This window comes from Christensenella sp. MSJ-20 (assembly GCF_044357945.1).
Taxonomy (GTDB): Bacteria; Bacillota; Clostridia; order Christensenellales; family QAND01; genus QAND01.
Genome location: NZ_CP076563.1, coordinates 1,600,994 through 1,831,679 on the forward strand (window position 1 = coordinate 1,600,994; position 230,686 = coordinate 1,831,679).

226 protein-coding genes, 5 tRNA genes, 3 rRNA genes and 8 pseudogenes (2 of these 242 cut by a window edge) are annotated in these 230,686 nt (G+C 55.3%); 200 read left to right on the forward strand and 42 right to left on the reverse strand.

The window, feature by feature from the left end; all coding sequences use genetic code 11:
- From KP626_RS08160 to KP626_RS08215, 12 genes are all read left to right on the forward strand, one after another.
- On the forward strand, window positions 1–73 hold the 3' portion of the coding sequence (locus KP626_RS08160) for a hypothetical protein (protein WP_395976584.1). 830 nt of this gene lie to the left of the window's left edge; only the last 73 of its 903 coding nucleotides appear in the window; its start codon lies off the left edge, out of view; its stop codon occupies window positions 71–73.
- 93 nt (window positions 74–166) lie between these two features.
- A tRNA-Met gene (locus KP626_RS08165) sits at window positions 167–244 on the forward strand.
- A gap of 139 nt (window positions 245–383) precedes the next feature.
- Window positions 384–713, forward strand: a complete 330-nt coding sequence (locus KP626_RS08170; protein ID WP_395976586.1) for an ArsR/SmtB family transcription factor — start codon at window positions 384–386, stop codon at window positions 711–713.
- On the forward strand, window positions 710–1,285 hold the full coding sequence (locus KP626_RS08175; protein WP_395976588.1) for a chromate transporter: 576 nt from the start codon (window positions 710–712) through the stop codon (window positions 1,283–1,285). The genes KP626_RS08170 and KP626_RS08175 overlap by 4 nt, the downstream gene beginning before the upstream one ends.
- Entirely contained in the window at window positions 1,282–1,842 is a 561-nt protein-coding gene (locus tag KP626_RS08180) for a chromate transporter (RefSeq protein ID WP_395976590.1), read from the forward strand. The genes KP626_RS08175 and KP626_RS08180 overlap by 4 nt, the downstream gene beginning before the upstream one ends.
- Before the next feature lie 44 nt (window positions 1,843–1,886).
- Window positions 1,887–2,429: a putative immunity protein gene (locus tag KP626_RS08185; protein ID WP_395976592.1), complete on the forward strand. Its 543-nt coding sequence runs from the start codon at window positions 1,887–1,889 to the stop codon at window positions 2,427–2,429.
- A gap of 192 nt (window positions 2,430–2,621) precedes the next feature.
- Window positions 2,622–2,954 (forward strand): cupin domain-containing protein, encoded by a 333-nt coding sequence (locus tag KP626_RS08190; RefSeq protein WP_395976594.1) that lies wholly within the window; start codon window positions 2,622–2,624, stop codon window positions 2,952–2,954.
- Window positions 2,955–3,191: 237 nt separating this feature from the next.
- Window positions 3,192–4,184, forward strand: a complete 993-nt coding sequence (locus KP626_RS08195; RefSeq protein ID WP_395976596.1) for an aldo/keto reductase — start codon at window positions 3,192–3,194, stop codon at window positions 4,182–4,184.
- A gap of 148 nt (window positions 4,185–4,332) precedes the next feature.
- Window positions 4,333–5,445 carry an exonuclease domain-containing protein gene (locus KP626_RS08200; protein ID WP_395976598.1) on the forward strand — a complete coding sequence of 371 codons (1,113 nt, stop codon included), beginning with the start codon at window positions 4,333–4,335 and terminating at the stop codon, window positions 5,443–5,445.
- Window positions 5,446–5,540: 95 nt separating this feature from the next.
- Window positions 5,541–5,617: transfer RNA gene (locus KP626_RS08205), tRNA-Met, on the forward strand.
- A 320-nt stretch (window positions 5,618–5,937) separates the two neighbouring features.
- Entirely contained in the window at window positions 5,938–6,729 is a 792-nt protein-coding gene (locus KP626_RS08210; protein WP_395976600.1) for a ChbG/HpnK family deacetylase, read from the forward strand.
- A gap of 35 nt (window positions 6,730–6,764) precedes the next feature.
- On the forward strand, window positions 6,765–7,562 hold the full coding sequence (locus tag KP626_RS08215; RefSeq protein WP_395976602.1) for a ChbG/HpnK family deacetylase: 798 nt from the start codon (window positions 6,765–6,767) through the stop codon (window positions 7,560–7,562).
- A 312-nt stretch (window positions 7,563–7,874) separates the two neighbouring features.
- On the opposite strand, the gene KP626_RS08220 is transcribed toward KP626_RS08215, so the two are convergent.
- The 3 genes from KP626_RS08220 to KP626_RS08230 all read right to left on the reverse strand — a co-directional run bounded on the left by KP626_RS08220 (window position 7,875) and on the right by KP626_RS08230 (window position 11,667).
- Window positions 7,875–8,546 carry a plasmid recombination protein gene (locus KP626_RS08220; RefSeq protein WP_395976604.1) on the reverse strand — a complete coding sequence of 224 codons (672 nt, stop codon included), beginning with the start codon at window positions 8,544–8,546 and terminating at the stop codon, window positions 7,875–7,877.
- Window positions 8,547–8,692: 146 nt separating this feature from the next.
- Window positions 8,693–9,751, reverse strand: coding sequence for an AAA family ATPase (locus KP626_RS08225; RefSeq protein WP_299117581.1), 1,059 nt, complete (start codon window positions 9,749–9,751; stop codon window positions 8,693–8,695).
- A 428-nt stretch (window positions 9,752–10,179) separates the two neighbouring features.
- Window positions 10,180–11,667 carry a bacterial Ig-like domain-containing protein gene (locus KP626_RS08230; RefSeq protein ID WP_395976606.1) on the reverse strand — a complete coding sequence of 496 codons (1,488 nt, stop codon included), beginning with the start codon at window positions 11,665–11,667 and terminating at the stop codon, window positions 10,180–10,182.
- A gap of 192 nt (window positions 11,668–11,859) precedes the next feature.
- Between KP626_RS08230 and KP626_RS08235 the strand changes: the two genes are divergently transcribed.
- Window positions 11,860–12,141: a hypothetical protein gene (locus tag KP626_RS08235; RefSeq protein ID WP_132090526.1), complete on the forward strand. Its 282-nt coding sequence runs from the start codon at window positions 11,860–11,862 to the stop codon at window positions 12,139–12,141.
- A 305-nt stretch (window positions 12,142–12,446) separates the two neighbouring features.
- Here KP626_RS08235 and KP626_RS08240 read toward each other — a convergent pair whose 3' ends face one another.
- The 3 genes and pseudogenes from KP626_RS08240 to KP626_RS08250 all read right to left on the reverse strand — a co-directional run.
- A complete protein-coding gene (locus KP626_RS08240; protein ID WP_395976608.1) occupies window positions 12,447–12,737 on the reverse strand; it encodes a hypothetical protein in 291 nt (96 codons plus the stop codon).
- Between the two features lie 10 nt (window positions 12,738–12,747).
- The gene (locus KP626_RS08245; RefSeq protein ID WP_395976610.1) at window positions 12,748–12,996 is read right to left on the reverse strand and encodes a TnpV protein; all 249 of its coding nucleotides are present in this window, start codon (window positions 12,994–12,996) and stop codon (window positions 12,748–12,750) included.
- Window positions 12,893–13,846 (reverse strand): annotated as a pseudogene (locus tag KP626_RS08250) (recombinase family protein); the annotation flags it as partial. The gene KP626_RS08245 and the pseudogene KP626_RS08250, both read right to left, overlap by 104 nt.
- Window positions 13,847–14,109: 263 nt before the next feature.
- Between KP626_RS08250 and KP626_RS08255 the strand changes: the two are divergent.
- The 6 genes from KP626_RS08255 to KP626_RS08280 all read left to right on the forward strand — a co-directional run bounded on the left by KP626_RS08255 (window position 14,110) and on the right by KP626_RS08280 (window position 21,889).
- Window positions 14,110–16,080 (forward strand): hypothetical protein, encoded by a 1,971-nt coding sequence (locus KP626_RS08255; RefSeq protein WP_395976612.1) that lies wholly within the window; start codon window positions 14,110–14,112, stop codon window positions 16,078–16,080.
- Window positions 16,081–16,097: 17 nt separating this feature from the next.
- The gene (locus KP626_RS08260) at window positions 16,098–17,915 is read left to right on the forward strand and encodes a DUF859 family phage minor structural protein (protein WP_395976614.1); all 1,818 of its coding nucleotides are present in this window, start codon (window positions 16,098–16,100) and stop codon (window positions 17,913–17,915) included.
- Window positions 17,916–17,970: 55 nt separating this feature from the next.
- Window positions 17,971–19,032: a GH25 family lysozyme gene (locus tag KP626_RS08265; protein WP_395976616.1), complete on the forward strand. Its 1,062-nt coding sequence runs from the start codon at window positions 17,971–17,973 to the stop codon at window positions 19,030–19,032.
- Window positions 19,033–19,042: 10 nt separating this feature from the next.
- Window positions 19,043–19,345, forward strand: a complete 303-nt coding sequence (locus KP626_RS08270; RefSeq protein WP_395976618.1) for a hypothetical protein — start codon at window positions 19,043–19,045, stop codon at window positions 19,343–19,345.
- An 11-nt stretch (window positions 19,346–19,356) separates the two neighbouring features.
- On the forward strand, window positions 19,357–19,644 hold the full coding sequence (locus KP626_RS08275; RefSeq protein ID WP_395976620.1) for a hypothetical protein: 288 nt from the start codon (window positions 19,357–19,359) through the stop codon (window positions 19,642–19,644).
- Window positions 19,645–19,858: 214 nt separating this feature from the next.
- Entirely contained in the window at window positions 19,859–21,889 is a 2,031-nt protein-coding gene (locus KP626_RS08280; protein ID WP_395976622.1) for a SpoIIE family protein phosphatase, read from the forward strand.
- 40 nt (window positions 21,890–21,929) lie between these two features.
- Here the strand turns inward: KP626_RS08280 and KP626_RS08285 are convergent, their stop codons facing one another.
- The gene (locus KP626_RS08285) at window positions 21,930–22,202 is read right to left on the reverse strand and encodes a DUF6506 family protein (protein WP_395976624.1); all 273 of its coding nucleotides are present in this window, start codon (window positions 22,200–22,202) and stop codon (window positions 21,930–21,932) included.
- A gap of 138 nt (window positions 22,203–22,340) precedes the next feature.
- Between KP626_RS08285 and tilS the strand changes: the two genes are divergently transcribed.
- From tilS to KP626_RS08320, 7 genes are all read left to right on the forward strand, one after another.
- Complete coding sequence (gene tilS / locus KP626_RS08290) at window positions 22,341–23,591, forward strand: tRNA lysidine(34) synthetase TilS (protein ID WP_395976626.1); 1,251 nt, start codon at window positions 22,341–22,343, stop codon at window positions 23,589–23,591.
- Window positions 23,592–23,604: 13 nt separating this feature from the next.
- Entirely contained in the window at window positions 23,605–24,153 is a 549-nt protein-coding gene (hpt, locus tag KP626_RS08295; protein WP_395976628.1) for a hypoxanthine phosphoribosyltransferase, read from the forward strand.
- Between the two features lie 98 nt (window positions 24,154–24,251).
- On the forward strand, window positions 24,252–26,147 hold the full coding sequence (gene ftsH, locus KP626_RS08300; protein ID WP_395978999.1) for an ATP-dependent zinc metalloprotease FtsH: 1,896 nt from the start codon (window positions 24,252–24,254) through the stop codon (window positions 26,145–26,147).
- A gap of 261 nt (window positions 26,148–26,408) precedes the next feature.
- Window positions 26,409–27,368 (forward strand): ribose-phosphate diphosphokinase, encoded by a 960-nt coding sequence (locus KP626_RS08305; RefSeq protein ID WP_395976630.1) that lies wholly within the window; start codon window positions 26,409–26,411, stop codon window positions 27,366–27,368.
- 73 nt (window positions 27,369–27,441) lie between these two features.
- On the forward strand, window positions 27,442–28,467 hold the full coding sequence (locus tag KP626_RS08310; RefSeq protein WP_395976632.1) for a threonine aldolase family protein: 1,026 nt from the start codon (window positions 27,442–27,444) through the stop codon (window positions 28,465–28,467).
- A gap of 218 nt (window positions 28,468–28,685) precedes the next feature.
- Entirely contained in the window at window positions 28,686–30,506 is a 1,821-nt protein-coding gene (locus tag KP626_RS08315; protein WP_395976634.1) for a dockerin type I domain-containing protein, read from the forward strand.
- A 28-nt stretch (window positions 30,507–30,534) separates the two neighbouring features.
- Window positions 30,535–32,022 carry a cohesin domain-containing protein gene (locus KP626_RS08320; protein WP_395976636.1) on the forward strand — a complete coding sequence of 496 codons (1,488 nt, stop codon included), beginning with the start codon at window positions 30,535–30,537 and terminating at the stop codon, window positions 32,020–32,022.
- Between the two features lie 87 nt (window positions 32,023–32,109).
- On the opposite strand, the gene murC is transcribed toward KP626_RS08320, so the two are convergent.
- Complete coding sequence (gene murC, locus KP626_RS08325) at window positions 32,110–33,489, reverse strand: UDP-N-acetylmuramate--L-alanine ligase (RefSeq protein WP_395976638.1); 1,380 nt, start codon at window positions 33,487–33,489, stop codon at window positions 32,110–32,112.
- 273 nt (window positions 33,490–33,762) lie between these two features.
- On the opposite strand from murC, the gene glmU reads away from it, so the two are divergent.
- The 4 genes from glmU to KP626_RS08345 all read left to right on the forward strand — a co-directional run bounded on the left by glmU (window position 33,763) and on the right by KP626_RS08345 (window position 40,699).
- Window positions 33,763–35,148, forward strand: coding sequence for a bifunctional UDP-N-acetylglucosamine diphosphorylase/glucosamine-1-phosphate N-acetyltransferase GlmU (gene glmU, locus KP626_RS08330; RefSeq protein ID WP_395976640.1), 1,386 nt, complete (start codon window positions 33,763–33,765; stop codon window positions 35,146–35,148).
- Window position 35,149: 1 nt separating this feature from the next.
- Entirely contained in the window at window positions 35,150–35,758 is a 609-nt protein-coding gene (gene pth, locus KP626_RS08335) for an aminoacyl-tRNA hydrolase (protein WP_395976642.1), read from the forward strand.
- Window positions 35,748–39,167 (forward strand): transcription-repair coupling factor, encoded by a 3,420-nt coding sequence (gene mfd / locus KP626_RS08340; protein ID WP_395976644.1) that lies wholly within the window; start codon window positions 35,748–35,750, stop codon window positions 39,165–39,167. Before pth ends, mfd begins: the two co-directional genes overlap by 11 nt.
- A gap of 116 nt (window positions 39,168–39,283) precedes the next feature.
- Window positions 39,284–40,699 (forward strand): peptidylprolyl isomerase, encoded by a 1,416-nt coding sequence (locus tag KP626_RS08345; protein WP_395976646.1) that lies wholly within the window; start codon window positions 39,284–39,286, stop codon window positions 40,697–40,699.
- A gap of 119 nt (window positions 40,700–40,818) precedes the next feature.
- Here KP626_RS08345 and KP626_RS08350 read toward each other — a convergent pair whose 3' ends face one another.
- From KP626_RS08350 to KP626_RS08360, 3 genes are all read right to left on the reverse strand, one after another.
- On the reverse strand, window positions 40,819–41,226 hold the full coding sequence (locus KP626_RS08350; protein ID WP_395976648.1) for an ArsR/SmtB family transcription factor: 408 nt from the start codon (window positions 41,224–41,226) through the stop codon (window positions 40,819–40,821).
- Window positions 41,227–41,336: 110 nt separating this feature from the next.
- Window positions 41,337–43,193 carry a heavy metal translocating P-type ATPase gene (locus KP626_RS08355; RefSeq protein ID WP_395976650.1) on the reverse strand — a complete coding sequence of 619 codons (1,857 nt, stop codon included), beginning with the start codon at window positions 43,191–43,193 and terminating at the stop codon, window positions 41,337–41,339.
- Window positions 43,194–43,252: 59 nt separating this feature from the next.
- Window positions 43,253–43,471, reverse strand: a complete 219-nt coding sequence (locus KP626_RS08360; RefSeq protein WP_395976652.1) for a cation transporter — start codon at window positions 43,469–43,471, stop codon at window positions 43,253–43,255.
- A gap of 199 nt (window positions 43,472–43,670) precedes the next feature.
- Between KP626_RS08360 and spoVT the strand changes: the two genes are divergently transcribed.
- The gene (gene spoVT / locus KP626_RS08365; protein ID WP_395976654.1) at window positions 43,671–44,228 is read left to right on the forward strand and encodes a stage V sporulation protein T; all 558 of its coding nucleotides are present in this window, start codon (window positions 43,671–43,673) and stop codon (window positions 44,226–44,228) included.
- Window positions 44,229–44,348: 120 nt separating this feature from the next.
- On the opposite strand, the gene adhE is transcribed toward spoVT, so the two are convergent.
- Entirely contained in the window at window positions 44,349–46,976 is a 2,628-nt protein-coding gene (gene adhE, locus KP626_RS08370; RefSeq protein ID WP_395976656.1) for a bifunctional acetaldehyde-CoA/alcohol dehydrogenase, read from the reverse strand.
- A 322-nt stretch (window positions 46,977–47,298) separates the two neighbouring features.
- Between adhE and KP626_RS08375 the strand changes: the two genes are divergently transcribed.
- Entirely contained in the window at window positions 47,299–48,657 is a 1,359-nt protein-coding gene (locus KP626_RS08375; protein ID WP_395976658.1) for a CapA family protein, read from the forward strand.
- A gap of 165 nt (window positions 48,658–48,822) precedes the next feature.
- Here KP626_RS08375 and KP626_RS08380 read toward each other — a convergent pair whose 3' ends face one another.
- Window positions 48,823–49,419: a GNAT family N-acetyltransferase gene (locus KP626_RS08380; RefSeq protein ID WP_395976660.1), complete on the reverse strand. Its 597-nt coding sequence runs from the start codon at window positions 49,417–49,419 to the stop codon at window positions 48,823–48,825.
- A gap of 185 nt (window positions 49,420–49,604) precedes the next feature.
- Here KP626_RS08380 and KP626_RS08385 point away from each other — a divergent pair, with 185 nt between their 5' ends.
- The 56 genes from KP626_RS08385 (at window position 49,605) to KP626_RS08660 (ending at window position 93,826) form a co-directional block, all read left to right on the forward strand.
- Window positions 49,605–51,218, forward strand: coding sequence for an oligosaccharide flippase family protein (locus KP626_RS08385; protein ID WP_395976662.1), 1,614 nt, complete (start codon window positions 49,605–49,607; stop codon window positions 51,216–51,218).
- Window positions 51,219–51,222: 4 nt separating this feature from the next.
- Window positions 51,223–52,659: a nucleoside triphosphate pyrophosphohydrolase gene (mazG, locus tag KP626_RS08390; protein ID WP_395976664.1), complete on the forward strand. Its 1,437-nt coding sequence runs from the start codon at window positions 51,223–51,225 to the stop codon at window positions 52,657–52,659.
- A 131-nt stretch (window positions 52,660–52,790) separates the two neighbouring features.
- A complete protein-coding gene (locus tag KP626_RS08395; RefSeq protein WP_395976666.1) occupies window positions 52,791–53,063 on the forward strand; it encodes an HU family DNA-binding protein in 273 nt (90 codons plus the stop codon).
- A gap of 120 nt (window positions 53,064–53,183) precedes the next feature.
- The gene (locus KP626_RS08400; protein WP_395976668.1) at window positions 53,184–53,426 is read left to right on the forward strand and encodes an RNA-binding S4 domain-containing protein; all 243 of its coding nucleotides are present in this window, start codon (window positions 53,184–53,186) and stop codon (window positions 53,424–53,426) included.
- A 10-nt stretch (window positions 53,427–53,436) separates the two neighbouring features.
- Window positions 53,437–53,922, forward strand: a complete 486-nt coding sequence (gene ispF / locus KP626_RS08405; protein ID WP_395976670.1) for a 2-C-methyl-D-erythritol 2,4-cyclodiphosphate synthase — start codon at window positions 53,437–53,439, stop codon at window positions 53,920–53,922.
- The gene (locus KP626_RS08410) at window positions 53,909–55,057 is read left to right on the forward strand and encodes a hypothetical protein (RefSeq protein ID WP_395976672.1); all 1,149 of its coding nucleotides are present in this window, start codon (window positions 53,909–53,911) and stop codon (window positions 55,055–55,057) included. Before ispF ends, KP626_RS08410 begins: the two co-directional genes overlap by 14 nt.
- A 4-nt stretch (window positions 55,058–55,061) precedes the next feature.
- A complete protein-coding gene (radA, locus tag KP626_RS08415; RefSeq protein WP_395976674.1) occupies window positions 55,062–56,459 on the forward strand; it encodes a DNA repair protein RadA in 1,398 nt (465 codons plus the stop codon).
- Between the two features lie 122 nt (window positions 56,460–56,581).
- Entirely contained in the window at window positions 56,582–57,673 is a 1,092-nt protein-coding gene (locus KP626_RS08420) for a PIN/TRAM domain-containing protein (RefSeq protein WP_395979001.1), read from the forward strand.
- A gap of 438 nt (window positions 57,674–58,111) precedes the next feature.
- A complete protein-coding gene (rpoB, locus tag KP626_RS08425; RefSeq protein ID WP_395976676.1) occupies window positions 58,112–61,897 on the forward strand; it encodes a DNA-directed RNA polymerase subunit beta in 3,786 nt (1,261 codons plus the stop codon).
- Window positions 61,898–61,915: 18 nt separating this feature from the next.
- The gene (gene rpoC, locus KP626_RS08430) at window positions 61,916–65,536 is read left to right on the forward strand and encodes a DNA-directed RNA polymerase subunit beta' (protein ID WP_395976678.1); all 3,621 of its coding nucleotides are present in this window, start codon (window positions 61,916–61,918) and stop codon (window positions 65,534–65,536) included.
- Between the two features lie 291 nt (window positions 65,537–65,827).
- Window positions 65,828–66,202 (forward strand): 30S ribosomal protein S12, encoded by a 375-nt coding sequence (rpsL, locus tag KP626_RS08435; RefSeq protein WP_395976680.1) that lies wholly within the window; start codon window positions 65,828–65,830, stop codon window positions 66,200–66,202.
- Window positions 66,203–66,245: 43 nt separating this feature from the next.
- Complete coding sequence (rpsG, locus tag KP626_RS08440) at window positions 66,246–66,716, forward strand: 30S ribosomal protein S7 (protein ID WP_395976682.1); 471 nt, start codon at window positions 66,246–66,248, stop codon at window positions 66,714–66,716.
- Window positions 66,717–66,805: 89 nt separating this feature from the next.
- Window positions 66,806–68,869 (forward strand): elongation factor G, encoded by a 2,064-nt coding sequence (gene fusA, locus KP626_RS08445; protein WP_395976684.1) that lies wholly within the window; start codon window positions 66,806–66,808, stop codon window positions 68,867–68,869.
- 60 nt (window positions 68,870–68,929) lie between these two features.
- Complete coding sequence (gene tuf, locus KP626_RS08450) at window positions 68,930–70,138, forward strand: elongation factor Tu (RefSeq protein WP_395976686.1); 1,209 nt, start codon at window positions 68,930–68,932, stop codon at window positions 70,136–70,138.
- A gap of 292 nt (window positions 70,139–70,430) precedes the next feature.
- The gene (rpsJ, locus tag KP626_RS08455; RefSeq protein ID WP_395976688.1) at window positions 70,431–70,739 is read left to right on the forward strand and encodes a 30S ribosomal protein S10; all 309 of its coding nucleotides are present in this window, start codon (window positions 70,431–70,433) and stop codon (window positions 70,737–70,739) included.
- Window positions 70,740–70,763: 24 nt separating this feature from the next.
- The gene (gene rplC, locus KP626_RS08460) at window positions 70,764–71,393 is read left to right on the forward strand and encodes a 50S ribosomal protein L3 (RefSeq protein WP_395976690.1); all 630 of its coding nucleotides are present in this window, start codon (window positions 70,764–70,766) and stop codon (window positions 71,391–71,393) included.
- 20 nt (window positions 71,394–71,413) lie between these two features.
- Window positions 71,414–72,040, forward strand: a complete 627-nt coding sequence (gene rplD, locus KP626_RS08465; RefSeq protein WP_395976692.1) for a 50S ribosomal protein L4 — start codon at window positions 71,414–71,416, stop codon at window positions 72,038–72,040.
- Window positions 72,037–72,333, forward strand: coding sequence for a 50S ribosomal protein L23 (gene rplW / locus KP626_RS08470; protein WP_395976694.1), 297 nt, complete (start codon window positions 72,037–72,039; stop codon window positions 72,331–72,333). The genes rplD and rplW overlap by 4 nt, the downstream gene beginning before the upstream one ends.
- A 27-nt stretch (window positions 72,334–72,360) precedes the next feature.
- Complete coding sequence (gene rplB, locus KP626_RS08475) at window positions 72,361–73,194, forward strand: 50S ribosomal protein L2 (protein WP_395976696.1); 834 nt, start codon at window positions 72,361–72,363, stop codon at window positions 73,192–73,194.
- 18 nt (window positions 73,195–73,212) lie between these two features.
- Window positions 73,213–73,494 (forward strand): 30S ribosomal protein S19, encoded by a 282-nt coding sequence (gene rpsS / locus KP626_RS08480; protein WP_395976698.1) that lies wholly within the window; start codon window positions 73,213–73,215, stop codon window positions 73,492–73,494.
- A 16-nt stretch (window positions 73,495–73,510) separates the two neighbouring features.
- Entirely contained in the window at window positions 73,511–73,897 is a 387-nt protein-coding gene (gene rplV / locus KP626_RS08485; protein WP_395976700.1) for a 50S ribosomal protein L22, read from the forward strand.
- Window positions 73,898–73,907: 10 nt separating this feature from the next.
- Window positions 73,908–74,618 carry a 30S ribosomal protein S3 gene (gene rpsC, locus KP626_RS08490; protein ID WP_395976702.1) on the forward strand — a complete coding sequence of 237 codons (711 nt, stop codon included), beginning with the start codon at window positions 73,908–73,910 and terminating at the stop codon, window positions 74,616–74,618.
- Window position 74,619: 1 nt separating this feature from the next.
- Window positions 74,620–75,054: a 50S ribosomal protein L16 gene (gene rplP, locus KP626_RS08495; protein WP_395976704.1), complete on the forward strand. Its 435-nt coding sequence runs from the start codon at window positions 74,620–74,622 to the stop codon at window positions 75,052–75,054.
- Window positions 75,054–75,254, forward strand: coding sequence for a 50S ribosomal protein L29 (gene rpmC, locus KP626_RS08500; protein ID WP_395976706.1), 201 nt, complete (start codon window positions 75,054–75,056; stop codon window positions 75,252–75,254). Before rplP ends, rpmC begins: the two co-directional genes overlap by 1 nt.
- A 13-nt stretch (window positions 75,255–75,267) precedes the next feature.
- The gene (gene rpsQ / locus KP626_RS08505) at window positions 75,268–75,528 is read left to right on the forward strand and encodes a 30S ribosomal protein S17 (RefSeq protein ID WP_395976708.1); all 261 of its coding nucleotides are present in this window, start codon (window positions 75,268–75,270) and stop codon (window positions 75,526–75,528) included.
- A gap of 30 nt (window positions 75,529–75,558) precedes the next feature.
- Window positions 75,559–75,927, forward strand: a complete 369-nt coding sequence (gene rplN, locus KP626_RS08510) for a 50S ribosomal protein L14 (protein WP_395976710.1) — start codon at window positions 75,559–75,561, stop codon at window positions 75,925–75,927.
- A 12-nt stretch (window positions 75,928–75,939) separates the two neighbouring features.
- The gene (gene rplX, locus KP626_RS08515) at window positions 75,940–76,260 is read left to right on the forward strand and encodes a 50S ribosomal protein L24 (protein WP_395976712.1); all 321 of its coding nucleotides are present in this window, start codon (window positions 75,940–75,942) and stop codon (window positions 76,258–76,260) included.
- Between the two features lie 14 nt (window positions 76,261–76,274).
- Window positions 76,275–76,835 carry a 50S ribosomal protein L5 gene (gene rplE, locus KP626_RS08520; protein WP_395976714.1) on the forward strand — a complete coding sequence of 187 codons (561 nt, stop codon included), beginning with the start codon at window positions 76,275–76,277 and terminating at the stop codon, window positions 76,833–76,835.
- A gap of 14 nt (window positions 76,836–76,849) precedes the next feature.
- On the forward strand, window positions 76,850–77,035 hold the full coding sequence (locus tag KP626_RS08525) for a type Z 30S ribosomal protein S14 (RefSeq protein WP_395976716.1): 186 nt from the start codon (window positions 76,850–76,852) through the stop codon (window positions 77,033–77,035).
- A gap of 18 nt (window positions 77,036–77,053) precedes the next feature.
- Entirely contained in the window at window positions 77,054–77,452 is a 399-nt protein-coding gene (gene rpsH, locus KP626_RS08530; protein ID WP_395976718.1) for a 30S ribosomal protein S8, read from the forward strand.
- A 27-nt stretch (window positions 77,453–77,479) separates the two neighbouring features.
- Window positions 77,480–78,019: a 50S ribosomal protein L6 gene (gene rplF / locus KP626_RS08535; RefSeq protein WP_395976720.1), complete on the forward strand. Its 540-nt coding sequence runs from the start codon at window positions 77,480–77,482 to the stop codon at window positions 78,017–78,019.
- 12 nt (window positions 78,020–78,031) lie between these two features.
- Window positions 78,032–78,400, forward strand: coding sequence for a 50S ribosomal protein L18 (rplR, locus tag KP626_RS08540; protein WP_395976722.1), 369 nt, complete (start codon window positions 78,032–78,034; stop codon window positions 78,398–78,400).
- Window positions 78,401–78,412: 12 nt separating this feature from the next.
- Window positions 78,413–78,910 (forward strand): 30S ribosomal protein S5, encoded by a 498-nt coding sequence (gene rpsE, locus KP626_RS08545; RefSeq protein ID WP_395976724.1) that lies wholly within the window; start codon window positions 78,413–78,415, stop codon window positions 78,908–78,910.
- A gap of 15 nt (window positions 78,911–78,925) precedes the next feature.
- Window positions 78,926–79,111: a 50S ribosomal protein L30 gene (rpmD, locus tag KP626_RS08550; RefSeq protein WP_395976726.1), complete on the forward strand. Its 186-nt coding sequence runs from the start codon at window positions 78,926–78,928 to the stop codon at window positions 79,109–79,111.
- A 14-nt stretch (window positions 79,112–79,125) separates the two neighbouring features.
- Window positions 79,126–79,569, forward strand: coding sequence for a 50S ribosomal protein L15 (rplO, locus tag KP626_RS08555; RefSeq protein WP_395976728.1), 444 nt, complete (start codon window positions 79,126–79,128; stop codon window positions 79,567–79,569).
- A complete protein-coding gene (gene secY, locus KP626_RS08560; RefSeq protein WP_395976730.1) occupies window positions 79,569–80,831 on the forward strand; it encodes a preprotein translocase subunit SecY in 1,263 nt (420 codons plus the stop codon). The genes rplO and secY overlap by 1 nt, the downstream gene beginning before the upstream one ends.
- Window positions 80,832–80,843: 12 nt before the next feature.
- Window positions 80,844–81,473 carry an adenylate kinase gene (locus KP626_RS08565; RefSeq protein WP_395976732.1) on the forward strand — a complete coding sequence of 210 codons (630 nt, stop codon included), beginning with the start codon at window positions 80,844–80,846 and terminating at the stop codon, window positions 81,471–81,473.
- Window positions 81,470–82,219 carry a type I methionyl aminopeptidase gene (map, locus tag KP626_RS08570; protein ID WP_395976734.1) on the forward strand — a complete coding sequence of 250 codons (750 nt, stop codon included), beginning with the start codon at window positions 81,470–81,472 and terminating at the stop codon, window positions 82,217–82,219. The genes KP626_RS08565 and map overlap by 4 nt, the downstream gene beginning before the upstream one ends.
- 13 nt (window positions 82,220–82,232) lie before the next feature.
- A complete protein-coding gene (locus KP626_RS08575) occupies window positions 82,233–82,535 on the forward strand; it encodes an RNA-binding protein (protein ID WP_395976736.1) in 303 nt (100 codons plus the stop codon).
- A 1-nt stretch (window position 82,536) separates the two neighbouring features.
- On the forward strand, window positions 82,537–82,764 hold the full coding sequence (gene infA / locus KP626_RS08580; protein ID WP_395976738.1) for a translation initiation factor IF-1: 228 nt from the start codon (window positions 82,537–82,539) through the stop codon (window positions 82,762–82,764).
- A gap of 21 nt (window positions 82,765–82,785) precedes the next feature.
- Window positions 82,786–82,899, forward strand: coding sequence for a 50S ribosomal protein L36 (gene rpmJ / locus KP626_RS08585; RefSeq protein WP_395976740.1), 114 nt, complete (start codon window positions 82,786–82,788; stop codon window positions 82,897–82,899).
- Between the two features lie 104 nt (window positions 82,900–83,003).
- On the forward strand, window positions 83,004–83,372 hold the full coding sequence (rpsM, locus tag KP626_RS08590) for a 30S ribosomal protein S13 (protein ID WP_395976742.1): 369 nt from the start codon (window positions 83,004–83,006) through the stop codon (window positions 83,370–83,372).
- Window positions 83,373–83,386: 14 nt separating this feature from the next.
- The gene (gene rpsK, locus KP626_RS08595; protein WP_395976745.1) at window positions 83,387–83,788 is read left to right on the forward strand and encodes a 30S ribosomal protein S11; all 402 of its coding nucleotides are present in this window, start codon (window positions 83,387–83,389) and stop codon (window positions 83,786–83,788) included.
- Between the two features lie 15 nt (window positions 83,789–83,803).
- Window positions 83,804–84,427, forward strand: coding sequence for a 30S ribosomal protein S4 (rpsD, locus tag KP626_RS08600; protein WP_395976747.1), 624 nt, complete (start codon window positions 83,804–83,806; stop codon window positions 84,425–84,427).
- Between the two features lie 37 nt (window positions 84,428–84,464).
- A complete protein-coding gene (locus KP626_RS08605) occupies window positions 84,465–85,406 on the forward strand; it encodes a DNA-directed RNA polymerase subunit alpha (protein WP_395976749.1) in 942 nt (313 codons plus the stop codon).
- A 17-nt stretch (window positions 85,407–85,423) separates the two neighbouring features.
- Complete coding sequence (gene rplQ, locus KP626_RS08610) at window positions 85,424–85,906, forward strand: 50S ribosomal protein L17 (RefSeq protein WP_395976751.1); 483 nt, start codon at window positions 85,424–85,426, stop codon at window positions 85,904–85,906.
- A gap of 75 nt (window positions 85,907–85,981) precedes the next feature.
- Window positions 85,982–86,812 (forward strand): energy-coupling factor transporter ATPase, encoded by an 831-nt coding sequence (locus KP626_RS08615; protein ID WP_395976753.1) that lies wholly within the window; start codon window positions 85,982–85,984, stop codon window positions 86,810–86,812.
- Complete coding sequence (locus tag KP626_RS08620; protein WP_395976755.1) at window positions 86,797–87,660, forward strand: energy-coupling factor transporter ATPase; 864 nt, start codon at window positions 86,797–86,799, stop codon at window positions 87,658–87,660. Before KP626_RS08615 ends, KP626_RS08620 begins: the two co-directional genes overlap by 16 nt.
- Complete coding sequence (locus tag KP626_RS08625) at window positions 87,650–88,447, forward strand: energy-coupling factor transporter transmembrane component T family protein (RefSeq protein WP_395976757.1); 798 nt, start codon at window positions 87,650–87,652, stop codon at window positions 88,445–88,447. Before KP626_RS08620 ends, KP626_RS08625 begins: the two co-directional genes overlap by 11 nt.
- 1 nt (window position 88,448) lies before the next feature.
- Entirely contained in the window at window positions 88,449–89,219 is a 771-nt protein-coding gene (truA, locus tag KP626_RS08630) for a tRNA pseudouridine(38-40) synthase TruA (RefSeq protein WP_395976759.1), read from the forward strand.
- A gap of 200 nt (window positions 89,220–89,419) precedes the next feature.
- Window positions 89,420–89,848, forward strand: coding sequence for a 50S ribosomal protein L13 (gene rplM, locus KP626_RS08635; protein WP_395976761.1), 429 nt, complete (start codon window positions 89,420–89,422; stop codon window positions 89,846–89,848).
- Window positions 89,849–89,862: 14 nt separating this feature from the next.
- Window positions 89,863–90,258: a 30S ribosomal protein S9 gene (gene rpsI / locus KP626_RS08640; protein ID WP_395976763.1), complete on the forward strand. Its 396-nt coding sequence runs from the start codon at window positions 89,863–89,865 to the stop codon at window positions 90,256–90,258.
- 169 nt (window positions 90,259–90,427) lie between these two features.
- A complete protein-coding gene (gene trxB, locus KP626_RS08645) occupies window positions 90,428–91,339 on the forward strand; it encodes a thioredoxin-disulfide reductase (protein WP_395976765.1) in 912 nt (303 codons plus the stop codon).
- 21 nt (window positions 91,340–91,360) lie between these two features.
- Window positions 91,361–92,704, forward strand: coding sequence for a phosphoglucosamine mutase (gene glmM, locus KP626_RS08650; protein WP_395976767.1), 1,344 nt, complete (start codon window positions 91,361–91,363; stop codon window positions 92,702–92,704).
- Window positions 92,705–92,714: 10 nt separating this feature from the next.
- The gene (locus KP626_RS08655) at window positions 92,715–93,257 is read left to right on the forward strand and encodes an NADH peroxidase (protein WP_395976769.1); all 543 of its coding nucleotides are present in this window, start codon (window positions 92,715–92,717) and stop codon (window positions 93,255–93,257) included.
- 122 nt (window positions 93,258–93,379) lie between these two features.
- Entirely contained in the window at window positions 93,380–93,826 is a 447-nt protein-coding gene (locus KP626_RS08660) for a GNAT family N-acetyltransferase (RefSeq protein WP_395976771.1), read from the forward strand.
- Between the two features lie 64 nt (window positions 93,827–93,890).
- On the opposite strand, the gene KP626_RS08665 is transcribed toward KP626_RS08660, so the two are convergent.
- From KP626_RS08665 to KP626_RS08680, 4 genes are read right to left on the reverse strand one after another with little or no spacing between them, the layout of a single operon-like run.
- Complete coding sequence (locus tag KP626_RS08665; protein WP_395976774.1) at window positions 93,891–94,679, reverse strand: ABC transporter permease; 789 nt, start codon at window positions 94,677–94,679, stop codon at window positions 93,891–93,893.
- Between the two features lies 1 nt (window position 94,680).
- Window positions 94,681–95,322 carry an ATP-binding cassette domain-containing protein gene (locus KP626_RS08670; RefSeq protein ID WP_395976777.1) on the reverse strand — a complete coding sequence of 214 codons (642 nt, stop codon included), beginning with the start codon at window positions 95,320–95,322 and terminating at the stop codon, window positions 94,681–94,683.
- The gene (locus tag KP626_RS08675; protein WP_395976779.1) at window positions 95,322–95,822 is read right to left on the reverse strand and encodes an acyl-CoA thioesterase; all 501 of its coding nucleotides are present in this window, start codon (window positions 95,820–95,822) and stop codon (window positions 95,322–95,324) included. The genes KP626_RS08670 and KP626_RS08675 overlap by 1 nt, the downstream gene beginning before the upstream one ends.
- On the reverse strand, window positions 95,819–96,070 hold the full coding sequence (locus KP626_RS08680) for a hypothetical protein (protein WP_395976781.1): 252 nt from the start codon (window positions 96,068–96,070) through the stop codon (window positions 95,819–95,821). The genes KP626_RS08675 and KP626_RS08680 overlap by 4 nt, the downstream gene beginning before the upstream one ends.
- A 113-nt stretch (window positions 96,071–96,183) precedes the next feature.
- On the opposite strand from KP626_RS08680, the gene KP626_RS08685 reads away from it, so the two are divergent.
- The 19 genes from KP626_RS08685 (at window position 96,184) to KP626_RS08775 (ending at window position 114,451) form a co-directional block, all read left to right on the forward strand.
- A complete protein-coding gene (locus KP626_RS08685; protein WP_395976783.1) occupies window positions 96,184–97,482 on the forward strand; it encodes a DNA-methyltransferase in 1,299 nt (432 codons plus the stop codon).
- 115 nt (window positions 97,483–97,597) lie between these two features.
- The gene (locus KP626_RS08690) at window positions 97,598–98,197 is read left to right on the forward strand and encodes a chromate transporter (protein ID WP_395976785.1); all 600 of its coding nucleotides are present in this window, start codon (window positions 97,598–97,600) and stop codon (window positions 98,195–98,197) included.
- Complete coding sequence (locus KP626_RS08695) at window positions 98,181–98,774, forward strand: chromate transporter (RefSeq protein WP_395976787.1); 594 nt, start codon at window positions 98,181–98,183, stop codon at window positions 98,772–98,774. The genes KP626_RS08690 and KP626_RS08695 overlap by 17 nt, the downstream gene beginning before the upstream one ends.
- A 96-nt stretch (window positions 98,775–98,870) precedes the next feature.
- Complete coding sequence (locus KP626_RS08700; protein ID WP_395976789.1) at window positions 98,871–99,509, forward strand: redox-sensing transcriptional repressor Rex; 639 nt, start codon at window positions 98,871–98,873, stop codon at window positions 99,507–99,509.
- Window positions 99,510–99,542: 33 nt separating this feature from the next.
- Window positions 99,543–101,390 (forward strand): VanW family protein, encoded by a 1,848-nt coding sequence (locus KP626_RS08705; RefSeq protein ID WP_395976791.1) that lies wholly within the window; start codon window positions 99,543–99,545, stop codon window positions 101,388–101,390.
- A 27-nt stretch (window positions 101,391–101,417) separates the two neighbouring features.
- A complete protein-coding gene (locus KP626_RS08710) occupies window positions 101,418–102,827 on the forward strand; it encodes a VanW family protein (RefSeq protein WP_395976793.1) in 1,410 nt (469 codons plus the stop codon).
- Window positions 102,828–102,884: 57 nt separating this feature from the next.
- On the forward strand, window positions 102,885–103,379 hold the full coding sequence (locus KP626_RS08715; RefSeq protein ID WP_395976795.1) for an Lrp/AsnC family transcriptional regulator: 495 nt from the start codon (window positions 102,885–102,887) through the stop codon (window positions 103,377–103,379).
- Entirely contained in the window at window positions 103,376–104,548 is a 1,173-nt protein-coding gene (locus KP626_RS08720) for an aminotransferase class I/II-fold pyridoxal phosphate-dependent enzyme (protein WP_395976797.1), read from the forward strand. Before KP626_RS08715 ends, KP626_RS08720 begins: the two co-directional genes overlap by 4 nt.
- 4 nt (window positions 104,549–104,552) lie before the next feature.
- A complete protein-coding gene (locus KP626_RS08725; RefSeq protein ID WP_395976799.1) occupies window positions 104,553–105,464 on the forward strand; it encodes an HAD family hydrolase in 912 nt (303 codons plus the stop codon).
- Window positions 105,461–106,306, forward strand: coding sequence for an HAD-IIB family hydrolase (locus tag KP626_RS08730; protein WP_395976801.1), 846 nt, complete (start codon window positions 105,461–105,463; stop codon window positions 106,304–106,306). The genes KP626_RS08725 and KP626_RS08730 overlap by 4 nt, the downstream gene beginning before the upstream one ends.
- A gap of 1 nt (window position 106,307) precedes the next feature.
- Entirely contained in the window at window positions 106,308–107,141 is an 834-nt protein-coding gene (locus tag KP626_RS08735; protein ID WP_395976803.1) for an HAD family hydrolase, read from the forward strand.
- A gap of 48 nt (window positions 107,142–107,189) precedes the next feature.
- The gene (locus tag KP626_RS08740; protein WP_395976805.1) at window positions 107,190–108,026 is read left to right on the forward strand and encodes a Cof-type HAD-IIB family hydrolase; all 837 of its coding nucleotides are present in this window, start codon (window positions 107,190–107,192) and stop codon (window positions 108,024–108,026) included.
- Between the two features lie 41 nt (window positions 108,027–108,067).
- On the forward strand, window positions 108,068–108,907 hold the full coding sequence (locus tag KP626_RS08745) for a Cof-type HAD-IIB family hydrolase (RefSeq protein WP_395976807.1): 840 nt from the start codon (window positions 108,068–108,070) through the stop codon (window positions 108,905–108,907).
- Complete coding sequence (locus KP626_RS08750) at window positions 108,904–109,785, forward strand: Cof-type HAD-IIB family hydrolase (protein WP_395976809.1); 882 nt, start codon at window positions 108,904–108,906, stop codon at window positions 109,783–109,785. Before KP626_RS08745 ends, KP626_RS08750 begins: the two co-directional genes overlap by 4 nt.
- Entirely contained in the window at window positions 109,748–110,890 is a 1,143-nt protein-coding gene (locus KP626_RS08755) for a DUF362 domain-containing protein (RefSeq protein ID WP_395976811.1), read from the forward strand. Before KP626_RS08750 ends, KP626_RS08755 begins: the two co-directional genes overlap by 38 nt.
- A gap of 1 nt (window position 110,891) precedes the next feature.
- The gene (gene trmL, locus KP626_RS08760) at window positions 110,892–111,353 is read left to right on the forward strand and encodes a tRNA (uridine(34)/cytosine(34)/5-carboxymethylaminomethyluridine(34)-2'-O)-methyltransferase TrmL (RefSeq protein WP_395976813.1); all 462 of its coding nucleotides are present in this window, start codon (window positions 110,892–110,894) and stop codon (window positions 111,351–111,353) included.
- A gap of 138 nt (window positions 111,354–111,491) precedes the next feature.
- Complete coding sequence (locus KP626_RS08765; protein WP_395976815.1) at window positions 111,492–111,695, forward strand: hypothetical protein; 204 nt, start codon at window positions 111,492–111,494, stop codon at window positions 111,693–111,695.
- A 182-nt stretch (window positions 111,696–111,877) separates the two neighbouring features.
- Window positions 111,878–113,494 carry a Na/Pi cotransporter family protein gene (locus KP626_RS08770; protein ID WP_395976817.1) on the forward strand — a complete coding sequence of 539 codons (1,617 nt, stop codon included), beginning with the start codon at window positions 111,878–111,880 and terminating at the stop codon, window positions 113,492–113,494.
- Window positions 113,495–113,599: 105 nt separating this feature from the next.
- On the forward strand, window positions 113,600–114,451 hold the full coding sequence (locus KP626_RS08775) for a 4Fe-4S binding protein (protein WP_395976819.1): 852 nt from the start codon (window positions 113,600–113,602) through the stop codon (window positions 114,449–114,451).
- 40 nt (window positions 114,452–114,491) lie between these two features.
- Here KP626_RS08775 and KP626_RS08780 read toward each other — a convergent pair whose 3' ends face one another.
- Window positions 114,492–115,409, reverse strand: coding sequence for a ComEC/Rec2 family competence protein (locus KP626_RS08780; protein ID WP_395976821.1), 918 nt, complete (start codon window positions 115,407–115,409; stop codon window positions 114,492–114,494).
- A gap of 217 nt (window positions 115,410–115,626) precedes the next feature.
- On the opposite strand from KP626_RS08780, the gene mnmA reads away from it, so the two are divergent.
- The 7 genes from mnmA (at window position 115,627) to rrf (ending at window position 122,204) form a co-directional block, all read left to right on the forward strand.
- The gene (gene mnmA, locus KP626_RS08785; protein WP_395976823.1) at window positions 115,627–116,706 is read left to right on the forward strand and encodes a tRNA 2-thiouridine(34) synthase MnmA; all 1,080 of its coding nucleotides are present in this window, start codon (window positions 115,627–115,629) and stop codon (window positions 116,704–116,706) included.
- 319 nt (window positions 116,707–117,025) lie between these two features.
- A 16S ribosomal RNA gene (locus KP626_RS08790) occupies window positions 117,026–118,543 on the forward strand.
- A gap of 159 nt (window positions 118,544–118,702) precedes the next feature.
- Window positions 118,703–118,778, forward strand: a tRNA-Ala gene (locus KP626_RS08795).
- Between the two features lie 4 nt (window positions 118,779–118,782).
- Window positions 118,783–118,859, forward strand: a tRNA-Ile gene (locus KP626_RS08800).
- A gap of 131 nt (window positions 118,860–118,990) precedes the next feature.
- Window positions 118,991–121,900, forward strand: a 23S ribosomal RNA gene (locus KP626_RS08805).
- Between the two features lie 109 nt (window positions 121,901–122,009).
- A tRNA-Asn gene (locus tag KP626_RS08810) sits at window positions 122,010–122,085 on the forward strand.
- Window positions 122,086–122,087: 2 nt separating this feature from the next.
- Window positions 122,088–122,204 (forward strand): 5S ribosomal RNA (rrf, locus tag KP626_RS08815).
- The 16S, 23S and 5S rRNA genes sit together here with 3 tRNA genes alongside, the layout of an rRNA operon.
- Before the next feature lie 54 nt (window positions 122,205–122,258).
- On the opposite strand, the gene KP626_RS08820 is transcribed toward rrf, so the two are convergent.
- The gene (locus KP626_RS08820) at window positions 122,259–122,696 is read right to left on the reverse strand and encodes a hypothetical protein (protein WP_395976825.1); all 438 of its coding nucleotides are present in this window, start codon (window positions 122,694–122,696) and stop codon (window positions 122,259–122,261) included.
- A gap of 389 nt (window positions 122,697–123,085) precedes the next feature.
- Between KP626_RS08820 and sdaAB the strand changes: the two genes are divergently transcribed.
- Both sdaAB and sdaAA read left to right on the forward strand, forming a co-directional pair.
- Window positions 123,086–123,748 (forward strand): L-serine ammonia-lyase, iron-sulfur-dependent subunit beta, encoded by a 663-nt coding sequence (sdaAB, locus tag KP626_RS08825; RefSeq protein WP_395976827.1) that lies wholly within the window; start codon window positions 123,086–123,088, stop codon window positions 123,746–123,748.
- Window positions 123,749–123,760: 12 nt separating this feature from the next.
- Window positions 123,761–124,636 carry an L-serine ammonia-lyase, iron-sulfur-dependent, subunit alpha gene (gene sdaAA / locus KP626_RS08830; protein ID WP_395976829.1) on the forward strand — a complete coding sequence of 292 codons (876 nt, stop codon included), beginning with the start codon at window positions 123,761–123,763 and terminating at the stop codon, window positions 124,634–124,636.
- A 42-nt stretch (window positions 124,637–124,678) separates the two neighbouring features.
- On the opposite strand, the gene KP626_RS08835 is transcribed toward sdaAA, so the two are convergent.
- A complete protein-coding gene (locus tag KP626_RS08835; protein ID WP_395976831.1) occupies window positions 124,679–125,962 on the reverse strand; it encodes a M14 family zinc carboxypeptidase in 1,284 nt (427 codons plus the stop codon).
- Between the two features lie 174 nt (window positions 125,963–126,136).
- Here KP626_RS08835 and KP626_RS08840 point away from each other — a divergent pair, with 174 nt between their 5' ends.
- The 6 genes from KP626_RS08840 (at window position 126,137) to KP626_RS08865 (ending at window position 131,766) form a co-directional block, all read left to right on the forward strand.
- A complete protein-coding gene (locus KP626_RS08840) occupies window positions 126,137–126,742 on the forward strand; it encodes a hypothetical protein (protein ID WP_395976833.1) in 606 nt (201 codons plus the stop codon).
- Window positions 126,743–126,747: 5 nt separating this feature from the next.
- Window positions 126,748–127,713: a tRNA dihydrouridine synthase DusB gene (gene dusB, locus KP626_RS08845; protein ID WP_395976835.1), complete on the forward strand. Its 966-nt coding sequence runs from the start codon at window positions 126,748–126,750 to the stop codon at window positions 127,711–127,713.
- Between the two features lie 219 nt (window positions 127,714–127,932).
- The gene (gene greA / locus KP626_RS08850; RefSeq protein WP_395976837.1) at window positions 127,933–128,400 is read left to right on the forward strand and encodes a transcription elongation factor GreA; all 468 of its coding nucleotides are present in this window, start codon (window positions 127,933–127,935) and stop codon (window positions 128,398–128,400) included.
- 12 nt (window positions 128,401–128,412) lie between these two features.
- Complete coding sequence (gene lysS, locus KP626_RS08855; protein WP_395976839.1) at window positions 128,413–129,927, forward strand: lysine--tRNA ligase; 1,515 nt, start codon at window positions 128,413–128,415, stop codon at window positions 129,925–129,927.
- A 271-nt stretch (window positions 129,928–130,198) separates the two neighbouring features.
- A complete protein-coding gene (locus KP626_RS08860) occupies window positions 130,199–131,590 on the forward strand; it encodes a zinc-ribbon domain-containing protein (protein WP_117818853.1) in 1,392 nt (463 codons plus the stop codon).
- Window positions 131,587–131,766 (forward strand): hypothetical protein, encoded by a 180-nt coding sequence (locus tag KP626_RS08865; protein ID WP_117818852.1) that lies wholly within the window; start codon window positions 131,587–131,589, stop codon window positions 131,764–131,766. The genes KP626_RS08860 and KP626_RS08865 overlap by 4 nt, the downstream gene beginning before the upstream one ends.
- Window positions 131,767–131,843: 77 nt before the next feature.
- Here the strand turns inward: KP626_RS08865 and lnu(C) are convergent, their stop codons facing one another.
- Window positions 131,844–132,338 carry a lincosamide nucleotidyltransferase Lnu(C) gene (lnu(C), locus tag KP626_RS08870; protein WP_016147248.1) on the reverse strand — a complete coding sequence of 165 codons (495 nt, stop codon included), beginning with the start codon at window positions 132,336–132,338 and terminating at the stop codon, window positions 131,844–131,846.
- A gap of 608 nt (window positions 132,339–132,946) precedes the next feature.
- Between lnu(C) and KP626_RS08875 the strand changes: the two genes are divergently transcribed.
- From KP626_RS08875 to rlmN, 6 genes and pseudogenes are all read left to right on the forward strand, one after another.
- Window positions 132,947–133,771: a ParA family protein gene (locus KP626_RS08875; RefSeq protein WP_117818851.1), complete on the forward strand. Its 825-nt coding sequence runs from the start codon at window positions 132,947–132,949 to the stop codon at window positions 133,769–133,771.
- Window positions 133,728–133,892 (forward strand): annotated as a pseudogene (locus KP626_RS08880) (chromosome partitioning protein ParB); the annotation flags it as partial. The gene KP626_RS08875 and the pseudogene KP626_RS08880, both read left to right, overlap by 44 nt.
- A pseudogene (locus KP626_RS08885) lies at window positions 133,889–134,032 on the forward strand (class B sortase); the annotation flags it as partial. The pseudogenes KP626_RS08880 and KP626_RS08885, both read left to right, overlap by 4 nt.
- A 40-nt stretch (window positions 134,033–134,072) precedes the next feature.
- Window positions 134,073–135,782 (forward strand): CHAP domain-containing protein, encoded by a 1,710-nt coding sequence (locus KP626_RS08890; RefSeq protein ID WP_003525199.1) that lies wholly within the window; start codon window positions 134,073–134,075, stop codon window positions 135,780–135,782.
- Window positions 135,783–137,410: 1,628 nt separating this feature from the next.
- A complete protein-coding gene (locus KP626_RS08895) occupies window positions 137,411–138,631 on the forward strand; it encodes an MFS transporter (protein ID WP_075680193.1) in 1,221 nt (406 codons plus the stop codon).
- A 69-nt stretch (window positions 138,632–138,700) separates the two neighbouring features.
- Entirely contained in the window at window positions 138,701–139,687 is a 987-nt protein-coding gene (gene rlmN, locus KP626_RS08900) for a 23S rRNA (adenine(2503)-C(2))-methyltransferase RlmN (RefSeq protein WP_006774449.1), read from the forward strand.
- A gap of 520 nt (window positions 139,688–140,207) precedes the next feature.
- On the opposite strand, the pseudogene KP626_RS08905 reads toward rlmN, so the two are convergent.
- Together KP626_RS08905 and tet(W) are read right to left on the reverse strand one after the other, a co-directional pair.
- A pseudogene (locus tag KP626_RS08905) lies at window positions 140,208–140,342 on the reverse strand (class I SAM-dependent methyltransferase); the annotation flags it as partial.
- 50 nt (window positions 140,343–140,392) lie between these two features.
- The gene (gene tet(W), locus KP626_RS08910; RefSeq protein ID WP_002586627.1) at window positions 140,393–142,312 is read right to left on the reverse strand and encodes a tetracycline resistance ribosomal protection protein Tet(W); all 1,920 of its coding nucleotides are present in this window, start codon (window positions 142,310–142,312) and stop codon (window positions 140,393–140,395) included.
- 1,037 nt (window positions 142,313–143,349) lie between these two features.
- On the opposite strand from tet(W), the gene KP626_RS08915 reads away from it, so the two are divergent.
- The 10 genes and pseudogenes from KP626_RS08915 (at window position 143,350) to KP626_RS08960 (ending at window position 151,111) form a co-directional block, all read left to right on the forward strand.
- Window positions 143,350–144,033, forward strand: a complete 684-nt coding sequence (locus tag KP626_RS08915; protein WP_395979003.1) for a hypothetical protein — start codon at window positions 143,350–143,352, stop codon at window positions 144,031–144,033.
- 15 nt (window positions 144,034–144,048) lie between these two features.
- Complete coding sequence (locus KP626_RS08920; RefSeq protein ID WP_395976848.1) at window positions 144,049–144,825, forward strand: hypothetical protein; 777 nt, start codon at window positions 144,049–144,051, stop codon at window positions 144,823–144,825.
- Window positions 144,818–145,129: pseudogene (locus tag KP626_RS08925) on the forward strand (class B sortase); the annotation flags it as partial. The gene KP626_RS08920 and the pseudogene KP626_RS08925, both read left to right, overlap by 8 nt.
- A 20-nt stretch (window positions 145,130–145,149) precedes the next feature.
- Window positions 145,150–145,839, forward strand: a complete 690-nt coding sequence (locus KP626_RS08930) for an N-6 DNA methylase (RefSeq protein WP_395976850.1) — start codon at window positions 145,150–145,152, stop codon at window positions 145,837–145,839.
- Between the two features lie 7 nt (window positions 145,840–145,846).
- Window positions 145,847–146,056, forward strand: coding sequence for a hypothetical protein (locus KP626_RS08935; RefSeq protein WP_395976852.1), 210 nt, complete (start codon window positions 145,847–145,849; stop codon window positions 146,054–146,056).
- An 824-nt stretch (window positions 146,057–146,880) separates the two neighbouring features.
- Window positions 146,881–147,363 (forward strand): annotated as a pseudogene (locus tag KP626_RS08940) (lysine--tRNA ligase); the annotation flags it as partial.
- Window positions 147,364–147,527: 164 nt separating this feature from the next.
- Window positions 147,528–148,964, forward strand: a complete 1,437-nt coding sequence (locus KP626_RS08945) for a hypothetical protein (protein ID WP_395976854.1) — start codon at window positions 147,528–147,530, stop codon at window positions 148,962–148,964.
- 147 nt (window positions 148,965–149,111) lie between these two features.
- Window positions 149,112–149,372, forward strand: a pseudogene (locus KP626_RS08950) (site-specific integrase); the annotation flags it as partial.
- Window positions 149,373–149,524: 152 nt separating this feature from the next.
- Window positions 149,525–150,007: pseudogene (gene metG / locus KP626_RS08955) on the forward strand (methionine--tRNA ligase subunit beta); the annotation flags it as partial.
- 495 nt (window positions 150,008–150,502) lie between these two features.
- Entirely contained in the window at window positions 150,503–151,111 is a 609-nt protein-coding gene (locus KP626_RS08960; RefSeq protein ID WP_395976856.1) for a PepSY domain-containing protein, read from the forward strand.
- 86 nt (window positions 151,112–151,197) lie between these two features.
- Here KP626_RS08960 and KP626_RS08965 read toward each other — a convergent pair whose 3' ends face one another.
- The 3 genes from KP626_RS08965 to KP626_RS08975 form a co-directional block, all read right to left on the reverse strand.
- Window positions 151,198–152,067, reverse strand: coding sequence for a DUF362 domain-containing protein (locus tag KP626_RS08965; protein ID WP_395976858.1), 870 nt, complete (start codon window positions 152,065–152,067; stop codon window positions 151,198–151,200).
- A 268-nt stretch (window positions 152,068–152,335) separates the two neighbouring features.
- Window positions 152,336–152,605 carry a hypothetical protein gene (locus KP626_RS08970; protein WP_395976860.1) on the reverse strand — a complete coding sequence of 90 codons (270 nt, stop codon included), beginning with the start codon at window positions 152,603–152,605 and terminating at the stop codon, window positions 152,336–152,338.
- A 5-nt stretch (window positions 152,606–152,610) separates the two neighbouring features.
- A complete protein-coding gene (locus KP626_RS08975) occupies window positions 152,611–153,474 on the reverse strand; it encodes a DegV family protein (RefSeq protein WP_395976862.1) in 864 nt (287 codons plus the stop codon).
- Between the two features lie 190 nt (window positions 153,475–153,664).
- On the opposite strand from KP626_RS08975, the gene KP626_RS08980 reads away from it, so the two are divergent.
- The 15 genes from KP626_RS08980 (at window position 153,665) to uvrC (ending at window position 168,452) form a co-directional block, all read left to right on the forward strand.
- The gene (locus KP626_RS08980) at window positions 153,665–154,858 is read left to right on the forward strand and encodes a pyridoxal phosphate-dependent aminotransferase (protein ID WP_395976864.1); all 1,194 of its coding nucleotides are present in this window, start codon (window positions 153,665–153,667) and stop codon (window positions 154,856–154,858) included.
- 13 nt (window positions 154,859–154,871) lie between these two features.
- Window positions 154,872–156,272, forward strand: coding sequence for a 2-isopropylmalate synthase (locus KP626_RS08985; protein ID WP_395976866.1), 1,401 nt, complete (start codon window positions 154,872–154,874; stop codon window positions 156,270–156,272).
- A 120-nt stretch (window positions 156,273–156,392) separates the two neighbouring features.
- A complete protein-coding gene (locus KP626_RS08990; RefSeq protein ID WP_395976868.1) occupies window positions 156,393–156,806 on the forward strand; it encodes a hypothetical protein in 414 nt (137 codons plus the stop codon).
- A 10-nt stretch (window positions 156,807–156,816) separates the two neighbouring features.
- On the forward strand, window positions 156,817–158,289 hold the full coding sequence (thrC, locus tag KP626_RS08995) for a threonine synthase (protein ID WP_395976870.1): 1,473 nt from the start codon (window positions 156,817–156,819) through the stop codon (window positions 158,287–158,289).
- A gap of 3 nt (window positions 158,290–158,292) precedes the next feature.
- On the forward strand, window positions 158,293–158,583 hold the full coding sequence (locus KP626_RS09000) for a DUF503 family protein (protein ID WP_395976872.1): 291 nt from the start codon (window positions 158,293–158,295) through the stop codon (window positions 158,581–158,583).
- 5 nt (window positions 158,584–158,588) lie between these two features.
- On the forward strand, window positions 158,589–159,587 hold the full coding sequence (gene trpS, locus KP626_RS09005) for a tryptophan--tRNA ligase (RefSeq protein WP_395976874.1): 999 nt from the start codon (window positions 158,589–158,591) through the stop codon (window positions 159,585–159,587).
- A gap of 21 nt (window positions 159,588–159,608) precedes the next feature.
- The gene (locus KP626_RS09010) at window positions 159,609–160,430 is read left to right on the forward strand and encodes a DUF5685 family protein (protein ID WP_395976876.1); all 822 of its coding nucleotides are present in this window, start codon (window positions 159,609–159,611) and stop codon (window positions 160,428–160,430) included.
- On the forward strand, window positions 160,417–161,043 hold the full coding sequence (locus KP626_RS09015; protein WP_395976878.1) for a DnaJ domain-containing protein: 627 nt from the start codon (window positions 160,417–160,419) through the stop codon (window positions 161,041–161,043). Before KP626_RS09010 ends, KP626_RS09015 begins: the two co-directional genes overlap by 14 nt.
- 9 nt (window positions 161,044–161,052) lie before the next feature.
- A complete protein-coding gene (locus KP626_RS09020; protein WP_395976880.1) occupies window positions 161,053–161,574 on the forward strand; it encodes a hypothetical protein in 522 nt (173 codons plus the stop codon).
- Window positions 161,575–161,640: 66 nt separating this feature from the next.
- Window positions 161,641–162,069, forward strand: coding sequence for an ArsR/SmtB family transcription factor (locus KP626_RS09025; RefSeq protein ID WP_395976882.1), 429 nt, complete (start codon window positions 161,641–161,643; stop codon window positions 162,067–162,069).
- A gap of 94 nt (window positions 162,070–162,163) precedes the next feature.
- Window positions 162,164–162,883, forward strand: coding sequence for a hypothetical protein (locus tag KP626_RS09030; RefSeq protein WP_395976884.1), 720 nt, complete (start codon window positions 162,164–162,166; stop codon window positions 162,881–162,883).
- Window positions 162,884–163,423: 540 nt separating this feature from the next.
- Entirely contained in the window at window positions 163,424–163,879 is a 456-nt protein-coding gene (locus KP626_RS09035; protein WP_395976886.1) for an FHA domain-containing protein, read from the forward strand.
- On the forward strand, window positions 163,879–165,159 hold the full coding sequence (locus tag KP626_RS09040) for an FtsW/RodA/SpoVE family cell cycle protein (RefSeq protein WP_395976888.1): 1,281 nt from the start codon (window positions 163,879–163,881) through the stop codon (window positions 165,157–165,159). The genes KP626_RS09035 and KP626_RS09040 overlap by 1 nt, the downstream gene beginning before the upstream one ends.
- Window positions 165,160–165,162: 3 nt before the next feature.
- A complete protein-coding gene (locus KP626_RS09045) occupies window positions 165,163–166,575 on the forward strand; it encodes a peptidoglycan D,D-transpeptidase FtsI family protein (protein WP_395976890.1) in 1,413 nt (470 codons plus the stop codon).
- The gene (uvrC, locus tag KP626_RS09050; protein ID WP_395976892.1) at window positions 166,575–168,452 is read left to right on the forward strand and encodes an excinuclease ABC subunit UvrC; all 1,878 of its coding nucleotides are present in this window, start codon (window positions 166,575–166,577) and stop codon (window positions 168,450–168,452) included. The genes KP626_RS09045 and uvrC overlap by 1 nt, the downstream gene beginning before the upstream one ends.
- Before the next feature lie 124 nt (window positions 168,453–168,576).
- On the opposite strand, the gene KP626_RS09055 is transcribed toward uvrC, so the two are convergent.
- Complete coding sequence (locus tag KP626_RS09055; protein ID WP_395976894.1) at window positions 168,577–168,858, reverse strand: DUF6809 family protein; 282 nt, start codon at window positions 168,856–168,858, stop codon at window positions 168,577–168,579.
- Between the two features lie 554 nt (window positions 168,859–169,412).
- Here KP626_RS09055 and KP626_RS09060 point away from each other — a divergent pair.
- The 9 genes from KP626_RS09060 to KP626_RS09100 all read left to right on the forward strand — a co-directional run bounded on the left by KP626_RS09060 (window position 169,413) and on the right by KP626_RS09100 (window position 180,531).
- Window positions 169,413–170,210 (forward strand): Cof-type HAD-IIB family hydrolase, encoded by a 798-nt coding sequence (locus KP626_RS09060; RefSeq protein WP_395976896.1) that lies wholly within the window; start codon window positions 169,413–169,415, stop codon window positions 170,208–170,210.
- 4 nt (window positions 170,211–170,214) lie between these two features.
- Entirely contained in the window at window positions 170,215–171,153 is a 939-nt protein-coding gene (gene hprK, locus KP626_RS09065) for an HPr(Ser) kinase/phosphatase (RefSeq protein ID WP_395976898.1), read from the forward strand.
- Window positions 171,154–171,208: 55 nt separating this feature from the next.
- Window positions 171,209–172,339: a hypothetical protein gene (locus tag KP626_RS09070; RefSeq protein WP_395976900.1), complete on the forward strand. Its 1,131-nt coding sequence runs from the start codon at window positions 171,209–171,211 to the stop codon at window positions 172,337–172,339.
- Window positions 172,340–172,391: 52 nt separating this feature from the next.
- A complete protein-coding gene (gene murB, locus KP626_RS09075; RefSeq protein WP_395976902.1) occupies window positions 172,392–173,318 on the forward strand; it encodes a UDP-N-acetylmuramate dehydrogenase in 927 nt (308 codons plus the stop codon).
- Window positions 173,315–174,076, forward strand: a complete 762-nt coding sequence (locus tag KP626_RS09080) for a PHP domain-containing protein (RefSeq protein ID WP_395976904.1) — start codon at window positions 173,315–173,317, stop codon at window positions 174,074–174,076. Before murB ends, KP626_RS09080 begins: the two co-directional genes overlap by 4 nt.
- Before the next feature lie 20 nt (window positions 174,077–174,096).
- A complete protein-coding gene (rapZ, locus tag KP626_RS09085; protein ID WP_395976906.1) occupies window positions 174,097–174,960 on the forward strand; it encodes an RNase adapter RapZ in 864 nt (287 codons plus the stop codon).
- A gap of 12 nt (window positions 174,961–174,972) precedes the next feature.
- Entirely contained in the window at window positions 174,973–175,935 is a 963-nt protein-coding gene (gene whiA, locus KP626_RS09090; protein ID WP_395976908.1) for a DNA-binding protein WhiA, read from the forward strand.
- A gap of 8 nt (window positions 175,936–175,943) precedes the next feature.
- The gene (locus KP626_RS09095; protein ID WP_395976910.1) at window positions 175,944–179,498 is read left to right on the forward strand and encodes a DNA polymerase III subunit alpha; all 3,555 of its coding nucleotides are present in this window, start codon (window positions 175,944–175,946) and stop codon (window positions 179,496–179,498) included.
- A 70-nt stretch (window positions 179,499–179,568) separates the two neighbouring features.
- Window positions 179,569–180,531 (forward strand): ATP-dependent 6-phosphofructokinase, encoded by a 963-nt coding sequence (locus KP626_RS09100; RefSeq protein WP_395976912.1) that lies wholly within the window; start codon window positions 179,569–179,571, stop codon window positions 180,529–180,531.
- 135 nt (window positions 180,532–180,666) lie between these two features.
- Here the strand turns inward: KP626_RS09100 and KP626_RS09105 are convergent, their stop codons facing one another.
- Genes KP626_RS09105 through KP626_RS09115 form a run of 3 tightly spaced genes read right to left on the reverse strand, consistent with a single transcriptional unit; the run spans window position 180,667 to window position 182,025 of the window.
- Window positions 180,667–180,951 (reverse strand): hypothetical protein, encoded by a 285-nt coding sequence (locus KP626_RS09105; protein ID WP_395976914.1) that lies wholly within the window; start codon window positions 180,949–180,951, stop codon window positions 180,667–180,669.
- Between the two features lie 47 nt (window positions 180,952–180,998).
- Entirely contained in the window at window positions 180,999–181,373 is a 375-nt protein-coding gene (locus KP626_RS09110) for an SdpI family protein (protein WP_395976916.1), read from the reverse strand.
- 13 nt (window positions 181,374–181,386) lie between these two features.
- Window positions 181,387–182,025 (reverse strand): HAD family hydrolase, encoded by a 639-nt coding sequence (locus tag KP626_RS09115; RefSeq protein WP_395976918.1) that lies wholly within the window; start codon window positions 182,023–182,025, stop codon window positions 181,387–181,389.
- A gap of 136 nt (window positions 182,026–182,161) precedes the next feature.
- On the opposite strand from KP626_RS09115, the gene KP626_RS09120 reads away from it, so the two are divergent.
- Complete coding sequence (locus KP626_RS09120; protein WP_395976920.1) at window positions 182,162–182,530, forward strand: hypothetical protein; 369 nt, start codon at window positions 182,162–182,164, stop codon at window positions 182,528–182,530.
- Between the two features lie 78 nt (window positions 182,531–182,608).
- Here the strand turns inward: KP626_RS09120 and KP626_RS09125 are convergent, their stop codons facing one another.
- Window positions 182,609–183,214: a VanZ family protein gene (locus KP626_RS09125; RefSeq protein WP_395976922.1), complete on the reverse strand. Its 606-nt coding sequence runs from the start codon at window positions 183,212–183,214 to the stop codon at window positions 182,609–182,611.
- Between the two features lie 130 nt (window positions 183,215–183,344).
- Window positions 183,345–184,205, reverse strand: a complete 861-nt coding sequence (locus KP626_RS09130; protein ID WP_395976924.1) for a methylenetetrahydrofolate reductase — start codon at window positions 184,203–184,205, stop codon at window positions 183,345–183,347.
- A gap of 98 nt (window positions 184,206–184,303) precedes the next feature.
- Between KP626_RS09130 and KP626_RS09135 the strand changes: the two genes are divergently transcribed.
- The 13 genes from KP626_RS09135 to KP626_RS09195 all read left to right on the forward strand — a co-directional run bounded on the left by KP626_RS09135 (window position 184,304) and on the right by KP626_RS09195 (window position 198,313).
- Window positions 184,304–184,906 carry a hypothetical protein gene (locus tag KP626_RS09135; RefSeq protein ID WP_395976926.1) on the forward strand — a complete coding sequence of 201 codons (603 nt, stop codon included), beginning with the start codon at window positions 184,304–184,306 and terminating at the stop codon, window positions 184,904–184,906.
- The gene (locus KP626_RS09140; protein ID WP_395976928.1) at window positions 184,903–187,254 is read left to right on the forward strand and encodes a homocysteine S-methyltransferase family protein; all 2,352 of its coding nucleotides are present in this window, start codon (window positions 184,903–184,905) and stop codon (window positions 187,252–187,254) included. The genes KP626_RS09135 and KP626_RS09140 overlap by 4 nt, the downstream gene beginning before the upstream one ends.
- A 244-nt stretch (window positions 187,255–187,498) precedes the next feature.
- Entirely contained in the window at window positions 187,499–188,389 is an 891-nt protein-coding gene (locus tag KP626_RS09145) for a transporter substrate-binding domain-containing protein (RefSeq protein WP_395976930.1), read from the forward strand.
- An 84-nt stretch (window positions 188,390–188,473) separates the two neighbouring features.
- On the forward strand, window positions 188,474–189,124 hold the full coding sequence (locus KP626_RS09150) for an amino acid ABC transporter permease (protein ID WP_395976932.1): 651 nt from the start codon (window positions 188,474–188,476) through the stop codon (window positions 189,122–189,124).
- A 7-nt stretch (window positions 189,125–189,131) separates the two neighbouring features.
- Window positions 189,132–189,857 (forward strand): amino acid ABC transporter ATP-binding protein, encoded by a 726-nt coding sequence (locus tag KP626_RS09155; protein ID WP_395979005.1) that lies wholly within the window; start codon window positions 189,132–189,134, stop codon window positions 189,855–189,857.
- 154 nt (window positions 189,858–190,011) lie between these two features.
- Entirely contained in the window at window positions 190,012–191,424 is a 1,413-nt protein-coding gene (locus tag KP626_RS09160) for a M20/M25/M40 family metallo-hydrolase (RefSeq protein ID WP_395976934.1), read from the forward strand.
- A complete protein-coding gene (locus KP626_RS09165) occupies window positions 191,414–192,826 on the forward strand; it encodes a M20/M25/M40 family metallo-hydrolase (RefSeq protein ID WP_395976936.1) in 1,413 nt (470 codons plus the stop codon). The genes KP626_RS09160 and KP626_RS09165 overlap by 11 nt, the downstream gene beginning before the upstream one ends.
- A gap of 141 nt (window positions 192,827–192,967) precedes the next feature.
- Window positions 192,968–194,362, forward strand: a complete 1,395-nt coding sequence (locus tag KP626_RS09170; protein ID WP_395976938.1) for a M20/M25/M40 family metallo-hydrolase — start codon at window positions 192,968–192,970, stop codon at window positions 194,360–194,362.
- A gap of 145 nt (window positions 194,363–194,507) precedes the next feature.
- The gene (locus KP626_RS09175; protein WP_395976940.1) at window positions 194,508–195,374 is read left to right on the forward strand and encodes a DegV family protein; all 867 of its coding nucleotides are present in this window, start codon (window positions 194,508–194,510) and stop codon (window positions 195,372–195,374) included.
- A 90-nt stretch (window positions 195,375–195,464) separates the two neighbouring features.
- Window positions 195,465–197,132, forward strand: coding sequence for a DNA polymerase III subunit gamma/tau (gene dnaX, locus KP626_RS09180; protein WP_395976942.1), 1,668 nt, complete (start codon window positions 195,465–195,467; stop codon window positions 197,130–197,132).
- 13 nt (window positions 197,133–197,145) lie between these two features.
- Window positions 197,146–197,493, forward strand: a complete 348-nt coding sequence (locus KP626_RS09185) for a YbaB/EbfC family nucleoid-associated protein (protein WP_395976944.1) — start codon at window positions 197,146–197,148, stop codon at window positions 197,491–197,493.
- Window positions 197,494–197,497: 4 nt separating this feature from the next.
- Window positions 197,498–198,091 carry a recombination mediator RecR gene (gene recR / locus KP626_RS09190; protein WP_395976946.1) on the forward strand — a complete coding sequence of 198 codons (594 nt, stop codon included), beginning with the start codon at window positions 197,498–197,500 and terminating at the stop codon, window positions 198,089–198,091.
- 39 nt (window positions 198,092–198,130) lie between these two features.
- Window positions 198,131–198,313, forward strand: a complete 183-nt coding sequence (locus KP626_RS09195; RefSeq protein ID WP_395979007.1) for a PF20097 family protein — start codon at window positions 198,131–198,133, stop codon at window positions 198,311–198,313.
- Window positions 198,314–198,417: 104 nt separating this feature from the next.
- On the opposite strand, the gene KP626_RS09200 is transcribed toward KP626_RS09195, so the two are convergent.
- The 6 genes from KP626_RS09200 to KP626_RS09225 form a co-directional block, all read right to left on the reverse strand.
- On the reverse strand, window positions 198,418–199,245 hold the full coding sequence (locus KP626_RS09200; protein WP_395976948.1) for a PTS system mannose/fructose/sorbose family transporter subunit IID: 828 nt from the start codon (window positions 199,243–199,245) through the stop codon (window positions 198,418–198,420).
- On the reverse strand, window positions 199,238–200,032 hold the full coding sequence (locus KP626_RS09205) for a PTS mannose/fructose/sorbose/N-acetylgalactosamine transporter subunit IIC (RefSeq protein WP_395976950.1): 795 nt from the start codon (window positions 200,030–200,032) through the stop codon (window positions 199,238–199,240). The genes KP626_RS09200 and KP626_RS09205 overlap by 8 nt, the downstream gene beginning before the upstream one ends.
- 66 nt (window positions 200,033–200,098) lie before the next feature.
- On the reverse strand, window positions 200,099–200,590 hold the full coding sequence (locus KP626_RS09210) for a PTS system mannose/fructose/N-acetylgalactosamine-transporter subunit IIB (RefSeq protein ID WP_395976952.1): 492 nt from the start codon (window positions 200,588–200,590) through the stop codon (window positions 200,099–200,101).
- A gap of 1,051 nt (window positions 200,591–201,641) precedes the next feature.
- Window positions 201,642–202,466 (reverse strand): PTS system mannose/fructose/sorbose family transporter subunit IID, encoded by an 825-nt coding sequence (locus tag KP626_RS09215; protein WP_395976954.1) that lies wholly within the window; start codon window positions 202,464–202,466, stop codon window positions 201,642–201,644.
- The gene (locus tag KP626_RS09220; RefSeq protein ID WP_395976956.1) at window positions 202,459–203,253 is read right to left on the reverse strand and encodes a PTS mannose/fructose/sorbose/N-acetylgalactosamine transporter subunit IIC; all 795 of its coding nucleotides are present in this window, start codon (window positions 203,251–203,253) and stop codon (window positions 202,459–202,461) included. Before KP626_RS09220 ends, KP626_RS09215 begins: the two co-directional genes overlap by 8 nt.
- Before the next feature lie 52 nt (window positions 203,254–203,305).
- Entirely contained in the window at window positions 203,306–203,797 is a 492-nt protein-coding gene (locus KP626_RS09225) for a PTS system mannose/fructose/N-acetylgalactosamine-transporter subunit IIB (protein WP_395976958.1), read from the reverse strand.
- A gap of 663 nt (window positions 203,798–204,460) precedes the next feature.
- Here KP626_RS09225 and KP626_RS09230 point away from each other — a divergent pair.
- The 6 genes from KP626_RS09230 to KP626_RS09255 all read left to right on the forward strand — a co-directional run bounded on the left by KP626_RS09230 (window position 204,461) and on the right by KP626_RS09255 (window position 211,877).
- Window positions 204,461–204,700 carry a DUF2508 family protein gene (locus tag KP626_RS09230; RefSeq protein ID WP_395976960.1) on the forward strand — a complete coding sequence of 80 codons (240 nt, stop codon included), beginning with the start codon at window positions 204,461–204,463 and terminating at the stop codon, window positions 204,698–204,700.
- A gap of 60 nt (window positions 204,701–204,760) precedes the next feature.
- Window positions 204,761–205,036: a pro-sigmaK processing inhibitor BofA family protein gene (locus tag KP626_RS09235; protein ID WP_395976962.1), complete on the forward strand. Its 276-nt coding sequence runs from the start codon at window positions 204,761–204,763 to the stop codon at window positions 205,034–205,036.
- A gap of 234 nt (window positions 205,037–205,270) precedes the next feature.
- Entirely contained in the window at window positions 205,271–207,910 is a 2,640-nt protein-coding gene (locus KP626_RS09240; RefSeq protein ID WP_395976964.1) for a calcium-translocating P-type ATPase, PMCA-type, read from the forward strand.
- 592 nt (window positions 207,911–208,502) lie between these two features.
- A complete protein-coding gene (locus KP626_RS09245) occupies window positions 208,503–209,057 on the forward strand; it encodes a helix-turn-helix domain-containing protein (RefSeq protein ID WP_395976966.1) in 555 nt (184 codons plus the stop codon).
- A 12-nt stretch (window positions 209,058–209,069) separates the two neighbouring features.
- Window positions 209,070–210,737, forward strand: coding sequence for an AMP-binding protein (locus tag KP626_RS09250; RefSeq protein ID WP_395976968.1), 1,668 nt, complete (start codon window positions 209,070–209,072; stop codon window positions 210,735–210,737).
- A gap of 111 nt (window positions 210,738–210,848) precedes the next feature.
- Complete coding sequence (locus KP626_RS09255) at window positions 210,849–211,877, forward strand: 6-phosphofructokinase (protein ID WP_395976970.1); 1,029 nt, start codon at window positions 210,849–210,851, stop codon at window positions 211,875–211,877.
- Window positions 211,878–211,928: 51 nt separating this feature from the next.
- Here the strand turns inward: KP626_RS09255 and KP626_RS09260 are convergent, their stop codons facing one another.
- Window positions 211,929–212,147, reverse strand: a complete 219-nt coding sequence (locus tag KP626_RS09260) for a helix-turn-helix domain-containing protein (protein ID WP_395976972.1) — start codon at window positions 212,145–212,147, stop codon at window positions 211,929–211,931.
- Between the two features lie 110 nt (window positions 212,148–212,257).
- On the opposite strand from KP626_RS09260, the gene KP626_RS09265 reads away from it, so the two are divergent.
- The 14 genes from KP626_RS09265 to KP626_RS09330 all read left to right on the forward strand — a co-directional run bounded on the left by KP626_RS09265 (window position 212,258) and on the right by KP626_RS09330 (window position 225,728).
- Window positions 212,258–212,506: a helix-turn-helix domain-containing protein gene (locus tag KP626_RS09265; RefSeq protein ID WP_395976974.1), complete on the forward strand. Its 249-nt coding sequence runs from the start codon at window positions 212,258–212,260 to the stop codon at window positions 212,504–212,506.
- Window positions 212,507–212,579: 73 nt separating this feature from the next.
- On the forward strand, window positions 212,580–213,353 hold the full coding sequence (locus KP626_RS09270) for a hypothetical protein (protein WP_395976976.1): 774 nt from the start codon (window positions 212,580–212,582) through the stop codon (window positions 213,351–213,353).
- On the forward strand, window positions 213,350–213,964 hold the full coding sequence (locus KP626_RS09275; protein ID WP_395976978.1) for an SIR2 family NAD-dependent protein deacylase: 615 nt from the start codon (window positions 213,350–213,352) through the stop codon (window positions 213,962–213,964). Before KP626_RS09270 ends, KP626_RS09275 begins: the two co-directional genes overlap by 4 nt.
- Window positions 213,965–213,987: 23 nt before the next feature.
- Window positions 213,988–215,193 carry a hypothetical protein gene (locus KP626_RS09280; RefSeq protein WP_395976980.1) on the forward strand — a complete coding sequence of 402 codons (1,206 nt, stop codon included), beginning with the start codon at window positions 213,988–213,990 and terminating at the stop codon, window positions 215,191–215,193.
- Window positions 215,194–215,415: 222 nt separating this feature from the next.
- Complete coding sequence (locus tag KP626_RS09285; protein WP_395976982.1) at window positions 215,416–216,330, forward strand: ATP-binding cassette domain-containing protein; 915 nt, start codon at window positions 215,416–215,418, stop codon at window positions 216,328–216,330.
- Window positions 216,327–217,181, forward strand: coding sequence for an ABC transporter permease (locus tag KP626_RS09290; protein ID WP_395976984.1), 855 nt, complete (start codon window positions 216,327–216,329; stop codon window positions 217,179–217,181). The genes KP626_RS09285 and KP626_RS09290 overlap by 4 nt, the downstream gene beginning before the upstream one ends.
- Before the next feature lie 57 nt (window positions 217,182–217,238).
- Window positions 217,239–217,769 (forward strand): manganese catalase family protein, encoded by a 531-nt coding sequence (locus KP626_RS09295; RefSeq protein ID WP_395976986.1) that lies wholly within the window; start codon window positions 217,239–217,241, stop codon window positions 217,767–217,769.
- A gap of 197 nt (window positions 217,770–217,966) precedes the next feature.
- Window positions 217,967–219,382 (forward strand): pyruvate kinase, encoded by a 1,416-nt coding sequence (gene pyk, locus KP626_RS09300; protein ID WP_395976987.1) that lies wholly within the window; start codon window positions 217,967–217,969, stop codon window positions 219,380–219,382.
- Between the two features lie 416 nt (window positions 219,383–219,798).
- On the forward strand, window positions 219,799–220,299 hold the full coding sequence (locus tag KP626_RS09305) for a pyridoxamine 5'-phosphate oxidase family protein (protein WP_395976989.1): 501 nt from the start codon (window positions 219,799–219,801) through the stop codon (window positions 220,297–220,299).
- Window positions 220,300–220,423: 124 nt separating this feature from the next.
- Window positions 220,424–221,110: a GAP family protein gene (locus KP626_RS09310; RefSeq protein WP_395976991.1), complete on the forward strand. Its 687-nt coding sequence runs from the start codon at window positions 220,424–220,426 to the stop codon at window positions 221,108–221,110.
- A 192-nt stretch (window positions 221,111–221,302) separates the two neighbouring features.
- A complete protein-coding gene (gene galU / locus KP626_RS09315; RefSeq protein ID WP_395976993.1) occupies window positions 221,303–222,199 on the forward strand; it encodes a UTP--glucose-1-phosphate uridylyltransferase GalU in 897 nt (298 codons plus the stop codon).
- Entirely contained in the window at window positions 222,196–223,479 is a 1,284-nt protein-coding gene (locus KP626_RS09320) for an amidohydrolase (RefSeq protein WP_395976995.1), read from the forward strand. The genes galU and KP626_RS09320 overlap by 4 nt, the downstream gene beginning before the upstream one ends.
- A 19-nt stretch (window positions 223,480–223,498) precedes the next feature.
- Window positions 223,499–225,055: a hypothetical protein gene (locus tag KP626_RS09325; RefSeq protein ID WP_395976997.1), complete on the forward strand. Its 1,557-nt coding sequence runs from the start codon at window positions 223,499–223,501 to the stop codon at window positions 225,053–225,055.
- Window positions 225,056–225,491: 436 nt separating this feature from the next.
- Window positions 225,492–225,728 (forward strand): hypothetical protein, encoded by a 237-nt coding sequence (locus tag KP626_RS09330; RefSeq protein WP_395976999.1) that lies wholly within the window; start codon window positions 225,492–225,494, stop codon window positions 225,726–225,728.
- A 472-nt stretch (window positions 225,729–226,200) separates the two neighbouring features.
- Here KP626_RS09330 and KP626_RS09335 read toward each other — a convergent pair whose 3' ends face one another.
- Complete coding sequence (locus KP626_RS09335; protein ID WP_395977001.1) at window positions 226,201–227,019, reverse strand: peptidoglycan-binding protein; 819 nt, start codon at window positions 227,017–227,019, stop codon at window positions 226,201–226,203.
- A gap of 101 nt (window positions 227,020–227,120) precedes the next feature.
- On the opposite strand from KP626_RS09335, the gene KP626_RS09340 reads away from it, so the two are divergent.
- A complete protein-coding gene (locus tag KP626_RS09340) occupies window positions 227,121–227,306 on the forward strand; it encodes a hypothetical protein (RefSeq protein WP_395977003.1) in 186 nt (61 codons plus the stop codon).
- Between the two features lie 39 nt (window positions 227,307–227,345).
- The gene (locus KP626_RS09345; protein ID WP_395977005.1) at window positions 227,346–229,121 is read left to right on the forward strand and encodes an adenine deaminase; all 1,776 of its coding nucleotides are present in this window, start codon (window positions 227,346–227,348) and stop codon (window positions 229,119–229,121) included.
- A 178-nt stretch (window positions 229,122–229,299) separates the two neighbouring features.
- On the opposite strand, the gene KP626_RS09350 is transcribed toward KP626_RS09345, so the two are convergent.
- Both KP626_RS09350 and KP626_RS09355 read right to left on the reverse strand, forming a co-directional pair.
- Complete coding sequence (locus KP626_RS09350) at window positions 229,300–229,581, reverse strand: spore coat protein (RefSeq protein WP_395977007.1); 282 nt, start codon at window positions 229,579–229,581, stop codon at window positions 229,300–229,302.
- 12 nt (window positions 229,582–229,593) lie between these two features.
- Complete coding sequence (locus KP626_RS09355) at window positions 229,594–229,800, reverse strand: hypothetical protein (protein ID WP_395977009.1); 207 nt, start codon at window positions 229,798–229,800, stop codon at window positions 229,594–229,596.
- 108 nt (window positions 229,801–229,908) lie between these two features.
- Between KP626_RS09355 and KP626_RS09360 the strand changes: the two genes are divergently transcribed.
- Entirely contained in the window at window positions 229,909–230,406 is a 498-nt protein-coding gene (locus KP626_RS09360; RefSeq protein ID WP_395979009.1) for a regulatory protein RecX, read from the forward strand.
- Window positions 230,403–230,686: the beginning of a biotin--[acetyl-CoA-carboxylase] ligase gene (locus tag KP626_RS09365; protein ID WP_395977011.1), read on the forward strand. Its footprint extends 712 nt past the window's final position; the window shows 284 of its 996 coding nt (coding positions 1–284); its start codon is at window positions 230,403–230,405; its stop codon lies off the right edge, out of view. Before KP626_RS09360 ends, KP626_RS09365 begins: the two co-directional genes overlap by 4 nt.

The following is a 230,686-nucleotide window of genomic DNA, read 5'->3' on the forward strand; positions in this document are numbered from 1 at the left end:
CAAAACCCTGGTAGTCTGTGATGATGATGGATTGGACGGCTATCTTTTGTGTCGGGTGGCGGAAAGCGGCTGAATAGGATGGAAGAGGGACGCTGCTTCGTCCCATTTTTCACGGGCAAAAAGTGGTTGACATCACAACGCTTAAGCGGTATAATAAATTTTGCGTCGCGGGGTAGAGCAGTCTGGTAGCTCGTCGGGCTCATAACCCGGAGGTCGTGTGGTTCAAATCCCGCCCCCGCTACCAACAAAGAGGACATAACGGATTATCGTTATGTCCTCTTTTTTATGCCAAGATTTATCTCGCTTCCGAAAGTCTAATTAAGTATTGACTTAATTAAAAGATTGCAAATATAATTAAGTAACCACTTAATTGGAGGCACGCCATGGATATTGAGGTCATATTAAAGGCACTGGGAGACCCGACTCGCTTTAGAATATTTCAGAATCTTTTGAAAAGGAAGCACTGTGTGCGATCCCTTTCGAAAGCTATGAATATTACCGAATCAGCTGTTTCACAGCATATGAAAGTCCTGCGGGAGGCGGATCTTGTTTACGGCGAAAAATTCGGGTATCACACGCACTATCTTCCAAAGCAGGAAACTCTTGATTTTTTGTCTCAGACAATAATAACCATGGCGGAGCAATCGGAACGCTTGGACCGAACCGGTGGAATCTGTAACTGTGAGTTCAGAGAAATAGAGGCGGAGAGATGAAGCTACTTTGGAACCTTTTTCTCACTTTTTCTAAAATCGGGCTTTTCACCTTTGGCGGCGGGTATGCAATGATTTCAATGATTGAAGATGCTTGCGTTGAAAAGAAAAAATGGATCACCCACGATGATATGATGAACATTACGGTAGTTGCCGAGTCCACTCCTGGCCCAATTGCCATCAACTGTGCGACATTTGTCGGATATAAACAGAAAGGCTTTGCCGGTGCGGTTACCGCGACGGTTGGGATGGTTCTTCCTTCTTTTGTAGTGATCCTTTTAATTGCTAAGCTGCTCGACAATTTCCTTGGAATAACGATTATCGCCAATGCATTTAAGGGCATAAAGCTTGCCGTTGGCTTATTAATTCTGGATGCTGCTATAAAAATGATAAAGAAAATGCAGAAGAAACCACTTCCGCAAACGATCATGATTTCTGCAGCCGTTATCATGCTGCTGATCAATATCTTTGCGATAAACTTCTCATCCGTTGCACTGATGCTGATATTTGGGGGTATCAGTCTTGTGATTTTTTTGACCAAGGGGAATCAGAGAAAGGTTGGTGATAAGAAATGATCTATCTGAATTTGTTCTTTGGTTTTCTGAAAGTTGGTTGTTTTGCTTTTGGCGGCGCTTATGCTGCCATACCGTTAATCAGAGATACTGTGCTTTCCTATGGCTGGCTCAGCGACGAAATGCTGACATATATGATTGCGGTAAGTGAAAGCACTCCGGGACCTATCATGGTAAACCTGGCAACCTATGTCGGAACATCACAAGCAGGTGTCATCGGGGCTCTTATCGCCACGTTTGCTGTTGTTCTGCCGTCTTTCATCATTATTTTGCTTGTAACCGCAATCCTATCCAAAGCGATAAAGAACAAATATGTTCAGGCAGTTCTGCGCGGGGTTAAGCCTTGTATGATTGGAATTATACTTGCGACAGGATGTTGGATGATTGCAAAGAATTTGTTCTCGGTTCCTTTTTCCGCATTTGATATCAATGCACTCGTAATTACAGTAATTCTTGCCGTCTTGTATTTCGGCTTGAATCAGAAAATGAAAAAAAGCATTTCCCCGATGATGTTGATTATTATTTCAGCAGTTTTAGGAATGGCAGGATATGCTTTTTAACGGTATCAAAACGTGCTCCATGCATTTTGAAATTGGAGGAAACGATGGACTGGCTTTCTGAAGTGAACAAGAGATACAGGAGGAATAACCAGATTTTGTTTTCCAAGGAGTCTGAATATCTACAGGATCTGCGGATGCTATTTGAAGAACAGGATCATAAAACCATGGTTTTATGGGCCATGGACTTTGCGGCGGAATCCGTTGCCGTTTTGGAAACCAGGTATCCATTGGAGAAACGACCCCGAGAGGCCCTTGAAGCGCCCTGGGAATGGGCATCTGGGAAGATTAAGATGCGATATGCACAGCGAAAGATACTGGATTGTCACGCATTTGCGAAGGAGGCGGGCTGCAAGGAGGATGTGGCGCTCTGCCATGCCGTTGGACAGGCCTGTTCGGTGGTGCATACCGCTGGTCATGCAATTGGATACCCAGCCTATGACCTTACTGCTATCATTCATAGATACGGGATTGATGCATGTCGGGAAGCGGTTGAAAGCCGCAAGGGCGAGTACGTAGAGAAGCTGTTTTATTGGAGTGGACAGACTGCCATAACAACGAGAAGCTGGGCGGCGTTCCTTTGCCAATAGGAAGCGAGGCCGGTGTGTAAACATACGGATGCGCAATATATGCGGCCTTTTTCTTTTCCCGGAAATTTTCTGGGGCGGGTTTCCTGGTAAACGTGTTGTAAGTTCCATAAAAAACATCTGCTTTGTGGGAAAAACAACGGTTTTTTGATGCCATGACCGCTATAATAAAGAAAACGGAAGAGGAGGCTATTCATGGAAATGAAGCTGAAGAACATCAAGAAGTCCGAAGTATTGCGATTGCGGGACGAGGTGCAATACCAGGAGGGACAGATCGTCAGCAAAACCCTGGCACAAAATGAATTCGTCAGCTTGACACTGTTTGCCTTTGAAAAAGGAGAGGAGATCAGCACCCACGAATCGGGTGGGGATGCGATGGTTACAGTGCTGGATGGAGTGTGCAGAATTACCATCGCTGGGAAAGAATATCGGTTGGATTGCGGCGAGACCATCGTCATGCCGGCAAAGGTGCCCCATGCCGTATTTGGGCTGGAACGCTTTAAGATGCTTTTGACAGTGGTATTTTGAAAGTGGGATTTCATAAAACTGGACTTTTTTATAAGAAATGTGGATTCCCGCTGGAAAAGCGCTTGATCTTTTTTCAAAAGCAGATATAATTATAAATGAGGATGAATCTAGTTGAGTAATAAGAGGGGAACAGCCCTTGTGGGCTTGGTTCCTCTTTATTTTTTTGCTTTTTGTGGAACCCTATGGAAGACGAACGGTCTTACCAAGGAAATATATGTTTCAAAAGGAGACGAGCGCATGAAGTACACCAGTTTGGGACGGACGGGAATGCAGGTGAGCCGGCTTTGCCTGGGCACCATGAATTTCGGCAATGCCACTGATGAGAAGGAAGCGTTCCGGATCATGGACGCCGCCTTGGATGCGGGAATCAACTATTTTGATACCTCCAACAACTATGGTGGCGGAGACCGCTGCAACTTTGGCCTCTCCGAGGAGATCATCGGCCGGTGGTTCGCCCAGGGGGGCAATCGCCGGGAGCGCACCATCATTGCCACCAAGGTTTATTTCCGTATGGATGATCCCAACGATGGCCCCAACGATCGTCTGGGCCTGTCCGCCTACAAGATTCGCAGGCACATTGAGGGCTCCTTGCGCCGGCTGCAGACCGACTATGTAGAGCTGTATCAAATGCACCATGTGGATCGGGATGTGACCTGGGCAGAACTCTGGGGCGTTTTCTCCGATCTGGTCAGCGCCGGCAAGGTGGTCTATGTGGGCTCCAGCAACTTTGCGGGGCGGGATTTGGTACAGGCTCAGTATGAAGCCGAGAAGTACCGCTTCATGGGGCTGGCTACCGAACAGCACCGATACAACCTGATGGGGCGTTTGCCAGAGCTGGAGGTGCTCCCCGCTGCTCATGATTTTGGCATCGGCGTGGTGCCATATAGCCCCCTCAATGGTGGTCTATTGAGCGAAAACGCACTGAACAAGAGCGTTGGCCAGCGTACCCAGATGGCAAAAGAGCGTCGCATGAATGAAACCGTCAGAAAGCAGCTGGAGGACTATCATGCCCTTTGCCAGGAACTGGGCGAGAAGGAATCCAACGTTGCATTGGCTTGGCTGCTGAAGAATCCTGCCATTACGGCGCCTATCACTGGCCCTCGTACCGTGGAGCAGCTTGAGAACTCTCTGCGCGCGGTGGAGATCGACCTCTCCGACGATGTGATGAAGCGCTTGGACGAGATCTTCCCCGGTCCGGGCGGCGCCGCTCCCAACGCTTATGCATGGTAAAAGTATGGGAAGGAGGCTCCTTTTATGGGGGCCTCCTTTTTTGTTCCAAATGATTGACTTCTTTTGTCGATCCTTGTCTAAATGAAATTATTTTCTTTCTTCTGTGGAGGTTCTTGTATATACTTGTTCCGACCTGAAAGGAGGTCATATGGTGGAATTGTTGTATCAGGAGGTAAAAGAAGCAAATCCTTCCGAAAGATTTGCCGATTACACGGTAATTGACGTGGAGATGCCCAACCATCTTTATAACCGTATCTGTTCCTTGGCCGTGCTGGTGGTTCGTGAGGGACGGGTGGCGCAGAGGCTGCATTATTTTATCAATCCGGAATGTGAATTCAACGATTTACAGACCTCGGATATTGATCAGGATCTGCTGGAATCCTATCCGACCTTTCCTGCGGTTTGGCGGGAGGTCGAGAAATACTTTGACCATCAAATAGTCATAAGCTACAATGCGGTTTTGGACCTTTCCACCCTAAATTGGACCCTCCGCCATTATGGATTCGATACCCCCCATATGTCTTATCTTTGCCCGATGATGATGGCACAGCAGTTGGGTGGGGACAGGATGTTTCGCTCCCATTCTCTGAAGAACATCGCGTGTGGTTTGGGAATGTCCGTGGGGGAATGCACTTCGGTCAAAGCAGTTTATAACTGTGACCTTTGTTACCGGGTTTTTGAGGAAATGCAGGAGCTATGGCCCGAAAAAATCCGGAACTGTTTGGAGCCATATCAGCTGGAATGGCACGATGATATGGAGTTTTTGCGGGTGATCAACCAAATATATGGAATGCTGGTCAGCGTCTTTTTTGAGGATGAGGTGGATATCCACGAACTGTGTTGCCTCTTGAACCGGGCCATTGCAGGGCATCGCTTGGATCGCTCCATGCAATATTATGATTTTTTTTCCTCCATCAAGGTGATTTTTAAGGATCGGGACATGAGTCAGAGGGATGTGGAGCGGATGGTTTCCATGGCCAGAATCTTTACGGACTCCTCTCTGGAATGCCGTCCCGGTCAAGCCATGGAGATCTTTGTCGGAATCATCTATGGGCTGTCCATGGATGGTCACCTTTCAGAGAAAAGCCTGACCGCTTTCCGGCATTGGATGGAGAATAACCGGCAATTAAGCGGGTATCCCATCTATGATATTGCCTATCAGAAGGTATGCGAGGTACTGGATGTTCCTTTATCCGCTCAGGAACGCATTGCAATGGCTCGAGAAGTGCTAGATGCTTATCAGGGAAAACTGCCCTGTTGATCATGCGCCTGGATGAGATGGGAGAAGGAAGTTCATAAAATCCATAGAATGCTCTTGCATTTATCAGGGGATACCTGTATAATAAACAAGCATTTGGCGGCGTAGCTCAGCTGGCTAGAGCATTCGGTTCATACCCGGAGTGTCGTAGGTTCGAGTCCCACCGCCGCTACCAGCGGACAATGTCCGCGCCCAATATCGCAACTTGCTTTTGTGGGTTGCGATATTTTATTTGCCCACAATGGGGTATCCACATCGTAAGACTCTGCTTGCGGCAAGTTGCCGCACTTAAGATCGCATCTTTTATTGGGAAGATGCGATCTTTTTTATCTCTAAAAAAATGCTTGCGTGCGTCCTGATTTTTGAAATGGCAGCAGCTTAACAAAGCAACGGCATTTTTGATATAATATTTTTCAGCAGAAAAAATAAATGAGAAAATGGGAAAAAACATGTTAAAATTAGTATCATATCGAGTATCAAAGGGGGAACTGAATTTTGAAATTGTTGATGCAGTCCGATGACTATGGATTCACCAAGGGGGTTACCGCCGGCATCCTTGACGGCATTGAAAATGGCTTTTTAAGGAATACGGGGATGTTTGTCAACATGCCGGAGGCGGTTCATGCGGCATCGTTGATCCCGGCACATCCCCAGGCCTGTTTTGGGGTGGATTTTAATCTGGTTTCCGGGCCCTGCGTCAGCGATCCCAAACTGATTCCCAGCCTCGTGGATGAGAGCGGAAACTATATTCGTTCCAACATTCGCATCCATGATCCCAGATGGCAGACGGAGGAAGGCAGAAAAGAGATGTTCCCTTGTGAGGAAGTAAAGCGGGAGATCCGGGCGCAGTATGACCGCTTTGTAGAGCTGGTGGGCCGTAAACCGGGATACCTGCATACCCATTCGCTCCGGCCGGAGTCCTACATGGAAGCCATTCGGGAGTTGTCGGCGGAGACCGGTGTCCCCTTTTCTTGGGATATCCGTCAGAACTATCATGCGTATTCCGTGGTGGTAAAGAGCGGAGCTGCAACCAGCAAGGAGTTTGATGCCGCTCAACAGCTTGCTAAGGATCCTGAGGGATGGTTCTGGGAAAACCGCGAGATGCTTTTGCAACAGGATTTTGTGGTGAATATCAAGCATTGTGGATTTGTGGATGCCGCGTTGTTTGAGCTGACATCTCTTTCCCTGGAGCGGGTTCGAGACCATCAGCTGGTGACGTCTCAGCGGATCATGAAGTGGATCCAGGAAAACGATGTACAGCTGGTTACATACTATGACTTTGTTTGATACCGTTTCATAAAAAACACAACAGGAGGAGCAACATGAAATTATTGGTTCAAGCGGATGACTATGGGTTCACCAAAGGCGTTACCGCCGGTATTATCGATGCCATTGAAAATGGATTTTTGCGGAACACCGGCATGTTTACCAACATGCCTGAGGCAGTACATGCCGCGTCACTGATCCCAGCCCATCCCAATGCCTGCTTTGGCATCGACTTCAACTTGGTTTCCGGACCCAGTGTTAGCGATCCCAAGACCATTCCCAGCCTTGTGGATGAAAACGGTGAATTTATCCGCTCCAATGTCCGCATTCATGACCCCAGGTGGCAGACGGAGGAGGGGAGACGGGAGATGTTCCCTGCCGATGAGGTCAAGCGGGAGATCCGAGCGCAATATGACCGCTTTGTAGAACTGGTAGGTCGCAAGCCGGGGTACCTCCATGGACATTCCATCAGCCCGGAAACCTACCTTGAGGCCATTCTTGAGCTTTCGGAGGAGAGCGGCGTCATCTATTCGCAGGTTGCTGAGGAGAAGTTTGGGCTATATAATCCGATCCTGGCCAACCGTGGCGGCGCTAGCTTTAGCAAGACTTTTGATCCCATGCAGCAGATTAACAAGAATCCGGAAGGTCTTTTCTGGGAGAACCGGGAAGAAGCCCTCAAGCATGAGTATGTGCGGACCGTGGGTCACTGTGGATTTGTGGATGCTGCTTTGTTTGATCTGACCTCCCTCTCCATTGAGCGGGCGCGGGATCATCAGATGGTAACTTCCAGGCGGATTATGGATTGGATTAAGGAGAACAACGTTGAGTTGATTACCTATTATGATCTTGTGTAGGGGCTAAAATCTCTTATGATCATCGGATGTTGATGAGAAAAAAGATGGAGCGGATTAGGCATTTGTCTAATCCGCTTTTTTTATATACAAAACCAAAATATATTAAGAATCATTCAATCATACTGCTGTTCCTGCGAGATATAGGGATGGAAATCCTATGGTATTGCAGGCGTTTTAAGATGATACTGCCGGACGGAACATGGGAGAGTGGTCCTGCACCATCATAGAGGAACGCCGTTAGGTTACCTCGATTGGAGCGTGTGGAAATGGATAGGCGGAGATTGGAGCAGATGTTTTATCTGACGCAGGAGATTAAAAAACACCAAGAACGGATCGAGGTACTGGAGTCCATTGCGCAGGGAACCACCAGTGTGCTGACGGGTTTGCCCCGGCCATCGGAGAAGCGGGATCGCATCGGAGAGGTGACGGTGAAGCTACTGGATATTCGATCCAGATGGGAGATGGATCGGCGCAAATACGTAGAGGAGCTGGACCAGCTGCAACGTTATCTCTCTGGTATTGGGGATAGTGAGATCCGGCAAATCTGTCTTTTACGCTTTGGCTGTGGATATTCCTGGCGAAAAGTAGCTTGGGAAATGGGGGGATATGCAACGGAGGATTCCGTAAAAAAGCTTTGTTACCGTTTTCTAGATAAAAGACGTCCCGAATGTCCCGGGGATATTCGTAGCCGCCGTGTTCCTCAAAGTACCTTGTGTTCACATCAATGACCAACTCATTAAAGATCGTTGCGCCGGCTTTCTGTCCTCTTGTGGAGATTTTGCCCTCGTCAATGAGCCGCTGGAAATACTCGTTGTAAGTCAGACCACCCGTGTCCTTGAAGTGAATATTGCGGGCAATTTGCTCGGTGTCTACATTGAGATTTGCGTAGCTTTCATTCTTGCGCTCATTGTGTCGCTCGGTTTTCTGCGCTCCCTCTGCGGAGATTTTCTCCACTCGGACAACGCTCCAGTTTCCTTCCGCCATTCTCATCACCTCCAGTCAGCGGAAAGGGAGGGGGTGCGGGTTACGCAACTTTTTCAAAGTGCGTAACCCACTATGACACTTTCAGCTTCGCTGTAAAGATGTCGTGGGCAAGGGCTTTCCTCCCTTGACCCCCCTCAAAACCTCAATCAAATAGGCAGGTCGTCCTCGTCCGTGACTTCCTGCCCATTCTCAATCGGTTTTTCAACCTCCGGCAAAGTCCAGTACCAAAGAAAGCCGTCCTTCACAGAGCGAACTCCGGCTTTCTTCTTGGACTTCTTGTAGGTTGATTTCTTGAAGCCTGCGGCTTCAAGCTTTGCTTCGCAATCGGAAGCCAGCCGTCTGCCGCCCGACAGCAGGGAACGGATAAAATCCGTTGCCGCTTCCTCACGGGCATTCGGTCTGCCCATCCTCGGCGCAGAAGCAGAGAAAGCGTCCTCCGCACTCAGCTCCAGCTCATCAAGAAAGTTCACGCCCTTGTCGGCTACCTCAAAGAGAATAGCGGAGCCCATCGGTGCAAGATTGCTCTTGACCTGCACCAGATAACGCTCAGCGGGGTTCTGCTTATTCGCCGTGCGTGTGACGGCAAGAATGCTTCTCGCAGCACCGGCAATGTCGATAGAGCCATTGGTGCGATAGAGGGGGCTTGTGTCCTTCGCCTTGTTCATATGGGCGATGATAACGATGGCGCAGCCGGTGTCCTTGGCAACGGCAATCAGGTGGTTGAACTCAGCTCTTGTTTCGTTGGCGTTGTTCATCGAGCAAGTGTCACCGATATACGAACTCATCGGGTCGAGGATCAGCAGCTTGGCGTTGTACTTCTCCACGGCTTCACGGATACGGTCATCTCCGAAGGTCAGGCTCTTTTCGTCCTCCTTGATGAAGATGAGCCTGTCCCCATCACCGCCCGCCGAATTAAATCTCGGCACAACGGTATCGTCTGCATCGTCCTCGGTGGTCTGATAGATAATTGTCATCGGCTCGCCGCTCTCGTCCTTATCGGCAAAGGGCAGCGGCGCTCCCTTGGAAAGCAAAGCGGCAAGAGAAAGCATCAGCTTACTCTTGCCGTCGCCGGGGTCGCCTTGCAGCAGTGTGACCTTGCCGAAGGGGATATAGGGATACCACAGCCAGCGCACCTCCTTGGGTGTAATCTCGCTTGCCTTGATGATTTCCAGCTTTGCGGGAATGTTGTTCGGATAGTCTGTCATTGTCTTGTCCTCCTTTTCGATAGATAGTGTGGGCAGTGAATAACGGTGGCACGGAAGCTCTGCTTGCAGCTCCTTTCGCATTTTCTGCAAAGCTCGTTATATTTCTTCCTGCCACGCTCATCAAGAAAGAACGCCCATTCTCTCTTGAGGTATTTCGGCATACGGGGCATAATGGACACCTCCTTATCGCTGCCTAATTGCCGATTTGCTCCCGAAACGCAGAAACGCCCAAAACCGTTTCCCGCTGTATGGTTTCGGGGCGATTTTGGGCGTTTTCTTTCGATATGAGCGGCTTCATATTGGCGGCGGTATCCTTACCGTCCGTCATTCAAAAGCCGCTGTTTGTCGCTTCCGGGTAACAAAAAAGCGCCGTATTGCTACGACGCTTTTGTCTTGCTCGGAAGATGGAGCAAGGGAACGCTATTCAATTATCTGTTGTACTTTTTCTTCCTGCTTACAACCGTTGTGCCGATGGCTGCACCGCCGCTGACGAACAGAGCAGCCAGCCAACCGATGAGGTTGCTGCTGTCACCGGTCTGAGGAGACTTGGTGGAGTCGTCCTTTCCGGGCTTATCGGTGTTATTATTACCGCTACCTGTATTGCCGGTGCTGCCGTTGTCGGAGAGCTTGTCGATGACCGTATTTTCGCTGCGCTTATAGCTGCAGACGGTACACTCCTCATGCTTCAGGCCGGTCTGGGTCGTGGTGGCCGCCTGGTCTACCTTCCACACGAAGGTGTGGGACGCCAGATCCTTTGTGCTGCCACTCGGATCCGGGCAGGCGCTGTCGGTGCACTGATGCCAATGGCTCTTTGCGTCCGCATACCACGGACCGCCGTAGGTATGGGCATGGGGACCCACATACGGCTTCACGGTGATGTTCTGGTAGGTCTTGATATTACTGCTGCCGCTGCCATCGTTATACTGGATCGTTACATCCGTCTGCCCCTGCATGAGCCCCGTACCCCGGAAGATCGTATAGCCGGTTTCAGGGAGGTCAGCCGTGGTGCCGTCGGTATAATGCGCGGTGACCACCATGCCCGTCGGGTCAAAATCCTCGCCGGCCATGTACTCGGTCTTATCCGGCTGTTTTGTGATCTCGATGCTCTCCACCGTCTTGACGACCTCCGGTTTGCCAAGGCCACGGATCACCTGATAATCCTTGTTATACGGAAAACCACTCCATGTTGTTTCAAAGGCATCCGCTTCAACTCCGTTTACGGTCACGTTCTCCTTTTTCAGCCCGGTGTAATCGCACCCCAGGAGCTTATTAAAATAAACCTCTACCCTATATTCTGTATCCGCCTTGAAGGTTCCGGTTAGAGGTGCGGAAGTCCAATCACCCGCCGAGTCCTTTTCCATAAATTGGAAGTAGCTAAGTTTAATACCAGGCTCTGTCGTCGTAACCGCGGCATCTGCTATCTTTGCGTCCGCTTTATATCCGGTCACCGTGATCGGCAGTGTGGTCACCTTTGTCTCGCTCGCTGGTCTATAGGTGTTGTATACCTTGAATTCGGTGCTGTTACCGTTGCCATACACGCTCTGCGGGCCGCTTTCGTTGTTGCCGCCCGTATAAGAAATGCTGTACCATACATACTCTCCGATTGGATCGCCGGGCACGACCTGCTGTACGATATACTTGCCCTCCTCGACCGCTATGGTGTTTGTTCCTGTTGTTCCGTCTGCTCCGACGGTGACAGTCATCGTACCGTATTCATAGTATTGCGCAGTCACTTCATTTATGGCCTTCTTGATTTGGAATGTAAAGGTCGCGCCTTCCGCGCTTCCGGTCAGTCCGTTCACCCCCACGGTGATTTTTAATTCACATGTTTTACTCTCTTCTGCTCGCGCCGTTGTGGGCACCATGCACAGCACCATACAGAGAACCAATACAATGCTGAGCCACTGTTTTTTCATGATTTCTTCCTCCCTAAAAAGTATATAGACTCTCGGAATCTCCAGCCCATTGAAAACACTGGGTTTGGAGGTTCCTTTTTTATCGAAATCACCCACTTTTTTTGCAAAAAGAGCTTTACAAACGGCTCGAAAAACGAGGCGCTTCGCACCCTTGTTTACAGAAATGACTTTTGCGAACAGGGGGCGCCTTCGATGTTACCGATTTATCCTGGCGGCCATGTGGCCTACCAGAATTTTGTGGTTGAGCAGTTGCGCAACCACTATGCCAACCCGGCAGAATTGCCGGATTTTTCTTCCTCCGACAGCGGACACGCCGGAGAAGACAGAAGGTTTAACCGGAAAAGATTGATTTGCCGGTCGTGGTTAGGACTTCAATATCAAACCACCATCCTTCCGGCAAACGCAAAAAGCCGAAGCCAAGGCATAATGCGCCCTGTCTCCGGCAACTGGTTCGTTATAAATTGTATGAAATAAGACTTGACACGCTGAAAAAACGGCGCTATGCTCCTGCCGAGCCGACAATAATTTTCGGTATTTCCGTTTGCCATAGTCAAGTCCTCCTTCCATAATTTCTAAGGCAAAAGGATATGAATTCCCCTACCCCATAGATATACAAAAATATTTTAGCAGATTTTCCCCGAAATCTCAAGTAATTTTCAGAATATTGCTCTCATCTTTTTCTCAAAGCATTGCCTTCTTCCATTACTCACGGAACTTTATGACTTCTTGAATACTACCCGAAAAGGAAAAGCCGCCGTCTGCGACAGCGACTTTTCTCTTTAGCTGGTAAACTGTATCAACAGTTCGTTTAAGGCATCCACCGCACCGTGTCTTTCTGCCTGTATCTCTCGATTTCGCCACTCCATAAGGCACTGACAAATTACTCTGATTTCTACCGGCTCAAAGGGGATTTTCTTCTTTCGTCCCGGCTTCATTGCTTCTGCAATGTCACACAGGCGAAGGGCGAGTGAGTCAATCTGACCGTTGGTTTCTGCGTCATAGCTCCTGTGCTGCTGTATTAAGCCGTTTATCAGCACCCGCACCTCATAATCGTCCAGCTTGACATTCATAGCCACACTCCTAACAGTAGATAAGTTCGCTTGAAACGATTTCCGCAGCAGTGTTTCGCAGATTGTTCATCCTCTGCACCCACAGCATTTGATTTTCCGCTTTAAGGGCTTCCGTAACGCCCTCTTTTTCGGAAAGCTGCTTTACCAGCCGAGAAAACATTGCTTCTGTGCGCCTGCTCCCAAAGCGCGCCGTCAACGATAGGCTCGTGGGTGTCCTCAAACACAAGGCGTTCCTCATCGGTGGCAAAGCGGCGTTCATCGGTCTTAAAATTCGTTCCGATGGTCTTTCTCAGCACAGTATGACCGAGATATTCCTGTCGGCTTAAAATCTCTCTTACCGTGTTTGCGTTCCAGCTTGTGCAGCCGTACTCCGCTTTTCGGTTGCATTGTTCGGGGTGATATTGGAGGGTGTATGCCGATGGAATCAGCACCTTTTCCTCCGTTAGCTGTCTTGCGATTGCCGGAGGTGTCAAGCCCTCTGCCGCAAGCTCAAAGATGTGTTTTACCACCTGAGAAGCAACAGGATCGACCACTAAGGTCTGTTTATCTTCGGGCAGTCGATTGTAGCCGTAGGGAATGCTGCCGGAGCAGCGTTTGCCATCGCTCATACGGGACAGAAAGATGGACTTTATCTTGTTGCTGGTGTCCTTGGCATACCACTCGTTCATTATGTTGAGGAACGGGGTAAAGTCGTTATCCTGCGGTTTGTCGCTGTCCACGCTGTTATTGATTGCGATAAAGCGTATCTGCTTCTTGGGAAACAGAATCTCGGTATAAAAGCCAACTTCAAGATAGTTTCTGCCGAAACGGCTCATATCCTTGACGATAATCGTGCCGATTTTTCCGGCTTCAGCTTCTGCAAGCATTACCTGAAATCCGGGACGGTTGAAGTTACGCCCTGTGTAACCGTCATCGGTAAAATGCTTGATGTTCGTCATACCGCTTTTGCGGGCAAAATCTTCGAGAAATCTCTTTTGATTCAGTATCGAGTTCGATTCGCCCTGCTGCTCATCATCCTTGGACAGCCTTTCATAGAGGGCTGTAACTCTATCAAAATCCCTGATTTTAGGCACTTTCTGACCTCCTTTCCGTCTTTTATTCGCAGCCATATTCAATGGACTGCTTGCAATATATATCCTAAAACTTCTTTTCCGTTTGGAGGAAAGCACCCTTAAAGCATATTTGGATCAGCTGGATTGTGTGGAGGGAAATTTCTCATTTTGGTCGCCCAAGCATCAGAAATACCGGAAAGGATCGTTTCTGGTGGAACACAGCGGCTTGACTCTGGTATCGAGTCTGCCTAGCGGGGATATGGATAAACGAATCTACGATGATTACAGTATTACACTTCGGCAAATTGGGGTGATCACCGATGTTTGATTTTAACACACAGGCGGACAAGATATTGTTGGGCTCCAGAGAATACAACATTACAAATGTTAGGCTAATTAAAGATTGTTTTGTGGATGGTAACATCGTGGGCACGGCGGTAGCCAAAAAGCTGACCTTCGAGATCGATGCGGATGTGGAGATGGAGAATCAGGAATTTTCCTATCTCTGTGGTTTTATGATCGACAGGGAAATGGTGTACACATCCCTTGGAACGTTTATTAGTATTGATGTGGAAAGAGGGGATACCACAAAGCTAACCTCGGTTACTGCGTTGGATACGATGTTGCGATTCAACATCCCTTACGTATCCCAGCTTGACTATGACGGCGAGAAAAAACCAACTCTGCTGCAGGTATTGGAGGAATGCTGTCAACTATGCGGCGTAGCGTTACATGAAAATCTCATATTGCCCAATGGAGAAAAGCCAATTGATAGCAATCAATTTACCGATGGACAAACCTGTAGAGAAGTGATCAAAGCAATTGGGCAGATCAACGGTATGTTTGCTCAAGTGATAGGCGATGAACTGGTTTTTACACTGGAAAATATGGGAGACGATGTGCAGAACCCGGCGGTTCTTACGCCCTACCTCTATGAGACGCTGGAATTGAGACAGCCGACCGACCCCATCGATACCGTTGTGCTACGAAATAGTCAAGTAGAAGGAGAAAATGTTACGTGGACGGCAGAACAGGAGACTGGGCCAACTGCTGATAGAATTCAAAGAAGCAAGACTGGGGAAAGCCGACAAAGCCTTTTGGTGATTGAGGACAATCCTTTTGCCTACAATCAGGATAAACGGCAAATATTTATCCAGGCGTTGTTTGAACAGGTTAATGGTTTTTCTTATTTGCCTTTTGAAAGCAAGGGTATGGCAAATCCGCTTTTGAATTGTGGCGATCCAATCACGGTTATGACCATAGATGGTACTCTTCATTCTAGTAGGATACTGCGTATGGAGTATTGTTCACCTGGCGGTGTTAATAGTATTTTGGCTGCCCCTAGCATTACAAAATCTACGGTATCCTATCAATATATCCCGAAAGTGGAAGAACGAGTACGGCGTACGGAGATTATCGTGAACAAAGCTACAGGGGAGATCCAATCTCTTGCACAAATGGCCGGTGTAGTTAGTGATCGCGCCGATGCAGCTATGGACCTGGCCCAAACCAACGCAACACTTATCACCCAAACTGCTGAGGAGATTAAGCTGGCTATGAGCATTAGTGGGGGTAGCAACCTATTAAAGGGAACGTCCGGCAGGGTGGGACTTCAGGATTGGATGGTGCAAGGAGAGGCTTCCGGGATTATTGATGTGTCCAGTGAAACAACGGCTGGCGGGTATATTAGCGTGGGTGATGGCCTAACGCACTTGGATGAGGAAGGGAAACGAATCCATGATACTGTATCTCAATCCGTTCGAATGGTTGCTGGAAAAACCTATGCTTACTATTTTAAGTATCGGCTTACTGCGATGTCCAATGGATCACACTATGTAAATCTAGCTGGGCGTGAGATCATACTGCAGGCATCGGAGAGCTGGCTGGAAGAGAAAGGAGTACTTATCGCGCAGAACAACGGAGGAGATGTTACGGTAGGTGCATCTGGATGCCGCTTGGATCTTGCGGATTTAATTGTAATAGAAGGCCTGGGGGTTTCTGTGTGGCAGCAGCATCCTAATGAGATTGTTACATCCATTATGGTGGTAGATGACCGGGGCGCGACATGGGAACGTCAAGGGGAGGCTTTTAAGGCACATGTGGATAATACGCAGTTTGAGATCGTAAATACTGATACCCATAAGCGGATTGCATATTTGGATAAAGACACCGCGCAATTTGGCCCTACGGTTGTACGAGAGCAGTTAACGGTACAACAGGAAAAATCATCAGCAAAAGCCTTGCGGGTTATCCCTATATGCGATGGCGTGATGTTCACAATTAATGACTAAGAAAGGAGGAGAGAGGGATGGCAATACGGACCTATTTGAGCGGAGACCTCCCTACCAGTAACCAATATATCAAGATGCGCATCGAGGTGCTTCTCAATAGCCAGAGCATTGAGAGCAATACTAGCAGCATCACGGTAAACCTATATTATCGCAGAACCAATACGGGGTATACCACTTATGGTACCGGCACCTGTTATATGGAAGCGGATGGGGTTCAGTATACCCAGGCGGTAAGTCCCAGTCAGAAAATCGTGTATAGTACTGGAAATGGCATCTGTTTGTTCACCAGAACGATTACGATTTCCCATGATGTGTCCGGAAACAAGTGGCTGAACGTATGGGGAAAGATCAGCATACCGGGAGCGAATTTGGGTGGGGAGTGGCAGAGCTTTGGCGTTACGCTGCCCAGTATACCCAGGGCGAGTACGCCCAGTAGTCTGGTATTGACGGTGGGGGAGGCGCTGACGATTGATATTTCTCGAGCATCCGCTTCTTTTACCCATGACCTGTACCTTTATGCCGGGGATCTAACTCCGGTATTACGAGGAGTTGCAACCAGTGGAACCTTTATCTTTTCTACAGCCGACGTAGAAGCTCTGTATGCGTCACTACCTAACAGCAATACCGGTTCATACGGGTTGGTATGCGTCACATATAGTGGCGGAGTTGAGGTAGGCCGTAAAACAGTATACGGCACGATGAGGATTGACCCAAGCCGGTCGCTGCCGGTATTCTCAAGCTTTACTTTTGCTGCGTCCAGGGAAGACCTGACAGGAGATGCCAGTAAGATACTCAGCGGTGAGTCTACTGTCACCGTTACCATTTCGAAAGAGGACAGGGCGATATCTAATACAGGAGCCTCAATGGTGAAATATATAGCGTCTGTAGGGAATGCCAGTGTGGAGGCGCCTTGGGACGAAACGGGAGAGATAAAGCTGGAAATTCCAAAGGCGGAGAGTGGAAGCATCTCCGTAGCAGCAGTGGACAGCCGGGGAAATCAGACCATTGTAACCAAACTTGGTACACTGATTCCGTATAGCCCACCCAGGGTATCTAGTATTACCACACAAAGGGCAAACAGCGTGGATAGTGCCGTTTCGTTACAGGCCCAGGGCGTCTGGGACAACAAATCCTTTGGCTTGGTAACAAACACCCTATCGGCGCAGTACCGATATAAGCTGACAACGGCCCAGGAGTATTCTGATCCAATCGCCATAGCCTTGACCATCAATGAGGATTCATGGCAATTCAATGATACGATATCCGGCGACCTAGGGGTGGATGGGTTCACGATTACCTCATCTTTTGATGTATTGCTGGAAATCACAGATGCCGTTCCGGTTTCCGGATCAGGCCAATCCCTCGTGGACCGGGGTATTCCCACAATGCATATGACCCAGGACGGCATTTCCGTGGGGCAGATGATGCCGGAAGGATTACCGGAAGGGGTGGTCAATGCTGCAACCGGTTTTGCAGTGAACGGAAGTACACTAGATTACATTGTAGACAACGGGGTAACGGACGGATGGACATATCGGAAGTGGGCTTCTGGAATCATCGAATGCTGGACGAAAGAGACAATAGGAGCCGTACAAATATCGAACCTAGCGGTGTACCAATACTATACAAATACTATGTATTTGTATTATCCGGTTGGATTGTTTACATCCGTTACGCATGTAAATATATCAGCATTCAACAGTGGGCGAGTATTTACCGTGGCAAACCTATGGATGTACTCCGTATCTGTTGGCTATCGCCTTATGTCTGGTTATGAGACAGAGACCAATTCAGATGCATATGTGACTGGATACATAGTAGGTAAATGGAAATAGAGCAGTAAGGGCGGGGGAATCCCCGCCTTTTATCATGGAATGAGGAGGAATATTGATGGCAGTAAAAGGAATTGATGTAAGTAAGTACAACGGCGCTGTGGATTGGACACAGGTGAGGTCTGCTGGAATTAAGTTTGCTATGATTCGGGCGGGTATGGGCAATACGGCGGCCCAGGAGGATCCCTGGTTTAGGCGGCACATGGATGGGGCGCTGGCGGCGGGCCTGGATGTGGGCTGTTATTGGATGAATTATTACCGTACTGTGGAGGAAGCCAGAAAGGAGGCGAGGGCTTTCCTGGAGGTGATCGCTCCATATAAGGGCAGGATCAGCTATCCCCTGTCCTCTGACTACGAAGGGGACAGCATCCGCTATGCCAAGCAATGTGGATATGCGCCTACGTCCCATACGGTGACGGAGCAGACGGTGGCTTTTCTGGAAACCTTGGAGAAAGCAGGTTGGTATGTGGTTTGCTACACCAACCAAGACTTCTATAAGAATTGGTTTATTCGGGATAGGATGGCCCCCTACGACGTGTGGCTGGCGGATTGGGGGAACAACAACCAGGGGTTTGACGTGACGCCTCACTATCCCTGTGGGCTTCACCAGACCAGCAGCAACGGCAGCATTGCCGGGGTGTCCGGTCGGGTGGATATAGACCTTGCCTACAAGGACTATCCCAGCATCATTAAAAACAATGGGCTAAATGGAATATCTGGTTCGGCTAGCCCAGCTCCAACGCCGGAACCGGCTCCTGTTCCTGTGGAAAGAACTTATACCGTGGTAAGGGGGGACACCCTGTCCGGCATTGCGGCTAGGTATGGCACCACCTACCAAGCCCTTGCGGCTTATAACGGGATAGCCAATCCAAATCTGATCCATGTAGGACAGGTGATCCGAATTCCTGGCGCTGGGCAGGAGGCGACTTCCGCTATTGGCGTTGGAAGCAAGGTGCGGGTGAAGCAAGGGGCCAAGGACTACGATAAGGGGCGAACCCTTTCCAGCGCGGTGTATACCGGGGTGTACGATGTGATCCAGATCAAAGGGGATCGGGCGGTCATTGGCAAGGGCCAGACGGTGACTGCGGCTCTTGCCCTTAATCATCTTGATTTGGTATAGGAGGTGGAAAATGGATGGAATAGGAGTTGCGTTTCATGCGATCTTGGCCATCATGGGAGGGATTGCCACCATTGGGGGTGGGACAGCGGTTCTTATGCGTTGGCTGAACCCTTATCGCAAAATGCGGCAATCGGTTACGCGACATGGGGAGTTATTGGATCGGGACCAGCATCGGCTGGATGATATCGATGAATATAACCGGGTAATGGGAGGGTGCATGCTGGCCTTATTGCATCATGAAATCACGGGAAACGATGTGAAAAAATTGGAGGACGCAAAAGCAAAATTGCAGGAGTATCTCTTAAGCAGATAGGGGGATTTAAAATGGACCTTGTACAGATTATCATTTTGGCACTGCTGGTGGAGGCAATATGGGAAACATTAAAGATGTGCTGGCAAAAGGGTGAGTTTTCATGGGATCGCATGGGATGCTTGACGGTTGCGGTTTTCCTATCGGTATTGTGCGGAGCAAATCTATTTTCCGCTGTGGGATTGATAATGGGGCCTTATTGGCTCGGAAGCCTTTGTACTGGCATTTTGGTAAGCCGTGGAAGCAATTTTCTCCATGATTTGCTATCCAAGCTCCAGGAGCTGAAAGGAAAAAGCGCATAAAACATGTAGGTTCTTCGACAGAAATCGATGGCTGTTTATTCTAACGCAAGTTAAGTTACGGTATTTTTTACGTCTTATTTTGTATCAATTATAGGATTTCATGTTTTGTTTGCAGGGTTATGCGTTTTCCTGCGCCGCGTGGGCCGACGATTTTCTCCTTCTGCCGTTGCTACAATATCCACACCTAGTATTCTATGAGAAATTCGGTGATGATATGCAGCGGATACAAAGCTTTGCGGATCGATTTCGGTTACAGGAGATTTTGACGGCCGTTCATCCCATGGATATGGCAGCGTTGATTGGATGCTTTCTTGCTGCTCGGGTTACGTTGGTTTATGGACTTTCCCCCGTATGTCCTGCACTGCTCTATGGATTTTGTTTGAAAAAAAGATGGGACTGGATGGGAGCCATCGGAAGCATCTTGGGCGGCATCCTATTGTGCCCTTCTTTTCCCCCTGTTCTCGGCGGTGTGCTGACGGCTTGGCTGGCCCTTCAGGCGTTGCGGTTGGACTGGATTCAAACAAACTATGCGTCGCTGGCTAGGATATTGCCGTTAGTCTTTGGCGCAATTGCTCTAGTGATATTTTCAGACGGAACTCTGTATACGATCCTGCTTGGTATCATCGATCTGATGCTAATTGGTGTATTTGGCCCCATCTACGGGATGGCTTTTGGTGCGCTACAAAAGGCTTTACGGCGTCGGCGGCTTTATGAAGGGGAGCAATATTGCTTGATGGCGCTGGTATGCACCAGCATACTGTTTTTGCAGAACATCACCCTGTTGGGCGTTTATCTAGACCGGACAGCCTGTTGTTTGATGGTGCTTCTGCTGGCATATTTTCGAGGACCCATCGCAGGCGGCGTTGTGGGCATTGCTTTTGGTGGCTGTGCGGCCATGGTGGGGTATTCGCCGTTGATTATAGGTGGCCTAGCCATCTGTGGACTTTGTGCAGGCATGTGCCGAGAGATGGGAAAACTTTCCGTGGTGGTTGGGTTTTCTCTTTCCAGCGCTGTGTTTCTATTATTTGTCCAGGATACCGGGGAAATTTTATTGCCGATCATGGAGCAAACGCTGGCGGGAGCGGGACTGTTTCTGGTGCCTCGTCAGATCGTTGGTGTGATATCCCGTGTGATGGACCGTCCCAAGGATCGTGAGCGCCATCCGACGCAATCAGCTTCGGATGAAAGAGGCAGGCGGGAAATCGGAAACCTGGCCAAAGCCATATTTTTAGGCGCAAAGGCCATGGAAAAGGGAAACGAAAGCGCACAAATCGCGTCGCAGCAGATGGGCGCATTGGCGGTTTCCCTCAACCATATGGCTATGCGGGAGACCATTCCTTTACAAAACACTATCAAACGAGTGGAGGCGGAGCTGGCGGACGGCGGATACGGGGATTGCCCAGTATCCGCAGCAAAAGATCCTTTCGACCGCTTAACGGTTACCGTTACTTGCCGCGGATGCGGCGGGAAAAGGGATTGTGTTAAAGTGATCCGAAGATATATCAGCCGCGCTATGGGGCAGGATTATATTTTGGCCCAACGTCCCTGTCGAAGCGGACAGCAGGAATCCTGCGTGCTGCAGTATGCCCCTGGTCCCCGTATTGCCCTGGAGGTTTCTACCGCGTGCTCCACCAAACCGGGCATGCGACAGAGTGGGGATACCTTTTTGATTGCAGACGTGGGGCCCGCGAAGACCGCCGCAATCCTGTGTGACGGAATGGGAAGCGGGAAAGCGGCAAAAGAGGAGAGCAGTACGGCGGCACAACTGCTTCTGGCGTTTCAGCGGGCGGGGCTAGGCGCAAAGCCCATGATAAAAATGGTGAATAGCATTATGGCCAGCCGAAACCGGGATGTTTTTTCTACCGGGGATATGGTGGTATTTGATCTTGCCGGTAAAAGCTGTGAAATTATTAAAATGAGCGCGCCAGCCACGTTCATACTGCGACAGGCTCATGCCCATTGGATCAGCGGAAAATCCCTGCCCATGGGCGCGGTATCCAAGGCCACCCCCTTTTATGCACGGCGCGAGGTGGAGGTAGGGGACTATGTGGTGATGGTTTCCGATGGGATTTCGGATTGCTTCACAAGCAATCGCGAGTTGGGTCAATGGATGCTTGGAATTCATCAGCAGGATCCATCGGTAGATCTGATGTCCCAGCGAATATTAAAAGAGGCGAAGTCCATAGCAGGGCATCAGGCGGACGATATGACGGTAGCGGTGATTAAGGTCAAATCCGTTGTATGACTAGGGGGAGCATGATTTATGCTCCCCCTTAAATTTTATGCTATTGCAAGGGCACGATGTAGCTTACAGAAATATCCTTCCCTACCGCTTCTTGCACCGCTTTTGCGCCGGCTTCTCCAAATGCGCCGCATAACTCGATTCGATCCACTTCACCAGTTGAAATCAGATGTTGTGCAGCGGCACATGCCTGGTCTAAGCGAGCCACTCCCACCAATACGGCTTTGCAGGAGTCCACCTCCATCATGGCGTGGTTTTGAGAAGGGTCGAACCCGCGACTCATAACGATAAAAGCAAAGCGAAATTGTTTTGACATGCTTCTTCCTCCTTTTCGTTATTGTAGCGTATCTTTGCCTTTAAGGACAGTGGAGTTTTGCTGTGATTTCCTCCTTTCCGCCGTTGTCAAAAATCTTTACAACGGGTAGAATAAACCTATCCCAAAGGGGGGCTTACGGTGAGAGAAGCACTGATGCAGACTATGAAGCGGCTGGGAATTGGGATCCCAAACCAGGGGATTTTGTGCGCAGTGTCCGGGGGGATGGATTCCGTAGCGCTGCTCCACTGCCTGTGTACCCTGCGCAGAGAGATGGGATTTTCTCTTTATGCCGCCCACTTTCATCACGGGATTCGCGCTTCTGCCGATGGGGATCAGGATCTGGTGGATACCCTGTGTCAGGATTGGGAGATTCCCCTAACTTGCGGCCGGGGAGATGTGGAACAGGAACGTTGTGGGCGTACAATAGAAGAGACGGCTAGAGACCTGCGCTATGATTTTTTAGAGCGCACTAGGGCGACCTTGGACTGTCAATGGATTGTAACCGCCCATCATGCCGGGGATCAGGCGGAGACGGTGCTGATGCACTTGCTGCGGGGAAGCGGTGTCCGGGGGTTAAGAGGAATGGAACCCGTGCGAGGGTATATCGCCCGGCCGCTGCTGCATGTGGAACGGGAAGAGATTTTGCGGTATGTAGAGACACACCATCTGCCTTACCGAGAGGATGAAACCAATGCAGATCTCACATATACCAGAAATCGAATTCGAAAAGAACTGATTCCTATATTGCAAACCGGCTACAATCCTGCAATAATAAAAACGTTGTGCAAAACTGCCCGGGCCGCAGGGGAAGACGAAGCCTTTTTGATGGAGCAGGCTAAGAATGCCTTTCTAAAGGTTAGACGCTACTCCTTGCCCGGCGTATGCCATGTCCTGTCTGGAATGCCGGATCAGCCTAGCCTTGAAAAACGGATTCTACGGCTTTGTTTGGAGGACCTGGGAGCTTGGAATGTGACCGAACGAGCTCTTATACTGGGAATGGAGGCCATTGACCAAGGGAAGCGTACGGATATTGGCCAGGGGATTTTTGTGGACCAAAAGGGAGAGGTACAGATTTACCGTCCCTTTACGACCCAAGAAACCGCCGGGTTGGCCAGTGGCTATGGCCGGCTGAACGGTCTAAGCCTAGAGGTTTGGACGCCGGATTCCTGCCGGGATGCATTGCTGCGAACTCGGCGCCCGGGGGATGTTCTGCCTGGAGGAAAGCGCCTTTCCCATCTGCTGAAAGAACAGGGTGTGCCGCGATGTATCCGGGATGCCCTTGGCGTTATCGTCCGGGGGAATCGGGTATTGGCGGTCCAGCATGTGTGGTACAGCATGGAATTGGATGGGTGCTTCCCCAAGTTCACGGGTGGCGTGATAAAAGATTGAGGGGGATTTTGACGTGAGCGAATACAAAGAGACGCTTTTGACAAAGGATGAGATAGACAATGCAGTAAAGGGCATTGCATACCGTATCCATAAGGATTACCAGGGCAAGGAGATTTTGGTGGTATGTATTTTAAAGGGAGCCTTTATCTTCTGTGCGGATTTGGTGCGGAATCTGGATCTCCCCTGCGAAATTGATTTTATCTCCGCTAGCAGCTATGGTGCCGGGACTACCACCAGCGGAAACGTAAAGATTAACAAGGACGTGGAACACGATGTGGAGAATAAGCACGTGATTTTGGTAGAGGATATCGTGGACAGCGGTCTAACCCTTAAAACTTTGAAGGAGTTCTTTTTAGCGCGCCGCCCGGCTTCCTTAAAAATCTGCTGTTTGCTGGATAAGAAGGAGCGCCGCCAGGCCGACATCGAGGTGGATTATAGCTGTTTTACCATCCCGGATGCGTTTGTGGTGGGCTATGGACTGGATTACGATGGCCGGTATCGGAATCTGCCCGATATTATGGTATTGGATGAATCCGTCTATGGTGGAGAATCCGCCAAATAAGATTGTTATATATTGGGAAATATGATATAATAACCTACTAAATTGCATTGACCCCTAGGAGGATCGGACGATTGAAAAAAGTCTTGCGCGGCCCCGGCATGTATCTGATGCTGTTTTTGCTCATCTATTTGTTTGCCAGGCTGATGAGCCCAGGCGATGCCGCCAGTAAAGAGCTGAATTACAACGAGTTTATGTCCAAGGTGGAGGCTGGAGAAATTCTCAGCATCGATATCACCGATAACGATCTGGTTGCCTTGAAAAAGGGAACCGAGATCCAGGAGAAGAGCTTCCCTTCCCAATACGACTATACCACTTATATTCCTAGCATTGAGATTTTCAATGAGGATATGAAGGCTCTGACGGACGCTAACCCAGAGCTTCTGTCCATTGCGGTTAAATACCGGCCTACCCCTGAGCCTAGTTGGTTCATGTCGGTGCTGCCCTATCTTTTGATCTCGGTGGCGATGATTGGCTTCTTCTGGTATATGATGTCCCAGCAGAGCCAGGGAGGCGGCAAGGTGATGTCCTTTGGCAAGAGCAAAGCCCGGATGGCTCCTGCAGATGATAAGAACCGCAAGACCTTTGCGGATGTTGCCGGCGCTGACGAGGAAAAGGATGAGCTGAAGGAGATTGTGGATTTTCTTAAGAATCCCGGAAAATTTACAGGCTTGGGAGCTCGGATTCCCAAGGGCGTGTTGTTGGTAGGCCCTCCCGGCACGGGAAAGACCCTTTTGGCCCGCGCGGTAGCGGGAGAGGCCGGCGTACCGTTTTACAGCATCAGCGGATCGGATTTTGTGGAGATGTTCGTGGGCGTAGGCGCCAGCCGGGTGCGGGACCTCTTTGAAAACGCCAAGAAGAATGCCCCGTGTATTGTGTTCATCGATGAGATCGACGCTGTGGGCCGCCATCGTGGAGCGGGGCTGGGCGGCGGACATGATGAGCGGGAGCAAACCTTAAACCAGCTGCTGGTGGAGATGGATGGCTTCTCGGTCAATGAGGGTATTATCATCCTAGCCGCCACCAACCGCCCGGATATTCTGGATCCTGCGCTCCTGCGGCCCGGCCGCTTTGACCGGCAGGTGACGGTGAATTATCCAGATGTTAAGGGCCGGGAAGAGATTTTGAAAGTTCACGCTCGGGGCAAGCCTTTGGCCGACGATGTGGATCTGAAGGTGGTGGCCAAGCGCACCCCCTATTACACCGGTGCCGATCTGGAAAATGTGCTCAACGAGGCCGCTATTTTAGCTGCAAGGAAGAACGACAACGAGATCCATATGGCAGAGGTGCTGACCGCCATCAATCGAGTGGCTGTGGGGCCCGAGAAGAAGAGTAGCGTGATTACCGAGAAGGACAAAAAGCTGGTGGCCTATCACGAGGCGGGTCATGCCGTGGTGGCCTACAATATGCCCAACTGCGACGATGTCCATGAAGTGAGTATTATCCCCACCGGCAAGGGAGCGGGCGGATATACCATGCTGTTGCCAGGGGAGGAAACCAAATACGTTACCCGCAACAAGCTACTGGATCAGATCGCCATGTCCCTGGGTGGACGCGCTGCTGAGGAGACCGTCATCGGGGAGATTTCCACCGGCGCTTACTCCGACCTACAAAATGCCAGCAACATTGCCCGCAGCATGGTGGTGGAATATGGCATGAGCGATGCCGTAGGCAACATTTACTTGGGCGGCGGGGGAGAGGTGTTCCTGGGTAAGGATTATGGCCACACCCAGAACTATTCCGAGACGCTCTCCACTCTCATTGACAAAGAGATCAAATCCATCCTGGATACCGCCTATGACCGGGCCAAGGATACTCTTATCCAGCATCGGGACGAGTTGGACGCCATAGCAGCCGTCCTATTGGAAAAAGAAAAAATTGATGGAGCGGAGTTCCGCCGCATTATGGAGGGATTGCATCCCCAGGCGGTGGAATCTCAGGCAGGGGCTGCCGCGCTGGAGGAGCCTTCTCAGGGGACTCCCGAGGAGAAAGCATAAAGACGAAAAGCCGTGGACTAAGTCCACGGCTTTTTTTGTTTCTCCGATTTCTCTATCTCAGTTTCAAAAAACGAGAGGATCGCCAACAATTCGGCAAAAACCGTCAACCGTCCTGGAAATCCGGTTGATAAGCAATCGGGGGAATGTTACAATAGAACACACACGTGAGTGTCAATTATTTGGGGGTGCGTATTAACCATGTACACAGGTGGAGACATCAGAATTTTTGCCGGAACCTCCGGTAAAAATTTCGCGAAGCGGATGTGTGATTATCTCGGAGTAGAGCTGGGCAACAGCGAGGTCATCACTTTTTCGGACGGCAATATCTTTGTTCGAATCCGGGAAACCGTACGGGATAAGGACGTTTATCTGGTTCAGCCCATCGGCATGAATCCCAACAACGAGTTGGTGGAAATTCTCTTCTGGATCGATGCATTTAAGCGGGCCAGCGCCAACTCCGTTACCGCGATCATTCCCTACTTTGGATATGCCAAGGGCGATAAGAAGGACGAGCCCCGGGTATCCCTGCGTGCGCGGGTCTGCGCCGATATGATCGAGTGCGCCGGTGTGGATCGGACCGTGATGATGGACCTTCACGCCGCCCAGGTGCAGGGCTTCTTCAAAACCCCCATGGATCACCTGGAGGCTATGCCTCTTCTGTGTGAATACATCAAGACCGTTTGTGATCTTAGTAATCTAGTGGTGGTATCCCCGGATGCCGGCTTTGCCAAGCATGCCCGGGAATACGCCGATTATCTGGGCGTCGGGGTGGCCATTGGGGACAAGACCCGTTTTGACCACAATGAAAACGCCAAGGTGCTGGAAGTCATCGGTAACGTGGAAGGCAAGGATTGCTTTATCGTAGACGATTTTACCATCTCTGGCGGCACTCTGGTGGAAATTGCCAACGCTGTTAAGGCCCATGGTGCCCGCCGGGTATTTGCCGGCCTTAGCCACATCCTGTGTCGGGAGAAGGGTATTGCGGCCATCGAAAACAGCCCTCTGGAGTTTGTGGTCTCCACCGACTCGGTAGAGAATCCCTTCGTCAATCAATCCGATAAGATCAAGATTGTATCGGTTGCCCCCTTGTTTGCCGAAGCTGCCATGTGCATCCATAACCGGCAGAGCATCAGCATCATCTTTAAACGGGTGCCCACTCGGCTGGTGGAGCAGATGACCATGGAGATGGAACAGAGCAGGATTCTTAGCGACGACAACTAACTTTTTATAGTACAGGATGGGACCCGGGAAAGCGCTCCCGGGTTCCGTCTTTTTCTAGATAGGAGGAAGTGCAATGTTGCGGTTTAACAGCGACTACACCGAAGGAGCCCATCCCAGGATCATGGAACGGTTGATGGAAACCAATCTGGTTCAAACGCCGGGTTACGGTACCGATGCATACTGTGGCCATGCCGCAGAACTGATTCGTCGGGCTTGCAACGCCCCGGAAGCAGCGGTCCATTTTCTCGTGGGAGGAACACAGACCAATTTTACGGTGATCTCGGCGGCGCTTCGCCCCCATCAAGGGGTGCTAAGCTCGGATCTGGGGCACATCAACACCCACGAAACGGGAGCGGTGGAGGCAACTGGCCATAAGGTATTAACCCTGCCAAGTCGGGAGGGGAAGATCACCGCGGAACAAATCGAAGAGGCGGTTCGTGCCCAGAGGGAGGATGACAGCTATGAGCATATCGTACAGCCTAAGATGGTGTACCTGTCCCATCCTACCGAGTTGGGGACCCTGTACAGCCGAGCGGAGCTTCTTGCTATTCGACGGGTTTGCGATACCTATGGACTCTATCTGTTCCTGGATGGCGCACGTCTGGGATTTGGATTGACTGCCGAGACCGCCGATGTGGACCTGCCCGATCTTGCCCAGCTCTGCGATGTATTCTATATTGGGGGCACCAAGCTGGGCGCCCTTATGGGGGAGGCGGTGGTGATCCCTCGGCGAGAGCTGCAGGAGGACTTCCGATATCTTATAAAGCGTCATGGCGGTATGCTGGCAAAGGGGCGCTTGTTAGGGCTTCAATTTGAGACGTTGTTTACCGATGGGCTTTACTATGAGATTGGCCGCCACGGCAATCGGATGGCCAAGATCATCCGAGACGCCTGCTGGGAGAAGGGGTACCCCTTTTTGGTGCCGCCGGCCACCAACCAGCTTTTCCCCATCCTTCCCAATGTTCTGCTGGAGCGGCTAAAAAGGGACTTTGCCTATTCTGACCAAGGTCCTGTGGGCGCAGACGCCCGGGCAGTTCGATTCTGTACCTCCTGGGCTACTACCCAAGAGATGGCGGAGGTACTGGCAGACGCACTCTAACCGTTTTGTTACTTTTTACATTTTTATGTATCCGGGTCACAGTTCTTCCAAAAATATGGGGCTTGCACTGTCACTTGTGGGAGTATATACTTGACACTCGACAGAATGTGACAGTATAATGTTACAAAACAATGATATTTAGCCGCCTTTTATTTCAAAATTATTACAAAATAAGTTTGAAATGGGCTTAAAACCATTTATTTGGGGGAGAGTTTAGGTTGAAGAAAAAAGTGATGCAACAAATTGGGATGCGGATCTGTGGATTCCTTCTCTGCGTGGCGCTTTTGGCTGTACCGGCGCTGCTCCAGCTGGAGGGCTTTACCGCCGAGGCTGCTGGTTATAAGGTGGGATTGATCCAGGTGACGGATACCCCGGTGAACATCCGCTCTGGTCCTGGGACAAACTATGATCGTGTGGGTACGCTGAGCAATGCCCGTTTGGTATATGTAAAAAGTGAAAAGGTAAATGGAAGTTGGACCTGGTATCAGATCGCTCTTTCTGCGGATGCGGCTCCTTACGGCTGGATTCGGGAGGATTTGCTTGCTTGTGTTACCACGGTGGAAGCCGATCCGGCCTTTGATCAATATCTACAGAGCCAGGGGTTCCCCCGTAGCTACTGGGACAACCTTAGGGTGCTTCATGCGATTTATCCCAACTGGAAGTTTGAAGCGTTTCATACTGGACTTCAGTGGACGGATGTGTTGGCGGCCGAGACCAATGGCGGCATTAATGTGGTGCATCCCGATTATTTAAATTATGGCAGTAAATATATCGATACCACCAATGTGGATGGAACCGGTGAGTTGGTTAAATATGATACAGGGTGGTATAAAGCGTCTAAGGATTTGGTAGCGTATTATTTGGATCCCCGTAATTTTTTAGATGATATCCATATTTTTCAGATGGAGAAGCTGACTTTTGAAAGCAATGTTCATAGTGCTTCTAATCTAGGATATATGCTGAAGAATACTTTTATGGACGGTAGCTATAGCACGACCATAGATGGGAAATTTTATAAATATGAGGGTGGACAGTTCAGCTATTCTGGTGGAACCACCACTTTTCAGCAGGCAATTTTTGATTTATCTAAGAAGAACAACGTGAATCCCTATCACGTGGCTGCCCGCATTCGTCAGGAGATGGGGCCAAGTGGTGTTAGCCCTCTGGGCTGGGGCGCTGTTTCGGGTTATTTGGGGATCTACAATTTCTTTAATATTGGCGCTTATACTACTGATGAACATGGGGCGAATGAGAACGGAGCGATCTACGCCAAGAATGCTGGATGGACGGATCCTTATAAAGCGCTGGATGGTGGAATCCGTTTCTTGGGTAAGAATTATATCGCGATTGGACAGGACACGCTCTATTTGCAAAAATTTGATGTTGTTGGACCGAGTTATTACGATCATCAATATATGACCAATGTTATGGCGCCTACATCTGAAGCAAACACTACGGGTACTAAACTGAAAAACAGTTTTGGAAGTAGCTTTACCAGCCAGCCTTTTGCCTTCCGGATTCCGGTATATCTCAATATGCCGGAGAATGCGGTGGAGAATCCGGCTAGCAGCCAGTATGTGCCCAGCAGCAACCTGGTAACCGACTCCATCATTGCCAGCGAGACCTATCTCATCAGCGGCGATGGGATCATCACTGGGGTTGCCGAAGGAACCGAGGTTTCAACTCTGACCGGAGGCATCAAGGTGGTAATGGAGGGCGGCGTCATGCACTTGTTTGATGCCAGCGGAAATGAGAAGACCAGCGGTAAAGTGGTGACGGGAGATCGCCTCCAGGTGTGGAATTCCAATGGAGACCTACAAAAGGAGTATGGAATCGTCATCTATGGGGATGCTAGCGGCGATGGCGTCATTACGGTGCTGGATCTCCTGCGTGTACAAAAGCAGATCTTGGGCACGATAAAGTTGGAGGGCAGCTACCTGAAGGCGGCGGATGTATCCAGGAATGGAACCGTAGATGTTCTAGACCTTCTGCGCATACAAAAGCATATCCTGGGGAGCAGTACCATCACACAAAAATAATCTAGCGATTTAAGGAGTAAGGATCACCATGAGCATATCCAGAAGATCCACCCGGCTTGGCATTTTTATGCTGGCACTGGTTATGATGTTTTCTTTGGCCCTGCCTACCGCCCTGGCGGCCAGTGGTTCGGTTTCTTCGGCTACGGTTACCGAGGGAAACAACGTCAATGTGACGGTTACCTTTAGCGGCGGGGGAACGTCGGTCGGTACCGTGGATGCCTATGTAAGCTATGATTCCAGCGTGTTGCAGTTTGTGAGCGGGACCAATGCGTCAGGAGGCGGCGGGTCCGTCCATTTGGTAGCTGTAGCCAGCAATGACAGCCAAAGTTCCTTCTCCTTTACCCTTACTTTTAAGGCGCTAAAGGCTGGAAGCGCGACGGTATCTGCACGCACTAACACGTTTCTTTCCTTCGATGAGGCGGAAATTGGGCCAGCATCCGGTAGCGGACGAGTAACTGTAAATGCGAAAGTCACCCCTACGGTAAAGCCTACGGCAAAGCCCACGGTGCGTCCTACCAATAATCCAAACACCACGCCGACCCCTACGCCCACGCCGGAACCCACCGATATCGAGACGGCGATTCCGGTAACGGTAGACGGGCAGACCCTTTATCTGTGGCGCAGCCTGAAAAACGTAACCGTTGCCCTTCCTGAGGGATATTCTGCCAACGAATACACCTATCACGACGAGAAGATTGAGGCGGGGTTGGGAGAAAGCGGCTTGGTGTTCCTCTGGTTGTCGGATGATAAAGGGGAAAACGGCGCTTACTACCTCTACGATGAAACCGCCGATGCTTTCACCAAGCTCATGCAGCTTTCGGTTAGCGCCTCGGGGAGCTATATCATCCTGCCCTTGCCCGATACCTTAGCGGTGCCGGCTGGATATGAAGAAACCACCTTGGTTGTAAGTGAAAGCCTGAGCGTTCCCGCCTGGGCAATGGTAAAACAGAGCGCTAGCGTCACGGCCAGTCCCGCCGCCAGCCCTGAGGCCTCCGCTTCCCCCGATGCCAGCGCTGCACCCAGCGCCGCCACCCCGGAGTTCTATTTGATATACGCCATGAATGCCAAGGGAGAAACCGGCTTCTATCAGTATGATGCGGTAGAAAAGACCATTCAGCGGTATGCCGGCGAGGTGGCTGAAATATCGCCAGCCCCCACGCCCACCCCGGAGCCCGAACAAGGAGAAGGCCTGTTTGGGAAGATCTTTGGGGATCCTACCTTGCGCCTGGTATTCATTGCGCTGGCTGCCCTTTGCTTGATTTTGCTGGTTGCGGTGATCCTTCTTGCGGTGCGCAACCATAAGGGAGGAAAACCGCCTAAGGGGCCCAAAGGCGGACAGAATCCCCGGCATCAGGACTGGTTGGATGATGAACCTGTGCCTATGGATCAAGCTGAGCTTCCAGCGGAGGATCAGTCCATTGAAGGACCGGTTCCAGTAGAGGAATCCATGCCCGCTTCAGAAGCGGATGAGAATGACGATACACCCCATATCTATCCCAGAAGGCGGGATAGCTGACTATAGTAAAAAAGCCTGCGGTCTGCCGCAGGCTTTTTTTGTTTTTGAATAAAAAAACGCTTGGATGTACCAAGCGTTTTTTTAAAATCAATACTTTTTCAGGATCTTCCATACATGAGCGTTGATATCCCCGGAACCCACCATGAGAACCATATCTCCAGGATGCCAATGGGCCTGTAGGTATTTCCCGATATCGGTAAAATCCGGGATATAGATGCCCTCGCCTCCCCGAGCGGTGATGGCATCGGCCATTTGCTGGCCGTTGACCAGCCCGGTATCGGTTTCCCGTCCCGGGAAAATCTCCGATATGATGACGGTATCGGCAGGGTCAAAAGCTTCCACAAACCGGTCGAAGAGTTTGTAGGCCCGGGAGTAGGAGTTGCATTGGAAAACGGCCCATAATTTATTGTAATGGAACATCTTGGCGGCCCGCATGCAGGCTTTGACAGCGCTGGGATGATGGGCAAAATCGTGGTACACCTTTACGCCATCCAGCTCGCCATGGAACTCAAACCGCCGCTCGGCGGCTTCGTATTCCTCCAGGGACTGGGTGATGGCGTCATAGCTGCAGCCCAGATAGTCGGCTACGGCAAGAGCGCCCAAAGCATTGGCCACGTTGTAATCCCCCGGCAGATGGATCTTGACCCGGGGCAAAGCCTCCCCTCGGCGAACAGGGGTGAAGGCAGCGCAGCCAACCTCATCGTATTCAATATCCTTGGCGGTATAATCCCCACCGGAGAGGCCGAAGGAAACCGTCTTTCGGCCGGACTGCTCCATGAGCTTAACCACCTGGGGATCGTCAATACAGCCAAAGATGACGCCATCCGGATCCATGCCGTCCACAAAGGTGGCAAAGGAATGATAGACGTCGCTCATGTCCTTAAAAAAGTCCAGATGGTCGTCATCCACGTTGTTGAGAACGGCGATATGGGGCTTAAAGTGATAAAAGCTGTTCATGTATTCGCAGGATTCTAACACCATGATATCGCTGTTGCCAACCCGAGTGCCGCTATCCTCCAGATAATGGAGCACGCCGCCTACATGGATAGTGGGATCCATGCCACCTCGCAGAAGCATGAGGCCCAAAAGGGAGGAGATGGTGGTCTTTCCATGGCAGCCTGCTACGCTGATGCTGTTTTGGTACCGGTCAAAGATCTGACCAACGCACTCGGAACGCTCCAGTACCGGAATGCCATGAGCCCGAGCGTAGGCCAATTCCACGTTGGTTTCGGGAACGGCAGCGCTGTGAACCACAAAGTCCGCTCCCGCCACATTCTCTTCGCTGTGGCCGATGGTATAGGGCACGCCGATACGATCCACGTAGGGGGTAAAGATGGTGGTTTTCATATCGGATCCGGTGACGGTAAAACCATTTTCCTTGAGGATATCCGCAACCCCACAGAGGCTGGCTCCGCAGATGCCGATGATATGCACCCGTTTTCCCTGGTAATCAAAGATGTTGGGCATAACGATCTCTCCAATCTACTGATGTCATTCTATTATACGGCAGAGGCGTCCAGGAAATCAACCGGGCAGTGCCCGGGTCCATCGGCATGCTTTTGATGTACAGGGTGTTTTGTTCGTTACCAAACGATCCTCCAGCCGCTATCCTTGCGGCATGTCAGCGCCCTCCTGGGCGGCTGCAGCGGGGATCCGGCCGCGTGTCCGTTGGGTTGACAAGGTGCGGGCTCAGCGCATACAATCTTATGATGAATCCTTATGTATTGGAGTGGGAAACCCATGGAACATATGATGGCGATTGTAATGGCGGCAGGACATGGTAAGCGGATGAAGTCCAACCGGCCCAAGGTGTTGCACACCGTCTGCGGCAAACCCATGATTGACCGGGTTGTGGCCGCTGCCCAGGATGCTACTGGAAATAAACCCGTAGTGGTGGTGGGCGTAGGCAGGGAAGCCATTATGGAGCATCTGGGGGACCGGGCGGATTTTGCGGTTCAGGCAGAGCAGAAAGGAACGGGCCATGCGGTGATGATGGCGGAGCCCTACCTGAGTGGGAAATCCGGATACGCAGTAGTGCTGGCGGGGGATATGCCCCTTCTTATGGCCGACACCCTCCGGCAGCTATATGCCATGTGTAAGGAGGAACGGTTGGACGCCGTGGTACTGACCAGTGAACCCGATGATCCCACGGGCTACGGCCGGGTGATCCGGGATACTACCGGCAGTATCCTGCGCATCGTAGAGGAAAAGGACGCCAACCAGGAGGAAAAGGCCATTCGGGAGGTGAATTCCTCGGTATACTGCTTCCGCATTGAAAGTCTTCTGCGCTGTCTGGGACAGCTCTCCTGTGACAACGCCCAGGGGGAATACTATCTCACCGACTGTATCGCCATGCTGGCGGCGACCGGTCGAGTGGGCGGGCTATTGGTGGACGCGCAGCAGTGCTCCGGCGTCAACGATAAGGCCCAGCTAGCTGCCGCCGAGGCCATCATGCGCCGGCGCATCAATCATGGGTATCTTGTGGGTGGGGTAATTATGATGGATCCCGACCATACCTACATCGAGGACGGGGCCGTTATCGGCCAGGATACCATCCTATATCCCGGCTGCCATATCCGTGGGAAAAGCGCCATTGGAGCCGACTGCGTCATCGAATCCGGTACCGTGATTGACGGCTCTACCGTGGGCGACCGGTGCCATATCCGGGACAGCGTGATCATGGACAGCACCGTGGGCAACGATGTGACCATCGGCCCCTTTGCCTATCTTCGTCCTGCTACCGTGGTGGAGGATGGCGTGCACATCGGGGATTTTGTGGAGATCAAGAAGGCCAGAATCGGGGAAGGAACCAAGCTGCCCCACTTGACCTATGTGGGGGACGCCGATGTGGGCGCCCATTGCAACATCGCTTGCGGAACCATCTTTGCCAACTATGATGGCCTAAAGAAATACCAGACTACCGTGGGAGACGGCGTGTTTATCGGCTGTAATGTAAACCTGGTGGCTCCCTGCACCGTGGGAGACGGCGCCTATGTAGCGGCGGGTACCACGGTGGTGGGAGAGGTTCCGGCGGGAGCTCTTTCTGTGGGCCGCAGCCAGCAGTATATCAAGGAGGACTGGGCCGACGAAAAGCGGAAAAAGGGCGCGCTTCGCGAGGTCTATTGAGATGAAATTGGTATTTGGCCTGGGGAATCCCGGGCAGCAATACGAGCATACCTTGCATAACGCGGGGTTTCTTGCATTGGATGAGATGGCAAAACAGCTGAGGTTTCCGTCTTTTCGGCGTCATCGGGAAGCCTATACCGCCGAGGGGTGGGTGGGGAATAGCCGTGTGATGCTGGTAAAGCCCCAAACCTATATGAACCTCAGCGGAAAGTGCGTCCTGGATCTGGCGGCCTACTATAAGGTAGACAGTATGGATATCCTGGTGCTGTATGACGATATCGATCTTCCGCCCGGCGCCGTTCGGGTGCGGGACCATGGCAGCGCCGGTACCCATAACGGGATGCGGAGCATCATCCAGGAGATCGGTACTCAGGCTTTCTACCGAATTCGAATCGGCGCGGGCAGCCCGCCTCCCCAGTGGGATCTGGCGGACTACGTTTTAAGCCGTCCGTGCGGAGAAAATGGAGAGGCCTTTCAGCAAGGGGTAAAGAAAGGCGCTGAGGCGGCCATTTGCCTTCTTGAGCATGGTCTGGAAACCACCCAACAGCGGTATAATCATAAGGGACGTTTAAAGAAGGAGGAACAGGCTGAGAACACCCATGAATCATAGAATCTTAGACCCCATCCGGAGAAGTCCGGAGTACGCGGGGATACAGGATGCCATAAGGAGGGGGGGCGGCGAACCCCTCTCCGTTTTCGGCATGCCCGAAATCAGCAAAATCCCTCTGGTGATCACCACCTATTTGGAGCAGAAGCGGCCTATGTTTTTGATCTGCCCCAATGATTACATGGCGCAGCGGCTGTACGCGGCCATGTCCCCAGTGCTGCCGGGAGAGACCTATTTTCTGCCTGCCCGGGCCTTCAGTTTTACCCGGGCGGTGGACAGCCGGGAGCAAAGGGCTCTGCGGATTCAAGCCCTTACCGCTTTAGCGGGAGGAGAGCCCTGCCTTGTGCTGGCAGGGGTGGATGGCGCTCGGGCCTGCCTTTCTCCTCGATCGGTCTTTTGCAAATCACAGATCACCGTCCATAAGGGGGACACCCTTGCCATGGACGACCTCATCCGTCGGTTGGTTCAGGGCGGCTACCACCGGGAGGAGGCGGTTTCCGCCCTGGGGGAATTCTCCCTACGGGGCGGTATTCTGGATGTGTGCACGCCCATGGGCGCCTACCGATTGGACTTTTTTGGGGACGAGGTGGATTCCATCAAGACCATGGATCCTATGTCTCAGCGGAGCCTTGCGCCACAGGACGGGGTGACCATCGCCCCTTGTGTGGAAACCCCTATGGACGCCCGGATGGTGCGGGATGCCCTGTTCATCATGGAGCGAGAGCAAAAACACAATCCAAGTCCCCGGCTGCAAGAGCGGATGGAGGAACTGCGAGGGGATAATCTCGGTTATGCCGCTGAGGTGGTGCCTTACGTATCGGGGAGAACCTGCGCCGTGGATTATCTGGGGGAGAACGGCATCCTTTTGCTGGATGAGCCCGCCCAGATGAAGGAGGCGGCCGCCCTTTCCGATGAGGATCTTCAGGATACTGTAACGCATCTGGGGCCTGATGCCTATGATGCTCTTTCCCATCAGCTGGCCGCCTATGGAGAGCTTCTCTCGGCGCCCCAGGTAAAGGTGCAGTTCACCACCATGGTACAGCGCCGGGCCAGAGGCCATGTGTTCTCCCTGGCCTGCAGGTCCATCACGCCCTTTATGGGGCGGCTGGACCTGTTAGCCGACGAGTTGAAATACCGCAAAAAGGGCGGCTATACCACCGCTATCGCCCTGGGAAATGAAAAGCGCTGCGAGGCCCTGTACCAAACCCTTTTGGATAAGGGGGTGGACTGCGCCTGTATCCGGGACCTGAACCGGGATCTGAAACCGGGAGAGGTGGTCATCACCCCCTATCCCATTGGCGCCGGATTTGAATATACCGATGGCCGGTTTATCCTGTATTCCGAGGCCGAAATCTTCCGCCAGGGCCGAGCGCCCCAGCGGAAGCGAAAGGAAGCGGCTCCCGAGGCCTTTGACCTCAAGGAAGGGGACTATGCCGTTCATGATATCCATGGCATCGGCATCTATCGTGGACTGACCTCCATTCCGGTGGCGGGGGTCCAGAAGGATTTCATGCTCATCGAGTATCGGGATGGGGATAAGCTCTATATTCCGGCCGACCAGCTCAACCGGGTCACCCGGTACATCGGGTCCGATGAAGCCAAGCCTAAGCTGAGCCGTATGGGCGGTGCTGAATGGGAACGGGCCAAGCAGAAGGTGCGAAAAGGGGTCCGGGAACTGGCTTTTGATTTGGTAGCCATGTATGCCCAGCGGCAGGCCAGCCGGGGTCACGCCTTTTCGGAGGATACCCTGTGGCAGAAGGAGTTCGAGTCCGCTTTCCCCTTTGATGAAACCGAGGGCCAGCAGCAGAGCATCGAGGAGATCAAACGGGATATGGAAAGCCCTCGTATTATGGATCGTCTTTTATGCGGGGATGTGGGCTATGGCAAGACCGAGGTGGCCATCCGTGCTGCTTTTAAGGCGGTGATGGACGCCAAACAGGTGCTGGTATTGGTGCCCACCACCATTCTGGCGCAGCAGCACTACGCTACCTTCTCGGCCCGGTGCGAGGGCTACCCCATTACGGTGGATGTGCTTTCCCGTTTTCGGAGCAAAAAGGAGCAGGAGGATGTGCTCACGCGGTTTCAGTCGGGAGAGGTGGATATCCTCATCGGCACCCATAGGCTGCTGAGCCGGGACGTGCGTCCCCGGGATCTGGGCTTGCTCATCATCGACGAGGAACATCGGTTTGGGGTAGCGCACAAGGATACCATCAAGAACATGAAAAAGACGGTGGATGTGCTTACCCTCACGGCTACCCCCATCCCCCGGACCCTGGAAATGTCCCTCATCGGCATCCGGGATATGTCGGTGATCCATACCCCTATCGGGGATCGAAGCCCCGTCACCACCTATGTGGCCCCCTATGAGGGAGAATTATTGCGCCAGGCAATTCTGCGAGAGATCAATCGAAATGGGCAAACCTACATCCTTTACAACAATGTGGGCACCATGGAGCGGTTTGTGTCATCAGTGCGGGAATTGGTGCCCGAGGCTCGAATTGGCATGGCCCATGGCCAAATGGGGGAACTCCCATTGGAGAAAGCGATGATGGCCTTTTACAACCAGGAGGTGGATGTGCTGGTGTGCAGCACCATCATCGAGTCGGGGCTGGATATTCCAACTGCCAACACCATCTTTATTGTGGATGCCGACCGGCTGGGCTTGGCCCAGCTGTATCAGCTGCGGGGCCGGGTGGGCCGGAGCAGCCGCCCAGGGTACTGCTATTTGACCTATAACGGCCAGCGAGTCATGAACGAGACGGCCCAGAAGCGGCTTTATGCCATCAGCGAATTCACCGAGCTGGGCAGCGGCTATAAGATCGCCATGCGGGATTTGGAGATCCGGGGTGCCGGCAATCTCCTGGGGCCGGAGCAGCACGGGCATATGGCGCAGGTGGGCTACGATACCTATTGTAAGCTGTTGGCCGATGCCATTCGAGAGGTAAAGGGAGAACCGGATCAGCCGGAGGCCGATGCGTCGGTGGAGACCAGCCTGCCCGCCTTTATTCCAACGGAGTACATTGGCAACACCGAGCAGAAGGTGGCGGCATATAAGCGGATTGCCGCCATCCTGGACCAGGCGGGCGCCAATGATGTACGGGAGTCCTTGGTGGACCGCTATGGGGCCCTTCCCGGTCCGGTAGAGAATCTCATAGAGGTGGCGGAACTGAAAGCGCTGTGCATCCAGCATGGCGTTGCTACAGCCGCCATCCGCCGGGGAGAGTGCCGTATGAAGTTCGCATCCACGGCCCAGGTGGACGGAGCTGCTCTAATTCAGGCGGTGGAAGAGTATGGGAAAGGGGCTACTCTTAAGAACACCAATCCCATTGGTTTGATCCTCACGGAGAAAAACGCCACCGATGGAAAGATGCTGAAAAAGACGATGGAGTTTCTGTCCGCCCTTCCCGCGTAGCCTCAAACCATGGACACCGTCCGCTCACATTGCCGATTTGATTTCGTCACATGGACAGGATATAATAACTTGTATTTACGGCGGCTTAGAAAAGACCGCCGTCTAGGAGGTACCGAATGAAAAAGACCCTTGCGCTTCTATTGGCCCTTGGGATGCTGGTGCTGATGCTGGCAGGCTGCCAGGTCAACCGAGAAAAGGACATGGCTCAGATTGTGCTACAGGTAGGGGATGTGACCTATACAAAACAGCAGGTCTATGATAATTATGCTACTATCCTTGCTTCCGGAGGATATGATATTGACCCAATGGATGAGGAGTTGAAGGAATCCATCCGCGAACAACTGGACACTATGCTTGTGGGCTATCTGGATTATCTGATGAAAGTGGAAGTTGCTACTGTCATCGTGGATCGGGATATGCCCCTCACCGAGGAGGAGATCGCGGAGGTCGATGCCTCGATGGATCAGTATGTGGAGTTTGTCAAAGCGTACATGCTGACGGAGGACGAGGACCCCGAGGCGGCCGAGGAAAACGCCCAGGCTGAAGGAGAGGACATTGACGCCCAGGTGGACGCCTTTTTCCTGGAAAACACCGGGATGACCCTTCAGGAGTACCGGGAGGAGGAGTATAAACTGACCAAGCTGGAGAAGCTGGGGAATGCCCTGGCCAAGGACGTGACCGCTAGCGATGAGCAGGTGAAGGCACGGTACGAAACGGACCTTCAAAGCCAGAAGGAGGCCGCTATTACCGGCGAAACCTATTATGAGAGCGTGGTGACCGGGGACAGCGACCTCATCGGCGCTTATACCCTTCACAAGGCCAGCGGATACCAGCTGGTGAAGCATATTCTGTTCACCTTTACCGAGGAACAGCAGGATGAGCTGGAGGCCCTTCAGGAGACCATCGATGATGAGAAGAGCGCCAAGAGCGATGCTGAGACCGCTAAGAGCGAAGCGGAGGCCGCCAAGCTAACGGCGGAGGACGCTGGGGATACCGAGGAAGCGGCCGCCCAGCAGAAGATCATCGACGACAAAGACGCCATCATCTCCACGCAGAGTGCCAGGATCGAGACCCTGCAGAACCAGTATTTTGCCCGGCGGGATGAGCTGGCTGCCGGCAACGTGGCCAAAGCCCAGGACTTGGTGGCCAGGTTAAAGGCGGGGGAGGACTTTGACACCCTTTTAGCGGAATACGGGGAGGATCCCGGGATGAAGCAGGGAGCCAGCTCCATTACCGGATACCTGATTTCCCCCACTGGATATGGCTTTGATGAGACCTTTGTGGACGCTGCTCAACAGCTTACCGAGGCGGGTCAGATCAGCGATCCCGTGGTGTCTGACTTTGGCGTTCATATCGTGAAACTGCTGTATGGCACCGATGAGGCGGATCTGCCCTACGATTTGGTGAAGAGCATCGTACAGCCCCTGGCAGATGAGGATGCCCAGCAGACGGCTGTGGATGAGGGGATCCAGAAGTACGCCGATGAGCTAGGCGTGAAGGTGTATCCCGACCGGATCAAATTTGTAAAATAAAGATATGAAAAAAAGCGGGGCAGTTTGCCCCGCTTTTTTTATCCACAGCCGTCCAAAGAAGGCCGTATTTGTCCGTATTAGGCCCGGTTTGGCCTCGAAAAGCCCATGGATGGAGATTTTTAGGATTGCGCCTTTTCCTGGTGCCAATGGCGCCGGGGGCATTGGATTTGGAAGATATCGTCCACCATCCGGTGCACCAGCTCCGCCTCGGGGGTGCCCGCTAGGGTGTAATGGATCTCCTTGCCGATCCGGCGGTTGACGATCAAACCGGACTGCCGCAGGGCCCGCAGATGGTGGGAGACCGCCGGGGCGCTCATGCCGATGGCGGCGGCGATGTTGTAGACGCATTCCTCGCTGTGGCATAGAAGCCATAGAATGCGGAGCCGCGTGCTGTCCGAAAGAAGGGAAAAGGTATCGGACACCTTGGCAAAGCTATCCGGAGTGGGCATCTGCTCCAGAACCTCATGGGTGTGCTGGCCATGATCGTGGGGAAGGGGCTCCATATGGGCTGGTTCCTTTTCTGACATATCATTCCCCTTTCCCGGCAACGGCCGCGTTTTTCTATTATTATAGGCCTTGGGTCCCATAACGTCAAACGGGCTTCCCCTGGGGGAAGCCCGCTGGTTTTTGCGAGGAGTTAAAGGTTTTTTACGGAAAGCGCCCGGATGGCGTTGAGGATGGCGATGACCGATACCCCCACGTCCGCGAAGACCGCCGCCCACATGGAGGCCATTCCAATGGCCGACAGGATCAGCACCACGACCTTGACCCCCAGGGCGAAGACAATGTTCTGCCAGGCGATGGCAAGGGTCTTTTTGGAGATCTTGATGGCGGTGGCTACCTGGCTGGGCTCGTCGGTCATAATGACCACATCCGCAGCCTCGATGGCAGCGTCGGAGCCCAGGCCGCCCATGGCGATGCCCACATCGGCCCGGGCCAGCACCGGGGCATCGTTGATGCCATCTCCCACAAAGACCACCGTGCCCTTCTCAGAGGCGGAGCTGAGGATGGATTCCATGCGCTCCACCTTATCGGCGGGGAGCAGTTGGGTATAGACCTCGTCCAGCCCCAGGTCTCCAGCCACCTTGCGGCCGATGGCGTCGGCGTCCCCCGTCAGCATTACGGTTTTCCGGACGCCGGCTGCCCGCAGGGCGGAGACGGCGTATTTGGCGTCCTCCTTGATCTGATCAGCGATGGCGATGCAGCCTAGATACCGGCCTTCATGGGCCAGATGGACCACTGTGCCAACGGCATCGGGGGAGGAGTAGGCCACTCCCGCCAGTTCCATGAGCTTGTCGTTGCCGGCGTATAGGCGATGGCCGTCCACCGTGGCGATGAGCCCCTTGCCGGGGACCTCCTCCACGCTGCCGATGCGGTCCTGATCCACGGCTTTGCCGTATGCCGCCAGGATGGAGCGGGAAATGGGATGGTTGCTGTAATTCTCCCCATGGGCCGCCAGCTCTAAAAGGGTTTTTTGTTCTATGCCGGGAGCGGGATAGACGCCGGTGACGGCAAAGGCGCCTTTGGTAAGGGTCCCGGTTTTATCGAAGACCACCGCTTCCGCTCGGGCAAGGGCCTCCATGTAGTTGCTGCCCTTGATGAGGACGCCGCATTTGGAGGCGCCGCCGATGCCGCCGAAGAAGCTGAGAGGGATGGAGATCACAAGGGCGCAGGGACAGGAGACCACCAGGAAGGACAGGGCCCGCCGCACGCTTTCTCCCAGGGCCATGCCGGGGATCAAAAGGGGCAGGGACAGGGCAAGCAGAACGGCGGCGATGACCACGGTGGGGGTATAGTACCGGGCAAACTTGGTGATGAAGTTCTCCACGTTGGCTTTCTTGCTGCTGGCGTTTTCCACCAGGTCCAAAATCTTGGCCACGGTGGATTCCCCAAACTCCTTGGTGACCTCTATGGTGAGGATACCGGTGAGGTTGATGCATCCGCTGATGACCTCCTGGCCGGGAACCGCGTCCCGGGGAAGGGATTCCCCCGTCAGGGCCGAGGTGTCCATGGAGCTATGGCCGGCGAGGATGACGCCGTCCAGTGGGATGCGCTCTCCCGGCCGGACGATGATGGAATCCCCTACCTGGACCTCTTCGGGATCCACCCGAAGCTCCTGACCCTCCCGCAGAAGCACGGCGTAGTCCGGGCGGATGTCCATGAGCTGGGCGATGGATTTGCGGGATTTGCCCACGGCGTAGGATTGGAACAGCTCTCCTACCTGGTAGAACACCATCACCGCCATGGCTTCCAGATAATCCCCCAATAGGAAAGCGCCCACCGTTGCCAGAGCCATGAGAAAGTTCTCATCGAAGATCTGGCCGTGAAGGATACCCGTCAGCGCCTCCCAAAGGACATCGCCGCCCACCAGCAGATAGGCGGCCAAAAAGACGGCCAGCCGGAGGGGATCCCCCAGGGGCAACACCATGGGGAAGACGCAGACGGCCACCGAGGCCAGAATGCGGAATAGGGTGATTTTTTGACGCTTGCTCATCGTAACGACTCCTTATTGCCTGGAAAAGGCCGGCGGACGCAACCTCGGCGCGGAAAGGATTATCCCACCAGCTCTACGGCAGAATCCACCTTTTTGACCGCCTTCTTGACCTCGGAGAGAATATCGTCAAACCGGTCGTCCTGGGCTTCCAGCGTTAGCTTCTGGGTCATAAAACTGATGCTGGCGGAGGTAACGCCGTTGATTTTGCCGATACGATTTTCCATCTTGGCGGCGCAGTTGGCGCAGTCCAGATCCTTGAGACGGTAGGTTTTCTTCATGGTAATGGCTCCCCCTAACAATGGATTAAATAATTAAATGATTGTTTAATTGTTTGTATGTTTATTATATGTGATGGAGCGAAAAAGTCAACCCTTTTCAGACGTTTTGCGCATCCATTTTGACTGGATGCCGTGGGCGCATAAAATTCCAACCCTTTCAAATACTAACAGGGCAAGTAGCATTTAGGGAGGAAAGGGAATGAAAGCAACCGGCATTGTTAGACGGATCGACGATCTGGGCAGGGTGGTAATCCCCAAGGAAATCCGCCGCACCATGCGGATCCGGGAAGGGGACCCCTTGGAGATCTTTACCGACCGAGAAGGCGGGGTCATTTTGAGAAAATATTCTCCCATCGGGGAGATGGGGGAATTCGCGCAGGAGTACGCGGAATCCATCTATAAGACGCTGGACCAAACGGCGTTGATCTGCGACAGCGATATGGTCATCGCCGCGGCGGGAAGCGGCAAAAAGGAGTATATGGACAGGAGCATCTCCCGGGATGTGGAGAACATGATGGCCCAGCGGACGGTGTATATTACCGGCCGGGAATCGGGCAACAAACCCGTGGCCATCCTGGAGATGGAGAGCGACGGCGGCGCCTATCAGGCCCAGATCATCTGTCCGATCCTATCCCAGGGGGAGGCCATCGGCGCGGTGGTCATCCTCAACCGGAACGGCAACAAGGAGTTTGGGGAGGTGGAGGCCAAGGTGGCCAGTACCGCCGCCATCTTCCTAGGAAAGCAGATGGAGCATTAAAAAAACAGCCCCTTAAAGGGGCTGTTTTTTTAATGGTGGGCGGCCACGCGTGTATAAACAAAGGAAGCCCCATGGTGGGGGGCTTCCTTTTTCCGTGTAGGGACACCGGGATATTGGGGTTTATTTTCCGTAGTAGGCCCGCAGGTACATCTCCTTGAGCTCGCTCATAAGGGGATACCGGGGGTTGGCGCCGGTGCACTGGTCGTCGAAGGCCTGCTCCACCATCTCGTCCAGCGTGGCGAGGAAATCCTCCTCCTTGACGCCGTAGTCGCGGATGCATTTGCGGATGCCGATCTTGGACTTCAGATCCTCGATGGCGGCGATGAGGTTCTCCAGCTTCTCCTCGTTGTTCTTTCCCTTGATGCCCATGAAGTCAGCGCACTCGGCGTAGCGCTCCAGGGTGTGGGGATACTCGTACTGGGGGAAGGTGCCCATCTTACGGGGCTTGGGATCGGCGTTGTACCGCAGCACCTCGGTCAAAAGCATGGCGTTGGCGATGCCGTGGGGCAGGTGATGGAAGGCGCCCAGCTTGTGAGCCATGGAGTGGCATACGCCCAGGAAGGCGTTGGCGAAGGCCATGCCGGCCATGGTGGCGGCGTCGGCCATCTTCTCACGGGCTTCGGGATCCTCGGCGCCGTTCTCATAGGCCCGGGGCAGGTAGTTCATGACCAGCTTCATGGCCTTTAAGGCCAGGCCGTCGGTATAATCGGTGGCCAGCATGGCGGCATAGGCCTCAAGGGCGTGGGTCAGAACGTCGATGCCGGAGGCGGCCGTCAGGCTCTTGGGCATATTCATCATCATGTCGGCGTCCACGATGGCCATGGTGGGCAGCAGCTCGTAGTCGGCGATGGGGTACTTCACGCCGGAAGCCTCGTCGGTGATGATGGCGAAGGGGGTTACCTCGGAGCCGGTACCAGCGGTGGTGGGGATGGCGATAAAGGCGGCCTTTTCACCCATCTTGGGGAAGGTGTAGACCCGCTTCCGGATGTCCATAAACCGCATGGCAAGGTCCATGAAGTCTACGCCGGGGTGCTCATACATGGTCCACATGATCTTACCGGCGTCCATGGCGGAGCCGCCGCCGATGGCGATGATGCAGTCGGGCTGGAAGTCCTGCATGGCGGCAGCACCGGCCTTGGCGCAGCCCAGGGTGGGATCGGGCGCTACATCGAAGAAGGTGGTGTGCACGATGCCCATGGCATCCAGCCGGTCGGTGATGGGCTTGGTATAGCCGTTCTGGAACAGGAAGGAGTCGGTTACGATGAAGGCGCGCTTTTTGCCCATCACGTTCTTCAGCTCATTGAGGGCCACCGGCAAGCATCCGCGTTTGAAATAAACCTTACTGGGGGCTCTGAACCAAAGCATATTCTCTCTCCTCTCGGCCACGGTTTTGATGTTGATCAGATGTTTGACGCCCACGTTCTCGGATACCGAGTTGCCGCCCCAGGAACCGCAGCCCAGGGTCAGGGAGGGCTTGAGTTTGAAGTTGTACAGGTCGCCAATGCCGCCCTGGCTGCTGGGGGTATTGATGAGGATCCGGCAGGTCTTCATGGCGTGCTCGAACTTCTCCAGCTTCTCCTGGCCAGTCACCACATCGATATAGATGGAGGAGGAGTGGCCGTACCCGCCGTCCGCAACTAGCTGCTCGGCCTTGGCCACAGCGTCGTCGAAGTCCTTGGCCTTGTACATGGCCAGCACGGGGGACAATTTCTCATGGGCGAAGGGCTCGGCTACATCCACGCTGGTGACCTCGCCGATGAGGATCTTGGCGTCCTCGGGAACCTCCACCCCGGCAAGCGCCGCGATGGTGTGGGCGCTCTGGCCTACGATCTTGGCGTTGACGGCGCCGGCATCGTTGAGGATGATGGCACGGACCTTATCCAGTTCGGCGGCCTTGAGGATATGGCATCCCCGGTCGGCAAACTCTTTGCGAACCTTGTTGTAGACGGATTCCAGAATGATCACGGACTGCTCGCTGGCGCAGATCATGCCGTTATCAAAGGTTTTGCTATGGATGATGGAGTTGACGGCCATGGTGATATCGGCGCTGTCATCGATGATGGCGGGCACGTTGCCGGGGCCTACGCCGATGGCGGGCTTGCCGGAGCTATAAGCGGCTTTCACCATGCCGGGACCACCGGTGGCTAGGATGATGTCCGCCTCCTGCATCAGCATGTTGGTGAGCTCCAGGGAGGGCACGTCGATCCATCCGATGATGCCAGCGGGTGCGCCGGCAGCCACGGCGGCCTCCAGGACGATCCGGCTGGCCTCGATGGTGCAACCTTTGGCCCGGGGATGGGGGCTGATGATGATGCCGTTCCGGGTCTTCAGGGAGATCAGAGTCTTGAAGATGGCGGTGGAGGTGGGGTTGGTGGTGGGAATGACCGCGGCCACCAGGCCCACGGGCTCGGCTACCTTCTTAAAGGCGTAGGAGGCGTCCTCCTCGATGACGCCGCAGGTTTTGGTATCCCGGTAGGCGTTATAGATGTATTCGGAGGCGTAGTGGTTTTTGATGACCTTATCCTCTACGATGCCCATGCCGGTCTCGGCTACGGCCATCTTGGCCAGGGGAATCCGGGCCTTATTGGCGGCCATGGCGGCGGCAAAGAAGATTTTGTCCACCTGCTCCTGGGTATAATTGGCGAAAATTCTTTGGGCTTCCCGTACCTCAGCGATCTTGGCGGCGAGGTCCTCAGCGGTTTCCACCAGTTTGGGTGCAACGGCTTTGGATTTTACGTTTTTTTCCATGATAGCGTCCATCCTTCTCATAAAATTTTATGGACTCGCGGACGCAGGGTCCGCCGTCCTTTGGTGGCATTGGGATAGTTTGTTAAATAATTATCAATCTCCGGTTTGTGCTCATTGTAGCAAGGCCATTTTGAAAAGTCAACAGGATTGTTAAAAAATTATCAATCCTTTCATTTCCTGCATATCCTTATTTCCCTATCACCATTTTCTGTATTTTCCTTGAAAATTTTGGACGAATGATGGAAAGAGAAGAAAACTCCTTGTGTTCCAAATGGTTTGTCGGTACAATTTTAAAGAGACCAACTCCCATGGAGGTATGCATATGAATCATTCTGCCCGGCGGAACCGCCGCCGGTTTGCGGTTGTCATTGCGGTGATGATCCTGGTGCTGGCCGGGGTGGCCATCGGCCTGCATTTGAGGGGGGGACAAGAGCCGGGCTCCCAGCCGGTGGGCGGGGATGTGACACCTACCCCTACCCCGGATTTGACCATCCGCCCCGTTGCCACTGCTACCCTGGGCAACACCGGGGATATTCTAATCCATAGTCCCATCCTGACGGCGACCAAGCAGTCGGACGGGAGCTACCGCTTTGACAACATCTTTTCGGTGCTGGCACCCTATGTGAACGCCGTGGATTTTGCCACCATCAATTTGGAACTGACCCTGCCGGGGAGCAAGTACCAGGGGTATCCCACCTTCCGGACGCCCGACAGCCTGGTGGACAGCATCCTCACCGCCGGCTTTGATTTGGTGACCACCGCCAACAACCATGCCAACGATTCGGGGGAGAACGGCATGGTGCGGACCACCCAGGTGCTGACCGAAAAGGGACTGCCCTATACCGGCACCCGGACCCAGGCCACCGATAAGAACTACCGGGTGCAGAGCATCAACGGCATCAAGGTGGGCATGGTGAGCTATACCCATGGAGCCTATCTGGCGGATGGAAGGAAATCCATCAACGCCATCCCCTGCACCACCGACAGCAGCCAGCTGATCAACATGTTCGCCTACGACCGGCTGGACGAGTTCTATGACGATATGGCCGAAGATATCGCCAACATGAAGGCGGAGGGAGCGGAGGCCCTGGTGGCCTACATCCACTGGGGGGATGAGTATCACATCCAGCAGAACAAAACCCAGGAGGCCATGGCTCAGAAGCTCAGCGATTTGGGCATCGACGTCATCGTGGGGTGCCATCCCCATGTGGTGCAGCCCGTGACGGTAATCGAATCGGAGGTTTCGGGAAAATCCACCCTGTGCGTCTACTCCATGGGCAACGCGGTGTCCAATCAGCGGATTGCCCAGATGGACGACATCAAGACGGGACATACCGAGGATGGGATGTTTGTAACCTTTACCTTTACCAAGTATTCCGACGGATCTGTCCGGGTCACCGGCGGGGAGATCCTGCCTACCTGGGTGCATCTTTACACCCAGGATGGGCGAAAGGTGTACCAGATCGTTCCCCTGGATAAGGGAACGGAGGACTGGAGCGGGGAACTGGGCCTTGGGAACAGCTCCAACGGAGTACGGGACGCGGAAAAATCCTACGACCGCACCATGGCCATCGTGGGGGATGGACTGGCGGAATGGGAGGCCTTTTTCCAGGCCCAGCAGCAGGAGCTGGATGATACCAACCGGGCCCTGAGGGGGGAGAGCCCCTCCCCGGAGCAGTGAGCGGGGGGGAGAGGCTCTTCCTTATATAGTAAGGATAGAAGGGCCGGGTATGGCCGGCTGCGCAGCGTAAGCGTGCCGGTGCCCCGTATCGGCGGGGACGGCCTTGCAGACGGAAAAAGGACACCATTTGGTGTCCTTTTACTGTTTTTTACATAGAGTTGATTTTTATGAGCGGGGGTCCCCGTCGTCCCACGGGCGCCGATGGGCTGAAGCATCCAAAGCGCCTGGTTCTCTGCCGGCGGGGGGAAAGGCTTTGGAATAGCGAAGGTCGGTGATCTCCCGGTCCATCAGGGTGAAGACGCTGGGGACCAGATCGTTCTGAAAGCCCATGGCATGGTAGAATCCCCGGGCATCCCGGTTTTCCTGAAGCACCCAGAGGTAGCAGCCCTTTTGACCGGCGTCTTTCATTTGACGGAGAGCATGCTGCAAAAGGGCCTTTCCCTGCCCCTGGCCGGTATATTCCGGCAGGATATAGAGGGAATAGATTTCGCCCCAGTCCCCTTCCTGGCGTGCGCCCTGGATCTCCCTGCGGCCGGGCCCGAAGGTAACACAGCCCACAGCCTGCCCCTTCAAAATGCTGAGATAGGCTTTGAATCCGTTCTTCCCCAGATTATGAAGAAAGAAGGGGACCCAGTGCTCCTGTGGGAGCTGGCTGAGGTAGGCCTGGGGCAGGATATCCCCGTACGCGGCTTTCCAGGACAGGGCGTGGATGCGGCTCATGGTGGCAGCATCCTTGGGGGTGGCGGGACGAATCAACGGCATAGCGGCATCTCCTTTTAGGGGATATTGTACATGAGGAGGCCTCGGCGCGCAATGGGCGCCGCCGGGACTTTTTCCTTTGGGGCCGGCGTATCAATATAGGATAGCGGGCTCTGGGCGATTTTAGATTATGGGTATTAAGTTTGGGCCGCTTTTGCTATAATTATGTCTTAAAGGGAGGAATACCCATGAAGAAGAATTCCTTTGCCAAGGGCGCGGCCATTCTGGCCGGCGCCGGCATTATATGCAAAATCCTGGGCGCGGTGTACCGCATTCCCCTGGCGGGGATCATCGGCACCACCGGTATCGCCTATTACCAGATCGCCTATCCCATCTATTCGGCGCTGCTGGTGGTTTCCTCCGCGGGCATTCCCACCGCCATCAGCAAGCTGGTGGCCGAGCGGGCCGCCATGGGGGACTACCGCAATGCCCACTATATCTTCCAGGTGGCCTTCAAGATGCTGCTGGTCATCGGGGTTTCCACCTCCCTTGTGATGTTCCTGGGAGCGGGATTGATCTCCAGCTTACAGGGCATCCCCGAAGCGGCGGCCACCATCCGGGTGATCGCGCCCTCGCTGTTGTTTGTATCCATCATCTCGGCCTATCGTGGATATTTCCAGGGGCTTCAGCAGATGACCCCTACCGCCACAAGCCAGGTGATTGAGCAGGTTGCAAAGCTGGTGGTGGGCGTGGTCTGTGCCAAGCTGATGTCCGCAAACGGAGCCCTGGCCGGCGCCGTAGGCGCGGTGCTGGGCGTTACCGGCAGCGAGCTTTGCGCCATGATCTACATGAACGTCCTATACAACGTAAAGAAAAAGGAGATCAAATACCAGATCCGGACCAGCCCCCGGGTCCGGAAGTTTGAACAGCACCGGACGGTGGTAAACCGCCTGCTCCGCATTGCCGTGCCCATCACCATCGGCGCCAGCATCATGCCCATCGTCATGCTCATCGACAACGGTATGGTGGTGAACATCTTAAAATCCCTGGGCTTCAGCCAGGAGGTGGCCGCCGGGCACTTTGGCATCCTTACCGGCTATGTGACGCCGGTGGTCAACATGCCGGGGATCCTTTCCATGGCCATGCAGATGAGCCTGGTGCCCGCCATCGCCAACGCCATCGCCCTGCGAAACCGCCGCCAGGCCCAGCAGAACGCTACCATTGGCCTGAAACTGGCGGTGCTCATCGGCATGCCCTGCAGCGTGGGGCTGTTCCTGCTGGGCGAGCCCATCATCGGCGTGCTGTACAGCTCCCTGAGGGGAACCCCTGAGCTGCTGATTGCCGGTCAGATGATGAAGGTGCTGTCCATCGGGCTGTTCTTCATGACCTTGGTTCAGACCAGCAACGGCATCCTCCAGGGCATGGGCCGGCCCAACATTCCCGTCATCAGCATGCTGTGCGGGGGCATTGTGAAGATCATCGTCAGCTTTATCCTGCTGCGCATCCCCGAGATCAACATTCTGGGGGCGCCCATCGGCACCGTCTGTTGCTTTATCACCGCGGCGTCCTTTAACGTGATCTACGTTTTCCGCCATCTGCATTTGCGGTTCCATTTCGTGGATATGCTGCTTCGGCCCGCCGCCGCTACGACGGCCATGGGCGTGGTGGCGTACTTTGCTTACCGGCTGATCGGGATGAAGATGTCCTATACCATCGGGACCCTAATGAGCATCGGCCTGGCCGGCCTGGTTTACATCGGCATGGTGTTGCTGGTACGGGCGCTCCAGCCCGCTGACGCCAAGCTGCTGCCCGGCGGCTCCAAGCTGGATTACTACATGCGCCGCATGGGGATTTGGAGGTAGCGATATGGGAATTACCATTGTGGGAATGGGCAGCGCCCAGGGGGTGGAGCCCCAGGTCTTGGAAAGGCTGAAGGGCTGCGCTGAGATCCTCTTGCAGACCCAGGCGTATCCCGGGTTTCGCGGAATTCAGGAGGCTGTAGGAGGGCGGTACCTAGATGAGCTCTATGAGAGCAGTCAGAATTTTGCCGCCTTCAACGATCGGGTGGTTCGCATGGCGCTGGAAGCCGCGGAAAAGGGGGAGGTGGCCCTCTGTGTGGCGGGGGACGGCGCGGGGGACAACGCCGCCGCGGCCCAGCTCCTCTCCGTTGCCCGGCGGGAAGGGATTGCCGTGGGTGTGCTCCCCGGTCCTTCCCTGGCCACCCTGGCGCTGGCGGAGGCGGGCGTGGTGCCGGAACGGGGGCTTCGGGTTACCGATGATTTGAAAAAGGAGGGCCTTACCGCAAACAGCGGCATGGATCTGGTGATCCCAGAGGTCAACAGCCCTCTCCGGGCGGGCATGGCCAAGCTGGCCCTTTTGGAGGCCTATCCCCATGACCACCGGGTATATCTCTCGGATCCTTTAGAGGGGAACGGCGTGGAGGAGATCCCGCTGGTGGAGCTGGATCGTCCCCGGGCCTTTACCCCGTTCTGCACGCTCGTGGTGCCCCGGCTGGAGCTTCGGGAAAAGGAGCGTTTTGCCATGGAGGACCTCATCGAGGTCTGCCGCATCCTGCGGAGCCCCGAGGGATGCCCGTGGGATCGGGAGCAGACCCATGACAGCCTCCGGCGCAATCTGCTGGAGGAGGCCTATGAGGTGCTGGGAGCCATCCAGGAGGGGGATCCCTTCCATATGGCGGAGGAGTTTGGCGATTTGCTGTTACAGATCGCCCTGCATGCCATCATCGGCGAGGAGCACGGGGAATACGATATCACCGATGTGGCCACGGGTATCTGCCAGAAGATGATGCGCCGGCATCCCCATGTGTTCGGCGATGTGGCGGTGTCCAGCACCGGGGAGGTGTTGGACAACTGGGAGGAGATCAAACGCAGAGAGCGGGGACAAGAGGGGCAGAAAAGCTATCTTGCCGATGTGGGAAAAGGCCTTCCTCCCCTGAAGATGGCCGAGGAGATCCAGAAAAAAGCCGCTCGGTGGGGATTCGATTGGGAGGATTACCGCCCCGCCGCCGAAAAGGTACGGGAGGAGCTTTTGGAGCTGACGGAGGCCTTTGACGGGGGCAGGAAGGAGGAGGCCCTGGCGGAGGCGGGAGATCTGCTCTTTGCCTGCGTCAACGTGATCCGGCTCATGGGGTTGGATGGGGACACCGCTCTATTCCTCACCTGCGAGAAGTTCAAAAGCCGGTTTCTTGCCATGGAATCCATGGCGGCGGAAGAGGGGAAATCTCTGAAAGAGATGGACCTGGACCAGATGGACGCCCTATGGGAACGGGCAAAAAAGCACTGATTTGCAACAATTCCGTAGGAAATGAGAAAAGAGGCTTGACAATCGGGACGTTTTACAGGAAAATCTGTTGTACAAGCCAAAAGCCAATTTTTAGACTTGCCCGCAAGGGAAAAGCATAGGAGGTAGTTCTAGTGAATAAAACTCAGTTTATTGCCGCTGTGGCGGAGAAGAGCGAATTGACCAAGAAGGATGCCGATAAGGCCGTGAACGCGATGATCGAAGTGATCACCGATACGCTGAAGGCCGGCGATAAGGTTCAGATCATGGGCTTCGGCAACTTTGAGGTAAAGGAGCGGGCCGAGCGCGCTGGGATCAACCCTGCCACCAAGCAGCCCATCACCATCGCGGCCAGCAAGTCCCCTGTGTTCAAAGCGGGCAAGGCTCTGAAGGACAGCATCAAATAAGAAAATCAACTGTTTGGGATGCGGGGCGAATCTCTGCATCCTTTTTTTATTTCTCGCAAATCCCCTCTGCCGGGCCCATGGCCGCCATGGTATAATGAAATGAAATCAAAGGAGACGGATATGAGAATCGATAAGTTTTTGAAGGTTAGCCGGCTGATCAAGCGGCGTACCGTTGCCAACGCCGCCTGTGACGCCCAGAAGATTGAGTTGAACGGAAAGCCCGCCAAGCCTGGGGATCGGGTGAAGATCGGCGATACCATTGCCATCACCTTTAAGGGGGAGACCACCCGCTATGAGGTGCTGTCGGTACAGGAACACGCCCTCAAGGAGGACGCTGCGTCCATGTACCGGCGGCTCAGCTAGGAGGCCGTCCATGAGCGTGGGCATGGGCTTTGACGCCCACCGGCTGACGCCGGACCGGAAGCTGATCCTTGGAGGGGTGGAGATTGCCCATCCCTTGGGACTGTTGGGGCATTCCGACGCCGACGTACTGACGCATGCGGTGATGGACGCCATCCTGGGGGCGGCCGGGCTGCGGGACATCGGCGTGCATTTTCCCGACAACGATCCCGCTTACAAGGATGCTGACAGCGTGGCGCTTTTGCGCCGGGTTTGGGAGCTGGCGGCGGAAGAGGGGTATGGACTGGTGAACCTGGACTGCACCGTCGTGGCCCAGGCCCCCAAGCTGTCCCCCTATTTTTCGGCCATGCGGGAGCGTCTGGCGGCGGCTTTGGACTGCCGGGGGGACCGCATCAACCTAAAGGCCACCACCACCGAGGGCATGGGGTTTGCCGGCCGGGAAGAGGGGATCTGCGCTCTGGCCGTCTGCCAGTTGGAGAAGCGCCATGAGACGGCTTGACCGGCCCTATCGTCCCCGGGGCTGGTGGCGGTCCCGGCCCTGGTGGCCCTTTGTCCTTCTAGGGATGTGTGTTCTGGCGGCGGGCCTAGCGCTGTTTTTGGTTCTGCGGTTTGTGGTGCCTTGGATTGGAGGGCTGTTTCAATCGGATATTGGGGAAAACGTGCTGCCCCTTCAGAGCGCCTCTCCCGTGGTGGATCTATCGGATAAGTCCCGTGAGGTGCTGCTTACCGGCAACAATCGCAGCATTGGGGATCCCGCCATCCTGGGAGACGAGATCTTCTTCCCCGGAGGGATGGATGGCACCGGCAAGACCTTGGTGGCCGTCAACGTCCATAACATCATGACCAAGGAGACCACCCGGGTGGAGGGCATTCAGGCGAAGAACGACGGCATTTTGTCCCTGGACGTCAACGCTCAGTATATCGTCTATTTTGACAGCAAGGACGCGGGCGGTGGCAATATCTACGCCTATAACCGGGAGACCCAAGCGGTAAAAGAGCTGATGCGGGTGCCCTACGGCTGGCCCCAGGTACGGGTCTGCGGCGGGTTTGCCGTATGGATGGAGCGGACGGGGAACGTGACCGAGAAGCTTTACCTGATGGATATCGAGACCCTGGAGCTGACCACCCTGGCGGTGTTTTCCGACTCCCCTTTTGGCCTGTCCGCGCCTGGAGTGGGCGGCGGCGAGGTGGTTTGGGCCGAGCCGGATCCTGACCGTACCGAGGACAGCGCTCTGGGCGTTTTAAAGATGCTACCCCTGGATGGCAGCAGAACCGCTCCCGAGACCTATTTCCCGGAAATGTTTGTATACAGTCCGGTGACCAACGGCAGGGCCCGGGCCTGGATGGACAGCAGCCTTGCAGACGGGGCGGGGCTGTACCTTTCGGTGGAGGGCAACCGGCCGAAAAAGATCGCCGAGGGGGTTCAGGGATTTGGGCTGGGAGAGAACTTTCTGGCCTTTACCCAGGGCGGCGTGGTCTGGGCCTATTTCTTTCGGACCGACACCCTTTGCCGGGTTTCCCCGGTGGGGGAATACTGCTTCCTTGGGGACGTGGGGGAGCATGGCGTGGCCTGGTTTAACATCACCGACGAGGTTCGGGAACGGGATATTCTAAAATACGCGGTATTGGACTGAGACGATGGCGAAAGCAAAAACGGTATTTGTATGCACGGAATGCGGATATGAGTCGGGGAAGTGGATGGGCCGGTGCAGCGGCTGCGGCTCCTGGAACACCATGGTGGAGCAGCAGGCTGCGGCTCCCGCCGCCCCCGACCGCCGGGGCGCCTCCATGGGGAGAGTGCCCGCCGCCCCCGTCCACATCAAGGACGTGACGGGGGAAAAGGTGCCCCATATCCCCACCGGGATCGCGGAATTGGATCGGGTGTTGGGGGGCGGATACATTGAGGGAGGCGTCCTGCTGCTGGGAGGCGAGCCCGGCGTGGGGAAGTCCACCCTCTTGCTGCAGGCCTGTGACAGCCTGTCCCTTTCGGGGAAACGGGTGCTGTATGTATCGGGGGAGGAATCCGTCCGCCAGGTGAGCCTTCGGGCCCGCCGTCTGGGGGTGGCGGGGGAGGAGCTATTTGTGTTGGCCGAAACCCTGGTGTCCGCCATCCGGGACAGCATCGAGAAGATTGGGCCCCAGGTGGTGGTCATTGACTCCATTCAAACCATTTATCTGGACACCATCACCTCGGCGCCGGGCAGCGTGGCCCAGGTGCGGGAGAGCGCCGCCTACCTCATGAGTTTGGCCAAGGAGACGGGGTTCTATCTCATCTTTGTGGGACACGTTACTAAGGAAGGGGCCATCGCGGGGCCCCGGGTGCTGGAGCATATGGTGGATACGGTGCTGTACTTTGAAGGGGAGCGGCAGAGTACCCTTCGGGTGCTGCGGGCGGTGAAGAACCGCTTTGGCTCCACCAACGAGATTGGGATCTTTGAGATGCAGGCCGGCGGCATGGTGGCGGTGGAGGACGCCTCCGCCTACATGCTTTCCTCCATGACCCGGGGGGTAGCGGGGGTATCGGTGACCTGCAGCGTGGAGGGCTCCCGCCCCATGATGTGCGAGGTGCAGGCTCTGGTTACCGACACCAGCTACGGCAATCCCCGGCGGATGTGCCAGGGGGTGGAGTTTAACCGCATGGTGCTGATGATCGCCGTGCTGGAGCGGCGGGCGGGAATCTCCCTTGCCAGCAGGGACGTCTATATGAACGCTGTAGGCGGCATGCGGATGGCGGAGCCCTCGGGGGATCTGGCGGTGATTGCAGCCCTTGCGTCCGCAGCCCTGGACATGCCTCTATTGGAGGATACGGTGTTCATCGGGGAGGTGGGCCTATCGGGGGAGATCCGCCATGTGAGCCAGATGGAACGCCGAATCCAGGAGTGCGCCCGGCTGGGATTTTCCACCGTGGTGCTGCCCCCTACCCGGGGCGTCAAAAAGGAGGATTTTCCCCAGATCCGACTGCTCTTTGCAAAGGACGTTTCCGCTGCCCTTGCGGCCACGCTGCGAAAGGGACGGAAGGATGGAGAACAGATATGAAGAAAGCCTGAAGAAAGTATGGCGGAAATGGTACATTTTGCCTTGCCGCCTTTTTTTCTTTGGGGAAATATGATAGTCTAAACTTGAGTTGTTCTAGAGAGGAGGTGAAAGAATTGAATCGAGTGATACGGCTACTTGTAGCGACCTTGGGCGTGTTTGCCGGCATTGGGATCTTTGTGGGGGTTATCAGCCTTTTGACTGCCATTGGCGTGGTCCATGAGATCCCGTGGCTTATGGGCTGGATGCTGGTGGGCGCGTACTTCATCGCGGGGGTCATCGGCGGCCTGTTTTTCTACATCATCTATCCCAAGCTGGAGGCGCTGGTGCGGAAGATCGGCGCGGTGCTGGACGCCCAGATGTCCAAGATCCCTACAAAGGATGTGGTGTTTGCAAGTGTGGGTCTTATCGTCGGACTTATCATTGCATTACTACTCTCTACCCTCATCAACCAAATTCCCATCCCTTGGCTATCCACTCCGCTTTCCATTGTGGTTTACCTGGTCATGGCCTATCTGGGCGTTGACGTGGCCCTAAAACGGAAGGGGGAGCTGGGGAGCATGACGGAGGCCGTGGCGGCCAAGCAATCGGGCGAGCGCAAGCAGAAGGCCAGCCGCCAGGACCGGAACGTCCCCCCCAAGATTTTGGATACCAGCGCCATCATCGACGGGCGCATCTACGACGTGGCGAAGACTGGCATCATCGACGGGCGGATCGTTATCCCGGAGTTTGTGCTGGGGGAGCTGCGGCACATTGCTGATAGCTCTGACTCCCTCCGCCGGCAAAAGGGCAGAAGGGGGTTGGATATCCTGTCCCAGCTGCAGCAGGAATTCCCCAATGTGGTGGTCAGCGACAAGGACTACGAGGGGATTGAGGTGGACGAGAAGCTCATCCGCTTGGCCAGCGACATGAAGGGAAAGATCATCACCAATGATCTCAATCTCAACAAGGTGGCGACCGTAAAGAACGTGGGGGTCATCAACATCAACGCCCTGGCTACGGCGGTGAAAACCCCCGTTATGCCTGGGGAGATCCTCAATACCCAGATCATCCGGGAGGGGAAGGAGGCTGGCCAGGGGCTGGCCTACCTGGACGACGGTACCATGATCGTGGTGGATGGCGGGAGCAAGCGCATCGGCCAGACGGTGGACGTTTCCATCACCAGCGTGCTCCAGACCGGCGCGGGGCGCATGATCTTTGCCCGGGTGGTGGCATAGCAGCAAGAAGTCAAAAAAGGGAAGGAGTACTCCTTCCCTTTTTTCTTCTGGGGATGGGGACGTTTGCCGTAGGCGCCCAGCTTCTACCGGCTTTTTGCAGGGAGACTGACGCTGTGGGCGTTTCCGCTGTAAGCCTGGCTGCGCTCTGGGTTACGGCGTTCCGGTTGATTGGATTGGGGGCGGCATGGGAATCATTGGAACAAAAAGCTACAAAAAAATAGACACCCTACCCGAAAATCGATTGACAACGGGTGGATGTTATGATAATTTAATATATTGCCTACACTTTGCGTTTCGGATGGGTCCGTTCCCCAAATGGGAATCAGCCCCGGCCGATTTCCTGGGTACATTCTACAATATGCGAAGGGTTATTGCAATAGCCATGTTTTCACGGCGATTGCTGGCAAAAGCAACTTAAGATTGGGAGTGACGCGCAGTATGGTCCATGAGATCGAATTGGGCAAGCGGAAGAAAATGAGCTTTTCTCGCATCGAGGAAGTTCTGCAAATGCCGGATTTTATTGAAATCCAAAAAAACTCCTACAACAAATTCCTGGAACAAGATCTAAAAGAGGTGTTTGCCGACATCTCTCCCATCACCGACTATTCTGAAAATCTACTGCTGGAATTCGTAGACTATACCCTGGAGAAGACCCCCAAGTACTCCGTGGAGGAGTGCAAGGAGCGGGACGTGAACTACGCCGCACCTCTGCGGGTCCTGGTTCGCTTGATCAACAAGGAGACCGGCGAGGTGAAGGAGCAGGAGGTCTTTATGGGGGACTTCCCCCTGATGACCGAGCAGGGGACCTTCATCATCAACGGCGCCGAGCGGGTCATCGTCAGCCAGCTGGTCCGCAGCCCCGGGGTGTACTATGACGTGACCACCGACAAAAGCGGCAAGCAGCTCTATTCCGCCACCGTGATCCCCAACCGGGGCGCCTGGCTGGAATATGAGATGGACAGCAACGACTGTATGTGGGTACGGGTGGATCGGACCCGGAAGCTGCCCCTCACCGTCATCGCCCGGGCCATGGGCTGCGGCACCGACGAGGAGATCATTGAGAAATTCGGCGAGAACCGGATGCTCCTCAATACCATGGTTAAGGACGTGGCCAAGACCTCCGCTGAGGGTCTCATCGAGATCTATAAGCGGCTGCGGCCCGGCGAGCCCCCCGCTGAGGAATCCGCCCGGCAGATCGTGGATTCCCTGTTCTTTGATCCCAAGCGCTATGACCTGGCCCGGGTGGGCCGGTATAAGCTCAACAAGAAGCTGGACCTGGCCGCCCGTCTGACCGGGCAGGTTCTGGCTGCCGATTTGGTCAATCCCTATACCGGCGAAGTGTTGGCGGAGGCCGGGGAGACCATCTCCCGGGAGCGGGCTGCCGAGATCAGCGCCACCGGCGCCAACGAGGCGTTGGTTCGGGCGGGGGAAGAGACCGTTAAGATCTTTGGCAACAACTTTGTGGATCTGACCCCCTTTGCGGGCTTCGACGTGAAGGAAGTGGGCATCATGGAGAAGGCCCATTTCCCCACTTTTATGGAGCTTTACTCCGAGCGGGACGATTGGACCGAGGCGGAGCTGCGGGCCGTTTTGAAGCAGAACGTGGATCTGCTCATGCCCAAGCACATCCATCCCGACGATGTGCTTGCCACCTTGAACTACCTCATGGGCCTTAGCTACGGCATTGGCACCACCGACGATATCGACCATCTGGGCAACCGGCGGCTTCGCAGCGTGGGCGAGCTGATGCAGAACCAGATCCGGGTGGGCCTGAGCCGCCTGGAGCGGGTGGTTCGGGAGCGGATGAGCATCCAGGATATGGAGACCGCCACCCCCAGCAATCTGATCAACATCCGGCCGGTTTCCGCCGCCATCAAGGAGTTCTTCGGTTCGAGCCAGCTATCCCAGTTTATGGATCAGACCAACCTGTTGGCGGAGCTGACCCACAAGCGGCGTCTGTCCGCCTTGGGGCCGGGAGGTCTCAACCGGGAACGGGCCAGCTTTGAGGTTCGGGACGTACACCACAGCCATTATGGCCGGATGTGCCCCATTGAGACCCCGGAAGGCCCCAACATTGGGTTGATCGGCTCCCTGTCCACCTATGCCCGGGTCAACGAGTATGGATTTATCGAGTCCCCCTATCGGAAGGTCATCAAGGGGAAGGGCATTGTCACCGACGAGATCATCTATCTCACCGCCGACCAGGAGGATGAGTTCATCGTAGCCCAGGCCAACGAGGCCGTGGATGAGAACGGGAAGTTCATCCATGAGCGGGTTACCTCCCGGTATCAGGATTTCATCGGTGAGGAGGATCGGGAGAACATCGATTTGATGGATGTTTCTCCCAAGCAGCTGGTTTCCGTGGCCACCGCCATGATCCCCTTCCTGGAGAACGACGACGCCAACCGGGCTCTGATGGGCAGTAACATGCAGCGCCAGGCGGTGCCCCTTTTGAATCCCCAGGTGCCCATCGTGGGTACTGGGATGGAATACAAGGCCGCCCGGGATTCCGGCATGGTGATCCTGGCCAAGCGGCCGGGCACCGTGGTGGACGTTACCGCCAAGTCCATCACCGTACAGACCGACGATGGCGAGGTGGATCGCTACAAGCTCATCAAGTTCATGCGGAGCAACCAGGCCACCTGTATCAATCAGCGGCCTTTGGTGGATAAGGGCCAGCATGTGGATCAGGGGGACGCTCTGGCCGACGGGCCCAGCACCAAAAACGGGGAGATTGCCTTGGGCCGCAACGTGCTCATCGGCTTTATGCCCTGGGAGGGCTATAACTACGAGGACGCTATCCTCATCAGCGAGAAGCTGGTGAAGGACGACGCCTTTACCTCCATCCATATCGAGGAGCACGAGTGCGAGGCGCGGGACACCAAACTGGGGCCCGAGGAGATCACCCGGGACATCCCCAACATGGGCGCCGACAGCCTCAAGGACCTGGACGACGAGGGCATCATTCGCATCGGCGCCGAGGTGCGCAGCGGCGATATCCTGGTGGGCAAGGTGACCCCCAAGGGGGAGACGGAGCTCACCGCCGAGGAGCGCCTGCTCCGGGCTATCTTCGGAGAGAAGGCCCGGGAGGTCCGGGATACCTCTTTGCGGGTGCCCCACGGCGAGGGCGGCATCGTGGTGGATGTGAAAATCTTTACCCGGGAGAACCGGGATGAGCTGCCCGCCGGCGTCAACCAGCTGGTGCGGGTATACATCGCTCAGCGCAGGAAGATCAGCGTAGGCGACAAGATGGCGGGACGCCACGGCAACAAGGGTGTTATCTCCCGGATTCTGCCCGAGGAGGATATGCCCTTCCTGCCCGACGGCACCCCCTTGGAGCTGGTGCTCAATCCCCTGGGCGTTCCCTCCCGTATGAACATCGGCCAGGTGCTGGAGGTCCACTTGGGCCTGGTGGCCAAATACTTTGGATGGGAGGTTGCCACCCCTGTCTTTGACGGCGCCAACGAGATTGAGATCATGGATCTCTTGGAACAGGCCGGATACAGCAGAGACGGCAAGATGATCCTCCATGACGGCCGCACCGGCGAACCCTTTGAAAACCCCGTTACCGTGGGATATATGTACATCCTGAAGCTCCACCATCTGGTGGACGACAAGATCCACGCCCGCTCCACCGGCCCTTACAGCCTGGTGACCCAGCAGCCCCTGGGCGGCAAGGCCCAGTTCGGCGGCCAGCGCTTCGGCGAGATGGAGGTGTGGGCTCTGGAGGCCTATGGCGCCGCCCATACCCTCCAGGAGATTTTGACGGTGAAATCCGACGATGTGGTGGGCCGCGTCAAGACCTACGAGAGCATCATCAAGGGGGAGAACATCCCCGAGCCTGGGGTGCCGGAATCCTTTAAGGTGCTGATCAAGGAACTGCAGAGTTTGGCGCTGAACGTCCGGGTGCTCAACGAGGACAACAACGAGATCAAGCTGCGGGATTCCGTGGATGACGAGTTTGATACCATCGACATCAAGAAGATGGACGGCGACAGTTACATCCCCGCCGCCATGGATCTGGATGCGCCCGCACCCGCCAAGGAGGCCGAAGGCGAGGAGGGAGAGCGGGATGTCTTTGACATCGCCGGCGTTACCGGCCTGGATCTGGACGAGGAGATCTTCAGCCTGGATCTGGATGAGCTGAGCGTGGACGACGGATTGGATGAGGAACCCAGCGCAGCCGGGGAGGAAACGGAGACCCCCGACGGGCTTTCCCAGTGATAGAAGGGAGTGCGAAGGATGGAACTGAACAACTTCGATAGCATACAGATTGGCCTTGCGTCCCCCGAGCAGATTTTGGAGTGGTCCCGGGGAGAGGTGCGGAAGCCCGAAACCATCAACTACCGTACCCTAAAGCCCGAAAAGGACGGCTTGTTCTGCGAGCGCATCTTTGGACCCACCAAGGACTGGGAGTGCCATTGCGGAAAGTATAAGCGGGTCCGCTACAAGGGCATGGTTTGCGACAAGTGCGGCGTGGAGATCACCAAGAGCAAGGTGCGCCGGGAGCGGATGGGCCATATCATGCTGGCGGCGCCGGTATCCCACATCTGGTATTTTAAGGGGATCCCCAGCCGGATGGGACTGCTTTTGGATATGTCCCCCCGGTCCCTGGAGCGGGTGCTGTACTTTGCTGCCTTTGTGGTGCTGGATCCCGGCACCACCAACCTGACCTATAAGCAGGTCATCACCGATAAGGAATTCAAGGACGCCGAGGAGGCCTACGGCAAGGGAAGCTTCCGCGCCGGCATGGGAGCCGAAAGCGTCAAGGAGCTGCTCAAGGCCCTGGATCTGGATGAGATCGCCACCCAGCTGCGGAACGATCTGGAGTCCATGAGCCGCCAGAAGCGGATCCGCGCGGTAAAGCGGCTGGAGGTCATCGAGGCCTTCCGCAAGAGCGGCAATAAGCCTGAGTGGATCATCCTGGACGTGGTACCGGTGATTCCTCCGGAGCTGCGGCCCATGGTGCAGCTGGACGGCGGCCGGTTTGCGACCAGCGATTTGAACGACCTGTACCGCCGGGTCATCAACCGGAACAACCGCTTAAAGCGGCTTCTGGAACTGAAGGCTCCGGATATCATCGTGCGCAACGAAAAACGGATGCTTCAGGAGGCGGTGGATGCCCTGATCGATAATGGCCGCCGCGGCCGCCCCGTAACCGGCCCCGGCAACCGGCCCTTAAAGTCCCTCTCCGACCTTTTGCGGGGCAAGCAGGGCCGCTTCCGCCAGAACCTTTTGGGCAAGCGGGTGGACTACTCCGGCCGAAGCGTTATCGTGGTGGGCCCCGAGCTGAAGATGTACCAGTGCGGCCTGCCCAAGGAAATGGCCCTGGAGCTGTTTAAGCCCTTTGTGCTGAAAAAGCTGGTGGAGGAGAACTTTGCCCACAACGTCCGCCAGGCCAAGAAGATGACCGAGCGGATGGATTCCAAGGTTTGGGATGTGCTGGAGGACATCATCAAGGATCATCCCGTGCTGCTGAACCGCGCGCCTACCCTGCACCGCCTGGGTATCCAGGCCTTTGAACCGGTGCTGGTGGAGGGCCGGGCCTTAAAGCTGCAGCCCTTGGTCTGTACCGCTTACAACGCCGACTTTGACGGCGACCAGATGGCCGTTCATATTCCCCTGTCGGTGGAGGCCCAGGCCGAATCCCGGTTCCTGATGCTTTCCGCCAACAACCTTCTGAAGCCCCAGGACGGCAAGCCCGTGGTTTCCCCCACCCAGGATATGGTTATGGGCGCCTATTACCTGACCATCGTGCGGGATGGGGAAAAGGGCGAGGGCGCCGTCTTTGCCAGCCCCGACGAGGCCATCATGGCCTATCAGACCGGCAACGTGACCCTGCACAGCAAGGTGAAGGTCCGGATGGAAGGGGAGTTTGAGGGCGAACGGGTGGTGGGCCTTATCGACACCACCGTAGGCCGTCTGATCTTTAACTCCGCCGTGCCCCAGAACCTGGGCTATGTGGACCGGAGCCTTAGGGAGAATACCCTGACTTTGGAGATCGAAAAGGTGGTCGACAAGAACGCCTTGAACGATATTGTGGCGCGGAGCTTTGAGGTCAACGGTTCCACCGTTACCTGCAACGTGCTGGACGAGATCAAGCGCCTTGGCTTTATGTATTCCACTAAGGGCGCCGTTACCATCAGCGTGGGAGACCTGGCCGTTCCCAAGGAGAAGGAGACCCTTTTGGCCGAGGCCGAGCAGCAGGTTTCCGTCATTGAGGCCAACTTCCGCATGGGCTTTTTGTCTGAGGAGGAGCGCCGCCGCCAGGTGATCCGGGTGTGGGAGGATACCACCAAGCGGGTGACCAACGCCCTGATGAAGGGCCTAGCCCAGGATAACCCCGTCTATATGATGGCGGTTTCCGGCGCCCGCGGTAGCGTGAACCAGATCCGCCAGCTGGCCGGTATGCGCGGCCTCATGGCTGATCCTTCTGGCCAGATTATCGAATTGCCCATCAAGGCCAACTTCCGGGAGGGCCTTACGGTGCTGGAGTTCTTCATCAGCTCCCACGGCGCCCGAAAGGGATTGGCCGATACCGCGCTTCGGACCGCGGACTCCGGATACCTGACCCGCCGTTTGGTGGACGTATCCCAGGAGGTGATCGTCAACGAGGAGGATTGCTTTGCCGAGCTGGGCGAGACCATCCGGGGCATCACCGTCTCGGATATTACCAACGGCAAGGAGGTTATCGAGCCTCTAGCCGACCGGCTTCTGGGCCGGGTAGCCGCCGAGGAGATTGTGGATCCCGCTACCGGAGAGGTGATCGTCCCCCTCAATGAGGAGATCGGCAGCGACGCGGTGGAGAAGATCGTGGCCGCCGGCATCCATGAGGTCAATGTCCGTTCGGTATTGACCTGCCGGGCCAAGCATGGCGTCTGTGCCAAGTGCTATGGCCGGAACCTGGCCACCGGCGGATTGGTATCCATCGGCGAGGCGGTGGGCGTCATCGCGGCTCAGTCCATCGGCGAGCCCGGCACCCAGCTGACCATGCGGACGTTCCATACCGGCGGTGTTGCCGGAGACGATATTACCCAGGGCCTTCCCCGGGTTGAGGAGCTGTTTGAGGCTCGGAAGCCCAAGGGCCTGGCCATCATTACCGAGATTTCCGGCGTGGTGTCCATCGACGACAGCAAGAAGCGCCGGGAGGTTACCGTCAGCAACGAAGACGGGGAATCCGAGACCTACGCCATCCCCTTCCAGAGCCGTCTGCGGGTGAAGAACGGGGATGTGCTGGAGGCCGGCGAGGCCCTCACCGAAGGCCCCATCAACCCCCATGATATTCTGAAGATCAAGGGCATCAAGGGCGTGCAGAACTACCTGCTCCGGGAGGTGCAGTCGGTTTACCGGCTCCAGGGTGTTGAGATCAACGACAAGCACATCGAGGTGATCATCCGGCAGATGCTGCGGAAGGTTCGTATCGAGGAGTTTGGCGATACCGACCTGCTGCCCGGCGAGCTGGTGGACATCCACCGCTTTGAGACCGAGAACGAGAAGGCTATTCTGGAGGGAGGCCAGCCCGCCACCGCAAAGTATGTGCTGATGGGCATCACCAAGGCCAGTCTGGCCACCGATTCCTTCCTCTCCGCCGCCTCCTTCCAGGAGACCACCCGGGTGCTGACCGAAGCCGCTATCAAGGGCAAGGTGGATCCCCTGGTGGGCCTTAAGGAGAACGTCATCATCGGTAAGCTGATCCCCGCCGGCACCGGCATGCGGCGCTATAAGGAGATTGAGATCAAAAAGGCGGGCCGGGATACCATCGATCTGAGCAGCGTGATGCTGGAGGACGAGGAGAGCCTGCCTGGCGGACTGGATGTGGACGCGCTTCTGGACGAGATGAACCTGGATTCCCTGGATATTTAACCGGGGAATCCATCCAATAGCCCGAGGACACGGCGCTTTTGCAAATTTATCCGTTGACAGGGTATTCTTGTTTTGCTAAAATACGTTAGTGTCCTTACGTGCGGCCCATTGTGGTGACCCGAACCCTTTGGAATGCGAAAGGACCATTTTTCCCTCCTTGGAACGCAGGGATGGAAAAATGCCCGCGGAATATGCTGATCCGCAACGAAGTACGGGAAGTTTTACGGTCTTTACGGACAAACCCATCCGTGGGGCCAAGCGCAAATCCCTTTGTGGGTAAGGAGGACTTACATGCCTACTATCAATCAATTGGTTCGCAAAGGCAGAACCAAGGTGGAGTATAAATCGACGGCTCCTATCCTGAAGAAGAGCCCCCAGAAGCGGGGCGTGTGCCTTGCCGTACGTACCATGACCCCTAAAAAGCCCAATTCGGCTCTGCGGAAGATCGCCCGTGTGCGTCTGGTAAACGGCATGGAGGGTACCTGCTACATTCCCGGCGTGGGCCACAACCTGCAGGAGCACTCCGTGGTATTGATCCGCGGCGGCAGGGTGAAGGACCTTCCCGGTGTGCGGTACCACATCATCCGCGGCGCTTTGGATACCGCCGGCGTGGTGGGCAGGCAGCAGGCCCGCTCCCTTTACGGCACCAAGAAGCCCAAGAAATAAAACGCTTTCTGCACAAGCCTTTTGAGCCAAAGGAGGAACGATCATGCCTAGACGTGGCGGGGTGCCAAAACGTGAAGTTTTGCCCGATCCGATTTATAATAGTACCGTTGTGACCAAGCTCATCAACCAGGTGATGCTGGATGGAAAGCGGGGCGTTGCCCAGCGGGTCTGCTATGACGCTTTCGACATCATCCGTGAGAAGACCGGCCAGGAGCCCATCGAGGTGTTTGACGCCTGTATGGAGAACATCAAGCCCCAGCTTGAGGTAAAGGCCCGCCGGGTGGGCGGCGCTACTTACCAGGTGCCCATTGAGATTCGGGTGGAGCGCCGGCAGACCCTGGGGATCCGGTGGCTGGTAACCTACTCTCGGGCCCGGTCTGAGAAAACCATGAAGGAGCGGCTGGCCGCGGAAATCATGGACGCTGCCAACGGTCAGGGGAACACCGTGAAGAAGCGGGAGGATACCCACCGGATGGCCGAGGCCAACAGAGCCTTTGCCCATTACCGCTGGTAAGCGAGCATCTGAATCGACAAGAATATTCCCCCTCTTTGGGGGAATATTAATGTATAATTTTTTATCTATGTTGGAAGGAGGGGACTGCTATGCCAAGAGCTTATTCCCTTGAGAATACCAGGAACATCGGGATCATGGCGCACATCGACGCCGGAAAGACCACCACCACCGAACGGATCCTGTTCTATACCGGAAAGATCCACCGAACCGGAGAGACCCATGAGGGCAGCGCCACCATGGACTTTATGGTCCAGGAGCAGGAGCGCGGCATCACCATACAGTCCGCCGCTACCACCTGTTTCTGGCGGGAAAAGCGGATCAACATCATCGACACACCGGGCCACGTGGACTTCACCGTTGAGGTGGAGCGTTCCCTTCGGGTGCTGGACGGTACCGTAGCGGTATTCTGCGCTAAGGGCGGCGTAGAGCCTCAGAGCGAGACCGTGTGGCGCCAGGCTGAAAAATACGGGGTTCCCCGGATGGCCTACGTCAACAAAATGGATATTCTGGGCGCGGATTTTTACCGGGTCGTGGATATGATGAAGGAGCGGTTGCAGGCCAACGCCCTGCCCATCCAGCTGCCCATCGGCAGCGAGGCCGATTTCGTGGGCGTGGTGGACCTGATCCGCAACTGCGCCTATACCTATGCCGACGACGGGGAGCAGACCCGTGTGGAGATTCCCGCCGAAATGGCCGACCAGGCGGAGGAGTATCGGAACGCCCTTTTGGAGGCCGTAGCCGAGACCAGCGACGAGCTTCTGGATAAGTACTTGAGCGGGGAGGAGCTTACGGAGGAGGAGATCATCGCCGCCATCCGCAAAGCCACCATCGCCAACGAGATGGTTCCCGTGGTCTGCGGCACCAGCTACCGCAACAAGGGCGTACAGTTGCTGCTGGATGCCATCGTGGACTTCATGCCTTCCCCCTTGGACATTCCTCCTATGCAGGGTACCAAGCCCGGCGATGAGGAGACCGAGGTGATCCGCCACGCCAGCGACGACGAGCCCTTTGCCGCCCTGGCCTTTAAGATCGTCAGCGATCCGTTTGTTGGAAAGCTGGCCTATGTGCGGGTTTATTCCGGCACCATCACCTCCGGCAGCTATGTGTATAACAGCACCAAGGGCCGTCGGGAGCGGGTGGGCCGTATTTTGCAGATGCATGCCAACCACCGGGAGGAGATCGACCAGCTTTACGCCGGCGACATCGCCGCCATCGTGGGGCTCAAGGATACCGGTACCGGTGATACGCTGTGCGCCGAAAACCAGCAGGTGGTGCTGGAATCCATGACCTTCCCCGAGCCCGTCATCCGGGTGGCCATCGAGCCCAAGACCAAGGCCGGCCAGGATAAGATGACCATCGCCTTGGTGAAGCTGGCCGAGGAGGATCCCACCTTTAAGGCCTATACCGACCAGGAGACCGGCCAGACCATCATCGCCGGCATGGGCGAGCTGCATCTGGATATCATCGTGGACCGGATGCTCCGGGAGTTCAAGGTGGAGGCCAACATCGGCAGCCCCCAAGTGGCTTACCGGGAGGCCATCACCAAGAAGGTCAAGGCCGAGGGCCGGTATGTGCGCCAGAGCGGCGGCCGGGGCCAGTTTGGACACTGCGTCATCGAGCTGGAGCCCTTGGAGCCCGGCAGCGGCATTGAGTTTGTTAACGCCATCGTGGGCGGCGTTGTGCCCCGGGAGTACATCCCGGCGGTGGAGGCTGGCATCCGGGAGGCGGCCGAGAGCGGCATCCTGGGAGGCTACGAGGTTGTAGACTTTAAGGCCACTCTTGTGGACGGCAGCTACCATGAGGTGGATAGCTCTGAAATGGCCTTTAAGATCGCCGGTTCCATGGCCTTTAAAGAGGGCATGGCCAAGGCGAATCCCGCCTTGCTGGAGCCCATGATGAAGTGCGAGGTTACCGTGCCCGAAGAGTACATGGGCGACGTGATGGGAAATCTGTCCAGCCGCCGCGGACATATCTCCGGCATGGAGGCCCATGGCGGTACCCAGGTGATCAGCGCGGTGGTGCCCCTTTCCGAGATGTTCGGATATGCCACCGATTTGCGGAGCAGCACCCAGGGCCGCGGTACCTTCAGCATGCAGTTCTCCCACTATGAAGAGGCGCCCAAATACATCGTGGATAAGGTGCTGGGCAAGTAACGGCACATATTCAATGATAAATCTGAAATTCAACTGATTTGAAGTCAAGGAGAGAGAGAAATGGCGAAAGCGAAATTTGAGCGGACGAAGCCCCATGTAAACATTGGGACCATCGGGCACGTGGACCATGGCAAGACGACGCTGACGGCGGCAATCACCATGGTGCTGAGCAAGCAGGGCCATGCGGAGGCGACGAAGTACGACGAGATCGACAAGGCGCCGGAAGAGCGGGAGCGTGGAATTACTATTAACACGGCGCACGTGGAGTATGAGACGGACAACCGTCACTATGCCCATGTGGACTGCCCCGGCCACGCGGACTATGTGAAGAACATGATCACCGGGGCGGCGCAGATGGACGGTGCGATTCTGGTGGTAAGCGCGGCGGACGGCCCGATGCCCCAGACCCGGGAGCACATTCTGCTGGCCCGTCAGGTAGGGGTGCCGTACATCATCGTGTTCATGAACAAGGTGGACATGGTGGACGACGAGGAGCTGTTGGAGCTGGTGGAGATGGAGATCCGGGATCTGCTGAGCACCTACGAGTTTCCCGGGGACGATATTCCGGTGATCCGTGGAAGCGCGCTGAAGGCGCTGGAGGCGGCGCAGAGCGACGCAGACGTAAGCAGCGATCCCTGGTGCAAACCCATCTTTGAGCTGATGGATGCGGTGGACAGCTACATTCCCACGCCGGAGCGTGCCAGCGATCTGCCGTTCCTGATGCCGGTAGAGGATGTATTCAGCATCACGGGCCGCGGTACGGTAGCGACGGGGCGTGTGGAGCGCGGAACGGTAAAGATCCAGGATACGGTGGAGATCGTAGGTCTGCGGGAGACCCGGAGCACGGTGGTAACGGGAGTAGAGATGTTCCGGAAGCTGTTAGACCAGGCCATGGCGGGCGACAACATCGGGGTACTGCTGCGGGGCGTGCAGCGTACGGAGATCGAGCGCGGGCAGGTGCTGGCGAAGCCGGGGACGATTCATCCCCACACCCATTTTAATGGTCAGGTATACGTGCTGACCAAGGAAGAGGGCGGCCGTCATACGCCGTTCTTCAACGGATACCGTCCGCAGTTTTACTTCCGGACCACGGACGTAACGGGAGTGATCAAGCTGCCGGAGGGCGTGGAGATGGTGATGCCGGGCGACAACATCGACATGGAGATCACGCTGATCACGCCCATCGCGTTGGAGGAAGGGTTGCGGTTTGCAATCCGTGAGGGTGGCCGTACGGTAGCCTCTGGCGTTGTCACCGGCGTTATCGAGTAAGCAAACGATGGTGATTTGGCCATGGCTTGACGCCATGGCCAAATCTTTTTTTGAAAGAAATGCGAGAAAATTGACAACAACCCCTTTACAGAAGGGGCTTGTATCATTATAATCTATTATTGCTGCGCCATGTGCGCTTAGGGTTGAAGCGGGAGGTTGCCGGCCTCGGCAAGCCGGGTAATTCTCGCGGACCAGTCCGAAAATCGGGCGGCGGGTTCCCGCCGTAAAAAATTAAATTACGGCACACCCGGCACAGTGTACTTGGGAACCACGCATACAAGGAGGTAAAAATATGCCGAGTCAGAAGATCAGAATCAAATTGAAGGCTTATGACCACAATCTCATCGACCAGTCGGCGGAACGCATTGTGGACACCGCCAAGAGGAGCGGCGCTCAGATTTCTGGCCCCATTCCCCTTCCCACTCAGAAGGAGATCGTCACCATTCTGCGTTCCCCCCACAAGTATAAGGATTCCCGGGAGCAGTTTGAGATCAAGACCCACAAACGCATCATCGATATTTTGGAGCCCACCAGCAAGACCGTGGATGCTCTGATGAGGCTGGATCTGCCCGCCGGTGTTGATATCGAGATCAAGCTTTAATACGGGCCAAAGAGGTGATTTGACATGAAGAAAGCGATTATGGCAAAAAAGCTGGGTATGACCCGTGTATTTGCAGATGACGGCACCGTGGTCCCCGTGACCGTGCTGGAGGCCGGCCCCTGCTACGTGGTGCAGAAGAAGACCCTGGAGAAAGACGGCTATGAGGCCGTGCAGCTTGGGTTTGGCGCTACCCGTGAAAAGCTGGTCAACAAGCCCATGCGCGGCCATCTGAACAAGGCCGGCGTTGGCCTTCTTCGGAAGGTAAAGGAGTTTAAGCTGGACGATTGCGCCAGCCTAGAGCTGGGCCAGGAACTGAAGGCCGATGTATTCGCCAAGGGCGATGTGGTGGACGTGACCGGTATCAGCAAGGGCAAGGGCTTTGCCGGCAACATCAAGCGGCACGGCGCTTCCCGTGGCCGGATGACCCACGGCAGCGGATTCCACCGCGCCCCCGGCAGCATGAGCGCCAACAGCGATCCCAGCAAGGTGTTTAAATCCAAGAAGCTTCCCGGACACATGGGCAGCGTGCGGATTACCACCCAGAACCTGACCGTAGTGGATGTGGACGTTGACAAGAACGTCATCCTGGTAAAGGGCTCCGTTCCCGGACCCAACGGCGCTGTCGTATCGATCCTCGACGCCGCCAAAAACTGATCGTAAGGAGGATATGACCTATGCCAAAGGTTGCAGTATATAAAATGGACGGCACCGTGGCCGGGGAAATGGAGCTGAACGACGCCGTGTTTGGCGTTGAGCCCAACGAATCGGCCATTCACCAGGTAGTCGTTGCCCAGCTGGCCAACCGGCGCCAGGGCACCCAGAGCGCTCTGACCCGGGCTGAGGTCTCCGGCGGCGGCATCAAGCCCTGGAGGCAGAAGGGCACTGGCCGTGCCCGCCAGGGCAGCACCCGCTCTCCCCAGTGGAGGCATGGCGGCGTGGTATTTGCTCCCAAACCCCGGAGCTACCGTCAGGACGTGAACAAGAAGGTCCGGCGGCTGGCTATGTTGAGCGCCCTGTCCGCCAAGGTGCAGAATGGAGAGCTCATCGTGCTGGAGAGCCTTTCCTTTGAAAAGCCCCGTACCAAGGATATGGTGGCTGTGCTGGATGCCCTGAAGGTGGCGGAGAAGTCCCTTCTGGTGCTGCCCGGCCCCGACGCCAACGTGGAGCTTTCCGCCCGGAACATTCCCAGCGTGAAGACCACCCTTTGCGGCACCCTCAACGTATATGACATCGTCAATGCCCGGCGCTTGGTCATCACCCAAGACGCCGTCAACAAGGTAACGGAGGTGTACTCCAAGTGAAGAGCCCCTATGATATCATCCTGAAGCCCGTCATGACCGAGAAGTCCTACGACGGCTTGGCGGATAAACGTTATGCCTTCCTGGTTCACCCTGACGCCAACAAAACCGAAGTGAAGCAGGCCGTGGAGGCTGCCTTCGGCGTGAAGGTGGAGAAGGTCAACATCATGAACAAGCAGGGCAAGCTGAAGCGCCAGGGCCGGTTTATCGGCCGCAGGTCTGCCACCAAAAAGGCCTATGTGCAGCTCACCCCCGACAGCAAGACCATCGAATTCTTCGAGGGTATGGCGCAGTAACAGCAAAGAATTTGGGAGGAAACGGATATGGCTATCATCAAATATAAGCCGACTTCTCCGGCAAGAAGGTTCATGACCGTCACGGATTACTCCGTGATCACCACCAACGAACCCGAGAAGTCCCTAACTACCGACCTTCGGCATAAGGCCGGCCGCAACGCCCAGGGAAGGATCACCATCCGGCACCGGGGCGGCGGAGCCAAGCGGAAGTATCGGATCATCGACTTTAAGCGGAATAAGGACGGCATCCCCGCCAAGGTCGCGACCATTGAGTACGATCCCAACCGGTCCGCGTTTATCGCTCTTCTGCATTACGCCGATGGCGAGAAGCGGTACATCATCGCGCCCCTGGGGCTGAAGGTGGGCGACACCGTTATGAGCGGCGAGACCGCCGACATCATGCCGGGCAACTGCCTGCCCATCATCAATATCCCCCTGGGCACCATCATCCACAACATTGAGATCCAGGCCGGCAAGGGCGGCCAGCTCTGCCGGAGCGCCGGCAACAGCGCCCAGCTGATGGCCAAGGAGGGCAAATACGCCCAGGTTCGTCTGCCCAGCGGCGAGGTTCGGATGGTTCCCATGAACGCCCGGGCCACCATCGGCCAGGTCAGCAATGAGGACCACGAGAACGTGTCTTTGGGAAAAGCCGGCCGCAAGCGCCATCTGGGCATCCGGCCCACGGTCCGCGGTTCCGTCATGAACCCCAACGACCATCCCCACGGCGGCGGCGAGGGCAAGAGCCCCATCGGCCGTCCCGGTCCTGTTACCCCCTGGGGCAAGCCCGCTTTGGGCCACAAGACCCGGAAGAAGAACGCGCCCTCGGATAAGTACATCGTCCGTCGCCGCGGCGCCAAGTAAGAAGGAGGCTTTACTGATATGTCACGTTCTGTTAAAAAAGGACCCTATGTCAGCGAGCGCTTGTTGGGCAAAATCCGTGCCATGAATGAAGCCAACGAGAAAAAAGTGTTGAAAACCTGGTCCCGTGCTTCCACCATTTTCCCCGACATGGTGGGTCACACCATCGCCGTTCACGATGGCCGGAAACACGTGCCCGTATATATCATCGAAGACATGGTTGGACATAAGCTCGGCGAGTTTGCGCCCACCCGGACCTACCGCGGCCATGCCGGCAGCGAGAAGTCCTCTTCGTCCAGGTAAGGAGGACCAGTAGATTATGGCTACCAGACAAGATCAAAAGGCAAAAGCCAGAAAGGCCAACCGGGAGACCCGGCCCCATGCCGTGGCCCGGTATGTGCGCATCAGTCCCCGCAAGGTGAAGAGCGTCATCGATATGGTTCGCGGCAAGTCCGTGGCCGAGGCTGAGGCCATCCTCACCTATTCCCCCCGGGGTGCCAGCGAGGTGGTCGGCAAGCTTGTGAAGAGCGCAGCCGCCAATGCCGAGAATAACATGGATATCCCCCGGGATTCCCTTTACATCGCCGAGATCTATGCTGACCAGGGACCTACCCTCAAACGGTATCAGCCCCGCGCCCAGGGAAGAGCGTATCAGATCCTGAAGCGCACCAGCCACATCACGGTTATCCTGGATCAGGTAAGGTAGGAGGTATAATATGGGACAGAAAGTCAATCCCCACGGTTTTCGGGTCGGCGTAATCAAGGACTGGGATACCCGTTGGTTCGCCTCCAAAAAGGACTTCGCCGATTTCCTCATTGAGGATAATGAAATCCGCAAGTTCCTGAAGAAGAAGCTCTACGCTGCCGGCATCGCCCGCATCGAGATCGAGCGGGCGGTCAACAAGATCAGCGTGAATATCCACACTGCCAAGCCCGGCATCGTCATCGGCCGGGGCGGCACCGGGGTGGAGGCCGTAAAGGCCGATCTCGCGAAGCTCACCGGTAAGGCTGTGAATGTGAACATCATCGAGGTGAAGCATTCCGAGACCGACGCCCAGCTTGTGGCGGAGAACGTGGCCAGCCAGCTGGAGCGGCGGATTTCTTTCCGCCGGGCTATGAAGCAGTCCATCGGCCGGGCCATGAAGGCCGGCGCCAAAGGCGTAAAGATCACCTGCGGCGGCCGTCTGGGCGGCGCGGAGATCGCCCGGGTGGAGAGCTACCATGAGGGCAGCATTCCCCTGCAGACCCTGCGGGCCGACATCGATTACGGCTTCGCTGAGGCCCATACCACCTATGGCCGCATCGGCGTCAAGGTATGGATCTACAAGGGCGAGGTACTTGGAAAGAATTTGATCAGACCTGCTGTCAAAGCCCCCAATTCGGGCCGCAACCAGCGGCGTCAAGCTCCGGAAGGAGGCAGAAGATAAGATGTTAATGCCAAAACGCGTCAAACGGAGAAGGGTTCACCGCGGCCGTATGAAGGGCACCGAGTCCCGGGGCATCACCGTGGCCTACGGCGATTATGGCCTGGTAGCGCTGGATCCCTGCTGGATCACCAGCAATCAGATTGAGGCAGCCCGTATCGCCATGACCCGGTACACCCGCCGTGGCGGCCAGGTATGGATTAAGATATTCCCCCACAAGCCCGTCACCGAGAAGCCCGCTGAGACCCGGATGGGAAGCGGCAAGGGCAGCCCGGAGTACTGGGTGGCTGTGGTCCGGCCCGGCAAGGTGCTCTTTGAGATCGCCGGCGTGCCGGAGGAGACCGCACGTGAGGCCCTGCGCCTCGCCATGCATAAACTGCCTTGCAGGTGCAAATTCGTGAAAAAAGGCGAAGAATTCGCAGTGGGTGGTGAAGGATAATGAAGGCAAAGAAATTCCATGAAATGTCGACCCAGGAGCTCTTGCAGCAGGAGACCGAGCTGAAGACCGAACTCTTCAACCTCCGGTTCCAGCATGCCACCGGCCAGTTATCCAACCCGATCGTCATCAAGAGCACCAAGCGCGATATCGCACGGGTGAAGACCATCCTGCGGGAGCGCGAGCTTTCTGCCGCGAAATAAGGAGGTATGACCAATGTCTGATAATAGAGGCAATCGTAAGACCAGAGTCGGCGTGGTCGTTTCCGATAAGATGGATAAGACCATCGTGGTGGAAATGAAAACCAAGGTAACCCATCCCCTGTATAAGAAGACCATCAACAAGACCACGAAGCTGAAAGCCCACGACGAAGAGAACTCCTGCGGTATCGGCGATACCGTTCGGGTTATGGAGACCCGTCCCCTTAGCAAAGATAAGCGGTGGCGTTTGGTCGAGATCATCGAGAAGGCAAAGTAAGCCTTCAATATCTGAGAGGAGGCCAATGCCATGATTCAACCACAAACCAGGTTGAAGGTTGCCGATAATTCCGGTGCCAAAGAGATAATGTGCATCAAGGTTTTGGGCGGAAGCAAGCGCAAAACCGGCAATATTGGGGACGTGATCGTCGCGTCCGTGAAGAGCGCCACCCCCGGCGGCGCCGTGAAGAAGAAGGATGTTGTCCGTGCGGTTATTGTGCGCAGCACCTATGGCGTACAGCGGGCGGACGGCTCTTACATCAAGTTTGACGACAATGCTGCCGTCATCATCAACGACCAGAAGCAGCCCAGGGGAACCCGTATTTTCGGGCCTGTGGCGCGGGAACTGCGGGAAAAGGATTACATGCGGATCGTTTCCCTGGCCCCCGAAGTCCTTTAGGAGGTGCGCGAGATGAATAAACTCCATGTGAAGAAGGACGATACGGTAGTCGTCATTTCCGGCGTCTACCAGGGAAAGAAGGGTAAGGTGCTCCGTGCAATGCCCCAGGAGGGCAAGGTTGTGGTGGAAGGCGTGAACATTGCCACCCGGCACACCAAACCCCGTCGCCAGGGCGATGTGGGCGGCATCATCAAGAGCGAAGCCCCCATGTATGCCAGCAAGGTTATGCTCCTTTGCCCCAAATGCGATAAGGCCACCCGCATTTCTTACCGGATCCTTCCCGATGGGAAGAAAGTCCGCGTGTGCAAGAAGTGCAACGCCCAGATCGACTAAGGAGGAAACCATCGATGGCGGAAACTGTAAAGCCCCGTCTGCGGGTGCGGTATGAGCAGGAGATCATTCCCGCTCTGGAAAAAGAATTTGGATACAAGAACGTCAACCAGGTGCCCAAGATGGAGAAGATCGTCCTCAACATGGGCCTGGGCGATGTGAAGGATAACGCCAAAGGCCTGGAGGCCGCCGTGCGGGACCTGGAGACCATCTGCGGCCAGAAGGCCCTGGTGACCAAGGCCAAGAAGAGCGTGGCGAACTTCCGGGTGCGGGAAGGTATGAACGTTGGCGCTAAGGTGACCCTCAGGGGCGCTCGGATGTACGAGTTCATGGATCGGCTTTTGAACATTGCCCTTCCCCGGGTCCGTGACTTCCGCGGCGTTTCGGATCGGTCCTTCGACGGCAGGGGCAACTATGCCCTGGGCATCCGTGAGCAGCTGATCTTCCCGGAGATCGACTATGACAAGGTCGACAAGGTCCGGGGCCTGGATGTGGTGTTTGTCACCACCGCTCACACCGACGAGGAGGCCAGAGCGCTGCTATCGCACTTTGGCATGCCCTTCGCCCAGAACCAGTAAGGAGGATACCCACTTTGGCTAAAAAAAGCATGATCAATAAACAGCAGAGAGCGCCTAAGTACTCCACCCGGGCTTATACCCGGTGCCGCATCTGTGGAAGGCCTCACTCGGTGTTGCGTAAGTACGGCATCTGCCGTATCTGCTTCAGAGAGCTTGCCTATAAGGGCCAGATTCCCGGCGTGCGCAAGGCCAGCTGGTAAAGAGAAGGAGGAGTTCCCATGATCGTAACGGATCCCATTGCAGATATGCTCACCCGTATCCGCAATGCCTTGGTCGCAAAGCACGACACCGTTGAGGTGCCGGCGAGCAACATGAAGAAGGCCATTGCAGAGATACTGCTTGAGGAAGGATATATCAAGAGCTTTGAGGTGGAGGACGTGGCTCCCCAGGGCATCATCAAGATCGGCCTGAAGTACGGCCCCGACCGTACCGGCGTCATCGCTGGCCTGCGGCGGATCAGCAAGCCTGGCCTTAGGGTGTACGCCCGGAAGGACGAGGTTCCCCGCGTACTGGGCGGGCTGGGGATTGCGATCCTTAGCACCAGCCAGGGCGTGATGACCGATAAGAAGGCCCGGCAAAACAATATTGGCGGAGAGGTATTGGCCTACGTCTGGTAAGGCGTGGCTTATGGAGGTGTAGAAACGATGTCTCGTATAGGCAAAAAACCCATCGACCTGCCGAGCGGCGTCTCCATTACCGTGGACGATGCCAATACTGTGGCGGTAAAGGGTTCTAAGGGAGAGCTTTCCCTTAAAGTAAATCCCGAGATCAAGGTCTCGGTGGAAGGAAGCACCGTGACGGTGGAGCGTCCTTCCGATGAGAAGGAGTACCGGGCGCTGCACGGCCTGTACCGCACCTTGATCAGCAACATGGTGATCGGGGTATCCGAGGGCTACACCAAGGCTCTCGAGGTGGTCGGCGTTGGTTACCGGGCTCAGAAACAGGGCAACAAGCTGGTGCTGAACATGGGCTACTCCCATCCCGTAGAGATTGAGGAGTTCCCCGGCATCACCTTTGAGGTTCCGGCTCCCACCAAGATTCTCGTCAAGGGAATCGACAAGCAGGTTGTGGGAGAGACCGCCGCAAAAATCCGCTCCGTGCGGAAGCCCGAGCCCTACAAGGGCAAGGGAATCCGGTACGAGGGCGAGTACGTCCGCCGCAAGGTGGGCAAGGCGGGCAAGTAAGGAGGGTTAGCCATGATTAAGAAAGCGGATAAGAACGCAATACGCAAAAATCGGCATCGGCGGACCCGGAAGAACATCTTCGGAACCGCTGAGAAGCCCCGGTTGAACGTCTATCGCAGCACCAACCACATCTATGTGCAGTTCATCGACGATACCTGCGGCAACACCCTGGCTTCCGCCTCCACCCTGGACGCAGAAGTGAAGGCCAAGCTCAGCGATTGCGACAAGAAAGCTGCTGCCAAGATCGTTGGCCTGGAGGCCGGCAAGCGCGCCCTTGAAAAAGGCATCAAGACCGTTGTCTTTGACCGGGGAGGGTACCTGTACACCGGGCGTGTAGCCCAGGTGGCCGAAGGCGCCCGCGAAGCCGGACTGGAATTTTAGGAGGTACTTGAAGTGCGCATTGATGCTTCTAGCTTGGATTTAAAAGAAAAACTGGTTGCCGTAAACCGGGTAGCCAAGGTTGTAAAGGGCGGCCGGAACTTCCGCTTCACCGCTTTGATGGTGGTGGGGGATGAGAACGGCATCGTGGGCATCGGCCATGGCAAAGCCGCCGAGATCCCCGAGGCCATCCGCAAGGCCACCGAGGACGCCAAGCGCAACCTGGTGAAGATCCCCATCGTGGGGACCACCATTCCTCACGAGGTCAAGGGTCGGTTCGGCAAAGGCCTGGTTCTGCTCCTTCCCGCTGAAGAGGGTACCGGCGTGATCGCTGGCGGCCCTGTCCGCGCGGTACTGGAGATGGCCGGCGTGAAGGACGTCCGCACCAAGAGCTATGGTTCCAACAATCCCGCCAACTGTGCAAAAGCCACCTTACAGGGCCTAACCTCCCTGCGGAGCGCCGAGATGGTCGCCCGGCTGCGTGGCAAGTCCGTGGCGGAGATCATGGGCTAATAGGAGGGTGCCGCTATGTCTAAGATTAAAGTAACGCTGAAGAAAAGCCTGATTGGCGGAACGGAATCCATGCGGAGAAATGTGGAGTCCCTGGGGCTGAAGAAGATCAACTCCTGCGCCATTCACAACGATACCCCGGCCATCAGGGGGATGATCCATGTGGTTCGTCATCTGGTATCCGTGGAAGAGATCAACGAATAAAGGAGGGTATTGCGATGAATCTTCATGAGATTAAGCCGCCTGAAGGCGCCAAACGCGGCACGAAGCGCATCGGCAGAGGAATCGGCAGCGGCCACGGCAAGACCTCTACCCGGGGCCATAAGGGCCAGTGGGCCCGCAGTGGCGGCGGCGTCCGTCCTGGGTTTGAGGGCGGCCAGATGCCCCTGACCCGCCGGTTGCCCAAGCGCGGGTTTGTCAATATCTTCGCCAAGGAATACGCTATCGTCAACGTGGGCGATTTGGAGCGTCTTCCTGAGGGCACCCTGGTCAGCGCTGAGAGCCTGAAGGAGCTTGGCATGATCAAAAAGATCGGCGATGGCCTGAAGATTTTGGGCCGTGGCGAGATCACCAAAAAGTTGACGGTTTCGGCTGAAAAAGTATCTGCGGCCGCCAAGGAAAAAATTGAAGCCGCGGGTGGGAGCGTTGAGGTGAAGGCATAATGCTTGAGACCCTTAAAAATGCTTGGCGTACGCCGGATATTCGGCAGAAGATCCTGTACACCTTGCTGATCCTCTTTCTGTTCCGAGTGGGCGCGGACTTCATACCGGTTGCCGGTGTGAACGCCTCTTACATTGCCCAGCAGGTGGAGCAGTATGAGATCTTTGGATTTTTGAACCTCATGACCGGCGGATCCTTTGCCCAGTTCACCATCTTTGCACTGGGCATTTCCCCGTATATCACGGCGTCCATCGTGATGAACCTCCTGACCTTTGCCATCCCCGCTTTGGAGCGGATGGCCAAGGAAGGTGGGGAAGAGGGCAAGGAGAAGATCCAGCGGATCACCCGGTATGTATCCATCATTCTGGCCTTTGTGGAATCCATCGGCATCATGATGGGTCTGCGGGGCGCCCTGCTATCCACCAGCGTCTTTTCCTACATCACCATCGGCATTCAGCTGGCGGCCGGTTCGGCCGTTGTGATGTGGATGGCGGAGAAGATCACGGAAAAGGGCATTGGCAATGGCATGAGCCTGATCATTTTTGTGGGCATTGTGTCCCGTCTGCCCCTCTATGTGGTGGAGCTCTTTACCAATATCTTTAACGGAACCCAGAACGCATGGGTTCTGCTGCCCATCCTGGTGATTTCCGTGGGCATCGTGGCCGGCGTGGTCTGCATTGACAACGCCGAGCGCAGAATCACCGTCCAGTATGCAAAGCGGGTGGTAGGGCGGAAGATGTACGGTGGACAATCCACCCACATCCCCATGAAGCTCAACGCTTCCGGGGTGTTGCCCATCATCTTCGCCATGACCCTGCTGCAGTTCCCCCTGATGATCTCCCAGTTCTGGCCTCAGTCGGGGTTCACCATCTGGTATCAAGGGTTTATGTATTCCGGTGGGATTCCCTATTCCCTCCTGTATGGACTGTTGATCTTTGCGTTTAGCTTCTTCTACATGTCCATCTCCTTTAACCCCATTGAGATCAGCAAGAATCTGCAGCAGAACGGCGGGTTTATCCCCGGCATCCGGCCGGGCCGGCCCACCAGCGACTATCTTGCCAGGATATCCTCCCGGCTGACTTGTTTCGGCGGTATCTTCCTGGCCATCCTGGCCACGGTACCGACCATGATCGTATCCTTGATGGGATTCCAGATGGCCATGCAGGCCACCGGTGTCCTGATCTCGGTGAGTGTGGCCCTGGAGACCACCAAACAGCTGGAGACCCTTCTGTTGGTGCGCCACTATAAGGGCTTCCTGAAATAAGGGGGATTGGCCATGAATTTGATTTTACTAGGACCTCCTGGTGCTGGGAAAGGCACCCAGGCGGTTGGGATCTGTGAGCGCTATGGGATTCCCCATATCTCCACCGGCGATATTCTGCGGAACGAGATCAAGCAGGGTACCGAGCTGGGCCTTGCCGCGAAACGGTATATGGACGCCGGCGATTTGGTACCCGACGACGTGGTCATCGGTATCGCGGTGAACCGGATCGCCCAGCCCGATTGCGAGAAGGGATGGCTGTTTGATGGCTTCCCCCGGACCATCGCTCAGGCCATCGCCCTGGATGAAAAGGTGTCGGTGGATCTGGTGATCAACATCGATGTGAAGGACGAGGAGATCGTAGAGCGGCTTTCGGGGCGCCGGGTCTGCAAGCAGTGCGGCGCCACCTTCCATGTAAGCGCCATCGGGGACGCGTCCGCATGCAGCGTTTGCGGTGGCGAGCTGATCCAGCGGGCGGATGACAACGCCGAGACGGTGCGGAACCGCCTGGCGGTCTATCACCAGCAGACCAGCCCCTTGGTGGAATACTACCGCAAGAAGGGGCTGCTGGGCGAAGTGAAGGGCAATGGCGGCATCGAGGCGGTTTTTGAGGAGATTTGCCGCATCATTGACAACGCCAAATGATTAAGCTAAAATCACCCGAGAATATCGCTGCGATGCAGAGGGCGGGCCGCCTAGCCGGGGAAGTCCGGGAGGCGGTCAAGGCCTATGCCAAAGTGGGGATGACCACCCGGGAATTGGATCTATACGCCCGAAAGATCATCAAAAAGGGCGGCGCGGAACCATCCTTTCTTGGGTACAATGGATACCCCGCCAATATCTGCATCAGCGTCAATGAAGAAGTGGTTCATGGGATCCCGGGGGACCGGGTGCTCATGGACGGCGATCTAGTGAGTATCGACATCGGCACCTACCTGGGAGGATTCCACGGCGACACTGCCGACTCCTTCGTGGTGGGGAAGGCCAATCCGGAGGCGGAGGATCTTATCGCCGCTACCCGGGAATCCTTCTTTGTAGGCCTGGAGCTGTGCGTCCCGGGCAATAAGATTGGGGATATTGGCCACGCCATCCAGGAATATGTGGAGGACCACGGCTATTCGGTGGTTCGGGCCCTGACGGGCCACGGCATCGGTCGGAAGCTCCACGAGGATCCCGCGGTGCCCAACTACGGCCGGAAGCACACCGGCGACGTGCTGCGGCCCGGCATGACCATTGCCATTGAGCCCATGGTCAACGCTGGAACCCACCGGGTTTATGTACTGGATAATGATTGGACAATTGTATCGGCCGACGGACGATTGTCCGCTCATTATGAGCATACCGTGGCCATCACAGAGGGCGCGCCGCTCATCTTGACCAAGTGCGATTAGGAGGGGCGGAATTTTGCAGGCACCGGTGGAAATAGGACGCGTGGTAAAAAGCAAATCGGGGCGAGACAAGGACAGGTTCCTTGTGGTATACTCTTATGATGGTGGCAATTATGTCTACCTGGTAGACGGCGCCCTCAGAAAAGTGGCGTCCCCCAAGAAGAAAAAACTCATGCATATTGAGCCTACGGGTTGCAGGCTTGATAGATTGGTCCAAAAGCTCCGGGACCATGAGACGATCATGGATGCCGAGGTGCGGAAAGCGCTTGCGGCGGCGGGCTTTGGCAAAGACACCAAACCGGCGAATAAGGAGGGTTAACTTGTCAAAACAAGATGTCATCGAAGTCGAAGGTAAGGTTACGGATGCGTTTCCAAACTGTATGTTTGAAGTGGAGCTGCCCAACGGCCACAAGGTGTTGGCGCATGTTTCGGGAAAACTCAGAATGAACTATATCCGTATTTTGCCGGGCGACAAGGTAACCATCGAGCTTTCGCCTTATGACTTGACTCGCGGGCGCATTACCTGGCGGGGCAAGGGCAGAGGCTGATACGTTAGGAGGAGAAATACCATGAAAGTCAGACCTTCGGTTAAACCGATGTGTGAGAAGTGCAAGATCATCCGCCGCCATGGCAAGGTGATGGTCATCTGTTCCAACCCCAAGCACAAGCAGAAGCAAGGCTAAAGAATACGTCGTGGGGAGCGGCTGTAAAGGCCCCACTTGGTGGGTCCTTCCCCATGCCTTACATAGATCTTTTCGCCAATATATCAGGAGGTGTTCATTAACCAATGGCACGTATCGCAGGAATTGACCTGCCTAGGGAAAAGCGAGTCGAAATTGGGCTCACCTATATCTATGGCATTGGCCGTGCAACTGCCAATACCATTTTGGCTGCCACCGGCGTGAACCCCGATACCCGGGTTCGCGATCTCACCGAGGATGAGGTGGGCAAGCTTCGTGATTACATCGATAAAAACTTGAACGTGGAGGGCGACCTTCGCCGTGAGGTTCAGCTGAACATCAAACGCCTCATCGAGATCGGATGCTATCGAGGCGTCCGGCATCGCCGTGGTCTGCCGGTACGCGGTCAGAGCACCAAACAGAACGCCCGTACCCGCAAAGGTCCCAAGAAGACCGTCAGCGGCAGGAAGAAATAAGGAGGGAATGATCCATGGCTGCACCCAAAGCAAAACGGCGCACCACCAGAAAGCGTCGTGACCGTAAGAATATTGAGAAGGGACAGGTTCATATCCATTCCTCCTTCAACAACACCATCGTGACCATGACCGATACCTCCGGCAATGCCATCTCTTGGGCCAGCGCCGGCGGCATGGGCTTCAGAGGTTCCCGGAAGAGCACGCCTTTCGCTGCTCAGGTAGCGGCTGAGACCGCCGCCAAGGCCGCCAAGGAGCATGGTCTGAAATCGGTTGAGGTCTATGTAAGAGGCGTAGGCGCCAGCCGGGAAGCCGCGATTCGCGCTCTGCAGGCCGCGGGCCTGGAGGTTACCATGATCAAGGACGTAACCCCCATCCCCCACAACGGCTGCCGTCCGCCGAAGCGCCGTCGAGTATAAGGAGGAATCCATCCAATGGCTAGATATACCGATTCGGTCTGCCGGCTTTGCCGCCGGGAAGGCCAGAAACTGTTTTTGAAAGGAGACCGGTGCTACGGCCCCAAATGCTCCGTGGCCAAGCGTCCCACCCCTCCCGGCCAGCATGGTCAGAGCCGGAAGAAAGTGAGCCAGTACGGCATTCAGTTGCGTGAAAAGCAGAAGACCCGCCGTGCCTATGGCGTGCTGGAGAGCCAGTTTGCCAGCTATTTTGAGAAGGCCGTTACCATGAAGGGCATCACCGGTGAGAACCTTCTGTCCCTTCTGGAGCGCCGTCTGGATAATGTGGTGTACCGCCTGGGCTTCGGCGAATCCCGCGCCCATGCTCGCCAGATGATCAACCACGGCCATATCACCGTGAACGGCAAGAAGGTGGATATCCCCTCCTATATTGTCAACACCGGCGACGTGATCTCCGTGAAGGAGCGCACCGCCAAGAGCGAGTACTTCAAATCCATCCGGGAAGAGGGCGTCCGCAACCTTCCTAAATGGCTTACCTTGGATGCCGAGAACCTCAAGGGAAGCGTCATTGCCCTGCCGCAGCGGGATGACATCGACCTGACCATTGAGGAGCATCAGATTGTAGAGTTGTATTCTAGGTAATAATGGATAGAAGATACCTTTGGAAGGAGGGACCCCGTTGATCGAAATCGAAAAGCCCAACATTGAGTGCGTGGACATATCCGATGGATACGGTAAATTTGTAGTAGAGCCTTTGGAACGGGGATTCGGAACAACTCTTGGGAACGCCATGCGGCGGGTGCTGCTAAACAGCCTGCCCGGCGTGGCCGTGACCAGCATCAAGATAGAAGGCGTATTGCATGAGTTCGCCACCATTCCCGGGGTAAAGGAGGATGTGACCGATATTGTCCTGAACCTCAAAGGGCTATATGCGGTGTTGCATACCGATCTGCCCAAGGTGGTGCGCATCAACGCCCAGGGCCCCTGTGAGGTAACCGCGGCCGACATCATCGGTGACAGCGAGGTGGAGATCGTCAATCCCGATCTGCACATCGCCACCCTGAATGGCGACGCAGCTCTGGAGATGGAGATCACCCTGGAAAAGGGGCGGGGCTATGTGTTCTCCGATAAGAACAAGAAGCCCGGAACCCCCATCGGTGTGATCCCCATGGATTCCATCTTTACGCCCATCAAAAAAGTCAACTTCACGGTGGAAAACACCCGTGTGGGCCAGGTGACCGATTACGATAAGCTGACCCTTGAGGTGTGGACCAACGGCACCATCAAGCCCGACGAAGCCGTTTCTTTGGGCGCCAAGATCATCAGCGAACATCTGATGCTCTTCATTGGCCTGGCGGACAGCGTCTCCGGCGTGGAGATCATGGTGCAAAAAGAGGATGACAAAAACGACGGCATCCTGGAGAAGAGCATCGACGACCTGGATCTCTCGGTCCGCAGCTATAACTGCCTCAAGCGGGCCGGCATCAACACGGTGGAAGAGCTCACCAAGATGACGGAAGAAGACATGATGAAAGTGCGCAACCTGGGAAGAAAGTCCCTCGAGGAAGTTCAGCAGAAGCTGGCAGAGGTTGGCCTGTCCCTGCGTACCACTGATGAATAAAGAGGAGGATTGCTACAATGGCATACCGCAAACTCGGCAGGCCTTCTGATCAGAGAAAAGCGATACTTCGGACGCTGACCACCGCCCTTATTTGGAACGGCCGCATTGAGACCACCGAGACCAGGGCCAAGGAGGTTCGTTCCATCGCGGAGAAGCTGATCACCCTGGCTGTGAGGGAATATGACAACACGGTGACCGTGACCAAAAACGGCACCACCTATACCAACGACGCGCCCAGCAAGCTGGCCGCCCGCCGCGCCATGATGGCTTACCTTTACGATGTGAAGGAGCCCAAGGGCGCCAAGGAGAGCAAAAGCGATTATAAGGCGCGCACCAAGGATGTGAACCATCCTGTGGTGGAGAAGCTGATGCGGGATTATGGTCCCAAATACGCCAAGCGGGCTCAGGATCTGGGCCAGGGCGGCGGCTATACCCGGATCATCAAGACCGGCGCTCGCCGGGGCGATGCCGCTCCCATGGCGATCCTGGAGCTTCTATAACAGTCGGTGACGGGATAAAAGGGGAGGCGCAATGCCTTCCCTTTTCTGTATTTCTATGGTTTGCGAGGATATGAGATGGAGAATCCAGCGATTCAGCTAACCGGGGTTACCTACGCCTATGAGGACGGCGCTCCAGCGGTAAACCAGGTAAGCCTTGAGATCACAAAAGGCGAATATCTGGCGGTGGTGGGTAAAAACGGCAGTGGGAAGTCCACCCTGGCCAAGCTCATCAACGGGCTCCTCCTGCCGGACGAGGGGGAGGTCCGCGTCTTTGGCCTGTCCACCCGGGAGGAGGGCAGGATGCGGGATATCCGCCGCCAGGTGGGTATGGTGTTTCAAAATCCCGATAACCAGATTGTGGCCAGCATCGTGGAGGAGGATGTAGCCTTTGGGCCGGAGAATCTGGGCACCGCGCCGGCGGAAATCCGTCAGCGGGTCCAGGAGGCCCTTCGCGCAGTAGGCATGTGGGAATACCGCCGCCGGGCTCCCCACATGTTGTCGGGCGGTCAGAAGCAGCGGGTGGCCATTGCAGGGATTTTGGCCATGGAGCCGGCCATCATCGTATTCGATGAATCCACCTCCATGCTGGATCCCAAAGGCCGGGAGGACATCACCGCCATCATGGAGATGCTGAACCGGGAGCGCGGTATTACGGTGATCCACATCACTCACTCCATGGAGGAGGCCATGATGGCCGATCGGGTGCTGGTGATGGAATCGGGAAAAAATCTGATGCTGATGAAGCCGGAAGAGATCTTTTTGCAGCCGGTGGAGGTTCTGGTGGGCCTGGGCCTGGAGCTGCCCTTTGCCATGGATCTTTCCGCCCGGCTGCAGAGGGAAGGGCTGGACGTGCCCATGGGCATGGATTTGGATGGGTTGGTGGATGCCATATGCCGATTGAAGTAGCACATTTAAGCCATATCTACGGAAAGGGCACTCCCTTTGCGGTGGAGGCCGTAAAGGACGTATCCTTTACCCTTCAGGACGGGGAGTTCCTGGGGATCATTGGCCATACCGGCAGCGGGAAATCCACCCTAGCCCAGTATTTGAACGGATTGACCCTGGCCTCGGAGGGAACGGTGACGGTGGACGGCATGGTGCTGGATCAAAACCATGACCGAAAGGCTGTCCGCACCAAGGTAGGAATGGTATTCCAGTACCCCGAATACCAGCTTTTTGAGGAAACCGTCCGTAAGGACGTCTGCTTTGGCCCCCGCAATATGGGGTTCTCGGAGGAGGAGCAGGAGCGCCGGGCGGAACACGCCCTCTCCATGATGGGGCTGTCCATGGAGGAAATCGGGGATCAGTCTCCCTTTGCCCTGTCGGGCGGACAGAAGCGCCGTGTGGCCATCGCAGGGATTCTGGCCATGGAACCTCGATACCTGGTGCTGGATGAGCCAACTGCCGGCCTGGACCCCTTGGCCAAGGCCGCCATGCTGGACCTGATTCGCCGGCTCCACCGGGAGAGCGGCATTACGGTGGCCATGATCTCCCATAACATGGAGGACGTAGCCCTGTGTGCGGACCGCATTCTGGTGATGGACCGGGGGAGGGCCGCCATGCTGGGGGAGCCCGAGGAGGTCTTCTCCAGAGGGGAAGAGCTTCGGGCCATGGGACTGGATGTTCCCATGGGCTACCGGCTGGTGGAGGCCCTTTATGAGCGGGGGCTTCGGGTGCCCTATGCCCGGAGCAGAGAGCAGCTGGCCGGAAATATCGTCGCTGCTCTGAAGGGAGGAAACGGCCATGTTGGGTGATATTACCCTGGGGCAATATTACCCCAGCCAAAGTCCCATTCACCGTTTGGACCCTCGGGGCAAGTTGGGGGCTACCGCCCTGTTTATGACCCTGATCTTTCTGGCCCATGGAATCGCCGGCTACGGAATCATCACCGGGCTGCTGATTCTGGGGATCATCCTTGCTAGGCTGCCTCTCCGGGTGATCCTCCGGGGGCTGAAGCCCATTCTGTTCATCGTGGCCTTCACCTTTTTGCTGAACATCCTGTTCACCCAGAGCGGGGAGGTGCTGGTTACCCTTTGGTTTATCCGGATTACCCAGGGAGGACTCATCAGCGCCGTGCGTCTGGCGGTTCGGCTGATCCTTTTGGTGGTGGGAACCTCTCTCCTTACCCTGACCACCACCCCCATCGAGCTAACCGACGGCCTGGAGCGGGTTTTAAAGCCCCTTAACTGGGTGCGGTTTCCGGTTCACGAGATGAGCATGATGATGACCATCGCTTTGCGGTTCATCCCCACCTTGGCTGAAGAAGCGGACCGGATTATGAAGGCCCAGGCCGCCCGAGGAGCCGATTTTGATACCGGCGGCATCCTCCAGCGGGCCAAGGGGCTGATCCCTCTTTTGGTGCCTCTGTTTGTAGGCGCCTTCCGCCGGGCGGATGACCTAGCCACCGCCATGGAGGCCCGCTGTTACGCTGGCAAGGAGGGCCGAACCAGCATGAAGGAATACCATCTGAAATTGCCGGACTACCTGTTGTTGCTGCTGTTATCGGCCATCATCGCAGCGGTCTGCATTTGGGGGCTGTAGCATGCGGTACCGGGGAATCTGTGAATACGACGGTACGGAGTACGGTGGCTGGCAGCGGCAGAAGAACGCGCCCACGGTACAGGAGGAGATTGAGAAGGCCCTTACGGAGCTGCTGGGAAGCCCTATCGCCATCCATGGAGCCGGCCGCACCGATGCCGGGGTTCATGCCAGAGGCCAGGTGTTCCACTTTGACGGGGAGACCCGCATCCCCCCTGAAAAGCTGGCCTATGCCGTAAACTATCTTCTGCCCAAGGACATTCGGCTGAAGAAGACCGAGGAGGCGCCGCCGACGTTCCATGCCCGGTTTGACGCCAAAGCCAAATGGTACCGGTATCAGATTTACAACCATCCCTTTGCCAGCCCGCTGCGGGGACGGTATAGCTGGTATGTGCCTTTTGCGCCTCTAGACGTATCCCTTATGGAGCGGGCGGTGGCGCCCATCCGCGGGACCCATGACTTCGCTGCCTTTGCCGCTTCGGGCAGCCATGTGGAGGAGACCACCCGCACCATCCATCATGCTGCTGTTAGTATGGTGGACGGACTCATCACCTTGGACGTGGTGGGCAGCGGGTTTCTCTATAACATGGTGCGGATCATCGCTGGAACCCTGGTGGATATGGGACGGGGCAAGCTAGGGGAGGATACCTTTTCGGTGATGCTGGAGAGTTTGGATCGGAAGCGTGGTGGCATGACGGCCCCTCCCGGCGGCCTTTGTATGATGCGCGTCTTTTATACGGATCCGCCAGAGGAGCTCCCCCAGGAAGTGGAATAGCTGGAAAACCGCCTAAAATCCCCGGAAATGCCCAGAAAAGCGGAGATCAGCCCTTGACAGATGGCCCTAGGGTTATATAAAATATACAAGCGCCTTTGCACCATTAGCCCCGGAGCAGAGACCGCATCTAAAAATAATAGCGAATGCGAAGTGCCAGGGACCTGCTCATCCAGGGCGTTTCGCCGGGAGGAATTCATTCCATGAAGACATATATGGCCAAGGCTGAGGGCCTTGAACGCAAATGGTATGTCATCGATGCCGAAGGCAAGACCTTTGGCCGGCTGGCAAGCCAGGTGGCGGCCATCCTGAAGGGCAAGCATAAGCCCATCTATGCGCCCCATATGGATTGCGGCGATTTCGTCATCGTGACCAATGTGGACAAACTGGTTTTTACCGGCAATAAGCTGGATCAGAAGAAATACTACCGTCATACCGGCCACCCCGGCGGGCTCAAGGAAGTGGGCTATCGGGATCTCATGGCCAACAAGCCGGAGTTCGCCTTTACCAAGGCGGTTAAGGGCATGCTGCCCAAGAACTCCCTGGGACGGTCCATGTTGAAGAAGCTGAAGGTGTATGCCGGCCCCGAGCACAAGCACGAGGCCCAGCAGCCCCAGAAGCTGGATATTTAAGGAGGCGCGCGACAATGGCAAAGGTTCAGTATATTGGAACCGGCAGGAGAAAGAGCAGCGTAGCCCGCGTGCGTCTTCTCCCCGGAGATGGCAAGATCACCATCAACAAGCGAGATATCGAGGAGTATTTTGGCGGTCTGGAGACCCTCAAGATGGCCGTTCGTTCTCCCCTTGCCCTGGTGGGACTGGAGAATAAGTTCGACGTGTTTGTCAACGTATGCGGCGGCGGCACCACCGGTCAGGCGGGCGCCATCCGTCATGGCATCAGCCGGGCGTTGCTTCAGGCGGATGAGGAGCTGCGGCCCGCCCTTAAAAAGGCTGGCTTCTTGACCCGCGATCCCCGCATGAAGGAGCGGAAGAAGTACGGCCTCAAGGCCGCCCGTAGAGCTCCCCAGTTCAGCAAGCGGTAATCGAAGATGGATGCAAAAAAGCAGGCGTTGCGCCTGCTTTTTTTGTTGTCCTTCTGGCTTCCGCTTTTTTTCTGTCCATTGGGCATGCTATGAGGTATAATATGGTCATAAAGATAGCAATGACCGGCTTTGAGCCGGTCGGCGCTTTCTGTACCAAAGAGGTGAAAACATGAAGGATATCATCGTCATTGGCGGCGGCCCCGCCGGCATGACGGCGGCTATCTATGCCGCCCGGGCCGGGCTTAGTTGCTTGGTTTTGGAGATGGGCGTCAGCGGCGGCCAGATGGCTACCACTAGCACAGTGGAGAACTTTCCGGGATTTCCCAACGGCATTGGAGGCCCGGAGCTGAGCCAGGCCATGGCGGATCAGGTTAAAAACCTGGGCGGGGAGATCCGTTCCAGTCAGGCGGAGAAGGTGGACCTTGCCGGCGAGATAAAACGGGTCGTTCTAGGGGATGGCGAAGTACTGGAGGCTCGGGCGGTGATCATTGCCTGTGGCGCCAGCCCTCGCAAACTGGGCATTCCGGGAGAGGAACAGCTTCGGGGGATGGGCGTCAGCTACTGTGCCACCTGCGATGGGTTCTTCTTTAAAAATTTGGAAGTATGCGTGGTAGGCGGCGGGGATACCGCCGTGGAGGATGCCCTCTTCCTGGCACGAACCAGCAAAAAGGTCCATCTGATCCATCGCCGTGGGGAGCTACGGGCCGCCAAATCCCTGCGGAACCGACTGTTTTCCACGGAAAACATCGAGGCCCACCTTGGCTATGTGCCCACGGAGATCAAGGGGAAATTTGAGGTGGAATCCATGACCGTTCAAAACGTGGAGACCAAGCAGGAAGAGGAAATCCCCTGTCAGGGAGTGTTTGTGGCGGTTGGGCATATCCCCAACTCCCAGCTGATAAAGGGACAGATTGATTTGGATCCCGCGGGCTACGTCATCGCCCGGGAGGATCTTTCCACCAGCAGCCCAGGGGTATTTGTGGCGGGGGATATCCGCCAGAAGGACCTGCGGCAGATCATTACCGCTGCGGCCGATGGGGCCACGGCGGCTATTTCCGCCGAGCGCTATCTGCTGGATTAAACCATAGGAGGTAACTTTGTGATGGTCAGGATATTTGGAACGGACGGCGTGCGGGGCATCGCCAACAGCGAACTGAGCTGTGACTTGGCCTTTAAGCTGGGCCGTGCGGGAGCCATGGTATTGGCCAAGAACAACAGTCGGCCTAAGATCCTCATCGGCCGGGATACCCGCATCAGCGGGGATATGCTGGAATCCGCCCTGGTGGCGGGCCTATGCTCCATGGGCGCCGATGTGGTTTGCGCTGGGGTGATCCCTACCCCCGGGGTGTCCTATCTGGTTCAGAAACTTCAGATGGACGCTGGCGTGGTGATCTCCGCTTCCCATAATCCGGTTCAGTATAACGGGATCAAGTTTTTTGACGCCAGCGGCATGAAGCTTCCCGACGAGCTGGAGGATGAGATTCAGCTGGCCATGGACGCTCAGGTGGAGCACATCCCCACCGGCGCCGATGTGGGCACCTGTACACGGGACGCCGGCCTCATCGATGTATACCGGGAGTTCCTTGCCGCCAATGCCGGACGGAGCCTTTCCGGCATGACCATCGCGCTGGATTGCGCCAACGGAGCCAGCAGCCCCATCGCAAAGGATCTGTTTGAGGGCCTGGGGGCCACCGTTCATGTGATCCACAATACTCCCAACGGAACCAATATCAACGACCATTGCGGTTCCACTCACCCGGAACACCTGGTGCAGCTGGTAAAGGATACGGGGGCTGACATCGGCCTATCCTTTGACGGAGACGCGGACCGCCTCATCGCCTGTGATGAAACCGGCAACCTTATGGACGGGGATGTGGTCATGGGCATTTTGGCCATCGACTTAAAGCAAAAGGGGAAGCTGCCCAAGGACACCCTTACCGCTACGGTGATGTCCAACCTGGGACTGACCATCGCCATGGAGAAAAACGGGATCCGGGTGGTTAAGACCGGGGTAGGGGATCGCTATGTCATGGAGGAAATGCTGCGGTCCGGGTATACCATCGGAGGGGAACAGTCCGGCCATGTGATCATGCTGCATCTGTCCAATACCGGGGATGGCATGCAGACCGGCCTTGCCCTCATTGGCGCCATCCTGGATTCCGGCAAGAAGGCGTCGGAATTGGCTGCCCAGATCGAGATCCTTCCCCAGGTGCTGGTAAACGCCCATGTGGGCCCTACCCAGAAGAACAAATACATGGAGGATCCCGAGATCGCCGCCCTCATCGCCGAGATTGAGGAGGAATACAAGGACAACGGACGGCTGTTGGTTCGGACCAGTGGCACCGAGCATTTGATCCGGGTGATGATCGAGGGCCATGACCAGCAGGCTATGGAGCGCCACGCCCACGCCCTGGCCGACCTCATGGAAACCAGGCTGACAGAGTGATGGTGGCGGAATGACTGCGTTTGTCTGCCCAGAATGCGGGTATACCGCATTGGAATACCGCCCCCCGGAATGTCCCGTTTGCCGAACCCCCATGGATCGTTTCCTCTCGGTGGAGGAGGGCGATCCCGCCTGGCCCCATGGGCATATGGTGGGGATGGCAGAGGACTGCGATGCAGGCGTCCACCAGGAGCTGGTGGACAGCTTGGAGGCCGTCCAGGCGGGGGTCAGCGTTTGCTTGGCCATGGCGCGCCAGGCGGACCGGGAAGGATATCCCGAAATCGCCCAGGCCTATGGCCGTATCGCACGGGAAAAGGCAGCGCATGCCGCGCGTCTTAGGGAGCTTTTGGGCCATGGGTTGACCTTCCGTACCGGGGAAAACCTTCGAACACAGGTGGAAGCGGAAGCAAAGGCTTCGTCACACAACCAGGAGCTTGCGGCCCGCGCAAAAAAGATGGGCTATGACGCCATCCACGACGTTGTCCATGAGATGGCAAAGGACCAGGCGCGACACGGATGTATGCTCCAGGGACTGCGCAAACGATATTTTAAATAAAATCGCGGAACAACAAGAAAGTTTTAACGCCTACTTCAAAAGGCATATGGATCCCCCCGTGTGCCTTTTGAAATAAAGGGGCTATCTTCCGGATCGCTTGGAATGCGAGGGGTACAGGGAATATGAACATAAGAATTGCTACAAGGGACGATTTAAAAACCATCGTGCGGCTTCGTATGGAAATGCTGGAAGAATTGGCTGAGGATCTTCCGGAGGGGCTGGCTGCAGCGATTCGGTATTATTTGGATCTGCATCTACGGGATGGAACCTGTATGTGCGCGGTAATGGAAAACAAAACGGAAGTTGTTGCCAAAGCCATGCTTTGCGTGTACGAAGTAATGCCGGATGAGGGCAACCCGAGTGGAAAATGCGCAAGCCTGTTTTCCGTCTATACCCTTCCAGAGTATCGGGGACACGGCTACATGGGAACCCTGTTGGCCTATCTTTTGGACAAAGCGAAAGATGCGGGAGTTGGAGTTGTTCTGGCGTCGGCAGAAGAAAGGGCAATCCCCTTATACGAAAGAATGGGATTTGCGCGGGAGAACAACAATATGTGTATTTGCTTGTAGTTCTATATGGATGGTATCAAATACGCTGTTTGAGAAGCAAAAGCCGCTTTTGCGGCTTTTTTATTTATTGTTCTTTGCGGTATCCGATATACTGGTTTCGGCCATTGTACATGGTGCGGTACCCTAGACTGAGGGAGAAGAAGGTGGTCAGGCACACCGAGGTACAATTGGCGATGATCACCGCGATCTGGTACATGATGGCGGTGGTGGGCAGGGTGCCGGAGAGGATCTGCCCCGTCATCATGCCGGGAAGAAAGATAATGCCAAGGCCCAGCATGGAGTTGATGGTGGGCAAAAGGGCGGTTTCCAGGGCTGTGCTGAGAAAGGGATGCAGGATTTCCCGGGGCGGCACCCCTAGATTCAATAGGGCTTCGATCTGTTTTCGGCCGCCGTCCACCCCTTCGGTAAAGGTTTTTAAGGCCAGACTGACGCCCGTCATGGAGTTGCCGATGATCATCCCCGCCAGGGGAATGGTGAACTGAGCGTCAAAGAAGCTTTTTCCTACCACAGCACAGACGAAATAGGCCAGCACCGTAAGGCCGGAGAGGCTCAGAGCGCCTGCCACATAGAGCTTAAACCGACGGTTGAGATCCCGGTGCTTGGCCAAGGCCCGATGAATGGAAAAGGCCACCATGGAGGCGAGAAAGAGAATCACAAAGACGGGATGGGGATTCCCGAGAATGTATTGGAGGATGAATCCCACCAGAACCATTTGCACCGTCATTCGGACGCTCGCTATGATCAAAAGCCTGGTTTTATCCACCTTGGCGCGCCGCATGATGAATAAAACAACGAGAAGCAATAGATAGATCAAGGAGAAGGAAACCACGCTGAGCTTGGCTGCGCCGTTCATATCAAATCGTCTTCCTTTCGATGGGGACGGTGTTCTGGGAATAGCGTTCCACCAGCTGGGGATTGTGGCTGATGGCGAGAAATTGGATTCCCTCTTTGCGGCAGAAGCCGATGAGGTTGGAGATCACAAGCTCGCCTGTGCGCTCATCCAAGGCGGAGGTGGGCTCGTCCAACATCAGGACCCGGGGCAAAAAGGAGAGAAAAATGGCCAGGTACACCCGCTGGCGTTCCCCGCCCGACATGGTGGTTACACTGCTGTTTAAGGGAAAGTCCAGATCCATCAGGTTGAGTAGTTCCAAAAAGCGGTGCTTTTCCGGCAAGGGCTGCTCCCGGTATCCGTAGTATTGCAGAAGATTTTCCCAGATGGTGCCGTCAAAGAGGTAGGGCTCCTGGGAAACGAGGCTGACCTCTCGGCGCAGGGCCAGGGTATCCATGGAGGCCACATCCCTACCGTTGTAAAGAACCCGTCCAGCGGAGGGGGACAGGGTGGCGTTAAAGAGGCGCAAGAGGGTGCTTTTACCCACGCCGCTGGGCCCCACCAAAAAGGTGGCCCGGTCCCGAGGCAGAACCAAGTCGGGATAGGAGAGGAAATCCTGGAACCGCAGGCCCTGGGTTTGAAAAAGTGGGGTGTCCGCCGTCTCCATCAATACCGCTCCTTCCGGCGCTGCTGGCGCAGTTTATGGCGTCGCTGGCCATCCAGCCATTCCAGCTGTTCCGTCTCGCTCTCAAGGATGAGGCGGGGCACCCGAGTGGGCTTGCCCTTTTTATCCAGGGCTACCATGACGAGATAAGCCCGGTTTACCATGTTCCGCTGGCCGCTTAAATCCTCCACGAAGGTATCCACCCGGACCTCCATAGAGGTGTTGCCCACATAGGTTACCTGGCCCACCAGAATTACGGTGCTGTTCACATAGGCGGGGGCTTCAAACATCAGGTTATCGATGGTGGCGGTGGTGACCTCAGCGTTGCTGTGGCGGCGGGCTACCACGGCTGCCACCACGTCGATCCACTGGACCAGTTGCCCACCAAAGAGCCGCCCCATTCCGTTGATGTGCTGGGGCATGAGGATTTGGATCTGTTCGGTCCGGGAATCCGATACCCGCTTGGCGGGCCGTTCCTCCCGGGCTGTGGGCTGCTGGTTCATGGCCGTCCCTCCTTTTTGTCGGGGATACATTCCACTTCCATGGTGTCGTAGCGGAAATCCCCAATGAAATCCCTGGGGGTAAAGATGGCCCGGCGGAACTTGTCCAGCTCCCGCTGATGCTTGGGCAGCACCACAGGCCGCTCCACGTCAAATTCATGGCAGGCAAGGGTCAGGGTCTCCCCCAGGATCTCCTCCGGCAAGCTGGTATAGAGGCCGTCGGATACCAATTTCTGTTTCTTTTTTAACATATACCAGACTTTCAGAGGCTTATGCGGTTGCATCGGAATCATTCCACCCGTATAATCAGATTAATATTGCTATTATAGTTTACCCCGGTTTTCATTGCAATGGAGGTGGCGACTTGGATCGTTCTTTTGTCTGCGAACAGATTTATCAGAACCCGCAAGGGGTATTTCGTCTGGCCGACGTCACCACGGACCAGCAAGCCCTTGTGAAAGCCTACAAGGAGAGCGCCGACCTCATCTATTTGGATCCTCCCTTCTATACCAATCAGCGGTATGCGGTAAAGCAGCGGGTAGGCACTGCAGGGTATCTGGGCAACCGGGATTACGTTCTTTCCGTGGAGAACGATTTCGACACCTTTTCCAGCGCAGAGGCCTATATGGACTATCTGCGCACCCTTTTGACCACCGCCCACGCCATCCTGAAGAAAAACGGCAGCATCTACATCCATGTGGATTTTCGGGCGGCATATATGGTCCGGGGGATTGCCGACGAGATCTTCGGTGAAAGGAACCTTTTAAACGAGATCGTCTGGCATTATAAAAGCGGCGGCCGGGCCAAAAAGTTTTATTCCCGCAAACACGATACCATCTTCTTCTATAAAAAGCGGCACCAGCCCTATTTTGATCCGGATGCCGTGGGCATGCGGCGGGGAGAGGAACGGCGCAACAACATGAAAAAAGGGGTGGATGAGGACGGCCGGGTCTACTATTCCATCCGGTCCGCGGGGAAGGAATACCGCTATTATGCCGATTCCGTCATCTATCCCGACGACGTGTGGTCCGATATCTCCCATCTCCAACAGAAGGATCCGGAGCGAACGGGGTACCCCACCCAGAAGCCTCTGGCCCTTTTGCGGCGGATCATCCGGGCTTCCTGTCCGGAAAACGGTCTGGTGGCGGATCTCTGCGCCGGCAGCGGCACCACCGCCGTGGCCGCCGCTATGGAGGGCCGCCGGTATTGTGTGGTGGATAAAAGCCCCGTCTCCCTCTCCCATACCCGGAGCCGGCTGATGAGCGGCGGGTTTGGGTTCCATATCCAGGGGGAAACGGAGTGGGGAGATCCCGCTCAGCTTAGCTATCAACTGGGCCAGAGCGGGGAGGAACTGGTTCTCTCCCTAAGCCATTATGCAATTTCAGGGTATGAGAACCCTTTCCGCTTGGCGGATTACGGAACAACGGCGCAGCTATCCCTGGAAAGCTGCGGCATGGTGCCCCAGGGCCCGTCGGACATCTCCCTTGTAAGCTTTGCAGGGCTGGGTCGCCTTGTGGATGGAACGCTGTCCCTTCAAAGCAGCATGGTCCGGAGCGCCAAATACCCCATGTTCCAGGAACTGCTGCGGCTGGGTCCAGGTCCGGGGCAGCCCTGTCTTGTGATCGGGGACGTATTTGGCAACCAAAGGGCGTATCTGGTCTAGAAGGCGGGAAAAACATCGGCGGACTCCGAAAAATGGCCTTCGGGCCTTGCACCTTTTCATGGAATCCGCTATTCTTTAGAGAATGTGAATTGTGATTATATAGAGGGGAATTGTCATGAGCGAGAGAAAGACAAGAAAGGCCTCCCCCAAGGAGCTTTTGTCCCTGTTTTTGACCACCTTTAAGATTGGCGCGGTCACCTTTGGGGGCGGGTATGTCATCATTCCCATGCTACAGCGGGAATTTATTGAAAAACACAACTATATCGAGGAAAAGGACATCCTGGATATTGTGGCGGTATCCCAGGCCCTGCCGGGGGTACTGTCCATCAACGCCTGCATCATGGTGGGTTACCGGGCCGGCGGCGTCATCGGCGCCATCTGTACCACCCTGGGGGTGGTTTTGCCCTCCATCATCACCCTGTCCATCGTAACGGGTTTCTACCTGGAGTTTGCCGCCAACCCCTATATCGCTGCGGCCCTTAAGGGAATCCGGGCGGGGGTGGTAGCCCTGATGGTATCGGCTGTCATCAATCTGGGCCGTCCGGTACTGAAGAATTGGATGACTTGGGCCATCTTCCTGGCGGCCTTTGTGCTGGTATTCCAGTTTTCGGTTCATGCCATCCTGATCGTGGTGGGAAGCGGCGTCCTGGGCCTGTTCTTGAAGATGGTAGTGCTGAGAAAAAAGGAGGAGAACAAAGATGTCCCTGTTGATTGAGATGATGTTCACCTTCATGAAGATCGGCGCATTTTCCTTTGGCGGGGGATATGCCATGATCCCCCTGTTTCAGAAGGAACTGGTGGGCCATGGTTGGATGTTGATTTCCGAGGTGGCCGATGTGGTGGCCATTTCCGAGATGACCCCTGGCCCCTTTGCGGTCAACGCCGCTACCTTTGCAGGGACCAAGATGATGGGGCTGCCGGGCGCGCTGTTCGCTACCTTTGGGGTGGTTCTGCCCAGCGTGGTGATTACTCTCATCGTGGCGCGGTATTTCTTTGGATTTCAGAATAAGCAGTCGGTGCAGTCGGTGCTGTGGGGCATCCGTCCCGCCGTCACCGGGATGATCATGGCAGCGGCTATGACCATCGCCTCCGCTTCGTTCTTTGGCATTCAGCATGGGGCCAACTTTGGAGCCATCGTAGGCGCCCTGTCCAAAGTCGATTGGGTGAGCCTGGCAATTGCCGCCGTGGCCTTTGTGGCCATGTATAAATTTAAGGTTTCGCCGGTGCTGATGGTATTTGCCTGCGCCGGGGTAGGCGTCCTTCTGTACGCGCTGTTTCCGGGAATCATGTGATTTTCAAAAATCCTCCAAATTTCCACATTGGATTGTCCAGGGATTGATGCTATAATAAGTTGATAAAATTTGCACAAAGTGGATGGAGGACGAAAGATGGCTGAAAAATATGTTTCAGAAGCGGTCATCGGCCGGCTACCGAGATATTATAGGAAACTCTGCGAACTGGAGGAACGGGGCATCGAGCGGATCTCGTCCCTGGAGCTTTCCCGGGAGATGGGCCTAAACGCCTCCCAAATTCGTCGGGACTTCAACTGTTTTGGCGGATTCGGCCAGCAGGGCTACGGATATCAGGTAAAAAAGCTGAAGAACGAGCTGTGGCAGATTCTGGGATTGGACCGGACCTACCATGCTGTAATCGTAGGCGCCGGCAACATTGGACGGGCTCTTTTGAACTACCGGGGCTTTTCCGACCAGGGCTTTTACATCGAGGCGATTTTTGACATCAATCCCGACCTCATCGGCAAAGTGGTGGATGGCATCACCATTTTGAGCGTATTTGAGTTTGATGAGTACGTAAAAAAGCATAATATCAATATGGGGATCATCTGTACTCCAGCGCACAATGCCCAGGACGTATGCGATATGTTTGCCAGGCTGGGAATTGGCGCGGTATGGAATTTTGCACCCTGTGAATTGACCGGTCCCAAATTTATGGAGATCGAAAACGTTAATCTTTCCGATAGCCTTTATATCCTGGCTTATCGGATGAACGAGAATAAGCATGAAGCATAGCGACCCTATTCTGCAGGAAGAAAGAGGATCAGGATGTTTGAAAAACGTAAAAGCCTGAAGGATACCGGTACTCCCGCCCCCCATGAGGAAGTGAATCCGGTGGAGGAGTCCATGGAGGAGCTGGAGGCCGCCGAGGTATCGGCCCTGGAGGAGGTTTCCCAGGAGCTGAGCCGGGGGGAGACGTCCCAGGAGAATGCTCCGGCCGATCAGCCCCAGGAAGCGCCCGGGGAGGGGAGCCAGGAGGAGGAAACGTCGCAGGAGCAGGAACCGCCGGCGGAAGCAGGGGAAACGGAAGCGGTTTCCGACTATCCGGCATATGACGATACCCCCGAAGATCCCTATGAGGAGCGCCGCTCCGACGATGAGGCGTCCGAAGGGGAAAAGAAGCGAGTAAGCCGCAAAAAGCTGCTGGTCATCGGGCTGTGTGTTGCCGCGGTTCTCTGCATCGGCGGAGGGGTGGCCTATGCCTATTTTGCCGGCTGGTTCCAGAAGGAGCCTACGGTGGTCATGGTGGACAACGGTCTGGTGGCCGCTGGTGTCAGCGTGGAAACCATCCAGCTGGGTGGGGATACTCCTGAAAAAGCTTTGGAAAAGCTGAACCCGTTGGTGGAGGAGTCCCATCAGAGCACCGTGCTGCCGGTGGTCATCTCCGACCGCACGGAAGAGGTGCCCATCAGCAAGCTGGGAATCACCTCCTCGGCGGAGACCGCTCTTAAAACGGCCATGAGCGTAGGCCGCACCGGCGGGGTGGAGGATCGGAAAAATCAAATTCAGACCGCCCGCCAGAGCGGCGTAAAGTGCGATTTAAAATACGAGTACGATGAGGCCAGCATCCGGGCAGCTGTCAAGGAGTACTGTGCCAGCATCTCCCCCGAACCCACAAAGGAAGAGGTCACCTTTGATCCTTCCCTTCCCGAGCGGTTTATCTTCAGCGAGCGGAAGGATGGCTTTATCCCCGAAACCGACAAGTTCGTCAACATGGTGTTGGAGCGGGTCAGAAATTGGGACTTCTCCGAGATCGTGATGCCTGGCGAGGCGGTGGAGCCGGACGGCACGCCTTCGGACGTTATCGCCAATACCGTGTTGGTCAGCAAGCAGAGCACCTCTTTTGCCGGCAGCTCCTATGGGCGGGCCTATAACATCAAGCTAGGCCTCCAGAAGATCAACGGCAAGATCGTCCAGCCGGGTGAAACCTTCTCGGTGGAGGATGCTTTGGGCAACACCACCGATGGCCGGATCTGGAAATCGGCGGGAGCCATTGAAAACGGCGTGCCCACCGATGCCATCGGCGGCGGCATCTGCCAGGTGTCTACCACCCTCTTTAACGCGGTGGTCCGCTCGGATCTGCAAATCGACGAGTGGTGGTTCCATAGCATTGTATCCAGCTACACCCCCATCGGAACCGATGCGGCGCTGAACTACGGCACGGCGGATTTCCGGTTCACCAACAACACCGAATGGCCCGTCTACATCGTGGCCTATACCAGTGGCAGCAACGCCGTGTGCGAGATCTGGGGGCGCCCCATTCCCGACGGCGGTTCGATAGACATCCTAGGCGTACGGACGGGAACCATCCCCCAGCCCGCCAACATCGAGGTGACCAATCCCAAGGAGGTCTCGGGAGGACGCATGGGCTACCGGGCTACCACATATAAAATCTATAAGGATGCCAACGGCAGGGAGATCAAGCGGGTGGCCATCAAGAGCGGCACCTATCCCGCTCGGGCAGCCCGGGTGCTGAAAAAGGAAGAGCCCACCCCCACGCCAGTACAGCCGCCTGTCTCCACGCCTACCCCGGCGGCAACGCCTACCCCTACCCCCACGCCGGCGCCCACTCCGGTACCCAGCGCGGACCCCAGCGGGGAGGAAGGCGGCGCTTAATCCCGGCATCCTGGGAGGAAGCAGGCGATGAAGCATAACAAAACAGCGGTTTTCTGGACGGCAGCCATCATGGCCGCCGTCCTTTTTGCTCTTTTGGCCATGCCCTGGATACAGCAAACGCACGGAGGCGCCCTGGTGGAGCGGATAGACCATGGGTGGGTGGTAGATGGGGTGACGGTGGAGGGCCGGAGCCTGGGCGGCCTAACCTATGAGGAAGCCAGGAAGACCCTGTCCGCCTGGATTGCCTCCCAGAGCGGAGAGGAGCTGGTGCTAACCTATTGCGGGCGGGAGGAGCGGATCTCCCTCGCCGCCATTGGCGTTTCCTGGGACGTGGACCGAGCGGTTTATGAGGCCATGACGCTGGGCCGAGAAGGGGGGATCCTTTCCCGAATGGAGCCCAGCTATACCGCGATACCCCTGCGGCTCAGCTATGGCACGGAGCAGCTTCATAACGCCATTGCCAAAACCGTCGCCGCTTTGAATTTGGGCCCCATCGAGCCCCGGGCGGTGCCGGATCCCGACGACAGCACAAAGCTGGTATTTCAGGAAGGGGCGCCTGGCGTTATTCCCGACGAAGAAGCCCTGTGCGCTGCCATTGAGCGGGCTGTCCAGCAACGGGATTTCACGCCCATTGCGGTTCCGGGAGAGGAACGGCAGCCCCTTTGGAGCCTGGAGGAGATCAAGGCCAATACCCAGCGGCGAGCTGTTTTTTCCACCTTCTACCGATGCGAAAGCCAGTCAGACTGGGCGCGGCACTACAACATCAATCTGATGTGCGAGTACACCAACGGCGCTGTGATCGGTCCCGGGGAGGTGTTCTCCCTTAACGACGCGGTGGGACCTCGAACCGATCCTAGGATATGGGCCAGCGCACCGGGACTCATGGGAGGAACGGCGGTGGACCAGCTGGGCGGCGGCATCTGCCAATACTCCACTACGCTCTTTAACTGCGCGGTGCTGGCGGACCTTGTCATAGAGGAGCGAAGCCCCCACTCCATCCCGCCGGCATATGTGGAAAAGGGCAGGGACAGCATGATCAACAGCGGGGGACCGGATTTGAAGCTGCGAAACCCCACGGACTATCCCATGGTGATCCTAGCCCGAACCCAGGACGATGGCCAGGGTCAAAAACGGGTGACGGTGGAACTGTACGGTCCGCCCATGGGCCACACCGTCTCCATCGAAAGCCGGGTGGTAAGGGAACTGCCCCATACCACCGTCCCCGAGGAGGTGGAGGACCCCGGCCAGGTGGCGCCCGCCCGCAAAGGATACGAGACGGAGCTGTTTGCCGTTTACCGGGATGCAACGGGAGTGGTGATCAAAAGACAGCTCATTGCAAAGAGCACCTATTATCCCGCTCCCCAGCGGATTCTGCGCAGCCCGGCCTCTACCCCAACCCCCAGCCAAGGATTGGCGCCGGAAAACCAATTCCAATAATTGACGTGTCCTCCCTTGGAATGATATATTTAACAGTATATTGGGAGGGATGCCAGCATGGAATCCATCAAAAAGGACGTTATGGAGCTGTTAAAGGAGAATTCCCGCACCAGTGCGGCGGATATGGCGGTGATGCTCAACGCCGAGGAGCAGGCGGTGCTGGAGGCCATCCGCGCACTGGAGGATGAGAAGCTCATTCTGAAATATACCGCCATTCTCAACGAGGAAAAGCTGGCGGATTCCCATGCCGTTACCGCCCTCATCGAGGTGCGGGTAAGCCCCATGCGGGAGATGGGCTTTGACGCCATCGCCCGGCGCATCTACCGGTTTGAGGAGGTGGAGTCAGTCTTTCTCATGAGCGGCGCCTATGATCTCATGGTGCTGATCAAGGGGGACAGCATGCGGCAGATCGCCTTTTTTGTGGCCCAGAAACTGGCTACCATCGACGGCGTGCTCAGCACCGCAACCCATTTCGTGCTGAAAAAATATAAGGAGCTGGGCGTGGTCTTTGAGACCGCCGAAGAGGAAGCCCGGCTGCCGGTGACGCCATGAGGATAGAGGACCGGGTTGCGGCCCATGTGGCCCAGGTGCCGCCCAGCGGCATCCGCAAGTTTTTTGATATCGTCAGCGAGATGAAGGACGCCATCTCCCTTTCGGTGGGGGAGCCGGACTTTGTTACCCCCTGGAACATCCGGGAAAACGCCATCTACGCCCTGGAACGGGGACGCACCCATTATACCAGCAACAGCGGCCTTCTGGAGCTGCGGGAACTGATTTGCCAGTACTATCACCAGCGGTTTGGAGTATCCTACCAGCCCGGCCAGGTGCTGGTGACGGTGGGGGCCAGCGAGGCCATTGATCTCGCCGTCCGGGCGCTGGTGGAGCCGGGAGACGAGGTGCTGATCCCCGCGCCATCCTATGTATCCTATGAGCCTACCGTGGCACTGGCCCATGGGGTGCCGGTGCCCATTCCCACCTCCGCGGCGGATTCCTTTAAGCTGGATCCCCAGGTGGTTCGGAGCCTCATTACCCCCAAGACCAAGGCCATGGTGCTGCCCTATCCCAACAACCCCACCGGAGCGGTTATGGGCAGGGAGGATCTTCTGGCGCTGGCACGGGTATTGGAGGACACCGATGTGGTGGTGATCTCCGATGAGATTTACGCCGAGCTTACCTATGGAGCGGATCATGTGAGCATTGCCTCCATCCCCTCCATGTTTGATCGTACCATCGTTATCAATGGGTTTTCAAAGGCTTTCGCCATGACGGGCTGGCGTTTGGGCTATGCCATCGCCCATCCCGCCCTTTTAGGCGCCATGCTGAAGATCCACCAGTTTACCATGCTCTGCGCCAACATTATGAGTCAATACGCCGGGGTGGAAGCCCTGCGCCATGGCCTGGACAGCGGCTTTGCCAGCGTGGACGCCATGCGCCGGGAGTACGACCGCCGCCGGAACTATATCGTTGCGGGCCTCAACCGCATGGGCCTTACCTGTTTTGAGCCCAGGGGTGCTTTCTATGCCTTTCCCAGCATTCAATCCACCGGCATGAAGTCCGAGGAGTTCTGCGAAAAGCTTTTGTATGCAAAACAGGTCGCGGTGGTGCCCGGCACCGCCTTTGGCTCCTTCGGCGAGGGGTTTGTCCGCATCTCCTATGCCGCCAGCCTGGAAAATATCAAGACGGCCCTAGGCCGGACTGAGGAGTTTATAGAAGGACGGTAAATCAGTGAACAGGGAAATCAAGCTCATCGTCACCGACCTGGATGGGACCTTCGTGCCCAGCCTAGGTGAACTGATCCCCGAAAACCTGGCGGCCCTCCGTGCCGCAAAGGAGGCGGGGATTCGTGTTTGTGCCTGTACCGGGCGGCACTGGAACTTTGCCCGGTGTGTGCTGGAGGCAGGGGAATTCGATCCCCTCTGCATCACCAGCAATGGAGCGGCCATTGTGGAAACCCGTACCGGGCGGTATGAAAAGCTATCCCCCATCGACCCCCAAAGGCTGGATGAGGTTCTGGAATTTCTTTTGGAAGAGGCCCCTCAAAGGGCCTCCGGGCCCCGTACCTTTGACCGGAACGGATATGGCGGCCGGGGAGGTGCGGAGTATGTCCGTACCTGCAATAAGGACTATTTTTCCACCTATAATCCCAACCAAGGGGAATTCATGGTGGAGGTTCGCAGCTATCCCTGGCGGACGGATTATCCCATCGTTACCCGGAGCTACCGGGACTATGCCCACTGGGCGGATTCCACCCGCCAAGATACCGAGCGGATCCTCTACGACATCGGACGAAACGGAATGGAGGACTGTCAGGCTTTAAAGGAGCGGCTGGCGACTCTGCTGCCGTTGGAGGTTACCTCGGCCTACGGCACCGTCATGGAGATCATGGCCCCCGATGCAACCAAGGGCAACGCCCTAACCTGGCTGTCCCGGCACTACGAGGTGCCTCGGGAACAGATTCTTGCCATCGGGGATAATATCAATGACATCCCCATGATCCGCTGGGCGGGCGTGGGGGTTGCTGTGTCCGACGGACATCCCGCTCTTTTGGAGCAGGCGGATCTCATCGCGCCTTCCTGCCGGGAGGGCGCGGTGGCGAAGATCATAGCCGATTGCGCAGCGGGGAGGCTTTCACTATGAGTCAAAACCGAAAGCTCATCGCCGTAGATCTGGACAATACCGTCTTTACCCCCAATACCTATGAGACCTTCCATAATCTTTCCGCCCTCTATCTTGCCAAGGAGGCGGGCATTCATGTCTGTGCCTGTACCGGCCGGCCCTGGTACAACGCACGCCATTTTTTTGCCCTGTTCCCCTTTGACGAGCTCTGCGTTACCAGCAATGGAGCGGCCATTGTGGAGACCTATACCGGCCGCCAGCGGGAGGTTCACTGCCTGGATCCGCAAAACCTACCCCAGCTTTTGGAGTATCTTTCCACCCTTAAGGAACTCAGCAATCCGGTTCGGGTGTCCACCAACGAGCACTTCGCCGTGTGGAATCCACAGCTTCAGGAGCGGATGGTGGAGGAACGGGGGGACTGGCTCTTTGGGCAGTACCCCGGCAGAACCATCTACTACCGAGAGAGGAAGGACTGGATCGAGGCGGTTCGAGAGGAGGCCCAGCGCATCCTGTTGGCGTTTTCCGATATCACCCAGGAGGATCTGGGGGAGATTTCCCAAAGGCTGTGCGCTATCATGCCGGTGGAGGCCACCATCTCCTTCCATACCATGGTGGAGGTCATGGCGCCCGGCTGTACCAAGGGAAGAGCCCTCAGCCGCCTGGCGGAGATGCTGGGGGTAGAGCAAAAGAACGTCATGGCCATAGGGGATAACATCAACGATGTCAGCATGGTGGAGTGGGCTGGGACAGGCGTATGCGTCCGCGAGGGACAGGAGGCGCTCAAGCGGGTTGCCGATCTCATTGTGCCGGAGATGCGCTTGGGCGGCCTGAAGGCTACCATAGAATACTTTATCGAGGTTTGATATGAGCGAGATTAAACTGATCGTCACCGACCTGGACGGATCCTTTCTCAAAGCCAAGAATACCGTATGTGAGGAGAACATCGCCGCGGTCCGGGCCGCCCAGGAAAAGGGCATCCGGGTGTGCGGCGCCACCTCCCGCTGCTGGGGCACCTGTAAGCGAGTGGCGGAGCAGGCGGGCTTCCGAGACCTGTTTGTGGTGAACAACGGCGCCAGCATCCTCTCCGTGTCCACCATGGAGCGGGTGTTTGTGGCGGATCTGGATCCCGAGATCATCGAGCCAGTGCTGCGGCTGCTATTGCGGTACGTTACCAATCTTAAGACACAGGGCTATATCGAGACCGTCTCCACCTGGGATTTGGTCAACGACTGGAACCGGGAGGTCTGCCTGGACGATGGCACCATCTTTGACCCTCTGGCCAGCCAGAACGGCTTCTTGCTGGATACCATCGAAGAGGTGATCCAGAAGAGCAAGGAGTGCCATGCCCAGATCATCGCCGGCAATATGGACCCTGCCCGCAATAACGAGATGTACTATGATCTCTGCGGCATCGGGGATTTCGAACTCACCTCCGCCGGGGTAAAGGGCATTGAGATTACGCCTCGGGGGATCAACAAGGGCTCTGCGGTGCGCTTCTTGGCGGATTACTACGGCGTCCCCCGGGAGAGCGTCCTTTGCGTGGGGGATAACCGGAACGATATTCCCATGGTATCCTGGGCTGGAGTAGGGGTCTGCGTGGAAAATGGAGCCGACGCCCTAAAGGACGTGGCGGACTACATCACCGCCCCCTGCTATGAGGCGGGCTTTGCCCGGGCGGTGGAACGCTTCGCCCTGTAACGCTGCTGTAAATGGATTGATATAAAATAATTGGATGCGAGGGTGGATATGAAACGGGATATCAAACTTATCGTGACGGATCTGGACGGCACCTTTTTGGATGACGAGAAGAACATCCCCCAGATCAACATTGACGCGGTTCGGGCCTGCAAGGAAGCGGGGATTCATATTTGTCCCGCCAGCGCCCGCAACTGGCCCTCCCTGGAGGACATCGCCCAAGAGGCGGGGATGACGGAGTATTGCCTCATCTGCAACGGAGTGGCTATCCTGGACGCCGCCACCCAAGAGGTCCAGTATCGGAACCGGGTGGCTCCCCAGGCGGTGGAGCCCCTGGCGCGGATCGCCATGAAGTACGGCAGCAGGGTTCAGGTGATGGGAACCCACCGGATGATCGCCATGTCCTCCATGGTGCAGCACGGCCCCCATATGCATGGGGGAAAGGTGGTGCGCATGCGGGGCAGGCGGATGCTGCACCAGGTGGATACCTTTGAGGAATTTATCGAGGCGGCCAAGGACGACTGCAACGTGCTGTTCGTGTGGCTGGATCACAAGGACCATCTGCCCATGTATACCGAAATGTGCGAGGTGGGGGACTTTGAGCTGTCCGCCGCCGACGAGGACCATGTCTACGTCATGGCACGGGATGCCACCAAGGGAAAGGCCTGCGAGATTTTGGCCGGCCTTTACGGCATTCGGCCCGACCAGGTCATGGCTTTTGGAGATGGAAAGAACGATATCCCCATGCTGCGCTGGGCGGGAATCGGCGTGGCCATGGAAAACGCCATGGAGCAAACCAAGGACGCCGCCGACTACGTCACCTGTACCAACAATGAGGGCGGCGTGGGCAAGGCCATCTTCCGGCTGATCTTCGGCGAGGAGCGGTAGGCGCAATCATTGCGGGCTTTTTTGCCCGGGAGGATAGATTTATGAACGAGATTAAACTGATCGTAACGGACATCGACGGCACCCTGATGGATTTCCATGACAACATCCCCCAGATCAACATCGACGCCATCCGGGCCTGTAAGGAGCTGGGGGTTAAGGTCTGCGCCTGCACCGCCCGGAACTGGACCACCGCCAAAGCCATCCTGGAGCGGGCGGGCCTCACCGATTACTGCATGCTTTGCAACGGTTCGGTAATCCTGGACATCAAAAACCAGGCCATCCAATACCGAAACCGCATCGCGCCTCAATACGTGGAGCCTCTGCTGCGCGCGGCCCTTCGCCATAGCGACGGCGTTACCGTAAACGGCACAGAGAAGAGCGTTATGTGGGAGGGCGCTATGGGCCATATGAAGCGAGCCAACTGGGATCCGGACGATCCCAAGGGACGGCCCTTCCGGGAATCCACCATCCATACCGCCTCCTTTGAGGAATTCGTGGAGAAAAGCAGGGACATCTGCAACATCATCAACGTCTGGATTGGTCATGACCAACATCTGCCTTTGTATGCCGACATCAGCGAGATCGGCCCCTTTGAGCTATCCGCTGCCGATGAGGACCATGTATACATCATGGCAAAGGATGCTACCAAGGGCCTAGCGGTGGAGATACTGGCCGGGCTCTACGGGGTAAAGGCCGAGAACGTCATGGCCTTTGGGGATAGCAAAAATGACGCCAGCATGCTGCGCTGGGCGGGGCTGGGGGTCGCCATGGGCAACGCCAACCAGCTGGCCAAGGACAGCGCGGATATCGTTGCCGCTCGGGTGGAGGAGGGCGGCGTAGGCCGGGAGATCTTCCGATTGGTGGTGAACCGGAGGAGATGAGGGACATTAGGCTCATCGTCACCGATCTGGACGGCACCTTTCTAAACGGATACCGCAGCTTCCATCCCGATAACGCCAAGGCCATCCGGGCGGCCCAGGAGGCGGGGATCATGGTTTGCGCCTGCACCGGCCGGTGCTATGAGATGGCCAAAAGCCCCATCGTGATGGCGGGGTTTGACCGTCTGGCCATCCTCAGCAATGGAGCTGCTATCAAGGACTTTCGCACGGGCTATAACCTGATGGAAAAGCTGATCCCCCCGGGGAAGGCCCAGGAGACCATGGGGCTTATGGATGAGTTTCGCGGCACCGCTCGGATCTATCTGGACCATACCTATGTGACCTACAACAAATACCAGAGCGGGCGCGGCAGGGACGATAGCATGGACCGCAACCGCAGAGCTCCCCGGCGGCTGAGGGAAAACATCTCCTGTACCGACCGCTTGGAGGATTTGATGGAACTGGCGGAGCAGGGGATCCAGCAGATCAACGTCACCATCCCGGATCGGGAGCGATCCCGGCTTTTTGAGGAACAGGTACGGAAAATCGGGGGCCTTGAAACCACCGCCAGCAATCCCACCGATGTGGAGATCATGCTGGAAGGGGTCAGCAAGGGAAACGCACTCATCGAGCTGGCTCGCATCCTGGGGGTGGAGCGGGAGAACGTTATGGCTCTGGGGGACAATTATAACGATGTGCCCATGCTGCGCTGGGCCGGGATTGGCGTAGCGGTAAGCAACGCCGTGGACGCCGCCAAGGAGGCGGCAGACCGGATCACCGGCAACGGCAGGGAAAACGGGATGGGGCAGGCGGTGTTCGGCATTGCCCTGGGAAGGGGAACCATTGGATACAGTATGCGTCGTGAAATGCGGCGAGTATGAGCAAAGCGCCGTCCAGGCCGCTGTGGACCGTTCCATAGCGGCCATCGGCGGTTTTGGGGACGTTATCGGCCCGGGTAAAACCGTGGCCCTAAAGGTCAACCTTTTGAAGAAAAACCGGCCGGAGGACTGCGTTACCACCCACCCCCTTGTGGTGGCGGCGGTGGCCCGGAGGGTTCGGGAGCTGGGAGCCCGGGCGGTCATCGGCGACAGCCCGGGCGGGCCCTTCCATAAGGGGGCTCTTAAGGAAATCTACCGGATTTCCGGCATGGAGGAGGCGGCCCGGCTGTCGGGAGCGGAGCTGAATTTTGACGTGTCCACGGTGGAGGTGGGCAACCCTCAAGGCGTCCTGGCCAAGCAACTGACGCAGACCGCTTTTACCCACAACGCTGACGTGGTCATCGACCTGCCTAAGCTGAAAACCCATGGCATGACCCGGTATACCGGCGCGGTGAAGAACCTTTTTGGCACCATCCCGGGAACGGTCAAGGTGGAGTACCACTACCGGATGCCGGAGCTGGAGCGATTTTCCGCCATGCTGGTGGATGTCTGCCAGCATGTGAATCCCGCCTTTACCATCATGGACGCCGTGTGGGGCATGGAAGGGGATGGGCCCAGCGCCGGGGATCCGCGGCATATCGGGGCTATCCTGGCCAGCCGCAGTCCCTATGCTCTGGACTTTGCCGCAGCAGGGTTGATCCTGTCTGACCCCACGGCCATCTGTACCATCCGGCGGGCCATGGAGCGGGGGATCGGCCCCCAGCGCCTTGGCGACATCAATCTGGTGGGAGACCAGTACGAATCCTTCCGAATTTCCGATTATAAGGTCCCCGAGAGCCGTGGAACCGACCTGCTGCGCCGCCGTGCGCCGGGGTTTGTGGGGAGGGCGGCCAACCGGCTGCTGACCCCCCGGCCTAAGCTGATCCCCAACCGGTGCGTCGGCTGCGGCGTCTGCTTCCGCAGCTGTCCGCCCAAGGCCATCACCATGGAGGATCATCGCCCTAGATTTGATTTCACAGCCTGCATCCGGTGCTTCTGCTGTCATGAGCTGTGCCCCGAAAAGGCCATCGAAATCAAACGCAGCCCTCTGATAAGGATGTTAAAATAGCATGTTTCAAATCGTATTGTATGAGCCCGAGATTCCCCAGAACACCGGCAACATCGCCCGTACCTGTGCCGTAACGGGCTGTGGCCTGCACCTCATTGAGCCCCTGGGCTTTTCCATCGACGCCCGCCAGGTCCGCCGGGCGGGGCTGGACTATTGGGATAAGGTGCTGGTGGACACCTACCCGGATTTCCAGGCGTTTCTTTCCCAAAACCCCGGCGCCAACCTTTATTTTCTCAGCACCAAGGGCGGGACCTATTATCATCAAGTCCGGTTTCGCCCGGGCGATTATCTGGTGTTCGGCCGGGAGACGGCGGGGCTGCCCCAAGAGATCATGGATCGTTACCGTGATAGGCTGATCCGTCTGCCCATGCTGCCGGGGCTGCGATCCCTCAATCTGGCCAATACCGTGTGCGCCACCGTGTACGAGGCCCTGCGCCAGAACGGGTTTGCCGGAATGCTGTAAGGAGAATCGCAAAGGAGGAATGCATTCCTCTGTTCCCAGGATTTGAGCTGCTGGATGCCATGGAGCGGCCGGGGCCTTTTCCCTTGCGGAGGGGTTCCATGTGCGGTTTTGCTCCTTGAAGGGAGGATTGAACTCAGCTTGAATCCCAGAGTGGACGGGTATTTCTGCGCCCGTTGGGCTGTGGATGAAGCCTGCGATACCCCATCGGGGATATCCGCGGGAATCCACATGGCCTTGGGGTTTGTAGCGGATTGGTTGGGAGAAAGGCAGGCTTTTGCGATTGCCAAGCGAATGAACTGTGTCTGGAGTTGGATCCGTATGAGGATCCGTTTTCCCCGTTAAAACGGGAAAAATGAAAGTAGAAGAAGGGAAAATAAGCTTGAAAAAAGACCCGGCAGGGTCTTTTTTTGTATAAGCAGGCGAGTATTTAACATAGATTTAATATTGATTTAACTGAAATCACCTCAAAATGGAATATAAATTTAGTAGTTGCGTAATCTTTCGTTTGGTTGGAGGTCGTTGTATTGAGCCTATTCAACATTTTCGCCTTGGCAGGCGGCCTGGGCCTGTTCCTCTACGGCATGGATATGATGGGAAAAGGCCTGGAGAGCGCCGCTGGCTCCAAGCTCAAGGGCGTGCTGGAAAAGCTGACCAGCAACCGGCTCATGGGAGTACTGGTGGGCATGCTGGTCACCGCGGTGATCCAGTCCAGCTCGGCCACCACCGTGATGGCGGTGGGATTCGTCAACGCCGGCGTTATGACCCTGAGCCAGGCCTTCGGCGTGATGCTGGGCGCCAACATCGGCACCACCATCACCGGCCAGATCATCGCCTTCAACGTATCGGACTACGCGCCGCTGTTCGCCATTTTGGGTATCCTGCCCATGATGTTCGCCAAAAAGCGCCGGATGCAGAGCATCGGCACCATCGTAGCTGGCTTCGGTATTCTGTTCATCGGCCTCAATATGATGGGTAGCGCCATGGAGCCCCTTAAAAGCGACCCAGGCTTCATCTCCTTTATGACCCACTTCCAGAATCCCCTTCTAGGGGTGCTGGTAGGCACCATTGCCACCGGCATCATCCAGTCCAGCTCGGCCACCGTAGGGATCCTACAGACCCTGGCGGCCCAGGGCCTGGTGAGTTTGGATGCCAGCCTATATATCGTGCTGGGCTGTAACATCGGCACCTGTGTAACCGCCATGCTGGCCAGCATTGGCACCAACACCAATGCCCGCCGCACGGCGCTCATGCACCTGATCAACAAGATCATCGGCGCAATCCTCTTCATTGGGGTGCTGTACATCTTCCCCATCACCGACATCGTGGCAAATCTTACGCCGGGCGTGCCCAAACAGCAGATTGCCAACTTCCACACCATCTTCAACGTGTTGAACACCTTGATTCTGCTTCCCTTCGGCGGTACCATGGTGAACCTGGTGACCCGGTTGATCAAGGACCGGGACACCGGCGGCCACGGCGGCAAGCGGCTGCTTTATTTGGACGAGCGTATCCTGGAGACCCCGCCCTTTGCCATGGTCCAGCTTCAGAAGGAGATCGGACGCATGGCCCAGCTTGCCATCGAGAACTACCGGAACAGCGTGGAGGCCTTTTTCCAAAAGAGCGATGATTTGGTACAAGCCGTCTTTGAGCAGGAGGGGTCCATCAACTATGTGGGCCGGGAGGTTACCCGGTACATGGTGAAGATCCAGGGCTTGCAGGCTCTGCCCCAGTCGGACAAGGACAAGATCTTCCGCCTCCACGACGTGGTAATGGGGCTGGAGCGCATCGGCGACCACGCTGAAAACATTGCGGAATTCGCCCAAGCCCGGATGGAACAGGAGGTTAAGATGACCCCCGAGGCCCTTGCGGAACTGCGGCAGATGTGTGATATCGTCGGCGAGGCTCTGGACAAGGGCCTGGCCCGGCTGATCGATGGGGAGGAACATCCGGAAAACGTGGCTCTGGTGGAGGAGATCGAGGGGAAGGCCGATGGCATGTTCCAGACCATGCGGGACAACCATATCGCCCGGCTAAACCAGGAGAACTGCACCCCCATGGCCGGAATGCTGTTCACCGATATGGGCATCGATTTGGAGCGGATCTCCGACTACGCGATGAAGATCATCCGGCTGGTCCATTGATCCATCCCTGGAGAACGGAAACCAAAGGCGGAGGGTACTCCCTCCGCCTTTTTCGTCCGTTGACAACGGCGGTATAATAAAACTATGGATAGGAGGGTGAGCGGAATGAAGAAAAGCGATTTAGAAGGGGCGTTGGCGGCGTTTAGCCAGGAGTCCCCGCTAAACTATGTGGGGGAGTCGGTGGCCATTGCACCCGAGGTGGTGGGGCTGCGGATGTATGACGCCCCCATCGTGGGATACGGCGCCGCGGACGATCCCTGGTTTGACCGGCTGCAGAACGAGGAGGCGGTGGGACACCAGTTTGAGAAGCCCGATTTCTGGCTGCCCGGCGCAAAGACCGTCATCAGCTTTTTTGCACCCAAGTCGGAACGGGTTCGGGAGGACAACGCCAAGGTTATGGGGGAACCCTCCATCTACTGGCTCCATGCCCGGAAGGAGGGCCAGGACTTCATCGATGGCCTCTGCCGCCGGATCATGGAACTGCTGGCGGAGCAGGGCTACCGGGCGGTGGCTCCCTCCCTGGACAGCCGCTTTCAGACTGGGGCGGTTCGGTTGAACCAGGCGGGGGAAGCATATCAATATCCCTTTACCAGTAATTGGTCGGAGCGCCATGTGGCCTACGTCTGCGGCATGGGCACCTTTGGCCTGTCCCGGGGCCTCATCACCGAAAAGGGGATTGCCGGACGCTTTGGCAGCGTGATAACCGACTGGGTGGCGGAGCCCAAGCCCAGGGAATATACTGGCATCTATGACTGGTGTATCATGTGCGGCCTCTGTGGTGTGAATTGCCCGGCCGACGCCATCACCATCGAGAAGGGGAAGGATCACCCCACCTGCTCGGCCTATCTCAGGAGCATCCCAGAGCGCTTTCACCCCCGATATGGATGCGGTAAGTGCCAGGTAGCCGTTCCCTGTGAGCGAACCGCGCCCGGCAGAAGGGTTGGGAACCGCCAATAGAATTCAAGATAAAAAGGCCGGGGAATGCCCCCGGCCTCTTTTATTTTTCGGTGGTGACGGTTAACTTCAGCCCATCGGTGCGGACGACGATGTCCCCGTCCCGATCGGTGCGGTAGACCTCCGTGCCGTACGCTTCCTCCAGCCGCTGGAAAATGGTGCTTTTCTTGGCGCGCTCCTTGTCGCCGTATTCCTCCAAGGGCTTCATACTCACCGCGGCATAGTTGGGCTGTACCCGCTGGGCGAATACCTGGGTGGTGGAATCGTTGGCATGATGGCCGATTTTCAGAAAATCTGCCCGCAGCTCATCCCCGTAATAGTTCACGTAATCCCGTTCCGCCCGTTCCTCGGCGTCTCCTGTAAACAAAAGGCGCATGTTGCCATAAAACAGCATCATTACCGCCGAGGTATCGTTGATATCCTCATAGTCTAGGGCGAGGGGACCCAGGAACAAACAGTCCGCCCCTCCAAAGGAGAACCGTTCCCCAGCCTTGATCTCCTTGACCGTCACTTCGGTATGTTCCGTCAGGGTGTCCAATAGGGTGCGGTAAAGCTTGGTGGTATGCTCCCGGCCGGTCATATATACCGTGTCCACCGCAACGTGGTCCAGCAGATAGGACGCATTGCCGATGTGATCGGAATGGGGATGGGTCAGGACCATGACGTCGATGCGTTGAATGTCAAGATCCGAAAGGGTGGCTTTTACGGCCTTCCGGGCGGAATCCTCCCCGGTATCGATGACCATGGTTTTTCCCTGGCTCTGAACCAGGATAAAATCTCCGTGGCCCACATCCACCACCCGGACGGACAGCTCCGGAAGGGGCTCGGTGATCTCCTCCCCCTCATAGAGGGGAGCCGACGGCAGGGAATCGCTGAATAGGGAGAAGGGATCCAGCAGATAAAATGCGCCCAATAGGCATACGATCAGTGCCAAAGCCAGGAATCTAGACGCTCTTTTCATAACATCACCTCTCAATAAACCTCTCGTCAATCCTACCACATCCGCTCCAAAAGGGAAATTCCCGGCAGGGGAAAAGCGTCTTGAAAAATAGAAAATGCCGATAGGGGGATGGACAAGAGAACGGGAAAATGGTATTAAGAGTAGAAGACATGGGCTGCAAAACCATGGATACGGCGGCGCGGCCGCCAGGAAAGGGGACCGGAGCTTCCGGAGAGAGATGGCAAAACGGGTGATGGTGGGCATGAGCGGCGGCGTGGATTCCGCCGTTGCGGCCCTTTTGTTAAAGCAGCAGGGCTATGACGTCCTGGGCGTATTTATGAAAAACTGGGAGGAAGAGGACGAGGACGGAGTGTGTACCGCCGCGGAGGACTACGACGATATGCGCCGCACCTGCGACGTCATCGGCATCCCATACTATACGGTGAACTTTGCGCAGGAGTATCGGGATCGGGTTTTTTCGGTGTTCCTTCGGGAATACCAAGCGGGGCGCACGCCCAATCCGGATGTGCTGTGCAATACCGAGATCAAGTTCAACGCGTTTCTGGAGTTTGCCATCATGGCGGATTGCGATGCCCTTGCAACGGGCCATTATGCCCGAATTCGGCGGATGCCGGATGGACGGGCGCTCCTTCGCCGGGGGGCGGACGCCAATAAGGATCAATCCTATTTCCTCTGCGGCCTCAATCAGGATATGCTGCAAAACGCCATGTTCCCGGTGGGTGGGATGGAGAAGCGGCATGTTCGGGAGATGGCCTGGCTGGCCGGCCTTCCGGTAGCCGATAAGAAGGACTCCACCGGCATCTGCTTCATCGGGGAACGAAGCTTCCGCAAGTTTATCAGCTCCTACCTGCCCACCCAGCCTGGCGATATGGTGGACGCCGATACCGGCGCGCGGGTGGGCCGCCACGAGGGCCTCTTCCTCTATACCATAGGCCAGCGCAAGGGATTGGGGATCGGAGGCAAAGGGACGGGAGACCCTTGGTTTGTGACGGAAAAGGACCTGGAGCGCAACATCCTCTATGTATGTCAGGGGGAAGGAAACCCACGCTTGTACCAAAAAGGGCTGGTGACCGAGGGGTTCCATTGGATCGCCGGGGAAGCGCCGGGGGAGGAGTTTTGCTGCACCGCAAAGTTCCGTTACCGTCAAACGGACGTGGCGGTTCGGGTGCGGGTGGAGGAGGAAGGGATTACCGCCCGATTCGACGCCCCCCAGCGGGCGGTGACGCCGGGCCAGTACGCCGTTTTGTACCAGGGGGATCTCTGTTTGGGCGGCGGGGTCATTCATCATGGGATATAGTCGGTAAGCGAACGGGGTATCCATGAAAACAAATGGGGAAAGGATAAAAAAGCCCACATTCTTTATTTTATGTTTCCAATGGTGAAAGAGACGAAAAGTTTTTTAAAAAAGTCTAAAAAAGGGGATTGACAGTGAGGGGATGATTTGGTAAGATGATCAAGCTCGCCCGAGAGGGGGAGCGGAGCACCTTGAGAACTACATAGTGAAAAACCAAGCGCAAACTAGAAGAGAGAAGCCAAGAGTTTAGAAATCGAGCGAACGGTCATCTTCTGTGTTAAGTAAGAAGCGAGCATGTCCGAAGGGCATGGTAGCAAATATTTAATACAAGAGTTTGATCCTGGCTCAGGACGAACGCTGGCGGCGTGCTTAACACATGCAAGTCGAACGGACGAAGCCCCTTCGGGGGCCGAGTTAGTGGCGGACGGGTGAGTAACGCGTGAGCAACCTGCCCATAAGAGGGGGATAACATCGGGAAACCGATGCTAATACCGCATAAGACCACGATAGCACATGCTAATGAGGTCAAAGGAGCAATCCGCTTATGGAGGGGCTCGCGTCCCATTAGGTAGATGGTGGGGTAACGGCCCACCATGCCGACGATGGGTAGCCGGACTGAGAGGTTGAACGGCCACACTGGGACTGAGACACGGCCCAGACTCCTACGGGAGGCAGCAGTGGGGAATATTGGGCAATGGGGGAAACCCTGACCCAGCAACGCCGCGTGAAGGAAGAAGGTTTTCGGATTGTAAACTTCTGTCCTAAGGGAAGAAAGAAATGACGGTACCTTAGGAGGAAGCCCCGGCTAACTACGTGCCAGCAGCCGCGGTAATACGTAGGGGGCAAGCGTTGTCCGGAATTATTGGGCGTAAAGGGTGCGTAGGCGGCCGATCAAGTCAGGTGTGAAAGACCCGTGCTTAACATGGGGGTTGCACTTGAAACTGGTTGGCTTGAGTATGGGAGAGGCAAGCGGAATTCCCGGTGTAGCGGTGAAATGCGTAGAGATCGGGAGGAACACCAGTGGCGAAGGCGGCTTGCTGGACCAAAACTGACGCTGAGGCACGAAAGCGTGGGTAGCAAACAGGATTAGATACCCTGGTAGTCCACGCCGTAAACGATGGATACTAGGTGTAGGGGGTTTAACACCTTCTGTGCCGGAGCAAACGCAATAAGTATCCCGCCTGGGGAGTACGATCGCAAGATTGAAACTCAAAGGAATTGACGGGGGCCCGCACAAGCAGCGGAGCATGTGGTTTAATTCGAAGCAACGCGAAGAACCTTACCAAGGCTTGACATCCCCTGACAGACATAGAAATATGTTATCTCTTCGGAGCAGGGAGACAGGTGGTGCATGGTTGTCGTCAGCTCGTGTCGTGAGATGTTGGGTTAAGTCCCGCAACGAGCGCAACCCCTACATTTAGTTACCAGCGGGTAAAGCCGGGGACTCTAGATGGACTGCCGGGGACAACTCGGAGGAAGGTGGGGACGACGTCAAATCATCATGCCCCTTATGTCTTGGGCTACACACGTGCTACAATGGCCGTTACAAAGGGAAGCGAGTGCGTAAGCAGGAGCGGAACCCATAAAAGCGGTCCCAGTTCGGATTGTGGGCTGCAACCCGCCCACATGAAGTCGGAGTTGCTAGTAATCGCGAATCAGCATGTCGCGGTGAATGCGTTCCCGGGCCTTGTACACACCGCCCGTCACACCACGGAAGTTGGGAGCACCCGAAGCCGGTGGCTTAACCGCAAGGAGAGAGCCGTCGAAGGTGAGATCAATGACTGGGGTGAAGTCGTAACAAGGTAGCCGTATCGGAAGGTGCGGCTGGATCACCTCCTTTCTAAGGTGTAAGTAAGAAAAGAAGCGGAAGAGGATCAAGAGCGAGATTGAAGCTGTTGGCGCTTTTCTGGGATGCGTTTGGAATCACTATGTGGTTATCGGGGTAGGGCTGGAAGGTCCTAAGCTCCGAGGCCGGAGACACGCGAGTCTGAGAGGACGCGGGGGTGTAGCTCAGCCGGGAGAGCACCTGCTTTGCAAGCAGGGGGTCAGCGGTTCGAACCCGCTCATCTCCACCAGCGGGGGCTCATAGCTCAGCAGGTTAGAGCGCACGCCTGATAAGCGTGAGGTCGGTGGTTCGAGTCCACTTGAGCCCACCAGCGTTTGAAAGAAACGCGGAGCACATTGAAAACTGCATAGGAAGAAAAGAAGCAAGGCAAAAGTAGAAATAGGTAATGCGAATTACTGAAAGCTACTACAATTTTACGTCGAGAAGACAAAACAAGGAACCGATCAAGCTAATAAGAGCGTAGGGAGGATGCCTTGGCACTAGGAGCCGACGAAGGACGTGGTAAGCTGCGAGAAGCTGCGGGGAGCTGCAAACAAGCATTGATCCGCAGATGTCCGAATGGGGAAACCCGGCAGTGGTAATGCGCTGTCACCCATGGGTGAACACATAGCCCATGAGGAGGGAACCCGGAGAACTGAAACATCTAAGTACCCGGAGGAAGAGAAAGAAAATCGATTTTCTGAGTAGCGGCGAGCGAAAGGGAAAGAGCCCAAACCAGGTGTCTACGGATGCCTGGGGTTGAGGACCCGCGTAATTTTGCGATGTGTTAGACGAACAACGGTGGATAACCGTGGCCGAAGAGGGTGATAGCCCTGTAGTCGAAAACGCAGAGCGAAAGGTGGGGATCCAGAGTACCACGGGACACGAAGAATCCCGTGGGAAGCAGGGGGGACCACCCCCCAAGGCTAAATACTACCTAGTGACCGATAGAGGAATAGTACCGTGAGGGAAAGGTGAAAAGCACCCCGGAAGGGGAGTGAAAGAGAACCTGAAACCCTATGCTTACAAGCAGAGGAAGCACGATTAATGTGTGACCTCGTACTTTTTGTAGAACGGGCCGGCGAGTTACGTTGTGTAGCGAGGTTAAGGTGTAGAGCACCGGAGCCGCAGGGAAACCGAGTCTGAACAGGGCGCATAGTTGCATGACGTAGACCCGAAACCGGGTGACCTATCCATGGGCAGGTTGAAGGTGGGGTAAAACCCACTGGAGGACCGAACCACACCAATGTTAAAAAATTGGGGGATGACCTGTGGATAGCGGAGAAATTCCAATCGAACCCGGAGATAGCTGGTTCTCCTCGAAATAGCTTTAGGGCTAGCCTCAAGAGAAGGCAAGCGGGGGTAGAGCACTGAATGGGCTAGGGGGCCTCAAAGCTTACCGAACCTTATCAAACTCCGAATACCGCGTTGCTGCTTCTTGGGAGTCAGACTACGGGAGATAAGTTTCGTTGTCAAAAGGGAAAGAGCCCAGACCATCGGCTAAGGTCCCCAAGTTCAAGTTAAGTGGAAAAGGATGTGCAATTGCTTAGACAACCAGGATGTTGGCTTAGAAGCAGCCACACATTTAAAGAGTGCGTAATAGCTCACTGGTCGAGTGGTTGTGCGCCGAAAATGTACCGGGGCTAAACTTGACACCGAAGCCATGGAATATATCCATGATATATTGGTAGAGGAGCATCGTGCACGGGCAGAAGCCATACCGCGAGGAGTGGTGGACTGTGCAGGAGAGAGAATGCCGGCATGAGTAGCGAGAGCGAAGTGAGAATCTTCGCCGTCGAAAGCCTAAGGTTTCCTGAGGAAGGTTCGTCCCCTCAGGGTTAGTCAGGACCTAAGCCGAGGACGAAAGTCGTAGGCGATGGACAACAGGTTGATATTCCTGTACCACCTTTGAGCGATTGACCGATGCAGTGACACAGTAGGATAGGCAGAGCGGGCTGATGGTAGAGCCCGTCCAAGCGTTGAGGCAGGTGCGTAGTGAAGTACGCGCACCATAATGCTGGGGCGTGATGGGGACAGAAAACAAGTATGGAAGCTGCTGAATTCACACTGGCGAGAAAAGCTGCTAGGGAGCAAAAGGGTGCCTGTACCGCAAACCGACACAGGTAGGCGAGGAGAGAATCCTAAGACGAGCGGGAGAACCCTTGTTAAGGAACTCGGCAAAATGACCCCGTAACTTCGGGAAAAGGGGAGCCTCGAGAGAGGCCGCAGAGAATAGGCCCAAGCGACTGTTTACCAAAAACACAGGTCTGTGCGAAGTTGAGAGACGAAGTATACAGGCTGACGCCTGCCCAGTGCCGGAAGGTCAAGGGGAAGTGTTAGGAGCAATCCGAAGCACGGAACTTAAGCCCCGGTGAACGGCGGCCGTAACTATAACGGTCCTAAGGTAGCGAAATTCCTTGTCGGGTAAGTTCCGACCCGCACGAATGGCGTAACGATTTGGGCACTGTCTCAACAAGGGACCCGGTGAAATTGTAGTATGCGTGAAGATGCGCATTGCCCGCGATAGGACGGAAAGACCCCGTAGAGCTTTACTGTAGCCTGACATTGGATTTTGGTAACAGATGTACAGAATAGGTGGGAGACTGGGAACCACGGACGCCAGTTCGTGGGGAGTCACCTTTGGGATACCACTCTTTTGTTACTGGAGTTCTAACGTTGCGCGGTGATCCCGGTAGCGGACATTGTCAGGTGGGCAGTTTGACTGGGGCGGTCGCCTCCGAAAGAGTAACGGAGGCGCCCAAAGGTTCCCTCAGAATGGTTGGAAATCATTCGCAGAGTGTAAAGGCAGAAGGGGGCCTGACAGCGAGAGAGACATTTCGAGCTGGGACGAAAGTCGGGCTTAGTGATCCGGCGGCATTGAGTGGGTGAGCCGTCGCTCAACGGATAAAAGCTACCTCGGGGATAACAGGCTTATCTCCCCCAAGAGTCCACATCGACGGGGAGGTTTGGCACCTCGATGTCGGCTCGTCGCATCCTGGGGCTGGAGCAGGTCCCAAGGGTTTGGCTGTTCGCCAATTAAAGCGGCACGCGAGCTGGGTTCAGAACGTCGTGAGACAGTTCGGTCCCTATCCATCGTGGGCGCAGGAGATTTGAAAGGAGCTGTCCTTAGTACGAGAGGACCAGGATGGACGCACCTATGGTGTACCGGTTGTTCTGCCAAGAGCATGGCCGGGTAGCTAAGTGCGGACGGGATAAACGCTGAAAGCATCTAAGCGTGAAGCCCCCCTTAAGATAAGATCTCCCATCCTTATGGAGTAAGACCCCTTGAAGACTACAAGGTAGATAGGCCGGAGGTGGAAGCGCAGTAATGCGTGCAGCTGACCGGTACTAATAGGTCGAGGGCTTGATCAAGCATACGACTTTGTTAAGTCGGAAGACGTAGAATTTCTTGCTTCCTTCTCCTATGTGGTTTCCTTTGTGCTCATAAAAATAGCACTCTGGTATACAATAGAATAAACGATCCTCAATAGCTCAGTTGGTAGAGCGTTCGGCTGTTAACCGAAATGTCGTAGGTTCGAGTCCTACTTGAGGAGCCATTTCCGGTGGTAATGGCTAAGGGGATCCACCTGTTCCCATTCCGAACACAGCAGTTAAGCCCTTACACGTCGACAATACTTGGCTGGCAACGGCCTGGGAAGATAGATCGCCGCCGGATTCTAAAACGAAGCGGCCACAGATTTTGCTCTGTGGCCGCTTTGTGGTTTTGGAACTACGCTATAGGTCCCAGCAGTGCGATGGCACAATAAGCGCTGACGCCCTGATCGGCCAGCAGCAGCGGCTCATTTGCCTGTATGCAGAGTTGTAGCACATCCCCTTGATACAGGGGTAGAATGGTTTGACAGGAGATGGAAACGCCGCCCTGGGGCACAGTGCGCTTGGAAGGCATCAGAGCGGTGCCTCCTACGGAGAGCATGATTGCGGCTTCCCCGATCTTCTGGGAGCTTGTGGAAACCCCGTAGGACAGAAGATAGACGCCCGCTTTCTGGATGACTATCCCTTGGCCGCCCTCCTGCATGGTCATCCCATAGAGGTGGTCAGCGCCCAACGGCAGCGCTAGAGTCTGGTCCTTTTCCCCGTTGGCGATGATAGGACGGCAGCAGGAGAAGCTGCCGTATACGGCGGGTTCCAGGCCGCCGGAAGGTCCCATGGGCCCCTGCTCCCCTCTCGGTCCCGGTTCCCCCCGTTCCCCTTTGGGCCCCTGTGGCCCTGCTTCCCCGCGAGGCCCTTCTTTGCCGGGAAGCCCCGGCTTTCCCTGCGGGCCAGGATCCCCTTTGGGCCCTCTTTCCCCCTGTGGCCCAGCAGGCCCGGCTACCGGCTCTGGCATGGGATATGTAAGCCTTCTTCCGCATCGTGGACACACCAAATAGCGTGGATCGGAATGCATATCTTTTTTCTCCTTTTTAAAGATTGGTTCATTTCAATATATACAAAGGGATGGGAAATGGTTCCCAAAGCCAAGTTGTCTCCTGTAAATGCACCTGTACGTTGCGGACTTTTTCTGTCCATACTATACTTAAGACAAGGGGAGGGGTTTTTATGCAGCGATACAGCGTGTTTGACATCATCGGCCCGCGGATGGTGGGGCCTTCCAGCTCCCATACCGCGGGAGCGGCCCGGCTGGCCTATACGGTTCACCGGCTTGCGGGATATGATGTGCGCAGGGTGGCGTTTACCCTATACGGTTCCTTTGCCGAGACCGGACGTGGCCATGGAACCGATAAAGCCTTGATCGGAGGCATTTTGGGATTTGCCCCTGACGATATGCGGATTCGAGACGCCTACGAGCTGGCTCAAGAGGCGGGCCTTTCGGTAGAGCTGATCTTTTCCCAGGAACCCATGCCCCATCCCAATACCGTACGAATCGAGGCGGTAAACGGCCGGGGGGAATCCATCGAGGTTTTGGGGGAATCCATCGGCGGCGGCAGCATTCGGATCACCGCCATCAACGGCCTTAGTGTGGAACTCACCGGGGAATATCCCACTCTGATTATTCAGCATCACGATTATCCGGGGGTGATCGCCCGGGTAACGGAGATTCTGGCGGAACGGTACATCAACATCGCCTTTATGCGGGTGTTTCGGCACGCGAAAAACGCCGATGCGTTTATGATCATCGAAACGGACCATCAGGTGGAGGAGCAGGTCAAGGAGAGTATCCTGGCGTCCTGTCAGGAGATCAGCAAGGTTTTCGCGGTCTAGGAGGGAGTGTCCATGGATTTTACCACGGGAAAGGAATTGCTAGAGCTGTGCCGGGCCGAGGGGATTACCATCGCCGAGGCGATGCAGCGCCGGGAGGAATCGGTATTTGAGACCAACCGCCGGGAGATACGGGCTCAAATGGAAGAAAACCTTTCGGTGATGGAGGAATCCATCCGTTTGGGGATGGATACGAAACGCTCCCAGAGCGGCCTGTCTGGGGGCGATGCGCAGCGCCTTCTCCGTTACAGCCGGGAGGGATCGGCCTCGGGGCGCGGCTTTTGCACCGCCGTAGCGGCCTCGATGGCGGTGGTGGAATGGAATGCCGCTATGGGTCGCATTGTAGCGGCGCCCACAGCGGGGGCCAGCGGCATTCTGCCGGGAACCCTTCTAACCCTGGGGCAGGAACGGAACCTGCCCCGGGAGGCCCTTGTAGACGCCCTGTTTACCGCCGGTGCGGTGGGTATGCTCATCGCCACCCACGCCACCGTGGCGGGGGCGGACGGGGGGTGCCAGGCTGAGACGGGAACGGCGGCCTCCATGGCGGCTGCCGCTCTGGTGGAGGCTCTGGGCGGTACGCCTCGGATGGCACTGGATGCGGGAGCCATGGCCCTCAAGAACGTTATGGGGCTGGTGTGCGATCCAGTGGGGGGCCTGGTGGAATGCCCCTGTGTCAAGCGAAACGCTATGGGAGCCGCCAATGCCCTTCTGTGCGCCGACTTGGCCCTGGCCGGGATTCAGAGTGTCATCCCCTTTGACGACGCGGTGTCCTCCATGGCGGCTGTAGGCCGGGCGCTGCCATCGGAACTGCGGGAGACGGCCAGGGGAGGCCTTGCGGCTACACCGGCGGCCCAGGCCTGTATGGCCTGTGCCGGCTATAAAGGATCCTGATAAAAAACCGCCTCCAGCCGTGGTCGGAGGCGGTTTTTTTATTTAGGTGGCCTGGGTCATGCCGATGGTGAGAATGCCCACGTTGTCCCGGTAAATGGAATCGAATTGGCTGAGTGGAAGGGGGCTTTCCCCCAGCCCTACCTCGATGGTGTAGCCCGGCCGGTTATAGTCCTGGATGAACCAGTCCTTGTATCCGGCAAAGCCCGAAGCATAGGGAGTGTCCTCCACGGAATAACCACTGGACCGACCCATCAAAAGGGCGATTTGCCGGGAGCGCGGGGGCTCGTAATCCAAAAACCGCCAGTAGATTACCCTCCCCTGGGAATGATAGGACAGGGTCAGGGAAAAATCGTGCTCCCGGGTAAAGCGGTAGATGGCGGCGCTTTCGGGCTGGCTGAGGGGCCTAGGGCCCACATAATCCCGTGGCCCGGGCTGGGTGTACCCCTGGGAAAATTTGATCCGCTGGGCGTTTTCCCATCCGGCGGGGTATTGCAGGTTTAAGTCCACCCCTTGGATGTTGGCTTTCCAGCCCTGGGGAAAGGGAACGGCGGGATACCGGCTGGCGTAGCGGCGGGCTTCCCGGTACCGGGGACTGGTGGTGGGAATGGCTCCGGTTACCAAATCCACCCCATCGGGGTTTACCATGGGCGCCATATAGAGGGTAGTGCTGCGGAACAGGATGGAAGCGGGGGTGCCGTAAACCCGGCTTCCGGTGGCGTAAGCCTGGGCATATTCCTCCAGGTATTTGAGCAGTACCGGCGTGGTGATCCATTCGTTGGCATGGTGGGCGGCGTTGTAGAATACCGAGGCAGGGCCGCTTCCCATGACCAAATAGGGAAGGTTGGTTCCCATGACGCTCTGCCCTAAAACACCGCCGCCCATAAAGGGGTACCGGGCCAAGAGCCCCTCGGTAACGAGGCCCAACAGGGTGCTGGTATAGGGGATGTTGGTGGGTACCACGGAGAAGCCCAGGGGGACGATGAGGGTCTGGCCCGCCTGGAGACGGTTGAAATTCACCATGGGATTGGCGGTGGCGATGGCCCCGGGAGCCGAACCGAACCGGCTGCGGATGCTCCTCAGGGTATCCCCTTGTCGGACGCTGTACACGGTATATCCCTTTAGATACGGGAGCAGGGCCCGCCAGGTCTGCGGTCCAACGATGCCGTCGGGGGCGAGGCCGTTCCGAACCTGGAATCCCTTTACGGCGTTTTCGGTTATGGGGCCGAAGATGCCGTCTAGGCTTCCAGGGCGGTACCCGCTCCGGGTCAGTCCGAGCTGCAATAGGGACACGTCGGGCCCTTGGCTGTAACGCCGCAGGATGGTCATGCTGCATACCTCCCCATCTGCGTGCTGTGGGCACGCTCCTACCGTCATCCTATGTGAAGGAAGGGCGATCCATGAACCCCGGTTCTTTGATTTTACCGGAGGATATGCTATACTATAACGGCTTATAACCCGGGGCTCAGGGAGCCACCCCTTCGTGAATACAAAGGTGAAGTCATGAATAAACCAAAACCGAAAGCCGCGCAAAAAAGCCTGCTGTCCTATTTCGGCAGGCGTACGCTGATCGTGTGCATCGTCATCCTCATTGGCCTGATTGCCATGACCATGTCCATGAAGATCAGCAACTGCTCCGTCCTGGTGGGGGACGCCATGTCCGCCCGGGCGGATTATATCCTGACCGGTACCCAGGAGAGCAAGGATGCTCTTAGCCGTTTCTTTACCCAGGAGTACCTGGCTTCGGGCGCCATCGAAGAGGAACGGCACCGGTACGACTCCTATAACATCAGCAACTACATCGACCTGCCCTCCACGGGCTGGATCTGGGTATGGCCCTGGAGCTCCAGCGCGTCGGTGCGGGTGTACGATAAGGTCACCAGCATCATGGGAGTGGCCATTACCGATGGGGAAACCAACGAAAACGGCGATACCACCGCCGTTGCCCCCACGCCGCCCCGCTGGCAGACCGGAACCTATAGCGTACGGGTCAAGCGGGTTCACGGCCAGTGGCTGGTGGACAGCATCAAGCTCATCAAGCTGGACGAGCAGGAGGCGGCTCCCACCCCCACCCCAGCGGCGGAGCCCACCGCTGCACCGGGAGCATAAGGGCTATGGTGGATCAACCGCTGACGCTGGGCGGGCGCTCCATCCAAGGACGACTCTGGCTGGCCCCCATGGCGGGGGTGACGGATCTGCCCTTCCGGGTGGTGGCCGCCGAGCTGGGTTGTCCTTTTTCCGTTACCGAGATGGTGAGTGCCAAGGGCATCTATTACGGAGGAAAGACCCTGGATCTGCTGCAAACCCATCCCGCCCAGGGACCGGGACTGGTGCAGCTTTTCGGCCGGGACCCTCGGCTTATGGCCCACATGGCCAAGCGGTTGTTTGACCAGGGCCTCTGTCGGGACGGCGTCGACATCAACATGGGCTGTCCTGCCCCTAAAATTGTGAAAAACGGGGAGGGAAGCGCTCTTCTGCTGGAGCCACGGCTCTGCGGGGAGATCGTCTCCGCCGTCAAAAAGGCCATTCCTCTGCCGGTAACAGTCAAGATCCGCCGTGGCTTTGGAGCGGGGGAGGACGTAATCGAGGAGCTGTGTCCCATTCTGGAGGAGGCGGGGGCGGACGCTGTGGCCATCCATGGCCGAACGCGGGATCAGATGTACGCCGGTCAAGCGGACTGGGACTGCATCCGGCGCGCCAAAGCCCTCTTGCGGATTCCCGTCATCGGCAATGGAGACGTTGCCTCCCGCGGGGACGCGGAGGAACGGATGGCGGAAACGGGCTGCGACGGCGTCCTGGTGGGCCGGGGCGCCTTTGGAAATCCATTCCTGTTCTCCAAGAGGATTTTTTCGCCGGAGGAGCGCCTGGCTGTCATAGAGCGGCATCTGGATCTAACCCTGGCCCTGCGGGGGGAACGGGTGGGCGTGCCGCTGATGCGCAAGCATCTGTGCGCCTATATAAAGGGGTTTCGGGGAGGCGCCAAAGCCCGCCCCCAGATCCTCTCCGCCAACACTCGGGAGGAAATCCTGGCCCCGGTGCGCCGGGTGATGCTAGCGCCATTTGACAAAGAGGAACGATAGGATATAATAGTACCATTCACAACCCAGTTGGGAACAAAAGGACGGGTTGAAAGGACCGTTTTTTCGGGTGGAAAGCCCGGCTGCGGCGCCTTTGGGCCGTCGTCTTTTTGTTATGGAGTGCCTCTGGGAACGGCGTCAGCCGTGGTCCAGGGGCGGCGGCGTGACGATGATGCCGGGCGGGCCATAGGGCCCAGCCCAGCACGGATAGGAGGAAGCAGCATGGAGAACAGCACCATTTTGACGGCGGAGGGCGCTCAGAAGCTGGAGGAACAGCTGGAGTATCTTAAGACCGTAGCCCGTAAGGAGATTGCCCAGCAGATCAAGGTCGCCCGGGAGTTTGGGGACCTTTCGGAGAATGCTGAATACGATGAGGCCAAAAACGAGCAGGCTCGCATCGAAGGGGAGATCGTGGAACTGGAGAAGAAGCTCCGGGGCGCTACCATTATCGATGAAAGCACCCTGGACCGTTCGGTGGTACACATCGGCGCCGCGGTGGATTTGAAGGATCAGGCCGGCAAGAAGTTTCAGTTTACCATTGTGGGCTCCACCGAGGCGGACCCCTTAAAGGGCCGCATCTCCAATGAGTCCCCGGTGGGGGCTGCCCTTTTGGGGCACCACAAGGGAGATCGGGTGGAGGTAACCACCCCTGCCGGCGTACAGACCTATACCATTCTGGCCATCAACTGAGGAGTGACCAACATGGCGGAGGACCATACCAACGAGAACAACATCATAGAGGAAACCATCAACGAGGAGGAGCTCAGCGAGCAGCGGCGTATCCGGCGGGAAAAGCTGGATGCCCTTCGGGCCGCAGGGCAGGATCCCTATCGCGTCAGCCGGTTTGAACGGACCGCCAATTCCCAGGCCGTAAAGGGAACGGCGGAGCTGATGGATGCCCGGGTGTCGGTGGCGGGACGGATCGTGTCCCGGCGGATCATGGGCAAGGCCTCCTTCTGCCATATTCTGGACGAGGCGGGGGAGCTTCAGCTCTATCTGCGTCGGGACGATGTGGGGACGGAGAGCTACCAGGGCTTTAAGGCCATGGACATCGGAGACCTCATCGGGGTAACGGGCAAGGTGTTTACCACCAAAACAGGGGAGATCAGCGTCCATGTGGAGGAGATCACCCTTTTGAGCAAGAGCCTCATTCCCCTGCCCGAGAAGTTCCACGGCCTAAAGGATACCGATCTCCGGTACCGCCAGCGGTATGTGGACCTCATCGTAAATCCCGAAAGCCGGCGGGTGTTCCGGATGCGAAGCCAGATCATCCGCGCCATGCGCAATTATCTGGACGAGCGGGGCTATATGGAGGTGGAGACGCCCATTCTCCAGACTGCGGCGGGGGGCGCCTCCGCCCGGCCCTTCGTGACCCATCATAATACCCTGGACATCGACATGTACCTGCGTATCGCCACCGAGCTTCACCTCAAGCGGCTCATCGTAGGGGGCTTCGATAAGGTCTATGAGATCGGCCGCATCTTCCGCAACGAGGGGATGGACGTGCGCCATAACCCCGAATTTACCACCGTGGAGCTGTACGCCGCCTATGAGGACATCGAATACATCATGGACCTCACCGAGGATATGATCCGCCATATCGCCAGGGAGGTACTCCCCGGGGCGGTAGCGGAGTTTGATGGCGCCACCATCCGTCTGGACGAACCCTTCCGCAGGGCTACCATGGCCGGCCTGGTTCAGGAGAAGACGGGCATAGACTTCCTCACCATACCGGAGGAGGAGGCCTTCGCCGCCGCCAAAGCCGCGGGCTTCCATGAGATCAAAGAAACCATGAGCCGGGGGCAGCTTTTGTACGCCGGTTTCGAGCAGTTTGTGGAGGATACCCTCATCCAGCCCACCTTTGTGCTGGATCATCCTGTGGAGGTTTCCCCTCTGGCAAAGCGCCGGGAGGACGTGCCCTGGCTGACCCATCGGTTTGAGCTGTTCGTCTGCGGCTCGGAATTGGCCAACGCCTTCAGCGAGCTCAACGACCCCATCGACCAGTACAATCGTTTTCTCCAGCAGGCCCAGCAGCGGGCCGGCGGGGACGACGAGGCCCATGTGATGGACGAGGATTTTGTCACCGCTCTGGAGTACGGCATGCCCCCCACCGGAGGCATGGGTATGGGGATCGACCGGCTCACCATGCTGCTGACGGGCTGCTACTCCATCCGGGACGTGCTCCTGTTCCCGACAATGAAGCCTATTGACAAGTAAAAGTCGAAAAAACCCAGTGTTTATGCGGGTTTCGGGACTTTCTAAACCGAATAAATTTACCTCTTTACACCAAATTTACACCAATCGGTGCTAAAAACGGTGCAGAGACTAAAAAATCGCATAATTTTAAGTTTCACACAGCTCCTGAGAAGTTACTGCTTCTCAGGAGCTTCTTTCATTTCTCATAGTTTTCGGACTACATCGCAAACTACACCAATCCTGTTTTTCTCAATATAATGAGGATAATCACAGAGGAAGGGGGGGTTATACTATGAGCAACAGTTTAGCAAGCGTTCACCCGGAGCTAATTCCTGAATGGTCAGAGAGGAATTTACCGCTGACGCCTGATAAGATAACCTTCGGTTCAAATAAAAGAGTGTGGTGGAAAGGCGCTTGCGGACACGAATGGGAAACGAGCGTTAAAGCTCGTTCAAAGGGCGAGAAATGCCCGATATGCTCAGGAGCGAGAGTAATAGAGGGTATCAATGATTTAGCCACATTGAAGCCCCTGTTGGCTCAGGAGTGGTCTAAAAAGAACAAATTAAAGCCTACCGAGGTATCTGTCGCTTCTCATAAGAAGATTATTTGGAAATGCAAACACGGACACGAATGGGAAGCAAGCGTTAAAAGCAGAACGATAAACGGTACAGGCTGTCCATACTGCTCACACAATAAAGTCCTTGCCGGATTCAATGACCTTGCTTCACAGTATCCCGATATTGCTGCTGAATGGTCTGACAGAAATCTTCCGTTGCTGCCTACAATGGTAACAGCCTTTGCAAACAGTAAGGCTTGGTGGAAATGCAGAGATTGCGGAAACGAGTGGTACACTCTTATTTCAACCCGTGCCGGTGGGAGTAGATGTCCGTATTGTAGTGGATATACATTGCTCAAAGGATTTAATGACTTGGCGACTACGCACCCTGACCTTGCGGCTGAGTGGTCAGAAAGAAATTATCCCCTAATGCCTGATGAGGTAAACGCAAAATCAAGACATAATGTTTGGTGGAAGTGTAAGACCTGTGGCAATGAGTGGAAGTCCGTTATCAATGCTCGTGTAAAAGGAACAGTATGCCCGGTTTGTGCGGACAGGGCGGTTCTTGCAGGATACAATGATTTAGCCACAACGGACAGGAAACTGCTTGCTGAATGGGATTACGAAAAAAACTCTCTGCTCCCGACACAAGTGTCAAGAAAGTCGATGAAAAGTGTGTGGTGGAAATGTTCACTCGGACACTCTTGGAAAGCAAAAATCAGCGACAGAACAATTATCGGAGAAAAATGCACCGTATGCGAAAGCGAATATCGCTCCGTGTTCCCCGGCTTGGCTGTTGCCTATTACGCCAATCAAAAAGGACTAAAGGTACAGCTCGGTTCAGATAAACTATTGGGAATACCTCTTGAAACATACATTCCGCCAGAAAAGCTGGCGATAGAATTTACGAACGGCTCAGAACAGATGGAGGTTCTCAAAAGCCACTTATGCAAGCAGCGAAATATAAAACTTGTAAAGCTCCCTTTTAAGACAACCGAAACGGAAACGGAGTATGCCGACAGAGTAAAAGCAGTTTTCAAAAGCGTACATATCTTTATTTATTCTGATGTCGAAGCAGATGTTTCGGTAATCAGAGCAAAATACAATGAATGGAGGAAAAGATTATGAGAGAAGAAAAGTTCCATATCTATCTTAATGATGACGAATATAGCAGAGTAATACAATCACTAATGCGTTTGAAGAACAACTTGATAGCACAAGGAAGATACACCGACGGCGTTGACGATGTTCTCTGCAAGGTGCTTTCAGCCAAGAAAAGAAAGTTCAAAATCAAATATATCTAAACACGAAAAGAGACCGCCTACACGATGTAAGCGGTCTTTGATTATTTAAAGTGAGTACGACAAACTGGAATTTGTAGTTATCTATACTCATTTGGAATTTCGATATGAAATGTCTCACACAATAACTTCACATCATGCACATCATTCTCATCAAATTCGTATCCCAGATGGAACATTACTTGACTATATGGTTCAATACAGGAAACCTCTATCTCCTCAATTTTTCCTTTGCCCGAAAAAGTTTCTATCGGAAAACAATCCCCCTCATAAAGAATTTCACCTTCGCCCGTATATTCAAAACAATGCAAATCAACAATTCTGTTTTTCGCATCTTCCCATACAGTATGGTTCAATGTTGTATATTCCATCTTAATCTCATAAAAGTCATTAGCTTTCATCATCTCTATAAAGTTCTGATAATCTTTCTTTTCTACAAAAATATCAATATCGTTATGGGCTCTTGACTGATATCCAAGAAGAGCATCTACACCCCAGCCGCCATCAAGAAAGACTTTAATCTCCGCATCTATTGCAAATTGAAGAATCTGTTTTACATCTGTTATATTGACCATCTTATCATCTCCGCAAATTCAAATTTGTCTTTTTCTATTATACACCAAAAATATGAATAATTCTACCCGCCGTCTATTGACCTCAGTTACGAGGAAAATAGGCGGCTTTTTCTCGTTCAGAAAAATTTTTTCAAAAAATTTTTGAAAAAGGGGCGATTTTGGGTGTGCATTTTGACCCCCTTTGTCCAAATGAGTGAAGGGGTTAATTCCGAAATGTGAAAACGGAAGCCTTTCACTTGTATTTTGACAACTGAATAAATCATTCACTAAGACTTTATTTCTGATGATTTTAGCCACCTTATCGGGTACGCCGAGACTTCTGCATTGCAGAACAGCGAGAACTCCCGGTATAAGTAATAGGTTGCCCCTGTTACGGCGATGACAGTCAGGAGGATAATGATACTTCTCTACGGAGCTGGCGGAGTACCCGGCAGAGGTGAAATTCCTATGATACAGATTAGCAGTCTGTTCCTTAGTGACTTCCCGTGAGCTTTTGCTCGGCAAGGGGTGTTGAGAACAAATATTGCCCGACCGGCTAGGAAATGAGCCGGTCAAGTACATAGCCATACTGCGATGGCTATGAATTTTACGAAAGGAGGACGCACAAAGTGTCGAACTGCAAAACGATTGCGATATGCAATCAAAAAGGCGGAGTTGGAAAGACGACCACTACGGTAAACCTCGGTGTCGGTCTTGCAATGCAGGGAAAGAAAGTGTTGCTCATAGACGCAGACCCACAGGGCGACTTAACCACCTGTCTCGGCTGGCAGGATACGGACAACTTGGGTATCACGCTTGCAACGAAACTCACAGATGTCATAAACGAAACGATGAATGACCCTACGGTCGGTATTCTGCACCACGACGAAGGTGTTGACCTTGTTCCGGCAAACCTTGAGCTTTCAGCAATGGAATTTAACCTTGTCAACGCAATGAGCAGAGAGACGGCATTGAGAAATTATCTCAGCGAAGTGAAGGACAAATACGACTATATTCTTATAGACTGTATGCCTTCCCTCGGAATGGTAACAATCAATGCGCTATCTGCGGCAGACAGCGTTATTATTCCTGTTCAGGCTCAGTATTTACCAGCAAAAGGAATGACGCAGCTTGTTCAGACCATTTCACGAGTAAAGAAGCGTATCAATCCGAGCTTGAAGATTGACGGTATGCTTCTCACTTTGGTGGATAGCCGTACCAACCTCGCCAAAAGCACGGTAGAAGCTCTGAGAGAGAACTTCGGTAGTCAAATCAAGATGTATAGAACATATATCCCGATTGCCGTAAAAGCCGCAGAGACTTCTTCCAAAGGCAAGAGCATTTTTGCCTATGAACCCAACAGTACGGTGTCAAAGGCGTACACCGAATTTACAAAGGAGGTGTTAGCCGATGGCAGGAAGAAAGAGCGACTTCACTCTCACGAAGCTCGATGACTTATTCTCAACGCAGGAACAGAGAGATGAAGAAAAACTTTCAAAAATCCGAGATATTCCCTTGACTGAAATTGACGATTTCCCCGACCACCCTTTTAAGGTGCGTGATGACGAGGATATGTTGAGAAGTGCAAGGAACTGTCGCTTTACGATACCGACGTAACCGCTGAATACGGCGACAAGCTCTTAACTCTTTCCACCTGTGAGTATTCCAGGACAAACGGCAGACTCGTTGTAGTGGCGAAGCTCATTAACGAATAACACAACAGGTGGTTCAGCCTGCATAGGAAGGAGGGATTGTATGGCTGATATTAAAACGAAAGACAATGCAAAAGGTACGATACGAACCATAGATAAGGCTGCCGTTGCAACCCAACGAATGAAGCAGGCGTATATCGCAACAAAAGAAAAGGCGGAACGGTCGGTAAATGCCAACAGCAGTTCTGCCGAGGAATATGCTTCCGATAAGCTGGAAAGCGGTATTGACGAGATGGTTCACGATGGTGCTTATGCGTTCGATAAGGCTGGACGAAAAGGACTTGAAACCACAAAAGAGAATATCCGCACCGCAAAGGACGGTATTCAGCGTTTCAAGCAACAACGAGCCGAGCAGTCTTTGAGAAAACAGGCTTCGCAGAATACAAGCTCGGCAATTAAGACTGTCGATAAGGCGGAAAAGACCATTAAGCAGTCGGCTACTTCCTCCGGAAAGAAAACCATTAAGTTTGCCGGGAAAGAAGCAACGAAAACCGCACAGAAATCGGTTAAGACGGCTGAACAGACTGCAAAAACGGCGATAAAGACAAGCCAGCAAGCGGCGAAAGCGGCACAGAAAACAGCTCAGGCGACGGTTAAGGCTTCGCAGAAAGCGGCACAGGCGGCAAAAGCTACCGCCAAAGCAACAGCCGCTACGATTAAAGCCGCAGCCAAAGCCACCGTTGCCGCAGTAAAAGCAATCATAGCGGCGGTAAAAGGTTTGATAGCCGCTATCGCTGCCGGCGGTTGGGTTGCGGTGGTAGTAATTATTGTGCTATGTCTTGTAGCCTTGATTGCGGGTTCTGTGTTTGGTATCTTCTTTTCGGGAGAGGATTCCGGCACGGGAATGTCAATGCAGACAGTCGTTCAGGAAATCAATCAGGAATATGATGACCGATTGGAACAGAAAAAGAACTCTGTAAGCTATGATGTGCTTGAAATGAGCGGAAGCCGAGCTGTGTGGAAAGAGGTTCTTGCGGTCTATTCTGTTAAAGTAAATACCGACCCCGACAATCCGATGGAGGTTGCCACGGTTGATGAAACCAAGAAACAGCTACTGTCGGATATTTTTTGGGAGATGAACGATATTTCTTCCCGAACGGAAACGAAAACCCATACCGAAATCGAGGAAAGCGACGACGGACACGGCAACATCGTACAGACCGAAACCACAGTAACCGAAACTTTTTTGTATATCACGGTATCGCACAAGACCGTAGATGAAATGGCGGCTATGTACGGCTTTAATCAGGAGCAGAAAGATTATCTTGCCGAGCTGTTGCAGGACGAAAACAATCAGCTATGGTCACAGGTGCTTTACGGTATCGGATACAGCGACGACCAAATCGTAACGGTCGCTCTGTCTCAGGTGGGTAATGTAGGCGGTCAGCCTTACTGGTCTTGGTACGGCTTTGACTCCCGTGTAGAGTGGTGTGCCTGCTTTGTTTCTTGGTGTGCCAACGAGTGCGGATATATCGACGCCGGTATTATTCCGAAGTATGCCGGTTGCGTAAACGGCGTTCAATGGTTCAGAGACCGAGGACAATGGGCAGACGGTTCGTATGAGCCTTCGCCCGGTACAATCATCTTCTTTGACTGGGAGGGCGACGGTGTGACAGACCACACCGGTATCGTTCAGAGATGCGAGAACGGTACAGTCTATACCGTTGAGGGCAACTCAGGCGACACTTGCAGAACCAAAACATACCCTGTCGGAAGCTCTGTTATCTACGGATACGGTATTCCGGCATATTAAAAATGATGGCTGCTCGTTTGAGTAGCCATCAAGTACATTTACCATAATACTGTTGGTTTTGGAATTTCAAGGTTTGATTTTATGATTTGAAAATAGTATATCGAATTTTCGGTTGTTATCATCAATATGCCATCTTTAATTTCGTAGTCATCATTAGATGATACCATTCCTTTAGAAAATACCACTTCGCTGTCGATAATAGGATTCCATTGAAAATACTGTTTATGAACAGATTTAATGATATAAAGTACACCTATTAGACCGAGATATTTTTTTCGCCAACTATCGGTTTGCGATTCACCTGATTTTGATGTGGAACATTTATAAGTCACAATGTATTCTTTCAATATAGCTTTATTTTTCATTGAATAACAAATAGGAATAATTCATTTTCTTTCTTGAAATTAAGTTAATTAAAGCTGAGCGTTGTTCCACTGCCCAAGAAAACCAATTATTCAATATCTTCTTTGCAGTCGGTCTATAAATAGTACCACCAATAGCTTTTTCAAAATCAAGAATCATTTGCTCAAAAGCCTCGTCGTATGTTACTTCATATGTATATTTATCATATCTCTTAGGTCAGTTTACAAGGAACTACACGCAGACCGTGAAACGGGCTGCTGACAACAAACGGCGCTATGCTCCCGGCTGGGTGCATAGCACCTGTTTGTTGCGGGGGTTTCCAAAGGGGGCAGCGCCCCATTTGGCACACGACTTTGCGGAGCAAAGTGTAGTGTGTTATACGCTCTGTCGGCGTTGCCCTGAAAATACCGTTGCCGCCGGGGAGGGCAAGGGCATTTGACGCGGCAGGAAAGCAGGGCTTTGTTTGGGGCTGGTAAGCCGGAAACAAAGGGCTGATTTCAGCAGCAGACAGGGCGTATTATGAAAGCCCCCGTCCCTCGTCCTCCGCCCCCGGCCTATGGGACAAAAAGTCCCAAAGCTCTGGACACCGTGACCAGATGTGTGGCCACACTCCGGGAAAAGTAGCAGGACGGCAGGAAACCGTCAAGGCTGAAATGAATGGGCTGACGCCCGGCCTTGACCGTTCCCCGCCGCCCCGCTGGATGGGTGGACAAGGTGGCCAATCCCTAAAAGTGTTTGGCCGCACTCGTTCATTTTGGGGCCTTTCTTCTCCCAAAATTGAAATGGGCGGGAAAGCCCTAAAATGGCTTTCCCGCCTTGATTACCCATTAGCAAAGACGGGCGAGACTGTCAACGGCGGCGCTGAAAGCGCCGTTCATCTTGACCGTTGACTGGCTCGCCTGGCTTTGCTACTGCCCGTAAGAGATGGAAAAACAAGATGGAAAACAAGGTTAAAAATGGTTGACAAGTCTATCGGATGTGTGTTATACTGTGCGACAGTTTGAGATTGGAAGGAGGCTTACGTGTGTTAATTTGTGTACGCTAATAAGCAATAAAAAGTAGAAGTACCTTTCCACATGATGGTGGGCTTTTTTTGCGTGCGTATGCAAAGGAACACGTAGGTTTGACACGAGCAGTCTTTGAACTGTATCGTGGTGTTTTTTCGTGCTTTGTTGTTATGCAGGCGTCTGCCCTCTCTGTGGGACAACGCCTGCTTTTTATTGCAGAAACAAAGGAACAATGCAATAAAAAAGGAGGTTCGCATTATGACCCAAAACAACAATTCATGGAGAAAAACTTATTTTACACTTCTTGCCGGACAAGCAATATCCTTTATTAGCAGCGGTATTTTGCAAATGGCCATTATCTTTTATTTGGTTGCGAAAACTAATTCTGCAATCATATTGACGGCGGCAACACTGATTGGATTTTTGCCGCAAGCCTGTTTAGGCCCGTTTGCAGGTGCTTTTGTTGACCGGCACAGCCGTAAAAGCGTAATGATTGGTGCGGATTTGATAATTGCCGCCGCTGGCGGTATTCTGGCGCTGGTGGCGTTTTACATGGAATTGCCCGTATGGTCTATTATGGTTGTCCTGTTAATCCGAAGTGCGGGAACTGCTTTTCATTCTCCAGCATTCAGCGCAGCAACACCTATGATTGTGCCAAAAGAGGAACTTACAAAATGCGCTGGTTACACGCAGACCATGCAAGCAGTAAGTGCGATTATCAGTCCAGCTGCCGCAGCGTTTTTATATGCTGTTTGGCCTCTTAATGCAATTATATTGTTAGATATTGTGGGTGCAATCCTTGCCTGTGTGACTGTTGCGATTTCGTCCATACCAACGCCTGAACTATGTCCAGAAACGAAAAGACAACAGTTTTTACAGGATATGAAAGAGGGGTATGTGGTATTAAAGCAAAACAGGGGCCTCTTTGCTCTGCTCTGGATTGGTGTAATTTATATGTTCTTTTATATGCCAATCAGTACGCTTTTTCCTCTCATCTGTATGTCATACTTCAAAGGAACACCGGCCCATGCCTCTGCCGCTGAAATTGCTTTTGCGGTTGGTATGCTGCTTGGCGGAGTCATTCTGAGCATTTGGGGCGGTTTTAAGAAACGGCGGTACACCATCGGTCTTTCCGTTCTCCTGATGGGCGTTAGCATTATGCTCTCCGGGCTTTTGCCGCCAGACGCATTTCTTGTCTTTGTTGTGTGCTGTACTGTTATGGGAATTTCCGCTCCATTTTACGGTGTGCAAAATGCGATTTTTCAAGAAACGGTCAAACCAGAATATCTGGGGAGAGTTTTTTCTCTACTGACAAGCGCCGCTTCCCTCGCCATGCCGTTTGGCCTTGTCATTTCCGGGCCTCTGGCGGAGCGGCTGGGAGTTGAGAAATGGTTTGTCATTTGCGGAATTGGCATTATCATCGTTGCGCTTGCCGTATTTTTACTACCCGGTTTGAGAGAGATTGACAATACGCAATAATCAACTGCACCTTTTTCTATTACTAAACAAAATGCCTGGCTTTTATTATTTAGAAGAAAGGATATAAAAATGAAACGTTTACCTAAATATACGCCTGCGGAAGTACGGAATGATCCATACGGATTTACTTACAAAGAAATGTCGGAAGTTATTGGCGAGAATGAAGCAAAAGCCTTATATGAAGAATTATATAAGCAATTACCACGCAAAAAAAATCTATCAATGTTGGTAAAAAATATTTGCAAAAGCAGTGATACTGAAAAGTATGTTTACGAACTGAAAGACAACAAATACATTGAAACGGTTTTTATCAAGCGGCGAGATGGTGGAACTGTTTGCGTGAGCACACAAGTCGGTTGTCCTGTTGGTTGTATTTTTTGTGAGTCCGGGCGAAATGGCTTTGTTCGTAATCTAACATCGTCAGAAATCGTACAACAGATTATATTGTTGCGTCGAAAAGTAAACCGTATCGTTTTTATGGGTATGGGAGAGCCTTTATTCAATTATGACAACTTGATAAAAGCAATCCATATTCTCCGAGATAGATATGGGCTCAACTTTCCAACCGACGGCATTACCATATCAACAGTTGGTCCGGTCGATCAATTAAAAAAATTGCGCGAGGAACATCTTAAAATTCAGTTGACAATATCTTTACACGCAGCAACACAATCTGCAAGAAATCGTATTATTCCTCACATGCGCATATATGCTATTGAAGATGTTGTTAAGCAAGCCTTATCCTATTCTGAAAGGCATAATCGCAAAATTGTCTTTGCGTATTTGCTTTTACCGGGTATAAATGACCGGCCCTCAGATGTAAGACAACTTGCAAAATGGTTTCGGGGCAAAAAAGTTATGATTAACGTGTTACAATACAACCCAACAAGCAATTCAAGAATTAAAGCACCACAGAAACGGGAAATAGTTGCATTCAAACATCAATTAGAGCAAGCAGGACTTGAAGTTACTATGAGAGTTTCTCATGGCAGAGAGATTAACGCGGCTTGTGGACAGTTAGCTAACACATATAATAAATTCAAAAAAAATGATTAAAAGTGCCAGACGCATAGACGCAGAGCCGATAACGCATTAGGTCAAAAAACCTATGTGTTATCGGCTTTTTTATTTAATATTGCGCAAAAGCCGCTGTTCCCTATTATAGAATGGATTGCGGGTAGTGTATTAAAGTCGCCCTTTTTTAAGGATACGGCGGTATCGGGGAGGTATCGCCGTGTCCATTTTTATTTACTGTAACCCGCCTAATGCTTTGCGGTCAAAAAAAGCTATGCTCCGCAAGCGGGATATTCCGGCTATGAATGTGAACTGTCAATACATTTAGCTACTGCTTACATTTCCTTTGCGCCCGTCCGCGTCTTGCGGACGGGCGCATTTTGCTTTTTTCAACTTTTTTCTGAAAAGCGCACTCAAGAGCCATCTCCCGAACGGGTACGGAGCGAAAGGGGCAGAGAGGACAAGCCCTTAACTCCCGTCCTCTACTCCACGCGGGAAGGAGGTGAACTCTATGGAGCTATCTTCTTCCGACAAGGAAAGAATACAACATCAGTACGACGCATTCGTCACCCATTGCATTATCCCAAAATTGTGCGTTCTCCTCCCAGATTTTTTTACTTTCCTCTGTTCCCATGTTCTCTCCCACTCCCCAAATTTGCTTTTTTGCTTCCATTAAATCTTCCTTACTATATTCCATTGTTACCCTCCATAACTTCTGATTGTTGCCGTCTTGACGATTATGTATCTTTACATTACCTTCTGAAACATATGGCGCACCTTGTCCAGGCGGCTGTTTGGACGGCGGGGCTGGATGACCGGCTGACCGACAGCGGCCTGATATCCTTTCAGCTCTGTAAGGCATACGCTCCGCCCGTTGGTGTAAAAGGCCAGATCAGTACGGTATGCCTGTATACAGCGGGCGGGAATCTCGCCAGTAAAGACAACTTCATCCTTTTTTACCTGGGCCGTTTCGATGGTGGCACAGTATTTCGGTGCATCATGATAAGCCCTGGAAAGGTATTCCTGGGGCGCATAGAGGATGAAGGAGAGATAAGGTTCCAGCAGCTGCGTCCCCGATTCCTTCAATGCCTGTTCCAATACAATCGGGGCCAATGAGCGGAAGTCCGCCGGCGTGCTGACCGGACTGTAATAAAGCCCGTATTCAAAGCAAATCTTACAGTCCGTTACGTTCCAGCCGAACAAGCCCTGCTCCAGCCCGTAACGGATACCATCCCTGACAGCGTTTTGAAAACTCTGGTTCAAGTATCCCAGCGAAACCCGGCTCTCGTATTGTACACCGGAGCCAAGCGAGAGTGGTGTAACAGACAGTCCTATGGATGCCCAAAACGGGTTGGGCGGCACCTCGATATGGATGGTGTGGCTGGCTGCTTTGAGCGGCCGCTCCATATAAATGACGGAGGGTTCCTTTACCACTGTTTCAAGCTTGTATTTTTCCGACAGCAAAGCGGAAACAACCTCCAACTGCACCCGGCCCAAAAAAGAAAGAATGATCTCATGGGTGATGGAATCCACTTCGCAACGCAAAAGCGGGTCAGTATCCGCAAGTTGCGTAAGAGCGTCCAGCAGCCGTTCTCTTTGCGCTGCCGTTTTCGGCGCAATCGTCGTCCGCAGCATGGGGAGGGGGTCCTCGCGCCACCTTTTACGAGGGAGCCGGGTTTGGTCCCCTAATACATCGTTTAACCTCACGCTGTCGCTGGGAAGGATAACAATTTCACCCTGATAAGCGGTGTCTGTCCGAACAATTTCCCCTTTGGATGGAATACGCATCTCTGTGATTTTCAGCTTTTCTCTCCCGGCCAGGGCCACCGTATCCCGCAGGCGCAGCGTTCCGCTGTATAACCGTAGATAGACACGCCGCTGGCCGCAATCGGTGTACTCAACCTTGAAAACGCTGCCGCATAGGGCGGCGCCCCCCTGTTCCCCAATCGGTTGGAACAGCCCTGTCACCGCATCCATCAACGGTTGAATGCCAAGGCCATTTTTGGCGCTGCCATGATAGACTGGGAACAGGGAGGCGTCTTGAACCCGCTGCTGTTCCTCCCGCGCAAGTTTTTCCCGGCTGATTGGTTCTCCTGCGATATACTTTTCCAATAATTCATCGTTATTTTCGATGACCGCATCCCATGCTTCTATGTCGGTATTTTCCTCCAGGACTATTTCCGGGGACAGCGACACCGTCTGCTTGATGATAATATCGGCGGAGAGCTTATCCCGAACAGACTGAACCACGCTCTGCAAATCAACGCCAGCCTGGTCGATCTTGTTGATAAAGATAACGGTGGGAATGTTCATTTTCCGCAGGGCATGGAACAGAATACGGGTCTGGGCCTGCACGCCATCTTTAGCGGAGATCACCAAGATGGCCCCATCTAAAACAGCCAAAGAGCGGTACACCTCCGCCAAAAAATCCATGTGGCCGGGCGTATCCACAATGTTAACTTTACATCTGTGCCACTGGAAGGAAGTGACTGCCGCTTGAATGGTAATCCCACGCTGCCGCTCCAAAAACATGGTGTCCGTCCTCGTTGTCCCTTTTTCGACGCTCCCCGGTTCTGAAATGGCTCCGCTGGCATATAGCAGGCTCTCCGTCAAGGTCGTCTTTCCAGCGTCTACATGGGCAAGAATTCCAATATTGATTATTTTCATGTGATTGTCCTCCCTTTACAGCCCCAAAGGGCATAAAAATCCCCAGCAGTAAAATACTTTTACCACTGGGGATTATAAGTTGCGGACATACACATATACAGCATACACCTGTTTGTGATTGCTGTTTTTGGGGATATGTCAAAATTGATAAGGCAAAAGTATTCTTAAATTGGGTACAAAAAACTAAGCCCCTACAAAAGGAGCTATCATAATCCTTTGTTCCCACTATTTGATTATAGTTTTATTTAAGAATACCTTGCCGCATATTTTTTACTCCTTTTCTGGATTAAATCATTGTATCACATCAGTTTTAGGAAAGCAAGTACCTAAAAGAAATTTTTCTTCCCCTTATATGTAACAATCATACCGGCTTCCTAGCGTTCAGAATGTTTTCTGCTGTCTGCTGTGGTGTTTGGTTGGAATTGTCCAACCAAAAGCCGATCCGTGGTGTTGTCTGCATTTTACTAAATACAAATTTGTCTTTCTCTTAATTTCCTATTATACACCAAAATTATGAATATTTCTACCCGCCGTCTATTGACCTCAATTACGAGGGAAATAGGCGGCTTTTTTGTTTCTAAAAAAATATTTTCAAGAAATTTTTGAAAAAGGGGTGATTTTGGGTGTGCATTTTGACCCCCTTTGTCCAAATGAGTGAAGGGGTTAATTCCGAACCACGAAAAGGTCAGCCCATTCACTTGTATTTTGACAACTGAATAAATCATTCACTAAGACTTTAATTCTGATGATTTTAGCCACCTTATCGGGTACGCCGTGACTTCTGCATTGCAGAACAGCGAGAACTCCCGGTATAAGTAACAGGTTGCCCCTGTTACGGCGATGACAGTCAGAAGGATAATGATACTTCTCTACGGAGCTGGCGGAGTACCCGGCAGAGGTGAAATTCCTATGATACAGATTAGCAGTCTGTTCCTTAGTGACTTCCCGTGAGCTTTTTGCTCGGCAAGGGGTGTTGAGAACAAATATTGCCCGACCGGTTAGGAAATGAGCCGGTCAAGTACATAGCCATACTGCGATTGGATTACAGAGTATTGACCGAAACAGAGCGCAAATACACCTTCAGTCAAAGCCAGCAGCTCTCTATGCAGACCGGTCTTATCGGATATTTGAGAGCCGACTTTGGTTCTAACGGGAACGAGTTTTGGACGACTTGGAACGATTTCAGAAAAGACTTGAAAACCGATGAGTTTAAGGCTGAATTTGATGATGTGATAAACGGATTGCGTGACGGCGATGTTTTGTCCGGCAGGAAGTCTATGTCCTCTTACTGTTATTCCACTCCCGACAGCTCCTTTAATGATGACCGCAACCACTACGGCATTCGTCTTGATACGGAAAAGTACAGCTATCTTATGAGGTTTAACCCCAACAGGGGCGAGTACAGTCTTTACTGCTATTGCTATCAGAAAGAGTGGCTGAACAACCACTTGAAAAATGCCGAGCGTGGTATCCGATTTATTGACCCGCACTATCAGGAGCAGTTTCGCATTGCGGACGGAGAGAAAATCTCAATTAAGCTCGGCGACGGCAAAACAATGGAGAGAACTTGCAGATATATTGACGACTACCATTTGGAGGTCGGAACAAATCTCTACCATATCTGCGAATTTGCCGAGCTTTGCGAGAGAAACGGTCATACCGTAGAACCAGCCGCAAAAGAAAACAAAAAACCTGCAAAGGACAAAGAAAAATCACGATAAGGAGGTGCAGACGAGGTGGCAAGGAAATTTGACCTGATTTCAGAGCTGTATGAAAGAACCTGTTTTGCGGTTACAGACAATCCGGTAAACTGGCAATCGTTTCTGAAAACAGCAGGCAGAAATTTCAGGCTCCGATTTGATGAACAGCTTCTCATTTATGCCCAAAGACCCGACGCAACAGCCGTGCTTGAAATCGAACGATGGAACGGTACTTTCGGTCGCTGGGTAAACCGGGGAGCAAAGGGTATTGCCGTATTTGAGGACGCAGACAGAAGCCGTCAAAGGCTGATTCATTACTTTGATATATCGGACACCCACGAAAGCCGACATTCCCGCCCTGTTCCTATTTGGGAGATGAGACCCGATTATGAAGCAGAGGTTATCGAAACGCTTGAAAACACTTTCGGGGCGGTAAACGATACAACGAGTATTGAAAATGTCGTCAAAGAGAGCATTGCCAATGCCGTCGAGGACAACATCGCAGACTATATCTCCGACTTTATGAGCTTAGGTGCAGGAAGCGATATTGAGTATTTGTCTGCCGATGAAGCAAATGCCTTGTATTTGGAGCTTGTCAGAAACAGCGTATCATATATGGTTATGGCTCGATTGGGACTGAACGCAGACAAGGTCTATTCTCCCGATGACTTTGCCGGGATTTCAAGCTTCAATTCACAGGAAGTTCTCAATGCGGTGGGCATTGCTACAAGCGACATTGCTGAAATGGCATTGCTCCCTGTCAGCAGAACAATCAGCACGCTCAGCAAGGAAAATCGCATAATTGATGTATGACAATCTGATTGAGGTGGTGGAGACCGAGCCTGAAGAAACCAAAGAGCCGATGAACTACTCCGAGAAAAAGACTTTTATCCCGGAATATCAGGAGCTTTATCTGCAAAACAACGATATGGTCGGTTGGATTAAGGTTGAGGACACGAAAATCAATTATCCCGTTATGCAGTCAAAGGACAACCCGAACTTCTATCTGAAGCACGGCTTTGATAAAGCATACACCGACTACGGTTGTCCCTATGTTCAGGAAAACTGCGATATGGAACTGCCAAGCGACAATATCATCATCTACGGTCATCATATGGCTTGTTCTCGGCTCGTTGCATGGACGAAACACAGGATGACTTCAGTGCAGCTGAGGCTGTAGAGTGCATTCCGAATACAAACCCGTTCCTGAAACATTTGATGAAAGAATGCTTAGGAGCCGAGAATACAGGCAAACTGTCCTTTGACGAACTTGAGATTGGTAACGTTGTGGATCTCTTGAAGCATACTAAGACAGATGCTATTATTGCTGACTTCAACCGTCAGACTGGCGGTGGTCGTGAAGATCCTGTTATCCATTTCTATGAGGAATTCTTGACCGCATACGACAAGATGCAGAAAGTTCAGCGTGGAGTTTATTATACTCCGCAACCAGTTGTGAATTTCATTGTCCGCGCGGTAGATACCATCATCAAAAAGGATTTTGGCCTCGATGACGGCCTCGCTTCTACTGAAACCAAGACTATTAAAGTTATGCGACAAAGCAAGCGTCGCGTTGGGTATTACTATACGCAGGTAGAAGACACTGAAGAGGTTCCTGCTGTTCAGGTTCTTGATCCTGCAACCGGCACTGGCACGTTCATCCGGCAGACGATCTTGCAAATATATGAGAATTTCAAAGAGAAGAACAAAGGTCTTTCTCCAGATGATCTGAAGAAGGTTTGGAATGCCTATGTTCCAGAGCATCTGCTTCCCCGCATCAATGCTTTTGAATTGATGATGGCTCCATATGCTTCGCTCTTACATTGAGTTTGCTATGAATGGTGAGGCAACGCTGGCCGCTGCACACAGGAACAACAGACCTGATGATTTTGCAGATTCTATTGCTCAGTTCATTCGGGAACAAGGCTTTAGGGTGCAGCAATACGTTGGTTGCTCTGGATATAGAATTGATATTGCCGTTGAGCATCCCTCCGACACCGTAAAACAGTTTGTTGCCGGTGTTGAATGCGATGGTTTCTCGTAAGTGCGTGATGAGAATCAACAGTAAGCGATTCGTTCACGGCATTATGAAATCCAATGATCTGGATATATCAAGGACCTATACGCTGTCAGGGGAGTACCTCCAGAATAAAAACACGGCTGTATTCTCACTGGTAGACGGAGTAACCCTTCGGACAATCAAAGAGGCAGATTAAAACAGCCATGAACCTATATAACACTGCTCCTGAATTCCAGGGGAAGCTACTCCATATCTGTGAAGTCTGCGGTAGGAAAGATATTCTGACGCCACAGGAAGCATTTGACCAGGGATGGGACTATCCACCCATGATGGGACATTTCGGCGTTCTTTCTCCAAGGACATGCCCTAACTGCAATATGATGGATACAGTGTGGGCGGCAATTACGATGTTGGGCAAGAGAGTCGAGAATTTGACCGATGAGCAACAGCAAGTGATAGTGAGAATTGTTTCAGAACCGGACAGTATTCTCGTTCATGATGAATGAAAGTATTTTGCTGCTTTATCGGACTAAATTGGTCAGACACCTTGAAAAATGGGAGTTTCTTTGCTAAAATAATATAGCTGAAATTGAGCAGCACATCGATTTTATTGTACCGCAGAGAAACAGGGCACTTTTTGCCGACAATGAAGCCGCGTCTCCTTAGTCACCAAATTAGTCTCCAGATAATGCGATTGATAAAGCATTTTTTGAAATGATATGGCATCTCAGAGCCCAGAAAAATGGGTTAATGGATTTCGAGCTTTCCTTTGGTATGGAAGCCATTATGAAGGTTTTTCTGGCCTGTGGAACGATTTGACATTTTGATGGGATGCGGCCTAAAATAGTTTCCCCACAATGAAGCCCTTGGGTCAGCAGAAGAAGGATGACACAGCAAAAGCGGAAAACACTGCTGCTCCTGCTGCTGAAGCAGCTTCCGCCATTGAAGAAGTTATTGACTTCTCCAAGGTTGAGATTGAGCCTCTGTTTACGGATTTTGTTGATTTTGAGACATTCTCTAAGAGCGATTTTCGTGCAGTAAAGGTTTTGGCCTGCGAAGCAGTACCGAAGTCCAAAAAGCTATTAAAGTTCACATTGGACGACGGAACAGACGAAAACCGCACCATTTTAAGCGGAATTCATGCTTATTATGAGCCGGAAGAGCTGGTTGGGAAGACTTGCATCGCCATCACGAACCTGCCGCCTCGCCCCATGATGGGCATTGAATCCTGCGGCATGCTGATCTCAGCAGTCCATCAGGAAGAGGGAGAGGAAAGACTCCATCTTCTCATGGTGGATGACCACATCCCTGCAGGCGCAAAGCTGTACTAAAATACAGAAAAATTTGCATAGTTTTGAGTTTTACACAGCTCCTGAGAAGTTACAGCTTCTCGGGAGCTTCTTTCATTATATCAACAGTGTTGTGGCCTTGATGCTTACGTATGCCTATGTTATAATAATATAGTTATATTTATACTATGAAAGAGGCTATAAACATGAAAAAGATCATGATTGGTATTATTACCGTTTTTTTGATATTCGTGTTATGCGCAGGTTGTTCATCAACGACAAATGGTAGCAGTTCTAATGCATTGATCGTAGAAGATGGAATGATAAAGTATTCTAACAATGGCAAACTTGAAGAAGTAATTGCCTTAGAAGATTTATTGACCGGTAAGGACAATACTTCAGTTATTGGTTCAAAAGAGATCGAACTGTTTGTTGAAGATGGGTATATTGTCTGGAATTATATTGGAGAGACATCTGTCCACAAATTGATTGCAATTGAAGATCTAATAGGAAAACAGGGAGAAACCGGAGCTAAAGGTGCTACAGGAGCTACCGGTGCTCAAGGCCCTGCCGGTGCTACCGGAGCAACCGGCCCTCAAGGTGCGGCAGGAGCTGATGGATCCAGTGCTTATATTTGGGTAAAATATTTAGACAACGATCCCGGTCAATCTACTAATGAAGATTTATTAGATACCTGCAGTAATTATATGGGTATATATTATGGTACTTTAGCCAGTGCACCAAACGATATTGCCAGTTACCAATGGTATAAAATCAAAGGTGAAAAAGGAGATCAAGGTATTCAAGGTGAGCAGGGAATCCAAGGTGAGCAGGGTATTCAAGGTATCCAAGGTATCCAAGGTGAGCAGGGTATTCAGGGCGAAAAAGGTGACAAGGGAGATCAGGGTGAAACCGGTGCTCGGGGAGAGGCAGGATCTGACGGAGCAAACGCTTATGTTTGGATCAGATATTTAGCAAACGCTCCCGAAAGCTCAAACAACTCTGATTTATCAGAAAATCCAAATAATTATATGGGAATTTATTCCGGCAATTCCGATACAGCACCAACTGCAATCTCAAGTTATCAATGGTTCAAAATAAAAGGTGAACAAGGCGAAAAAGGTGACAAGGGAGATCAGGGTGAAAAAGGAGATACCGGTGAAACCGGAGCAACAGGCCCTCAGGGCCTACAAGGTGAACAGGGCAGTTTTGACCTTGAAACATATTATGATAATCTTGCTGTAGTGTCATTCAGTATTTATGGTTCATTGGATGGTTCAAACTTTTCGGCAACAAGATCATCTACTATAGCGTACGAAGGAAGCAATATCGATGTTGGAGTTGATAATGACGGCCTCAACCTCTATATTAAAAGCAGTGGTGACTACATCATAGAACTTGATGGCGTTGTCTCCTTTGATACTGCAGGTACGGGAGGATCAACAACATGGAATGTGTTGTCTAGTTTCGTTTCATCATCAGTAACCGTCAACAATGCAGATGGTTATGGTCATTTTTATGCAGTGTCAAACCAGATTGGAGGAGGACAATTTACAACGGTTCAGATCAATATGTCGAGGGACTGGGCGGGCAATATCAGTAAATACAACTGCGAACTCACATTCAAGATACATAAAAAGTAATACAGAGTTTATATCATAATATAATAACCAGTGGATGTCATCTGAAACAGGGTGACATCCTTTTCTTATGGTTTGATGCTAAATATGAAAATACATACTTATATGAATATTAGGCTCATATTCGTATGTGTTTTAAATTAATTTAATGAGATGAAAAAGTCCCATTGTTTTCAAGTTGAGAAACGTAGAGCCTTAACAAAACCGGAGAAGGAGTTATTTCTTGAATATCTGAAAAACATTCCGACCTCAAAGTATTGGTATCCGGTGTTTGCGGTTATGATTGGCACGGAACTTCGTGTTGGAGAGCTTACGGGTTTCAGAAGATGCGATATTGATTTGAAAGAAGGGATCATGGATATGAACCACACGCTGGTTTACTATGACCATCGTGCTGAGGAAAGCAAGCGTGACGGAATGCTTTAGAGCATTTACATCAATTTTTACACAAAGCACCCATGAAACGAATCGAAAATATAGTAAAGCAGGATTTTGAAAAAATCTGATTTGCGGCTTATTTTGAACTATGTTGCGTTATGGCAAGAATTGAAACGATGTCCTCAATCGTCCCCACAATGAAGCCTTTAGATGGTGCAAATAAGAAAAATGATGTTAAAAAGCCGGTTTCTGAAGCACCTGAAAAAAATGTAGAAGCTGAACCTGAAAAGATTGACTTCTCCAATGTGAAGATTGAACCAATCTTTGAGGAAATGGTTGATTTTGATACATTTGCTAAGTCTGATTTCAGAGCGGTTAAGATTCTGGCTTGTGAAGAAGTGCCGAAGTCCAAGAAGCTTCTCAAGTTCACATTAGACGACGGCGAACGGAAAGACCGTGTGATTTTAAGCGGTATTCACGAGTATTACGATCCGGAAGAACTGGTTGGAAAGACAGCGATCGCTATCGTAAATCTGCCGCCGAGAAAGATGATGGGCATCGACTCCGAGGGTATGCTGATTTCAGCGGTACATGAGGAAGATGGTCGTGAAGGGCTCAATCTTTTAATGGTTGATAACCACATTCCGGCAGGGGCGAAGCTCTATTAAGATGATGTAGGGATGCACCGTTTTATCCATAGAACGAGATGTACCTCATTTGATACAGAAAACGATGCAGAGCATCATCGGCAAAATAAATGGGCAGTCCTCAACACGGGGCTGCCCATTTATTTGTCAAGAAAAAGGGAAATTACCGATTGGTTTTTCATTGTAGCGGTTATTGAGAATAGCTATAATGTGGCTCAGAAGAGAGATGAATTATGAGTTTATGGAGATGTCAAACTAGAATGAAAACAGTTGGACTTTTATGTCTTTGCCATGAAACCCATTGGGAAATGAGGGAAGTAAAAAGCCAGTAACCTTGGGAGGGTGCGGGTCCAGGAAGCCTTGTGAAAAAGCTAAAATTCACCCACTTGCCCCAAACTTCCCCCAGATGCCGCCTTTCCATTGGGAAAGGCCAGGGGGATGGGGAGAGGGGCCCAATCCAAAACAAGCCCAATGTGTTTTTGCCGGAAAGAAAGATCAGGAGGGTATGATGAAAAGATGAAAAGAGGAGTGGTCATTCTTTTATCCCTGGCCATGTGCGCGGGCCTTTGCGCCTGTGGCAATCCACCCCAGACGGTTCCAACCGAAGAACCAGGAGCAACCTTGGACGCGGGCCAGAGCACGCCTACCCCATCTCCGGCGCCCAGCGCCCCGGAACAGGGGATCTCTGAACAGCGCGCTCGGGAAATCGCCCTGGCGGATGCGGGCGTATCGGAGGATTCCGTAACCGCCATACGCGTGAAACGGGATGTGGAGAAGGGCGTCTATGTCTACGATGTGGAGTTCTATGCCGGGGGCAAGGAATATGATTATGAGATTGCTGCAGCGGACGGCAGCATTCTGAAAAAGGACTTCGAGGTGGAGGACCATTGGTACCATGGCGGCTCCGCCCCCCAGACGGGAATTTCCCAAGAGCAAGCGGAGGAGATTGCGCTTCAGCGGGTGCCGGGCGCTCAGGCGGAGCAGATTCGGCTGAACCTGGAGATGGACGATGGGCGCATGGTCTATGAAGGGAAGATCATCCACCAGGAGCGGGAGTACGATTTTGAAATCGACGCTGACACAGGGGAGATCATCAGCTGGGAAGAGGAATCGGTTTTCGACTGAGCCCGGCTAAAAGAGGGATCCCGCGGGGATTCCATGAGAACGCAAAAGGCCTTCCGTTGGAAGGCCTTTTTTCTATTGCGTAGGGGCTATTGATCCAGGGAAACCAGGGTGTACTCCCGGCTGCCGATGCCCAAATCCGCAGCAGCCTCAATGGTATGGACGCCGTTGCGGGAGGTGATGCGCTCGATGAGGCTCTCTTTGCCGGGGTCATCGGAGGCATATACCAGATCCAAACAGGCTTGGTCCAGGGCCACCGGATCCAGGGAAGCCAGGATGCCGATGTCAGCCATCTCGGGATCGGCGGCCACGGCGCAGCAGTCGCAGTCCACCGATAGGTTGCACATGACGTTAAGGAAGGCGATGCGGCCGTCAAAGTGATCCATGATGGATTTGGCGGCGTCGGCCATGGATTCCAAGAAGGAATCGTGGTCCGCGGTCCAGATCTTTTCGGGATCCCCCGCCCCATGGATATAGGCCTTGCCATGGCTGGAGGCGATGCCGATGGAGATATTCTTCAGTGCTCCGCCATAGCCTCCCATGGGATGCCCTTTAAAATGGGACAGCACCAGGAGGGAATCATAATTGGCCAGATTGGCCCCCACATAGTTGACTTGAATCCGCTTGCCATTCGGGATGGGCAGCGCCGTCTCGCCCGCCTCATCCATGATGTCCACCTTACAGATGCCGGTCCAGCCGTGCTGCTCCATGGTAGCCCAATGCTTTTCGGTGGTATTGCGCTGTCCCTCATAGGCGGTGTTGCATTCCACTACCGTGCCGGAAACATCGTCAATGATGGGCTTTAAGAATTCCGGACGGATGAAGTTCTGGTTGCCCACTTCACCGCTGTGTAGCTTGACCGCCACAGCCCCGGGCAGCTCCCGCCCCAGCACCTTGAAAAGCTCGATCATCTTTTCTGGGGTAATCTGCTTGGTAAAATAGACGCTTGGTTTTGCCATGCCTTTGCACCTCCATAGTGATTCTCCAAAACTTCGGACGCGCTGGCCTGGGCCAGACCGCCCTCCCCCAATAATATACCATATCGGTATTCTATTTGGAAATTCCCTGCTGGCTCCTCGATTCAAAATGAAAGGGTAAGAGATGGCGTCAAGCGGCTAAAACGGGCCAAAGGGGGCCAAATCCGGCCAAATTGGAGTCATAAAAACCGCGGTAGGCCAGGGAGCCAAGCCGCGGTTTTTTGTGCGTCTTTTAAAACGGGGGGTTCCTCTAGAGGAAGAACCAGTAGTAAAGCGCCCCGCCGGTGAAGACCACGGCTAGGGTGATGCTGATCAACATCTTGGACAGAGGAGTGCTTCCGCCTTGGGGCGCCCGGTGCGCGTAGCCGTAGATGCCCAGGCCGGCTACCACCCAGGATACGGCGGCGATGAGGGGGAACACGGTCCGATAAACCGCCTCCTGCTCCTGTAAAACGGCGTAAAGGGCCAGGCCTAGAATCAAAAAGTTGCAGACGTGCTCCATAGTTTTGAGATGTTTCATTCCAATTACTCCCCTAAGAATACGATGCCCAAAATGCCTGGGCCCACATGGGTGCCGATGATGGGCCCCACGCAGAAGATGTCCACCTTCTGGCTGCCGTACTTCTCCATGACCCGCTCCCGAAGCTTTTCCGCCTCATCCAGGCAGTCGCCATGACAGATCATCACAGGCTTGTCCGGATGCTTTCCGCCCCGCTCGCCGTAGATCTCCGCCAAGCGCTTGATGGACTTCTTACGTCCGTTGACCTTCTCCATGCTGATGAGCGCGCCGCTCTCATCGATGCGGAGGATCGGCTTGATTTTCAGCATCTTTCCGGCGGCGGCTGCCGCTCCCGAGATGCGCCCACCCCGGTATAGATGGGCCAGATCGTCTACGGTAAACCAGGCCTCTACCTTGTGCTTGAAGCCGTCAATCCATCCCACCAATTCATCCAGAGGCATGCCCTTTTGATATTGCTCATAGGCGGCCAGAAGGATCATGCCTTCGCCCACTGCGGCGGACCGGGAATCCACCACTACGATCCGGCGGCCGGGATACCGGGCCATGAGCCGATCCCGGGTAAACTGGGCGTTTTCATAGCTGCTGGAAAGGGCGCTGGAAAAGCATAGGTATAGGATATCCTTTCCGGCCTTCAGATGAGGCGAAAAGGTTTCATCGTACATCAGGGTATTGATGGTGGATGTGGTGGGCATGCTTCCCTGACGCATTTGAGCGTAGAACTGGGCGTAGGGCAGGCTTTGCCCAAAATCGTCCAGATAGGGCGTGCCATCCAGGGAATAGGGGAAAGGAACGCAAACGATACCCCGCTCTTCATAATAGGACTGAGGTAAATCGCAGGTGGAATCGGTCATAAGTATATATTCTTGCATGGCAATCTTCCTCCAAGATGTGGTCGTTCAAATAGCATCAGTTTACCATGGGGAGGGGCATTTTTCAAAATAAACCGGCGATGAGGGCATTTCCCTTGACAAAAGAGGGAACCGCTGCGTAAATTATAGTAATTGGATGAAGCGGGCTTGTCCCGCCCTTGCCTGATTTCCTCTTGAAGGAGTGATTCTTGTGCAGATTTCCCGCAGAGCCCAGGCGGTAACTGGATCCCTTACCCTGGCCATCGACGCCAAAGCCAAGGCCATGGTGGCCCAGGGGGTGGACGTCATTGGATTTGGCGTGGGGGAACCCGATTTTAATACCCCTGCCCACATCGTTGCCGCCGCCAAGGAGGCCATGGACCGGGGAGAGACCCGGTATACCCCTAGTTCGGGAACCCTGGCCCTTCGCAAAGCCGTGTGCGAAAAGCTTCAGCGGCGGAATGGCCTTAGCTATACCCCCAGCCAGGTGGTGATCTCAAATGGGGCCAAGCATGCCCTTCACAACGCTTTATGCGCCATCCTGGAAGAGGGGGACGAGGTACTCATTGTGCCGCCCTGTTGGGTGAGCTATCCGGAAATGGTGAAGATGGCGGGCGGTGTGCCGGTCTATGTTGAGACCGACGCCGACGACCGCTACGCTCTGCATCTGAGCGCCGTGGAACAGGCCCTCAGCCCCCGGACTCGAGCCATTTTGCTCAATAGCCCCTGCAATCCCACCGGAGAGGTGATCCCTTGGGAGACCCTTGCCGGCATTGCGGATATAGCCCGGGAGCGGGATCTGTGGATCATCTCTGACGAGATCTATGAGGAGTTTGCTTACGATGGAGGGCTTCCTCCTTCCATTGCCACCCATAGCGAGGATGCCAAAGAGCGAACCATTCTCGTGAACGGAGTATCCAAAACTTACGCTATGACGGGCTGGCGCATTGGCTATCTGGCCTGCACCGAGCCTCTTGCCAAGGCCATCGGCAACTGGCAGAGTCACGCCACCAGTAACCCCAATTCCATTGCCCAGGCGGCAGCCCTTGCGGCCATCTCCGGCCCTCAGGACTGCGTCCAAGAGATGGTAGCGGAATTCGACCGCAGGAGAAAGGCCATGGCATCTGGGTTGGACGCCATTCCCGGCATCCAATGCCCCCTGCCCCGGGGCGCGTTCTACTGCCTGGCCAACATCTCGGACCTGTTGGGGAAATCCTATCGGGGCCGTGTCATTGAAAGCGATGACGACTTTGCCGCTATGCTTTTGGAGGAAAAGGCGGTTGCCCTGGTGCCGGGCAGCGGTTTTCTGGCGCCCGGCCACGTCCGGCTTTCCTACGCCCTATCCATGGAGGATATCCAAGCTGGGATGGAGCGTATCCGGGAATTTGTGAAGGAACTGATTTGAAAGGAGCGAATCGATGCTTGAGTTAAACAAAAGAGATAATCTGTTGGAGGAAAACGACTATAAATACCAGCTCCAGGATGTGGACGAGCCCAAACTATACCGGGAGCTGTTTGAGTATACCTCGGTGCCCAAGGTGAGCTTCAACCACCGGCTGGTGCCCCAGTATATGCCGGAGAATATTTGGATCACTGACACCACTTTCCGGGACGGCCAGCAGGCCTGTTCGCCCTTTACAGTGGAGCAGATCGTTGATGTTTACAAGATGCTGAGCCGCCTTTCGGGGCCCAAGGGCATCGTCCGGCAGAGCGAGTTTTTCCTGTATACCGACAAGGATCAGCGTGCCATGCGTGCCTGTCAGGATCTTGGCTTGCAGTTTCCGGAAATCACCACCTGGATTCGGGCCAATCCCAAGGATTTTCAGCTGGTGAAGGACGCTGGGGTGCGGGAGACGGGCATCCTCATGAGCTGTTCGGATTATCATATCTTTAAAAAGATGGGCAAGACCCGCCGGGAGGCCATGGATCTGTATTTGGGGATCGTCAAGAGCGCCCTTGACTACGGCATCAGCCCCCGGTGCCATCTGGAGGATACTACCAAGGCGGATTTCTACGGGTTTGTGGTACCCTTTGCTACCGAGCTGATGCGGCTCTCCCAGGAGAGCGGCATTCCCATCAAGATTCGGGTTTGCGATACCATGGGCTATGGGGTCAGTTACCCCGGGGCTTCCCTGCCCCGGAGTGTCCAGGGCATCATCTACGGTTTGCGCCAATACGCCGATGTGCCTCCGGAGTACATGGAGTGGCATGGCCATAACGATTTTTACAAGGTGGTCACCAATGCCGCCACCGCCTGGCTCTACGGATGCAGCGGCGTGAACTGCGCCATGTTGGGCATTGGCGAGCGGACGGGGAACTGTCCCCTGGAGGCCATGGCCATCGAGTATGCCTCCTTGCGGGGGACCACCGACGGCATGGATCTCTCGGCCATTACCGATATTGCCACCTACTTTGAAGAGGAGATCGGCATCGCGATCCCGCCCAATACCCCCTTTGTGGGCCGGAACTTCAACGTGACCCGCGCGGGCATCCACGCTGATGGCCTGTTGAAGGACGAGGAGATCTATAACATCTTTGATACGGCGGCTATCCTGAACCGCCCGGCTCTGGTAGCGGTGGACGCCTTTTCTGGTTCGGCAGGCATCGCTCACTGGATCAAGGGGTATTTCCGGTTATCCGACGAGGAGGCCATCGGCAAGCGCAGCGAACTGGCGATTCAAATGAAGGAGCGGGTAGACAAGGAATACGAGGCGGGCCGCAACACCGTCATGAGCGATGGCGAGCTGGTGGCCATGCTCCGGGAGATCGAGCCCGAGACCTATGAGCGGCTGATGAACGCAAGACGGAAGAAGAAATAACAAAGGGCCCCTTTGGGGCTCTTTGCTTTCCCGTTTGATATGGGGCGAATTGATGCTGGATCAAAACCGGAACATGTATTATAATGAGATTAAGAAGAAAACAAAATGGGGGTGCTCCAGATGATAGGATTTGTGTGCGGTATCGCCGGCTCCGGCAAGACGCGGCGCATGGTGGATATGGCCAACGCAATTTTGAACGACTCTCTGGGTAAGATCGTCTTCATCGATGAGGACTGTGACCGCATGTTTGACCTAAAACACGCCATCCGTCTGGTGGACGTGGGGGAATACAACGTACGCAAAAACGATGAGTTCTATGGATTTGTTGCCGGCATCATGGCCGGTGATTTTGATATACACACCATCTTTGTGGACAGCTTTTTGAAGTTTATGGACGGCTCTTTAACGGAGCTTCTGCCCCTTCTGGAACGCTTGGAGGCCTTGAGTGAGGCGCATAAGGTGAAGCTTATCCTCTCCATCAGCGCTGAGGAAGATGCCGTTCCCGCCTTTATCCGGGACCGCAAGGTGGCATAAGGAGGATATTATGCAGTTCTTCTCCACGAGGGGTGGCGAAGGCGTATCGCCCGCCGAAGCGGTGCTGATGGGAATTGCACCGGACGGCGGGCTTTTTATACCCGAAGCCTTTCCCCAGTTTTCCCTAAGTCAGATTGCCAAAATGGCCCGGCTCAGCTATCCAGAGCTTTCGGCCCAGGTTATTGCGTCCTTTTTGACGGACTTCACCTATGCGGATATCCTCAAGGTGACCCGAGAGGGCTACGCCGCCTTCTCCCACTCCGATACTGCGCCTTTGGTATCCATCGGAGACGGCCTTTTTGGCTTGGAGCTGTTCCATGGCCCTACCCTGGCCTTTAAGGACATCGCCCTATGCGTGCTGCCTGGCCTCATGCGGCTTTCCATGGAGAAACTGGGCCAGGATAAGACCGTGTTGATTCTGGTGGCCACCAGCGGCGATACCGGCAAAGCGGCACTGTCCGGCTTTACCGATAAGCCCGGTACCGCCATCTGCGTTTACTATCCCAAGGATGGAGTATCCTACGCCCAGAAACGGCAGATGATCACTCAGAAGGGGAAGAACGTCCAGACCCTGGGGGTGGAGGGGGATTTCGATGCCTGTCAGCGTGGCGTTAAGGCCATTATGGGGGATCCCGAAATGGCCCGCCTGGTGGGAGAACGAGGCTATGCCTTTAGCAGCGCCAACTCCATCAATTTCGGCCGGCTGGTTCCTCAGGTGGCGTACTATTTCTCCTCTTATGTAAAGCTGCTGTCGGCGGGGGAGATCGAGCTGGGAGACCAGGTGGATTTCATCGTTCCCACCGGCAATTTTGGAAACATCCTGGCAGGCTGGTATGCGAAACAGATGGGATTGCCCGTGGGGAAACTCATCTGCGCCAGCAACCGGAACAACGTCTTGACTAAGTTCTTCTCCGACGGGGTGTACCGGGCGGGGGGAACCCTTCATAAAACCACCTCTCCCTCCATGGATATTCTGGTATCCAGCAATCTGGAACGGCTGTTATACCACTGCACCCAGGATCCCGATCTGGTTAAAGCCTATATGGAGGATTTGGCTCAGGGACGGGATTATGCCGTGGGCAATGCCCTTTTGAACCGGTTTTCCGAGGACTTCCTGGCGGGCTGGGCGGACGATGCTGCCGGGGCTCAGGCCATTGGGCGCGCGTACCGCCGGGGAGGCTATGTGCTGGATCCCCACAGCGCCATCGGCCGAGCGGTGTATGAGGAGCTGCCGGCTACCGGCAATAAGGCGGTATTGGTCTGCACCGCCAGTCCCTTTAAGTTCAGCAGCGATGTGCTTCGCGCCCTTGGGCGGGAGCCCCAGGATGATGAGTCCGCCCCCTACCAGCTGGCGGATGTTACCGGGCTGAAGCTGCCCATGCCCCTGATTGAGGCCCTCACCGCAGAACCCCGTCTACTGGACACCTGCGGCGCGGCGGAGATGGGGGAGGCGCTGTTGGCCTGGCTTGACAGGGCCCGCTAGCTGATGTATATTGCAGCCATCCGCGCCCTGTTGAAATTGACGGATCGGGGCACATTGAAGGACAAACGGCGGGTAGTCAAGGGCTTTTTGGCGGAAATGGAGCGGGAATGCCGTGTTTCGGTAGCGGAAACCGGCTGGCAGGACAGCACCGCTTTCTTTGAGGCAGGACTCTGCAAGGCTACGTCGGATCACAGGGTGGCGGAGCGGGTCATCGATCATGTGAGCCGGCGCATCTATGAGGATCCACGATTTTGCTATGTGGAACTGAGAACTGAGATTATTCCCATGGGGTGAAGCATATGGAACAAAAAAAGGTCATATTTAGCGGGATTCAGCCCTCGGGCGGGCTGACCCTGGGCAACTACATTGGCGCGCTTCGAAATTGGAAGAACCTTCAGGCGGAATACGATTGCTATTACTGCGTGGTGGATCTCCATGCCGTGACGGTGCGGCAGGTGCCGGCGGAGCTTCGTCGGCGGACCTACGAGACCTTTGCCCTGCTGCTGGCCCTGGGATTGGATCCCCAGGAGAACACCGTATTCGTGCAGTCCCATGTGGCGGCCCATTCCCAGATGTGCTGGGCGCTTAACTGCTACACCTATTATGGGGAGCTGGGCCGCATGACCCAGTTTAAGGAGAAATCCGAACGGCATCCGGACAACATCAACGCCGGTCTTTTCGATTATCCCGTGCTGATGGCGGGGGACATCCTTTTGTACAACACCGATCTGGTGCCGGTGGGAGCCGATCAAAAGCAGCATCTGGAGATCACCCGGGATATTGCCATCCGGTTTAACAACATCTATGGCGATGTGTTTCGGGTTCCGGAGCCCTACATCCCCAAATTGGGCGCGCGGGTGATGTCCCTTCAGGAGCCCACCAAAAAGATGAGCAAGTCCGATGAGAATGAAAACGGATTCATCGCCATTTTGGACGATCCCGATGTCATCGTGCGAAAACTTCGCCGGGCGGTGACCGATTCCGAGGGCAGCGTGACCGCGCGGGAGGATAAGCCGGGGGTCACCAACCTTATGGGCATTTTGGGAGCCCTCAGCGGGCAGACCATGGAACAGATTGAGGATGCCTTTGCCGGCAAGGGATATGGCGACTTGAAATCCGCTGTGGCCGACGCCGTCATTGGAGAGCTGTCTCCCATCCAGGCGGAGTATAAACGGCTTATCGCCGACAAGGGGCAGCTGGAGGCCCTTATGAAGGAGGGCCGCGAGAAAGCAGCCCGTGTGGCGAACCGCACCATGAGCAAGGTATATAGGAAGATGGGGTTCATTGGCCTGCGTTGATCCCATCCTAGGAGGAATGGCATGTTTGGCTATGTAAGGCCCATCCCGGAGCTGCTGGAGGAGGGGGAAAAGGAGCTTTTTTCCGCCTATTACTGCGGTGTATGCCGGGAGATGGGCCGCCGGAGCCGGATGACCCTTACCTTTGACTGCGCGTTTCTAGCGTTGATGCTTTCGGGAGGATCGGAGGCGGGGATGGAGACCATCCGCTGCCGGGGAAATCCTTTTCGAAAGAAGCGCGCCATCCGCACAGGGATCACACGGTATTGCGCCGACCTCAATGCGATTTTATCCTATTACAAAATCCTAGACGATATCGCAGACGAGGGAAAGACATCCCGCAGGCTTATGGGATGGCTGCTCCGAGGGGATTTTCGCCGGGCGGCTGCCCGTCAGCCCCAGGCGGCGTTGGCGGTGGAGCGCTCCATTGCCGCTCTTCAGAGGTTGGAAGAGGAAAGCTGTCCGGTGTCCGATATGGCGGCCGATACCACCGCTTCCATGATGGCGGCGCTGGCTGGAGAGCCGGACACCCCGCTTTACCGGTTATTCTACCATGTGGGCCGTTGGCTGTACCTTTTGGACGCTCTTATGGACTACGATGAGGATCTGGAGCGGGGAGGCTACAATGTGCTTCGCCTGGAATGGGGCAGCCGGGAGGCCGCTGTGGAGGCCATGGAGTTTGCCCTGTGGCATGCGTTGAGCGTGGTGGAGGAGGAGTGTGGCCGGTTGGAGTTAACCCAAACGGCCCTGGGCATCGTCCGAAATACCCTGGAAAAGGGGATGGCTGCCCGGACCCATTTGGCCCTATATGGGCAGGAGGAAAAAGAAGAAGTTGGATCCCTATAAGGTGCTGGGGGTAAAGCCCGGCGACGACCAGGAAACCATCAAAAAGGCATACCGGGAGCTTGCAAAGAAATATCACCCGGATAAATACCGCAATACCAATCAGTACGAGTGGGCCATGGAGAAGATGAAGGAAATCAACGCGGCCTACGATATGCTCACGGGAAAAAACGTCAATACCGGGTTTGGCGGCGGCGCATCCGGCGGCTACGGATACGGCGGCGCCACCGGGGGAAGCACCGGTTATACCGGCAGTCAGGCAGGGCTCTTTAACGCCATTCGCCAGCTTTTGGCCCAGCGCCGTACCGATGAGGCCGAGGCCATGCTGCTTAATATGACGGAGCGGCCTGCCGAGTGGTACTACCTCATGGGGGTTTGCTACAACCAGAAGAATTGGCATACGCAGGCCCGCCAGTTTTTTCAGACCGCGGTACAGATGGATCCCAACAACTATGAGTACAATCAGGCCTACGCCGCCTATAACGGCGCCGCCCGGGGCTTTACCCGCCGGGCCTATGGCAATGCCGACAACAGTATGTGCCAGCTTTGCCAATGCCTGTTGATTTCCTCCATGTGTTCCGGCTGCGGCAGGATGCCCTATATCTTCTGCTGTTAGGAGGCCGTCTTGAATTTTCGCACCGGCGAGACCGCCCATAAGCTGACCCTTTCTGCCATGCTCTGCCTGATTTCCATGGTGTTTCTCTATTTGATACGGCTAGTGCCCACCTGGGCTGAGATTCCCCTCATGGCTTTGGCGGGGATTCCCCTCTCTGGGATAGCGGCGGAGGACGAGCTCTATCTTTCGATTTTGGCCTATGCCATTACCTCCATCTTTGGATTGGGGTTCATCGCAAGCTTTGCCCATCTTGCGCCCTATACCCTGCTGTTGGGCCTATATCCCTTGATCAAGCCCTTTTTAGATGGACGGCGGGATCCGTTCTTCCGCTGGGTCTTGAAGATGCTTTTCTTTACTGCCGCCATGCTGCTCATTGCCGATGGCGCCGCCGGGGGCTCGCTTTTGCCCTATCTGTCACACATTCCCAGCTGGGCACTGATTCCCCTGGTGTACGTGTTGTTCATTGCCTATGACTATATTCTGCTGTTGTTTCAATACTTTTACCTGGGAACCGTCCGTCCCCGGCTTTAGGGCTTGACGGGTGGAGAAAAATATAATAGCATCATGATATATGGATTGTAATTGGGAGGGGACCCCATGAGTAGCCAAAAGAAACAGCCCGCCAAGGTTATTGAGCTTTCTGGAGAGGATATTCTTGCCTTGGCGGGCGACGCCAAAGGGCAGGAGGAGCGGAACCTGAGCGTGGAGGCCATCCGAGAGGAGATCCTGGATTATCCCAACTCCATTCTGCTGGCCGGTTTTTTCAAAGCCTTTGGAGACGGCACCCGTCTGCGCATTCTCAACGCTCTTTCCATCCGGGATCTATGCGTAAAGGAGTTATGCCAGCTCTTGGACGCTTCCCAGCCCGCAGTTAGCAACCATTTGCGCATTCTCAGCCAGCAGCAGATGGTAAAACCCATTCGCCGGGGAAAGAACATCTACTACTCCCTGGGGGATTGGCATATCAATGCCATCATCGGCGTAGCCCTGGAGCGGTTCGCTTTGGATGGCAGCGGGAAGCTATAACTGGGGAATGGTCAGCCGCCTTTGGGCGGCTTTTTTTATTGCCTTGGCATGTGTCCCTTTGGCAAACTGTAAGTAACTGGAAGTATATGGTTCCGTGAAACGCGTTTTGCTGGGATTGTTATGCTTGGTACTGCTGATCTGTGGCGGCTGTTATGAGCACTACGCCATGGAGGCAGCGTCGGCTTTGGACCTCCGGGACACAACCCTTCATAGGAGCATTGGACTATTTTGGAAGGCGGAGGATGTGGGTTATGGGCAAGGGGAATACTTTGCCGCCAAGCTTTTGCGTTGTGTCCGGGTGGAGTTTGGAGAACGAATCAGCTACTACTACCGGATTGTGGTCTGTCCCCTGACGGATCAGCCCCTGTGCTGTATGGATCTCCGCATTCTGCCTACCGCCGGACTGGATAACTATTTTTTGCGTGGACGATACCGGGGGCGGCAGCCTCAGAGCCGCCAGTCCTACGAGCCCACCGGGAACCTATTCATGGGGGTAAAAAATCTGGATGTTAAGAGGCCCTTCCCAGGGGAGGGAGAGGAGGGCCCGGTGGCCTATGATCTGGAGTTCACCTGGAACAATGTTCACGATAATCTGATGGAGGAACTGAACCTATCGGTCCAGGACTTTGACCGTGGGATGACGGAGCTACGGGTGCTATTTAACGGCAGGGTGGATGAGATCCCTCTCAAGCTGGAGGGCGTGCCGGAGACGGCCACCAGTGCCGAAGACCCCGTGGCCCAGGAGGCCATCTTGGTGCGACGCCTATTTGAATACGGTGGCGGTGGGAGAATATCCTACTTCTATGGGGAATGATGAAAAAAAGCGAAAAGAGCCGGGAAACCGGCTCTTTTGATCAGCTTTGCCGAGGGAAGCGGAGAAGCGGAGCGCGCGCCGGACCGGGACCGCCGTGAATAGGCGCTCTTGGACCTATGGGGGTCGATGTCGGGCCCACAGGCGATCTGGGGGGCTGTGGAGGCCGGACGGGCGGAGGCGGCGGTCCAACGGGCGGCCGAGGCCTGGGCGGATGGGGCGGGTGCATGGGCCAGAATCCCCAGACGAAGGGAACCCAAGGAACCCGCCGATACCGGTCATATCTATCATAGGGTGCCATGGCGACACATCCTTTCCTGATGGTATGCTACATCATATGTGGGAGGAGGTGCTTTTTCCACAGATGGCCGCTTGTTACGATATTCTGAACATTGGCGAGAGGGCCTTTTCCATGGGGGAGAGCTGCGCTATACTGATAGACCCTGGAAAGCCCCACTTCGGCCCTTTGTTTGCGTACCGGCCCCGGATGCAATATAATAAGGGGCGAGCGAACCCCATTAAACCAGACGAGGTTGTCATCTTATGGACGCGATTATCGGTACCATTACGGATATCTCCCGTTTTATTTTCATTGGCATCGTGCTATATACCCTGTTTCGGCTGGTGGATAACGCCATGGCGGAGTATGCTTTTCGCCGGGAGGCCATCGGTGGTAGTCCCGGCCGGTATTTTGGCTATCTTACCATCATCAAGGCGCCTCGGGAGGAGATGCTGGGCCTTCGGTATGGCCTGAAATGGGAAAACAGCTTGGGATCGGCGGACAAATGTGATGTGGCCATCCCGGTGAAAAAAATCGGCAAGCGCCATGGGGTACTGTACCTAAACCGGGACTTTGCGGTGGTAAACCCCATCGGCCACAACCGCATCTACATCAACGGCGAGCTGGCTCAGCGGGGGGACGAGGTCTATGACGGCGATATCCTCACTCTGGGCGGCGTATACCTTAGGGTACGCCTGGAGATGGGAGGGAACCACTGATGCAATCCATGCGACGGCCCAGCTCAGGCAGCATCCTTTTTATGATCACCCTGTTCTATGTGCTGGCCTTTTCCATCATCTTCATCAACTCCCCTGAGACCGATTACCGGGGCTTTATCGTGGCGGGAGGCGCCGTTGGGCTGTTGTATTTCCAGTATGGGGCTTTGACTGCCTTCTTCCCCAACGTGGATCGATATGTGCTTTTGGTGGCCAATTTCCTCTGTGCCGTGGGCATGGTGATGCTGTACCGCATCGATCCCGATATTGCCATCAAACAGTTGGTTTGGATGGGCATCGGAATGTTCTTTATGGTGATCACCATGCTGGCCATCCGCTATTGGCGGGCCTGGCCCAATCTGAAATGGGTACTCATGGTGGGCAGCTTTGGCCTATTGGCCCTGTCTATCGTGTTCAGTGGCAGCGTCTTTGGCGCTAAGAATTGGTTTACCATCGCCGGGGTTACCGTGCAGCCATCGGAGTTTGTCAAGGTGCTGCTGGTGGTTGCCCTGGCGGGAGTGCTTCATCAGTACAACGGATTTTCCTCCCTGCTGGTCATCGCGGGCTATGTGGGGGGCTGCTTGATCCTGCTGCTGCTTCAGAAGGATTTGGGCGCGGCGTTACTCTATGCCGGCACCGCTATCATTATGCTGTACGCCGGCACCAGCAACAAGTGGCTGGTAGGAGGCGCCGTTGGGGCGGTAAGCGTGGGCAGTGTATTGGCTTATAAGCTGTTCCCCCATGTGCGGGTTCGGGTGGCCTTGTGGCAGAATCCCTGGGCCCTGTACGAATCCCAGGGCTATCAGGTGGTCCAGGGGCTCATTGCCATCGCCAGCGGTGGCCTTTTTGGCCTTGGCCTCACCATGGGCATGCCCATGGCGGTGCCGGTGCGCCACACGGACTTTATCTTTGCGGTGATCTGTGAGGAGTTCGGGCTTATCATTGGCGTCGCCTTGGTAGCCTTTTACCTGGTGTTCATCGTTCGGGGGGCCATTATCGCTATGGATGCCCGAAACAGCTTTGACGCCATCATGGCCATAGGCTGCGTGGCTATGATCACCCTCCAGTGCTTTATCAACATTGGCGGCGTGGTGAAGCTGATCCCCCTGACGGGCATCACCCTGCCCTTTGTCTCCTATGGGGGCAGCAGCATGCTGTCCTGCTTCATCCTGCTGGGGATCCTGGAGGGCATTGCCATCAAGAACGGAGACGCCGATTCCATGGAGTTTGACGAGGAACTCTATGATGAGGACGACTACGCCTACGACCAATACGAGGATTGACGGATGAAAGGCATCAGAAAGAGCATCAAGGCCCTATTGTGGGCGTTTGTGATTATGTTTACGGTGCTGGCGGGCTATACCGCCTATACCGTGACGGTGAACGGATCCACCTGGTTCATCTCTTCCTACAACCCCAGGCTGGCCAACCAGAAGCAAAACGTGGTGGCGGGGAGCATCCTGGACCGGAACTATACCGTGCTGGCGGAGAGCCAGACCGCCGGGGAGCGGGAATACCACCCTGACAGCGTAACCCGCAAGGCGGTGAGCCATGTGGTGGGGGATCCCTACGGCCTGGCCGCCACCGGAGTGGAGTCCTTCCATGCCAAGTATCTCCTGGGCTTTGGAGGCAACGTCTTTGAGCGGCTGTACCAGAGCATCGTACTCCATCAGCGGAAGGGAGAGAACGTCACCACCACCATCGACGCCCAGCTATGCAAATACGCGTACCAACAGCTGGATGGGAAAAACGGCGCTGTGGTGGTGATGAACTACCGGACCGGGGAGATCTTATGTTCCGTGTCCACCCCGGGATATGATCCCACCAATATGGATGCCTACCGGGACCTTAGCGACGATGATCCCGCTAGCCCCCTGGTAAACCGCGTGACCATGGGCCGCTACACCCCTGGATCGGTGTTTAAGACCATCACCTTGGCGGCGGTGGTCAAGTATCAGCCCGAGCTGCTTGCAAAGACCTATTCCTGCGCCGGCTCCATGGACATGGACGACAGCGCCATTACCTGCGCTGGAAAGTCCCGACATGGGGATCAGACGGTGCTGGAGGCATATGAGAACTCCTGCAACGTGGCCTTCGCCCAGATTGCTCTGGACCTGGGCCGGGATAACGTCATGAAGATGGCCCAGGAGTTTGGCTTTAACGAGGAATATCTATTTAGCGACCTCATTGCCTACAAGTCCAGCTACGAGACCTCCGACAAGGACTTGGACTTCTGCTGGTCCGCCATTGGCCAATATAAGGATACCTCCACCCCGCTGCAGATGTGCATGGTGGCGGCTACCATCGCCAATGACGGCATTATGATGGAGCCTAAGCTGGTGAAGTCCATCATCAACGCCAGGGGTTACGAATACAACAAGATAACCCCTAAAACATTGAAGACGGTGATGAGCCCTGAAAACGCCCAGGTGATCCGGGAGTATATGATCAGCGCCGTCACCGACGGGTTGGGCGGCCGGGCCGCCATCAGCGGCTACACCGTAGGCGGCAAGACCGGCTCCGCCGAAGTGTCGGATGATAAGAGCGTACCCACCCATGCCTGGTACAACGGATTTATCTATGACGATAAAAGCCCCCTTGCCATCGCCGTCATCGTGGAACACGGCGGCAGCGGAGGCAGAACGGCCGCGCCCATTGCCGGCGCGGTGCTGAAAAAAGCAGTGGAGCTGGGGTATTGATGGATTATCGGGAACACATCGAGGATATTCTGTCGGGGCTGCCCGAAAAGCCCGGCGTCTATATCATGAAGGATGGGGACGGAGAGATCATCTACATTGGCAAGGCCCGCGTGTTGAAAAACCGGGTACGCCAGTATTTCCGCAGCAGCAAAAACCATGCACCCAAGGTCATCGCCATGGTGGAGAAGGTGCGGGATATTGACTACATCATCACTGCCACCGAGATGGAGGCTCTGGTGCTGGAGTGCAACCTCATTAAGGAGAACCGGCCTTTTTACAACATCCTCATGAAGGACGACAAGCATTACCCCTATGTGCGCATCGATTTAAACGAGCCCTATCCTCGGGTAGAGGTGGTTCGCAAGGTGGTAAACGACGGGGCCAAATACTACGGCCCTTATGTGAACACCGGAGCTCTTACCGACGTGCTGTCCGCCGTCAGCGCCAACTTTCAGCTTCGAACCTGCAAGCGGGATATTCTTCGTTCCCTGGCAAAAGGGGAACGGCCCTGCCTCAACTACCAGATTGGCCGGTGCGCCGGACCCTGCGCTGGGCATATCAGCCAGGAGGACTACCGGGCCATGATACAGGAGGTGCTGGCCCTTTTAGAGGGCAAGAGCGAAAAGATCATCTCGGGTTTGCGGCGGGAGATGTTGGCCGCCAGCGACCGTCTGGATTTTGAGGAGGCCGCGGTACTCCGGGATCGGCTGAACACCGTGCAGCGGGTGGCCGAGCGGCAGTTGGCGGATTTCGCTTCCCTGGAGGAGCGGGACGCCTTTGGTATGGGGGAGCTCCGGGGGAATTTCCTGGTGCAGATCATGATGATCCGGGATGGGAAGATGGTGAACAGCCAGAACTTTTTCATTGAGGATCCTCAGGAGAGCCGGGAGGAGGTCTTTTTTTCCATCCTCAAGCAGTATTATGCCGGTACTGCCTATGTTCCATCTGAGGTTTTGATTCCCTTTGCGGGGGAGGAGATGCCTTTGATCGAGCATTGGCTTTGCGAGAAGCGGGGAAAAAAGGTGCGGCTCCATGTGCCCCAGCGGGGGGATAAGAAAAAGGTGGTGGATCTGTGTAACGCCAACGCCCAGGACGTGCTGGAGCGGCGGGAGGCCCGGCTCCGGCGGGAATGGGATCGGGGGGAAGGGGCGCTTTTGGAACTCCAAGCCCAGCTGGGCCTGCCCGTCCTGCCACGGCGCATCGAGTGTTATGACATCTCCCACACACAGGGGGCCTATACCGTGGCCAGCATGGTGGTGTTTACCGACGGAAAACCCGATAAGAGCAGCTACCGGCGGTTCCGCATTCGAACGGTGGAGGGCATTGACGACTTCAAGAGCATGTCGGAGGTGCTGGAGCGCCGGCTGCTCCGGGCCATGGAACCGGATGAGAAATCCGTCCAGTCCTTCGGGCGGCTGCCGGACTTGATCGTCATCGACGGGGGCAAGGGACAGCTGCACAGCGCCCTAAACTCCATGGAACGGGTGGGGTTTGACATCCCCATGATCGGCCTGGCCAAGCGCATCGAGGAGATCTTCCTGCCGGGAGAGAGCGAGCCAATTCTGTTGAAATCCAGCTCCCCGGCCCTTCATATTTTGCAGGGTATCCGGGATGAAGCCCATCGGTTTGCCATCACCTACCACCGGTCTTTGCGGGCCAACGCCGCCTTGGTCAGCGAGCTGGACGAGATCCCCGGCATCGGCAAGCGGCGGAAGAACGCCCTGATGCGGGAGTACAAGACGGTGGAGCACATCAAAACCGCCAGCCTGGAGGACCTGGCTGGGTTGGAGGGCATGACACGGGCCGCCGCCCAGGCGGTGTACGAGCATTTTCACCGGCAGAATGATGAGACTGCGCCCACCTCGGAGGGGGAATAGCAGGCGGACGGCCGTACGGCGGTGGCTGGCTAGGGGCTGGAACGCACGCCAACGGCGTGCAACAGGGGTGCGGGCTCAGCCTGCTGTAACAGGGGACCGCCCACCGGGCGGCGGTCACTGGCCGCTATTTCTCGTCGGGGATGGAGCAGGCTTCCAGGGCCAGGCCCATGCCCAGCCGAAAGCCCAGGGTGAAGTTCTTGAGATAATGCCGAACCCGGGCTTCCGCTTCCAATTCCTGATAGGCCTGGAACCGCTGGTCCGCCTCTTCGTCCAGGAGGGCGCGCAGTTGCTCTTCCCCGCGCAGGAGCTGTTGCCGGAACCACATGGTTTCCTCATCCTTTTGCTTGGCCCAGGATTCAAAAGGGGAGAGCTCCCCGAAATAGAGCTGTTCTAATAGATCGGACATGGATAGCACCCCCTAAGGAGCGTTATAGCACAACTCCGAGTGGTTGCGCTCAAATTACTATCGAATGATAGAATCCATGCGGATTACTACGGCATCAGCGTGGATTATATTCTGGTTTTATAAAAACCTTCTTTGCAGAGTGGGGCCAGGGGGGATTTCGGGAGTCCCCCCATAACCCCCCAGCGACACGGGGGAAGTCTCCCCCATGGCCCCCACGTGGGTAGACGAGGTTAGGCTAAAAGCAGAGGTTGGTGTTTGTAGGCGGTTGGCAAGTGGCAGGAGGCACGCCAAAGGCGTGCAACAAGGCAGCGGCCACCGGCCGCCCCTCAACGACAAGGGGGGAAGTCTCCCCCCATGGCCCCCTCGTGCGAGAAAGGGGCTTGATGAGAAAACCAGGGTTGATGCTAGTAAAATGTTGGCTAGAGGCAGAAGTGCACGCCAACGGCGTACAACATGGGACCGGGCACTGCCCGGCGGCGGGGGATTCCCAAAGGAGCGGTTCCATAGTATAATTCCAGTAATAAGATTTATGATAAATTTGGAGGAACCTTCCCATGCAGTACAAGCTCTTGGCCCTGGACATCGACGGAACCCTTTTGAACAGCAAGCGGGAGATCACCCCCGGCGTGCGGAGCGCCATCCAGCGGGCGGTGGACGCCGGCGTCACCGTGCTTTTAGCGACCGGCCGCATGTATCGGGCCATGTACCGGATCAATGAGGATCTGGGGCTATCCGCACCCTGCATGGTATACGGCGGGGGACAGATCGTGAAGGACAGCAAGCCCATCTACGAATGCCCCATCGATTCCGCCGCCGCCTTGGAGTTCCTCGATTGGGCGCATGGGATCGGCATGCATGCCCAGATCTATCTGTTTGACGACTTTGTCTATGAAAAGGAAAACCAGTATAGCCGGGAGTATGCGGAGTTTTGTAACTTTCCAGGGGTGGAGTTCCCCAACCTTCGGAAGATGCATACCATTCTGACCCCCAAAATACTGGGCATCTCCGAGCCCGAGAACATCGACCAATGGGAGGCCATGGCCAAGGAACGGTTTGGGGATCGGCTTCGCATTACCCGGAGCAAGCCCCGGTTCCTGGAGGTCAACAACCCCGCTGCCAGCAAGGGGGTTGCCCTTAATGAGCTGGCCAAATCCCTGGGGCTCACCGCTGAAAACTGCATTGCCATGGGAGACGCCACATTGGATCTGCCTATGATCCAGTGGGCTGGATTGGGAATCGCCATGGACAACGCTGATGAAGTAACCAAGGCCGGCGCCGATTTCATCTGTCCCAGCTGTGATGAGGACGGGGTGGCCTACGTCATCGATAAATTCATCCTGAACGGGAAGTGATACCTTGATCAAGACCATTCCTGTGGATATCTTTGCCGAGAAGATCGACCTTACCACCGTCTTTAAGGGACGGGGGGAGTTTGTGGTGGGCAGCAACGATATCAGCCGGCCCTCCATTCAGATGGCGGGATTCTTCAGCGAATTCCCCTTCCACCGCATCCAGCTCTTTGGCCGGCAGGAGATGGGGTACATCGAGCAGTGCTCCGAGGATGATTTGGAGCGCCGGTTTGAGGAGTTCTTTTCCTACGAGATCCCCTGTATCATCATCTGCAATGGCGACCCGGTACCCAGCGTTATGATGCGCCATGCCATGGAAAAGAACGTGCCGGTGTACCGCAGCGACCGCCGCACCAGCAAGATCGTCCATATGGTGGTGGATTTTCTGGACGCGGTGCTGGCCCCGGAGGAGACCATCCACGCCAACGTGCTTCATGTCTTTAACGTAGGAATTTTGATCCGGGGAGAGAGCGGCATTGGTAAGAGTGAGCTTACCTTGGAGCTCATCAAACGGGGACATTTTATGGTGTCTGACGACGTTACGGTGCTGCGAAAGATTGGGGAGAGCCGGCTCATCGGCTATGCGCCCCGGGCGGTACGAAACCTGATGGAGCTTCGGGGGATCGGCATCATCGACGTGAAGCAGATGTACGGCATGACTGCAGTACTGGAATCCTGCGGCATCGACCTCTATATTGAACTCAGCAATTGGGTGGAGGGCCAGGAATACGAGCGTCTGGGCTTTGATACCAACTACATCGAGTTTATGGGGGTCAAGATCCCCCGGTACGATATCCCCGTTCGCCCGGGACGGAACCTGGCGGCTTTGGTGGAGGCCATCGCCATGAACCACCGGGTTAAGGAAACCAATTTTGACATTGAGGAGGAGGTCAACCGCCGCCTGGAGGCTCTGTATTCCGGCCGGGATACAGAGGTGATTCTGTAATATAACCGCCCCTTCGGCCATACAAATTAGTGTACCGGTCGAAGGGGTGATGACCATGAAAGGGCGCCGACTGGCCCTTTTTTTATGTGCCGTGCTATTGCTGCTGGTGGGGATCTTCCCCCGAGCGGTTTTGGAAAATACCGATTTGGATTTCGTCAAAAGCTGGATCGGGAAACGGCGCTACGAGTACGCCGGAGAGCTAACCCTCTGGCATGTAACGGGCACCGGCATGGGAATGGGCAACGGGGCCAACTTTTTGTCGGCCCGAACCAAGGAGTTTGAACGGAAGAACTTCGGCATTTACTTTACCATCAAAGTGATGGATGAAAAGCAGCTTCAAGAGCGTCTGGCGGCGGGGGAGCGGCCAGACCTTTTATCCTTTCCCGCAGGGGCTCTCAGCGATCCCGCGGGCGTCTTGGAGGAGCTGGATCTATCGGGATTCTCCATGGATCGTAATTTGAAGGAATCCGCGGAAAAGGGTGGCCGGAGCTACGGGGTTCCCCTCTATTTTGGAGGAGCGGTACTGGTGACCAACGATGATCTGATTTATTCCAAGGACCTGATGCCGCCCAGCGGCATGCCGGACGCTGAGTGGATCGCCGACGCCCAGGAAAAGGGCGCCTTGAGCCTGATGCGGATCGGCAGCGACACCGAGCTCTATATCGCCGCATCCTCTCTGTGTAATGAGGCGGCGGAGGCCTTTTTAGCGGCGTCCGCAGGAACGCTGGATGAGTTCCTCAAGGGGGAGACGGTGATGGCGGTGATGGATGTAAAGACCCTCTACGCCTTAAAACAGCGGGAGGATACCGGGCATGTTCCGGGAGTGTCCTCCTATGGGATGGACTCCATGGCTTTTACCACACAGTACCTGGGAATTGCCAAGGACCTGCCGGATGAAAAGTGGCAGGTGGCTCAGGGACTGGTGAATCACGTTTTGGGGGAGAAAGCACAGAAGCGGCTGCTGGACTACTGGAGTTTTCCGGCCCTTTCCGGCATTGATGATTTTATACCGGAGGATCTTAGAATGGCCTCAATGTGGGAAAACCAGAGGGAGGAAAAACCCCTGTGCATGCCCGCCTTCCGCAAAGGGGAGATCGCTGGGGAATTTGCTCGCAGACGGGAGGCGGGCGAAGAGCTAGAAAGCCTTCGGGAATGGCTGCGGGATGCTTGCAATGATGGTGGCTAACGTGTAAACTATATTATTATGCCTTGTGATGGTCCGACGATAGGAGCTTACTATGCCTCTCATAGATTTGATTGATAAATTGCAGCAATCCCTGCCCAGCGGCACGGTTTTGACGGGGGAACCCATGGCGCGGCACACCACCTTCCGGGTGGGAGGGCCCGCCGATGTGATGGTGCTTGCCGACAGCGGGGCGGATATTCAGAAGACCGTGGCTCTGTGCCGGGAGGAGAACTATCCCTTTATCATTTTGGGCAACGGCAGCAACGTGCTGGTCCGGGATGGCGGCATCCGGGGCTGTGTGATCCTCATGGGCGAGGGGTACTCCTGCGTGGTTCCCTCGGGAGAGGACGCCGTCTATGCCCACGCTGGAGCCAGGAACAACCGATTTGCCGAGACCTGTATGGAACTGGGGCTCGCGGGATGCGAATTCATCTCGGGGATACCGGGCACCATAGGGGGAGCGGTGTTTATGAACGCCGGGGCTTATGGTTCTGAGACCTCGGATATTGTGAAAGCCGTCCGGGCGTTGGATCGGGAGGGCAATTTTCTGGAGCTAACCCGGGAGGAGATGGGCTTTAGCTACCGCCACAGCTTGGCGGCGGAGCGGGAGATGATCATCCTAGGGGCGGAGTTTCAGCTAAAAAAGGGAAATCCAGCGGAAATCGCCGCTCGCATTGCCGATTTGAACGGCCGCCGCCGAGACCGGCAGCCTCTGGAATATCCCAGCGCTGGCAGCGTGTTCAAACGGCCTTTGGGGCATTTTGCCGCGAAGCTCATCGATGACGCCGGTTTGAAGGGAGCCCGGGTGGGGGATGCCCAGGTATCGGAAAAACACGCCGGGTTCATCATCAACCGGGGGGCGGCCGCTGCAGCCGACGTGCTGGAATTAATCCGCCGCATCCAGAATATCGTCTTTGGCATGTTCGGCGTGCGGCTGGAGACCGAGGTCCGCATCCTGGGGGAAGAGGCGCTGTCATGACCATCTACGGGGATTTTCATACCCATACGGTGTTCAGCCACGGCAAGGGTACCATGGAGGAGAACGTTGAAGCCGCCATTGACCGCGGACTTTCCGCCGTGGCCATCACCGATCATGGGCTTTCCCACTTTGCCTATGGTATCAGCAAGCGGGAATTGCAGGCGTATCTTTCGGAGGTGGACAGGCTGCGGGATTGTTATGCCGACCGTATCCGGGTGCTCTCCGGCGTGGAGGCCAACATCATAGGCCCCGATGGGGAAATCGATGTGCCGGACTGGCTGGACAAGCGGTTGGACGTGGTCTTGATGGGGTTCCACCGAGCGGCTCGAAATGCCAACTGGGCCAAATGGTTTCAGTTTATCATAGCCAACGGCAAGGCCATGACCGAATCGGGGAAACGCCGCCAGCAGGATCGAAACACCAGGGCCTTTGTTCGGGCCATTGAGAACCATCGGGTAGACGCCATCACCCATCCTCAATACATCGCCCGGCTCCACATGGAAGAGGTGGCCCGGGCCTGTGTCAAAACCGGCACTCTTGTGGAGATCAACAACAAACACGGGGATATCACCTCGGAGGAATTGCGGTGCGCCCTTTCTGCGGGCGCGGATTTTCTCATCAGCAGTGACGCCCATCACCCCAGCGCTGTGGGCGTGGTGGATCGGGCGCTGGCCCGGGCCGAGGCGGCGGGCATTCCGCCGGAACGGGTGTTTAACAGCACAACCTATCAGGGAGGCAAACGCCTTCCAGTTCAATAGCGGATAAAGGAGGCGGTTTCATGGAATGTGTAATCATTACCGGACTGTCGGGGGCGGGGCGCTCCTCGGCTCTGCGGACCTTTGAGGACCTGGGGTTTTTCTGCGTAGATAATATGCCGCCCATGATGGCGGCCTCCTTCGTGAAAACCTGTATGGAGGAGGAAACCGTCAAAAAGGTGGCTTTGGTCATCGATACCCGAGCGGGCATCTTCTTTGATAAGGTCTATGATGCCATCGAGGAGATGAAAAAGCTGGGGGTGGATTGCCAGGTGCTGTTCCTGGATACCGCCGATGACGTGCTGATTCGGCGGTATAAGGAGACTCGGCGAAAGCATCCCATGAACGCCATCAACGTCACCGAGGGCATCGCCACCGAGCGGCGGGTGTTGTCCCGGCTTAAGGACATGGCAAAATATGTGGTGGATACCAGCAACATCACGGCCCGCCAGCTTCAGGAAATGCTGCAGGAGATGTTTGCCGGCGGCGGGGACGGAGTTACCATCGTTATCGTATCCTTTGGCTATAAGAATGGGATCCCGCTGGATGCCGACCTGGTCTTTGACGTGCGCTTTCTTCCCAACCCCTATTACATTGAAGAACTGAAAAAGAAGAACGGCCTTACGGCCGAGGTCCACGACTACGTATTCTCCTTTCCACAGACCCAGGAGTTTATGGAGATGCTCACCAATATGATCACCTATCTGGCGCCCTTCTACCGTATTGAGGGCAAATATCAGGTGGTGGTGGCCATCGGCTGTACCGGCGGCATGCATCGATCGGTGGCGGTATCCGATGAACTGTATCGCCGGCTGTTGTCCGCCGGTATGGGAGCGGTGATCGTCCATCGGGATATCGACAAGGATCTCTATATAAAATCCCACTAAGGGGGTGTTCCCATGTCCTTTTCATCCGCGGCTAAGGAGGAGCTGATGCGCATTCCTTGCCGCCATGAGGGATGCGCCATTGCGGAGCTGTCGGCGGTGGCCCAAGTGGGGGGCAGCCTTCTATTGGGCCGCGGGCGAATGGCCCTGTCCATTCAGGTGGAAAACGGCGCTCTGGCCCGCAGGGTTTATTCTCTGATGAAGGAGACCTTTGGAGTGGAGCTGGAGATCCGTGTGCAGGATTCCCGCCGCTTGGGCAAGCAGCATGTGTACTTTGTTACCCTGCAGGAGCGGCTGCCCCACGTGCTGAGAACCCTGAACCTGATGGACCGGAATGGGTTGAGCCATAGAGGTCTACCCGCCAGCGCCACCCGAAGCTGTTGCCGTCGGGCATTTTTGCGGGGGATTTTTCTATCCTGTGGTAGCGTGACCAATCCTGAAAAGGGGTATCACCTGGAGTTGGTATTGAAGAATCCCGGTCTAGCTGAGGCCGTCCGGAAGCTGATTCGGGAATTTGGCCTAAAGGTGGGGCTGTCCCGCCGGAAGGGAGATAGCGTCCTGTACCTAAAGGGAGCCGACAGCATCGGGGATTTTTTGGCATTGATCGGGGCCCATACCGCCATTTTGCAGCATGAAAACGCCCGTATTCTCAAGGAAATGCGGAACCAGGTAAACCGCGCTGTAAACTGCGAGACCGCCAATCTCAACAAGACGGTGAAGGCGGCTGTTCGCCAGGGAAGCTGTATCCGGTTTCTCATGGAGCAGGGAGCTTTTAATGAGCTGAACAGCGGGCTTCGGGAGGCGGGCGTGCTGCGGTTGCAGTATCCAGAAGCCTCCATCCAGGAGCTGGCCGATCTTACAGAGCCCCCCACCGGCAAATCTGGGATGAACCACCGCCTTCGGCGGCTTTGTCAAATCGCGGAGGAGCTAGGCTGGCGGGATGGATTGGGAGAAGAGGCGGAAGGAGAATCGAGATAGGAGGAGCCATGGAATTTTGTCATCTCCACGTACATACCGCGTATAGTCTTTTGGACGGAGCCGCCCGGATCAGCGATCTGATGGATCGGGCCAAGGAGATGGGCATGACCCATATGGCCATGACGGATCACGGCGTGATGTATGGAGCGGTGGAGTTTTATACCGAGGCCAAGGCCCGGGGCATCACGCCCATCCTGGGATGCGAGGTATATGTAGCTAAAAACCGGCTGGAAAAGCAGGGAAGGGTGGATCGGGAATACAGCCACCTGGTGCTTCTTGCCGAAAACCAGACCGGGTACCGGAACCTTTTGAAGCTGGTCTCCCTGGGGTTTTTAGAGGGATACTACTATAAACCCAGGATCGATTATGAGACACTGGAACGCTATAAGGAAGGCCTGATTGTTCTTTCCGCTTGCTTGGCGGGGGACATCCCCCGATTGATCACCAGCGGGCAGATGGAGGAGGCCAAGGCCTTGGCCGTCCGTCTGGATCGGATGATGGGCAGGGGCAACTTCTACCTGGAGGTTCAGGATCACGGCATCCGGGATCAGAAGACGGTGAATGCCGGCATTGTGGAGATTGCCCGAGAGACCGGTATTCCGCTGGTAGCTACCAACGACGTCCATTATGTGAATCAGGAGGACGCCTTTGCCCAGGATGTGTTGATGTGCATCCAGATGGGCAAATTTCTGGATGATGAAAACCGCATGCGGATGGAGGGGGACCAGAATTATCTGAAGAGCGGGGAGGAGATGGCGCGCCTTTTCCAGGCGATTCCCGAGGCCGTCCATCACACCATGGAGATTGCCCGGCGGTGTCATGTGGAGCTGGACTTCAATACCCACTATCTGCCGGAATATCCCCTGCCTCCGGGAACCGACCGGGATCGGTTCTTCTATGATCTGGTAAAGACCGGCCTGTTGGAACGGTACGACGCCGAGAACCGGGAAGCTCTGGAACGGTTTGAATACGAGATGGGCGTCATCCACAAGATGGGCTATGTGGATTACTTTCTGGTGGTATGGGATTTCATCAAATACGCTAAGGATCATGGCATCGCCGTAGGACCTGGCCGGGGCAGCGCCGCCGGGAGCATTGTGGCCTATGCCCTGGGCATCACCGATATCGATCCCCTTCAGTACGGCCTATTGTTTGAACGGTTTTTGAACCCCGATCGGATCAGTATGCCGGATATCGATGTGGACTTCTGCTATGAGCGCCGCCAGGAAGTCATTGATTATGTCTTCGAGAAATACGGCAGCGACCATGTGAGCCAGATCATCACCTTTGGCACCATGGCGGCCCGGGCGGCCATCCGGGACGTTGGCCGGGTGATGCGGATGCCCTACGGGGATGTGGATCGGGTGGCCAAGATGGTGCCCATGGAGCTGGGTATTACCATCGACCGAGCTCTCTCCATTAGCCGGGAGCTTCGGGGCGCCTATGAGAACGATGACAGTGTCCGAAGCCTTATCGATACCGCCAAGCGCCTGGAGGGCTTACCCCGGCATGCAGGAACCCACGCTGCGGGGGTGGTTATCAGCCGGGTGCCCATCGTAGAGGTGGCACCTCTACAAAAGAACGATGAAACCATCACCACCCAGTTCGCCATGTCGGCGGTAGAAAAGCTGGGCCTTTTGAAGATGGATTTTCTGGGGCTTCGGAACCTCACCGTAATCCAGGACGCACTCACCCTCATTCGGGAAACCACCGGCAAGGAAATCGATTTTACCGGCATGGTGATGGAGGATCAGAGGGTCTATGAGATGATCGGCGAGGGGGATACCGATGGCGTGTTCCAGCTGGAAAGCTCCGGCATGCGCCAGCTCCTGCGGGATTTCCGCCCCACCCGGTTTGAGGATATTGTGGCCTGCATCTCTTTGTTCCGACCCGGCCCCATGGATCAGATCCCCCGGTACGTCCGAGGAAAGCAGGATCCCGGCTCCGTTACCTATCTCCATGAAAAGCTGCGGCCCATCCTGGACGTGACATACGGATGTATGGTGTACCAGGAGCAGGTGATGCAGATCGTCCGGGATCTGGCTGGATTCTCCCTGGCTCGAAGCGATTTGGTCCGCAAAGCAATGGCCAAAAAGCAGATGGACGTGATGCAGAAGGAACGGGAGGTTTTCATCCATGGCACCTCCGACGGAACGGTGCCCGGTGCGGTAAAGAACGGGGTATCCGAGGCGGTAGCCAACGCCATCTTTGATCAGATGATGGACTTTGCGCAGTATGCCTTCAATAAATCCCACGCAGCGGCCTATGGGGTCATCGCCTATCGGACAGCCTGGTTGAAGTGCTATTATCCTGTCCATTACATGGCGGCTCTTTTGAACAGCTGCCTGGGGAATTCCGACAAGGTGTCCCAATACATCGCATACTGCCGCAAGCATAAAATGGAAATTCTGCCTCCCAACGTCAATCGAAGCGAGGCTAAATTTACCGTTGAAGGAAACGGTATCCGGTTTGGCCTGGGTGCGGTGAAAAACGTGGGTATGAAGGCTGTGGAGACCGTCATCTCCCAGCGCCGGGAAAAGCCCTATCAGACCTTTACGGAGTTTGTGGAACGGGTTCCTCAGGAGGCCATCAACAAGCGGATGGTGGAGAGCATGATCCTTTCGGGCTGCTTTGACGAGATGGGGTACAGCCGTAGCGCCCTTATGGCGGGCTTTGAGCAGATCATGGATGGCGTTATTGGCCAGCGGCGGAAGAATATCGCCGGCCAGATCAACCTTTTTGACGCTTTGGTGGAGGATGCTCCCAGCATGGCGGAGCATCTGCCCAGCGTGCCGGAATATCCCCTCTCGGAAAAGCTCACCCAGGAGAAGAATATGACGGGGGTGTACATCAGCGGACATCCCATGATGGATTTCGCCGAGTTCCTGGCTCCCTTGCGCCACTCTACCCTATCCATCGCAGAAAGCGCGGAAAGCGGTGAAAACCTGGATGGGCAGAGGGTGGTTCTTGGAGGGATCATCGGAGGATTGCGGACCAAGGCAACCCGCTCTGGAACCCTAATGGCCTATTGCCAACTAGAGGACTTATATTCTACAATAGAGGTGCTTGTCTTCCCCCAAGCCTATGATCGGCTTCGTTTGGTGCTTCAGAACGATTTGCCGGTATTGGCCTATGGACGGATTTCCATTCGAGAGGAGGAGCCGCCCAGCTTTGTCTTAGAGGATGCGGTTCGGCTGGCGGTGGGGGACCCCCAATGCTTGCGCATGCTCCAGATGGATGGTCAAGGGGGGCGTGGTTCGCTTTCTGTATCGACGGAGCCCCGGCCACTAAAAGCGGAGGAATTGCCTACCTATAACGGTTTGGCCGGAAACCAGTGTATTTGGATTCGGATGAAGACCTTTACAAATGATTTCCTCAATCTGGGGATTTTGGAAACCCTTAAGCGGTGCCCCGGCGGCTGTTCCGTCAAGGCGGTATCCAAGGATACCGGGGAGCGACGGCTCATCAGCGGAGCGGTAGAGGTGACGCCCTCCCTGATTCAGCGGCTCATGGAGATACTGGGAGAGGACAACGTTCGGGTTGTTGAGGTAAAACAGGGTTGATAAAAGGGACGGTGTCCCTTAAAATAGATTGAATTTGATGATATGTTTCTGCCAGTAGGAGGTATTTGCAATGAGAAGAATTGGCGTTTTGAGTAGCGGCGGGGATACTCCCGGCATGAATGCGGCCATCCGTTCGGTGGTGAAGACCGGCGCCCATCTGAGCATGGACGTGATGGGAATTGAGTATGGGTTTCGGGGCCTGATGCAGGGCCGTATCCGCCAGCTCACGCCCGAGAACGTGGAGAAGATCATCTACAAGGGCGGCACCATCCTAAAGACCTGCCGGTGTCCCGAGTTTGTGGAGAAGGAAGGCCAGCTTCAGGCGGTTCGGGTATGCGAGGCCTTTGATATCGAGGGCATTATCGTCATCGGCGGCGACGGCAGCATGCGTGGCGCAGGCGCATTGTCCGCTTTGGGGGTCAATACCGTCACCCTTCCCGGCACCATCGACAACGACCTGGCTTATACCGATTTTACCATCGGCTTTGATACCGCCGTTAACGGGGTCATTGAGGAGATGAGCAAGGTCAACGATACCATGATCTCCCATGACCGTATCGGCGTAGTGGAGGTTATGGGCAACAAGTGCGGGGATATCGCCCTGTATTCCGCGTTGGCTGCTGGCGCCAACTTCCTGATCCTTCCGGAAGCCCCCTTTGATCTGGACGAGATCTGTTCAGAGCTGGTCAAGGCCCGGCTGAAGGGCCGCTTCAGCAGCATGATCGTGGTATCCGAGGGCGCTGCCCACGCGGCGGATGTGGCCAAATATATTGGAGAGAAGACCGGCTTTGATACCAAGAGCGTGGTGCTGGGTTATACCCAGCGGGGTGGAAACCCCTCCCAGAGCGACCGCATTCTGGCCTCCCGCTTGGCGGAGCAGGCGGTGCGGCTTCTCTACAAAGGGGTGAGCAACCGGACCGTGGGGATCCAGAACAACCATGTGGTGGATATGGACATTGAGGAAGCCCTAAAGGTAAAAAAGAAACTGGATGTGGGTCTCTATAAGCTGTGCCAGACTCTGATGGAGTCCTAAAGAACGGAATAAAAAAGCCGCGATTTCGCGGCCTTTTTTATTTGCTTTGAAGAAGAGGAAGGGTTATATTGAGCCATTCCCCAAATAAAGCGGTTACTACTGCCTTTCATAGCGCGTGCAGGGATGCTGTGCCGGCTAAAAAGGAATCACCGCTCCCACTACATGTCCTCCGAAATACAGTACGACGATGTGAGCTATAAAGCAGAGGGCCAATAGGGCAGATGAAATCCATCTATTTTGAATGACCGAAGAAATCCTGTTCCAGTAGTTTCCCGCTACCCAGATTTCGGAAGCAAAGAACAATACGAAGAGTAAATTGAATCGAAACAGCATGGCCATGTTGGAGAGCGCATAGCTGATCACCACATAGTTGATGGATGCGATAAGAATATCAAAGGCATTTACTGCTTTGGGTTTCATGAAATTCCTCCATCGTAAAACGATGCAAACGGTGGCGGCCAGCTTTGCTAACTGCGCTTTTTGGGCGGGAGCGGGAACCGCTGCTGAAGAGCGGTCTCGGCAAAATAGATGGGTAGCAGCATCAGGAACAGCTGGGCCAGCATGATGTATACCATGGCCTCCTTAAGTGCTTCTGGCTGCTGTTGGTGGAAATAGAGAAATCCTACCAGGGATAGAACGGACAAAAAAGTACCTTCCACTGCCCAGATCTTTCCCATAAAACGGTGGACGAAAATCCAGGCTTCCCGGCTCTGCATGGAACGCCGGGAACGGTAGCCGTAGGAGCAACCCATGACCTTAGGGGGATTTGTGCGCCAGAGCATCCCCAGAAAGGTTAGGGAAACCGGGATTAAAAGGATCATAACAACGTTGACTGCAAACATACCACAGGGCCTCCTAAAACGGCATCTGGCCTAGATGCTCTAAGATAGCTTGATGGGGATAGGCAAAGAACGCTTCCCGGGGCGTGGAGCCTGTGGTAACCCCGATGAAAGCCACCCCGGCATCCCGGGCGGCTTGGGCGTCCACCACCGTATCCCCCACATAGACGGCGTCTTGAGGGGAAGTGTCCAAGGAGGACAATGCCAGAAGAATCCCCTCGGGATGGGGCTTGGGATGGGAAACGTCGCTTTCACCTACAATGACGGAGACCAAATCGTTCGCCGCGTATTTTGCTAAGATCTCCCGAATACGAAAGCTTAGCTTGGTGGTGACGATGCCGGTCTTTATGCCCTTTTCCTGTAAACGCCGCAGCAGGGGAAGGGTTTCTGGGAACAGCTTGGCGCCTTTTGTCATGGTTTCATCGGCCTTCTGAAGAAACAACTCGGCGAATTCTTGGGCTTTCTCCGGGCATTGATCCCCGGTAAGGGCCGCGTAGGTATGGGGGAGCGTAAGGCCGATGGTGGGCCGTACCGCAAAAAGGGTGGGCTGGCCATAGCCCAAGGTGGCCAGGGCGAAGCCGATGCATGCGTAGATGGCGTCGGTACAATCCCCTAACGTGTAATCAAAGTCGAACAATACGGCTTTTGGCTGCATGGGATCCCTCCTGGAATTACGCTGAACCGCTCCGGCCGTACGGGGTGTGATACCTACGCAATTTGCGCTTGTGACGGACATTTTTTCGCCGCGTGCATATTGTAATAGGGATCACCAAAGAAAGGAGGTTTTGTTCATGAGGGAACAAAAATGGTTTTGTCTTTCCGTCGCGCTGGCGGCCCTATTGACGGGAGCAGTGGTACTCACTTTGCTCCAATATCATATCATGGCGGCGCCGCTGGATTCAATGTTCTTTCTGCTGACCGCGGGCTCCGGGCTGTTTATCCTTTCCGGGTTTCTATCGGCGCCACAAGGGAAGGACGATCGGCACTGCCGCCTTACGGCTATCTTGGGCGGCATTGGAACGGTGTTTTTTAGCTGTATCTTGGGGCTCCTAGCCAATGCTGCTTCCGCTGCATATTTGATTCTGGTGGCATTGACCATGGCCATGGAAGTGCTGGCCTTGGGCGGTGTTCTGGGATATTTTATACACCGGGCGCGTTAGAAAGCGCGGGGATTCTTGGATCCATAAAAAGGAAGGACGCATTGGCGTCCTTCCTTTTTATGGATGGCTAAAGAGAGGTTAGGGGCCGAAGAGGAGTTTTACGGCGCCCAGCTCGTCGAAGAAGAAAAATCGGAAAAGAAAGATCGTCAGCAGATAGAGAAAAGGCTGCAGCCGCCGGGGTCGGGAATTGGGAAAACGCCCGCCCAGCATTCGGGATACGCCCCAGTAGAAAAGATATCCCAGTACGGCGCCCAGGGTGTTGAGGATCAGGTCGTCCACATCGGTGCGTCGGTTGTTTAAAAGCTGACTTAATTCGATGAGCAGGGAAAATCCAAAGCCGGTGAACGCCGTGCCGGAAAAGGAGCTCCACCTGGGGGATATATGGGGAACAAGAAACCCCAGCGGCAGAAACAGCAGTACATTTTGAAAATAGGCAATTCGGTCGATTTTCCGGCTGAAGGGAATCAGATTGATCTGGTCCGGCCGGTGGATCCCATACCGTAGAGCGTCGGAGTGGGTGCCCGCTCCGGTTAGATGGAACACCGTGAACAGGTAGAGAATCAGAAAAACCGGCCAGACGGAACTTGTCCTAAAAGGTTCGTGCCGCCGGAAGGTCCTGAATAACAGCGTCCCCGGCAGAATTACCGTCAAGCATTCATAGTACAAAAGAAGTAGGTCTTTCATGGCGGATCCCTCCTAGAAATACTACCATAGACAAAACTTCCTACGGCCATAGGACGCTTTTCTTAAGAAACTTGGAACAATTTCTGGCAAAGAAAAAAGGGCGCCTTTTGACGCCCTGATTTATGGAATCTTAGTGGGAACGAAGGCCGGTCTCCCGAATGATCTGGATGATCTCCTCGGCTTTGTTCATGGTATAGAGGTGGATGCCCTGCACTCCATTTGCCATGAGACCGCTGACCTGGTTCATGGCAAACTCCAGTCCCGCCTTTTTGAAATCCTCCTTGTTGTCCCCGTATCGGGCGATGAGCTTGGCCAGATCAGGGGGTACCGAGGTACCGGATAGAAGGGTCATCCGCACGATCTGAGCGGCGTTCAGCACCGGCATCACGCCGGCGGTAACGGGAACGGTAACGCCCCTTTTTCGCAGCAGCTCCATAAACCGATAAAACAGCACGTTGTCGAAAAAAAGCTGAGTCACCAAAAGCTCTGCGCCGGCGTCCACCTTTCGTTTTACCATATCCACGTCCTGTTCCAGGTAATCGGATTGAGGATGTCCCTCTGGATAGCAGGCCGCGGCCACGTGGAAGCCGCCCCGGTCCTTGATGTGCTCAATGAGATCGCTGGCGTGTTTGAAATGGACGAAGGCGGATTCCCGGTCCATATCCTTTGGCACGTCCCCCCGCAGGGCCATGATATTCTCCACCCCGGCCGCTGTAAGGGAATCCAGCACGTTGTCGATCTCCTGGGCGTCGGCCCCAACGCAGGTGAGATGGCTGAGGCAATCGCAGATAGGCAGAATCTTTTTTGCGATTTCCACGCTACGGCTCCGGCCGCTGCCTCCGGCGCCGTAGGTAACGGAGATATAGTCGGGCTTTATGGGGGCCAGCAGGTTTAGTGTGCCGTCGATAACCTCTATGGGCGCGTCGGGCTTGGGGGGAAAAACCTCCAGGGACAGTACCCGGCCCTTTTGAAATAACGCGGGAATACTCATAGTACAACCTCCTTTTCCCTATTAAAGCAAAGAATTTCTGTTTCTGCAATCGGGGATTATCTGCTATACTAAATAAAATCCTTTTGGGGAGGCGGAATATGGAGCATCTTTTCTCCAATATGCCGGTGGATGTAAAGGAAAACACCGTGCTGGGTTATCTGGGGTTTCGGAAGGGAAACATCCCGCCAGAACACCCTATGATGGAGGAGATCCGGCGGAATATCAGCGCGCTGCGGCCCAACGGGGTTTGCAAGCTGGTGGATGTAAAAACAGCCGGGGGCTTGGTGGATCTAAGCCAGGGAAACCGGGTCGTGAGCCAGGGGTTTTTGGATTATCTTGCGGGATGCACCAAAGCGCTTTTGATGGCCAGTACCCTTGGCGAGCGGGTTTCACAGCGGGTGAATGAGCTGCTTCGGGAGGGGGAGGCGGAACGAGGCGTGATTCTGGATGCCTGCGCCTCGGCTTGTGCGGACGCTGGTCTGGACTTTATGCTGAAGATGCGGAAGCCCTATCTCTTTAAGATGGGCTACGAGCTGCTGTCCACCCGGTTTTCCCCGGGCTATGGGGACATGCCCCTATCCTTTCAGCGATCCCTGTTTCTACTGCTGGATGCTGGGCGTCTGGGAATCTCCCTGACCCAGGGAAATATGCTGTATCCTGAAAAGAGCGTACTCGCTGTATGTGGGGTGAAGGAACGATGAAACGAGCGGAATTTACAAAGTGGTTGAAACAGCCCAGGCTTTTGGATGGGGCGGCGGGCACCCATTTGATGGAGCGCGGATTGCCCTTTGGAGTATGCCCCGAGGCCTGGGCGGTGGAGCATGCTGAGGCCATAGCCGCTATGCATCGGGGATATCTGGATGCCGGAGCGGAGGCCATCTATGCTTTTACCTTTGGGGCTAACCCGTTAAAGCTTGGGGAATACGGCCTTGCGGAACGGATGGAGGAGATCAACAGGCGGATGTGCCAGGTCGCACGGTCCTGCGCCCGGGGCCGGGCGCTGGTGGCGGGGGATATGACCCAGACCGGACAAATGGTGCGGCCCTTTGGTCCCCTTTCCTTTGAGGAGGCTGTGGAAGCCTATCGCCGGCAGGCTCGGATTTTACGGGAGGCCGGGGTGGACTTCCTTGCCATTGAGACCATGATGGACATCGCCGAGGCTCGGGCAGCCGTCATTGGCGCCAGGGAGGGAGCGGGAGAGGAGATGCCCATTCTCTGTACCATGACCTTCGATGAGAGCGGGCGCACCCTGACGGGCAGCGACGGACGGATTGCCGCCGTAACCCTTGCGGCTGCCGGCGCCGATGCCGTCGGCGCCAACTGCGGGGTGGGGCCGGCGGCCATGGAAAAGGTTATTGTGCAGATGGCGGCCCAGACCCATCTGCCCATCGTGGCCCGACCCAATGCCGGACTGCCTGGCGGGGATACCATGTCACCCCAGGAATATGCGGCCCAGACCGTGGGTTTAATGAAGGCGGGAGCCAACGCCATTGGAGGCTGCTGTGGTACGGGGTTTGCCCATATCCAGGCCATGAAGAGGAATATGGCTGGGGTAACGCCGCCCGTCCGGACCTCTTTCCCTTATGCCGTGGTGACCTCGGTTTCCCGCTGGGCGCAGATGGGCCAGGGGCTCCCCCTTTGTGCCGTAGGAGAGCGGATCAACCCCACTGGGAAAAAGAAGCTCCAGGCGGCGATTCGTGAAGGAAACCTGGAATATGCCGTGGGCCTGGGCCTAAGCCAGCGGGCGGCGGGGGCCAGCGCGCTGGATGTAAACGTGGGAATGCATGGAGTCCGGGAGGAGGAGATACTTCCGGAGTATGTCCTGGAGCTTGCGGGCAGGGTGGATCTGCCCCTTATGGTGGATACCGTCAACCCCATTGCCATGGAGCGGGCGCTGCGGCAGTATCCCGGACGGGCCATCGTGAACTCGGTGCCGGCGGAGCGGGAGCGGATGGAGACGCTGCTGCCCATTGTAAAGAAGTTCGGGGCCATGTATGTGGCCTTGCCGATTTCGGAGGAAGGGGTGCCGGAGACCTTGGAAGACCGGCTGCGGAATCTGGAGACCATCCTTGCCGCAGCGGAGCGCCATGGGCTGGGGCCCCGGGATGTTATCGTAGATGCCCTTGCTTTGACCATTGCCAGCGATGGGAATGGGGCCAAAACCGCCCTCTCCGTTATCGACTGGTGCCAGGAGCGGGGCCTTAACAGCGTGATGGGGGTATCCAACATTTCCTTTGGTCTGCCAAATCGGGGAGCCGTCAACGGAGCAATGCTGGTGGCGGCCATGGCAAGGGGGATGACCTGCGCAATTTTGAACCCATGTGATGAGGCTACTCGGGGCAGCATTCTTGCCGCCAACGCCATCGTGGTGGGAGGCGATGGAGCGGCGGAATACGCTGCCGCCTATACCAAGGAGCAGAGGGAAGCGGAGGGCCTGTTTGACGCCATCCTGTCGGGGGACAAATCCGCCGCCAAGCGATTTGCCCAGGAGGAACTGGATGGCGGAAGAACGCCGGGGGAGATCATCGACGGCATTCTGGTACCCGCTCTGGACCGGATGGGAGAGCTGTTCTCCCGCCGGGAGGTGTTCCTGCCCCAGCTCATGTCCAGTGCCGACGCCGCAAAGCAGGTGTTCGATCATTTGGAACCCATCATCCTGGCTTCTGGAGGACAGCAGCAGAAGCGGGTGGCGGTCATTGCCACGGTGGAGGGGGATATCCATGATATCGGCAAAAACATCGTGGGATTGATGCTGAAGAACAACGGTTTTGCAGTGGTGGACCTTGGCCGGGATGTGAAAAAGGAGCGGGTGGCCGAGGCCGCTCGGGAATACAAGGCCGATGTGGTGGGGCTTTCCGCCCTTCTGACCACCACCATGGAGAAAATGGCGGATACCGTCGCCCTTTTAAAGAAGGAAGGGTATTCCGGCGGCATCATGGTGGGAGGCGCCGTGGTAACCCCGGAATTTGCCCAGGAGCTGGGGGTTCATTATAGCTCGGATGCCGCGCAAGCCGTTACCTTGGCCAAAGCGCTTGTGGGTTTGAAATAAGGGGATATACAGTATAAACTGCATATTATGCAGAAATGCAGAATATGCAGTTTATGATTTTTTATGAAAAAAAGAGATAATCGCTAAAATAAAGAAAAAATAGGTGATAATAAAATAAAAAGTGCAAAAAATAAAGAATTAAACCGAATAAATATTATATAATATCGGAAATTTAGGGTTGTATCTGAATAAGTATGCGAGTATAATGCAAACATCATTAAGATTTGGTTTGGAGGTCCCGACGATGAAAAAATGCATTGCGATTTTGATGGTAGTGCTGATGGCGTCCCTGGCCCTGGTAGGCTGCGGCGGCGGAAGCGGTGACAATGGCGATCAGAAGCTGGAAGCCAAGATCAACATTGAGGAGATTCTGGGGCATGAGCCCACCGGCCGCCTGAAGGATATTCTGGATAAGGGCGAAATCAAGTTTACCACCAGCCCCGACTATCCCCCCTATGAGTTCATCCATCCCCAGAAGTCCGGCGACGAGCAGTATGTGGGCGCCGATGTGGAACTGGCCAAGTACATTGCCGACCAGCTGGGCGTCAAGATCAAATATGAGATTATGGATTTTGACGGCGTTTTGACTCTGATGACCCAGGGTGTGGCGGATCTGGCCATCTCCGGCCTCTCCCCCAAACCCGACCGGCAGGAGAGCATGGATTTCACCATCATGTATGACGGCTCCGGAGAGGGCTATCATGGCATCATGGTACGGGTAGAGGATAAAGACAAGTACAAGACCTTTGAGGATTTCAACGGCAAGAAGGTGGCCGCTCAGAACGGCAGCCTCCAGCAGGATCTGGCCGAGCAGAAGCTGACCGGCGCCAACCTGGAGCTGGTGGTTAAGACCTCCGATGGCGTGCTGATGCTGGACAATGGGAACATCGATGGCTTGGTGATCGCTAGCACCACTGGCGACAGCTACGTGAAGAACTACAAGAATCTCTGCATGAGCAGCGTAGTGCTGGATGACAGCAACGTGGGCATGGCGGCTGCCGTACCCAAGGAGGAGAATTCCGACGATCTGCTGACCGTGGTGAATTACATCATCGAGGATGTTCTGGAGCAGGATCTGTTCAACACCTGGGTGAAGGAAGGCAAAGAGCTTCAGGATTCCCTGGGGATTGAGTAAAAATAGTGAACTCCGACATCAAGACTGGCACGGTAGTGTCCCGCCGTGCCAGTCTTGTGTCGTAGGGTTTGAGGTGAGACATTTATGGTTTGGAAATTATTTTTAAAGACATGGCCGCAGTTTTTAGAGGGAACGGGCATTACCCTCTTGGCGTCGGCCATCGCCGTAGGTTTCGGCACGGTGCTGGGTTCCCTGGTTTGCATGATGCGGCTCAGTAAGAGCAAGATCCTCCGGTTTATCAGCAGCGCCTATATCGAGGTCATTCGTGGAACACCCATTCTGCTACAGCTATGGCTGTTCTTCCTTCTCCCTTCCCAGCTGGGAATGGACGTCCCCAAGTTTGCTTGTGCCTGTTTTGCCCTGGTGGTCAACAGCACCGCCTATGTGGCAGAGGTAATCCGCTCGGGGATCCAGTCGGTGGATTACGGTCAAACCGAGGCGGCTCGCTCCCTGGGCATGAGCCACCGGCAGACCATGCTGAAGATCGTTTTGCCCCAGGCAATCCGGAATATCCTGCCGGCCCTGGGCAATGAGTTCGTCACCATCATCAAGGAGACCTCCTTGCTGTCGGTATTCCTGGTGGGCGATATTATGACAATCCGGGCCACCATGGGCGCGGCATACTTTATGCCCTTCCAGGCGCTGATCATCGCCGGCGTGATCTATTTTGTTCTGACCTTTGTCCTCAGTAAGGGCATCGGATATATCGAAAGGAGGATGGCCAGAAGTGACTGATAACAAGATGATCGTAACGGAAGGCCTTCATAAATATTTCGGCAAACTCCATGTATTGAAGGGCATCAACGAATCCATCTCTCAGGGAGAGGTGGTATCCATCATCGGTCCCAGCGGCAGCGGTAAAAGCACCTTCTTGCGGTGCTTGAACCTCCTGGAGACCCCCGAGGAGGGGAAGATTTTCTTTGAGGGGGTGGAGATTACCGCCAAGGGGATCGATGTGGACATTCATCGCCAGAAGATGGGTATGGTATTCCAGCAGTTCAACGTGTTTCCCCATTTGACGGTGCTGGACAACATCACCCTGGCTCCTACCCTTCTAAAAAAGAGCTCTAAGGAGGAGGCGGTGGAAAAAGCGCAGCTCCTGTTAAAGCGGGTAGGCCTTGCCGATAAGGCGGGGGAGTTTCCCCGGCGGCTATCCGGCGGACAGAAACAGCGTCTGGCTATCGTTCGGGCTCTTGCCATGGAACCGGATGTGATGCTTTTTGATGAGCCCACCTCCGCTTTGGATCCGGAGATGGTGGGAGAGGTGTTGGACGTCATTAAAAGCCTGGCCGAAGGCGGAATGACCACTGCCATCGTTACCCATGAGATGGGCTTTGCCAAGGAGATCAGCGATCGGGTGCTGTTTATGGATGATGGGATCATCGCGGAATCGGGCTCTCCCGAGCAGATTTTTGGCGATCCGCAAAACCCTCGTACCCGGGAATTTTTAAGCAAGGTACTCCACTAAGCAAGAGGAGAAGAGCCGCGGTTCCTGCCGCGGCTTTTTTGCTGTTTCTGCGGTGGGAGAGCCACCCGGGCAAAAGGCAAACGCTCCCTTGTATAAATTTGGGATTGGCGCTAGAATGATAATATCTTGATTTGTAATAGGGGGTTTTTATACGATGGCAAAATTGGATGCAAAAACAGCCTATCCTGAACTGGACAGCATGGAGATCGCCCGGCACCTGGGAGGTATGGTTACCTATAAAACCATGGTCAATAAGGAGTATGCCGGCATTGACTGGAGCCAGTTTGAGGGCTTTCAGAAGTATCTGCGGGAGACCTATCCCCTAACCCATGAGAAACTGGAATTGACCATGATTGGCGGGTACACCATGCTGTTCCGGTGGCAGGGCAGCGGCAAGAGCGGTAAAAAGCCGGTGTTGTTCATGGCCCATCAGGACGTGGTGCCCGTGACCCCCGGCACCGAGGGCGATTGGGAGCATGATCCCTTTGGCGGGGAGATCATTGACGGGTTCGTTTGGGGCCGCGGTTCCACCGACTGCAAGAGCACCCTCTGCCTGACTTTGGAGGCGGTGGAGTATCTTCTGAAGAAGGGATTTGTGCCCGACCGGGATATTTACCTGGAGTTTGGCCATGACGAGGAAGTAGGCGGGGAGATGGGCGCGGGAGCCGCTGCCCGGTATTGCGAAGAAAACGGCATCCAGTTTGATGCGGTGTTCGATGAGGGGCCCGGCTTCAATCATGGCGAGGGCATCGACGTGGGGGAAACCCTGCTCTATACCGTCAACACCTTTGAAAAGGGCTACCTGGATCTGGAGATTGCCGTCAACAGCAAGGGCGGCCACAGCAGCAAGCCCGAGGAGCATACCGCGCTGGGCGATCTGGCTCGGGCCATCGTAAAGGTGGAGGATCGGAAGTTCCCTGCGGATATTCCCCTGTGTGTACAGCAGTATCTAGAGGCTGCCGGCCCCTATATTCAAGATGAGGAGCTTCGGACTCTCTGCGCTGATGTGGTGGGCAATAAGGAGAAGATCATGGAGATCATGATGCGGACGCCCACTGGCTGCGCCATGATGCGGACCACCACCGCGGCTACCATGGCGGCTGGCAGTCCTGCGCCCAACGTGTTGCCCCAGCGGGCAACCGCCATCGTCAACTTCCGCCTGAACCCCAGCGAGACCGTGGAGTCGGTGGTGGAGTATGTCCGGGAGGCCATTGGAGACGACAGCGTGGAGCTTACCGTGCTCAACGGCAAGGACCCCTCCAATATGTCCTCTATCGACAGCGAGGCCTTTGCTGTGATGAAAAAAACCGTCAATGCCTTTTTCCCCGAGGCTGTGGTGGTGCCTTTGGGCAGCCTGGGCGGTACCGACAGCCGCAGGTTTGAGACGGTATGTCCCCATGTATATCGCTTGAGCCCCATCAACAACGCACCCTATAAGAAGAACGGCTATACCTCCGGTGCCCATGGCACCAATGAGAAAGCCGTGGTGGAGAGTTTGGCTCCCGCCGCCGCCCTATATATCGAGCTGATGAAGAACCTGTGTACCCAGGAGGGCCGTGCCCTGTAAGGAGGGATTCGCCATGGTGGATGAGAACAAACTGTGCGTCTTTACGGGCTATGGGGATCTGGATGAGGCTGCGGTGGCCGACCATCTCAGTCACATCATTCAATTTCCTACCATTGCCGACCGGGATTTAGAAGCCATGGACATTGGCCCATTTCTGGGGCTACGGGGATATTTGGAGAAAACCTATCCCCTGGTGCATCAGAACTGTGAGCGGGAGATCATTGCCGGAGCCAGCATGCTGTATCGCTGGCCCGGGAGCGGCAAGGGCGGAAAGAAACCCATTCTGCTCATGGCCCACCAGGACGTGGTGCCTGTAACTCCCGGCACAGAGGAGGACTGGCAACATCCCGCCTTTGATGGAGTCATCGCGGATGGCCACGTATGGGGCCGGGGCGCCATCGATATGAAAAATATGCTGTGCGCCGAGTTTGAGGCCATGGAATACCTGATGCAAAGAGGCTTTACTCCCGACCGGGATGTATACTTGGCTCTGGGCCATGATGAGGAGGTGGGGGGTTCCGGCGCCGTTGCCACCGCGCAGCACCTGTTGGAGCAGGGGGTGGAGATCGACTTCATCATGGATGAGGGCGGAAAACCAGCCCATGGGGAGGACTTTGGCGCTTCCGATGTGCTGGTGGCTACCATCTCGGTATTTGAGAAGGGCTACTGCGATTTGCAGCTTATTTCCCGGAGCCCGGGCGGACACAGCAACCGGCCCGGCAAGACTACGGCTCTGGGGGAGCTGGCGAAGGCCATCGTCGCCTTGGAGGCCAGCCCCATGCCTGCGGAGCTTCCAGAACCCTTCGTACGGTTCTATAGCCTGATGGGTCCATATTTGGATGATCCCAGAATGCGGGAGCTCTGCACCGACTTGCCTAACCGCATGGAGGAGTTTATCGCTCTGCTGGAGGAGACCCCTCAGGGCAATGCCATGGTGCGGACCACTACGGCGGTGACCCAGGCCTGGGGAAGTCCTGTCAACAACGTCCTGCCTCAGAAGGCGGTGGCGGGGGTCAACTTCCGGCTCAACCCCCGGGATACCGTCGCCTCCTTGCTGGAGCATGTCAGAAAGGCCATCCATAACGATGCCATCGAGCTGCGGGTGGTAGAGGCGCGGGAGGCAAGCCGGGTATCGCCTACCGACACCCCGGCCTACGCCCTTATCGAGGAGGTCATGCACGAGTTCTATCCCGAGCTGATTGTGGCGTCGAATGGCCTTTTGGGCGGAACCGACAGCCGAAAGTATGAATGCGTGTGTGACAACATCTATCGATTCTATCCCTTCTTTGATACCAGCAAATACCGGGCCTCGCTCCATGGCACAAATGAACGAATCAGCGTTTCGGATCTGGTACGGGGCACACGGATCATGATCCGCATCATCGAAAAAGCCTGTCAATAGAAAAAATGCCGTCCTTGATGACGGCATTTTTTTGGGGATTTCCCGGTTGCGATGGGATACCGCTTGCGGGAAACCGGGGTTCCCGGTACAATGGAAAGGTGCCCGGCCATCGGGCCAATACCAAAGACGAGGAGAGCGACTATGATCGATCAAAACAAAGCTTGCGCCTTTACCGGATACCAGGATTTCAACGAGGATGCCATGGTGGAGCATCTCAGCGAGATCATTAAAATCAAAACCATTGCCAATCGGGATGAGTCCCTCATCGACTACGCTCCATATGGCGTGCTGCGGGATTATCTGGAGAAGACCTATCCCTTGGTGCACCAAAACTGTGAACGCGTCATCATCGCCAAAGCCAGCATGCTGTACCGCTGGCCCGGCAATGGTAAAAGCGGGAAGAAGCCCATGTTGCTCATGGCCCATCAGGATGTGGTGCCTGTGACCCCCGGTACCGAGGGGGACTGGAAATACCCGGCTTTTGACGGCGTTGTGGCCGATGGCCATGTGTGGGGCCGGGGCGCCATCGATATGAAGAATATGCTGTGCGCGGAGTTTGAAGCCATGGAATACCTGATGCAGAAAGGCTTTGTACCCGATCGGGATATCTACCTTGCCCTGGGCCACGACGAGGAATGCGGCGGCACGGGCGCCATGGCCGTGGCAAAATATATGGCGGATCAAGGCATCGAGCTGGACTTTGTTATGGATGAGGGCGGCGAGCCCGCCCATGGGGAGGAGCATGGCGCTTCCGATGTGCTGGTCGCCTCCATTGCGCTGTTTGAAAAGGGATACTGCGACATCCATATGATCGCCAACAGCGCGGGCGGCCACTCCAGCCAGCCCAAGCCCGGCGAGCCCAGCGCCCTTGCCAAGGTAGCAAAGGCCATTTTGGCGGTGGAGGCCAATCCGCTGCCTACCTCCCTGCCGATTGCTTTCGAGAAATTCTATCGTGCTCTGGGGCCCCACTTGGATGACCCCCAGATGCGTGCCATCTGTACCGATCTTCCCAACCGCAGTGATGAGCTCATCGCCATATTGGAGAAAACCCCTCAGGGCAACGCCACTGTTCGAACCACTACGGCGGTAACCCAAGCCTGGGGAAGCCCCGCTCCCAATATCCTGCCCCAGAAGGCTACGGCCAGCGTTAATTTCCGCTTGAACCCTCGGGATACCATTGAGTCTCTGATGGAGCATATGCGGAACGCCATCGGGGATGACAGCATTCAGCTGATCCCCTTTGAGGCGCGGGAGGCCAGCAAGGTTTCGCCTACCGACAGCCCGGCCTTCGCCCTCATTGAGGAGACCATTCACGAGTTCTATCCCGAAATGGTAGTGGCCCCCGGCGGGGTATTCGGCGGCACCGATAGCCGGAAGTTTGAGGACATTTGCCCCAATATCTATAAGTTTTCACCTTTCTTCGATACCAGCGTTTATGGCTCCACCATGCATGCCACCAATGAGCGCATCAGCATCGTGGATTTGGTGCGGGGCGCGCGGTTTTTGATCCGCCTCTTGGAGAAGGCAGCCAGCTAAGGAAAAACAAAAAGGCCGGGGCGAACCCCGGCCTTTTGATTGGGAGGATTCGCGCCGGACTGAAAGCGCTTGCGTGATTTGCCCTTTCATATTAAAATGATATCATACGTTTTTTATGCGTAGGATTACTTAAAAGGGTGAGAAAATGAGAGATTATATCATCGTAACGGATTCCGACAGCGAACTGGATTTGCGATATGTCCAGAAATACAACCTTCCCGTGTTTGCCATGCCCTTTACCATGGATGGCGTGGAGTACCTGTATGATCTGGGCGTCAATGTCAAGATTCCCGACTTCTTCCGGCGATTGGGGGAGGGGGCGGAGGTATCCACCAGCGCCCGGCCCTATTGGGAGATCAAAGAGTTTTTCAAGCAGTACACCGATCAAGGGCTGGATGTGCTGTATATCGCCTTCAGCAACAAGCTCTCCGCCCATTATGAGAACAGCTTGATGGCGGCCAAGGAGCTGATGGAGGAGGATCCTTCCGCCAATATCGTCATCATCGATACCCTCACCATTTCCCTGGGACAGTCCCAGCTTTTGATCCGGGCTCTGGAGATGAAGGAGGAGGGGAAATCCATGGACGAGGTAGCCGCTTGGGTGCGGGATAACATCCAGCATTCCGTGGTGTTCTTCGTGGTGGACGACCTCAACTATTTGAAGCGGGGAGGACGGCTGTCCGGTGCGTCCGCCTTCTTTGGCAGCATGCTGGATATCAAGCCCATCATCTACGCCAGTCCAGAGGGAGCTTTGGTGCCCATTGAAAAATGCAAAGGGCGACGCAAGGCCCTTCGCCGGTTTGTGGAACTCTATGAGGAGCGGGCCTTGGATAAGGAGAATGGCAAGCTCTATATCACCGAGTCCAATGAGGGGGATGCTGCGGTCCTCCGGGATATGTTCCTGGAGAAGTTCCCCAATATGGAAATCGAGATCTGGACGGTGGGTCCGGTAATCGGGGGCCATGTGGGACCCGGAGTGCTGGGGCTATCCTTCTTCGGAACCAAGCGGTAAGCTGCTACCGGCGCCTGGAGGAATTCCCCCAGGCGTCTTCTTTTTCGGAGCTGGTTTAAACGGCATCCGTTAAACGGGAGAGAGGAAAACATGGCATACGTTGCGCTATACCGAAAATACCGGCCCCGGCGGTTTGCCGACATGGTGGGCCAGGAGCATATCACCCGGGTGCTGAAACGCCAGATAGAGACGGGACAGACCGCCCACGCCTATCTGTTCTGCGGCGCGCGAGGCACCGGCAAAACCAGCGCCGCCAAAATATTGGCCCGGGCCATGAATTGCCTTAACCCGATGGACGGGGAGCCCTGCGGGACCTGTGCCGTTTGCGCCATGGGGGACGAGGCTCTTTCCACCGATATTTTGGAGATCGACGCCGCCAGCAACAATGGGGTGGATGAGATACGGGATCTTCGGGATAAGATCAACTTTGCCCCGACGGTGTGCCGCTATAAGGTGTATATCATAGATGAGGTTCACATGCTGTCCACCGGTGCCTTCAACGCCCTGCTGAAGACCCTGGAGGAACCGCCGGCCCACGCCAAGTTTATCCTGGCCACCACCGAAGCGGGAAAGATTCCCGCTACCATCCTTTCCCGGTGCCAACGATTCGACTTTAAACGAATTCCACAGCCTCTGATTGAAGGATACCTTAAGACGGTATTGGATGACCTTGGCGTCCAATACGAGGAACGGGCAGTGGCTGCCATAGCGGCTGCGGCCGAAGGAGGAATGCGGGATGCCCTTTCCATTCTGGATCAGTGTGTGGCCTTGGGAGGTGAGCTTCGCTACCAGGGGGTGGTGGAGACCATCGGAACCCTGGACCAATCCGCCATGGACCGTCTGGTGGAGGATCTGAGGGATGGGAGGGTGGATCGTGCCCTTGCCCAGGTGGAGGAGGCTTACCTTGCGGGGAAGGATCTTTCGCTGGTGCTACGGGACCTAATGTCCGCCTTCTGCAGCCGGATGACCACTGCGGCGGAGAAGAAGCAGCCGTTGGAATTCTATCTAAGAGCCATCGACCTATTGAGCCAGGGGGAGACTGCCATGCGGTTTTCTCAGCGGCCCCGTACCGCGTTGCTGGCGGCGATTGCACGGATCGCGCTGGTGAGCCGAGATGACTCTGTCGATGGCCTTGTGGCCCGTGTGGCTCGATTGGAGGATATGATTCATCGGGGATGGACGGTTTCCGCGTCCGATCAGACGGCCGAACCGCTTTGGACGGAAAAGGCGCCTTCCGATGCTCCCGAAGTCCCGTTTGGGGATCCGCCCGTTGACGCTCCGCCTTGGGATCAAGAGCCGCCGTTACCAAGCGATCTACCGCCCTGGGAGGAGAAAGAACCGGCAAGAGCTGTTCAGGAAAAAAAGCCGGCCCTTCGAGAGGAGGCGAAGCCCGTTTCTTCCGGGCAGGCATCACGGCCCGAACCTTCGTCTGGAAAGGAAAGCGATCGATATCAACGGTTTTTAGAGCTGATCCGCAGCCGGAGCGTACCTGCCTATCATACTTTGCGGTTTGGAACTCTGATGGACGATCGGGAAAATTCGGTTATAATAGAATTTGATAAAAAAGGGCATGTCATGGCTCAGGCCTTGCGCATTCCATCCAACGCCAAGATTGTGGAGGAAGCGCTCAAAGAGGTTTATGGCCCAGAGGCCAAGATATCCTATGTGGATGCGCCGGAGGGCGCGGGGGAGGAACTTCCCCCCCTTGTGGAAAAGGCCAAGTCCGCCTTTGGAGCGGACGTGATCATCACCGATTAGGAGGAATTGTAGGATGGCAAAAGGAAGAAGAGGCGGCTTCGGCGGCCCTGCCATGGGAGGCGGCATGCAGCAGCTGATGGCCCAGGCTCAGCGGATGCAGGCCCAGATGGAACAGAAAAAGGCGGAATTGGATCAGCAGGAATTTACCGCGGGGGCGGGCGGTGGCGTGGTTACCGCTACGGTAAACGGCGCAAAGCAGCTTGTTAGACTGGAGATCTCCCCTGAGGTGGTGGATCCTGAGGATGTGGAGATGTTGTCCGATCTGGTCATTGCTGCTGTGAACGAGGCGATTGCCACTGCCGATACTACCGTAAACGAAGAGATGGCGAAGCTGAGCGGCGGCATGGGCTTGGGGTTATAATCCCATGTCCTATATCATCGAACCTCTGGCGAAGCTCACGGCCCATCTTTCCTCCCTGCCTGGCATCGGGGGGAAGACGGCTCAGCGATTGGCCTATCATATCATCACCATGGGAGCTGCCGATGCCCAGGCCCTTGCAGGCAGCATCGTGGAGGCGGTGGAATCCGTCCGTTATTGTAAGGTGTGCGGCAATCTCACCGATCAGGAGATATGCTCCATTTGTTCCGATCCCACCCGGGATCATTCCATCCTATGCGTGGTAAAGGATGCTCGGGATATTATGGCTATGGAACGGGCTAGGGTATTCCGGGGGGTATACCATGTGCTGGGCGGGACGATTTCACCCATGGATGGTGTGGGCCCCGATGATCTGCGGATCAAAGAGCTGCTGGAACGGCTGCCTGAGGCCCGAGAGGTGGTCCTGGCAACCAATCCCGATGTAGAGGGGGAGGCGACCGCTATTTATCTAGGGCGGTTAATCAAGCCCCTGGGAGTAAAGGTGAGCCGAATTGCCCATGGGGTGCCGGTAGGCGGTGACCTGGAATACACCGACGATATGACCCTTTTAAAATCCTTTGAGGGCCGTCGGGACCTGTAAGGGGGAAAGCCGTTGCAATGTCCATACTGTGGAAAAGAGATGACGCAGGGCAAGCTGTATGGAGAGGGTAGAAGGATCAAGTGGGCTCCGGATCATAAGAAGCGAATCCTTGGCATTTTCTTGGGCTGGGGATATCCATTGGGGGAGTCTGATGGATTTCGGCGTTCCCGTGTGGAGGCGTGGCGTTGTGAAAAGTGTAAGAAAATCCTGTTAGATGGATAAAAAAGGCCCAATTAGGGCCTTTTTCTTTTGCCAAAAAAGCGACCGGCAGGAGCGCACTTTCTCCTGCCGGCCAACATTGAAATAAATAGGGTTAACTAGTTTGATTAGAAGATGCCGATACCCACGCCAGCGATACCAACGATTACCATGATCAAAATGATCCAGGCAACGTTCATGCCTTTGCGGACACCAACCAGAGCCAGCAAGCTCACGATCAAAGGCAGCAGCTTGGGGAAGATGCTGTCCAGAGCGGACTGCAGGGTCTGGGCGGTTTCGCCGGAGCCGGACAGGATGATGGCGGTGTCCAAGCTGACGAAGTTGGCGCACATGGCACCTACCATGATCAGACCAATGGTGGTGGCGCCCATGGTGAGCATATCCACATAACCACTCTCATAAGCGGTCTCCAGGAACTGGTTGCCCAGGCTGTAGCCAAACTTCAGGCCGTACCACCGCACGATGGTGCTGAACAGGTGATAGATGGCCAGGAAGACGATGGGAGCCAGGATGGAGCCATTCTGGGCCAGGGTGATGGACACGGAAGCAGCGATGGTCCGAACGGTTACCCAGAAGATGGCGTCGCCCACACCGGACAGGGGGCCCATCAAAGCGGCCTTGATGGCGCTGATGGAAGCGGGATCAAAGTTCTCAGGATCGGCAGCGTACTCGCCCTCCATGGACATGCACAGTCCAAGGATGAAGAACGCGGTCTCGGGGGTGCAGTTGAAGAATGCCTGGTGCCGTACCATGGCCTCAATCAGCTTTTCTTTGTTATCGGGATAGAGCTTCTTGAGCCAGGGAAGCATAGCGTAGCAGAAGCCAGCGGTCATCATCTTAACCTGGCTAAAACAGGCCTGGCTGAGGAATACATAGCGCCAGTAGATCTTAGTCCGCATCTTGGAATCCATGATGATTGCTTCGTTATTAGCCAAAGAGATCGTCCTCCTCTCCGTTGGAGCCGCCAACGGCCTTTAGCCGGTTGCGGAGATCCAGTTCGTTGTAAACCTGCATCAAAGTGATAAACACAGCGATGACGACCATGAAGGTCATGTTGATGTTGAGGTACACGGTGGCGGCGAAGCCAAAGAAGAAGTAGATGGAGGCTTTGCCGGACCACAGCATGTTCATCAGAAGAGCAAGACCAACGGCGGGCATCATGCCAGCAGCCACACTCATGCCATCCAGGATGAAGGCAGGAATGGCGGCCATAGCGCTCTGAAGAGCATCGGCGCCCAGCGCGATAGCGGCAAACACCAGAACGGTGGAGAACAAGCCGTTTACCAGGTTGCCGATGATGATCAAACGGCTATAGCCGGCGGTGTTGCCCTGAGCAGCATACCGCTCGAAAATGGGCACCAAAGCGCCCTGGTAGACGATACGGACGGTGAGGGACCAGATGGCAGCCACAACGCCGATGGCAGCAGCCAGCACGATGGCGGTATCAACATCCATGCCGGTGCCGATGCAGAGACTGGTTACCAGGGTAGCGGCCAGGAAGCAGTCGCTGGGGATGGAACCACCGATGTTGGTGATGCCCATGAACAGCAGCTCCAAGGAAGCGCCCAGGGCCAGACCGGTCTGGACGTCACCCAGCACGATGCCCAGCACGGGACATACCACGATGGGCCGGTTGAGGTGCGAATGACCATAAAAACTGTATAAGGTCTGAATAATGTAGTACACAATTGCCGTGGTTAAGGCAAGAGAAGTTGCACTCATTCCTTCGTTCCCCTTTCAATTAAGATTTAAAAAAAGTAGAAATACTGGTGTAAAAACGATTCCGAATTACTTCAGGACGTCGTCCAGGGTGACCATCGCCATGTACGGCAGTAGCTGTACGTCGATGGGAATCCCCGTCTGTTTCATTTCGTCGATGATCTTCAGGTCCTCTTCATCGACATATACGTTGTCGGAAAGTTTCTTCTTCTGCGCAACGTCGCCTCCATTCAGACGGCCGTAGTTGCCGAAGTTGATCCGCTTCACCTGATCGGTTGCACCCTTGGCAATGGCCAAGGCATCCGCCAGATTGGTGACGATGATACCGATGACCGTATTGGCACTGCGAGGATCGTTCAGGGTTTTGATGGTCTGCTCGATGCTCTGTACCGTGGTCTTACTGCTGGGCGGTCCTGCCATCTTCAACGCCATGGTCTGGGTTTTGCTGGCGGCTGCCTCATCATTGGCTACCAACAGCACCTTGAACTCCAGGGCTTTGCTCCAAGCGATTGCCACCTGGCCGTGGATCATACGGTCGTCTACACGCATCAGTTTTACCATTCTTTCACCTCCTTTATGGGGTCCTAGTATGTTTGTGGGCGCTGCCATGTGGCGGCTCCCAAATGTAAGAACAAAGCAAAACTACAAAATCGAGTATATTGTATTGTAGGCGATATGTTGTGTCAAGACTATAAAAAAACAATAAATCACTCAATAATGATTGGATTTTATGTTTTTTTGATGGAAAAAGAAACAAATATTGGATAATCACATAGAATTTTAAAGAAAAAATACAATAATAAACGCTTTTGTTTGTTACAAAGAAAGCAGAAAACTACATCAAAAGAAGAAAAAAGCGTTTCATTCATGGTGAGGGGGGATAGCAATGAAATGGCGTTATCAATGGGATTTACGTGTATAAAAAAACAAATAGAAAGGAAGCAAATGGGAATAAAAGTTCAAAAAATCAATAAAATATTGAGCTTTCTTGTTTTAATGTAAATGTTTTGATCAAAATAATAAAGAAAATAGTTTGATATTGTTTCTTTTTGCAAAATGGAGGAATTTTCTTTATTTGCAAAAAATGCATAGATAGAAGTTGGGGTGGCCCGGGGGAATCGGACGGGTTTGGGGTGGAGGCGAGATGGGGGACGGATGTTTTTCTTGAAGAAGCTGCGGGGAGCGCCAAGGAGGAGAAGGATATGGCGCGGGGATGGAGATCTCTTGAAAGCTCCGGAGGGGGCAACGCCGTTTGTGATAGAGGGGGGGTTGGGGCAAATCGTGGGGAATTCCATGAGGAGAATGAAGCTGTACCGGAAGAATCACGATGGGAGGAATACAGCTATGGGGCATGGGAATCTGGCGTCAAGGAGAGCAACGCGGGAAAGAGAAGGGGAAAGGCTGTAAGGGGAAATCCAGCGCCGGCGCAAGAGGCGAAATCAATTGGCCATAATTGGCCAAAATTGTCCGGATAAAGCCAGTCTTTACGGGCAGAAGGGAATAAAAAAGCCTCCAAGGCAACGGAGGCTTTTTTAAAAAGAAATGGACGGGAGCCCGAAGGTTCCCGTCCATTGTTCTTGGTACGAAGGGGCGATCGCCCCGTTGGTACGATTTAGAAGATGCCGATACCCACGCCAGCGATGCCGACGATTACCATGATCACGATCAACCAAGCAACGTTGATGCCCTTGCGGATACCAACCAGGGTCAAAAGGCTCACGATCAGGGGCAGCAGCTTGGGGAAGATGCTGTCCAGAGCGGACTGCAGGGTCTGGGCGGTTTCGCCGGAGCCGGACAGGATGATGGCGGTGTTCAGGCTGACGAAGTTGGCGCACATGGCGCCTACCATGATCAGACCGATGGTGGTGGCGCCCATGGTGAGCATATCCACGTAACCACTCTCGTAGGCCATCTCCAGGAAGTTGTTGCCCAGGCTGTAGCCATACTTCAGCATCAGCCAACGCAGGGGCTCGCTGATCACGTGGTAGACCACGAGGAACACGAAGGGAGCCAGCATGGAGCCGTTCTGGGCCAGGGTAATGGCCACGGAAGCGGCGATGGTCCGAACGGTTACCCAGAAGATAGCGTCGCCCACACCGGACAGGGGGCCCATCAAAGCGGCTTTCAGCGCGCTGATGGAAGCGGGATCAAAGTTCTCAGGATCGGCGGCGTACTCGCCCTCCATGGACATGCACAGTCCAAGGATGAAGAACGCGGTCTCAGGGGTGCAGTTGAAGAATGCCTGGTGCCGTACCATGGCCTCGGCCATCTTCTCCTGGTCGTCGCCGTAGAGCTTCTTGAGCCAGGGAGCCATGGCATAGCAGAAGCCGGCGGTCATCATCTTAACCTGGCTGAACGCAGCGGACGCCATGATCTCGTAGCGCCACCAGATTTTTGCCCGTAGTTTCTTGTCCATTACGACTACTTCATTAGCCAAAGAGATCGTCCTCCCCTCCGTTGGAGCCGCCAACAGCCTTCAGCCGGTTGCGGAGATCCAACTCGTTGTAAACCTGCATCAAAGTGATAAACACAGCGATGACGACCATGAAGGTCATGTTGATGTTGAGGTACACGGTGGCGGCGAAGCCGAAGAAGAAGTAGATGGAGGCTTTGCCGGACCACAGCATGTTCATCAGGAGGCCAAGTCCGATGGCGGGCATCATGCCGGCAGCCACGCTGAGACCATCCAGAATGAAGGCAGGGATAGAAGCCAGGATGCCCTGGAGAGCGTCGGCGCCCAGTGCGATGGCGACGTACACCAAGAGGGTGGAGAAGATGGGGTTGGTCGCGTTGGCCAGGATGGTCATGCGATTGTAGCCCTTCACATCGCCCTTGGCGGCCATCCGCTCAAAGATGGCAACGAACATACCCTGGTAGATGATACGGACGGTGACGGACCAGATGCCGGATACGGCGCCGATAGCGGCGGCCAGAACCACGGCGGTCTCATAGTCCAGACCGGTGCCGATGCACAGGGCGGTTACGATGGTGCCGGCGATGAATACATCACTGGGGATGGAACCACCGATGTTGGTGATGCCCATGAACAGCAGCTCCAGAGAGGCGCCCAAGGCAAGACCGGTAGCAGCGTCGCCCAACACGATGCCCAGGATGGGGCATACCACGATGGGGCGGGTCGCAAAGTTATGAGCCCAGAACTGGTTGAGCTCGCTGAACGCGAGATATACCAGTGCAGTGGTTAAAGCAAGAGTACCTGCACTCAAATTAATTAACCCCTTTCATTTCAATGTAAAAGTGCGAATTAAGTAGGTAAGATTACTTCAGGACGTCGTCCAGGGTAACCATCGCCATGTACGGCAGCAGCTGTACGTCGATGGGAATCCCGGTCTTTTTCATCTCTTCAATGACTTTCAGATCCTCTTCGTCCACGTAGACGTTATCGGAGAGTTTTTTCTTCTGCGAGACGTCTCCGCCGTTCAGGCGGCCGTAGTTGCCGAAGTTGATCCGCTTTACCTGGTCGGTAGCTCCCTGCGCGATGGCGAGGGCATCCTTTAGATTGGTGACGATGACCCCGATTACGGTATTAGCGGTACGGGGATCGTTGATGGTCTTGATCGCCTGCTCAATGCTCTGTACCGTGGTCTTACTGCTGGGCGGGCCTGCCATCTTCAACGCCATGGTCTGGGTCTTGCTGGCAGCGGACTCATCGTTGGCCACCATCAAAACCTTGAATTCCAAGGCCTTGCTCCAGGCAATGGCCACCTGGCCATGGATCCTACGATCATCCACGCGCATCAATTTTACCATTGTTTCACCTCCTCATCTGTTACTGTATTTCATGGAAGCCCGTATGGAAGATCCATATAGCTCCGGCCTCCAAACTCAATCGAAAAGAAGTTGAATTACATCTTCAGCCATATTGTATTGTAGACGAAATGATGTGTCAAGAGGGAAAACAACAATAAGCAAAAGAATAAATGAGCATTTTCTTGGGTTTTTAGAACAAAGAAAAGAAATAAATACAAAAATCGTAAAAAATATTGCATTTGATTTGCCTTTGAAAAAACACAAAACTACATGGATCGAATTGGTAAATGTTGTATAGAAGCGCGGGAGAGGGACGCGTGAAAAATCCCTTTATTGGCTGGGTTTTTTGACATGCAGATGAAGAAGCAATCATGGGAATGGAATTACGGTACTCGTTTTTTTGTTTGATTAAAAATGATGTTTCTTGAGAGGCCTCCCCATGGCATGGGGCAAAGGTGGGGAAAATAGTTCGTTCTTGTTGTATCTTGTGAGTTTTTGTGAGTTTTTGTGGCAAAAAGTGTGGTTTGTTTTTGCAAAATTTGCAAGAAACGGGAAGGAAGACCGGGAGCTAGGGATAGGCGGGCCGTTTGGATTTTGGGGTTGGGTATGGAATGGCTTTGGCCTGTCCATACTAATAACAATGAAATCCAGAGGAGGATGATTATGGGCAGGCTGTTTGTGAACCGGCACCGGGGCGGAGATTATCTGGATACCGTTCGTCAGGCCCTGGCGGCCTACCGGGACGCCCAGAACTATTTTGAAAACGTGACCAACCCCGATCTGGTGGATTACGCCATCTATGATATGGAGGCGGCCCGGAAGCGGTACGTTTATCTTTTAAAGATGGCCCGCCAGGGGCAGGAGGTCATCGAGCTGCGAGAGTTGGAACAGGAGGCGGAATAGGCATAGCCATGGGAGCGGACGCATAGGATGGTGGTAAGAAACCAATGAGGGGGCACCGCTATGCCTGGAATTACCCTGGGCTCCGTTGGGGCCTATGCAGCCGCTATTCTATTGTTGTTCCTGCTGGGAAAGGCGCTGGCTCTGCCCATGCGCTTGATCGGCAAACTGATTCTAAACGGGGTAGCCGGCGGGGTGGCGCTGTTCCTCATCAACCTATTGGGGGCAAAGGTGGGCGTCAACATTGGAATCAACCCCCTTACCGCCCTCATTGCGGGATTTCTGGGGCTGCCGGGAATCGTCATGCTGGTGCTGCTTCAATATATCTTTTTATTATAGGATTGGAGCGTTTTTGCATCAGAATTCATCATAATTCTTAACTTGTGTTTTGACCTCTGTATCCATATAATGAATGGGGAAAAGGGGAGTAGCTCGCCTTTATGGTTTTGTTGTTCGTCAATACGGCAGACCCTGCCCGGGCAACAATCGTTTGAGAGCAAGACCTTTGTTCGTGAGAGCAGGGGTCTTTTTATTTTATAACCGATCCCGCGTCAAGTATGAAGGAGGACGGAAATGGAACAAAATTTTTACAGCCAGAGCGTGGAGCAGACGGCCCAGGCCCTGGGAACGGACCAGAACCGGGGCCTGGGCGGCGACCAGGCCCGGGAGCAACAGCAGAAGCACGGCTTCAATGAGCTGGAGCAGAAGCCCGGCAAAACCACCTTTCAGCTATTTGTGGACCAGCTGAAGGATTTTATGATCATTGTGCTGCTGGCTGCGGCTGTGATCTCCGGCGCTTTGGGCGAGGTGGTGGACGCCTGTGTGATCCTCTTGATCGTGGTGCTCAACGCCATCATCGGCGTGGCCCAGCAGAAAAAGGCGGAACAGTCCCTAAACGCCCTTAAGAAGATGAGCGCTCCCTTTGCCAAGGTGCTGCGGGAGGGAGAGGTGATCTCCATTCCCGCCCGGGAAGTGGTGGTGGGGGATGTGGTCATCCTGGAAGCCGGGGACATGGTGCCCGCCGACATGCGCCTTGTGGAATGCGTTAACTTGAAGATCCAGGAATCCGCCCTTACGGGGGAATCGGATGCCGTGGAAAAGGACGCTTCGGTGCTTCTCCCAGAGGGCGCTCCTTTGGGGGATCGCATCAACATGGCGTACAGCAGCAGCGTGGTCACCTACGGCCGGGGCCGGGGCGTGGTCACCGCCATCGCTATGGATACCGAGGTGGGGCGGATTGCCCACATGCTCCAGCAGGAGGGGGATCGGATGACGCCCCTTCAGCAGAAGCTGGAGAAGCTGGGCAAGACCCTGGCCATCGCGGCTTTGGCCATCTGTGTGGTGATCTTCGCCGCCGGCATGCTGTATAACAAGCCTTTCTTTGAGATGTTCCTCACCTCGGTGTCTTTGGCGGTGGCCGCCATCCCCGAGGGACTGCCCGCCATCGCAACCATTGTATTGGCCCTGTCGGTGCAGCGGATGGCGAAGCTCAACGCCATCGTGCGGACGCTCCCGTCGGTGGAAACGCTGGGCAGCGCTACTGTCATCTGCTCCGATAAAACCGGCACCCTTACCATGAATCAGATGGAGGTGCTGAAGCTCTATGTAAACGGGGAAACCTATGCGCCAGAGGAGGCTCGGAGCGGGGAATTGGAAGCGCTGCTGCTCAACAACTGCGCGCTGTGCAACGACGCCCGGTTCAGCAGCAAGGACGGCGGGGAAACCGCTCTGGGTGATCCCACGGAGATTGCGCTCATCAACGTGGCAAAGCGTATGGGTTACAATAAGAGCGATCTGGAGGAGCAGAGCCCCCGGGTGGCGGAGCTGCCCTTTGACTCCGATCGGAAGTTGATGACCACCGTTCACCGGCTTCCTGACGGCACCATCCGCGCTTTTGTGAAGGGCGCGGTGGATATTCTGTTGAACCGCTGCACCCGAATCGGCGAGGAGGGCGGCAGCCGGCCCATCACCGAGGAGGATCGGGCGGCCATCGCCGCCGCCAACGACGGCATGGCCCAGAGTGCCCTTCGGGTGCTGGCTATGGCCTATCAGGATATCGACGCCATCCCGGAAAAGGATGAGATGCCCTCTTTGGAGGAAAACCTCATCTACATCGGCATGGTGGGCATGATGGATCCGCCCCGGCCGGAGGCGCGGGACGCCGTGGCCCTTTGCGCACAGGCCGGCATCCGTCCGGTGATGATTACCGGGGACCACAAGACCACCGCCGTGGCCATTGCCGAGAGTCTGGGTATCCTTCGGGAGGGGGATCTTGCCATCACCGGCCAGGAGCTGGAAGCTATGAGCGACGCGGAGCTGGCCGAAAAGGTGGATCGGATTTCCGTCTATGCCCGTATCTCGCCGGAGCATAAGGTGCGGATTGTGAACGCTTGGCAGAAGAACGGCCATATCGTGGCCATGACCGGAGACGGCGTCAACGATGCGCCTGCCCTGAAGAACGCCGACATCGGCGCGGCCATGGGCATCGTGGGCACCGAGGTGGCCAAGGAGGCCGCTGATATTGTCCTCACCGACGACAACTTTGCCACCGTGGTATCGGCGGTGGGCGAGGGACGCCGCATTTATGACAACATCCTAAAGGCCATCCAGTTCCTGCTGTCCTGTAACGTGGGTGAGATCTTCACCCTCTTCCTGGCCACCCTATTGAACTGGCACGAGCCCCTATTGCCGGTCCACATCCTGTGGGTGAACCTGGTGACCGACAGCCTTCCCGCCTTGGGACTGGGGGTTGACCCCGCGGAAAAGGGCATCATGAACCGCAAGGCCGAACGCCATGATTCGGTATTCACAAAGGGATTGGTCTGGCGGATGTGCTACCAGGGCCTTTTGATCGGCGGCATCACCCTCTTGGCCTACACCTACGGCTTCTTTACCACCGGGGTGGAGGCGGGCCGTACCATGGCCTTTGTTACCCTGGCCTTCAGCCAGCTGATCCATGTATTCAACGTCCGCAGCAGCCATCTTTCCGCCTTTTCCAGGGACATTGGGCGCAACAAGTATCTGTGGGGCGCCGTGGGCATTTCCGCTGCCCTGATGCTCCTAGTACTCTTTGTCCCCTTCCTGTCCGGCGTATTCAGCGTGGTGGCGCTCACGGCCATGCAGTGGCTGGTGGTGCTTGGGCTGTGCTTGGTCCCCGTGGTGGTTGTGGAGATCTTCAAGCTGCTGAAGTGCAACGAGATCAACGGACAATAAGGACGCGAACGGCGAATGCTAAAAAGAAAAGCGCGCGCCAATAGCCGGATGCTTGTAAAACGGTTTTTTCTGCGAGAAAGAACAAGGCACTCGCGGAAGTCATCGCGAAGCTTTAACCGGCTGATGATTGATGCTAAGACCGCCCGGATGGAAAAGTCCGGGCGGTTTTTTAGGCGCGGCTGGCTCCAGTGGAGGTATGGGCGACCCTCTACCACAGGGAGAAAGAGCCTTTATGACGTTGAATCACATTGTCTTTTAGCCGGTGGAAAACCGGCCGCTAAAAAGGTGTTGACAAACGCTTCCTTGGAGGATACAATACATTCCAATAACAAAGGCTGTGACGAAGACGGCCCGTGCGGGAGATGCAGGCACAGAGATTTGGCGGTTGGTGCGAGCCAAAGACGCGTCCGGACGGCAATCACTTCCGAGCCGATTCCTGAAAGATGGTATTAGGGAATTCCGGTTCTGCCCCGTTACCGGCGGCTGGCTTGTTGGAGCTTAGTATTAGGTGGTATCGCGAGGAATCATCCCCGTCCTAATCGGACGGGGATTTTTTTATCCAAATCAAAAGGAGCATTAGGAGGGATTCAGAATGGGTGAACAGATTCAAGCCATTGCGCAGCGGCTGTCCATGCTGCGGGAAGCGTTGGACATTACCCCGGAGGAGATGGCCAAGGAGCTGGATATTTCGGTGTCCGAATATCTGGAATACGAGGCGGGCAAGAACGACTTTGCCTTCTCCTTTTTGTTTGGCTGTGCCAACAAGCTGGGGGTGGACATCGTGGACCTTCTTACCGGAGAGACCCCTAAGCTCACCTATTTTTCCCTGGTAAAGGATGGCGAGGGCCTGAACATCGACCGGCGCAAGGAATACAAATACCAGCATTTGGCCTTCTTCTTTAAGAATAAGAAGGCGGAGCCCTTCCATGTGACGGTGGCTCCCGGTGATAACACCGAGATGCACCTCAATAGCCACGAGGGCCAGGAGTTTGATTATGTATTGAAGGGCAGCATGCGAATCCGGGTGGACGCCCAGGAGGCGGTGGTCTCCGCCGGCGACGCCGTGTACTATGATTCCTCCCGTCCCCACGGCATGGTCTGCGAGGGGGAGGAGCCCTGCGAGTTTCTCGCCATCATCATGAAATAAGGGGTGTCCGAAATGGCATTTTATGAACGATACGTCAAGGGGGACTTTACGTCCTATGAGGATTTTATGGAGAACTTCTCCATAAAGGTGCCAAAGTGCTTTAATTTTGCCTATGATGTGGTGGACGAGATTGCGGCCATGGACCCCCGGCGCCTGGCTATGATCTGGACCAACGAGGCGGGGGAGGAGCGGAACTTCACCTTTGCCGATATGAAGGAGCAGTCCAGCCGGGCAGCCAACTACCTCCGGAGCCTTGGGATCAAAAAAGGGGATCGGGTGATGCTGATCCTCAAGCGCCATTATGAGTTTTGGTTCTGCATCCTGGCCCTTCACCGGATCGGCGCGGTGGCCATCCCCGCCACCAACCTTCTAATGGAGAAGGACATTGCCTACCGCATCCAGGCGGCGGATATTTCCGCCGTGATCTGCACCCGGGACGGGCAGGTGGCCGATGAGGCCGACGCCGCCGTCCGGCACAACGGCCTTCATACTACCCTGATCCTGGCCCGGGGGGAGATGGACGGTTGGCACCGGTTGGATGATTTTTACGGGTTTTCCCCTGAATATCCCCGTCCTGTAGGGGAGGAGGCCATCCACAACGAGGATCCCATGCTGCTGTATTTCACCAGCGGCACCACTGGGATGCCCAAGATGGTTCAGCATGACTTCACCTATCCCTTGGGGCATATCGTTACCGCCGCGTTTTGGCAGGACGTGGTGCCTGGCGGCGTTCATTTGACGGTATCGGATACCGGGTGGGGCAAGGCGGTCTGGGGTAAGCTCTACGGCCAGTGGATGGCGGATACCACCGTCTTTACCTATGATTACGATAAGTTCGTGCCCACCGACCTGCTTCAGAAGATGCAGGATTACCACATCACCAGCTTCTGCGCGCCGCCCACCATCTATCGCTTTTTGATCCAGGAGGATCTGGGAAAATTCGATTTGAGCGCGCTTCAGCACTGTGCCATCGCCGGAGAGGCCTTAAACCCCGAGGTGTACAACAAGTTTTACGAGGCCACGGGCATTCAGCTCCGGGAGGCCTTTGGCCAGACCGAGACCACCGTGGTGCTGGGTACCTTCAAATGGGTGGAGCCGGTGCCGGGCAGCATGGGCAAGCCCTCCCCGGGCTATAAGGTCTGCATCGCCGACGAGGAAGGCAACGACGTCCACCTGGGATCCATTGGAGAGATCTCCGTTCGGTTGGACGGAGGAAAGCCACAGGGCATGTTCTGCGGATATTATGGGGATGAGGCCAACACCCATCGTCAGCTCCATGAAGGGCTGTTCCGCACCGGAGACCTGGCCTGGATGGATGAGAACGGCTATTTCTGGTATGTTGGCCGGGTGGACGACGTGATCAAGTCCTCGGGATACCGCATCGGGCCCTTTGAGGTGGAGAGCGCGCTTATGGAGCATGCCGCCGTCCTGGAGACGGCCATCACTGCCGTACCCGATCCCATCCGAGGCCAGGTGGTGAAGGCTACCGTGGTGTTGAATCGGGGCTGGGAGCCCAGCGACGCCTTGGTTAAGGAGCTTCAAAACCATGTAAAGCATGTGACCGCTCCCTATAAATATCCCCGCATCATCGAGTTTGTGGAGGAACTGCCCAAAACCATCAGCGGAAAGATCCGTCGGGTGGAGATCAGAGAACAGGATTTGAAAAAGAAACAACAATAAAAGCTGTAAAAAGAACAACATTTTTTGTGAACTTACCGTTGAAAAATGTTGTTCTTTTGTTTATAATGGGGATACTGGTCAAAAAATCCAATATCTAAGGAGCGTGTCATTGTGGGGAAGATTGGCATTTTAACGGGTGGCGGGGACTGTCCCGGCCTCAACGCGGTGATCCGGGCTGTGGTGGAAAAGTGCGCCGCCCATGGTACGGAGGTTTATGGCTTCCGGGGGGGCTGGCGCGGCGCCCTTACAGGGGAGGGGGATTGGCTCACCCTTGACGATGTGGAGAACCTCCAGGCCCAGGGAGGCACCCTTTTGTTTACCAGCCGCACCAACGTTCTGCAGGAGGAGAACGGGCCGGAGCGGGTCCGGGCCACCATGGAAAAGCTGGGGCTGAACGGAATCGTGGCCATCGGCGGGGACGATACCCTGGGTGTGGCGGACAAGCTCAACGCCATGGGCATGAACATGATTGGCGTGCCTAAGACCATCGATAATGATCTTTCGGGCACCGATTTTACCTTTGGGTTCGATACCGCCGCCAACATCGCCATGGAGGCCATTGACCGAATCCATACCACGGCTTACAGCCACAGGCGCTACATCGTGGTGGAGCTCATGGGCCGCCACACCGGGTGGATCGCGCTGTACGCCGGGCTGGCGGGCTGCGCCAGCGTGGTGCTGATCCCCGAGTTTCCCAAAACCGTGGAGGAGGTTGCCGGGATCATGCTGGCTCGGAAGGAGCGGGGCTTGGATTACGGGGTCATCGCCGTGGCCGAGGGCTGTGAGTTCGCCGACATGGAACTATCGGAGGCCAACCTGGACGAGTTCGGCAACGTGCGGTTGGCCGAGAAGGACGTGGCGGCCCGGCTTGCGGACGCCCTCAAAGAACGGACGGGGATTCCCGCCCGTCACACGGTGCTGGGGTATCTCCAGCGGGCAGGCGCTCCCAGCGTCTTTGACCGCATCCTGGGCACCCGGCTGGGCTATAAGGCCGCCGAGTGCGTGGTGAACGAGGACTACGGGCACATGATCGCTCTTCAGGGGAACGAGATCGTGGCCATCCCCCTCTCTGCCGCCAGCCAGGGGCGCAAAGAGGTGGGCAAGGACCTCTATGCGTGCGCGGAGCTCTACTTTAGATAATGGATGATGAAAAAAGCGCCCCCATCATAGGGGCGCTTTTTTTATATGGGTTTATCGGTCTTTTTGATCGGAAAGCCCTAGAATGAAGTCTGCCGAAACGCTGTAAAACCGGCATAGTTTGATGAGATATTCAATGGGAAGCGGACGTTTTCCCAGCTCATATTGGGAGACGGTACCTTGTGCAACCCCCAACAGATCGCCAATTTGACGTTGTGATAAATCGTTATCCTCTCGGAGTTCGCGCAATCTTTTTAGATAGGCAGATTCCATGCGGTTGTTCACCTCAAATAGTATTATAGTTAACTCGGAACGAAGTATTGATTTTTAACTCGGATTGAGTTATCCTATTGGTAAATCAAAAGTGAGAAAGAGGATGTGTGATGCCTCATTCACTTAAGGCTACCAAGGAGGATGAGTACCGTTTGCTTCAGATGGGGCTGAACGTGGCCTTTTACCGGAGCCTTGCGGGCTATACCCAGGAGGAGCTGGCGGAGGCCTGCGGCATGAGCCGCACCTACATCAGCAAGGTGGAGGCGCCCAATATGGTCAGCGTGATCTCCCTGCCCGCCCTGTTCCGCCTGGCGGACGTTCTGGGGGTGGAGCCCGCCCGGCTTCTGGAAACCCGGTAGCGCCGCCGGGCGTTTTTACGGTGCAAAAGCCGGGCTATGGTTGTATAATGAAGCCATGAAACGGAGGAACACCATGAGAAAATTGTTAGCGGCCCTCACCACAGGGGCCATGATTCTGGTCCTGGCGGCCTGCAGCGGAGCCGGCACCGATTCCAAAGAGGAAGAACCGCTGCCCACCGCCCCTATGGAGGTGGCGACCAATCCCCTGGTAGGCCCTCTGGCGGCGTTTTTGGAGCAGAAGGATCTATCCTACGCCGGGGCACTTGGCCGGATGGACGCCTATACCCCCGGCGAGACCGATATCACCCCTTTGCTGGAGGGGATCAGCGCCGATCTGGCTGCTGCCGAGAGCCAGCTCTATGAGGCCATTACCGTGGCTTATGAGGCCGTTCAAGGAGAGGACGGCTTCTGGGCGCTTACAGGAGAGGAAGCTTCCGGCAGCATCGCTGCCGATGGGACCTTTGCCTTTGCCTATGGGGACAAGGAGGCGGGGGAGGGCCGTACCTTTGCTGGCACCATGGGCCAGGAGACCCTGACCGCTCGGGTCTGTCAGGTGGTGGAGGAAGGGGAGTTCCCCCTTTTGCTGGTGGAATACCGGAAGGCGGGGACGGCCTATTACGCCCAATTTTGGCATACCGATGACGCGGGCATCTCCTATGAGATGGTTCGGTACCGCTTTGACGGAGCGACCATCCGGTGCGGGTTCTTTGAGGAGGCTCCCCAGCCCGCTTCCATTTTGGACGCGGATCTGAACGACGATACCTTTTTTGAGGGAGCCGTTACCGATTTCCGCTACGACGGCGATACCCTTACCATCTATAACGACGGGGAGACCTACACCCTATGAGTGAAAAAATCCATCGTCTGGTGGCCTTTACCGGGGCGGGAATCAGCAAGCAGAGCGGTATCCCCACCTTTGAGGAGCTGGACAACCGGGCCCTTTTGACCCGGCGTTTCTGCCAAGTCCATCCCAAGGAATTCTACGACAACCTGCTGTCTATGGAGCGGGTTTGCCGCGGCGCCCGGCCCAATGCTGCCCACCTGGCTCTGTTTGCGGGGAAGGTGCCCGTGATCACCATGAACATCGACGGCCTCCACCAACGGGCGGGCTCTCGGGACGCCATGGAGATTCACGGCAGCCTAAGCCAGGTCCATTGCCGGGCCTGCGGGGTGGACTACCCCTTTGCGCAGATTGAGGAGGGCTATACCTGCCCCAGGTGCGGCCGGGTGCTGGATCATGACGTGGTGCTATACGACGATAACCTGGCCCTTTTACCCATGGCCCTCCGCCTGGCGGGGAGCGCCCAGGAGCTGCTGGTGGTGGGCACCTCCTTTTATACCTCTACCAGCAGCTACGTCACCGACTATGCCCGGGACAGGGGGGCAAGGATCACCATCATCAACCAGGACGCCGCCCATGAGGTGCCGGCGTATTTGAAACGCTTGCATATCATCTGAACGCCATAGGGAGGGGATGCCGTATGAACCGGGACGTGGTACTCATCGGCGCCGGGAAGATCGCCCGGGGCTATGTGGGGCAGCTTTTTTCCGCCGAAGGCTGGCGGGTAACCTATGTCCACCATCGGATGGAATTCGTCCGGGGGCTTCGGAATCGGGGATACTATACCCTGTATCAGCACGATCACGACGGCGGCTGCAAGACCCTCCGAATGGAGGGGTACGATGTGTTGTGCAGCGTGGAGGAAAGGGAAGCCTATCTGGACGCCCTGGCGAGGGCTCAGTACGCCGGAGTGGTGACCTTCCCAGGGGCCTTTGACGGCATCGCCGCCGATCTGGCCGCCGCTGTCCGCCTGCGGATGGAGCGCGGGGTTGAGGAGCCCCTGGCCATCCTGCTGTGCGTCAACACCGTGGATCCGGCGGAGTTCTTTTATAACAGGATATCAGAATATCTGGATGAATCTGCCCGGGCGTATTTTGACCGGCATGTGGGACTGGTGGAAACCCTGGTAACCCGGCTGTGCTCCACCCCCAGCCCGGAGCAGCTTTTGGAGGATCCTTATGCTGTTTCCACCAGCGATACCCCCATCCTGGAGGTGGATCGGGAGGCGTTTTTGCCGGGCCATAGCTATCCGGAGTTTTTCCTTCTGGGAGAAAATGTGCCCGGCAAGCTGGTGAAGAAGATTTGGTGCGGCAACCTGGAGCATTGCTGTCTGGCCTACTACGGCCAGTATTTTGGACACGGATACGTCCACGAGGCGGCCCGGGATCCCTATGTCCGGCGGTGTACCTACTATGCTGGACAGGAGGCCAACCGGGCGGTGGCCGCCGCCTATGGCTTTTCCCCAGAGGAGATGGCCTTTGACGTTCCGGCAAAATGGCAGCGCTCCATGAAGGGCCTGGTGCCCGATCCCCTTACCCGGGTGGGGGCGGATCCGGTTCGCAAGCTGGGGAAAAACGACCGGTTCATCGGCCCCGCTCTTTTGAGCCTCCAGCAGGGGAACCTCCCTGTGTTTATCGCCAAGGGAGCGGCCTGCGGCTTTTATTTTCATAACCCCGAGGACGCGGGCGCCCGGACGGTTCAGGCCCACATCCAGGAGCAGGGAATTGGATCCGCCATCCAAACCTTCTGCGGCTTGGATCCTGCCCACCCCCAAGAGGGCCTCCTATATCAGTTGATCCTTTCCGCCTATGAGGAGCTGTCCCAGTTCGATCCCGCGGCGGGTTGAGTTTGCCCCTCGGTAGGCGGTTTCATTTTGCGCGTCCTGCGGCACCCACCCCTCTTGCGACCGAAGCCGTCCCGCTGGCTTCGGCACCCGCCCTGTGATCGCGGGATTGCGTCAAAGAAGTTTTTTGCCGGCTCTGTGGAATTTCTACCGCCATTTCACGCAGGGCCTTCTTTTGGTGTGCTATAATCAATCGTTGGTAAATAAAGAAAGGAAAAACAATCCATGAGCCATATGATCGAGGTCAGGGATCTCAAAAAATCCTATGGGGACATCGAGGCGGTAAAGGGCATCAGCTTTTACGTGGAGAAGGGAAAGCTCTTCGCCTTTTTGGGGCCTAACGGCGCGGGGAAGTCCACCACCATCGACATGATCTGCACCTTCCTTCGTCCGGACGCGGGGACCGTTACCGTGGACGGAAAGACCTTGGGCCAGGAGGATGACGCCATCCGAAGCGTCATCGGAGCGGTGTTCCAGGACGGCATGCTGGACGCGCTGCTATCGGTGGGGGAAAACCTCCGCATCCGGGGCGGTTTTTACGGCCTTCGGGGGAAGGAGCTGGAGGCCGCCGTCCAGAGGGCGGCGGAGGTAACCGGGATTGCCGATTTGATGAAACGCCCCTATGGCAAGCTTTCGGGAGGCCAGCGGCGGCGGTGCGATATTGCCCGGGCGCTTATCAACACGCCTCGGGTGCTGTTCCTGGATGAGCCCACCACCGGACTGGATCCCCAGACTCGGAAGAACGTGTGGGAGACCATCCAGACCCTTCAACGGGAGACGGACATGACCATCTTTTTGACCACTCACTATATGGAGGAGGCCGCAGAGGCGGACTATGTCATCGTCATTGACCATGGGGAGATCGCAGCCCGGGGCACCCCGGCGGAGCTCAAGGCCCGGTACGCCAGGGATACCCTCCGCCTGGTATGCAGCGATATGGACGGCGCGAAAGGGGCTCTGGATGGCCTGAACGCCGCCTATACCCAGGCGGCGGACCAGCTCGTTGTTCCGGTGGATTCCACCTTTGACGCGCTGCCGCTCATCGAAGCGGCTCGGCCCTATCTAACGGGATTTGAGGTTCTTATGGGCACCATGGACGATGCCTTTATCGGCATCACCGGAAAGGGGATACGGGAATGATTCGATTTGCCAAACGCAACCTCATGGTGTTCTTCCGGGATAAGAGCGCGGTGTTCTTTTCCCTTTTATCCGCTTTGATCATCGTGGCGCTATACGCTCTGTTTCTGGGCGATACCATGACCCAGGGCTATGAGGCGGTGCCCGAAGTCCGCGCGCTGATGGACAGCTGGATCGTGGCGGGGATTCTTGCCATCACCTCCATCACCACCACTATGGGCGCGTACGGCACCATGGTGGACGACAGGGCGCGGAAGATCGAAAAGGATTTTCACTGCAGTCCCCTTCACAAGAGCAGCATCGCTGGCGGGTACATCCTCAGCGCTTTTCTCATCGGGGTGGTGATGACCCTGGTTGCCCTGGTGCTGGGGGAGGTTTATATCGTGGCCACCGGAGGCCCCTGGTTGAGCTTTGCCGCCACCCTTAAGGTGCTGGGGCTCATCCTTGCCACCTGCTTTATGAATACCGCTATGGTATTCTTTGTGGTATCCTTCTTCCGCAGCCTCAACGCCTTCAGCACCGCCAGCACCATCCTTGGTACCATGATCGGCTTTGTCACCGGCATTTATATGCCGGTGGGCGTGTTACCCGTGGCCATTCAGTACGTGGTGAAGGTGTTTCCAGTAACCCATTCCGCCGTCCTGCTCCGCCAGGTGATGATGGAAGGCCCTCTGGCGACCTCCTTTGCGGGAGCGCCGGCCCAGGCTGTATCGGAATTCAATGAGATGATGGGGATTACCATGCGGTTTGGGGACGCCTCCGTCACCCCATTTGCCAGTCTGTTGGTGATCCTTTTGACGGGGCTGCTTTTCTTCCTCCTGTCCAGCGTGAGGATGTCCCGAAAAAAACGGTAGCGTCACCTTTTCCGTTTCCAATCATACAATGAAGAGGATTGGAACGGAGGTGTCGGTATGGAACAGAACTTTGTGGCCGGTGCGGAGGGCCCCTTTCCCCAGGTAAGGGTTTTGGGCAAGAATCCCTACTACGCGCGGCTGCTCATGGACGATTACGCTGGAAATCATAGCGAGTTGGGCGCCTGCGCCCAATATGTCTATCAGAGCAGCATTCTGGAGGAGGCCGGTGCGAAGCATCAGGAGCTGCTGCTGTCCATCGGGATTCGGGAGATGCTGCATCTGCGTCACCTGGCCCGGGCGATCCGGCAGCTGGGGGGCGATCCCATCTATGCCGGAGGCCGCTCCACCCGCGGGCGGTTCTGGAACAGCGGCTACGTCAACTATGCCAAGGAGCCCTATTGGATGATCGAGGACGACATCCGGGCGGAGCGGGAGGCCATCAAACAGTATCAGGAGCATATGCGGCTCATTGACGATCCGTCGGTACGGGCGCTCTTGGCCCGGATCATCGAGGACGAGGAGGTTCACATCCGTTTGCTGGAGGGTCTGCTTCAGGAACAGGAGGAGCCAAGCCGCGCGATGGAATAATCTTGCGCCCGGAGGCGAAAGGACCGGCTCCTGGCGAATCGGCGCGGACTCCCCGGCGTTTTCCCGGGGAGTCCGCTTTTTGGACAAATTCCTTCCAGGAATACCAAAACGAAACAAAAGGAATGTGGTATTCTAATTTTGAATGTGATATTCTATTGCAGAAGAAAGAATATTAAAAAAACGGTAGGGGATTGCTTATGAAACGCACAAAAATCATCGCTACGCTGGGACCCGCCTGCGACGACATCGAGATCATGGAGCAGTTGGTGCGAAACGGCGTCAACGTGTTCCGGATGAATTTCTCCCATGGCTCCCGAGAGGAGCATGGAGAGCGGATCCGCAAGATCAAGCTCCTTCGTGAAAAGCTGCAGCAGCCCATCGGCATCCTATTGGATACCAAGGGCCCGGAGATCCGTCTTAAGACCTTTGAGGACGATGCCATTACGCTGGCTCCGGGGGACAAGTTTACCCTGACCACCCGGGATGTGGTTGGCACCAAGGACATCGTCAGCGTTACCTATGAGCTGCTGCCCGAGGACGTGGAGGTGGGCAGCACCATCCTCATCGACGATGGATTGGTGGAGCTCCGGGTGGAAGAGATTGACGGCCAGGATATCCATACCGTCTGTGTGGTGGGCGGCGCTATCAGCAATAAGAAGGGGGTCAACGTGCCGGGGGTGGCCATCCGGCTTCCTGCCATTACTGAAACCGACGCGGGGGACATCCTTTTTGGTATTGAGAACGACATCGACTTTGTGGCGGCATCCTTTATCCGCAAGGCGGCCGATGTATACGAGATCCGCAAGCTGCTACGGGACAACGGCGGCGAGGGGATCCAGATCATCAGCAAGATCGAGAACAAAGAGGGCGTGGACAACATCGAGGAGATTATGGACGCGTCGGACGGCATCATGGTGGCCCGGGGCGATTTGGGGGTAGAGGTGCCCATCGCTCGGGTACCCCTTATCCAGAAGGAAATCATCTACATGGGCAAGGCCAAGGGAAAGATCGTCATTACCGCCACCCAGATGTTGGACAGCATGATCCGCAATCCTCGGCCTACTCGGGCGGAGGTCAACGACGTGGCCTCCTCGGTGTACGATGGCTGCGATGCCGTGATGCTGTCGGGGGAGACGGCTGCGGGGAAATATCCCGTGGAGGCCGTAAAGATGATGAATCGGGTATGCCTCAACGCCGAGGCACATCACATGCTGCTGGAGGTGAAAACGGTATACGAGTACGTCCATGAATACTCCCTTACCGACGCCGTGGCCCATGCATGCTGCGATATGGCAAAACAGTTGGAGGCTAAGGCCATCATCACCGCTACCAGCGGCGGCAGCACCGCCCGGATGGTGGCCAAATACCGTCCGGACTGCCAGATCATCGCCAGCACCCAGCATCCATCGGTATACCAGAAGCTCTCCCTTCTGTGGGGGGTGGAGCCGGTGATCAGCGGCGTGTTCCATAACACCGATGAGATGATCGACGCCTCGGTGGAGGCGGCCCGGGCTACCGGCCTTGTGAAGGACGGGGATATCGTGGTGCTGACGGCGGGCATCCCGGCGGGGGTTCCTGGGACCACGAATATGGTGAAGGCCCATGTCATCTGATGAGAAGAACGGAAACGGTTCGATTTAGGCGGCACGGGGAAGAAAGCAAGGTAACCCCACAGGGCGGCATGGCGGTTTGCTATGCCGCCCTGTTTTTTTAAAGCGTTTGGCTTTATCCCTTGCGCGGGGCTTTTGTTCCTGTTTCCGTTCCTTTTCTCTGTTGAAGGGAGGACTAGAACGGAAGACGGGAATCCGCCTATCTTTTGCTGGATGGGAAGATCCTAAGGCTTTGATATCCGCTTTAAAAAGCAAATGTTGTTGAGGGGTTCCTAAGAAACCGGGGAAACACAGGTTGACTTGCGGTATAATTTATGGCATTCTATAAAAAGTAAATTTTCCGCCGGGAAACGCTTGATTTTGCTCCAGTAGGCCGTTGCAGGAGTAAAGATGAGCGTTTTATTTTTTAGGAGGTTGGCATGGTTTTTCGGGAGATGAGAAGAAAAAGACAGGCTTTAACGCAACAGGAATCTGCGGATATTCTATACAGGGGAACATCTGGAGTGCTCGCTTTAGCGGGCGACAATGGATATCCGTATGCTGTTCCGATCAGCTATATGTATGACGGGGAAAAAATCTATTTTCACAGTGCAAAATGCGGACATAAGCTGGACGCGATTGGCAAGAACGCCAACGCATCCTTTTGTGTGATTGATCAGGATTTGGTTGTTCCAGAGGCGTATACCACCTACTTTAGAAGCGTCATTGTCTTTGGACGGATGCGGGTAATCGAAGACGAGGCGGAAATGAGGAAGGCCATAGAAAAACTGTCCATCAAATACGCGCCGGAAGATACCGCTACCAGCCGTGACCGCGCGATTCGCCGAGAGTGGGATTTCCTTTGCATGTTGGAACTGAACATCGACCATATGACGGGAAAAGAAGCAGTAGAGCTTATGAAAGAGAAGCAGCAGGGATAGACAAGGAATATTGGATAGAAAAAGCAACCCGCCGGGGTTTTCTTTTCTTGTGTAGTAGGCCAGCGTTACACAGACGCTGGCCTTTTTTCTTTGTTAGATGATTTGACTGTTAAGGAGATGATATATGATGTGGGTGCTCCTTGGTATATCGATAACAACGAGCTTTTTTGATAGCTTAAACCCCTCCGCCATCGCGCAGCAAATGCTGTTGCAGACCATGGTAAAAAACAAAAGGCATATCTGGTTTTTCATACTTGGAATTGGAATGGCAAACTTTGTGCTGGGCCTTGCAATTTACTACGGTATTGCCGCCTGGGTTTCAGAGCTGCTAACCAAGGTAATTGAAACGCATCAGTGGCAGGCATCTGGTGTGGCGCTGAGCGCTGGTGTCCTATGCTTACTGTTGGGGAGACGGCTCATCGCTAGAACCAAACGCAGTGCGAAAAGAGGCTTAGAAGAAACCGCTAAGAGGAAGAACCCTTCGCAGCTATGCCCCCTATCCCTATTTTTTTTAGGAACGGCTTTTTGTGCCGTAGAGTTAACCAGCGCATTTCCCTATTTTGGCTTTTTGGCAATCCTTACAAGCTATCATCTGACGGTTCCTTCGGTGCTGCTTTTTGTGATGATCTATAACCTAATATATGTATTGCCACTCATTTTGCTTTCTGCCGCATACAACCAATTACAGGATACGGCCTTGATTAAAAGGATAGAAAGCGCTTCAGGCAACGTGGCGGCCTATGTAGTCCCCATGGCAATAACGCTTGCAGGCGCCCTGCTGGTTTATTGCGGGGTGCGTCTGCTCACGTAAATAACGGAAAATAGGGAACAATGGTTCAGATTGCTTGACATAGCGGCCTGTTGACGCGCGGCGGACGCAAAAAGGGGCCTGGTCACGGCGGATCTCTTTTTGCGGAATTTGAACGGCTCTTTTTCCCGGCAGATTTCGCTTTTCCGGCTGGGGCGTGTATAATGGAGAAAACAACCCTCAAGGAGGCAACCCATGAGAATCAAAAAAGCTGTCATTCCCGTGGCCGGCCTAGGCACCCGGTTCTTGCCGGCTACCAAGTCCATGCCCAAGGAAATGCTGCCCATTGTGGACAAGCCCACCATTCAATACATCGTGGAGGAGGCGGTGGCCTCCGGCATTGAGGACATCCTGCTGGTGACGGGCCGCACCAAGAAATCCATTGAGGATCACTTTGACTATTGCCCCGAGCTGGAGATGGAGCTGGCCGAGAAGGACAAGCAGGCGGAGCTGGAATTGGTCCGGAAGATCGCGGATCTGGCCCGGCTGCACTTCATCCGGCAGAAATCCCCCAAGGGATTGGGCCACGCGGTATACTGCGCCCGGAGCTTTGTGGGGAACGAGCCCTTTGCAGTGCTGTTGGGGGATGATGTGGCGGTATGCGAAAGACCGGCGCTCCGTCAGCTGATGGACGTATACGACCAGTACGGCTGTTCCGTTATTGGGGTGAACCCGGTGGAGAAAAGGGATGTAAGCCGCTATGGGGTCATCGCCCCCGATCCCGCCTTTACCCCCCATGATGGCGTTCAGAAGATTGTTGGATTGGTGGAAAAACCCCCGGTGGAGGAGGCGCCCAGCAATCTTGCCATCTTCGGCCGGTATATCATCACCCCCGAGATCTTTCCCATCCTGGAGAATCTGCCCAAGGGCGCAGGCGGGGAGATACAGCTGACCGACGCCCTGAAGGTGCTTCTAAACAGCCAGGGGATGTATGCCATTGATTTTAAGGGCCGGCGGTATGACATTGGCCAGAAGCTGGGCTTTTTGAAGGCCACCGTGGAGTTTGCCCTCCGCCGGGAGGATCTGAAGGACGACTTTGCCGCCTACCTGTTGGACATCGCAAAACGCCTGATGGAGGGAGAAACCCTATGAGGACCATCATCTCGGACGCCACCCTTTTGACCATGGAGGAGGCTACGCCGGTGATCCATGGGAGCATTGGGGTGGAGGACGGTAGGATCGCCTTTCTGGGGGAATATGTCCCGCAGGAGGGGGATAGGGTCATCGACGGGCAGGACCATCTGGTTCTGCCCGGTTTTGTCAATGCCCATGCCCACAGCCCGATGACCCTTTTGCGGGGGGTGGGGGACGACCTGCCCCTCTCCCGATGGCTCCAGGATGCCATCTTTCCCCGTGAGGATCGCATGACCCAGGAGGATTTCTACTGGGGAGCCATGGCCGCCATGGCCGAGATGACCGCCGCCGGTACCGTGGCTTTTTCTGAGATGTACATGGGTGCGGGGGAGATCGCCCGAGCGGCGGATGAGAGCGGCCTGCGCGCCATCGTGGGACGGGGCCTGGCCTGTGGATCGGAGGAACGGGGGGAGATGGGGGAGAAGCTCCGGCTGGCCACCGATTTTTGCGGGGCGTTCCAGGACCATCCCCGAATCGGGTTTTCGGTGGCGCCCCATGCCGAGTATACTTGTAGTCCGGCGTTCCTCGCCGCCTGCGGGGAGCTGGCGCAGGAATGGGGCTGGCTGTTCCACACCCATGCTTCCGAGACGGAATCGGAGCACCGGGAATGCGTTGCCCGCCATGGGATGACGCCGGTGGCCCTTTTGGAGCATCTGGGATGCCTATCCGGCCGGGCGGTGCTGGCTCACTGCGTCCATGTGACGGAGGAGGATATGGGCATCTTGGCTCAAAGGAGGGCGGCGGTGGCCCATTGCCCCGAGAGTAATTTGAAGCTGGGCAGCGGCATGGCCCCGGCGGCAGCCCTTCGCAAGCGGGGCGTTACCGTTTGTATGGGCACCGACGGCGCTGCCAGCAACAACGATTTGGATCTATTGTCCGAGACCCGTACCGCCGCCTTTTTGCAGAAGGGGGTGGAGCGGGACGCCGGGGCCATCAGCGCGTTTGACGCTTTGCGGATGGCGACGGTGGAGGGCCGCCGCGCCCTGGGATTGCCGGGCGGCACCCTTTCCCTAGGGGCGCCGGCCGATCTGATTCTTTTGAACACCAGCGGTTGCCATATGCTGCCTCTGGGGGAGGATCCTTACGCCGCTGTGCTGTACTGCGCGAAATCCTCCGATGTGGCATTGACCATGGTGGATGGCCGGATCCTATATCGAAACGGGGTATTTTATGCCTTGGATGTGGAAAGAATAAGGCGTGAAGTAACCCGGTCCAGAGGGAGGATCCTTTCCCGCTGACCGAGAAAGGAACCGGCCCATGAAACGGCTGCAACATTGGACGCTATCCCTTCTGCTCCTGCTCCTGTTGGGGGGCTGCGGCAGTGGATGGGATGAATACGGAACCGTCTATTCTGGCGGGGATGAAGCCCTCGCCGGGCTTGCCCTTGCCGAGGCCCGGCGGATGCAGAAGGACGGGGTGGAGACCATCACCCTGTCCTTTCTGAGCAAAGAGGGGGAGTCCGTAGGGCTCCCTGCCTATGAGGCCGCCTTTACGCCGGCTCCCTGCCGGCTGTTGATCCGCCTTCCCGGGGTGGAGACCGCCCCCGCTATGGAGGAAAGCCCTGCTCCTGGCGACGCCTTCTATGTGGAGGAAAAGGAGGGGATCACCCTGGTATTTCACCTGACCCAGTCCAAGGGGGTCCGGGTGGTGGAGGAGGAGAACCGCCTTACCTTTGAGATTCAGACCGGGGGCGAGGCCCATTCGGCCTATTATCTGTTCAGCCAGGCTCAGAGCGCCCCCCATGGCGCTTTGACCCCTACCCTATGCGACGATGGCACCCACCGCGGCTGGATTTCCACTCCCTATGCCAGCGAGGCGGAGGCCAGAAAGGGGGCGGCCTCCATCCCCGGCGTTCGGGTGATTCAGCTTTTGCCCCAGCAGCTGCCGGAGTATGCGCCAGATCCCCTGGAGGCGGCGGCAGACCAGGCCATGGCGGGCCTTTCCGGCCGAACACATTTGCTGGCCCTGGGCCGACGTTTGCTGGCCAACTGGGATGGGGGGGAACGTCTGCTGCTGCTCCGGGAGGAGGACGCCACCTTGATCCTTTCGGAAGAGGGGGTGGAGCGCCAGTTGTCCATTGAGGGGATCCAGCCGGAATCCATCCTTTGGGGAGAGTTTTCCCCCGACGGCCAGGGGCTGCTCCTTCTGGTGAGCCGGGGAGAGCCGGTAACCCTGTACTACTATAATCTGAGCAACGGGCGCCTTTTGGATCTATCCCAATCCGGCCTGGGGGAAAACATCCAGGCGGCGGTGTTTTTCAGCGATACGCTCCTTTATACCGTGGGAGACGGTATCTTTTCCTGCCGGCTGGAGGAGCAGCCCCAGATCCAGCAGCTGGCCTATACCATGGTGGATGTGCCCGCTCTAGCCCTCTGGGAGGACCGGGTCTTTTTCTGCGATATGGATGAAAACGGGATCTGCTATCTGATGTCCATCGGCAAGGAGGGAACCAGGAAAAGGCTGATGCCCGCCGAAACCTTTAGCCAGTCCAAAGAGGGGCTGCTCGCCGTCCGGGGGGAGACCCCGGATCGTCCCGCTCTGGTGCTATTGGATCCTGCAAGCGGCCAGGAAACGGTGATCAGCCAGGGAGGGCAGGTGACAAGCGCCCTATTCAGCGGGGACGGAACCATGTTGTACTACATCCTGGTGGAGGAGGACCAGCGCATCCTCTATGGCTACCGGCTATCCACCGGCGCGTCCGTCCGGATGGGGAATCTTCAAAATGGCGTGATCACTCCTATGGGGCAGGACCTGTGCGTTTCCTATGCCCTGCCGGAGGGCACGGTGCTGTACCGATTTCTCCGGCGATACTAGAAAGGACGGCAGCCTTTCCCGGTTTCTGGTTGGCGGGAAGGTGTATGCCGCCATCTGCAAGGGCGACGCGGAAGAGGATGAGCGAGAGATGAAAACGAGCCTCTAGTTAGAGGCTCGTTTTGTGAGGGTTTATTCATCCCAGACGGGAATGTGGTGGCGGTTTCCACAACTGATGCCAAAACATGCCCTTGCCCCATCCCAAGGAAGTTACCCTTTTGCATAGGGATCGGCTTAAGCCAACCATAATTTACGTACATAACGTCTTTAGAAGGCATTATAGCAAAGTATTGAGATAGAATAAGGGCGGCAATGGTGAAAGGATGGGGGGATTGACCGGTGTTCCAAATTCAAAATGAGTTTAGCGGAGCCAATATTCCCCGTACCGTGCGCTTTACTGAAGGGTTGTTTGATCGATTAAACTGTGTGGCGCAACAGAATGGAATTTCTTTTAACCTATTGGTGTTGCAGTGTTGTAAATTTACTCTGGATTCCATGGAACAGCAGGGATTGGAAAAAAGGCTGGGGTAGAGCAAAAGCTGGAGAATTGGAGTTTTATTTTTTGAAAGAGGATGGCGAAGAGCCATCTTCTTTTTTTTTTGCAGAGTGGGAACCGAAGCCGAGTGCCGCCAGTGGCGGAAAAAGGGAGGCGAAGGTTCTTGGCTTTGCGAGGTGAGTGGGAGCGGAAGCGAACCACGAGCCCGCAAAACAAGTGGGCGGCAAGTACGCCGAAGCCGAGCGCATAGGGGGACCGGGCACTGCCCGGCACTCCCCCATGCCCCCACGCGGGGGGACGAGTACGGCTATAAGGAGAAGGTTGGCATTTGTAGGATAGTTGGTTAAGGGCACACCAGCGACCGCGAAGCGGTTGCAACAAGGGTGCAGGCTCAGCCTGCCCCATGACCCCCTCGTGGGGGACGAGTACGGCTATAAGGAGAAGGTTGGCATTTATAGGATAGTTGGTTAAGGGCACACCAGCAACCGCAAAGCGGTTGCAACAGGGGTGCAGGCTCAGCCTGCCCCATAACCCCCTCGCGGAAGGACGGGGGCATGAAGAGGAAACCGGGGTTGGCGCTAGTAAAATGTTGGCTAGAGGAGGAGCGCACGCCAAAGGCGTGCAACGGGGAACCGCCCACTGGGCGGCGGGCTTACTCCTCTTTTTTCGCGGCTATCTGTATGTTGGCATTATGCTCCGCGTCCACGATGCCCAGGCCGTTGGACAGGCTTCCTTGAAAGTATAGGCAGGTGTAGCCCTGCATTCCGCCGCCGACGCCGGTATTTTCCCCGTGGGGCATCCCATAGAGAGAGGCGGCGTAGCGCTGGTCGTCGTACTCCACCACAACCGGCCGTTTGTTGCTGCTTACCTTCCCCGAAAAGATCTTCAGATAGTTCTGGTAGGATTCCCCGTCGGCGGTGACGATGTCCATATGCCCCTGGCCCCCCACGCGGACAGCGGTAAACCGAATGGAGGTGGCTGTATCCACCACCGTAAACTGGGCGTTTTCGGGCAAGACGGCGTTTACCACCGCCCATTCCGTCAGGCTTCCGGCCCGGGGATAGGGGTTGTCCTTGGGCCTTACACCGCCGGATTCCGGAGCTACGGTCTTTCGCTTGGCCAGGCTGGAAAACAGATATTCCATGGTCTCGCTTCCCACCACCCCGGCTCCGTCCGCCATCAGGCTATGGTTGTTTTGAAAGGCGGTTACCGCCTTTTGCGTCATATTCATAAAATAGCCGGTGGGCCGGTAGCTGAGGTACCCCAGATCCCGGAGCCGCTGCTGGATACGCACCGTCCGCTCCCCCCGGTCTCCCAATGCGTTGCCGGTTTTTTCGGGGAACACTTGGTTCAGATCCGGCGTGGGAGCGGGCGTGGGAGTGGGCGTGGGTTCGGCGGCGTACAAGCTGAATCGGGGAACCAGGAGCAGCGTTAGAGCAAGGAAGCCCCCCAGCCAATTTTGTTTCCGCAAAAGATCACCTCGTTTGTAGCAGTGTAGCAAAAATCCAGCTTTACGGCAAGGTTGCTCCCCGGCCCAATGGGGTGTAAACTAGGAAAAAAGAGGTGATGAAGATGGTCTGCGGATGTGAAAAATGCGGCACCCTGATGGTACAGGAACAGAAGGGGATTCAGTGCCGGTGCGTGTGCCCCAACTGCGGAAACCACTGCGATATCTGTATCGGCTTTGAGCGGCCCCTCAGCAAGGGGGAACTGGCTCAGCTTTTGGCCAACCTCCGCGGGGAGAAGGCCGACGCCTGACCATAGCATCATCGGGAACGATTTTTGGAGGAAAACGCCATGCGCATCGACGCCAACTATGACCGCAGCCGCTTGATTCGGGCGGCTATGGGGAAGCTTCCCTGTGATCTTACCATTTTTAACGTACAGATGGTCAACGTCATTACCGGAGAGATATACCCCAGCGAGGTGGATATTCTGGACGGCCATATCGTCCGGGTTCGGGAGGAAGGAGCGGAGGCTCCTTTGCCTGCCGCCGCCCGCTATGATGGGGAGGGAGCCTATCTGCTCCCCGGCTTTATCGACACCCATATGCACGTGGAAAGCACCATGATGACCCCAGAAAACTTTGGCCGGGCGGCCATCCTCTGCGGCACCACCACCGTGCTGGTGGATCCCCATGAGATTGCCAACGTCATGGGGATACCGGGAGTCCGGTACATGGTGGAGAACGCTGCGTTTTCCCCGGTACGGCAGTTGAACCTGGCTCCATCCTGCGTGCCGTCCGTACCGGGGTTGGAGCAATCCGGCGCCGATTTCGGCCCCCAGGAGGTGGGAGAGCTGCTGGATATGCCAGGGGTAGTGGGCATTGCCGAGATGATGGATTTCATCGGGGTTCGGGAGGACACGCCCCGGGTCCATGGCATTTTGGATGAGGGACTGCGCCGGGGGGTGCTGATCCAGGGGCATGCGCCCAAGGTGCTGGATCGGGAGCTTGCCGCCTATATCCTGGGAGGGCCGCGGGATGACCACTCCTCCCGAACCGCCGCCGAGAGCATTGCCAATCTGCGGAATGGGCTGCGGGTCAACGTCCAGTCCAGCTCCCTTTCGGACAGCGGCCTGGGCAAGGTGGTAGAGGGCATCCGTGGCTGCAGGTTTACCGACTTCGTCTCCCTCTGCACCGACGACGTCCATGCTAAGGATCTGTTGGAGACGGGGCACATCAACCGGGTGCTGAAATCCGTCATCGCCCAGGGGATCGACCCCATCACCGCCATTCGCTGGGCTACCTTGAACGGAGCGTTGGACTGCATGCTGGAGGATGTGGGCGCCATTGCCCCGGGATATCTGGCGGATCTCCAGCTGGTGGAGGAGCTGGACGGGCGGAACCCAAAGGCGGTTTTTGTGGGCGGGAAGCTCATGTGCAAGGACGGTGTCCTCACGGCGGACCTGCCCCGGGCGCCCCAAACGGCCTTCCCCAACACCGTACACCTGCCGGAAATTGGCGAGGCTGACCTCCGGCTGGCTGCTCCCGACCCCACCCTTTCCCATGTGCGGGCCACCGTGGTTCCCTGTATGGAGGGCGGCCGGCCCAAGGACACCCCTCTTTATGAGGACCTGCCGGTGACCGAGGGCTATGTGGATATTACCAAGGATCCGGCCCTGTGCTATGTGGCGGTGTTCAACCGGCACGGAAAGGGCGGGCACACCGTGGCGGTATACCGGGATCTGGGGCTCCGCCAGGGAGCCATCGCCGCTACCGTGGGCCACGACAGCCATAACCTGACCATCGCCTACCGGGATCCTCAGGACGCCCTCTGTGCCATTCGGTACCTCAAGCGGGAGGGGGGCGGCATCTGTACCGTTCTGCAGGGCGAGATCCTGGCGGGGCTTCCTTTGCCCATAGCGGGGCTTATGTCCGACCTCCCCTGCCGGGAACTGGTCCGGGATCTAGAACGGCTGGAGGATAGCGTGGAGGTGGTCTGTACCTCTCGCAGCCTAATGATGCGGATTACCATTTTGTCCCTCACCGCTTCCCCCGATCTGCGCCTCAGCGACCTGGGGCTGGTGGATGGCAAGCGCCAGCGGTTTGTTCCGCTGTTTCCGGAGGTCTAGCGGAAAACATAGCGCCTAGGGATGGCTTTAAAAAATAAGAGGGCAGGGCAAACCATTGCGGTTTGCCCTGCCCTCTTATGCCGTGTTGCCATGAAGACAATTTAGGGAAAGCGCCCGTGGGATGGGCGTTTGTTCTCTTACGGGGTGCTTCCCAGAGCGCTTTTCTATTTCTGGGGAATCAGTTGACGGTGGGCTTCATCTGCTGGGCCTTTTGCTTGGCTTGATCCAACTTCTGCTTTTCGGCCTGGTCTACGGGGTAGTATCCCTTGCGGTTCATCAGATCCCACAGCTTATATTGATCGTTGGAGACGTCAGAAAACAGGCTGCCAAGGGTGTTTCGCAGCTTGGGGCAGGCGGCTTCCGAAAGATCCAGCGAATAGAGGCTCATGAGCTGCTTCTGGCTGTTGAGCATGTCCATCATCAGTTCCCGTTCCGAGAGGTTGGCGTTTTTCTGTTCCATGGAAGTTCCTCCTTAGTTGCTGTTCTGCAGATAGGCATTGATGGCGTCAAAACACTGCTGGTGGGTCTGGGTTAGGCGCTCCATGACCTCTTTGGCTTCCTGGTCCTGCAGATAGCCGCAGTAGGTTTTGGCTTTGGCGTGGGCCAGGGCCTGGAAATCCAGAAGCTCCTCCACCATGGAAAGGTCCTTGGTTGTGATCTGTGCTTTTTGACCGTTCATTTGACTCCTCCTTTGATTCGGGCCCTGCCCGTTGTTCTAAGATGAGTTTGAGTCTCCGGGATTTTTTTATACATCCGAACGGGCTGGTGGCGAGAGAGCCGTTCCTTGGTGTATAATGATGCCATGAAGGAACGGAAGGAACAAACGCGGGTCAGCGCCATGGATCGTGCCCTTACCTACCTGGGCTATCGGATGCGGAGCAAAAAGGAGATGGAGGATTATCTGCGTCAGAAGGGCTATGAGGCCGGGGAGATTCAGGAGACCATGGATCGCTTGGCGGATTATGGATATATCGACGATGTGGCCTTTAGCCGAGAGTTTCTTCGAAGCCGGCTGAATCGCGGTCCGGTAGGGCGAAAGAAGCTGGAATACGACCTCCTCAAAAAGGGCGTGGACCGGGAGGCCATCGCCCGGGTGCTGGAGGAATACCATGGCCAGGAGGAGGAAGAACGGTGCCGAGAGCTGGCGGAACGGCTGGCAGCGCAGAAGGGGCGGAACCGGAAGGCCCTGCAATCGGTTCAGCGCACGCTGTTGGCCCGGGGATTCGGCTATGATCTCATCCGCCAGGCACTCGCGGGCCTTGGGGAGGAGGGGGAACGGGATTGAGGGATAAAATCTTGAAGCTGCTGATGCAGAATCCCCATGGATATGTATCGGGGGAGGAGATGGCAAGCCAGTTGGGGGTATCCCGGGCGGCGGTCAACAAGCATGTGGAAAAGCTCAAAGCCATGGGCTGCGAAATTGACTGCAAACGGAACGCGGGATATCGGCTGGCGTCGCTGAGCGATAGCCTGCTGCCCGAGTTTGTGGAGATCTATCGCTTTGATGCGGGAGAGGCTCCCTATACCATTCTCCATTACGATCGGGTGGCCAGCACCAACCAAAC

Bases quoted from the DNA above. Each gene is read 5' to 3' on its own strand.
- KP626_RS08655 (WP_395976769.1), top strand. From the start codon at position 92,715: ATGACTGCGTTTGTCTGCCCAGAATGCGGGTATACCGCATTGGAATAC.
- greA (WP_395976837.1), top strand. From the start codon at position 127,933: ATGGAGAACAGCACCATTTTGACGGCGGAGGGCGCTCAGAAGCTGGAG.
- KP626_RS08895 (WP_075680193.1), top strand. From the start codon at position 137,411: ATGACCCAAAACAACAATTCATGGAGAAAAACTTATTTTACACTTCTT.
- KP626_RS09040 (WP_395976888.1), top strand. From the start codon at position 163,879: ATGCAATCCATGCGACGGCCCAGCTCAGGCAGCATCCTTTTTATGATC.
- KP626_RS09110 (WP_395976916.1), bottom strand. From the start codon at position 181,373: ATGTTTGCAGTCAACGTTGTTATGATCCTTTTAATCCCGGTTTCCCTA.
- KP626_RS09280 (WP_395976980.1), top strand. From the start codon at position 213,988: ATGAACCGGGACGTGGTACTCATCGGCGCCGGGAAGATCGCCCGGGGC.
- rplO (WP_395976728.1), top strand. From the start codon at position 79,126: ATGAATCTTCATGAGATTAAGCCGCCTGAAGGCGCCAAACGCGGCACG.
- rpsS (WP_395976698.1), top strand. From the start codon at position 73,213: ATGTCACGTTCTGTTAAAAAAGGACCCTATGTCAGCGAGCGCTTGTTG.
- KP626_RS08680 (WP_395976781.1), bottom strand. From the start codon at position 96,070: ATGTTAAAAAAGAAACAGAAATTGGTATCCGACGGCCTCTATACCAGC.
- KP626_RS09160 (WP_395976934.1), top strand. From the start codon at position 190,012: ATGGCAAAATTGGATGCAAAAACAGCCTATCCTGAACTGGACAGCATG.
- KP626_RS08185 (WP_395976592.1), top strand. From the start codon at position 1,887: ATGGACTGGCTTTCTGAAGTGAACAAGAGATACAGGAGGAATAACCAG.
- KP626_RS09345 (WP_395977005.1), top strand. From the start codon at position 227,346: ATGCGCATCGACGCCAACTATGACCGCAGCCGCTTGATTCGGGCGGCT.
- KP626_RS09320 (WP_395976995.1), top strand. From the start codon at position 222,196: ATGAGGACCATCATCTCGGACGCCACCCTTTTGACCATGGAGGAGGCT.
- KP626_RS09120 (WP_395976920.1), top strand. From the start codon at position 182,162: ATGAGGGAACAAAAATGGTTTTGTCTTTCCGTCGCGCTGGCGGCCCTA.
- sdaAB (WP_395976827.1), top strand. From the start codon at position 123,086: ATGCAGCGATACAGCGTGTTTGACATCATCGGCCCGCGGATGGTGGGG.
- KP626_RS08820 (WP_395976825.1), bottom strand. From the start codon at position 122,696: ATGGGACCTTCCGGCGGCCTGGAACCCGCCGTATACGGCAGCTTCTCC.
- KP626_RS08380 (WP_395976660.1), bottom strand. From the start codon at position 49,419: ATGCCGTTGATTCGTCCCGCCACCCCCAAGGATGCTGCCACCATGAGC.
- rpsC (WP_395976702.1), top strand. From the start codon at position 73,908: ATGGGACAGAAAGTCAATCCCCACGGTTTTCGGGTCGGCGTAATCAAG.
- KP626_RS09250 (WP_395976968.1), top strand. From the start codon at position 209,070: ATGGCATTTTATGAACGATACGTCAAGGGGGACTTTACGTCCTATGAG.
- KP626_RS08170 (WP_395976586.1), top strand. From the start codon at position 384: ATGGATATTGAGGTCATATTAAAGGCACTGGGAGACCCGACTCGCTTT.
- KP626_RS09000 (WP_395976872.1), top strand. From the start codon at position 158,293: ATGTATATTGCAGCCATCCGCGCCCTGTTGAAATTGACGGATCGGGGC.
- galU (WP_395976993.1), top strand. From the start codon at position 221,303: ATGAGAATCAAAAAAGCTGTCATTCCCGTGGCCGGCCTAGGCACCCGG.
- KP626_RS08660 (WP_395976771.1), top strand. From the start codon at position 93,380: ATGAACATAAGAATTGCTACAAGGGACGATTTAAAAACCATCGTGCGG.
- rpsL (WP_395976680.1), top strand. From the start codon at position 65,828: ATGCCTACTATCAATCAATTGGTTCGCAAAGGCAGAACCAAGGTGGAG.
- spoVT (WP_395976654.1), top strand. From the start codon at position 43,671: ATGAAAGCAACCGGCATTGTTAGACGGATCGACGATCTGGGCAGGGTG.
- KP626_RS09060 (WP_395976896.1), top strand. From the start codon at position 169,413: ATGCAGTACAAGCTCTTGGCCCTGGACATCGACGGAACCCTTTTGAAC.
- KP626_RS08695 (WP_395976787.1), top strand. From the start codon at position 98,181: ATGTCCCTGTTGATTGAGATGATGTTCACCTTCATGAAGATCGGCGCA.
- KP626_RS08840 (WP_395976833.1), top strand. From the start codon at position 126,137: ATGAATAAACCAAAACCGAAAGCCGCGCAAAAAAGCCTGCTGTCCTAT.
- KP626_RS08360 (WP_395976652.1), bottom strand. From the start codon at position 43,471: ATGAAGAAAACCTACCGTCTCAAGGATCTGGACTGCGCCAACTGCGCC.
- rplN (WP_395976710.1), top strand. From the start codon at position 75,559: ATGATTCAACCACAAACCAGGTTGAAGGTTGCCGATAATTCCGGTGCC.
- KP626_RS08690 (WP_395976785.1), top strand. From the start codon at position 97,598: ATGAGCGAGAGAAAGACAAGAAAGGCCTCCCCCAAGGAGCTTTTGTCC.
- trxB (WP_395976765.1), top strand. From the start codon at position 90,428: ATGAAGGATATCATCGTCATTGGCGGCGGCCCCGCCGGCATGACGGCG.
- KP626_RS09245 (WP_395976966.1), top strand. From the start codon at position 208,503: ATGGGTGAACAGATTCAAGCCATTGCGCAGCGGCTGTCCATGCTGCGG.
- KP626_RS08225 (WP_299117581.1), bottom strand. From the start codon at position 9,751: ATGACAGACTATCCGAACAACATTCCCGCAAAGCTGGAAATCATCAAG.
- KP626_RS08710 (WP_395976793.1), top strand. From the start codon at position 101,418: ATGAAGCATAACAAAACAGCGGTTTTCTGGACGGCAGCCATCATGGCC.
- murB (WP_395976902.1), top strand. From the start codon at position 172,392: ATGCCTCTCATAGATTTGATTGATAAATTGCAGCAATCCCTGCCCAGC.
- KP626_RS08285 (WP_395976624.1), bottom strand. From the start codon at position 22,202: ATGTCAAAACAATTTCGCTTTGCTTTTATCGTTATGAGTCGCGGGTTC.
- KP626_RS09025 (WP_395976882.1), top strand. From the start codon at position 161,641: ATGAGTAGCCAAAAGAAACAGCCCGCCAAGGTTATTGAGCTTTCTGGA.
- KP626_RS08700 (WP_395976789.1), top strand. From the start codon at position 98,871: ATGGCTGAAAAATATGTTTCAGAAGCGGTCATCGGCCGGCTACCGAGA.
- KP626_RS08270 (WP_395976618.1), top strand. From the start codon at position 19,043: ATGGATGGAATAGGAGTTGCGTTTCATGCGATCTTGGCCATCATGGGA.
- KP626_RS08730 (WP_395976801.1), top strand. From the start codon at position 105,461: ATGAGTCAAAACCGAAAGCTCATCGCCGTAGATCTGGACAATACCGTC.
- KP626_RS09010 (WP_395976876.1), top strand. From the start codon at position 159,609: ATGTTTGGCTATGTAAGGCCCATCCCGGAGCTGCTGGAGGAGGGGGAA.
- KP626_RS08990 (WP_395976868.1), top strand. From the start codon at position 156,393: ATGATAGGATTTGTGTGCGGTATCGCCGGCTCCGGCAAGACGCGGCGC.
- KP626_RS08275 (WP_395976620.1), top strand. From the start codon at position 19,357: ATGGACCTTGTACAGATTATCATTTTGGCACTGCTGGTGGAGGCAATA.
- KP626_RS09265 (WP_395976974.1), top strand. From the start codon at position 212,258: ATGCCTCATTCACTTAAGGCTACCAAGGAGGATGAGTACCGTTTGCTT.
- KP626_RS08260 (WP_395976614.1), top strand. From the start codon at position 16,098: ATGGCAATACGGACCTATTTGAGCGGAGACCTCCCTACCAGTAACCAA.
- murC (WP_395976638.1), bottom strand. From the start codon at position 33,489: ATGCCCAACATCTTTGATTACCAGGGAAAACGGGTGCATATCATCGGC.
- KP626_RS08320 (WP_395976636.1), top strand. From the start codon at position 30,535: ATGAGCATATCCAGAAGATCCACCCGGCTTGGCATTTTTATGCTGGCA.
- KP626_RS08255 (WP_395976612.1), top strand. From the start codon at position 14,110: ATGTTTGATTTTAACACACAGGCGGACAAGATATTGTTGGGCTCCAGA.
- KP626_RS08745 (WP_395976807.1), top strand. From the start codon at position 108,068: ATGAACGAGATTAAACTGATCGTAACGGACATCGACGGCACCCTGATG.
- rplV (WP_395976700.1), top strand. From the start codon at position 73,511: ATGGCTACCAGACAAGATCAAAAGGCAAAAGCCAGAAAGGCCAACCGG.
- truA (WP_395976759.1), top strand. From the start codon at position 88,449: ATGCGGTACCGGGGAATCTGTGAATACGACGGTACGGAGTACGGTGGC.
- sdaAA (WP_395976829.1), top strand. From the start codon at position 123,761: ATGGATTTTACCACGGGAAAGGAATTGCTAGAGCTGTGCCGGGCCGAG.
- KP626_RS09195 (WP_395979007.1), top strand. From the start codon at position 198,131: ATGACGCAGGGCAAGCTGTATGGAGAGGGTAGAAGGATCAAGTGGGCT.
- KP626_RS09055 (WP_395976894.1), bottom strand. From the start codon at position 168,858: ATGTCCGATCTATTAGAACAGCTCTATTTCGGGGAGCTCTCCCCTTTT.
- KP626_RS08565 (WP_395976732.1), top strand. From the start codon at position 80,844: ATGAATTTGATTTTACTAGGACCTCCTGGTGCTGGGAAAGGCACCCAG.
- KP626_RS08400 (WP_395976668.1), top strand. From the start codon at position 53,184: ATGAGAATCGATAAGTTTTTGAAGGTTAGCCGGCTGATCAAGCGGCGT.
- rpmD (WP_395976726.1), top strand. From the start codon at position 78,926: ATGTCTAAGATTAAAGTAACGCTGAAGAAAAGCCTGATTGGCGGAACG.
- KP626_RS08705 (WP_395976791.1), top strand. From the start codon at position 99,543: ATGTTTGAAAAACGTAAAAGCCTGAAGGATACCGGTACTCCCGCCCCC.
- KP626_RS09100 (WP_395976912.1), top strand. From the start codon at position 179,569: ATGAGAAGAATTGGCGTTTTGAGTAGCGGCGGGGATACTCCCGGCATG.
- KP626_RS09330 (WP_395976999.1), top strand. From the start codon at position 225,492: ATGGAATTTCTTTTAACCTATTGGTGTTGCAGTGTTGTAAATTTACTC.
- KP626_RS09305 (WP_395976989.1), top strand. From the start codon at position 219,799: ATGGTTTTTCGGGAGATGAGAAGAAAAAGACAGGCTTTAACGCAACAG.
- KP626_RS09150 (WP_395976932.1), top strand. From the start codon at position 188,474: ATGGTTTGGAAATTATTTTTAAAGACATGGCCGCAGTTTTTAGAGGGA.
- KP626_RS08735 (WP_395976803.1), top strand. From the start codon at position 106,308: ATGAGCGAGATTAAACTGATCGTCACCGACCTGGACGGATCCTTTCTC.
- KP626_RS09145 (WP_395976930.1), top strand. From the start codon at position 187,499: ATGAAAAAATGCATTGCGATTTTGATGGTAGTGCTGATGGCGTCCCTG.
- KP626_RS08410 (WP_395976672.1), top strand. From the start codon at position 53,909: ATGAGACGGCTTGACCGGCCCTATCGTCCCCGGGGCTGGTGGCGGTCC.
- KP626_RS08975 (WP_395976862.1), bottom strand. From the start codon at position 153,474: ATGCAAGAATATATACTTATGACCGATTCCACCTGCGATTTACCTCAG.
- KP626_RS08625 (WP_395976757.1), top strand. From the start codon at position 87,650: ATGTTGGGTGATATTACCCTGGGGCAATATTACCCCAGCCAAAGTCCC.
- KP626_RS09230 (WP_395976960.1), top strand. From the start codon at position 204,461: ATGGGCAGGCTGTTTGTGAACCGGCACCGGGGCGGAGATTATCTGGAT.
- KP626_RS09225 (WP_395976958.1), bottom strand. From the start codon at position 203,797: ATGGTAAAATTGATGCGCGTGGATGATCGTAGGATCCATGGCCAGGTG.
- rpsQ (WP_395976708.1), top strand. From the start codon at position 75,268: ATGTCTGATAATAGAGGCAATCGTAAGACCAGAGTCGGCGTGGTCGTT.
- rlmN (WP_006774449.1), top strand. From the start codon at position 138,701: ATGAAACGTTTACCTAAATATACGCCTGCGGAAGTACGGAATGATCCA.
- rpoB (WP_395976676.1), top strand. From the start codon at position 58,112: ATGGTCCATGAGATCGAATTGGGCAAGCGGAAGAAAATGAGCTTTTCT.
- rpsH (WP_395976718.1), top strand. From the start codon at position 77,054: ATGATCGTAACGGATCCCATTGCAGATATGCTCACCCGTATCCGCAAT.
- rpsM (WP_395976742.1), top strand. From the start codon at position 83,004: ATGGCACGTATCGCAGGAATTGACCTGCCTAGGGAAAAGCGAGTCGAA.
- KP626_RS09035 (WP_395976886.1), top strand. From the start codon at position 163,424: ATGGACGCGATTATCGGTACCATTACGGATATCTCCCGTTTTATTTTC.
- rplB (WP_395976696.1), top strand. From the start codon at position 72,361: ATGGCTATCATCAAATATAAGCCGACTTCTCCGGCAAGAAGGTTCATG.
- mfd (WP_395976644.1), top strand. From the start codon at position 35,748: ATGAATCATAGAATCTTAGACCCCATCCGGAGAAGTCCGGAGTACGCG.
- pth (WP_395976642.1), top strand. From the start codon at position 35,150: ATGAAATTGGTATTTGGCCTGGGGAATCCCGGGCAGCAATACGAGCAT.
- KP626_RS08985 (WP_395976866.1), top strand. From the start codon at position 154,872: ATGCTTGAGTTAAACAAAAGAGATAATCTGTTGGAGGAAAACGACTAT.
- KP626_RS09130 (WP_395976924.1), bottom strand. From the start codon at position 184,205: ATGAGTATTCCCGCGTTATTTCAAAAGGGCCGGGTACTGTCCCTGGAG.
- KP626_RS09045 (WP_395976890.1), top strand. From the start codon at position 165,163: ATGAAAGGCATCAGAAAGAGCATCAAGGCCCTATTGTGGGCGTTTGTG.
- KP626_RS08310 (WP_395976632.1), top strand. From the start codon at position 27,442: ATGTTGCGGTTTAACAGCGACTACACCGAAGGAGCCCATCCCAGGATC.
- KP626_RS09290 (WP_395976984.1), top strand. From the start codon at position 216,327: ATGATTCGATTTGCCAAACGCAACCTCATGGTGTTCTTCCGGGATAAG.
- rplQ (WP_395976751.1), top strand. From the start codon at position 85,424: ATGGCATACCGCAAACTCGGCAGGCCTTCTGATCAGAGAAAAGCGATA.
- rapZ (WP_395976906.1), top strand. From the start codon at position 174,097: ATGGAATGTGTAATCATTACCGGACTGTCGGGGGCGGGGCGCTCCTCG.
- KP626_RS08860 (WP_117818853.1), top strand. From the start codon at position 130,199: ATGAGCAACAGTTTAGCAAGCGTTCACCCGGAGCTAATTCCTGAATGG.
- rplX (WP_395976712.1), top strand. From the start codon at position 75,940: ATGAATAAACTCCATGTGAAGAAGGACGATACGGTAGTCGTCATTTCC.
- KP626_RS09355 (WP_395977009.1), bottom strand. From the start codon at position 229,800: ATGAACGGTCAAAAAGCACAGATCACAACCAAGGACCTTTCCATGGTG.
- rplF (WP_395976720.1), top strand. From the start codon at position 77,480: ATGTCTCGTATAGGCAAAAAACCCATCGACCTGCCGAGCGGCGTCTCC.
- KP626_RS08305 (WP_395976630.1), top strand. From the start codon at position 26,409: ATGTGTGATTATCTCGGAGTAGAGCTGGGCAACAGCGAGGTCATCACT.
- KP626_RS08780 (WP_395976821.1), bottom strand. From the start codon at position 115,409: ATGAAAAGAGCGTCTAGATTCCTGGCTTTGGCACTGATCGTATGCCTA.
- KP626_RS09210 (WP_395976952.1), bottom strand. From the start codon at position 200,590: ATGGTAAAACTGATGCGTGTAGACGACCGTATGATCCACGGCCAGGTG.
- rpsG (WP_395976682.1), top strand. From the start codon at position 66,246: ATGCCTAGACGTGGCGGGGTGCCAAAACGTGAAGTTTTGCCCGATCCG.
- rplP (WP_395976704.1), top strand. From the start codon at position 74,620: ATGTTAATGCCAAAACGCGTCAAACGGAGAAGGGTTCACCGCGGCCGT.
- KP626_RS08385 (WP_395976662.1), top strand. From the start codon at position 49,605: ATGAAGAAGAATTCCTTTGCCAAGGGCGCGGCCATTCTGGCCGGCGCC.
- rpsD (WP_395976747.1), top strand. From the start codon at position 83,804: ATGGCTAGATATACCGATTCGGTCTGCCGGCTTTGCCGCCGGGAAGGC.
- ftsH (WP_395978999.1), top strand. From the start codon at position 24,252: ATGTATCTGATGCTGTTTTTGCTCATCTATTTGTTTGCCAGGCTGATG.
- whiA (WP_395976908.1), top strand. From the start codon at position 174,973: ATGTCCTTTTCATCCGCGGCTAAGGAGGAGCTGATGCGCATTCCTTGC.
- KP626_RS08240 (WP_395976608.1), bottom strand. From the start codon at position 12,737: ATGAATGTCAAGCTGGACGATTATGAGGTGCGGGTGCTGATAAACGGC.
- KP626_RS08235 (WP_132090526.1), top strand. From the start codon at position 11,860: ATGTTACCGATTTATCCTGGCGGCCATGTGGCCTACCAGAATTTTGTG.
- KP626_RS09295 (WP_395976986.1), top strand. From the start codon at position 217,239: ATGGAACAGAACTTTGTGGCCGGTGCGGAGGGCCCCTTTCCCCAGGTA.
- mnmA (WP_395976823.1), top strand. From the start codon at position 115,627: ATGGCAAAACGGGTGATGGTGGGCATGAGCGGCGGCGTGGATTCCGCC.
- KP626_RS08945 (WP_395976854.1), top strand. From the start codon at position 147,528: ATGAAAAAGATCATGATTGGTATTATTACCGTTTTTTTGATATTCGTG.
- rplM (WP_395976761.1), top strand. From the start codon at position 89,420: ATGAAGACATATATGGCCAAGGCTGAGGGCCTTGAACGCAAATGGTAT.
- KP626_RS08220 (WP_395976604.1), bottom strand. From the start codon at position 8,546: ATGGCGGAAGGAAACTGGAGCGTTGTCCGAGTGGAGAAAATCTCCGCA.
- KP626_RS08970 (WP_395976860.1), bottom strand. From the start codon at position 152,605: ATGAAACATCTCAAAACTATGGAGCACGTCTGCAACTTTTTGATTCTA.
- KP626_RS08230 (WP_395976606.1), bottom strand. From the start codon at position 11,667: ATGAAAAAACAGTGGCTCAGCATTGTATTGGTTCTCTGTATGGTGCTG.
- KP626_RS08620 (WP_395976755.1), top strand. From the start codon at position 86,797: ATGCCGATTGAAGTAGCACATTTAAGCCATATCTACGGAAAGGGCACT.
- rpsJ (WP_395976688.1), top strand. From the start codon at position 70,431: ATGCCGAGTCAGAAGATCAGAATCAAATTGAAGGCTTATGACCACAAT.
- KP626_RS08190 (WP_395976594.1), top strand. From the start codon at position 2,622: ATGGAAATGAAGCTGAAGAACATCAAGAAGTCCGAAGTATTGCGATTG.
- KP626_RS09135 (WP_395976926.1), top strand. From the start codon at position 184,304: ATGGAGCATCTTTTCTCCAATATGCCGGTGGATGTAAAGGAAAACACC.
- KP626_RS09115 (WP_395976918.1), bottom strand. From the start codon at position 182,025: ATGCAGCCAAAAGCCGTATTGTTCGACTTTGATTACACGTTAGGGGAT.
- rplE (WP_395976714.1), top strand. From the start codon at position 76,275: ATGGCGGAAACTGTAAAGCCCCGTCTGCGGGTGCGGTATGAGCAGGAG.
- radA (WP_395976674.1), top strand. From the start codon at position 55,062: ATGGCGAAAGCAAAAACGGTATTTGTATGCACGGAATGCGGATATGAG.
- KP626_RS09235 (WP_395976962.1), top strand. From the start codon at position 204,761: ATGCCTGGAATTACCCTGGGCTCCGTTGGGGCCTATGCAGCCGCTATT.
- KP626_RS09285 (WP_395976982.1), top strand. From the start codon at position 215,416: ATGAGCCATATGATCGAGGTCAGGGATCTCAAAAAATCCTATGGGGAC.
- KP626_RS08720 (WP_395976797.1), top strand. From the start codon at position 103,376: ATGAGGATAGAGGACCGGGTTGCGGCCCATGTGGCCCAGGTGCCGCCC.
- KP626_RS08200 (WP_395976598.1), top strand. From the start codon at position 4,333: ATGGTGGAATTGTTGTATCAGGAGGTAAAAGAAGCAAATCCTTCCGAA.
- mazG (WP_395976664.1), top strand. From the start codon at position 51,223: ATGGGAATTACCATTGTGGGAATGGGCAGCGCCCAGGGGGTGGAGCCC.
- pyk (WP_395976987.1), top strand. From the start codon at position 217,967: ATGAAACGCACAAAAATCATCGCTACGCTGGGACCCGCCTGCGACGAC.
- KP626_RS08750 (WP_395976809.1), top strand. From the start codon at position 108,904: ATGAGGGACATTAGGCTCATCGTCACCGATCTGGACGGCACCTTTCTA.
- rpmC (WP_395976706.1), top strand. From the start codon at position 75,054: ATGAAGGCAAAGAAATTCCATGAAATGTCGACCCAGGAGCTCTTGCAG.
- tuf (WP_395976686.1), top strand. From the start codon at position 68,930: ATGGCGAAAGCGAAATTTGAGCGGACGAAGCCCCATGTAAACATTGGG.
- KP626_RS09095 (WP_395976910.1), top strand. From the start codon at position 175,944: ATGGAATTTTGTCATCTCCACGTACATACCGCGTATAGTCTTTTGGAC.
- secY (WP_395976730.1), top strand. From the start codon at position 79,569: ATGCTTGAGACCCTTAAAAATGCTTGGCGTACGCCGGATATTCGGCAG.
- KP626_RS09105 (WP_395976914.1), bottom strand. From the start codon at position 180,951: ATGAAACCCAAAGCAGTAAATGCCTTTGATATTCTTATCGCATCCATC.
- KP626_RS08180 (WP_395976590.1), top strand. From the start codon at position 1,282: ATGATCTATCTGAATTTGTTCTTTGGTTTTCTGAAAGTTGGTTGTTTT.
- KP626_RS08670 (WP_395976777.1), bottom strand. From the start codon at position 95,322: ATGGAGACGGCGGACACCCCACTTTTTCAAACCCAGGGCCTGCGGTTC.
- KP626_RS08930 (WP_395976850.1), top strand. From the start codon at position 145,150: ATGGACGAAACACAGGATGACTTCAGTGCAGCTGAGGCTGTAGAGTGC.
- rpsK (WP_395976745.1), top strand. From the start codon at position 83,387: ATGGCTGCACCCAAAGCAAAACGGCGCACCACCAGAAAGCGTCGTGAC.
- KP626_RS08375 (WP_395976658.1), top strand. From the start codon at position 47,299: ATGAATCATTCTGCCCGGCGGAACCGCCGCCGGTTTGCGGTTGTCATT.
- trmL (WP_395976813.1), top strand. From the start codon at position 110,892: ATGTTTCAAATCGTATTGTATGAGCCCGAGATTCCCCAGAACACCGGC.
- KP626_RS08245 (WP_395976610.1), bottom strand. From the start codon at position 12,996: ATGAACGCCGCTTTGCCACCGATGAGGAACGCCTTGTGTTTGAGGACA.
- KP626_RS08355 (WP_395976650.1), bottom strand. From the start codon at position 43,193: ATGAGCAAGCGTCAAAAAATCACCCTATTCCGCATTCTGGCCTCGGTG.
- rpoC (WP_395976678.1), top strand. From the start codon at position 61,916: ATGGAACTGAACAACTTCGATAGCATACAGATTGGCCTTGCGTCCCCC.
- KP626_RS08775 (WP_395976819.1), top strand. From the start codon at position 113,600: ATGAAGAAAAGCGATTTAGAAGGGGCGTTGGCGGCGTTTAGCCAGGAG.
- KP626_RS08195 (WP_395976596.1), top strand. From the start codon at position 3,192: ATGAAGTACACCAGTTTGGGACGGACGGGAATGCAGGTGAGCCGGCTT.
- KP626_RS09185 (WP_395976944.1), top strand. From the start codon at position 197,146: ATGGCAAAAGGAAGAAGAGGCGGCTTCGGCGGCCCTGCCATGGGAGGC.
- KP626_RS09205 (WP_395976950.1), bottom strand. From the start codon at position 200,032: ATGAGTGCAACTTCTCTTGCCTTAACCACGGCAATTGTGTACTACATT.
- KP626_RS08865 (WP_117818852.1), top strand. From the start codon at position 131,587: ATGAGAGAAGAAAAGTTCCATATCTATCTTAATGATGACGAATATAGC.
- KP626_RS09350 (WP_395977007.1), bottom strand. From the start codon at position 229,581: ATGGAACAGAAAAACGCCAACCTCTCGGAACGGGAACTGATGATGGAC.
- rpsI (WP_395976763.1), top strand. From the start codon at position 89,863: ATGGCAAAGGTTCAGTATATTGGAACCGGCAGGAGAAAGAGCAGCGTA.
- lysS (WP_395976839.1), top strand. From the start codon at position 128,413: ATGGCGGAGGACCATACCAACGAGAACAACATCATAGAGGAAACCATC.
- KP626_RS08960 (WP_395976856.1), top strand. From the start codon at position 150,503: ATGAAAAGAGGAGTGGTCATTCTTTTATCCCTGGCCATGTGCGCGGGC.
- KP626_RS08740 (WP_395976805.1), top strand. From the start codon at position 107,190: ATGAAACGGGATATCAAACTTATCGTGACGGATCTGGACGGCACCTTT.
- KP626_RS09275 (WP_395976978.1), top strand. From the start codon at position 213,350: ATGAGTGAAAAAATCCATCGTCTGGTGGCCTTTACCGGGGCGGGAATC.
- rplD (WP_395976692.1), top strand. From the start codon at position 71,414: ATGCCAAAGGTTGCAGTATATAAAATGGACGGCACCGTGGCCGGGGAA.
- ispF (WP_395976670.1), top strand. From the start codon at position 53,437: ATGAGCGTGGGCATGGGCTTTGACGCCCACCGGCTGACGCCGGACCGG.
- KP626_RS09310 (WP_395976991.1), top strand. From the start codon at position 220,424: ATGATGTGGGTGCTCCTTGGTATATCGATAACAACGAGCTTTTTTGAT.
- KP626_RS08965 (WP_395976858.1), bottom strand. From the start codon at position 152,067: ATGGCAAAACCAAGCGTCTATTTTACCAAGCAGATTACCCCAGAAAAG.
- KP626_RS08175 (WP_395976588.1), top strand. From the start codon at position 710: ATGAAGCTACTTTGGAACCTTTTTCTCACTTTTTCTAAAATCGGGCTT.
- rplC (WP_395976690.1), top strand. From the start codon at position 70,764: ATGAAGAAAGCGATTATGGCAAAAAAGCTGGGTATGACCCGTGTATTT.
- trpS (WP_395976874.1), top strand. From the start codon at position 158,589: ATGGAACAAAAAAAGGTCATATTTAGCGGGATTCAGCCCTCGGGCGGG.
- KP626_RS09140 (WP_395976928.1), top strand. From the start codon at position 184,903: ATGAAACGAGCGGAATTTACAAAGTGGTTGAAACAGCCCAGGCTTTTG.
- KP626_RS08615 (WP_395976753.1), top strand. From the start codon at position 85,982: ATGGAGAATCCAGCGATTCAGCTAACCGGGGTTACCTACGCCTATGAG.
- KP626_RS09125 (WP_395976922.1), bottom strand. From the start codon at position 183,214: ATGAAAGACCTACTTCTTTTGTACTATGAATGCTTGACGGTAATTCTG.
- uvrC (WP_395976892.1), top strand. From the start codon at position 166,575: ATGGATTATCGGGAACACATCGAGGATATTCTGTCGGGGCTGCCCGAA.
- KP626_RS08675 (WP_395976779.1), bottom strand. From the start codon at position 95,822: ATGAACCAGCAGCCCACAGCCCGGGAGGAACGGCCCGCCAAGCGGGTA.
- KP626_RS08265 (WP_395976616.1), top strand. From the start codon at position 17,971: ATGGCAGTAAAAGGAATTGATGTAAGTAAGTACAACGGCGCTGTGGAT.
- KP626_RS08835 (WP_395976831.1), bottom strand. From the start codon at position 125,962: ATGACCATCCTGCGGCGTTACAGCCAAGGGCCCGACGTGTCCCTATTG.
- dusB (WP_395976835.1), top strand. From the start codon at position 126,748: ATGGTGGATCAACCGCTGACGCTGGGCGGGCGCTCCATCCAAGGACGA.
- KP626_RS09270 (WP_395976976.1), top strand. From the start codon at position 212,580: ATGAGAAAATTGTTAGCGGCCCTCACCACAGGGGCCATGATTCTGGTC.
- glmU (WP_395976640.1), top strand. From the start codon at position 33,763: ATGGAACATATGATGGCGATTGTAATGGCGGCAGGACATGGTAAGCGG.
- fusA (WP_395976684.1), top strand. From the start codon at position 66,806: ATGCCAAGAGCTTATTCCCTTGAGAATACCAGGAACATCGGGATCATG.
- KP626_RS09240 (WP_395976964.1), top strand. From the start codon at position 205,271: ATGGAACAAAATTTTTACAGCCAGAGCGTGGAGCAGACGGCCCAGGCC.
- adhE (WP_395976656.1), bottom strand. From the start codon at position 46,976: ATGGAAAAAAACGTAAAATCCAAAGCCGTTGCACCCAAACTGGTGGAA.
- KP626_RS08345 (WP_395976646.1), top strand. From the start codon at position 39,284: ATGAAAAAGACCCTTGCGCTTCTATTGGCCCTTGGGATGCTGGTGCTG.
- KP626_RS09070 (WP_395976900.1), top strand. From the start codon at position 171,209: ATGAAAGGGCGCCGACTGGCCCTTTTTTTATGTGCCGTGCTATTGCTG.
- KP626_RS08665 (WP_395976774.1), bottom strand. From the start codon at position 94,679: ATGAACGGCGCAGCCAAGCTCAGCGTGGTTTCCTTCTCCTTGATCTAT.
- KP626_RS09340 (WP_395977003.1), top strand. From the start codon at position 227,121: ATGGTCTGCGGATGTGAAAAATGCGGCACCCTGATGGTACAGGAACAG.
- KP626_RS08890 (WP_003525199.1), top strand. From the start codon at position 134,073: ATGGCTGATATTAAAACGAAAGACAATGCAAAAGGTACGATACGAACC.
- map (WP_395976734.1), top strand. From the start codon at position 81,470: ATGATTAAGCTAAAATCACCCGAGAATATCGCTGCGATGCAGAGGGCG.
- KP626_RS09175 (WP_395976940.1), top strand. From the start codon at position 194,508: ATGAGAGATTATATCATCGTAACGGATTCCGACAGCGAACTGGATTTG.
- KP626_RS08350 (WP_395976648.1), bottom strand. From the start codon at position 41,226: ATGTCAGAAAAGGAACCAGCCCATATGGAGCCCCTTCCCCACGATCAT.
- KP626_RS09325 (WP_395976997.1), top strand. From the start codon at position 223,499: ATGAAACGGCTGCAACATTGGACGCTATCCCTTCTGCTCCTGCTCCTG.
- dnaX (WP_395976942.1), top strand. From the start codon at position 195,465: ATGGCATACGTTGCGCTATACCGAAAATACCGGCCCCGGCGGTTTGCC.
- rpmJ (WP_395976740.1), top strand. From the start codon at position 82,786: ATGAAAGTCAGACCTTCGGTTAAACCGATGTGTGAGAAGTGCAAGATC.
- KP626_RS08935 (WP_395976852.1), top strand. From the start codon at position 145,847: ATGAATGGTGAGGCAACGCTGGCCGCTGCACACAGGAACAACAGACCT.
- glmM (WP_395976767.1), top strand. From the start codon at position 91,361: ATGGTCAGGATATTTGGAACGGACGGCGTGCGGGGCATCGCCAACAGC.
- recR (WP_395976946.1), top strand. From the start codon at position 197,498: ATGTCCTATATCATCGAACCTCTGGCGAAGCTCACGGCCCATCTTTCC.
- KP626_RS09170 (WP_395976938.1), top strand. From the start codon at position 192,968: ATGATCGATCAAAACAAAGCTTGCGCCTTTACCGGATACCAGGATTTC.
- rplR (WP_395976722.1), top strand. From the start codon at position 78,032: ATGATTAAGAAAGCGGATAAGAACGCAATACGCAAAAATCGGCATCGG.
- KP626_RS09080 (WP_395976904.1), top strand. From the start codon at position 173,315: ATGACCATCTACGGGGATTTTCATACCCATACGGTGTTCAGCCACGGC.
- KP626_RS09260 (WP_395976972.1), bottom strand. From the start codon at position 212,147: ATGGAATCTGCCTATCTAAAAAGATTGCGCGAACTCCGAGAGGATAAC.
- KP626_RS08215 (WP_395976602.1), top strand. From the start codon at position 6,765: ATGAAATTATTGGTTCAAGCGGATGACTATGGGTTCACCAAAGGCGTT.
- thrC (WP_395976870.1), top strand. From the start codon at position 156,817: ATGCAGTTCTTCTCCACGAGGGGTGGCGAAGGCGTATCGCCCGCCGAA.
- KP626_RS08280 (WP_395976622.1), top strand. From the start codon at position 19,859: ATGCAGCGGATACAAAGCTTTGCGGATCGATTTCGGTTACAGGAGATT.
- KP626_RS09155 (WP_395979005.1), top strand. From the start codon at position 189,132: ATGATCGTAACGGAAGGCCTTCATAAATATTTCGGCAAACTCCATGTA.
- KP626_RS08715 (WP_395976795.1), top strand. From the start codon at position 102,885: ATGGAATCCATCAAAAAGGACGTTATGGAGCTGTTAAAGGAGAATTCC.